The following is a 222,048-nucleotide window of genomic DNA, read 5'->3' as shown; positions in this document are numbered from 1 at the left end:
TCGACGAGATGGAAAGCCGCGAGGAGAACTCGACGCAGCTGGCGTCGCTGTTCCAGCTCGACCACCTCGCCGCCCGCGCGCGCCGCACCACGGAAAACCTCATCATCCTCGGCGGCAAACAGCCCGGTCGGCGCTGGCGCAAGCCGGTGTCGCTCATGGAGGTCCTGCGCGCCGCCGTCTCGGAGACCGAGCAGTACTCGCGGGTGCAGGTGGAGCAGGTGCCCGACGTGTCGATCGTCGGCTCGGCCGTGGCCGACGCCATCCACCTGATCGCCGAGCTCGTGGACAACGCCACGTCGTTCTCCCCGCCCGGCTCGCCGGTCGAGGTGACCAGCCGCATGGTCGCGCGCGGCGTCGTCGTCGACGTGTCCGACCAGGGCCTCGGCATGAAGGAAGCCGTGCGCGAGTGGGCCAACGCGATGATGGCCGACGCGCCCGAGTTCGACGCCATGGCGCTACGGGCCGACTCGAGCCTGGGCCTGTTCGTGGTCGCGCGCCTGGCTTCGCGCCTCGACATCACGGTCACGTTCGACCCGTCCCGGTACGGCGGCACACGCGCCACCGTGCTGATCCCGTCCCAACACCTGGCCGGCAACGAGTCGGTCGACGCCGTCGGCAACGCCGAGTTCCGGTCCGAAGCCCCGCGTGAGCAAGCCGGGGTGCTGGAGCCGGTGGGCGGTGCCGCGCGTCCGGCACTGGAAAGCTCACCGCGTGTCATGGAACCCACCAGCTCGTTCACCGGCCAGATCCCGATGAGGCGAGACGCCAAGCCGAGGCCGTACCCGGCTCGTGCGTACACCCCGGGCGAGCCGGAACCCCCGCAACCGCAACCGCCGGTCCAGGTGCCGGTCGCCGCGCCGGCGGAACCGGCCCGCGAGCCCGATCAGAGCCTGCTGGTCGGCGACGACCGGCCCCGGCTGCCCCGGCGGCAGCCGCAGCAGAACCTCGTCGCACAACTGCAGCAGGACGACCCGGGTGACCAGGACGTCGACGTCGCAGGCACCGGCGAAGCCACGGCCCGCACGCTGCTGGCGTTCCACAAGGGCACCCGCCGCGCCCGTGGCGGCACCGAAGATGCCTAGTCCGCGACAGCACACAGGAAAGTCCACACAGGAAAGTCAAGGTCTCTCCGCATGAACGAGTACGGGAACTCCAAACCCGACCTCAACTGGCTCCTCGACGATGTCGTCCACCGCGTCGTCGGCGCGCAGAACGCCATCGTGCTGTCCGCCGATGGGTTGCTGCTCGGCAAGTCGAGCGGCATGAGCAAGGACGACTCCGACCAGTTGTCGGCGATCGCGTCCAGCCTGCAGAGCCTCGCCAAGGGGGTGAGCCGGCAGTTCAACCGCGGTCCCGTGCTGCAGAACATGATCGAGATGGAGGGCGGGTACCTCTTCGTGTCGGCAGCCGGCCAGGGCGCGTGCCTCGCGGTGCTGGCCGGCGCCGATGTGGACGTGGAGATGATCGCCTACGAGATGAACCGGCTGGTCAAGCGCGTCGGCGACTACCTCGCCTCGGCGCCGCGCGAAGCCGCCACCATGCTCAGGGAAGCCACGTGACGACTGCCGACCTACCTGTTCCCGCGGAGGCGGTATGACAGACGACAACTGGTACGACGAGGCCGCCGGACCGCTGGTGCGGCCCTACACGATCACCAGCGGCCGCACGCCGTCCGAAGGCGCGCAGCTCGACGTGTCCACGCAGGTGATGACCCTGCAGTCGGAACAGGAGCCGGCCGGCCTCGGCCCGGAGCACCTGGCGATCACCCGGCTGTGCCGGCGGCCGCTGTCGGTCGCGGAGATCGCGGTCTACGTGAAGCTGCCGCTCGGTGTTGTCCGGGTGTTGTGCGGCGACCTGATCGAGCGCGGCCTCGTCATCACGCGGTCCCCGTCCCACCAGCCGGCCCAGGCGCCGGACCACGAAACTCTCCAGGCGGTTCTCGATGGCCTCATCAAGCTCTGACGGCAAGGGCGCCGACTCGGTCCCCACACCGGTCAAGATCATCATCGCCGGTGGGTTCGGCGCCGGGAAGACCACCATGGTCGGCTCGGTCAGCGAAATCCCGCCACTGTCCACCGAGGAGGTGCTGACCGAGGCGAGCCACGGCGTCGACGACCTGTCCGGTGTCGAGCGCAAGAAGACCACCACGGTCGCACTCGACTTCGGCCGGATCACGATCTCACCGCGCCACGTGCTGTACCTCTTCGGCACGCCGGGCCAGGAACGCTTCTGGTTCATGTGGGACGACCTCGCGCGCGGCGCGATCGGGACCATCGTGCTCGCGGACACGCGCCGCCTGGAGACGAGCTTCGCGGCCGTCGACTTCTTCGAGCGCCGGCGGATCCCGTTCATCGTCGCGGTGAACTGCTTCGACAACGCCCCGCGCTACACCGCCGACGAGATCCGGGAGGCGCTGGTCGTGCCCGACCGCGTGCCGATCGTCATGTGCGACGCGCGGCAGCGGGACTCGAGCAAGATCGCATTGATCCGCCTCGTCAAGCACGCGATGACCGTGGTTCCGCAGCCTGCGTGAGACACCGGCTTCCATGGAACGCAGTGGAGGGTCACTCCCGACCGGAAGTAACCCTCCACTGTGGACTGGATCAGACGACGGGTGCCATCGTCAGGTTGAAGTGCCGAAGGATCTTCGGCGCCTCGACGATCCGGTAGCCCGGCACGCTTTCCGGGTTCTTCGCGATGTCACTCAGGATCTCGGCGACGTAGTCGTAGTGGCCCCGGGAGTAGGTCCGGCGCGGCAGCGCCAGCCGGACGAGCTCGAACGGCGCCGGCGTCACCAGCTCGTTGTTCTCGTCGAGCTCACCGATGTAGAGCGAACCCAGTTCCGCACAACGGATCCCGCCCGCCAGGTACAGCTCGCACGCGAGCGAGTGGCCCGGGAACCGGCTCGCCGGCAGGTGCGGCAGCAGGCGGCCGGCGTTGAGGTACAGCGCGTGGATGCCGGGCGGCTGCACGATGTCCACGCCCGCGTCGTTCGCGAGCTGCGCCAGCCGCGCGGCCTCGGCCGCCCGCGCCTCGAGGTAGTGCGGGTCGAGCACCTCCTGCAGGCCCCTGGCGAGACGGTCGAGATCGTGGGCGCCGAGGCCGCCGTAGGTGCGGAACCCCTCGGTGGCGATGAGAAGCGCCTCACAGCGCTGCGCGAGCTCGGGATCGCGCAGACCGATGAACGCGCCCATCGGCGAGATGCCGTCTTTCTTCAGGCTGGCCACGCAGCCGTCGACGAGGCCGAACGCCTCCTCGGCCACCTCGCGCGGCGTCTTGCCCGCGTAGCCCTGTTCGCGCTGCACCACGAGCCAGGCGTTCTCCGCGAACCGCGCGGCGTCGAGGAAGATCGGCACACCGTGCGCGCGGGCCAGGCGGCTCGCGGCGGCCAGGTTCGCCATCGACACGGGCTGGCCACCGCCGCCGTTGTTGGTGATCGTGACGAGCACCATGCCGACCCGGTCGGCCTCCGGGCCGGTGAGCAGCTGCTCCAGAACGTCGAGGTTGATGTTGCCCTTGAACGGTTCCAAGCTGTCGAGGTCGCCGAACTCCGCGCACGGCAGGTCGCGGGCCTCGGCGCCGAGCAACTCGACGTTGGCGCGCGTGGTGTCGAAGTGCGTGTTGCTCACCGAGATCTTGCCCGGCCCCAGCACGTTCGTGAACAGCACGCGCTCGGCCGCACGGCCCTGGTGCACCGGCAAGAGGTGGGGGTAGTGCGTGAGCTCGCTCAGCGCCTCGCGGAAGCGGAAGAACGACTCGGAGCCTGCGTAAGAGCGATCCGCCGCCGCGGCCGCCGCCTCCTGCTTCGCGGAGACCGCGCCGGTTCCCGAGTCCGTGAGGAGGTCGATCGAGACCATGTTGGCCGGCAGGTTGAACGCGTTGTAGCCGGCCGCGGCGAGCGCGCGCTCACGCTCCGCGCTGGTGGTGACCGGGATTTCGGCGACAACCTGGGCCCGGTAGGGCGGGAAGGTCCGCATCAGGTATTTCCTCCACTGTCTGGTGTCGGTGAAAAACTACCGCAGTCACGAAACCGGTCCGAGGACCGGCCTCTTTCGCGCAGGCAGAACCTGATATGCCTCTGACGACAGGTACACGGTGATTCCCGAGCCGAATTCCCCCATTCTCAGAGCAACGTGCGCGATCAGCCCGACACCGGCACTCAAAGGCCGCTGCGAAACCGCTGCCAGGGCTTTGTCCAGTTTTGTCCCGTCGAAGCCGTACTGCGCGAGAACGGCGTGCGTGCGGGCGTTCGCCACTTCGTCGTCGGGCACATAGCTGCGAATGGGAAGATAGACGCTGTAGTTGGCCGGCCGGGCTCCTGATCCCTCGACGAAAGAATAACTGGAGACCAGCGGCCGGCCTTCGAACGGACCTTTCCCGCCGCCCAGCACGGCGAGGAATTCACGGATCAGCAGCGGGTCGGTGCCGGCCACCAGCTCCGCCGCGAATTCGGCGTCCGCCGAGTCGGCGGCGTCGTGCGACACGTACACCTTCACCCGCGACAACGGGTCGTCGTCGAGGTCGAGTGCGAAGAACGAGAAGTTGTCGCGCTCACCGCGGCGCAGCGCGTGCTCGATCATGGGATCGAACGCCTCGGCGATGTTCAGCCGACTCAACCCCTCGCTGACCAGCGAATCAGCCATCTCCGGACCGCTGATCTGCGGGTTCAGGTAAACCTTGATCTTCGGCGCGCGACCCGGCCGGAAGATCAGCGAGTACCACAGCGTGAACGGCCCCTGCCTCTCCTCGTGCGGCAGGAACAGGTCGGCCACGGCGTCGAGCCGGTCGGTGACCAGGCCGTACTCGCCGACCACCTCGTCGAGGAACTCGCGGGGGCTCCTCGACCCGACCGTCTCGCCGAGGACTCGCACCACGCATTCACCTGTGGTGTCGAAGGCCACGGAAAACTCTATGGGAGTTGTGTCATCTGCCACATTCGAAGGGAATTCAGGCGGGGTTGCCAAGCTCTTTTCCGCCTGGGTACCCAGGAGGCCGCGAAGTAAACGCAGGTGACGGCCGTCCGCGCCGTCGAAACCGACTACTTCGCACAGTCGCTCGAGTTGTCCGCTGAGGTGGGCGTACATCGACAAATCAGCCATCGACACACTCGCTCCGGCCATGGCGCAGTATTCACCGTTCACTCGCTCTTGGTACGTTCGGCCCAACCGCGCCGCCTTCGTTTGGCGGGCGGCCAATAGAACCGTCGCACAGATTAGCCGGGTGAATTCCGCACCGCTACGGCTGACGGGGCGATCCGGACACGAAAAGCCGTGCCTGAGTGTGCTCGGGGGATCGGGGAGTTCACCTGAACAACGCATCGACACGACTACGTACTCCGGGTACGCGGGCGCACGCGCGGCGAGCAGCCCGGTTGGCGGCTGGACGCGTTCCGGGGCCGATGCCATCATCATCCGCGCCATCAGGCGGGTCCGAAGGGGTGCAGAAGTGACTTCAGTGACAAACACTGGCGGAGTCGAAGAGTCCGTGCGTGGCTATTACAACGCAGCCATCGACGCCTATGCCGTGATGATGCCCCAGGATGCCTGGCATCACGGCGACGAGCGTGCTCACAACGCGGGACTGTCCTCGGAGGAAGCCGCGCTGGACATGCAGCGCCAGTTGGTCGCCGCGACCGGGATCACCGCCGGCGACCTCGTGCTCGACTTCGGTTCCGGGGTCGGCGGCGCGGTGGTCAACATGGCGGAGATGTCGGGCGCGCGGTTCGTCGGCATCTCGAACAACGACGCGCTGACGGCGAAAGCCCAGCGGCTGGCCGCGGCGCGCGGCTTGGCGGACAAGGCGTTCTTCCACTCCGTCGGGGACACCGAGTACCGGACGCTCGGGGCGTGGCCGGACGCCGCGTTCGCGGCCATCACCTACCAGGAGTCGGTGGTCCACCTGCCGGACAAACAAGCCTTCTTCAACGCCGCGTTCCGGGTGCTGCGCCCGGGCGGCACGCTGGCCGCCGTGGACTGGATCCAGCGCCCGTGGGGCGATCACCGCAGCCCCGAGCAGATCGAGGCGGTGATGGCCGAGGTCAACCGCGGGTTCTGCATCCCGTACCACGCCACAGTCGAGCAGTACCGGGACATGCTGGTCTCCGCCGGGTTCGACGTGCGCGAAGCGGTGGACCTCTTCCCGTCCGGCCCTTGCTGGGGCTCGACGCCCGAGGAGGAGCGGGACAAGTGGCTCACTTACGAAGGTGACCGCAACGATCTCTTCCACGACTCGAAAATCGCGCTCGACGCGGCCCGGGCCGCCGGCGTGTTCTCCGTGGCCAAGCTGGTCGCAACCAAGCCGGCCTAGGGTCCATCCCTTGCAGGACAGCGTTTTGCCCGGTCCGCCGAGTGACGACGGACCGGGCAAGGCACCACAGCTGAAGACCTATTCGACGGCTTCGATCCGCCGCCCGGTCGAGTCGGGCGCGGCCAGGGAGAGCACCGCCGCCGCGACCGGGCCGACGATGCCGAACGCCAGTGCGAGCGGCACCGTGCCGGCGATCGACAGCGCGATGAGCGGGAACAGCCCCGCGCCCAGTCCGCGGCCGGCGTAGTAGCTGAGGTTCGAGCCGGTCGAGCGCACGCGCGTGGGGAAGAACTCGGCCATCCACACGCCGAGCACGCCGAAGCCGCTGGCACCCGCGGCGCACAACATCAGCGCCCAGAACGTCGGCGCGCCCCAGAAGTTCGACCCGATCTTCGCGTTGTGACCCACCACGAGGATGAGGAACCAGGCGAAGCCGACCACGCCGAACGCGCCGGCGACGAACATGGCCCACTTGCGCTTGATCTTGTCGGACAGCGCGCCGGCCATCGGATAGGTGACCGCCGTGACGATGAGGTTGAGCAGCACGATCAGGCTGGCCGTGCCGAGCGGCACCTTCTCCACCTTGATCAGGAACGTCGACAGGTAGGAGATCATCGAGTTCGTGGTGAGGAACAGCGCCGTCGCGATGCCCATGAACAGGATGGTGCCGCCCGCGTAGCCGCGGCGGAACAGGTCGACGATCGGCACCTTGGTGCGCCGCATGTTCTCGGGCACGCGGCCCTCGCGCAGCTCCCGCTGGTAGGTCCGCCACTGGTCCGACTCGGGCAGCATGATCGCCGAGAACACCCCGATCAGCAGCGTGACCACGCCGATCACGATGTAGCCCGCGCGCCAGCCAGTCGCGGTGCCGAACTGGACGATGCAGAAGTAGATGACGCCCTCGGTCACGATCTGCCCGACGATGTACATCGACTGGATCGAGCCGCCCATCAGGCCGCGCTTGCTCGTCTTCCACGCCTCGGCGAACATCGAGTACGACAGGCCGAACAGGCCACCCATGCCGACGCCGGCGAGCAGCCGTGTGAGCAGGAACAGCAGGTAGTTCGGCGCCAGCCCGCCCAGCAGCGCGGCGAGCCCGAAGACGACCACCGAGCCCGTGTAGGTCCAGCGGCGGCCGTAGAGGTCACCGAGCCAGCCGACGAGGATGCCGCCCGCGATCGAGGCGAAGCCTTGCAGCGTCGCGACCTGCACGATCTGGATGGTGCTCACGTGCAGGCTTTCCGACAGGTACGCCAGCGGGTAGCCGACGAGGTTCAGCTCCGCACCGTCGAAGAGCGTGCCGAGGAAGGCGAAGATGAGGATGCGCGCGGTTGCCGGGTGGACGCCGGTGCCCCCGCCGGTTGGGGCGGAGATGCGGACGGTCGACATGCGGGGGCCTTTCGCGGGGGTCGGGAGGAACGAGGATCAGTCGGGCAGCTGCTGGCCGCGCGTCTCGGGGCAGAACGGGGCGACGACGAGGCCGAGGATGTAGATGAGCCCGACGACGGTGGCGGCGACGCCGTACCCGCCGAGCTGCGAGATGATCGCGCCCGCGGTGAGCGGGCCGAGGAAGGCGACGAAGCGCGCCGCGTTGAACACGAACGCGGCGCCGGTCGCGCGCAGGTGCGTCGGGTAGAACTCGGGCAGCCACACCGGCATCCACGTGTACTGGCCGAGGGTGAAGAAGCCGTTGACCACGAGCACGACCACGATCAGGCCGAGGCTGTGCGTCCACAGGAACAGCACGGGCGTGAGCACCAGCGATGCACCGAAGAACAACAGCACCGCGGGTTTTCGGCCGAAGCGGTCGGCGATGAAGCCGAACGAGATGTACCCGGCGATGGCGCCCGCGTTGTAGATCATCCCGGCCGCGCTGGCCCACGACTGGCCCGAAGCACCGTTCTGGGCCGCGACCGAAGAGACGTACGCGGGCACCCAGGTGGAGATGCCCCACCAGCCCAGCGTTGTCACCAGGGACATGAGCGACCCGAGGATGGTCAGCTTGCGCAGCTTGGGGTCGATCATGATCTGGCGCAACGTGAGCCGCGTGAACGACTGCTCGTGCTCGGTGAGCGCCTCGCCCTTGCGTTCCTTCAGTTCCTTGCGCCGCTTGTGCGCGCTCTTCCAGTTCTCGGACTCGGGCACCGACTTGCGCAGCCACAGCGCGAACACCGCCGGCAGCACGCCGATGAGGAACATGTAGCGCCACGAGTCCGCACCCAGCGGCGCGATGAACAGCCAGCAGGCCGACGCGATGAAGAAGCCCAGCCCGAGCCCGCACTGCATGAGCCCGGCGGCCTTGGCCCGCGCGTTGGCCGGCCAGGTCTCGGCGACCAGCGACGTGCCCGTGCCCCATTCGGAGCCGAGCGCGAAGCCGGTGATGAAGCGCAGGACCAGGAACGACGTCCACGACCACGACACGGCGGTGAGGCCCGTGAACGCCGCGTACAGGACCATCGACGTCAGCAGCGCCCGGCGCCGGCCGAAGTAGTCGGCGAAGACGCCGCCGAGGATGCCGCCGAAGCCCCAGCCCAGGAGCGTCACGGCGATGGTCGCGCCGGTCAGGAAGGCGACCTGGCTCGCGGGCGCGCCGGGATCGAGCCGCTTGAGCACCACCGCCGCCGTGAGGATCAGGGCGTAGGTCTCGAAGCCGTCGAACAGCCAGCCGAGGTTGGCTGCGATCAGTGACCGCCACTGGGTGCGGGTCAGGGTCTTGGTCCACGAGGTGGGTTTGACGGCTACGTCGCTCATGGCCATCTCCTTTCCGGGCCGCCATGGGCCGGATCGAGATTCGAAGGGCGGGACACGTTGTCCTCTATTGAGGACATTGAGTCCCGCATGCGGCACATTAAGCGAGCCGGTCGACAGCGGTCAAGAAACGCGCGACCAGGCAAGATCGGAATACTTCCGCAGATGCGGAACTATTCTTCGATTTTCACCGCACCTCCGGTGCGATCGGTGATCCTGAGTCCGCATTCGCGGATCAGCGAGCCATGCTGATCCACAGTGGACTCGTTCAGCTCCGAGGAGAACGCGAGCGTGCAGACGACCATCGACACGCGCCGCTGAGCGTCGAACACCGGCGCCGCCAGCCCGGACTGACCGAGGTCGAACTCCCTGATGCTGACGCTGTAGCCGCGCTCGCGCGTGGCCGCCAGCTCCGCACGCAGCGCGGCCCGCGTGGTGACGGTTTCGGCTGTGAAGCCCTCCAGCCCGTAACGATCCGCGAGCCGCTCGACGTTGGCCGGGTCCTCCCACGCGTAGAACGCGCGCATGATCGCGGGCGCAGAGAAGGGGAACGTGTCGCCGATGCCGACGGTGATCCGCACGCCCTTGCCGCGGTCACCCTTGGCGAGCACGGAGTACTCGGCGGCACCGTGGCGCTGCACGGCGAAGACGATGAAGCCCGTGCGCTGGCTCAGCGAATCGAGCTCCTGCTGCACGATGTCGGTCATCCAGTCCTCGGACACGCGGGCCATCGAGAGCAGCCGCGGCCCCAGCGACCAGCCCCCGCGGTCGCCGCGCGTCGCGGTCCAGCCGGCTCGCTGCAGGGTGCCGAGGATGTTGTACGCCGTGCTGCGGTTGAGCCCCAGCTCCTCGATCAGCGCCCCGGAAGACACCGGCTCCGGCCAATCGCGGGCAATTCGCTCCAGGAGCCGCACCGCGTTCAGCACCGCCGGAACGTCGCTCATGATCCGTCACCCCTCGCCATTCTGCTTGAGCGCACGGTAGCCGAGCCCTTTCCGGACTCGCCAGGACCTGTTGCTGGTCCGGCCAAAAGCAGGCCGACCCCGCTACGGCACGCAACCGCCGCGACAAGGTCATTCGGCCGTGACTGTGGCTGGATCAGCAACCATTGATACAGTAACGTCCTGTGGAGCAGACACTTAGTCCTCTATGGTGGTCATTATGAAGCTTGGATCCTCCTTTGTCGTCCCCGCGGACCACAAACGCGTTTTCGCCCATTTCCTCGACCCGGACACGATGCGGGTCGCCATCCCCGGCGCCGCGGAGCTCGTCCGTTCGGACAGCACGCACTACCGCGGCAAGCTGGTCAACGAGATCGCGCACGTGAAGTTCAGCGCCGGGTTCTCCGCCGAGATCACGGAGCTGACCGAGCCCGAGGAGGTCAAGGCCCTCCTGAAGGGCGAGGACCACAAGCTCGGCAGCTCGATCAAGATCGACGCCCGGCTGGGCGTGCAGCCCGACGGCGAGACTTCGTCCAAAGTGGAGTACAGCCTCGACGTCGCGATCTGGGGCAAGATCGGGCGCATGGGCGAGTCGATCGTCCGGCGCCGCTCGCAGGAGGTGGAGCGGGAGTTCGTGGCCGCGTTCGCCGAGATCTGCGCCGCAGGCCCGCCCGGGCCGGACAACCCCGGGCTGGCGAGCGTGATCGCCAAACGGGAAGGCCCGAAGAAGCGGGTCTCCGAGACGCCGGCCGGTGACGCCGCGCCTGCGAAGGAATCGTGGTGGCGCCGCCTGCTCGCGAAGCTGTTCGGCGGCAAGAAATGACCGCCTACCACTACCCCACCACGCTCGACGAGACCTGCGCGCTCCTCGACGACGGTGAGGACACGATGGTCTACGGCGGCGGCACGGCCGTGCAGATCCTGCTCAAGCAGGGTGTGCTGTTCGCCACGGACCTGGTCGACATCGGCGGCGTGCCGGGCCTGGCCGAGATCACCGAGACCTCGAAGGGGCTGCGCGTCGGCCCGCTGGTCACGTTGCGGCAAATGGAGACCAGCCCGATCGTCCGCCGGGTCGCCCCGCTCGCGGCCGAGGTGTACAGCCGGGTGGCCAACCCGCGCGTGCGCAACACGGCGAGCGTCGGCGGCAACATCGCCCACGGCGACTACCGGCTCGACCCGCCGACGGCGTTGATGGTGCTCGACGCGACCGTGGAGCTCACCTCGCGCCGCGGCTCGCGGAAGGTGGCCGCGCGCGAGTTCTTCGTCGACTTCCAGCAGACCGCGCTGGAGCACGGCGAGCTCGTGTCGGCGATCGAGATCCCCAGCCAGCCCGAATCCGCCGGCGCGCACTTCGCGAAGCTCTCCAGCCTCGCGGCGAACGACTGGCCCGCGGCCTCGGCGGCGGCGCTCGTCGTGGAACGCTCGCGCGGCAAGCGCGACGTCCGGCTCGGCCTCGGCGCGTTGAGCCACGTGCCCGTGTTCCTGCAGTTCGAGGCGGCGGCCGACACGTCGGTGGACGACGTGGTCACCGCGGCGAAGGACGCCGCGACGCCGCTGCTCGACCCGCTTCCCGACGTGCGCGGGAGTTCCGACTACAAACGGCGCCTCGGTCTCGTGGCCGTCGAAGAAGCCATCCGCAAGTCCTGGAAGGAGGGCAGCGATGACCACCGTCGAGTCTCGATCTTCGGTCGCCGCCGTCGGTGAGCGCTGGGCGCGTGTCGACGGCCGGGCCAAGGTCCGCGGCGAGCTGCGCTACGCGGCAGACCAGCCCGTGCGACCGTGCCTGGACGTCGCCGTGCACCGCAGCACGCGCCCGCACGCGACGATCACCGCCATCGACACGAGCCGCGCGCTCGCGGCCGAAGGCGTGGTCGCCGTGGTGACCGGCGCCGACCTGTACGCGGAGTTCGGCGACCGGCTCATGACCGGGCCGGCGTTCTCCGACCAGCCGTGCCTCGCGTACGGCAAGGTGCGCTACGTCGGCGAGCCGATCGCCGCGGTGATCGCCCACGGCGTCAAGCAGGCGCGGGAGGCGGCCGAGCTGATCGAGGTCTCCTACGACGAGCTCGAGCCGGTGCACGACGTCGACAAGGCCGTGCAGGGCGCACCGTTCGTGCACGACGAGCTGCGGCCGTCGATCGTCTTCGGCGACCTGAAGCACCTGCGCGGCAAGCGCGACACGAACGTCAACTACGAGTACAACCTGCGCAAAGGCGACCCGTCGAGCGTCAGCGGCACCACGGTGTCGTACGACTTCTGGTGCCCGCCGACGCACCACGTGCCGATCGAGTTGCCGTACGCGGCTGCCTGGTGCGAGGGTGACCGGCTGGAGCTGATGGCGACCACCCAGACGCCGTCGTACGTGCGCCAGTCGCTGGCCGACCTGCTGGACCTGCCGCTGAACCGCGTCCGCGTGCGCACCGCGCCGCTGGGCGGGAGCTTCGGCGCGAAGATGTACGACCGCCTGGAACCGCTGGTCGCGGCGCTGGCGTGGACGCAGAAGGCGGCCGTGAAGATCACGGCGACCCGCGAAGAGGCGTTCCTCCTCACCACGCGCCACGGCTGTGCGGTGGCAGGCAGCATGACCGCGGACGAGAACGGCATGATCGTGGCGTCCACTTCGGACGTTCGCTACGACACCGGCGCGTACGCCGACGTCGGCCCGCGCATCACCGCGAAGTCGGGTCTGGTCGCGCCGGGTCCGTACAAAGTGGACAACGTGCGCGTGCGGTCGCGGTGCGTGTACACGAACAAGCCGTCGGCCGGGCCGTTCCGCGGGTTCGGCGTGCCGCAGGTCACGTGGGCGCACGAGTCGCTGGCCGACGAGCTCGCGCGGCAGCTCGGTGAGGACCCGGTGGAGTTCCGGCGCCGCAACATGCTGCGCGAAGGCGACATCGCACCCGTCGGCACGCCGATGCACAGCGCCGACTTCCTCGGCAGCCTCGACGCCGTGACCGAGGCGATCGAGTGGGGCACGCCGTTCGTCAAGCAGGAGGGCACGCTGGTGCGCGGCCGCGGCGTCGCGGTCGGCGTGAAGGCCGTGCTGACGCCGACGATCTCCAACGCCGTGGTGCAGCTCAACCAGGACGGCTCGGCGTCGCTGCTGATCAGCACCATCGACATGGGCCAGGGCAGCGACACGATCATGGCGCAGATCGCGGCCGAGGTGCTGTGCCTCGGCGAGGGCGACGTGCGCGTGATCCAGGCCGACACCGACGTGACGCCGTACGACACGATCACTGCCGGCAGCCGCTCGACCTACCACACCGGCAACGCCGTGCGCCTGGCCGCGGAGAACATGCGCGACAAGCTCGTGGAGCTGGCGGCGGAGCGCTTCGGCGTGGAGGCGACGGACATCAAGCTCACGTCCGACGGTCTCGTCAGCGCGCAGACGCAGGAAACCGTCTCTGTGTCGGAGCTGCTGCACGGGCACTTCGGTGCGCGGGGCACGACGTTGACGGCGGAGGCCAACTTCACCACGTCGTGGCAGCCGTACGACCACGAGAACGGCCTGTCGCCGCAGGTCACCGAGCACTGGTTCGCCGGCGCGGCCGCGGTGCAGCTCACCGTGGACACGGCGACCGGGCGCATCCACATCGAGCACCTGGCCGTGGCCGGTGACGTGGGCCGCGCGATCAACCCCGCGATGGTGGAGCAGCAGCTCTCCGGCGCGGCGATCATGGGCATCGGGCACGCGCTGTTCGACCAGATGGTGTTCGACGAGGGCCAGATCGTGAACGGCACGCTGCTGGACTACCAGCTGCCGTCCATCAAGGACATGCCGGACAAGCTCACGCCGATCATCATCGAGAGTCCACACCGGACGGGCCCGTTCGGCGCGAAGGGCGTCGGCGAGACCACCATCATCCCGCTCGCGCCGGCCATCGCCAACGCCGTGCGCGACGCGACCGGCGTGCGCATCACCACGCTTCCCCTGACGCCCGAACGCGTCCTGACCGCGCTGGAGGAACAGCCGTGAGGGAGATCGAACTGAAGGTCAACGGCCTGCGCCGCAAGCTGGGCGTGGCCGACGACGAGCTGCTGCTCGACGTGCTGCGCCGCGAGTTCGGCACCACGAGCGTGCGCGAAGGCTGTGGGGTCGGCGCGTGCGGCGCCTGCACGGCGCTGGTCGGCGGCAAGAGCGTGTCGACGTGCCTCTCGCGGGCCGCGCGCTTCGACGGTGCCGAGATCACGACCGCCGACGGCCTGCCGGACGACGACGAGGTGGTGGACGAGTTCGTCGCCAACCGAGCGATGCAGTGCGGCTACTGCATCCCCGGGTTCGTGATGATGGCCCACGAGCTGCTGGGTGAGAACCCGCAGCCGACCGACGAAGAGGTCGTGGAGCACCTGGAGGGCAACATCTGCCGTTGCGGCACCTACTCCGAGATCCACGCCGCGATCAAGGCCGCGGCCACGCGCCGGGCCGCCAGGAACGAAAGGGCCACCGCGTGAACGTCGAAACACCGCAGGGCACACTGCACGTCCACCGGACGGGCACGTCCGGCCGGCCGCTGCTGCTCCTGCACCCGCTCGCGCTGTCCGGAGCGGTCTGGGACCCGGTCGCGCGGTTCTTCGAGGACAAGGCCCAGGTCCTGGCGCTGGACGCACGTGGCCACGGCGAGTCCACTTGGAACGGTGCCGACTTCACCGTCGACGACATGGCGGCGGACGCGGCGGCGGTTCTGGAAGCCGCGGACGCCGGCCCCGCCGACGTCGTCGGCCTGTCCATGGGCGCCAGCACCGCGCTGGCCCTCGCGGCGACGCGGCCCGAACTCGTGCACCGGCTGGTCCTGGCCGACGGCACGGCTTACTACGGTGACGACGCCGTGCCCGTCTGGGCGGAGCGAGCCGAGCGCGCGACGACAGTGCCCCGGGACAAGCAGCTCGACTTCCAGCGGGACCGGTGGTTCGCCGAGCCGTTCCTCACCGGCCACCCGGACGAGGTCGAGCGCGTCTGCGAGATCTTCCTCAAGACCGACTCCGCGGCTCACGGCGCGGCCTGCCGCGCCCTCGGCGGTCTGGACGCACGCACCCGCCTCGGCGACGTGAAGGCTCCGACACTCGTGGTCGTCGGCGAGGAGGACTACGCGACTCCGCCCGCGATGTCCGAGGCACTGGCGGCGGGTATCGCGAACGCCGAGCTGCGGGTGCTGGAGAAGACGCGGCACCTCAGCCTGCTGGAGCGACCGGACCTGTGGCCCACGCTCGCCTCGTTCTTCGGCGGCACGCAGTGACGGACGAACCCCTCCTCAGCCTCCGCACCCACCTCGACGCGATCGCCGGCTACGGCGAGCTGCGCGACGTGAAGGGCGCCGACTGGGACCTCGAGCTGGGCGGCATCGCCGAGCTGAGCTACCGGATGGACCCGCCGCCCGCGTTGCTGTTCGACGACATCAAGGGCTACGCGAGCGGCCTGCGCGTCCTGACGGGCAGCACGGGTTCCCCGCGCCGGCTGGGCCGCACGCTGCGGCTCGGCGAGGACCTCGACTCCGTCGGCGTGGTGGACGCCCTGCGCGGCAAGCCGTCGCAGTGGTCGGCCACGGCGCGGGACTTCCCCGTGCTGCCCGTGACGGACGCGCCGCTGCTGGCCAACTCCGTGCCCGGCTCCGAGGTCAACCTCCTCGACTTCCCCGTGCCCCGCTGGCACGCGGACGACGGCGGCCGTTTCATCGGCACCGGCTGCTTCGTGGTGACGTCCAACCCGGAAACCGGCGTCCACAACGGCGGCTGCTACCGCATGGAGGTCCAGGACGACGGCCGTGGCGTCACCGTCGCCATGGTCCCCGGCAAGCACGGTGACCAGAACGTGCGCGCGTGGTTCGAGAAAGAGGGCCGCGCGCCGGTCACGGTGTCGTTCGGCCACGACCCGCTGTTGCTGGTCCTCGGCGGCACGGAGGTGCCGGGCGGGGTTTCGGAGCTGGAGTACGCGGGCGCGGTGCTGGGTTCTCGGGTGCCGGTGGTGCTCGGCCCCGACACCGGGCTCCCCATCCCCGCCGGCAGCGAGATCGCCATCGAGGGCTGGCTGCGGCCGGACCACCAGCGCGACGAGGGCCCGTTCGGCGAGTGGACCGGGTACTACTCGGGCAAGCGCCGGCCGAATCTGGCCATCGACATCACGCGCATGTACTACCGCGACAACCCGATCCTGCTCGGTGCACCGCCCGGGAAACCTCCGCACGACTACTCGTACATGCGAACCGTGATGAAGTCGGCGATGATTCACGACGAGCTCGCCGCCACCGGCGTGCCGGGTGTGGTGAAGGCGTGGGCACACGAATCGGGCGGCGGGCGGCTGTTCATCGCCGTCTCGCTGCAGCAGAAGTACCCGGGACACGCGCGGCAGGTCGCGTACCTGGCCGCCCAGTGCCCCGCCGCGGCGTACATGAACCGCTACGTGGTCGTCGTGGACGACGACGTCGACCCCGCCGACCCGGACGAGGTCATCTGGGCCATGTCGACCCGCAGCGACCCGTCGCGCGACATCGAGATCATGAAGCAGACGTGGGGCAGCAAGCTGGACCCGCTGTACGTGGACGGTTCTCCCGCCTACAACAGCCGCGCCATCATCGACGCCTGCCGCCCCTTCGAACGCCTGGCCACCTTCCCCAAGGTGGCCACCAGCGACCCGGCGTTCCTGACCTCGCTCGCCGACAAGTGGCGTGACGTGCTCGGCTGACCCACCCCGATGCGGCGTTGGTTGCGTTGAACGCCCCAATGTGGCGTTCGGTGCGCTCAACGCACCGAACGCCACATTGGGGGCGTGGGTCAGACCAGGTAGCGCTTGGCCCAGGTGGCGAGGATGTCCGCGGCGAACGCGGCGTCCGCGCGGCCGGTGAGCAGGTGGTCGGCCCCGTCGAGCGCGACGAACGACTTCGGGTGGCGGGCGGTGTCGAAGATGAGGCGGGCGTTCTCCACACCCACCTCGGCGTCGACCGGAGAATGCATCACGAGCAGCGCCGCCTTGAGCCCGCGGATCCGCTCGGCCTGCGGCTGCGCCGCGATGTCCTCCAGGAACTGCCTGCGGATGCGGAACGGCCGCCCCGCCAGCACCACCTCGGCCTCGCCGTGGCGCTCGATCTCGTCACGACAGTCGCCCAGCAGCTTCGCCACGTGCTGCGGATCCGCGGGGGCGGCGATCGTCGCCACGGCCCGCACCTCCGGCACCGCGTGCCGCGCCGCCAGGACGGCCGCCCCGCCCAGCGAGTGCCCGACCAGCAGTTGCGGCGCCTCGTACTCGTCGCGCAGGTGGTTCGCGGCCGCGACCAGGTCGCCGACGTTCGAGCTGAAGTCCGTGTTGGCGAACTCGCCCTCCGACCCGCCGAGCCCGGTGAAGTCGAACCGCAGCACGGCCACACCGAACGCCGTGAGCCCCCGGGCGACCCGCGTTGCCGCGAGCACGTCCTTGTTGCACGTGAAGCAGTGCGCGAAGAGCGCGTACGCCCTGGGCTTGCCCTCCGGCAGCTCCAGCCGCGCCGCCAGCGACGTGCCCTGAGACCCGGGAAACTCAAACCTCGTCACGCGCTCTCCTTCAACAAGGACTCCTGAAGTCGATCAGACCACGCGCGGTGCCACCCGGTCGACGACAGCCGGCCGCGAGTGTCCCCTCGTACCCGGAGAACTGACCATCAGCCGCACTTCACGGAGGCGTCCAGCAACGCGACGTACGTGACCTTCGCGCCGACGGCGGTGAAGTCGTACGTCCACGTCGGGTGACCCGGCACGGCCACCGCGAAGTGACCTTCGGGCGTCGGCTTGAGGCCCTTGGCGTCGTAGAGCCGGTGCAGATCGGCCAGCGGCGTGCCCGCCCCGGCTCCCTCCGGCGTCTTGACCTGCGGCGGAGCCACCACCGAGCGCACCTTGTCCCCGGCGAACACCGCCCCGCCGCTCGCCGCGAGCTCGGCCGCGCGTTCCTCGCGCAGCTCGGTGACGACGACGGTGGCCGCCGCCGCTTGCGCGCTCAGCTTGGCGGCCGCGGCCGACTGAGCGGCCGACTTCGCGTAGTCGGCCGCCGAACCACGCAGCCCCGGATCCAGCACGTGCGCATCGGCGTCCCGGGCCTTCTGGTTCAGGTCGTCGGCCTTGGTCACGGCCTGCTGCTCGGCCTCGAGCGCGCCCGGTTCGGGCGCCGGCCCGCCCGCGAACGTGTACGCCTTGCAGCCGTCGAAGCCCGACATCGGCTCGGCCGCGAGCGTGGTGCCCGTGGCCGCCTTGGCGACGCCCGGCGCGAGGCCGCGCAACCCGTCGGGTCCCAGCGCCTCAGGCCCCGCCGGCGCACTCGCCTGCGGCCCGGAACTGCATGCCGCCAACGCCACGAGCAACGCAGCACCGATCACGACAACCCGCATGAATTTTTTCCCCCTCTTTCCGGGTCGGAAACATACCCGAACCGGATCAAGGAGGCACCCAGGTTTCAGGCGATCACGTGCTCCGCCACCGCGTCGAGCTGGCGCGCCGTGGAGCCCAGCAGCTGGCGCCGCGCGCGGGCGTGCTTGAGGTGCACGTGCGACGGGTGTTCCCAGGTGAAGCCGATCCCACCGTGAGCCTGCAGGGCGTCACGGGTCGCGGCGTCGGCGGCGTCGCTCGCGGCGGCCACGGCCGTGCGCGCCGCGGCCAGGCCGTCGACGCCGGAATCCACGGTGGAGGCAGCCCACTCGACCAGCAGCCGCGCGGCGTCGAGCTGCACGAACCGGTCGGCGAGCAGGTGCTTGAGCGCCTGGAACGACCCGATCGGCCGCCCGAACTGCTGCCGTTGCTTCGCGTACTCCACCGCTCCGTCGAGCGCCCGCCGCCCCGTGCCGACCAGCTCCGCCGCGAGCACCGTGAGCACCCGCGCCGATATGTCGGCCCCGGGCAGCTCGAGGGCCGGCACCGAAGACAGCGAAACCGCCGCGGCCGGCTCGATCACGTCGAAAGCCCCCACCGCCTCCCGCCGCACCCCGACCGACGTCAGGTCGATCCGCACGAACCGGCCCTCGACGGCCGCCACGAGCACGTCCGCGTCGAGGCCGAACGGCACCACGCGCAGCACGCCGTCCACAGTGGACCCGCTCAGCCGCAACGGCGAACGGTGCCCGGGAAACACGGGGAACGTCTCCCACGCCGACACCGCCAAGACCGAACCATCCACAATGTTGTCCACACTGTGTACAGAACTCAGGACGGCCACCGCGGAAACCGCCGCGGCCAACGGGATCCGTGGCAACGCTGCCCCGACTTCCTCGGCCACGACACACAGTTCACGTAAACCACCACCGGACCCGCCGCGCTCCTCGGGCACGCCCAACCCGAGCAGACCGGCGTCGGTGAACGTCTTCCACAGGGCCCCGTCGAGACCCGCGCCCACGGCTTCCCACGCGGGCGGCAGCGGCGCCGTGCGCGCGGCGTCGGCGAGCATCCGCCGCACCGACGCGGCGAGCTCGCGCTGTTCGTCCGTCGTCGCGTAACCCATCACGCCTCCTCGAAGAACCGGGCCCGCATCGAAGCATTGACTATCGGGTCTATCTACGCAACTGTTGAGGTCAGGACAGAGTTGTCACCCAGGCAGGAGGCCGCGTGGGAAGTTTCCGCGAGCAGGTCCGCGAGTTCGTCGCCGCCCTCGTACCGCCCGGCTGGCGTGGCATCGGCGGCCTCGAAGGCGACGCCTACGCCGAGTTCCGCACCCGGGCCCGCGCGGCGCTGGCCGAACGCGGCTGGGTCGCGCCCGCGTGGCCCGTCGAATACGGCGGTGCCGGCCTCAGCCCGGCCGAACTCGTGGTGCTGGTGGAAGAACTGTCCACCGCCGGGATCCCGTTCGGCTCCGACAACGACGCGTTCGGCATCGGCATGCTGGGCAACACCATGCTCCACTGGGCGAAACCCGAGCTGCTCCAGCGATTCCTGCCGCGCATCGTCTCCGGCGAATACGTGTTCGCCCAGGGCTTCTCCGAGCCCGGCGCCGGGTCCGACCTCGCGTCGCTCGCCCTGCGCGCCGAACCCGACGGCGACCGCTGGCGGCTCAACGGCCAGAAGCTGTGGTCCTCGGGCGCGCACGTGGCCAATTGGATGTTCGTGCTCGCCCGCACCAACCGGGAAGCGGCGCCGCACAAGGGGATCAGCATGTTGCTGGTCCCCCTCGACCAGCCCGGGGTGGAAATCCGGCCGATCCGCAACATCACCGGCGGCACCGACTTCAACGAGGTCTTTTTCACCGACGCCACCACCGACCGCGACCTCGTGGTGGGCGACGTCGACCGCGGCTGGACCGTCGCGATGACCCTGCTCGGCTTCGAGCGCGGCGAAACCGCGCTGCACGCCCCGATCCGCTTCCGCGCCGAGCTCGACCGGCTGGTCGACCTGGTCCGCGAGCGAGGGCTGGACACCGATCCGGACATCCGCCGCCGCGTCGCGTGGTGCCACGTGCAGGTGGAACAGCTGCGTTGCCACGGCCTCCGCACAGCCGCGCAGTTGATCGACGGCGAGGAGCCCGGGCCGCGCGCGGCGGCCTTCAAGCTGTTGTGGAGCGAGTACCATCGGGTGGTCACGGAGCTCGCGCTCGACGTGCTGGGTCTCGACGCGCTGACGCCGTCGGGGCGGCCGTCGCCGAACTGGTACCACACCGACGATCCCGGCGCGCCGAACTCGACCGCGTCGTGGACCAGCGTCTACCTCAACTCCCGCGCCGGGACAATCTACGCCGGCTCTTCGCAGATCCAGCGCGGCATCGTCGGCGACCTGCTGCTCGGGCTGCCCAAGGAACCCAAGCCCGTGCGCTGAACCCGCGGCCTGCCCAGGAGGAGCGATGGTCATTCGCAGCACCTACCCCGACGTCGTCATCTCCGAGGGATCCCTGCCCGGTCTGCTGCTGGGTTCGCTCACTCCCGAGGAAGCCGCGTACCCCGCGGTCATCGACGCCGGCTCAGGCAAGCGGCTGACCTACGGCGAACTCGCCACGGGCGTCGAACGCCTCGCCGCCGCGCTGGCCGAACGCGGCATCGGCCGGGGCGACGTCGCCGTGCTCGCCGCGCCGAACTGCTCCGAGTACCCCGTGGTGTTCCACGGCGTGCTGCGCTCGGGCGCCGCGGTGTCGCCCGCCAACCCGCTCAACACCCCCGCCGATCTGGCGCACCAGCTGCGCGACGCGGGCGCGCGGATCCTGTTCACCACGTCCGCCGGGCTCGGCACCGCGCGCGCCGCTGTGAAAGAGGAAGGCGTACGCGTCGAAGAACTCGTGGTGCTCGACGCGGCCGACGGCGTGCCGTCGCTCGACGACCTGTTGACCAGTTCCGCCTCCGTGCCTCCCGAGCCGACCGCCGACGACCTCGCCGTGCTGCCGTACTCCTCGGGTACCACCGGGCTGCCGAAGGGCGTGCTGCTGACGCACCGGAACGTCGCCGCGAACCTCAGCCAGATGCAGCCGCTGACCGAGCTGCGCCCGGGCAAGCGCGCGATCGCCGTGCTGCCGCTGTTCCACATCTACGGCATGAACGGGATCATGAACATCAGCCTGCTCAACCGGGCGACCGTGGTGACCATGCCGAGGTTCGACCTCAAGGGCTTCCTCGCCGCCGTGGCCGAGCACCGCGTGGACCACCTGTTCATCGCGCCGCCGATCGCGCTGGCGCTGGCGAAGGTCCCGTTGGTCACCGACTACGACCTCGGCTGCGTCGACGTGGTGATGAGCGCCGCCGCGCCGCTCGACGCCGGCATCGCCCAGGAGCTGGCCGCGCGGCTGAACGTCACGGTCCTGCAGGGCTACGGCCTCACCGAGACCAGCCCCTGCACCCACGGCATCCCGGCCGACCGGCCCGACGTCGACCGCGGGTCGATCGGGCTGCTGATGCCGAGCGTCGAGGCCCGCGTGGTCGACCCCGTGACCGGCGAAGACGCTTCACGCGGCGAGCTGTGGGTACGCGGCCCGAACGTCATGCGCGGCTACCTCAACAACCCCGCCGCCACCGCCGCGACCATCGACAGCGACGGCTACCTGCACACCGGCGACATCGTGACCGTCAACGACGGTGGTGTGTTCCACGTCGTCGACCGGCTCAAGGAACTGATCAAGTACAAGGGTTTCCAGGTCCCGCCCGCCGAACTGGAGGCCCTGCTGCTGACACACCCGGGCATCGCCGACGCCGCCGTGATCGGCGTCCCCGACGACGAGGCCGGTGAGGTACCCAAGGCCTTCGTCGTACGCCGGTCACCAGAGCTGGACGCGGCCGCGGTGCAGGCGTTCGTGGCCGAACGGGTGGCCCCGTACAAGAAGGTGCGGCAGGTGGAATTCGTGGACGCCATCCCGAAGTCGGCCGCCGGCAAGATCCTTCGGAAGGTACTCCGGGCGACCGTTCAGAGCTGACCCCCGGCCGAGCACGACAGCTTGCGTTGAGCTGTCGCCCCCGGCCGCACTTCCCACGGTGACGGCCCGCCACCCCACCAACGCAAGGAACTACCACCCACCAACGCGACGGACGACCGCCCACCGGCGCACGGAACAACCACCCACCAACGCGACGGACTACCACCCCGCCAACGCAACGGGCCCTAACTCACCGCGGGGCGCATGTAGCCAGCCCCGTCCCCGCACCCCGATCCGAAGCCTCTTTGCGGCCGGCGACGCGTTGTCAAGGCACGCTTTCCCGCCTTGACAACGCGTCACCGGCCGTCAACACAATCCAGCTTCGGGGTGCACTCCCAACGCAACACGCCCTGCGAGGACAGACCCGCCCTGGCAATCCGGAGGAACCTCCGCTACGTTAGTAAGTATCCAGTTACTTACCCAAAGGACAACCATGCCACGCACCCTGCTCATCACCGGAACCTCCCGCGGCCTCGGCCGGGCACTCGCGGTCACCGCCCTCGATGCCGGCCACCAAGTCGTGGCCACAGCACGCCGAGCCGACGCAGTCGCGGACCTCGTCTCGGCGTACCCCGAATCTGCCCGCGCGGTGGCCCTCGACGTGCGGGATCCCGAGGCCGCCGCGAGCGCGGTGCAGGTCGCGGTGGACGAGTTCGGCCGGCTGGACGGCGTGGTCAACAACGCCGGGTACGCCAATGTCTCCAGCCTCGAGGACACCCCGCTCGCCGACTTCCGCGACCAGGTCGAGACGAACCTGTGGGGTGCGATCCACGTCAGCCGCGCCGCCCTTCCGGTGTTCCGCGCGCAGGGCGCGGGGCACGTCGTGCAGATCTCGTCGGTGAGCGGGCGGCTGGCGCCGGCGGCGGGGCTCGGGCCGTACGTCACGGCCAAGTTCGCACTGGAGGGGTTCTCCGAGGCGCTGGCCCTGGAGACGGCCGGGTTCGGCGTCCGCGTGACGGTGGTGGAGGCGGGGTCGATGGCGACGTCGCTGTACTCGTCGATGGACGCGCCCGAGCCGAGCGCCGCGTACGCCTCCGTGCTGGCGCCGATGCGCACCGCCCACGCCACCGGGCGGGCCCCGGGCGTCGACCCGGCGCGGGCGGCGGCGATGATCCTGAGTGTGTTCGAGCTGACCGACCCGCCGTTGTGGCTGCCGCTCTCGGGCGAGGCCGTGGACTTCATCCGGCCCGCGGAGCAGCGGAAACTCGCCGAGCTGGACCGGTGGGAGGAGCTGAGCCGCTCGGTGGACGCCCATGACTGAGGCTCCGGCCCGCGACGCCGCCGCCACCCGCCGCCGCATCCTCGACGCGGCCATCGAGGAGTTCTCCGAGGCCGGGCTCGCGGGCGGGCGCGTCGGCCGCATCGCCGAACGAGCCCGCGCGAACCAGCGCATGATCTACGCGTACTTCGGCAGCAAGGACGGGCTGTTCGAGGCCGTGCTGACGGAGAAGGTGCTGCAGGCGCAAGCCGCGGTGACGTTCGACGCCGCGGACCTGCCGGGGTACGCGTGCCAGGTGTTCGACTTCTACCGCGCCAATCCGCGGATGGTGCGGCTCAACCTGTGGCAGGCCCTCGAACGGCCGGATCTGCTGCCGTCGCTGGCTCCCGTCGAGCGCGCGATGGCCGACAAGGTGGCGGGCATCGCGGCGGCGCAGGCTTCGGGGGCGGTGTCGGCGTCGTTGCCGGCCGCCACTCTGCTCGACCTGATCCTGGCGTTGACGTACGGCAACATCGCGCAGGCCGGGAACGCCGCGTTGTGGCCGGATTCGCAGCGAACGGCCCTGGCCACGGCGGTTTCGCGGCTCGTTGCCCGGTGAGCCGGAATTGTCGGTGCCGGGTGAGACCGTGGGCGGATGGAGATTCCCCAGCACTTCTCGCCCACGGCCGAAGGCACGCGAGAGGCGATACCCCGGCTCGCGAGTGAGCGCAACACGCTGGTCGCGTTCCTCGAGTGGCACCGCGAGACGTTCGCGCTGAAGTGCGCGGGCCTCGGCCAGGAGGCCCTGTCGACCAAGGCCGTGTCCCCGTCGGGCCTTTCCCTGCACGGGATTCTGCGGCACCTCGCGGGCGTCGAGCGGTGGTGGTTCCGGCAACAGTTCTCCGGCGAGGACGTGCCCCTGCTCCACTACTCCGACGACGACCCCAACCAGGACTTCGACTCCCTCGACGGCGACGTCACCGAAGCCATGGCGTTGTGGCGCGAGGAGTGCGCCCGCTCGCGGGAGATCGTCGCGGCGGCTTCGTCGCTGGAGGACCAGGGGACGTCGCTGGTGACCGGTGAGCCGTTCACGCTGCGCTGGTTGCTGGTGAACCAGATCGCGGAGTACGCACGGCACAACGGCCACGCCGACCTGCTGCGCGAATCCCTCGACGGGACGGTGGGCCACTGACCCGATGCGAGGCTCCGCACAGGAGCACGGTGGCGGCGGGGCCTGCGTGCGATGCTGGGCGCCATGAGCGTCGATCCTGATTCCGGGTTGTTGTCGCCTGTGCGGGCCGGAACACCGGTCGAAGCCGTGACCGGGGACAACGCCGTCGTGAGGGCGATGCTGGCGGCCGAGGCGGCGCTGGCGAGGGCCCAGGCGCGGCTGGGAACCGTGCCGGCCGGGGCGGCGGAGGCGATCACCGCGAAGGCCGCCGAGGTGGCGCGGGAGATCGACGTGCCGGCGTTGGCGAAGGCGGCGCGGGCGACGGCGAACCCCGTTGTCGCGTTGGTCAAGGAGCTCACGGCGGCGGTCGGTGCCGAGCACGCCGACTACGTGCACCGCGGGTCGACGAGCCAGGACATCGTCGACACGGCGTTGATGATCGTCGCGAAGGATGCGCTGGAGCTGCTGCGCGACGACCTGGCGACCACCGCCGCGGCCCTCGCGGACCTGGCTCGGGCGCACCGCGACACCGTGATGCCCGGCCGGACGCTCACGGCCCACGCCGTGCCGACGACGTTCGGGCTCAAGGCCGCGGGCTGGCGGCAGTACGTGCTCGACGCGGCCGAGCGGGTGCGCCGCCTCGAGCTGCCCGTGTCACTGGGCGGCGCGGCGGGGACGCTGGCCGCGTACGTCGAGTACGGCGACGGCACCGCGGACTACGCGGAACGGCTCGTCGAGACCTTCGCCGAGGAGACCGGCCTGGCCACCAGGACGTTGCCCTGGCACGCGAACCGCACGCCCGTCGCCGATCTCGTGGCCGCGCTCGCCCAAACCGCCACGGCGCTGGGCAAGTTCGCCGTCGACGTCCAGGTGCTCACGCGCACCGAGATCAGTGAGGTCGCCGAACCCACTGGCGGCGGCTCGTCGGCGATGCCGCACAAGCGCAACCCCGTGCTGTCGGCCCTGATCCGTTCGGCCGCGCTGCAGGTACCGGTGCTCGCGGCGGGCGTGACGCAGTCCGGGCTGGCCGAGGACGAGCGGTCCGCCGGCGTGTGGCAGGCCGAGTGGCAGCTGCTGCGCGAGTGTCTGCGCCTCACGGGCGGGGCCGCGCACACAGCCGTCGAGCTGGCGCGCGGCTTGACCGTGGACGCGGAGCGGATGCGGGCGGACGTCGGCCTCACGCACGGGCTGATCGTGTCGGAACGGCTGTCGGCCGCGCTGGCGCCGTTGCTCGGCAAGGCGCGGGCGAAGGACGTGCTCCGCGAAGCGTCGAAGCGGGCGGTCGGCGAGAACCGGCCGCTGCGGGAGGTTCTCGCCGAGGTTCCCGAGGTCACCGACGTCCTCGACCCCGCGAAGCTCGACGACCTCCTCGATCCCGCGCAGTACACGGGCGCGGCCGGGCGACTGGTCGACCTCGCCCTCGAAGGTGACGGAAAGTAGTTGCGACTTCTGCTGAACCGCTTCGCGCGACCTCCCGTGTAGGAGGGTGGGAAGCGTTCCTCGCGGAACGCGGGGGGTACCGGCAGCTGCGCCTGGCGCGGCGACCACGTACCCAAGGAGAAGTTCCATGCTTCGCAGGTTCCGCACGGGCGTCATCGTCGTCTCGGCGGCCGCAGGGCTCACGCTGCTGAGCGCCTGCTCGGGCACGACCGCTCCACCCGCGCCGGCGCCCGGCGGCGGGACCGGGGGCGGTCAGGTCGGCAACGCCGCGGCCGTGACCGAGACGGCCGTCAAACTCGCGGCCACCGACGTCGGTGGGCTGGGCAAAGTCCTCACCGACGCCGACGGCCACACCCTCTACCGCTTCGACAAGGACACCGCCAAACCGCCGAAGTCCGCGTGCGTGGACGACTGCGCCAAGGCGTGGCCGCCGCTGCTGTCGAAGGGCGACGTGCAGCTCGACGGCGTCGACAAGAGCCTCGTCGGCAGCGTGACCCGCGCCGACGGCACCGAGCAGGTGACCGTGAACGGCTGGCCGCTCTACACCTACGCCAAGGACACCACGCCCGGCGACGCCACCGGCCAGGGCGTGAACGGCACCTGGTTCGCGGCCACGCCGACCGGCGGCAAAGCCGGCAAGTCCACTTCGGACGGTGTGAAGCTCAGCGCCGGCGAGGTCGACGGCGTCGGCGCGGCCGTGGTCGACCAGGACGGCCGCACGCTCTACCTGTTCACCAAGGACAGCAAGAAACCCTCGAAGTCCACTTGCAACGGTGACTGCGCCAAGCTGTGGCCGCCGGTGCTGACCACCGGCGACGTCGCGCTCGACGGCATCGACGCCAAGCTGCTCGGCAGCGTCAAGCGCGCCGACGGCACCACGCAGGCCACGCTCGGCGGCTGGCCGCTGTACCGGTACTCGAAGGACACCGCGCCCGGCCAGGCCAACGGCATGGGCGTGAAGGGCACCTGGTTCGTGATCGAGCCCAACGGCTGCAAGTCCGGCACCACGACGAGCACCGGAACCGCGCCCGCCAAGCCGACCACGAGCGCCCCGGCCACCAGCGCCCCGGCGGCCGCGCCGAGCGACCCGTACAGCTACTGACCCCAGACCCGGCGCCGCGCCCCGACAGCGCGTCGCTTGGACAACCGGCCACGGGCGGCGGAAGGAGGGGCAGTTCCCGAACACCGAAGGCCCGGCAACCGCGGGGGTTGCCGGGCCTTCGGCCTGAAAACGTTGGCGCGCCGGGAGGCTAGTGCGCCAGACCTGGGCCGCGCTTGTCCCGGGCCGGGATCTCCCGGGTCTGGGTCTCCCGCGTCGTCTCCCGTGTCGGCGTGTGGTCGTCGTCCTCGACCCGCTCGATCACGCTCGTCTGAGCCCGATCCGCCGTGATCGGCTCCACGTCCTCTTCCGGCAGCCGCACCTTGCGCCGCGCCGGCGCCATCGCGATCACCAGACCCAGCACGGCGATGCCGAGGTGCAGCCAGTTGTCCGGCGTCGTGAGGTCCAGCGGGTTGCCGGCGACGGCGAACGGGTTGGCCGCGACCATCCCGGTGATCATCAGGCCCCACACGAACAGCACGCCGTAGCCGACGAAGAGCAGCCAGCCGAACGTCCGCGCGCGACCGGAACCGAACGCGAGCAGCACGCCGATCACGCCGGTCACGACGTGCACGAGGTTGTTCATCGGGTTGCCGGAGAACCGCCAGAAGCCCGCGTCGTGGTGCCCGGTGAAGGCCCCGACGCCGGTCCGCGCGAAGCCGATGACGCCGTAGACAAGGAACGCGATGCCCACCAGGGCGGCCAGGACCTGCGCGGGCTGCAGACCCTCCACCCGGATCCGGGCTCCGTGCGCATGAACCATGACTTCAGTCCTTCCCGTGGTGAGCTGACTCACGCGGAGGGAGTACCCCGTCTTCACCCGGAGTGAAACGCCGGTGCTTGCCCGCAGGCCCCCGGAGCGTCACCGAATTCGGCCTTGTTCGAGATCAATGCCACAAAAGGCCCCCGATTCGGCAACACCGAACGGGTGACCGGACAAGTCCGGTCATGCGCAAAGTGAACATCCTCTTCCTCGTGGGGCTGTGCCTGGGGGCACTCGTCGCGCTGGTGCTCGTGGTGGCGGAGCCGCAGCGCCACATCGTCACCGCGCTGGGACCGACACCGGTCGCGGCGGCCGGCACGGAGAGCTCGACGGATTCCGCGGCTCCGGATACCCCGTCTTCCCCGTCGCCCACGCCGTCCGGCAAAACCACTCCGTCGTCCGGTGGCGCCAAGTCCGGCGGGACGACCGCCCAAGCATTGGAGGCGCTCGTCCCGCGCGGGCACGTGAGCGTCGTGGTCTACGACCGCACGGCGGGGACCACCCTGCTTTCGGTGAACGCGGACCGTACTTACACGTCGGCGTCGCTGGTGAAGCTGATGATCGCCGTGTCCGCTCTGGAGAACGGCACCCAGGCCGGTGTCGTCAAGGAAATGCTGTCCCGCAGCGACGACGACACCGCCAGCGCGCTGTGGGTTGTCAACGGGGAGACGAACATCGTCGAAAGCGCAATCCAGCGCATGGGCCTCACCGGAACGCACCCGCCCGCCAGCCCGGGCCGCTGGGGCGACACGGAGATCACGGCCGGCGACATCACGAAGATCTACCGCTACCTGTTCACCAAGGCCCCCGCCGACGAACGCACGATCATCCTCGCCGCCCTGCACGGCACCACCGAGTTCGGCGCCGACGGTTTCCGCCAGTACTTCGGCATTCCCGACGCCCTGGGCGCCGGCAACTTCGCCGTGAAGCAAGGCTGGTCCTGCTGCCGCCCGACCCGCATGCTCCACACCTCGGGCACCGTCGGCAAGAACGACCGCTACCTCGTCACCGTCCTCACCGAACAGCCGCAGTCGGTCGGCTACGCCACCGCGTCGGCGCAGATCACGTCCGTCGTGAAGAACCTCTTGCCACTGCTGGGAATGTGACCGTCACTCGTCCATCGCGGACAACGCGCCGCGCGCCCCCGACTTCGGCAGCGGCCACGGCCGCACACCGCCGCTGACGTCGACCTGCCGCCCGGCCGCGGACGGCGCGGGGATGCGCGCGCCGATCCACGCCAGGACATCCGGGAGCTGTGACTTGAACGTGTTCATGTTGTGGCCCGCGTCCGGGATGCGCCACGAGGAGAAGCGAATCGGGGCCTGCGCGGCGGCGCGGATCTGGTCGATGGCGAAGCTCTCGTAGTTCTCCTTGTCCCCGGAGATCGCGAGAATGTCCACAGGGGACGGATGCAGCCGCACGTTCACGCGGACGTTGTTGGCGTCGTCGATGTCGTGGCGGCCGTGGAAGAGGTCTTCGGTTTCGGAGTCCACCTGGGCCCGGTCGTAGCCGCTGACGCTGACCGCCTGCGCGAACCACTGCGGGTGGCGCGTCACGAGGTTCATGGCGCAGTAGCCGCCCGAGGACCAGCCCGCGATGGTCCACGCGCCGCGCGCCGGGTTGAGACCGAGCCGTTGGATCGCCCACTCGCGGACATCGGCGGCGAGATAGGTGTCGTTCGGGGTGCCGCCGACCTCGTCGACGCATTCGGTGTCGTGGCCGACCTTCGGGACGCCCGTCGGGTCGGGGATCACGACGACGGTGGGCGGCAGCACGTGCTTGGCGATCGCCGTGTCGAGCTGTTCGGGCAGGTGGTAGCCGCTCGTGGCGACCTCGGGGCCCGACGGGTAGTTCGGGATCCACTCGATCGCCGGGAACTTCAGCGAGTGGTACGCCTGCTGGAAGTACTGCGGCGGCAGGTACACGGCGACGTCGCGCACCAGCCCGGTACGCCGGCCCGTGACCTTCATGTGCAGCACGGTCCCCTTGCCCTCGCGCGCGTGGACCACGCCGAGGTCGCGCATCCTGTCGAGGTCCGCGCCGTTGTCGCCGGCCTCGGCATCGACGCTTTCGGCCGCGTACACGCCCGTGCCGAGCAACGAGCCGAGCGTCGGGAAGAAGCCGCCGATCAGGTTACCCACGAGCGAAACGCTCGCCACGACCAGCACCACGGCCGTGAGCACGGTGGCGCTGCGCCCGAGCTGCTTGCGCTTGCGCCAGCGGTCCCAGAACCAAGGGACGGCCACGACCGCGAGCACGGCCAGCACGCCGATCACGATCACTTCGACCGGCGAGTCCAGCCGGATGCTGCTCAGGTGCACGGGACCCCCTCCTCCGGCGCGTGTCCGGAAGATCGAACCCGCTGTACAAACCCCTGTACAAGAAACGTTCGGCGGGCCACCCCCGTTGTGATCAGGTGAGCGCCGTCACAAGATCAAGAGGGTAGCCCGCCGGGCGTCTCAGCTGCGGTTTCAGGCCCCGAAGGCGGTACGCAGGACGCTGATCGCCTGCTTGATCGCGGCATCGGCGGCCCCGGTCTCGCGCAGCGCGTTGACCATCACGAAGTCGTGGATGGCGCCGCCGTAGCGCGCGGCCGTCACGGCGACGCCCGCCTGGCGCAGCTTCGCCGCGTACGCCTCGCCCTCGTCGCGAAGCACATCGGCCTCGCCAGTGATCACGAGCGCCGGCGGCAGGTCGGCGAGCTCTTCGAGCGACGCGCGCAGCGGCGACGCGGTGATCTCGGCGCGCTGGGCCTTGTCGGTCGTGTACTGGTCCCAGAACCACTTCATGGCGTCGCGCTGCAGGAAGTAGCCCGTGGCGAACAGGCGGTAGGACTCGGTGTCGAAGCTGGCGTCGGTGACCGGGTAGAAGAGCACCTGCTGCAGGAAGCGCACGTCGCCGCGCTGCTTGGCCATGATCGTGAGCGCGGCGGTCATGTTCCCGCCCACGGAGTCGCCGGCGATGGCGACGCGCGAGGTGTCGAGCCCCTTCTCGGCACCGTGCTCGACGGCCCACTTCGCGACCGCGTAGTTCTCCTCGATCGCGACGGGGTAGCGCGCCTCGGGCGAAAGGCTGTACTCGGGGAAGACCACGGCCGCGCCGGTGCCGGCGGCGAGCTCGCGGACCAGGCGCTCGTGGGTGTGGAAGCCGCCGAAGACCCAGCCGGCGCCGTGGACGTACACGAGGATCGGCAGCGGACCGGTCACGCCCTGGGGCTTGACGATGCGGACCTCGACGTCGCCGTTCGGGCCACCCGGCACCTGGACGACCTCGATGTCGGCGGGCGGCATCTCGACGGGGCCTTCCTGCACGCCGTCCACGGCCTTGCGGCCTTCGGCCGGCGGGAGCTCGAACAGGAACGGGTGCGCGGCCGTGGCCTCGGAGAACGCCTGCGCGGCGGGTTCGAGGGCGAGGTTCTGCGGGTTCGGGGTGGTCATCTCGGGTCTCCTCCAGGCGGTGTCCGTTGCTGACTCTTAAGAAGTTATTACGCAACTCAGTTGTGCACAACTAAACGGAGGACAATGAGATCTAAGGCACTTGAGTTGCCCGGACGGGCACATCTCGGGGATCATCGAGAGTTACACCTTGCAGAGGAGGTACCCATGACCAGCCAGGATCCCGGCGAAACCGGCTCGCTCCTGCTCGACGACCAGCTCTGCTTCGGGCTCTACTCCGCGTCGCGCGCCGTCACGTCGCTCTACCGGACGTTGCTCGAACCGCTCGACCTCACGTACCCGCAGTACCTCGTGATGCTGGCGCTGTGGGAGCACGACGCCCAGCAGGTCAAGGAGCTCGGCGCCGCGCTGAACCTCGACTCGGGCACGTTGTCGCCGCTGTTGAAGCGCCTGGAGAAGGCCGGCCTCGTCACGCGTGAACGCCAGGCCGACGACGAGCGGTCCGTGCGGATCACGCTCACCGACCAAGGCGAGGCGTTGCGCGAACAGGCCGAGCGGATCCCGCCGCACATCGGCCGGGCGCTGGGCTTCGACCTCGACACGATCGTCCGGCTGCGCACTTCGATGGACCAGTTGACGGAATCCGTGAACGCCTATCGGGAGGCCCTGACCACGGCTTGATCCGCCCGCCGCCGGCCGTGGTTAGCATGGGCGCGAACTCCGGCGGTGAGGACGGCGATGATCGAAAAAGACGAAGCCCTGCGCGCTGTCGAAGGCAGCATCGACCGGCCGTCCGCGGCGCGGATCTACGACTACTTCATCGGCGGTCACACGAACTACGCCATCGACCGCGAGTTCGCCGAGAAGGTGCGCGCGCGGCTGCCGCTGATGGGCGACTACTGCCTGACCAGCCGGCAGTTCCTGGGCCGCGCCGTGCGCCAGTCCGTGCGCGCCGGCATCCGGCAGTTCATCGACATCGGCTCGGGCCTGCCGACGGCCGGCAACGTGCACGAGGTCGCCGACAACGAGCGCCGCGAGCATGACGTGAACGTGCTCTACATCGACAACGAGCCCGTGGCGCTCGCGCATTCGCAGATCCTGCTCGACCAGACCGCCGACCCGGAGCGCCACGAAGCCGTGGCCGCCGACCTGCTGCAGCCGGAAGAGCTGTGGGACCGCGTGATGGACTCCGACGTGATCGACGTGCGCCGGCCCGTCGCGCTGATCGTGAACGCGGTGCTGCACTTCATCAAGGACGACCAGGACCCCGACGGCATCCTGTCCTTCTACCGCGAACGCGTCGCGCCCGGTTCGCTGCTGGTGCTCTCGCAGATGACCAACGAGAACCCCGTGGACGACGACGAACGCCAGGCGCTGGCCGACCTCCTGGAGTACTACGAGTCCACGACCAACCCCGGCGTCCTGCGGACCATGGCGGAGTTCTCCCGGTTCTTCGGCGGGTGGCCGCTGCTGGAACCCGGCCTCGTCTACGCGCCGGCGTGGCACCCGGACCGCAACTCCGTGTTCGCGAAGGCGCCTTCGGAGTCGCGCGTGATCGGCGGGGTGGCGCGGAAACCGTCGCTCTGACCGTTTTCGCCGCCCCCGGTGGGGTGAAACCGACCCGGGATCAACCCTGGGTTTGACGCTTGCCGGCCCGCCGCCCGCCAAGCTGGTGCTCACCTGGAGTTCTGCCTGGAGGGACCACCGTGAGCAACACCGTCAACATCCTCATCGGACTCGTCGTGCTGGCGTGGCTGTGTTGGCGACAGACGCAGAAACGCCTCGTTCGCGAAGACCGCAAACCGACCGTCCTGCTCATCCTCGCTGTGCTCGGCGTGGTCTCCCTCGCGTCCTTCTTCAAGGGCACCACCCCGGGCACGCCCGCCGTCCTGCTGCTCATCGGCAGCCTGGTCGTCGCGGCCCTCTTCGGCCTCGTCCGCGCCTACACCGTGCGCCTCTGGCGCGCCGACAGCCAGCTCTGGCGCCAGGGCACGTGGCTCACCGTCGTCCTGTGGGTGGTCGCCATCGCCGTCCACATCGGACTGGACTTCGTGATCGACGCGAACAGCCCGGCCAAGGGCCTGGGGAGCGCCTCGATCCTGCTGTACCTCGCGGTTTCGCTGGGCGCGCAGCGGCTGGTGGTCCAGTCGAGGGCCAACCACGTCGTGGCGGTCTGACGCAGTGGTGCGCAAGAGCCCGCAGGAGAAGAAGGCCCTGAGCTACGAGAAGGACCGGCGCAACAACTACGGCGAGAACGACAAGAGCTCACGCAAGAACATCCACCGCAACAAGCGCACGCCCAACCGCGCTGACCGGCGCCACGACCGCCTGGTGACGCACGCGGCAGCCGGTCCCGTCGATCTCGAAGCCGCCGAGCAGGCGGACGAGCGACTCGGCGTCAAGAAGTCGCACTGGTTCACCAAGCGCTGGCGGAAGTTCCGCGACGCGCCACTGGCCGACGACGTCGTGTACCGCCTCGCGCGCCGGGCGCGGAAGGGAATGACCACGCCCGAAGCCGCCGAGGAGCGCATCGAACGCGTTCGGCGGCGAGCGCGGCGGAGCTGAGCTTCAGGAAGCTTCCCTCAGCTGCTCCAACGCGCTGTACACCGCGTCCCGCCCTAGTTCCACCGCGCGGCGCAGGACGGAGGGGTCGCGTTCCAGGGCGCCGACGGCCGGGGAGCCGGCGGGTGGGCGGATGCTCGCCAGGCGGGGGTCTTCGCGTAGCAGGCGTTCGTCGTCGAGGTCGTGGGCGTATTGGTCGCGCCAGGCGTTGATCGTGCCCGGGGCGTGGCGGCGCAGGAAGCGGGGCACGACGACGTCCTGGACCCGGGGCGGTGGGGCCGGGAGCTCGTCCGAGCGGCGCGTGCGCAGGACCAGCACGTCCGTCGCGCCTTGAGCGAGGGCCGTCCGAAAGGGCAGCGGCTCCGCCACGCCCGCGTCGACAAAGCGATGCCCGCCCATCGCGATGGGCGGGCCGGCGAGGACCGGCATGCACGACGAGGCCGCCAGGGCGGTTTTGATGTCGGCAACCTCGGAGATGAACGGATGCAGGTCGGTGGACTCGCCGGTGTCCGCGTCGGTCGCCAGAGGGTGGAAGGTGACGGGGTTGGCGAGGATCGCCGGGAAGTCCATGGGCTCCAGCACCGAATACACCTGGTGCACGAGGTAGTCCAGGTCGATCACGGACTTGCCCCGCAGTGCTTGAAGCGGGTTGATGATCCGGCGCATCACGGTGGGGTTCCACCAGGTGCGCACGCCCGTCTGCGAGCGTCCGCAGAGCAGCCACGCGGCGTTCAGAGCGCCGGCAGACGAGCCGTAGACGGCGTCGAACGCGGGTGTCGCGCCCATCTCGTCCAGGGCCAGGACCATGCCGCTCGAGTACGTGCCACGGCTGCTGCCCCCTTCGATCGCGAGCACGAGGCGGCGGTCGTCACTCCGCTCCCCCGGCACGCTGCCCGACGCCAGCCGCTCGTTGATCAGTTCCAGAACCGGGTGCACGGTGTCCATCCTGGTCGGTTCACGCCATTCGTCGACCCGATTTGCCCCACCCTGCCGGGTGACCTGCGTTGCACCGGGTTGCACTGCACCTAGTTGCATAGCACCCTGAGCGCCATGGCACTGGAGCACGCGATCCTCGTCTCGCTGTCCGAACGCTCGGGTTCGGGCTACGAGCTCGCGCGCCGCTTCGAGAAGTCCATCGGCCTGTTCTGGAGCGCCACCCACCAGCAGATCTACCGCGTGCTCAAGCGGATGGAAGAGGCCGGCTGGGTGGCCGTGGAGACCGTCGCGCAGGACGGGCGGCCGGACAAGAAGGTGCACACCGTCAGCGAAACCGGACGCGCCGAGCTGCGGCGGTGGCTCGCGGAGCCCAACGCGTCGGCCGGGCCGCAGGAGCTGGCGGTGAAGCTGCGCGGGGCGTCGTTCGGAGACGAACAGGCCGTCGCCGAAGAGCTGGCCCGGCACCGCGCGGCCCACGCCGAGCGGCTCGACGCGTACCGCCGGATCGAGAAACGCGACTTCCCCGCCCCCGTGAGCGGCCGCGCCCGGCACCAGTACCTCGTGCTGCGCGGCGGAATCCGGGCCGAAGAAGGCCAGGTCGAGTGGCTCGACGAGGTCTTGACCGCGCTGCACCACGACGAGAAGGACGCCCGATGACGCCCTACCCGCACCTCCTCGAACCCCTGGACCTCGGCTTCACCACCTTGCGCAACCGCGTGCTCATGGGCTCGATGCACACCGGCCTCGAAGACCGCGCGGCGCACTTCCCGCAGCTCGCCGAGTACTACGCCGAGCGCGCTCGCGGCGGCGTCGGCCTGATCGTCACCGGCGGGTTCGCGCCGAACCGCACGGGCTGGCTGCTGCCGTTCGCATCGAAGCTTTCGACGACGGCGGAAGCCAAGGAACACCGGCAGCTCACCGCACCCGTGCACGAGGCCGGCGGCAAGATCGCGCTGCAGATCCTGCACGCGGGCCGCTACTCCTACAACCCGCTGAGCGTCTCCGCGTCGAGCCTCAAGGCGCCGATCAACCCGTTCCGCCCGCGCGCGCTGACCGGCTACGGCATCCGGCGGACGATCCGCGCGTTCGCCGACTGCGCGGCCCTCGCCCGCGAGGCGGGGTACGACGGCGTGGAGATCATGGGCTCCGAGGGCTACCTGATCAACCAGTTCCTGGCCGAGCGCACCAACAAGCGCACCGACGGCTGGGGCGGCTCCACGGAAAAGCGCCGCCGGTTCGCCGTGGAGGTCGTGCGGCGCACGCGCGAAAAGGTGGGGCCGGACTTCATCATCATCTACCGGCTCTCGATGCTCGACCTGGTCGAAGGCGGCCAGAGCTGGGACGACGTCGTGGCCCTCGCGAAAGAGGTCGAGGCCGCCGGCGCGACGATCATCAACACCGGCATCGGCTGGCACGAGGCGCGCGTGCCGACGATCGTGACTTCGGTGCCGCGCGCCGCGTTCACGTGGGTGACGGGGAAGCTCAAGCCGCACGTGTCGATCCCGGTGGTCACCTCGAACCGGATCAACATGCCGCAGGTCGCCGAAGAGGTGCTGGCGCGCGGCGACGCGGACCTCGTGTCGCTGGCGCGGCCGTTCCTCGCCGACCCGGCGTGGGTCCGCAAGGCCTCGGAGGGCCGAGACGACGAAATCAACACCTGCATCGCGTGCAACCAGGCCTGCCTCGACCACGCGTTCCGCCGCAAACCCGTGTCGTGCCTGGTCAACCCACGCGCCGGGCACGAGACGACGCTGGTGCTGTCGCCGGCTCGGCGGGCGAAGCACGTGGCCGTCGTGGGTGCCGGCCCGGCGGGGCTCGCGGCCGCGACGGCGCTGGGCGAGCGCGGCCACCGCGTGGAGCTGTTCGAGGCGGCCGACGAGATCGGCGGCCAGTTCGGCATCGCGCGGCGGATCCCGGGCAAGGAGGAGTTCGCCGAGACCATCCGCTACTACGCACGGCGGCTGGAGGTCACGGGCGTGAAGGTGCACCTGTCACGGCGGGCCTCGGCGGCGGATCTGACCGGGTTCGACGAGGTCGTGCTGGCCACGGGCGTCGTGCCGCGGGTGCCCACGCTGGCGGGGATCGACCATCCGAAGGTGGTGTCCTACGTGGACGTCGTGCGAGGTGGCGCGTCGGTCGGGTCGCGGGTCGCCGTGATCGGGGCCGGCGGGATCGGGGTGGACGTGAGCGAGTTCCTCACGTCGTCGTCCCTGGATCGCGACGAGTGGATGGCAGAGTGGGGCGTCACGGACCCCGACCTGGCCCCGGGTGGGCTCGGGGTGGCGCGGCCTTCGCCGTCGCCGCGGACCGTCTACCTGCTGCAACGCAAGAAGACGCCGATCGGGGCGTCGCTGGGCAAGACGTCGGGCTGGGTGCACCGGGCCGCGCTGAAGGCGAAGGGCGTGGAGCGGATCTCCGGCGTCACGTACGAGCGGGTGGACGACGCCGGGCTGCACGTCACCGTCGACGGGAAGCCGCGGCTGCTGGAGGTGGACACGGTGGTCGTCTGCGCCGGTCAGGAGCCCGTGCGGGACCTGGCCGACGCGCTGGGTTCGACGCCGGTGCACCTCATCGGCGGCGCCGACGTGGCGGCCGAGCTGGACGCGAAACGCGCCATCGACCAGGGCACGCGCCTGGCGGCCACGCTGTAGCCGGGTTGCGGCCACTGGCAGGATGAGGCCCGTGCGAGATGTGTGCGTGATCGGGCTCGGGCTCATCGGCGGGTCGCTGCTGCGCGCGAGCGTGGCCGGCGGCAGGACCACGTGGGGCGCCGCGGTGTCCGAAGTGGACGCCGACGCCGCCAGCCGCGCGGGCTACGACGTGACCACCGACGTGGAAGCCGCGCTGCACCGGGCGGAGTCGGCCGAGGCGCTGATCGTGCTCGCCGTGCCGCTGCCGGCCGTCGAGAACCTGCTGCGGCTGGTCGCGCAGCACGCACCGCACTGCATTCTCACCGACGTCGTCAGCGTGAAGGGCCCGATGCTCGACGCCGTGCGCCGGCGCGCGCCGTACACGCGTTACGTCGGCGGGCACCCGATGGCGGGCACGGCCGAGTCGGGCTGGCTCGCGGGCAACGCTTCGCTGTTCGAGGGCGCGGCCTGGGTCGTCGGCGTCGAGGAGGACACCGACCTGGAGGCGTGGGCCGAGGTGACCCGGCTGGTGCTCGACGTCGGCGCGTTCGCCGTGCCGCTGCCCGCCGACTCACACGACGAGACCGTCGCGCGGATCTCGCACCTGCCCCACCTGTTCGCCGCGATCCTCGCGACCATCGGCGCCCAGGGCGGCCCGCTCGCGATGTCCCTGGCCGCCGGCTCCTACCGCGACGGCACCCGCGTGGCCGGCTCCAGCCCCGAACTGGTCCGCGCCATGACCGAAGGCAACCGCGACGCGCTCCTGCCCATCGTCGACGAGGCCCTCGGCCGCCTCGGCGCCGCCCGCGGCTCGCTCGCCTCCACCGGCGGCCTCGCCGCCACCATCAAAGCCGGCCACGACGGCGCCCTGGCCTGGGCCGCCGCCCACGACGCCGCCCGCTCGGGCGTCCGCATCACCCTGTCCGCCCCGGACGCCCGCGAAGCCCTGATCGGCCTGGGCGAACGCGGCGGCCGCATCACGGCGCTGGAAGACGGCGTGGCCGCCGGGGAAGTCAACTGACCCCAGGGAATTCGCCGGAGTTGCCGGGTCAGGGAAAGCACCGCGTCCGCATCGCCTCCGGCCAGCACGCCGTTTTCGGAACCGGTGCGCCGGCCGGCGGGAAACCGAGGCCGACCTGCGCCGCGCTCTCGGTCACGCCGTTCCGCCTCCCCGGACGCCCGCGAAGCCCTCATCGGCCTGGGCGAACGCGGCGGCCGCATCACGGCGCTGGAGGACGGCGTGGCCGGCGGGGAAGTCAACTGACCCCAGGGAATTCGCCGGAGTTGCCGGGGGCGTCCGTTGTGTGACGATGGGGGCGTCTGAACTCCGGGATTGGGGAGCGAGCATGGGCATCAACTTCGACGAGCTCAAGAACAAAGCCACCGAGGCGCTGCGGGACAACAGCGACAAGATCGAGCAGGGCCTCGACAAGGCGGCCGGGTTCGCCAAGGCCAAGACGAGCGGCCACGACGCGCAGATCGACGGCGGGGTGGAGAAGGCCAAGGACTTCCTCGGCAAGCTCGCCGGCACCGACAAGCCCGGCGACGGTCAGCAGCAGCCCCCGCAGCAGTAGGCGGCCGGTCAGGTGCGCCGGTGGTAGGGCAGGAACCGGCGCACCAGCCGCAGCGGCGTGGTCTCGACGAGGTCCGGACCGCGCACCGCGTCGAAGGTCGAGCCGAGCTGGTCGACGACGCCGGCGAGCTGGGCGCTGTCCGGCAGGGGCACGGATCCGGGCTCACGCTGTTCGCGCACGGCCGCCGCGAGTTCGGCCAAGGCGTCGGTGAGCAGCGAGATCTCCGCGGGCGACGGGGCGGGCACGCCGCGGCCGAGTGTCACGGAGACCTCGGTGACGGCGTCGGCCACGCGCTCCAGCCCGGCGATCACCGGCCACCATGCCACGGCGTGCCGGCCCGCGGGTGAGGGCTCCACGATCACCTGCTGGAACGCCGTGCGCAGGTCCGCGAGAGCGCGGTAGGCGGCGCGGCGCGAGCGGGAACGGGCCAGTCGTGCTTCGGGGGTCGAGTTGAGGACCAAGGCGGCACGCACGTAATCCGCGACCGTGTCGAAGCTGTCCGCCAGCCGGCCGCCGACACGCGGGCGGCGGGAGCCGGGCCAGAGCAGGTAGCCGATCAGCAGCACGATCACGCAGCCGGTGACGGTGTCCAGCAGCCGCGCGAGGACGACCGACCAGCTGCCCGTCTGGGCGAGGTCCATCTGCAGGATGATCAGCGGCGTCACGAAGGTGCCGAGCATGCCGTAGTTGCGCACCTTCCCGATCGCGGCGCCGCCCGCGAACAGGGCGATCAGCACCACCAGCACCCAGCCGCGCGCGCCGACGGCGAGCACGATCGCGCCGAGGCCGACGCCGGCGATCGTCCCCATGCCGCGCAGCAGCGCGCGGCCGAAGACCGAGCCGAAGTCGGGTTTCAGCACCACACCGACCGTGAGCGTGATCCAGTACGAACGCTCGAACGGCACCAGCAGCGCCACGACTTCGGCCACCGCCACGCACACCGTGAGGCGCAGGGCGGCCAGCCACGTGTAGGGACCCGAAGCGAGCGAACCGAGCCATTCGCGCAAGCGCTGCGCCGGCGACGCGGGCTTGCGGCGCTGCCGGTCGTCGCCTTTCTCGATGCGCGCGAGACCGGCGTAGAGCGCGGACTCCACCGGGTCGAGGTCGTCCTCGGGCATCGGCGGCGGCGCAGGCAGCGGCTGGGTCGCGAGCACGGACGCGGCCGCGCCGGCGAGGTAGTCGATGACCTCGGGCGGCGGCCGGTGCCCGGCGTTGACCATCGCCACGGACGCCTCGACGGCAGGAGTGGTGGCGGACAACAGGTTCAGCAGCTGGCGGTACGCGGCGTCGCGACCCGAGAGCCACGAGCGCGCGGTGAGCAGCCGGTCGTACGCGGTGCTCATGGCCGTGGTCAGCTGGTTGCGGGCGACGCGCGACGTCGGCTCGTCGGTGGCCGACAGCATCGCGGCGAGCTCGATGTAGACCTGCGCGACAGCGGTGCGTTCGGGGCTCGTGCCACGGACCGTCCACGTCACCAGCGCCACGAACAGGCTCCAGGCCGCGCCGAGGCAGAAGTAGCCGAACAGCTCTTCGACCTTCAGGCCCGTCGCGTGCTGCGCGGTGCCGAGCACGCAGAAGACGAACATCTGCAGCGCCGCCACCGACGCGTTGCTGCCGGCCGCGCTGATCAGCGCCGACACCGCGGCGATCACGACGATCGCCGGGATCGACCACGCCGGCACCACGCCCGTGAGGAGGCCGACGAGGTATCCGCCGGCCGCCGCGAGCGTCGCGCCGCCCAGCCGGCGCGCGCGGTAGCGGTACGGCCCGGCGGCCTCGGACAACACGGCGGGCAGCGCGCCGGTGGAAACCAGGGCACCCACCGCGATGTCGCCGGCCGCGTACGCGACGGCCAGCGGCGTGGCGAGCGCGAGGACGGCGCGGGCGACCATGTTCCACGGCACCGGGACCGGTTTCGAGCGGAGGAGCTGGACCAGCCAGTGCGGCGCGGCGAAGTCGGGGCGGCTCACGCACCCATCTTGACCTACGCTGAGCGTCTCGGGTTAATTATCACCCTGTCAACAAGACGGAAGGGGCCGACGATGCCGGGCCGTACGTTCTCGTTCGAGGTCAACCGCGTGAGCACGGCGCCGCCGGAAGTCCTGTTCCGCCTGGAAACCGAGGGTCCGCTGTGGTCGACGTGGGGCCGGCCGCTGATCGTTCAGGCCCGCTGGGCACGGCGGGGTGACGACGATCCCAACGGCGTCGGCGCCGTCCGCGAGGTGGGATTGTGGCCGGTGCTGCTGCGGGAGAAGACGGTGGAGTACGAGCCCGACCGGCGCCACGTCTACACGTTCGACGGTTCCGGGCCGGTCCGCGACTACCGCGCCGAGGTGTTCTTCACCCCCAATTCCGCGGGTGGCACGGACCTGCGCTGGACGGGTTCGTTCACCGAGTCCGTGCCCGGCACCGGAGCCTTCGCCGCCGCCGCGCTCCGCGGTGCGATCCGGATTCTCTCGGCACAACTGGTCAAAGCGGCCGACTCCGGGCGCTGACCGGGGTGCGCTGGGCCACAGCGGTTCAACTCCGGCCCCGGGCGCGACGTCTCCCCTCGTGTGAAGCGTGTGACGAAGCTGGGTGTGGTGGTGGCCGGGTTGTTCGCGGTGGCGGCTTGTTCCGCGCCGGCACCGGTTGTGGCGCCGTCGCCCAGCCAGCCGAACCCCGCGCCCGGCGCGGTGCACCCGACGGTTCCGCCGGGGCCGTACCCGTTCGGCACGGTGCAGCAGAAGGCGCCCGCCATCGCCGACGGCAAGGTCGGCGTGGTCCGCCGGATCACCACCACGAAGCCGTACGTGTTCATCACCATGGACGACGGCGCCGTCAAGGACCCCTCGGCGCCGGGCCTGATCCAGCAGTCGGGCGGGCACCCGGTGCTGTTTCTGAACCAGCGTTACGTGAAGGGCCACGAGGCCTACTTCAAGTCCATTTTGGACTCGACGGGCGCGACGCTGGGCGACCACACCGTCGACCACCCCAACCTCAAGGGCAAACCGCTGGCCTACCAGCAAAAGCAGATCTGCGACGACGCCGACGACTTCCAGCGCGAGCTCGGCGTGCGGCCCGTGTTGTTCCGGCCACCGTTCGGCAACTACGACCACAACACGCTGCACGCCGCCCAGCTCTGCGGCATGCGGGTCGCCGTGCTGTGGTCCGCGGCCGTGAACGACGGCCACGTCCAGTTCCAGGTCGGCGACAAGCTGCGCCCGGGCGACATCGTGCTGATGCACTTCCGCAAGACGTTCAAGGAAGACTACGAGGCTTTTCTCGCGCAGGCCAAGAAAGACGGCCTGACGCCGGTTCCGCTCGCGGACTTCCTGGGCTAGTCGGTCAGCCCGCGCCCAGGCAGACGAACGGTCGCCGCAGCGGGTCCACGGCGATCGCCTCCGCCAGCGCCAGCGCGGGCGGCGTACCGTCGGACAGCCGCCGGTGCAGGTCCGCCATCGTGTCCGCCGCCGCGCGGTCGCCGACGCGGGCGACGGCGCCGATCACCGTACGAGAGCCGCTCGCGAGCAGCGTGCCGGCGAAGCCGAGGGCTTCCTCACCCGGGCGGATGTGGCTCATCGCCAGCTCGCAGGCCGCGAGGACAACGCGTTCGGGCGGGTTCGCGAGGCGCGAGGTCTCGTGCGCGAACAGTGGGCCGTCGACGAGTTCGAGGCGGGAGAACAACGCGTTGGCCGGCTCGTGGGCGCCGTGGGCGACGAGGTGGGCCAGGCGGGTGCCGTCGAGCGCGGCGAGGACGGCGGAGCTGGTGGCGCCGGAGCCGTCGACGAGCCGGGCGTCCGGGTAGACCGAACGCAGTTTGCTCACCTCGCCGACCGCGCCGGGCACGCCGGGACCGCCGGCGAGCAGCACGGCGTCGGCGTCGGTAGCGCGTTTGGCGGTGATCCACGCGGTGGCCGACGGCGCGATGGACACCGCGTGGCCGCGCAGCGACGGCAGCGCGCCCCACGGCATCGCGTAGAGCTGCCCGATCGGGACGATCACGAGTTCGCGGTCGTCGAGCGTCTTGACCAGCGACGCGGAGATCAGCGCGTCGAGCTTGTCCGCGCGCCGGACGGCGGACGCCGCCACGGTCTCGGCCAGCATCGGGGGCAGGTGGTCGGGTGCAAGGGCGTCGAGGTCGGCGTGCAGTTGCTTCGCCGTCTCCACGATGTCGTGGTACGGCCCGAGCTTCAGCAGCCGGAACGACCCGCGGTCGACGACCACCGAGTACAGCTGCCCGTTGTACGGCACCAGGCTCACGAGCACGCGGTCGCCGAGCTGCGCCACGACCTCGTCCGGCGTCGCGACCGGCCGCGGCCGGCCCCACGGGCTCGTGTGCCAGCCGAGCCGGCTCGCCTCGTGCTGCAGTGCGGAATAGCGCTGCTCCAGCGCCTTCACAGGCTCGCCCTCGGCACGGGCGCGCTGGATCGTGCGCTGCAGGTGCCGCATCTCCGTGATGTGCTTCGACAGCACCGGATCCTCGATTACCGGCAGCGGTTCGTAGCGGTAGACCTGGGCCCGCGTGCGCTCCAGCCACGCGAACATGCGGCGGGCGCCCGCGGCGTTGTTGCGGGCGCGGCGCAGCACGAGCTGCATCGCGAGCCGGCCCAGTTCTTCGCCGTGCACGGCCGTGCCGCACACCAGGTCGAGCCCGCCCATGCGGTCGCGGATCATGCCCAGCTCACGAAGCCCGGCGCGCGCCTGCGCGAGCGCGGACCGCGGCCGGCCCGTGGCCACGGCCAGCTCCGCGCGGCACAACCGGAACAGCATCCGGTGGTCGATCGGCGTCGTCTCGCGCGGCTTCGGCACCCGGGCCAGCACCTTCGCGGCCTCGTCCATTTCCCGGCGCCGCAACAGGAGCCGGACGGCGAGCAGCCGCGCGACGGCCGCCTCGTCACGCACCCCGAGCCCCGACAGGCGTTCGGCCAGCGCCACGAGTTCGGCGGGCAGCCGCGGGGTCGACCGGGCGCCCCGCGTGCTGAGGATCTTGTGCGCGTCGGCGCGGAACCGGGCGAGGCCGGCGATCTCGGCCCACGTCGTGTTGCCGCGGCGCAGGAACCGGCGGCGCGCGGCGGACGCGAACTTGCGCGCCAGCTCGAAGTCTCCCTCCAGCAGCGCGGCGGCGGCGCGGGCGACTTCCGCTTCGGCGACGTACTGGCCCGTGCGGTTGGCCCGCAGCTGCGGGAGCGCTTCGTCGAGGTGGCGCGCCGCTTCCTCGCCGAGGCCCGCGGTGAGCAGCGCCCGCGCCTGGTCGAGGCGCACGACCTGCAGCGATCCGGGGCTGACGGTGCCGTAGAGCCGCGCCGCTTCCTCGTAGTTGCGCAAGGCCTCGGGCACGTCGCCGACGAGCTGGGCGTGGTCGCCGAGGTTCTGCCGGATCTTCCCTTCGAGCAGCGTGTGACCGTGCTCGACGGCGAGCGTGAGCGCACGGCTGAGGTCGCGGTGCGCGGCGTCCGGCTTGTTCATCGCCATGTGCACGAGGGCGCGGTTGTTCAGCGTCCGCACGAGCAGCAGGAAGCCGTCGTCCACTTCGGACTCGATGGACGGCAGCACGAGGTCGTAGAGGGCCAGCGCGTCGGCGGAGCGGCCCGCGCGCATCACGACAACGGCGCGCTGCAGGCTGATGATCAGCCGCAACGAGCCGCGCACCGCGCCCTCCGGAAGCCGCAGCCGCACGGTTTCGGCGACCTCGAGGTGCGCCAGACCCGCCTCGGTCGACGTGACCTCCGCTTCGGCCGAGGCCAGGCTGATGAGCACGCGGGTGTGCAGCTCGAGGACGTCGCCCACCGGCTCGGGAGCCCGCGCGAGCCGGTTCAGCGCCTGGTGGAACAGGCGTACCGCGGCGCCCGGCCGGAAGTCGGCGGCTGCGGCGCGGCCCCTCGTGTAGAAGTCAGCCGCCGCCGCGATCACCCGATCGGAGGCGGATTGCTGCTCGGACACACCCTCTATCTGAGCACACTCCAGCGACACGCCGTAACGCCCGTCCGGGTTCTAGAGCACGACCGTGGGAGTCACGACAGTCCGGCGCCGCGGCCCCTCACCGAGGTGCACCAGGATCTGCGTGGTCCCGCACGGCACGTTCTCGAGCACGAACCGGCCACCCTCGTCGGCGACGGTGGCGAACGTGCCCTCGTCGGCCACGCGGATCTCCACCTCGTACTCGCCGGCGGGCGCGAGCCAGCCGTCGATCCGGTGCAGCTTGCCGACGCGGGTCAAGTTGATCATCACCGTCAGGTCGCTGACGGTGAACGTGATCGTGCCCGTGGCCGTGCTGCGGACGCCGGCGAGCTCGCCGGCGCGCTCCCACCGCGCGACCTCGACGTCGAGGTTCTCCAGTTCGAGCGCGAACTGGACCCGCTGCACCAGATCGTCCGGTGGCGGGTCCAGTTCGTCGAGGAAACGGCCTAGATCGGCAAGCAGCGTCTCGTCGTCCGGCAGAGCGCTGCCACTTCCCGGCGCGCCGATGTCGTTCATCGGCCACCCCCTTCTCCTGCGAGGAGATCGCGCATCGTGTCGAGGCAACGACCCCTGGTGGGTCCGATGCTGCCGCGCGGCATCCGCATCGCTTCGGCCACCGCCTGGTATTCGGCGCGGCCGGCGAGAACGGTGAGGCGAAGCAGTTCCTGGCAGCGAGTGGGCAGCCGGAGGAAGGCGCGCCAGACCCGTCGGTCGTTGTCGGCGCGCACGGCTTCGTCCTCGGGCGCGGGGTGGGTGCTTTCGAGGTTCTCGGCGACCTCGTCGCTCAACGGCACCGGCTGGACGCGGCGCCCGTACGGGTGGGCTGCTTCGCGTCTCGCGGTGGTGATCAGCCACGCGGCCAGCGCGCGCGGATCGCGCAGCTTCTCCAGCTGGCTGAACAGAGCGAGCCACACCGTCTGCACGACGTCTTCGGCGACCTGGCGGTTCAGCCCGTTCGCGCGCGCGACGTGCCAGACGAGCGGCGTCAGCTCCTCGACGAGTTTCGCCATCGCCCGCCGGTCACCGGCCCGCGCCGCCTCCATGCAGGCAGCGTGCAGGTCGACGCCGGTCAGGCCTTCCCATGGCGGGTCTACCTCGGTGGTTTGCACGTCGGTCACCGTATCTGCCTCGCTCTCGAGGCGCGTTGGGTTCGGCGGCGGTGTCGCGGGTCTGTCTCGGGGGCCTTCTCGGGGAAGGAGCAGGCAGGAAGGGCTGGGATACATCGGGTCACTTACTCGGGTGGTGGGCCGTCGTGGTGGGTCGGTGCTGCGGAGTGGTGCTGCGGAGTGGTGGTGATCGGTGCTGTGGATCGGGTGCTGTGGATCGGTGGCTCACGGTCGGGTGCTGGGTGGTCCGATCGTGGGCGGGCCGGCCTGGTGGGCCAGCCCCTTGCGGCCGGTTTCCGCGGCCCGACCTGGTGGGGCCGGTCCTCGGTTCTCGGTCCTCGGTTCTCGGTCCTCGGTCTCGGTCCTCGCCGTCTCGGTGCGCCGGTCCTCGTCCTCGCGGTTCAGTTGCCCTTGGCCGACCTGGCGGGTCGGTCCCTCGTGTCGCGGTGCTCCGGCCTGGCGGGTCGGTCGTCGGTCGTGCCGGCTCGGTACGCCGGTCCTCGCCCTCGTCGGGTCCGGCTTCCGTGGCCCGACCTGGTGGGTCGGTCCTCAGTCACCTGGTCTCGCTGTGAGCCGGCGTGGTGTGCCGGTTCCTGTCCTCGTGGTCCGCGGTGGCGGGCCGGCTCGTCGTGGACCGGTCTGGTCCTCCGGTCCGGTTGATCACCCGATCCGGCGTGGTGCGCCAGACCGCCGACCCGGGCCGGTTGGTCCTCCGGCCCGCTCCGTGATCCGGCCTGGCCGCTCACCCGATCCGGTGTGGTGCACCGGATCGCCAGCCGCACCGGGCCTCCGTGGGCCGATCCGGTGGACCGGCCCTTGTAGCCGCGCCGGGGCGGCTCCCCCGTGGGCCGGCCCGGTGGTGCGGCTTCGTGCACCGACCGGCGCGGGCGTGCACCCGCACCGGCCGGCGCTCCCCTCCCTCTTCCACGGGTCCGCTCCCCATCGAACCCGTCCGGGCGGCTCCTCCCCTGAACCCGCCCGGCAGACGGCGTCCGGCAGCCCCCTCGGCCCCCGGGCGCCGCCCGGTCTCGCTACTTCGAGGTGGTCGGCTCGTCGTAGGGGTCGAAAGCGCCGTCAGGCTGCGTCGTGCCACCGCCACCGTGCGGCGGCTTGCCGGTGGTGACCGGCGGAGCGGGGGTGGTCGGCGTGTTCTCTTCGGTGGACTCGGCGGGCATCTGGGTCTCCCTTTTCCCTCGGCTGCCCCATAGGACGCAACAAGGGTCCCCCCAGATACACGGAGAGCGAAGATTTCTGGGAACATTTCGTCTCCGCTGGTCAGATGGGTTGGCGCGGCTCCCTCGGATGCGGATCGACCGTGACCCCGGGTAGGCCGGCGACCACCGCGGGCGCCAGCGCCGCGGCCCAGTCGCGGTACCCGGCCGGCCCCGGGTGGAAGCGGTCCTCGGCGAACGTGCCCTCGTACAGCAGGTCGGGTGTCATCGCCGAGTACGTGACGCCCGGCAGCCGCGCGAGCTCGGCCGCCGCCGCGTCCAACGCCGTCGAGCGCGCGGACAGCGCGTCGCGCAGCGGCCGGGGCAACGACGGGAAGCTCGCCATCGGCGGCACCCCGGCCAGGACCACCGGCACCGGCCCCAGCCGTTGCCGCACGTCGGCGACCACCCCCAGCAGGTCGCGCCGGAACCGCGCGGCCGAGTGCAACTCGAGGGTGTCGTTCACCCCCAGCGCGACCACCACGACGTCGGCCGGCGCCAGCCGCGCGACCAGCGACCGCCGGACCACCGCGGCGGTCGCCCCCGTCAGACCCACCGCCTGCCAGCGCACCCGCAGACCACGGCGGGCGAGCTCGTTCGCGAGCTGACCGGTGAGCCCGTCGGCGTGCGCGGCCACGCCGACACCGTCCACGGTGGACTCCCCGAGCACGGCGAGCCGGACCACCGGGCCGTCGCCGAGGACGCCCGAGGTCGGCCCGCCGGCGCCGGGCAGGCGTGGGGTGCCGCGGCGGACGCGCAGCGCTTGCACCGCGAGGACCGGGGCCAGCGCGGCGAACAGGAAGAGCCGGAGGAGAGCCATGCCACCGACCTTAAACACGGTCACCGACCGTTCCGGCCCGCGAGGCCGAGTTGTCCACAGGCAGAGCGAGTTGTGGACAACTCGTCCTCAACCGCGCGCGATCCCGACGGTTTCCCCGACCAACGCCGTATCCTCCGCCGCGTCGAGCAGGAACGTCGCGACGTCCGCGCGCGAAATGCTGAAGCCGCCCCGCAAAGCGCCTCGCGAACTCGACCGCACCCGGCCCGTGGCCGGACCGTCGGTGAGCCGAGGCGGACGCACGATCGTCCACTTCAGGTCACTGGCCCGGATCGCCGACTCCATCACGCGCAGATCGTCGAAACCGTTGCGCAGCACCGCACCCAGGATGGGCTTGACCACGAACCGCGTGAACGGGTCGTCGCCCTCGGTCGTCAGGCCGATCGCGCTCACCGCGACGAACCGCGTGGTCCCGGCCGCCGCGATCACGGCTCGCGCACCGTCGGCGTTCACCGTGGTCGGGCGGCGGTCGCGCGCACCGAGCGCCAGGACGATCGCGTCGCGTCCCTCCAGCGCCGAACCCAGCGAAGGATCGTCCAGCGCGTGCACCGCGACGTCCAGCCGCGGATGGCTCGCGACGTGCAGCCGCTCGGGCGACCGGACCACGGCCATCACGTGCCAGCCCCGCGCGAGCGCCTCCCGCACGGCCAGCGTGCCGATCCGTCCACTCGCGCCGAGAACGGTGATCTTCATGGCGACTCCTCCGACCCAGGGGTGAGTGTTTACTCACCAGGTAGGGTGAGTGAACACTCACCACACTGAGAACGTCCTCAGGGAGCACCGTTGGGAAGCCGTCAGGACCTCGTCGCCGCAGCCGCCAAGGTCATGCGCGAGCAGGGCTACGCACACGCGACCACGAAGGCCATCGCGCAGGCCGCGGGGTATTCGGAAGCCTTGCTGTACAAGCACTTCCGCGACAAGACGGCGTTGTTCCTCGCCGTACTGAGCGAGGAGCTGCCGGCGCTGGGCGCCACGGCCGCGCGCCTCACGCGCCACGCCGCCGACGCGTCACTGGAACAGAACCTGACCGAGCTGGCCGGCACCGCGCTCGAGTTCTACCGCGCGAGCTTCCCGATCTCCGTCTCGATCTTCTCCTCGCGCGACCTGCTGCGCACCCACCGCGCCGCGCTCGACTCCGAACACGGCCCCGAGCAGCCGATCGTCCTGGTGGAGACGTACCTGCGGGCCGAAGCCGCGCTCGGCCGCATCCCCGCCCACACCGACCTCGACGCGGCGGCACGGCTGCTGCTCGGCGCGTGCTTCCAGCAGTCCTTCCTGGACTCCTTCGAAGACACCGACAGCGGCACCGCCGTCGCGGCCCGCCTGGCGAAAACGCTGATCGCCGGGTTCCGCTAGACCGTCAGGCTTCGGCCGCCCGCTGCCGGGACCGCTCCTCGTGCCACCGGTCGTAGAGGTTCGTGACCTCTTTCAGCACGAACGACAGGAAGTCCTGCATCTCCGCCAGCCGCTTGCCGGCCGGCGTGTCCGCGCCCAGCGCGTCGATGCCTTCCTCGGCCGCGTCGCGCCACATGATCAGGAACCGGTCGCGCTTGAGGAATGTCGCGTACCAAAGGTCGTCGTACAGCCGGTAGTGGTCGCGGCGCTCGCCCGGCTCACGGACCTTCGTCACGAGCCCCACCTGCTCCAGGTACCGCACGGCACCGGAAACGGCCGCGGGGCTCACCGACAGCTGCGACGCCAGATCGGCGGCCGTGAGCTGACCTTCGTCGGTCGTCATCAGGGCCGCGAAGACGCGGGCGGCCATGCGCTGCATCCCGATCTGCGACAGCACGAGGCCCAGGCTCTCGACGTACCGGCGGACGGCGTCCTCGTCTCGCTGCGTCGTCATCCGTCCATCCTCTCGCACGCCCCAGGCAATGATCACTAGATCCAGACATTTTCTTAACTTCACAACTTCGTGAAACAAGTGTAGCTTCCGAAACATGGGAAACGCCATCTCGATCTCCGGCCTCCACAAGTCGTTCGGCCGGACGAAGGCCCTCGACGGCCTCGATCTCCAGGTTCCTGTGGGGGAAGTCCACGGTTTTCTCGGCCCGAACGGCGCCGGGAAGTCCACCACCGTCCGGGTTCTGCTCGGGCTGCTGCACGCCGACGCGGGCGAGGTGCGCCTGCTCGACGGCGATCCCTGGCGCGACGCGGCGACCCTGCACCACCGCCTCGCCTACGTGCCCGGCGACGTCAACCTCTGGCCCAACCTCTCGGGCGGCGAGGTGATCGACCTGCTCGGCCGCCTGCGCGGCGGCCTCGACCAAGGCCGGCGCAAGGACCTCATCGAGCGGTTCGACCTCGACCCGCGCAAGAAAGGCCGCACGTACTCCAAGGGCAACCGGCAGAAGGTCGCCATCGTGGCCGCGCTCGCGTCCACTGTGGACCTGCTGATCCTCGACGAGCCGACCTCGGGCCTCGACCCGCTCATGGAGTCGGTGTTCCAGGAGTGCATCCAGGAGGAACGCGCGCAGGGCCGCACCGTGCTGCTGTCGAGCCACATCCTCGCGGAAGTGGAAGCGTTGTGCGACAAGGTGAGCATCATCCGCAACGGCCGCACCGTCGAGTCCGGCACGCTGGCCGAGCTGCGCCACCTGACCCGCACGTCGATCACCGCGGAGCTGGCCGGCCCGCCCAACGGCCTGGCCAAGCTCGCCGACGTCCACGACCTCGAGGTCACCGGCAACCGCGTGAAGTTCGACGTCGAGACGCGCTCGCTCGACGACGCGTTGCGCCAGCTCACGCAGGTCGGCGTGCGCAGCCTGGTCAGCCAGCCGCCGACGCTCGAGGAGCTCTTCCTGCGCCACTACACCGAGGGGACCGGGAAATGACCGCGACCCTCACGCGGGCGCCGGCCACGAACACGGCGCTCGTCGGCACCTGGCACCTCACGCGGCTCGCGCTGCGGCGCGACCGCGTGATCCTGCCGATCTGGATCGTGCTGCTCAGCATCGTCCCGGCCGCCACGGTGTCGAGCTACGACCAGTTCTACCCCGACGCCGCCAGCCGCGCGGCACTCACCGCGGGTGCCGCCGCGAACCCGTCGTTCTCCCTGCTCTACGGCCCCGCCTTCGACCTCACGACGGCGGGTGGCTTCATCGCGTGGCGCATGGGCGGGTTCCTCGCGCTGCTCATCGGGCTGATGGCGGTCTTCACGGTCACGCGCCACACGCGCGCCGAGGAGGACTCGGGTCGCGCGGAGCTGCTGGCGTCCACTGTGGTCGGTCGCTACGCGGCGCTGACGGCGGCCGTCCTCGTCTCCGGCGCGGCGAGCGTGCTGATCGGCGTGATCCAGGTCGGCACGATGATCAGCGCGAAGCTGCCGGCCGACGGTGCGCTGGCCTTCGGCGCGGGCACGGCGTTGGCGGGCTTGGTGTTCACGGGCGTCGCGGCAGTGGCCGTGCAGCTCGCCGAGTACTCGCGCACGGCCAACGGCATCGGCACCGCGGTGATCGGCGTCGCCTTCCTGCTGCGCGGCGCGGGCGACTCGACGTCCGACGCCCACTGGCTCTCGTGGCTTTCGCCGATCGGCTGGTCGCAGCAGGTGCGCCCCTTCGCGGGCGAACGGTGGTGGGTGCTGCTCCTGCCCGTCGTGCTGAGTTTCGTGCTGGGCGCCGCCGGCTACGCCCTCCTGCCGCGACGCGACGTCGGCACCGGGCTGGTGCCGCCCCGCCCGGGACCGCCTGGAGCGAAGGCTTCGCTGCGCACGCCGTTCGCGCTGGCGTGGCGGCTGCAACGCGGCCCGCTGCTGGGCTGGGTCATCGGCTTCGCCGTCGGCGGCGCGCTGTTCGGCTCCATCGCGAGCGGCATCTCCGGCCTCGTCGGCGACACCGAGCAGACGCGTCAGATCTTCGAGCGCCTCGGCGGTTCCGATGCGATCGTCGACGCGTTCCTCGCGACGATGGTGAGCCTGTTCGCCATGCTCAGCGCGCTCTACGGCGTGCAGGCGACGTTGCGGATGCGCACCGAGGAGACGGGCGTGCGCTTCGAACCGCTCCTCGCCACCCGCGTCGGCCGGCTGCGGCTGGCGGCGAGCCACCTCGTGTTCGCGTACGTCGGGACGGCCCTGCTGGTGCTCGTCGGCGGAGTGCTGCTGGGCATTTCGCACGGGCTGCGCTCCGGCGACGTCGGGGGTTCCGTGGCCGACATGCTGACGGCCGTGCTGGTGCAGGTGCCGGCGACGTGGGTGATCGTTTCGGTGTGCACGCTGCTTTTCGGGCTGCTGCCGCGCTTCACCGGCCTGGCCTGGGCGGCCGGTGCGTTGGGCCTGCTGATCAGCCTCTTCGGGCCGGTGGTGAACGCGCCGCAGGCGGTGCTGGATGTTTCGCCGTTCCAGCACCCGCCGAAGCTCCCGGGCGCGGCCTTCACGGCGACGCCGATCGTGTGGCTGCTGGTGATCGCGGTAGCGTGCCTGGTGGTCGGCCTGTTCGGCTGGCGCCGGCGGGACGTGGGTTAGCGAACGGTCCCGTCGGGCCCGACGACCAGGCGGACTTGGACTCCTGGTTCACCACACCGGCTCGCCTTCGGCGCCGACGGGTGGACGGTCGTTCGCTGCGGCCGGCCACCGTCGAAGGCGAGCTCGACGTCGACGGGCTCGGCGGGCAGTCCGGGGATCTCGACGAACCCGTACCGCCCGCCGGTCGGCGTGGCCGATGCTGCGCAGGCCGTGGCGGTGCAGGTGGTGGGGCCGGCAGTGGTGGCGTTCTGGAACTCCACCTGGCGCCGGGTGCAGTGGCCAGACCAGCACGCCGTTACTTCCGCTCGACTGAACTGCCCGGGCGGCACGTCGATGGCGAGGCCGTCGGGCGCGGCGATCGCCGGGCACATGAGCGGTGGTGGGCTGCAGGCGGCGAGGCTGAGCAGGAGGACGGCGACGGCCAGGTGTCTTCGCACGTCAGCCAGACGTACGGGGGCGCCCGGCCGGTTGCATCACCACTGCGACGAGGCGACGTTCGGCGCGATGGCCGACGTCGGCCCCAGCGACGTCGGCGAGCCCGACTCCGACACGGGCGCCGGCGGCTCGCGGGTCACGGACACCGTCGACGTCGTCGTGCGCAGGGGCGGCGCGGGTTCGGACTGTCCGGACTGCGATTGCGTGACAGTCACCGGGGGTGGCGGCTGACCCGTGACCGTCACCGTGACCGGTTGCGCGGGCGGTGGCGACGACGGGACCGACGAATCAGCCGGACGCACCGGCGAGTTCCCGGCCACGAGGAGTGCCGCCACCAGCAGGCCGACGGCGAAGCCGGCGAGCCCGGTTACGACGACAGAACCCCAGGTCGGAGCCGTGTTGGACAAACCGGCACCTCCCTCGCCGAGCCGACGCGCGGGTACGAGGAGTAGTCGCGTTGATCTTATGCCCCGTTACAGACGGTGCAAGTTGAGCCGAATAAACTCAAGTTTTCGATCAGATGACACCGCGCCGCAGGTCCAAGGGCTCGCCGCGACCGGTCCCGGCCGGCCTCGACGAGCAAACGTTGTGCGGCGCCACCGGATTCTGCCGCTTTCCGCTCACCAGCAGCGCCACCCTCGCGGCCCGATCGCTCTGACGACACTCGCGCCGGCTCCGCAGCCACCCGCCGCCCCAGCGCCCGGCTCGGCGCTCGACAATCACCCTTTGCGAGGCGCTCACCAGGCAAAACCCCCGCCCTCCCAGGGGGGCGTCCCCTCTCCATTCTACCGGCCAGCGCCGACAGGACCGTTGAAAAGCTGCGCAGAGGCCCGAGTTATCCACAACTCGATGCCACTGTGGACAACTCGGGCGGGTCACGCAGCGGACATCGGCGGATCACGAGGGCAGGTCACAGAGAGTTGAGATCGGCAGAGGGCCGAGGTCGACCACAGGGCAGCGGCGACAGGCGCCAGACGGCCTGGGCGGGTACGTCGCCGGCGGTGCGGGCGCGGGACTCCGGATCATCCTCGTCAACGTCTACCCCGTGAGCTTCCGCCAGGCCGTCACGCCGAGGCGGCTGCTGGGCCGCGTGACCTCGACGACGCTGATCCGCGACCGCGCCGCTGGGCAGCCTGGCGGGTGGCGGCCTGAGCCACGGTGACGTCGATGCGCACCACGCCGTACGTCGTCGGCGTCGGGCTGGTGTTGTCGACGGCGATCCTGCTCGCGTCGCCGCCGCGGAAGCTCAGGGACCTGCCGGGGTGACGGTGCGGAGGCCGTCGAGCAGCACTCGGACCAGGTGGTGACTGCCGGGCGAATAGCGCTCCACCGCCAACGCACCGACGATGAGCGCACGCAGGTCGTCGCCGTCGAGGTCGGTGCGGACGGCGCCCGCGGCCTGCGCGCGTTCGAGCAGGGCGGCGAGGTTCGCGCGGAACTCCGTGCCGACGTCTGCCTTGTACGCGGAGCCGGTGGTGGCGCCGAGTGCTTCGCAGATCGCGCGGTTTAGGGAGGCTTGCTTGATCACGCGTGCGAAGTAGTCGTAGAACGCCTCGCCCGGGTCTTCGGCGTCGACGAGCTCGCGGGCCTCGGCCGCGAACTGCTCCAGCCGCTCCAGCACCACGGCCTGGAAAAGCGCTTCCTTGCTGGGGAAATGCCGATAGACCGTGCCCGCGCCGACGCCCGCGAGCCGCGCGATGTCGTCGAGGGGCACGGCCAGGCCGTCGGCCGCGAAGGCCTCCTCGGCGGCGGCCAGCACGCGGGCCCGGTTGCGGCGCGCGTCGGCGCGCAGCACTGGCTTGTCCACGGGCGTCCTCCTCAGATCTCGTTGACAACCGGAGCGCCCACTCCGTATCGTGGGAACCGGGTGCACCGTTCCGATTAAACCTTATTCTTCCTCGGAGAACTCCTGATGAGCCGAACCGTGTCCGAAATCTCGCAGCTGTTCGTCCGCAGCATGCAGACGCTCGACCCCGCGCCGCTCGCCGACGTCTTCGCCGCCGAAGCCGTGTACGACCTGCCCTTCCACGGACACCGCGTCGAGGGCCGCGAAGCGATCCTGGCGACGCTCGGCGACGGCGCCGTCCGCGCCCGAGCGCTCGGGCTGGACTCCGTGGAAGTCGGCGTCCGCGAACTGGCCGACGGGTTCGTCGCGGAGCTCACGGTCGAGGGCCGCAACCCGCACACCGGGGAGAGCTACCGGTTCCCGTCGTCGGTCGGGCTGGTGACCGTCCACAATGGAGAGATAACGGCGTACCGCGACTTCCCCAACACCGCGGCCGCGCACACCATGACCGGTGCCGCGACGGTGTTCCGGCAGTTCCTGGACGCGTCCGTGGAGAACCGCTGGGACGACCTCGCCGACCTCTACGCCGAGGACGTGGTGCTGGAAATGCCCTTCACCCCGGCCGGCGTGCCGCGCGTGACGCACGGGCGCGAGGAACTGCGCCGCCGCTTCCGCGCGGCCGCGGCGGTGCGCCGCATGACCAAGGCGGACAACGTCGTCGTGCACGAAACCACCGACCCGTCCGTGCTCGTCACGGAGTTCGACCTCCACGGCGACTTCGGCGGCGAGCCGTTCGTCTCGTCGTACGTGATGGTGCTGACCGTGCGCGACGGCAAGATCTCCCACACCCGCGACTACACCGACACCGCGGCGGCGGCGAAGCGGATCACTGCGTCGCGGTCTGTGCCGCCGGTGGGCTGAACAGGCGTTCGGCCGTCGAGGTCGTCCAGCCCCACACGCCGGGGACCAGAAGCACGCCCACGACGACGAAAATCGGGAACACCAGCCGTGTCTCCACCTTTTTGCCGGTGCGCAGGCGGAAGATCTTCGGCGGCCGGATCTCGTACCAGGTCTCGCCGGCGATGGGCAGCGGGAAGAGGAACGGGCAGCCCGACTCGGTGAGCGAGTCGCCGAGGCAGTGGACCAGACAGCCGGCCGCCACGGCGATGCCGAGCCAGCCCGAGATCTGCTGCAGCTGCGCGACGTGATCGGGCGGCGCGGTGAGGTACCACCACAGGATGGCGCCGATGATGACCGGCAGCAGCCAGTCGCCCAGGGCGCCTTCTGCGAGCAGCAGGCCGAAGAGCATCACACCGAACACGGCCCACGGACCGCCGGCGGAAGCCCCCCACGATGCGAGCGCACCCAGACCGGCAGCGAAGAGCACCGTGTGCGAGAGGTGGCGGTGCTTGCCGGTCACCTTCTCGTCGCGCGGCCCCTTCGTCAGGGCATACACCGCCGCCGAAACGCGGCGCAGCAGCCACGACAGCGCGCCCGTCAGCCAGCCGAGGAGGCGGGACGCGCTGGCGCCGGGGTGGTCGAGGTCGGGGAGCAACGCGAAGCCGGCTGTGGTGGCGGCGAAGACCACCGCCTGGTGCACGGAACCGGCGCCGACCGCGGGCGCGAGGGCGAGCCCCGCGCACCAGCCGGTCAGGGCGTGGGTGCGCCCCATCATCGTGGATCTCCCCCAGGTCGCGAGCGGAATTCAGGTCCGCGCGACCGTATCGGGGATCAGGCGGGCGGTTCCTCCGACACGCTCAGGTGTTCGGCCACTCCCGTGAGCTCGATGACGCGGCTCACGGCCGAGCTGGGGACCACCGCGAGCTCGACGTCCCGCTCACGGGCCTGCCGCTGGGCGTGCAGGACCACGTTCAACGCCGAGGAGTCGAAGAAGGTCACCCCGGTCAAGTCGGCCACCACGCGCTGCGAGCTCTTGTCCGCGATCAACCCGGCAAGGGCTTCCTGCAGCTGCGGGCTGGTGAGCAGGTCGAGCTCACCGTTGACCACCACCCGCGGCTCGGCGGCCTCGGTGTCCAGCGTGATGCCGAACCCCGGAGGGGTGGCGTTCTGGTCGGCTGCGGGCATGCAGTTTCTCCTCGTCAGGCGCTGCTGCTGCGCCGGTACGCGCCTGTAGTTCAAGCGGCAACCGTTCACGGTTCCAGGCATCTGGAAAGTCCAACCCTAACCCAGTGGGTGACCGCCGCCGCGTCGGCCGCCACTGTCCCGGACAACGGCGCAAGAGAGCAAGAGCCGGACGGCGGCAAGGGCGTTCAGGCGAACGGCCGCGCACACATCGACCCGCGTGCCGTCGGGGCACGCGGGGCGGGTTCGGGGCTGGGTCAGGCGGACAGCGGGTCGCGCTTGGCGGCGCGGCGTTCCCGCATGAACAGCTCACGGCGCTCGATCTCGCCGAGGCCGCCCCAGATGCCGTACGGCTCCTGTACGGTCATGGCGTGCTTGCGGCACTGCGCCAGCACGGGGCAGGTCTGGCAGATCGCCTTGGCGCGCGACTCACGACGCTCGCGTGCGGACCCACGCTCGTTGTCGGTGTGGAAGAACAGACTGCTGTCCGCGCCGCGGCAGGAACCCTGCAGCTGCCACTCCCACTCCTCGGCGACCACGTTGGGCAGCCGGCTCACGTCAGCCATCTCGTCCCCACCTTTCCCGGGATCAGCACTTCGACCGCTACATGCCCGCCGGTCGCGCGAATCAAACCCGGGTTTGGTTTGCTCACACCCCGGGCATGAGCAGACCGGGCAGCACAGGACACGGCCGAGTGAGCCGGAGAGAGGACCGCACGTGGAGGACAACGCCCCGCTCGATCGGGAGGACGCCCAGCTCATCGAGGTGCGGACGGCGGCCATCCCGCACGTGGTGCCCACGCTGCGCACGATCGTCGCGGACATCGCGATGCGCCAGGACTTCGACCTCGACGCGGTGGAAGACCTGCGGATGGCGGTGGACGAGGCGTGCTCGATGCTCCTGCCGTCCTCGGCCGACGGCAAGCTGACCTGCGTCTTCTCGTGGATCGAGGGGCGCATCGAGGTCACCGTGTCGGTGGTCGCCGACACCCCGGACCACGGTGACGACACCGGTCTGTCCTGGCAGCTGCTCACGGCGCTGGCCACGTCGGCTCGCCGCACCGTGACCCCGGCCGAGGGCCGGTACCTCTCCCGGGTTCAGCTCGTCCGGGAGAGCGAGGTGGCGCGCCCGTGACCACCCCCGCCGAAGGCGGCGAAACCGATGTGGCGTCGCTGTTCGACGAGCTGGCCCAGCTGCCCGAAGGCTCGCCGCGCCGCGAGGAGATCCGCGACAGACTGGTGCGCGAGCACCTGGAGCTCGCCCGCAACCTAGCGCGGAAGTTCCGCAACCGCGACGAGGCCATGGACGACCTCGTGCAGATCGCGACGGTCGGCCTGATCCACGCCGTCGACCGCTACGACCCGACGCAGGGCACCGACTTCCTGGCGTTCGCCGTCCCCACCATTTCGGGTGAACTGCGTCACCACTTCCGGGACAACAGCTGGTCGGTACGGGTTCCGAGGCGGCTGAAAGAGCTCAACGCGTCCATCTCCGCCGCGCGCGAGGAGCTCACCGTGCGGCTCTCGCGCGCGCCGCGCCCGAGTGAGATCGCGCAGCACCTCGGCGTGCCGATGGAGGACGTGTACGAAGGCCTGCGCGCCGGCCAGGGCCGCTACGGCGCTTCGCTGGACAACCTGCTGGAGAACTCCGCGCACACGCGCTTCGGCGCGCCCGACGCGAACCTCAGCCAGGCGGAGCTGCGCGAGGCGCTGCGGCCCATGCTGGAGAGCCTGCCGGAGCGGGAGCGCAAGATCGTCGCGCTGCGGTTCGGGTCGGGCATGAGCCAGTCGGACATCGCGCGCCGCGTGGGCGTTTCGCAGATGCAGGTGTCGCGCTTGCTCGCGTCGACGCTGAAAAAACTGCGGACCGGACTCGTCGAGACCGACATCACCGAGGGCACCTGATTCGGGGTCCCCCCGCTTGGGTAGTAAGCCGGTGCGAGTAACGGACAGGTCGGGAGGTGTGGAAGCCATGACGACGTCGAAGATGCCGACGCGAGGCACCACGACACCCGCCACCGTGCGCCTGGCGCTCCCGGACGACGTCACCGCGCCCGCGATCGCCCGCCACGCTGTCCGCGCCGCGCTCGAAGAGCTGGCTGTGGGCGACCAATGGCGGGACGACGTATTGCTGGCGACGTCCGAGCTGGTGACCAACGCGTTCGAGCACGGTGAGCGGCCGGATCGGCTGGAGCTGCGGCTCTCGGAGGGACGGCTGGTGGTCTGCGTCTTCGACGCCGGCCACCAGGTGCCGCGCCTCAAGGAACCCTCACCGGAGGCCGCGCGCAGCCGGGGATTGCAGCTGGTCCACGTGCTGTCGCAGGAGTGGGGCTACGAGCCGTGCGCGGGCGGGAAGTACGTCTGGGCAGCGTTCGCGGTGGGACCGGTCGCGTGAGTGCCTTGACCGCTCGGCGCTGATCCGGGTCCGCTTAGGATCGCTCGTATGGAGACTCGCAAGATCACCCGGCTGGGGCGTGAGGTGTCCGCCGTCGGCCTCGGGTGCTGGCAGCTCGGCGCCGACTGGGGCACCGTCGACGAATCCGAGGCCATGGGCGTGCTGCACGCGGCGGCCGACGAGGGCGTCACCTTCTTCGACACCGCCGACGTCTACGGCGACGGCCGCAGCGAGACGCTGGTCGGCCGCTTCCACCGCGAACGTGGCGACGGCGTGTTCGTGGCCACGAAGATGGGCCGCCGCGCCGAGCAGGTGCCGGAGAACTACGTCGAGAAGAACTTCCGCGAGTGGAACGATCGGTCCCGCCGCAACCTCGGGATGGACACCCTCGACCTCGTCCAGCTCCACTGCCCGCCGACCGCCGTGTACTCGTCGGACGCCGTGTACGACGCGCTGGACCGCATGGTCGACGAAGGCCGGATCAAGGCCTACGGCGTCAGCGTCGAAACGTGTGACGAGGCCCTGACGGCACTTTCGCGGCCGAACGTCGCTTCGGTGCAGATCATCCTGAACTGCCTGCGGCTCAAGCCCCTGGAGCGCGTGCTGCCCAAGGCGGTGGAGACGGGCGCCGGGATCATCGCGCGGGTGCCGCTGGCGTCGGGCCTGCTGTCGGGCCGCTACACGGCCGCGACGACCTTCGGGACCGACGACCACCGCAACTTCAACCGGCACGGCGAGGCGTTCGACGTCGGCGAGACCTTCTCGGGCGTGCCGTTCGAGGTCGGGCTGGAAGCCGTGGAGCGCCTGCGCGGGCTGGTGCCGGAAGGGCAGACCCTGGTGCAGTTCGCGCTGCGGTGGATTCTGGATCAGCTCGGGGTTTCCGTGGTGATCCCGGGTGCGCGCAACGCGGAGCAGGCACGGAGCAACACCGTCGCCGCCGGGCTGGCCCCGCTTCCGGAAGAAGCGGCGGCCGGCGTGCGGGCCACGTACGACGAACTGATCCGGCCACTGGTGCACGACAAGTGGTGACGGGCTAGGAAAAGGGCTTCCTCGAGCGGAGATTCACTCGAGGAAGCCCTTTCTTCTGTTCGATGGCTCGCTATTCCACCGTGAGTGTCAGGCGTTGCACTCCCCAGTCGTTGGCCTGGTTGCCCGGCAGCCAGACGTCCACGATGTCGTCCTTGATCCAGCTGCCGATGTCGGCCGCGTAGCAGTGGCCGTAGCCCGGGACGGAAATCCTGGTGCCCCAAGGGATGTTGCGGGCGTCGACGGCGCAGAAGCCCGGGCCGGCCTGGTAGCCGAGGGCGGTTTAAGCGACGTCGTTGTAGGCGGTGACGCGGTAGTTGAGCGTGGTGCCCTTGGCGAGGGCGTAGGGCGCCAGCTGACCGGACGAGCCCACGCGATACGCGGTGGAGATCTGGCCGAGCGAGCCGGGTGAGTTGTCCTCGGCCGTCATGGCGTAGAGCTGGTAGTTGGCGTTCTGGCAGGGGCTCGCGTCGGTGACCTGGAGCGTCGGCTGGCCCCAGTCGCTGATCCACTGCAGGGCCTGGCCGTTGCGGAACGCGCGGTAGGCCTTGGCGCCCGGCACGCGGGAGAACGTGAAGGTGACCTTGCCGTCGCCGCCGAGGCCGCCGGAGACGCCGGTGGGCGCGGGCAGGCGGTTGCTCACGTTGACCGCGCCGACGAGGGAGCCCGGGCCGTGGCCGCCGGAGACGGGGCGGTCGGGGATCGGGCCGGTGTAGAAGTGCTGGCACGCGGGCAAAGTCGCGGCGCTGGCCGTCGCGACGGGGACGGTGACGAGCGTGCCGAGTGCGAGCACGGCGGCGCTGAGGGCTCTGAGTTTCACTTTCGGAACCTCCAGTGGGGACCGGGGTGGAGGAACCGTGCACGGGAGACCGACGTTAGGGAGCACCGAGCCAGCGGTCAATAGGTCTGGACCATTTGGCGGCGCCGCGGTGTCAGAGCGTGGCGAAATACCGCTCGAGCCGCTCGGCCAGCTCAGCCGGACGGCTCAACGCGACGCCGTGGGACCCGTCGATCTCGTCGGCCTCGACGCCCAGCCGCTCGCGCGCGACGCGCCGCTGCAGCTCGGGCGAGAAGAACTTGTCGTCGCGGCAGAGGAGCACCCGCGTGGGGAGGTCGGGCAGCTGCGCGTCGGGCCACGGGTCGTCCCACTCCGCGCTGAGCTGGTCGCGGCTGCGGCTCAGGGCTTCGGCGGCGAGCTGCGGCGGCACGTCGCCGAGGTAGATCTCCGTGTCGGTGAGGTCTGCGCCCGGGCCTTCGAACCCGACGTTGCCCCACCACTGGGCCGGCGGCTCCCCCGGCGCGGGCACCATGCCGGCGAGGAAAACGAGCAGCCGCGCGTTTTCCAGCCGCGCCGCGGCCAGCCCAGCGGTGAATCCGCCGTAGGAATGCCCGACCACGACGATGTCCGGCTTTCCCTCCACCGCCGCGGTGGCCGTGGCCGCGAACTCCGCCAGCTTCGCCTCGGGGTTGCCGAGCGGCAGGTCCGGCGCCACGGCTTCGTGGCCGCGCCGCCGCAGCTCGTCGACGACGAGGTGCCATTCCCAGCCGCTGCCGCCACCGCCGTGGATGAGGAGGAAGGTCGCCATGCCAGGGACAGTAACCGAGGGGTCCGACAGTTCCGGCCCGCGAATCAGGCCGGGCAGCGGCGCAGCATGTCCTGCAGCGCCGTCTTCTCCCCCGTCGTGATCGTGAGGCCGTAGAAGTGCTTCACGGTCACCCAGTCCGTCGCGTAGGTGCACCAGAACGACACCAGCGGCGGCTTCCACTCGTCGGGCGCCTTGTCGCCCTTCTGCTGGTTGAGGTTGTCCGTCACGGCGAAGAGCTGGGGGCGAGTGAGGTCGTTGGCGAACTGCTCGCGTTTGGACTGCGGCCAGTCGCGCGCGCCGCTGGCCCAGGCCTGGCCGAGGGGCACCATGTGGTCGATGTCGACGTCGCCGGGCTTCGTCCAGGTCTCGGCGTCGTACACGCTGAACCAGGTGCCGGACGTCGGGTTGCAATCGGTGCCGGCCTTGACGTCCTTGCCGTCGCGCTTGAGCACGAGCTCGCGCGTGTTGCAGTTGTGCCCCTGGTTGTCCCAGTGCGGGAATTTGTCACGGGAGTAGCCGGACATCGACGTGCGCGGCGCGATTTTCAGCTCCGCCAGCTGCTGCGTGACGTCGGCAGGTGCGGCACCCGTGGGCTCGGCGCCGCTCTGCCGTCCGGCGTACCAGATCCCGGCGACGGCCACCACGAGAACCACGACGACCAGCAGGATTCGCTGGGTGGGAGACGTCCGGGCCATGCGCGCGTGATCCTCTCGACGGGTTCAGGAGGCGGCAGTACCAATCCGACCAAATAAGCCGACCCCCAAGCGGCGCGTAGCCGTTGCTACGAAGCCATCCGGCCGTGACTGTGGTCGGATTGGTAATGATCGGCGCAGTATGCCCGGCGCGAGGCCCGTGATCGCGCCGACACTCTCAGCTGCGCGCGAACCGTGTCCGGGACCACGGTGTCACGTCCGCGGCGCGTCGAGCGACTACTGGGGTGGGGGTAGGCGGAAGGGAGCGTTGCCGATGAGCGGGCGGCTGCGGAAGTGGAACTCGCGCGTCGACGACTACCTGCAGCGCAAGGCCGCGGAGGGCGGCAACGTCGTCGCGATGACACGCCTCGGCGCGGCGCTGCGCGAACGCGGCGAGCAGGCGGAGGCCGAGACGTGGTTCCGCCGCGCGGCGGCCGGCGGCGACCGCATCGCGATGACGGCGTTGGCGAACCTCCTGGCCGAGCGCGGCGTGCTCGACGAGGCCGAACGCTGGTACCACGAGGCCGCCCACGCCGGCGAGCCGCACGGGATGCTGGGCCTCGGCCGCGCGTACGAACGGCGCGGCCGCGTCGAGGACGCCGAGTACTGGTTCCACGAGGCCGCCGTGACCGGTGACGCCGACGCGATGGGCGCGCTCGGGCACCTGCTCGCCGAACGCGGCCGCTACGACGAGGCCGAGGACTGGTGCCGCCGCGCCGCGAGCACGGGCAACACGTCCGCGATGATCGACGTCGGCATCGTCATGCGCGAACGCGGCCGCTACAGCGAGGCCACGCGCTGGTGGCGCGAGGCCCTCGCCGACGGCGACCTCTCGGCGACCTGCCTGCTCGGCCGCCAGTCCGAACGCTTCGGCAAGCTCCAGGACGCCGAATCCTGGTACCGCCAGGGCGCGACCTCCGGCAACGTCGAGGCCACCGTCCGCCTGGGCCTGCTCCTGCACCGCCGCGGCGACGTCGACGAGGCCGAAGCCTGGTACCTCGACGCGGCCGAAGCCGGCGACGCCGCCGCGATGACCAACCTCGGCGTCCTGGCCCGCAACCGCGGCGACGAGGGCGAAGCCGCGGCCTGGTACCGCAAGGCGGCGGAGCATGGAAGCATCCCGGCGCTGACGAACCTCGGGCACCTGGCCGAGGCGCGGGATGAGCTGGCGAAGGCGGAGCGGTTCTTCCGGGCGGCGGCGGAGACCGGGGATGTGCAGGGGATGTTGAGCTTGGCGCGGATGCTGCAGGCGAGGGGTGCGGCGGAGGAGGCGGACACGTGGCTGTCGCGGGCGGAGGAGTCCCAAGGGGAGCATGACCGGGCTTGAACCCCAACCGGACATACAGCCGCCGCTTTTTTGGGAGGCGTCCCCGTCCCATTCTGTCGGCCACCACCGACAGTTCTGAGAAATCGCCGCCACCCCCGCCCAGTTGTCCACAACTCGGAGTGGCCTGTGGACAGACCGCAGAAACGAAAGCGCCCCGTAGCTCAGAGCCGAATCCCCGACCGAAACCCGCAGACGCCCGAACCCGGTTCCACCGCAACATCACCCGCCGAAATCCGCAGCCATCCCCACGTCGTTCCCAAGAAACGCCGGACCCGGTTCCGCGCGCTGCCGCGCGGATCATGACCAGCCGCCACTGGGGTGAATTACTGCCCATTCCCGCGATCTATTGTGTGATCCAACTCACAGCTCTAGTGTGGGACGAGACTGCTCCCACCACCGAGCGCAGGGAAGTGCCGCCATGGTCGGCTTTCCGAGTACTTCTACCGGTGCGGTGGCGGCGCTGTTCGAGCGCCGCGTCGTGCCGGGTGGAGAGCTGGGCTCGCAAGCCGAGGCGGTGGCGCAGGCGTGTCACGGAATGGCGCGGCGGTTTCACCGCGGCGGGAAGCTCGTGGTGTTCGGCAACGGGGGCGCGGGCACCGACGCGCAGCACGTGGCCGTGGAGTTCGTGCACCCCGTGATCGTGGGGAAACGCGCGTTGCCGGCGATCTCGCTGACGGCCGACGTCGCCACGCTCACCAGCGTCGCGAACGAAAAAGGCCTCGACGAGATCTTCGCCTACCAGATCAAGTTCCTCGCCGAGCCGCAGGACATCGCGCTCGGCATCTCGTCCGACGGGGACTGCATCAACGTCCGGCGCGGTCTCGAAGCCGCCCGTGAGCTGGGGATGCTCACCATCGCGCTCACGGGCGGAACCGGGCCGGGCACCATCACGGCCGACCACGTGCTGCACGCACGCTCCGACGACCCCCGCGTGGTCAAGGAAATCCACGTCACGACCTACCACGTCCTGTGGGAACTCGTGCACGTGTTCTTCGAACAGCCCGGTGTCCTCACACCGGAGGTGGCGTCGTGAACGCCCATGACGCCGACAGAGCACCGGCCCCCGCCTGTCATGACGGGGTGTGCATCACCTGTTCCGATACCGCGGTCGAAGTGACCGTCGTCGAACTCCTGGACCTCGGGTTCGCAGTCGTGGATACCGGCCAGGGCAGGGAAGAAGTGAGCGTGGCACTGGTGGATGCCGGTGTCGGCGACCGAATCCTCGTCCACGCCGGCGAAGCCATCGCACGTCTGGAGATTTCCGAGTAGCCGAGGGAGCTGAGCGGCCATGGATTCCGTGGGCGCGAGTGGTCTCGAGGAGCTGTACCCGTTCCTGTACGCGGGTAAGAGCGACCTCGACGCCGTCCTGACCCAGGTCCGGCAGTCCACTGTGGAGAAAGCCGGCGAGATCGTCGCGCTGCGCCGTCAGGTTCTCGAGACCGACGGCGAGCGCCTCGCCGCGTGCGCGCGGGACCTCGCGAAGGCGTTCGCCGGCGGTGGCCGGTTGCTGGCCTTCGGCAACGGCGGCAGCTCCACCGACGCGCAGGACCTCGCGAGCCTGTTCCTCAGCCCCGAGAGCCCCGCCGGCGACGGCCGCAAAAACGCGCGGCCCCTGCCCGCCTTCGGCCTCACCAACGACATCGCCGTGGTCACCGCCCTGTCCAACGACATCGGGTTCGACGTCGTGTTCTCCCGGCAGGTCGCCGCGTTCGGCCGCCGCGGCGACATCGCCGTGGGCCTGTCGACCAGCGGGAACTCGGCGAACCTGCTGGCCGCCTTCGACGAGGCCGCGCGCCGCGGCCTCGTCACCGTCGGCATCGCCGGGTACGACGGCGGGAAGATGGCCGAGCTCACCAGCATCGACCACCTCTTCGTCGTGCCGTCGCCTTCCGTGCACCGCATCCAAGAAGCCCAGACGACCCTTTACCACGCACTGTGGGAACTCACCCTCGGTGCGCTCGACGATCTCGAGGGTGAACAGCCGTGACCCAAGCCCGAGAAGAAGAGAAGCCCATCCACATCCTGTGGATCAATGCCGGACTGTCCTGCGACGGCGACTCCGTCGCGCTGACCGCCGCCACGCAGCCGAGCATCGAGGAGATCGTGCTCGGCGCGCTGCCCGGCCTGCCGAAGATCCAGGTGCACTGGCCGCTGATCGACTTCGAGTGCGGTCCGGACAAGGGCGCCGACACGTTCATCGAGTGGTTCTACAAAGCCGACCGCGGCGAGCTGGAACCGTTCGTGCTGGTCGTCGAGGGTTCGATCCCCAACGAGGCCATCAAGGCCGAGGGCTACTGGTGCGGCTTCGGCAACAACCCCGAGACCGGCCAGCCGATGACCACCAGCGAGTGGCTCGACCGCCTGGCTCCCAAGGCGCTCGCCGTGGTCGCGGCCGGCACCTGCGCCGCATACGGCGGCATCCACGCGATGGAGGGCAACCCGACGGGCGCGATGGGCGTGCCCGACTACCTGGGCTGGGACTGGAAATCGGGCGCCGGCCTGCCGATCGTGTGCATCCCCGGCTGCCCGACGCACCCGGACAACTTCTCCGAAACACTCACCTACCTGCTCTACCAGGCCGCCGGCCACGCGCCGATGATCCCGCTCGACGACCACCTTCGTCCACAATGGCTGTTCGGCGCGACCGTCCACGAGGGGTGCGATCGAGCCGGTTACTACGAGCAGGGCCAGTTCGCCGAGGAGTACGACTCGCCGAAGTGCCTGGTCAAGCTCGGCTGCTGGGGCCCGGTCGTGAAGTGCAACGTGCCCAAGCGCGGCTGGATCAACGGCGTCGGCGGCTGCCCGAACGTCGGCGGCATCTGCATCGGCTGCACCATGCCCGGCTTCCCGGACAAGTTCATGCCGTTCATGGACGAACCGCCCGGCGCCCACGTCTCGTCGCTGGCGAGCGGCGCATATGGCTCGGTGATCCGGCGCCTGCGCAAGATCACCGAACGCAAGGCCGACGCCGAACCCAAGTGGCGGCACAAGGGCAAGCAGCTCGAAACCGGCTACCGCTCCTCTTGGCGCTGAAGGGACTGGGGACATGACGCGAACCGAAAGCGACAAGGCCGTCAGCACCAAGGGCCGGACCGACCTCGTCGAGATGGCGTGGGACCCGATCACGCGCATCGTCGGCAGCCTCGGGATCTACACGAAGATCGACTGGGCGGCCAAGAAGGTCGTGGAGTGCCACAGCACGTCTTCGGTCTTCCGCGGCTACAGCATCTTCATGAAGGGCAAGGACCCGCGCGACGCGCACTTCATCACCAGCCGCATCTGCGGGATCTGCGGCGACAACCACGCCACCTGCTCGGTCTACAACCAGAACATGGCCTACGGCGTGCGCCCGCCGCACCTCGGCGAGTGGATCATCAACCTCGGCGAGGCCGCCGAGTACATGTTCGACCACAACATCTTCCAGGAGAACCTGGTCGGCGTCGACTACTGCGAGAAGATGGTGGCCGAGACCAACCCCGGCGTGCTGGAGCTGGCCAACCGCACCGAGGCGCCGCACGCGGGTGACCACGGGTACAAGACCATCGGCGACATCATGCGCTCGCTCAACCCGCTGGAGGGCGAGTTCTACCGCGAGGCCCTGCAGGTCAGCCGCTCCACGCGCGAGATGTTCTGCCTCATGGAAGGCCGGCACGTCCACCCGTCCACTTTGTACCCGGGCGGCGTCGGGACGATCGCGACGGTGCAGCTGTTCACCGACTACCTCACCCGGCTGATGCGCTACGTCGAGTTCATGAAGCGCTGCCTGCCGATGCACGACGACCTGTTCGACTTCTTCTACGAAGCCATCCCCGGTTACGAAGAGGTCGGGCGCCGGCGCATCCTGCTCGGCTGCTGGGGCAGCCTCAACGACCCGCAGTACTGCGACTTCACCTACGAGAACATGGAGTCGTGGGGCCGCAAGATGTTCGTGACGCCCGGCGTGGTCGTCGACGGCAAGCTGGTCACCACGAGCCTGCTCGACATCAACCTCGGCATCCGGATCCTGCTCGGCTCGTCCTTCTACGAGGACTGGGAGGGCATGGACAAGTTCGTGACGCACGACCCGCTGGGCAACCCCGTCGACTCGCGCCACCCGTGGAACCAGCACACGATCCCGCGTCCGCAGAAACGCGACTTCGACGACAAGTACTCGTGGACGATGTCGCCGCGCTGGTTCGACGGCACCGACCACCTCGCGCTCGACACCGGCGGCGGCCCGATCGCCCGGCTGTGGGTCACGGCGCTGGCCGGCCTCGTGGACACCGACTACGTGAAGTCCACCGGGCACAGCGTGGTGATCAACCTGCCGCGCACGGCCACGAAACCCGAGGTCAGCTTCGAGTGGAAGATCCCGAAGTGGAGCAACGCGCTCGAACGCAACCGCGCCCGCACGTACTTCCAGGCGTACGCGGCCGGCCTCGCGCTGCACTTCGCGGAACGCGCGCTCGCGGAGGTCCGTGGTGGCAACACGAAGACGTGGGAGCCGTTCAAGGTGCCCGAGGAAGGTGCGTCGTGCGGGTTCACCGAGGCGGTGCGCGGGGTCCTTTCGCACCACATGGTGATCAAGGGCGGCAAGATCGCGAACTACCACCCGTACCCGCCGACCCCGTGGAACGGCAGCGTGCGCGACTCGTTCGGCACGCCGGGCCCGTATGAGGACGCGGTGCAGAACACCCCGATCTTCGAGGAGAACACGCAGGAGAACTTCAAGGGCATCGACATCATGCGCGCCGTGCGCAGCTTCGATCCCTGCCTGCCCTGCGGCGTGCACATGTACACCGGCAAGGGCAAGACGCTCGACCGGATCCACACCCCCCACGCGTTCGGCGGAGAGGTGTTCTGAACCATGACGGAGCGCGACATCGGCCAGGTAGGCGAACGAATCGAGCAGCTCCTCGGTGAGCTCGCGGCGGAGGCGGGCAGCACCGTGGCGGACAGGGCTGAGGACCTCGTCCACACGCTGCTCGAGTTTTACGGCGCCGGCCTGACGACGATCGTGTCCGTCCTGCGAGAGGACGTCGCCGGCGAGGTGCTGCTGGAGCGCCTCGCCGGCGACGACCACGTGCGCGGGCTGCTGGTGCTCCACGACCTGCACCCGAAGTCCACTTTGGACCGTGTGACCGAGGCGCTCGACGAGGTGCGGCCGTACCTGGGTTCGCACTCCGGAGACGTCGACATCGTCGGCATCGACGCCGAAGGCGTGCTGCGGCTGCAGCTGCAGGGCACGTGCGACGGCTGCCCGTCCTCGACCGTCACGGCGAAGCTGGCCATCGAACGCGTGGTGCGCGAGGCCGCGCCGGAGCTCACCGACGTCATCGTGGCCGGGGTGGTGCCCGAGCAGACCGGCCCGGGCGGACGTCCGCTGCTGCCGCTCGAAGCGATCGAGTGCCCCGTCCCCGTGGAGCAGGCATGACGGGCGGTCTGCGCAAGTTCCTGACGCCCGCCGAGCGCCCGGCGCCCGGCGAAAGGTGTGAGCTGTGCACGGAGCCGGTCGGCGTCGGCCACGGGCACGTGATCGACCTCGAATCTCGCACCATCATGTGCACCTGCCGGGGTTGCTACCTGCTGTTCACGCACACCGGCGCCGGCGGCCAACGGCACCGCGCGGTGCCGACGCGCTACCGGCACACCGCGCGGTTCCCGGCCGGCGCGACGCTGTGGGAGACGGCCGGGATCCCCGTGCGGATGGCGTTCCTGTTCTACAACTCGGTGCAGGAGCGCGCAGTCGCGTTCTACCCGAGCCCCGCCGGCGCGACGGAGTCGCTGCTGCCGCTGGACACGTGGACGGAGCTGCTGCAGGAGCAGCCCGAGTTCGCCACCGTGGCCCCCGACGTCGAAGCGGTGCTGGTCAACAAGCACGACGTCGGCTTCGAGGCGTTCCTCGTGCCGATCGACGTGTGTTACGAACTCGTCGGCCTCGTCCGCCTGCACTGGCGCGGCTTCGACGGCGGCTCCGAAGCGCACGAAGCCATCGACCGGTTCTTCGCCGACCTTCGCGCCCGCGGAGAGGTCGCCGCGGATGGCTGAGCTGACTTTCGACTGCCTGGACGTGCGCCCGGTGAAGTACGCGGCGTCGCCGACGCTCGCGTTCAGCATGAAGATCACCGAGCTCACCGCCCAGCCGATCCACGCGCTGGTGCTGCGGGTGCAGCTGCGGATCGAACCACAGCGGCGCCGCTACAGCAGCGGGGAGGCGGAGCTGCTCACGAACCTGTTCGGCGACCCTTCGCGCTGGGGCGAGACGCTGAAGCCGTTCCAGTTCGCGACCGTGGCGGTGATGGTGCCGAGCTTCACGCGCACCACGGAGTTCCAGCTCGAGGTGCCCTGCACGTACGACCTGGAAGTGGCCGCCGGCAAGTACTTCCACGCGCTCGCCGACGGCGTGGTCCCGCTCGTGCTGCTCTTCAGCGGCACGGTGTTCGCGAAGGGCGGCCCGGGGTTCTGGGTCGAGCCCGTGCCGTGGCACACCGAAGCCGAGTGCCGCATGCCGATCGCCGCGTGGGAGGAGCTGATGAACCAGTACTTCCCCAACGTCGCGTGGCTGAAGCTGCACCGCGAGACCGTGGACGCGCTGCTGCGGTACAAGTCGCGCCACGCCATCCCGACGTGGGACGCGGCGATGGAGCACCTGCTGGCGAACGTGGGTGATGACCTGTGACCAGCGTGTTCGACCAGGCCCGCGCCGTCGGCGACGCCGTGCTGTACGAGGGTTACCTGCTCTACCCCTACCGTGCGTCGGCGCGGAAGAACCGGGTGCGCTGGCAGTGGGGCGTGCTGATGCCGCCAACGTATGCGTCGGAGGAGCGCGGCGAGTACGCGACTTCACGCACGGAGTGCCTGCTGGAGCCCCGCAAGCACACTTCGGTGCACCTGACGCTGCGGTTCCTGCAGGCCCAGGAACGCCTGGTGCACGACGGCCACGGGTTCGTCGACTCCGTGACCGTGGCCGGCAAGGACTACACGACGTGGGACGAAGCCGTGGAGCACGAGCTGAACTTCGTGGTCCCCGTGGCCGAGCTGCTCGCGCAGCCGGTGGAGCTGCCATTCTCGGTTCCACCGGCCGAAACGCGCGAGTGCGTCGGCGACCACTGCACGCTCGTGCGCCGCTCCGGCGAGCTGACCGGCGTGCTCACGGCTCGCCTCGACGCGCTCGACGGCCCCTTCGGCGGCACGCGGCTGCGACTGGACCTGCGCAACACGAGTACGTGGCCGTCGGACGGCGTCCGCGAATCGGCGCTGCGCAGGGCGCTGCTCGCCGCGCACGTGATCCTTGCGGTGGACTCCGGTCACTTCCTCTCGATGCTCGACCCGCCCGAATGGGCGAAGCCGGCCGTCGAGGCGTGCGTCAACGAGCGCGTGTGGCCGGTGCTGATCGGCGGGTCGTCACGAAGCGGGGTGATGCTGGCGTCCCCCATCATCCTGTACGACGACCCGTCGATCGCGCCTGAAAGCCCTGGTGAGCTGTTCGACGGCACCGAGATCGACGAGATCCTCACGCTGCGCACGATGGCGCTCACCGACGACGAGAAGCGCGAGGCCCGCGCCACGGATCCCCGGGCGGCGGCGCTGGTGGACCGCGTGGACGACCTGCCGCAGGAGCTGCTCGACCGGCTGCACGGCACCGTCCGGTACCTGCGTTCGGTTACCGGGGAACAGACCGATCTGCCGGCGAACCCCGAGGTGCCCTGGTGGGACCCGGGAGCCGACGCCTCCGTGTCCCCGGAGACCGACGGCGTCGTGGTCTCCGGAACCCGCGTCGCCGCGGGCTCGCGCGTGCGGCTGCACCCGAACCTGCGGGGCGCCGACGCGCAGGACATGTTCCTCACCGGCCGCGTCGCCACCGTGCGCGCGGTGCTGTCCGATGTGGACGGAACCACCCACGTGGCCGTGACCCTCGACGACGACCCGGGCGCCGACCTGCAGAACGCCCACGGCCGCTTCCGTTACTTCTCCCCCGACGAGCTGGAGCCGACATGAGACCGCAGGTGATGGTGGCGGGGATCGGCAACATCTTCCTCGGCGACGACGGCTTCGGCGTCGAAGTGCTCAAGCAGCTCGAACACGAAGAGCTGCCGGAGTGGGTGCAGATCGCCGACTACGGCGTCTCCGGCCTGCACCTGGCCTACGACCTGCTCGGCGGCTACGACACCACGATCCTGCTCGACGCCACGCCGCACGGGGTCGAGCCGGGCACGTTGTCGCTGATCGAGGCCGATGTCGACGCGATGGCGGCGGCGCCCGTGATCGACGCCCACGGCATGCAGCCCGAGGCCGTGTTCCGCCTGTTGCGCCTGCTCGGCGGCGACGCGGGGCGGGTGCTGATCGTGGGCTGCGAGCCGAAGTCGGTCGAGTCCGGGATCGGGCTCAGCAAGGAGGTCGCGGCCGCCGTGCCCGCGGCCGTGCGTGCGGTGAAGGAACTGGCGTGGGGCACCACCCCGCGTCTCCCGGAAGACACCCTCAAGACGGAGGTCTGACCATGTTCAAGCGGTTGCTGCTGCTGATCGTGCTCATCGGTGTGGTGGCGTGGGTCGCCCGGCTGGTGAAGCCGGACGTGCAGCGTTATGTCGACATGAGCCGGAAATAGCCGTGTGCCTCGGCATCCCGGGCGAGATCATCGAGATCAGCGAGGAACGTCCGGACCTCGCGAAAGTCTCGGTGTGCGGGGTGAAGCGGGCCATCAACATCGGCCTGCTCGCCGACGACCCACCCGAACCCGGTGAGTGGATCCTCATCCACGTCGGGTTCGCACTGTCCAAAATAGACGAGGCGGAGGCCGCCGCGGCGCTGGAGTTCCTGGAGAGCATCGGGAAGGCGTACGAGGACGAGATGGCCGCCCTCCTCGAATCTCGGATCGACTGATCGACCAGGAGGAACCATGCGGTTCGTCGACGAGTTCCGGGACGCGGAGAAGGCGCGGGCGCTGTCCGCGAAGATCACCGCGCTGTGCGAGCCCGGCAGGCACTACAAGTTCATGGAAGTGTGCGGGGGCCACACGCACACGATCTACAAGCACGGCCTCGAGGACTACCTGCCCGAGAGCGTCGAGCTCGTGCACGGCCCGGGCTGCCCGGTGTGCGTGATCCCGATGGGCCGCATCGACGACGCGATCAGCATCGCGCGCCGGCCCGGGGTGCTGATGACCTCGTTCGGCGACATGATGCGCGTGCCGGGTTCGGGCGGGAACTTCTTCGACTCCAACGCCGAGGGCACCAACATCCGCATGGTGTACTCACCGCTCGACTCGCTGAAGATCGCCCGGCAGAACCCCGACCTGCAGGTGGTCTTCATGGCCATCGGGTTCGAGACGACCACGCCGTCGACCGCGATGACGCTGCTGCGCGCAGCCGACCAAGGCATCCCGAACTTCTCGATCTTCGCCAACCACGTGACGATCGTGCCCGCCATCAAGGCCATTCTCGACTCACCCGACCTGCGGCTCGACGGGTTCCTCGGCCCGGGCCACGTGTCGACGGTGATCGGCTGCCGGCCGTACGAGTTCATCTCGCGCGACTACGGCAAGCCCGTGGTGGTGGCCGGGTTCGAGCCGCTGGACATCCTGCAGTCGATCTACCTGTTGATGGTGCAGCTGTCCGAAGGCCGGGCCGAGGTGGAGAACCAGTACGCGCGCGTGGTGCCGTGGGACGGCAACCTCGTGGCGCTCAAGGTGATCAACGAGGTGATGGAGCTGCGGCCGTACTTCGAGTGGCGCGGCCTCGGGTTCATCTCGCACTCGGCGATGCGCGTGCGTGAGAAGTACGCGGCGTTCGACGCCGAGCGCCTCTTCGACGTGCCGGGCGTGCGCGTGGCGGATCCCAAGGCGTGCCAGTGCGGTGAGGTGCTCAAGGGCGTGCTGAAGCCGTGGGAGTGCAAGGTGTTCGGCACGGCGTGCACGCCGGAGACGCCGATCGGCACCTGCATGGTCTCGCCCGAAGGCGCGTGTGCGGCGTACTACAACTTCGGCCGGTTCAGCCGCAAACGCGTGCGGGAGGCGAGCCACGCATGACCACCACGGAACGCGAGCAGCAGGTGCTCGACCGCATCGAACGTGCCCGGCGGCGGCGCGCGAAGGTGCGCGAGGAGCGCATCACGCTGTCCCACGGCTCGGGCGGCAAGGCGACGCACACGCTGATCGAGGCGGTGTTCCTCGACGCGTTCCGCAACCCGCTGCTGGAGCCGATGGAGGATTCGGCCGCGCTCGCCATCGGCGGCGCGCAGCTGACGCTGACCACGGACTCGTTCGTGGTGTCGCCGCTGTTCTTCCCCGGCGGCGACATCGGTGACCTGGCCGTGAACGGCACGGTCAACGACCTCGCCGTGTCCGGTTCGCGGCCGCTCTACCTCACGGCCGGGTTCATCCTCGAGGAAGGCTTCCCCGTCGAGGACCTGCTGAAGATCGTCGACTCGATGAAGGCGGCGGCGCTCGCGGCCGACGTGCAGATCGTCACCGGGGACACGAAGGTCGTGCAGCGCGGCAAGGGCGACGGCGTGTACATCAACACCGCCGGCATCGGCGTCTCGATCCGTTCGGGACTGGGGGTTTCCTCGGTCCGGCCGGGCGACGCGGTGCTGGTGTCCGGGCCGATCGGCGACCACGGCGTCACGATCATGCTGGCGCGCGGCGAGCTGGACATCGACGCCGACATCGAGTCCGACACCGCGCCCGTCCACGGCCTCGTGGCGGGGCTGCTCGCCGCCGTGCCCGGCGTGCGCGCGATGCGCGACGCGACCCGCGGCGGCGTGGCGACGATCCTCAACGAGGTCGCGGCCGGCGCGCAGGTTTCGGTGATCGTCGACGAGAACGCGGTGCCGGTGCGCGACGAGGTGCGCGGCGCGTCGGAGCTGCTCGGCATCGATCCGCTGTACGTGGCGTGCGAGGGCCGGATCGTGGTGTTCGTCGACGGCGCGCAGGTCGACGACGCGTTGGCGGCACTGCGATCGCACCCGCTCGGCGCGGAGGCGGCGGTGATCGGCCGCGTGGCCGACGACCCGCCGGGCCTGGTGCTGCTGAACACCGCGTTCGGCGGCACGCGGATCGTGGACATGCTGGTGGGCGACCCGCTGCCGAGGATCTGCTAGTGCACGAGATGTCGATCACGCAGAGCGTCGTGGACGCGATCGTCTCGCGGCTCGGCGACGCGGAAGTGCGCAGCGTGCGGCTGGAGATCGGGCGGCTGTCCGGCGTGGTGCCGGACAGCGTGCGGTTCTGCTTCGACGTGGTGTGCGCGGGGACGTCGTTGCAGGGTGCGGAACTGGAGATCGACGAGCCGCCCGGGCGGGCCGCGTGCCGGGACTGCGGGGCGGAGTTCGGGATCGACGACCCGATCCTGCTGTGCGCGTGCGGCAGCGCGAACGTCGAGGTGCTGGCGGGGCGGCAGCTGCGCATCAAGTCCGTGGAGGTGGTTTGAGGTGTGTGCGACGTGTGGTTGTTCGGATGACGCGGCGGTCCATTCCCACGCCGATGGTCATTCGCACGCGGAGGGTTCTCACACGGTGCTGCTGGAGCAGGACGTGCTGGCCAAGAACGATCACCTGGCCGGGCACAACCGGTCCCGGCTCGCCGAGCTGGGGGTCTTCGCGGTCAACCTGATGAGCTCACCGGGGGCGGGCAAGACGACGTTGCTGGAACAGACCGTGCACGCGTTGGGCACGTCGGTGCCGCTCGCGGTGGTCGAAGGTGATCAGGAGACGCTGCTGGACGCCGACCGCATCAAGGCTTCGGGCGCGCCGGTCGTGCAGATCAACACCGGCGCCGGCTGCCACCTCGACGCGACGATGCTGTCGCGCGCGCTCGACACGCTGGCGCCGGCGCGGGGTTCGGTGCTGTTCGTGGAGAACGTCGGGAACCTCGTGTGCCCCGCGTTGTTCGACCTCGGCGAGGCGGCGCGCGTGGTGATCATGTCCGTGACGGAGGGACCGGGGAAACCGCTGAAGTACCCGCACATGTTCGCGTCGACGGATCTGGTGCTGCTCAACAAGATCGACCTGCTGCCGTACGTCGCGTTCTCGGTGCCGGAGTTCCTGGACGACCTGCGGCACGTCAACCCGGACGCGCGGGTGGTGGAGATCAGCGCGACCCGCGGTGACGGCCTGGACGAGTGGTACGGCTGGCTGCGACAGCGACCTGACCGAGGCTGATGCCGCCGTCGTTGGTCGGCACGCGGGAGTGGGTGAGGACGCGGAAACCGTTGCGCACCAAGGACTCCACGGTTCGTTCCAGGAGCAGGAGGTTCTGGAAGACGCCGCCGGACAGGGCGACCGTCCCGAGTCCGGTGGTGTCGCGCAGGCGAGTGCAGGTTTCGGTGATGGCTTCGGCGACGCCGTTGTGGAAGCGGGCGGCGACGACCGCGCGTGGGGTGCCGTGGTCGAGGTCCTCGACGACCGCGCGGAGCAGGTCCACACCGGACAGTTGCGTCGGGGTCTGCCCGCAGCGGTAGGCGGCGCGTTCTGCCGGGTCGGCGAGTTGCTCCAGCTCGACGGCGGCTTGGCCCTCGTAGTTGATCTCGTCACGGACGCCGAGCACCGCGGCGACGGCGTCGAACAGCCGGCCGGCGCTGGACGTGAGCGGGGAGGCCAGGCCGGTGCGGGCGAGGTGGAGGACGTCGTCCCACTGGTCTTCGTGGCGGTCTCGCAGGGCCTTGGTCGTCACGCCGGCCGCGTCGAGGTAAGCCGCGGCCATGCGCCACGGCTGGCGGATGGCCGTGGTGCCGCCGGGCAGCCGGATGGGCGCGAGGTGGGCCAGGCGGTCGAACCCGGTGAGGTCGGCCTTCAGGAACTCCCCGCCCCAGAGGGTGCCGTCGGTGCCGTAGCCGGTGCCGTCGAAGGCGACGCCGAGGACGGGGCCGGCTTCGCCGTTGTCGGCGAGGCAGGAGGCGATGTGGGCGTGGTGGTGCTGCACACCGACGAGCTCGACGTGCTCCAGGTCCAGCGCGTGTTTCGTGGACAGGTACTCGGGGTGCAGGTCGTGGGCGACCACCGTCGGCGTCACGTCGAACAGCTCGCGGAAGTGCGCGATGCCGGTCTCGTAAGCCTTGAACGTCTCGTAGTTGTCGAGGTCACCGATGTGGTGGGAGAGGAACGCGTGGGTGTCCTTGGCCAGGCAGAACGTGTTCTTCAGCTCCGCGCCGCAGCCGAGGATGTGCTCGGTGAGCCGTGAGCGCAGCGGCACGGGCTCGGGCACGTAACCACGCGAACGGCGTTGCAGCTGCACGCGGTCGCGCCACACCCGCACGACGGAGTCGTCGGTCCGGGTGTGGATGGCCCGGTCGTGCGTGAGGAACGCGTCGGCGATCCCGGACAGTCGCGCGAAGGCGTCTTCGTCGCGGTAGACGATGGGTTCGTCGGACACGTTCGCGCTGGTCAGCACGATCGGCCGGCCGAGGTCGCCGAGCAGCAGGTGGTGCAGCGGGGTGTACGGCAGCATCACGCCGATCCGCCGGTTGCCGGGCGCCACCGAGGGCGCGAGCGGTCCGTTCGCGACGCGGGGGAGCAGCACGATCGGCCGCCGGTGCCCGGTCAGCACGGCCGCGGCGACGTCGTCGACCTCCGCGATCTCCCGCGCCGCCGCGAGATCGGGGACCATCACGGCGAACGGCTTGTCCTCGCGGTGTTTCCTGCCGCGCAGCGCGGCCACGGCCGTTTCGTCGGCCGCGACCGCGGCGAGGTGGTAGCCGCCGAGCCCCTTCACAGCGACCACGGCACCCGCTTCGAGCGCGTCCACAGCGGACTCGATCGGCTCTCCGCCACCCGAGAACACGAGCTGTGGCCCGCAAAACGGGCAGCACACGGGCTGCGCGTGGAACCGCCGGTCACCGGGATCTTCGTACTCCTGCTTGCATTCCGCGCACAACGCGAACCCGGCCATGGTCGTCAACGGCCGGTCGTAGGGCACCCCGCGCACGATCGTGAACCGCGGGCCGCAGTTGGTGCAGTTGACGAACGGGTACCGGTACCGCCGGTCCCCCGGATCCCGCAGCTCGGCCAGGCAGTCCGCGCAGGTCGCGCTGTCCGCGGACACCAGCGTCGCCGCCTCACCGCCGGCCGGGCTGGCGACGATCTCGAAGCCCGGCTCCCCCTTGGCGGGCACGCGGGTCACGCGCACGTCGTCGACCACAGCCAGCGGCGGCGCCTCGGCCCGCAGCGCCACGACGAAGGCGGTCAGGTCGGCCGAAGCGCCCTCGACCTCGATGAACACCCCGCGGCTGTCGTTGCCGACGAAGCCGGCGAGCCCGAGCCGCCGCGCGAGCACGTGGACGAAGGGCCGGAACCCCACGCCCTGCACCACCCCGTCGACCCGCACCGCGAAGCGCCCGAGCGCCATCGGCTCAGTCTGCGCCGCCCGGGCCGGGAGCGGAAGCGATCCGCCACTCCCGTGGCGAAACCCCGTAGGCCGCCTTGAACGAACGGCTGAAGTGCGCCGCGTCGGAGAAGCCCCAGCGGTGGGCGATCGCCGCGACTGTCGCGCTGGTCCGGCCCAGGTCGCGGCGCGATTCGGCCAGCCGCTGCTGCTGGATCCAGCGCACGACGGACACGCCTTCGGCCGAGAAGAGCTTGTGCAGGTAGCGCACGGAAATCCGGTGCGCGGCCGCGATTGTCGCCGGCGACAGGTCGGGCTCGCCGAGGTGGTCGGCGATGAACGTGCGGATCCGCAGCAGCAGCGTCGGCTCGGGCGTCTCGGTGCCGTCGAGGACCAGCGATTCGAGCAGGTTCAACGCCGAGGCGGCCAGCCGTTCGCCCGCGGCGCCTTCGGCCGCGGTGAGGCGCGCCAGGAACGGCGAGGCGAGCGCGGGCACGCCGGCGTCGGGCCGGAGCGTGGTGGCCGTGACGCGGTGCAGGTCCGCGTCGGCGACGCCGAGGAAGCGGCGCGGCACCATGAAGACCTTCATCTCGAACTCGCCGGGGAACCACAGCTCGTACGGGCGCGCGGCGTCGTAGAAGACCAGGTCGCCGGGGCGGATCACGGCGCGGCGGCCGTCCTGCGTGACCACGCCGGGGCCGAGCGTCTGCAACCCGAGGAGCACGAACTCGTCGCCGGCCTCGGCCACGAGCCGCGGAGTGCGGCGGACGCGCTGCGCGGCGGCGTGCACGGTGGAGAGCTGGAGGCGGCCGAGCCGGTCGTTGGCGACGGAGCCGGAAAACGCTTCGGCGTCGGGCGTGGCGACGGTCAGCGGCACGAACGAACGGCACACGACCTCGTGCCAGAAGGCAACGCGTTCGGCCTCCGGCTGCGTGTCGGTTGTCAGCACCATGCTCATCGCACCACCACCTGAGCAGCAAGTATGCGCCGATCCGGGCGCGACACACCAGCCGTGCGCTCTGCGTCAACCCCCGGTGCACTGTGAGGCAAGCCACTGGGTTCGGGTGCTCCTACCTTCGGCCGAACAGCCCAACCAAGGGAAGGACAGCGCGTGATCACCTACTCGGGCTCTTTCAAGGCAGCGGCCGTGCAGGCGGAGCCGGTGTGGCTGGACGCCGACGCGACCATCGACAAGTCGATCGCACTCATGGCCGAGGCCGCGCGCAACGGCGCCGGCTTGATCACCTTCCCGGAGACGTTCGTCCCGGGGTACCCGTGGTGGCTGTGGCTCGACTCGCCCGCGTGGGGCATGCAGTTCGTGGGCCGGTACCACGAGAACTCCGTCAGCCTCGACAGCCCGCGCTTCCAGCGCCTGCTCGACGGCGCGAAGCAGCACGGGATCAACGTGGTGATGGGCTTTTCCGAGCAGTCGGGCGGCAGCCTGTACATGGGGCAGGCCACGATCTCCGCCGAAGGTGAGCTCGTGGGCGCACGTCGCAAGCTGAAGCCGACGCACGTGGAGCGCACCGTGTACGGCGAGGGCGACGGCTCCGACCTGGTGGTGCACGACGTCGCCGGCATCGGCCGCGTCGGCGCGCTGTGCTGCTGGGAGCACCTGCAGCCGCTCACGAAGTACGCGATGTACGGCATGGACGAGCAGGTGCACGTGGCTTCGTGGCCGAGCTTCTCCGTCTACAAGGGAGCGGCGTACGCGCTCGGGCCGGAGGTGAACACGTCGGCCTCGCGCATGTACGCGGTGGAGGGCCAGTGTTTCGTGATCGCTCCGTGCGCGCTCGTGGGTGACGCCGGGATGGAGCTGTTCTGCGACACCCCGATGAAGGAGCAGCTGCTGCAGCGCGGCGGCGGGTTCGCGCGCATCTTCGGCCCGGACGGCAGCCCGCTCGCCGAGCCGCTGGCGGAGGACGAGGAAGGAATTCTGTACGCGGACATCGATCTTTCGGCGATCCCGCTGGCGAAGGCGGCCGCGGACCCGGTCGGGCACTACTCGCGCCCCGATGTGACGCGGCTGCTGCTGAACCGCACCGCGCGTCGTCCGGTGGAGGAAACGCGGCCGGCGCCTGAGCAGATCGAGGAAATCCCCGCCGAGCCGGCGGCCGTCTGACCGTTTCGACCCCCCGGCGGTGGCGCGCTCATCCCCCGTCACCACCGGGTTCCCAAGGTTGTCCACAGCCGTTCCGGTGTTGTGGACAACCTTGGTCCATTTCGCCTTGGGGGCCGGTTGTCGTCGGGCGGCGGCGGTAGCTTCCGAGGCATGACCCACTTCGAGCTCCGGCCGATCGCCCACGTCGAATCCTCGCTGAAGGACCTCGACGGGGCGCCGAAACAACCCGATGAGGGCGCGCCTTCGGCGTGGCTCGTGTTTTCTCCGTCTGTCGGCGAAGGCCTGCGTGATCTGAAGGCCGGTCAGCAGGTGCTGGTGTTCACCTGGCTCCACCTGGCCGACCGCTCGGTGCTGTCGGTGCGCCCGCGCAGCGATCCGACGCGCGCGATGGCCGGGGTGTTCAGCACGCGCTCGCCCGCGCGGCCGAACCCGATCGGGCTGCACCGCGTGGAGATCATCGAGGTCGACGGGTTCCGGGTGCTCGTCTCGCAGCTCGAAGCGATCGACGGCACCCCCGTGGTGGACGTGAAGCCGGTGCGCTCGCCGGACGACGGGTAGAAATCTTCGCGATCGGTGAACCGCCCCCAGGTCGGCGTCCGTTTTCAGAGCATCGGACGAGAGGGTGGTGACGGATGACCGGGATGCGAGCCCGCCGGCAGGTGGCCGACGAGGCACTCGTGCGGACGTTGTTCGCCGAACACGGCAAGGCGATGCTCGCCTACGCCACGCGGCTGCTCGGCGACCGCGCGGCCGCGGAGGACGTGGTGCAGGAGGCGCTGGTCCGCGCGTGGCGCAACCCGGACAGCCTGGTCAACGGCAAGGGTTCCGTGCGGGCGTGGCTGCTCACGGTGGTGCGCAACCTCGTCGTCGACAAGGTCCGGGCGCGCGCGGCCCGGCCGACGGAGGTCGCCGAATCGCCGACAACCGTGCCGGTCGCGCGCGACCACTCGTCGGCGGTGGTCGACTCGATCGTGGTGCGCGAGGCGCTCGAGGGCCTGTCGCCCGAACACCGCGAGGTGCTGGAGCAGGTGTACCTGCGCGGCCACACGGTGCCCGAGGCGGCGGCGCAGCTGGGCATCCCGGCGGGCACGGTGAAGTCCCGCTCGCACCGCGCCCTGCGCCTGCTGCGCGAATCGTTCGGCGGCCCGCAGCCAGTAGGTGCCGCGTGAACCACGACCCTCTCGACCCTGCCCATGCGCTGACCTGCGAGCACTGCCGGAAGGAGGTGGAATCAGTGCGCGAGATGCAGGAGTTCCTCGAGGCGATCCCGCCCGAACTGCTCCTCGACGGCCCACCCGACGACGCGGACCTTCTGCTGCAACGCACGTTGCGGCAGGTGCGCGCCGAAGCGTCGGGCGCGCGCCGGCGCGGCAGAACGCTGGCCGCCACGGCCGCCGTGGCCGTGGCGGCCGCCGCGCTCGGCCTCGGCGCGCTGATCGGCCACACCGGCACCGCGCCGCCTCTGCTCCCGGCCGCCGCCCCCGACCCGGACCTGGCCGTCGTACCACGGCCCGACCCGCTGATGCTCACCGGTTCCGCCGGCCCCATGCACCTCTCCGCCGCCGTCACCCCGGCGCGCGGCTGGGTCCGCGTGGAAGCCCACGTCCGCGGCCTTCCGGACGGCACCCAGTGCCGCCTGGTCGTCCTCGGCAAGGACGGCACCCGCCAGCTCACGGGCGGCTGGCAGTTCTCGGCGTCGGCCACGGGTCAAGGGGCCGAGCTGTACGGCTCCGCCAGCATGCCCGCGTCCGAAGTCGCCGCGGTGACCCTGGAGGACATGTCGGGCCACGAGTTCGTGCGAACAGGGGTGTGAGTCGGCGATTCGTCGCAGTCCGCCGGAGAAACCGGGCTCGCGGGCCGGTGATGGTCGAGGGTCGGCCGCACCTCCCGAGCGGCGAAGCCTCTGGCGCACCACCGCAGGCGGGCACCTCGGCCCACGGCACTCCGCGGCAACGTCACGGCCACCACCGATGCGCCTCGCGCAACGGCTTGGAACGCCGCCGGCCGGGAAACCCCAGGCGTCCCCGTGGTTCTCCGGCCTGCGGGCTGTGCAACGCGGTCTGGCGCTCCCCGACACCACACCCACGCAGGTCACTCCCCCGACCGGAAATTCCGGCCGTCCGCGGAATGCCCCGGCCGGCCGCTGAGCCGGCACGGTCGGGGACTCGCCGACGCCATGCCCGTGCGGTCACTCCGTCGGCGCGTTCCGCTGGTCGGGAACCTCAGGCGTCCCCGCGGTTTCCCGACCAGCCGGTCAAGCAGCGTGGTCGAGCACGACCCGAAACCGGGCGTGGCCCGTCATCATGTGGTCGTACGCCTTCGGCGCGTCGGCCCACGGGCGGACCTCCGTGTAGGGCCGGATGCCCTGCGCGAGGCTGAAGGCGAGGTTGTCCTCGTTGTCGATCGCGCTGCCGGTGAGGCTGCCGGCAATCGTGCGGGTGCCGAAGATCAAGTCCATGGTCTGCACGGACATCGGGTCGGGTGCGGCGCCGACCACCATCAGACGGCCCTGCGGCGCGAGACCCGTGACCAGCGGAGACATCGACGCGCCGCTGACCGCCGTCGCGACGATCGTTTCCGCGCCGCCCAGCTTCTGCAGGGCCGTGCCGGGGTCTTCGGCTGTGCTGTCGAGGTAGACGTCGGCGCCCAGTTCGGCCGCGAGCTCGGCCTTGTCCGTGCCGCGCGCGATGGCGGCGACGCGGAAGCCGAGGTGTTTGGCCTGCTGCACCGCGAGGTGCCCCAGACCGCCGATCCCTTGCACCGCAGCCAAAGCCCCCGGGCGCCCGCCCGCCAAGCGCAGCGCGGTGAGCGTGGTCAGTCCGGCGCACAGCAGCGGCGCGGCGGTGATCGCGTCCATCCCTTCGGGCACGCGCACCAGGCCGCTGGCACGCACGTACGCGTATTCGGAGTAGCCACCGTCCACTGTGATCCCGGTGTAGGGCTGGTCGGTGCAGTTGATGAAGTCGCCGCGGCGGCACCGCTCGCATTCGCCGCAGTGGCCGCCGAGGAACCCGACGCCGACGCGGTCACCGACATGCCGCGCGTGCACCCCGGCCCCGACCGCGTCGATCACGCCGACGACCTCGTGGCCCGGCACGATCGGCGTCGAGGGGTCTTCGCGCATCCCCTCGACGGCCGCGACGTCGGAATGGCAGATGCCGCACGCTTCGACGCGGATCCGGACCTGGCCCGGCAACGGCTCGACGAGAGCGCGCTCGACCAGCTCGAACTGGCGCGTCCCGGTGACTTGGAACGCCTGGTAGGTAGGCATTTCTTCTCCGTGAAGGGTGGGCGCGGGCGCCGCCGCTGGAGGTCGGCCGCGCCCGCACCGGGATTAAATATGACCGGTCGTCTTGCTGGATGTCAAGGAGATCCCGACATCCGAAGCACCACTCTCAGAACGTGAACAGCACCTTGCCCGCCCGGCCGGGCTTGCGGGCGTGGTCGAACGCGGCCTGGTAGTCCTCGATCTGGTACGTCGCCTCGACGTTCGCGCTCAGCACACCCTTCGCGACGAGGTCGGCCAGCTCGCTGTACACGCGCTGGATCTCTTCCCGCGGCGCGCTGCGAATCCAGTTGATCAGCCAGAAGCCGCGCAGGTTCAGCTCGCGGTAGATCAGGTCGCCGAGCGGCAGCTGGGCCGCCGTGCCCGTCGCGGACGAGTACGCGGCGACCGTGCCGCCGGACTCGAGCGCCGCGGCCAGTGCACCGACGGTGGCGTCGGCCGCGCCGTCGAGCACGAGCTTCAGCTGCCCACCGTCCAACGCGCCGGCGATGCGCTCGCCGAGGTCGTCGCCGTCGACCAGCACGACGTCGCCGCCGAGGTCCCGCAACTGCTGGGCGGCGTCCTCGCGCCGCACGACGCTGAGCGTCTTCACGCCGGCTCGCTTGGCCAGCGCGATCACGGCCTGCCCGACGGCCGAGTTGCCGAGGTTCTGCCCGATCCAGTCGCCCGGCTTGAGGTCGACGTAGCGGCCGAGCAGCAGGTACGCCGTCGCCGGGTTGATGGCGAGCATCGCGAGCTGCCGCGCGTCGGCGTCGTCGGGGACGACAACCACGTTGCGCGCCGGCACCACAGCCTGGTCGGCCCAGGTGCCCTGCTCGTACGTCGGCAGGATGACCACGCGCTTGCCGGCCGGCGCCGCGTCCGCGTTCGGGCCGACGCTGACCACGCGGCCGACGCCCTCCGAACCGAGCACGCTCGGGATCCGCGGCTGCACGCCGTACCAGCCGTTGGCGAGCAGGAAGTCGGCCGGGTTCACGGGCGCGGCCTCGAGGGTCACCAGCACGTCGCCGTCGCCGAGCGTCAGATCGGCGTCGCGCTCGATGCGGATGTTGGCCTCGCCGACGCCGGTGAGGATGAGCTGACTCATGGGAGTTCCCCTTGCAGTGAAGGTGTTCCGTAATCGTCTTCGGAACTTTGACGATTACCGTTCTAGCAGCTTTCCAGCGAACCTGTAAAGGTCTTTTCATAAAAGACCCTTTCACGTACGCTGGCGCCATGACCACCACTGCCGCCTCGGAGGCGAGCGTCCCGGCCACCGCGGCCGCGGTCGTGGACCTGCTCAACTCCCGCGCTTACGCCATCCACACCGACAAACTCGACGACCCCGCCCTCGCCCACACCCTGCTGGCCCCCTTCGGCCAGGACGCCGGCACGATCCCGCCCCAGCGCCTGGACCTCGTCCGCGGCCTGCGGGGCAACTTGATGACGCTCCTGACCACCGAAGATCCGGCCGCCTGGATGACGTTCACCGAACGCACGTCCGGCGCCGCCTTCACGCAGGACTTCTCAACACCCGGCAAGGTCGTCCCCCACCAGATCACCGGCGACACGGTCGTCGGCGGCATCACGCTGCACGTCGCCGAACTCGTGGCGAACGGCACCTGGTCCCGCCTGCGCATCTGCGCCAACCACGAGTGCACCAAGGTCTTCTACGACACCACCCGCAGCCGCACGCGCCGCTGGCACTCGTACGAGCTGTGCGGCAACCGCGCCAACGTCGCGAACCACCGCGCGCGCAAGTCCGACCACTGACCAGGAGAAACCCCATGCACTTCCTCGCGACCGGCCGGATCCTCCGTCCCGAAGACACCGCCGCCCACATGCCCGAAGAGGTCCGCGTGTTCGACCGCCTGCGCGCCGAGGGCTTCATCCAGGAAGTCTTCTTCCTGCAGCCCGGCCCGGGCGTGGTGAACGTCGTCGAAGCCGCCTCACGCGAAGACGCGGAAGCCAAGCTGGCCCAGCTGCCGTTCGTCTCACTCGGATTGATGGAGTTCGAGCTGGCGGAGGTCACGCGACACTGATTGTCCCTTGTGGACAGATCAGCCCGTGGCCGACGTAGTCAAGCGGGTTACCTCGTGAGGTCGAAGACAGAACTGTAGTTCGCTGACCACTGTCATATCTGTCGGCAGTTACCTCGGTCACTCCATCCTGCCGTCGTGTTCACCTGGATGCATACTGTGCTTAGACAGAGCTAACTGAGCTAAGGATATGTCGAGAGGCGAACCCCATGACCACCCTGTCCTACGACGTCCTGGTCACCGCCGGCGCGAGACGCGAACGCGGCCAGACGCTGCCGACGGGCGAGCCGATCATCTCCTCGCCGGTCTCCACGACGCTCATCACCGGGGCCGAGGACGCGGTGCTCGTGGATCCGCCGTTCCTCGACTTCCAGATCCGCGAGGTCGCCGACTGGGTCGCCCGCAGCGGCAAGCGCCTGACCCACGTCTTCGCCACCCACGGCCACGGCGACCACTGGTTCGGCACCGCCGAGCTGCTCAAGCGGTTCCCCGGCGCCCAGGTCTACGCGACCCCCGGCACCATCGACGTGATGCACAAGCAGGCCACCGACGGCCGCGCGCAGATGTGGGACCTCGACTTCCCCGGCCACATCCCGCCGTCACCCGTGCTGGCGCACCCGATTCCCGAAGACGGCTTTCTGCTGGAGGGCCACGTCGTCCGCGCCGTGGACGTCGGCCACACCGACACCGACGCCACCTCGGTGCTGCACGTGCCGGACCTCGGCCTCGTCGTCGCGGGCGACACCGTCTACAACGGAATCCACCAGTACATCCTCGAAGGCGGCGACGGCGGCCTGCAGGAATGGCTCCGCGCGCTGGACCGGATCGCCGCGCTGGAGCCGCGCGCCGTCGTCGCGGGCCACAAGAACGAGGCCCTGCCCGACGACCCGCTCACCATCGACCGGACGCGCGCCTACCTGCACGACGTCATCCGCCTGCTCGACACCCGGCCGACCGCCCGCGAGTTCTACGACGAAATCCTGCGCCTGCACCCGGACCGCCTCAACCCGGGCCCGGTCTGGTACGGCGCCGTCGCACTGTTGGGGGACTGAATGAACATCGAATCCGCCGGCCTGGACGCGAAGTCCGCGTACAAGCTCCTCATCGGCAGCGTTATCCCGCGGCCCATCGCGTGGATCAGCACGGAGTCGACGTCCGGCGTCGGCAACCTCGCGCCCGTATCGTTCTTCACCTGCATCGGCCGCAAACCACCCAAGGTTTCCCTGTCCATGCAACCGAAATCCGACGGCGCCACCCTCAAGGACAGCTTCGTCAACATCCGCGACACCGGCGAGTTCGTCACCAACATGGCCACGCTGCCCCAGGCTTTCGCCCTCCACCGCAGCGCCAAGGAGTTCGAGCCCGACGTCGACGAGTTCGACGCGGTGGGCGTCGAGAAGGTCGCCTCGGCCCTCGTGAAACCCCCACGCATCAAGGACGCACCCGTCGCCCTGGAGTGCAAAGTGGACCAGATCTTCTCCGCCCCCGACGGCCTCCACCACATCGTCTGGGGCGAGGTCGTCAACTTCTACGTCCGCGACGACCTGTACCTCAACGGCCGCATCGACTTCGGCGCCATCGCCCCCATCGGCCGCCTCGCCGCCGAATACACGGTGGTGGACAACGCCTTCGTGCCTCCCCTGGACCCCACCGTCCTCACCGACCGCGCCTCCCGCCGCATGCGCCGCCTCGACGGCCAGGGCGAGGAATACTCCGCGGTCGACTCCCCGACGTGGTCGGCGTCGGGCTCCGTGCAGGCCTGAGGTTTCAGCGCTCGTTCCCCTTGCCACAACCCGGTTCCGGAACGTCAGCAGAACCCCGAACGCACCCGTACCCGATCCGGCGCCGAACCGAACTCCGCCGGTTGGCAGGTGGTCTCCAGAACCGACATCCACAGGTCCCCGTCGGGGTCGACTTGGTTGCGGCGGCTGGTCATGAGGGACAGGGGGACGTGGACGAAGCGGCGGCGCCAGCGGGCGACGGCGGCTTCGGTGTGGCCGGCCATGGCGGCGTGGACCGCGGCGTGGGCGAGGCGCAGGCAGTAGACGGCGTCGTAGGCGTTGGCGGCGATGCTGCGGACCGCGTAGCTCGGGTCGATGTAGCGCATCGTGGGGGGAAGACCGACCGATTGGAGGTGGGCGGTGATGCGCTGTTTGAGCAGTTCCCCGATGTTGCCGAGTTTGACGTTTCCGGAGGCGTCGGTGCCGTTGAGCTGGGGCAGGCCGTGTTGTTCGAGGAGGTCCTGGCCCGCGCCCTCGGCGAGGACGATGACGACGTAACCCTTGGCTCTCACGCGCTGCTCGACGTGGGCCAGCAGGCCGTCTTCACCCTCGAGGGCGAAGGGAACCTCGGGGATCAACACGATGTCCGCGGAGTTGGCGGACAGCGCGGCGTAGCTGGCGATGAACCCCGAGTGCCGGCCCATCAGCTTCACGATGCCGACGCCGTTGGGGCTGGCGGCGGCTTCGACGGACACCGCGGAGATGAAGTCGGTGGCGCGAGCGAACGCGCTCTGGAACCCGAACGACTGGTCGGTGAAGGGCAGGTCGTTGTCGATCGTCTTCGGCACGCCGATGACGGCGATGTCCAGACCGCGCGCCCGGATCGCCTTGCCGAGGAAGGTCGCCGCGCGCATCCCGCCGTCGCCGCCGATGACGAACATGATGTCGACGCCGCGCAGGACGAGGCTGTCGACCATTTCGTCGGCGTCCTGGCCGCCGCGTGAGCTGCCCAGGATGGTGCCGCCGGCGTTGTGGATGTCGCGAACGCGCTCGGGCGTCAGTTCGATGGTGTCGTAGCGGTGTTGTTCCGTCAGGCCCTGCAGACCGTTGCGGAACCCCAGGATCCGCTTGACCTTGTAGTGCACCGCGAGTTCCTGCACGAGACCGCGGATGACGTTGTTGAGCCCGGGACACAACCCGCCACAGGTGACGACTCCGGCGGTCACGCGTGCGGGGTCGAAGTAGATCTTCCGCCGCGGCCCGGCGGCTTCGAAACTCGGCACCTCGCCGGGCGGGAGGCTGTGCTCGGCGAGCATGGAGACGGTGTCCTCGAGCAGGACCCGGTCGCCTTCCGCGACGTAGTGCGGGGAGGTCTGCTTGGTGGAGAGCATCTCGGAGAACGGCGAGTCGTAACGGCACTCGCCGAGGCGGCGCACGCCGAGGTCGTCCAAGTGCAACGTCACCGTATCTCCTTGATCTTGTCGCGAAACGGGGTCATTCGAAGGTCGTGTGTGTCACGTGCCGAACCTGGCCGCGGGAAATCACGAGCGATTCGGTGACGGTCGTCCCCGCCCCCTTGCGCGGACGCCCGACCAGCGGCCCGCCGTTCACGCCGGTGGCCACGAAAAACGCGTCGCCGGCCACGAGCTCGGAGCACTCGTAAACGCGGTCGAGGGACATGCCCGCCGCACGGATGGCGTCGGCTTCCTCGGTGCGTTGCGGGGCCAGCCGCCCCAGCATCCCGCCGCCCAGTGCCCGGACGGCCGCGGCGGTCAGCACTCCTTCGGGCGTGCCGCCGACACCGATGAGCAGGTCGACGTCGAGCGTCGGCAGGAGCACCGCCAGGCTTCCCCCGACGTCGCCGCCCGCCGGCGTCTGCACGGCCGCGCCGGCCCGCACCACCCGGGCGATCAGGTCCTTGTGCCGCGGCTTGTCCATGATGACCACGCGCAGCTCGCTGACCTGCTTGCCGAGCGCCTTGGCGACGTTGGCCAAGGTGACCTCGGCGGGGTCGTCGAGATCGATGACGTCCTTCGCCGCGGCGGGCACCACGATCTTGTCCATGTAGAACCCCGGCCCGGGCGACCACAGCGTTCCCCGTTCGCCGAACGCGATCGTGGCCAGCGCGCCGGGCAGGTCCTTCGCGCAGAACGACGTTCCCTCGAGCGGATCGACGGCGATGTCGAAATCCGGGCCGTGACCGTTGCCCACGACCTCACCGTTGAACAACATGGGGGCGTCGTCCTTCTCGCCCTCCCCGATGACGACGGTCCCGCGCCCGGGTGCGTCGGCCAGCGCCGCGCGCATGGCCGTGGTCGCGGCCGCGTCGGCGCCTTTCTGGTCGTGCCGGCCCACCCAGGCGTAGCTGGCCACCGCGGCGCGGGACGTGGCGGCCAGCGCCGCCCCCTCCAACGTGTGGATGTCAACGCAGGCCCGCGCTTCGACCTCACTCTGACCCTGCATCGGGGACTCCTCTTTTCGGCTGAAGCATCAGGACGGTGAGATCGCGGCGCCGGTCACTCGAGATTCGCGTGCAGCCGCCAGAGTTCGCGGGCCTGGCTGCCGGTGGTCTTCCACAACGTGTGGAACAGCGCGTCGGTGGTGAGCAGCACGGACTGTTCGAACAGGCTGCCGGCGTACTGCACGGAGGCGTTCCCGTCGAAGTCCTGCTTGTCCGCGGCCGGGATGATGAGCACCTCGGTCGCGGTCTCGGCCAGCGGCGACTCCGGCGCCGTGGTCAGCGCGATCACGTCCGCGCCCTGGTCGCGGGCGGTCTGGGCGGCTCGCACCACGCGCGCCGTCTTCCCCGAGCCCGAGGCCGCCACGAGGACGTCGCCCGCGCCGATGGCCGGCGCGGTCACCTCACCGACGACGTGGGTGGGCAGGCCGAGGTGCATGAACCGCATCGCGGCCATCTGCAGGGCGAGCCCGCTGCGGCCGGTGCCGATCGTGAACACGGCCGGGGCCTTGAGCAGCAACGCGCCGGCCCGGATCCAGGACGGGGACTGCACCCCCGTGCTCACGCGGTCCACCTCGCCGATGACCGCACGCGTTGCGTCCACGAACAGGCCGGCGTCGAGCTTGGTCGAAATCGAGTGCGTCACCGGGATCTTCCTCCACAACTCAAGTAGGACAACGAATTCACGACCGCGCGGCCCGCACGCTCCGCCGGGCCGCTTCGGCCACGGCCTCGGCGGTGATGCCGAACCGGCTGAACAGGGTCTTGAAGTCGGCCGAAGCACCGAAGTGCTCCAGCGACACGATTTCTCCGGCGTCGCCGGCGAACCGGTGCCACGGTTGCGCCGTCCCCGCTTCGACGACCACCCGCGCGCGCACCGACGGGGGCAGCACCTTGTCCCGGTACGACCGGTCCTGCCGGTCGAACCACTCCACGCACGGCATCGACACCACCCGCGTGGGCACCCCTTCGGCCTCGAGCACCTCCCGGGCCGCGACGGCCAGCTGGACCTCGGAGCCAGTGCCGACGAGCAGCACCTCGGGGCGCCCCGAAGACGCCTCGGCGAGGACGTAACCGCCGCGGGCCACCCCCTGGGCGGAGGTGCCCTCCAGTGTCGGCAGGTCCTGGCGGCTGAGCGCCAGCCCGGCCGGGCCGGCGGTGTCCTCCAGTACCGCCTTCCACGCGTACGCGGTCTCGTTCGCGTCGGCCGGGCGGACCACCGACATCCCGGGGATGGCACGCAGGGAGGCCAGCTGCTCGACCGGCTGGTGCGTCGGACCGTCCTCACCGAGGCCGATCGAGTCGTGCGTCCACACGTAGATGACCGGCAGCCGCATCAGCGCGGCCAGGCGCACCGCCGGGCGCATGTAGTCGCTGAAGATGAGGAAGGTGCCGCCGTACGGGCGGGTTCCGCCGTGCAGGGCGATGCCGTTGAGGATCGAACCCATCGCGTGCTCACGGATGCCGAAGTGCAGCGTGCGGCCGTAGGGGTTGGCCTGCCAGGCGTTGGTCGAGATCTCGACCGGGCCGAAGGAGTCCGCGCCCTTGATCGTGGTGTTGTTGCTCTCGGCCAGGTCCGCCGACCCGCCCCAGAGCTCCGGCAGCACGGCGCCGATCTTGGCCAGCACCGCGGCCGACGCCTTGCGGGTGGCGATGCCCTTGGCGTCGGGCTGCCAGGTGGGCAGATCGTCGGCCCAGCCGGCCGGCAACGCGCGCCTGCCGATGCGGTCGAGCAGCGCCTTGCGCTCGGGGTTGCTCTTCGCCCAGGCGTCGAACTCGAGCTGCCACTTCTCGCGGTCGGCCCGCCCGCGCTCGGCCACTTCACGGCTGTGGCGCAGCACCTCGTCGTCGACCTGGAAGCTCTGCTTCGGGTCCAGGCCCACGGCACGCTTGACCGCGGCGAGCTCGTCGGCGCCCAGCGCGGCACCGTGCGCCTTGCCGGTGTTCATCTTGGTCGGGGCCGGGTACCCGATCACGGTGCGCAGCACGATCAGGGTCGGGCGGGCGGTCTCGGCCTTGGCCTGCTCGATCGCGGCGAGGAACCCCGCCACGTCCTCCCCGCCGTGGACCGTGAGGACGTGCCAGCCGTAGGACTCGTAGCGCTTGGCGGTGTCCTCGGACAACGCGATGCGGGTGTCGTCCTCGATGGAGATCTCGTTGCTGTCGTAGATCACCGTGAGGTTGCCGAGCTGCTGCGTGCCGGCCAGCGACGACGCCTCCGAGGTGACGCCCTCCTCGATGTCGCCGTCGGAGGCGATCACGTAGACCTGGTGGTCGAACGGGCTCTTGCCCGGCTCGGCGTCCGGGTCGAACAGGCCACGCTCGCGGCGGGCGGCCATGGCCATCCCGACCGCGTTGGCCAGGCCCTGGCCCAGCGGGCCGGTGGTGGTCTCCACGCCCTTGGTGTGCCCGTACTCGGGGTGCCCCGGGGTCAGCGAACCCCACTTGCGCAGGGCCTTCAGGTCGTCGAGCTCCAGGCCGTAGCCCGAGAGGAACAGCTGGACGTACAGGGTGAGGCTCGAATGCCCGGCCGACAGCACGAACCGGTCGCGGCCGAGCCACTGCGCGTCGGCCGGGTCGTGCCGCATGACCCGCTGGAACAACGCGTAGGCGACGGGCGCGAGACTCATGGCCGTGCCGGGGTGCCCGCTCCCGCAGTGCTCGACCGCGTCCGCTGCCAGCACGCGGGCGGTGTCGACCGCGCGCCGGTCCAGCTCGGTCCAGTCCTCCGGGAGTCGCTTGGTGGTCAACCGAACGAGCTCTTCGGCTGATTCGATCGCACGGGAACGGGAGATCGATCCGTTTGCTGCCATGGACGCGCACTCCTGATAATTCTCACTCGGCACATTCCGGCGCCAAAACTGTGATTTCTGGTCATTTCCGCTGTGTGCCGAGCCAGGGCCCGGCACACAGCGAATGGGTTCGGTCAGGCGGTGGCGCGCTTTTTGAGTTCCTTGGCCGCGGCGCCCGGGTCGGCGGCGTTGTAGATCGCACCCCCGGCCACCGCGACGGTGGCTCCGGCGTCGCGGACGGCGCCGATGGTGTCGATCTTGATGCCGCCCGCGATGGAGAACGGCACACCCGCCTCACGCCCGTCCTCCAGCAGCGTGTCGATCGTGTAACCCGGGCGGGCCTGCTCGTCCAGGCCGGCGTGGATCTCCACAAAGGACACACCCAGCTTCGAGACTTCCCGGATCCGTGCGACGCGGCCCTCGACCACGGTGATCATGTCCGCCACCACCTGCTTGCCGTACTTGCGTCCCGCCGCCACCGCACCACGCACGGTGTCGTCATCGGCCGCACCCATCACGGTGACCAGATCCGCGCCCGCCTCGAACGCCAGCGCCGCTTCCAGCTCACCCGCGTCGGCGGTCTTCAAGTCCACGAACACCAGCTTGTCCGGATGCGCCGCCTTGATCGCGCTCACCGCACCGATCCCCGCCGCCTTCACCAACGGCGTCCCCAACTCCAAAATATCCACATGCTCGGCCACCTGATTCGCCAACGTCAACGCCGCCGGCAGATCCAGCACATCCAACGCCACCTGCAACCGCACAACCCACTCCTCACAACCAGCGACGGAACACCCGCCGAGCGAAAGACCGGTAAACAACTGCCACAACAGTTCCCCACCCACCCGAAAACCGGCAACACCTCACCACATGCAAAAACCCAATCCCCCAATGCGCACAACAAATACCCATCCACCGGCCCCGGCTGCTTACGCTTGGCGACGTGTCGAACCAGCCCTTGATCGCGCCGTCCATCCTCTCCGCCGACTTCGCCCGGCTCGCCGACGAAGTGGCTGCCGTGCAAGGAAAGCCGGGCCACGGCGCGGATTGGCTGCACGTGGACGTGATGGACGCGCACTTCGTGCCGAACCTGACCCTGGGCCTGCCGGTCGTGCAGTCGCTCCTGGCCACCACGGACCTACCGCTCGACTGCCACCTGATGATCGAGAACCCGGACCACTGGGCGATCGGTTACGCGGAAGCGGGTTCCTACAACGTGACCGTGCACGTCGAGGCCGCCGACGACCCGGTCAAGCTCGCGAAGGACCTGCGCGCCGCGGGTTCGAAGGCGGGGTTGGCGATCAAGCCGAACACACCGCTGGAGCCCTACGTCGACGTGCTCAAGCACTACGACACCCTGCTGGTGATGTCGGTGGAACCCGGTTTCGGCGGGCAGAAGTTCATCGCCGACGTGCTCGCCAAGGTGCGCACGGCCCGCCGGATGGTCGACACCGGCCACCTGAACCTGGTCGTGGAGATCGACGGCGGCATCAACCGCGACACGATCGAACAGGCGGCCGAGGCCGGCGTCGACTGCTTCGTCGCCGGCTCGGCCGTTTACGCCGCCGAGGATCCGGCCCGCGCCGTAGCAGGGCTGCGCAGCCAGGCGGAGGCCGTTTCCGCCCACGCCCGGCGGTGATTCCCTTGGCGTGAGCCGGTTTCGATCAGACGCCCAGCAGTCGCCTCAGCTCCGGCGCGTGGCGCCGCGAAACGGGAACGAACTCGTGCGAGCGGGAATCCATGATCAGGAACAGCTCGCCCTTGATGCCCCGCTCAAGCTCCGCCACCCGGCGAAGGTTCACGAGGAAGCGCCGGTGCACCCGGCTGAACCCGTGCGGCGTCAGCAACCGCTCGACGTTTTCCAGGCCCCGGGTCGCCGCTTGGATCCTCCCCCGTTCCGTGACCAGCCAGACGATGTTCCGGTCGGCCTCGGCGTAGCGGATCTCCGACGGGGCAAGCAGAACCAGCCGGTCGTTGCGCATCCCGATCACGCGCCGGGGCAGCGGCCCGACGCCCGACGCCGAAGTGCTCTCGTACGGCTCGCCTTCCTGCACCCCGAACACGCATAGCATGCCCACCACGTGGTTCGCGTCGACGACGGGCCGCATGGTCACCGGCGTCGCGTCCTCCCCCGGGCTCACCGGCAGATACGCGTAGCCGCTCCATTGTGTACTTCCCTGCGCCCGTTCCTTGGCCCAGCGAACCACCTCGGGAAGCCCGGAAATATCAGGCATCCAGCGTTGTGCGGGCTCGATCGCGCCCGCGACGATGGGGGTTTCGCCGGCCAACCCGAGCAACGCGACCGCGGCCTCGTTCGCCGTGATCACGTTTCCGCCCCGGTCCATCGCCATGAAGGGACCACTGGCCTGGGCGCACTTCCGGTTGAACTCCGCGATCACCTTGTCCGCCTCGTAGACGGCACGCCGGTAGATCTCCTGTTCGACGCACGTGACGGCAGTCGTCAGCCACGCCGGCACGAGCTTGGACAGCGACGCGTTCCACCGCGAGATGTTGATCGACGCGACCGGCACTCCGGTCACCACGTCGCGGATCGAAATCCCCGCGCAGGCCCACTGGTGGAAGGCTTCGCACCAGTGCTCCGGCCCGGTCACCGTCACCGGGCCGGACACCTCGAACGAGGTTCCCATCCCGTTCGTGCCGGTGCACTCCTCCGACCACGACGACCACGGAGCGAGGTTGTGCAGCTCGGCCCGCCGCAGCGCGGAGGGATCACCCCAGGCCCCCAGGACCCGCCCGTCCCCGTCCGTGACGGTGACGACGGCGCCGTCCCGTTCCACTTCCTGACCGGCCAGCGCACCGAGACCGCCGAGCGCCGTGAAGATCACGCCGTTGTCGATCCTCGGGGCGTCGTCGCCCCGTGCCCCCGGCGCGACGTCCAGCCGCCGATCCACCTCGTACCGATCGCGGCACCTGTACCACGAAGCGAGGATCTCGGGCCGGACCCCCGTCTCGATGTCTTCACCTGCGGCAAAACTTTCCCAAGCGCGAGCGACTTCTCGCGCCGACGAGGTGGTCACCAGGGCACCATCCGACACGTCGGCACGTCCGCTCGGCCGGCTCGGCGCGATCGCCAGCGGCGGCACTCTCCCGGTCATCGCGACCTCCTTGTCGCCAGGCACGCCGGGGCCCCAGCGGGACCACCCGGGCAGTGACGGAAGTTACAAACTAACGCGATGCCGCAAGCATTTCAAGACAGCTTCGCAGCGTTCAGCCACATAGCTGTAGACATAACACGACCAGCTCGACCACGCCGGATCAACGGTGCAATCCGGCTGTACAACTGGCAAAGCGGGCGGCTCCTACCGGCCTGAAACACCTTGTGGTACAACGTCAATTGATCGATCCGACCTGGCCGGAAGCCTTGGTTTTCCCTGGTCAGCAGCGAAAACCGTGCCGCCGGTCCGCTCGCCGAGGGTGTTTGTGGAAAGCCACAAGACAAAGCGTCGCGTCCCGGAAGTCGGCCCTGTCGAAAATGATCTTGTGCAGAATACGGAACAGCGATCATCGGCGCCGAAACCCGGTGACCGTTGATGGGCGGATGGCCACCGATAATCGCCGCCGCGCGACCGTTCGTGCGTCAATCGCCCACAGTCAGCACAAGCTGCTTGCCCTCGAATCGGCGAAGAGTTTAGTTTGCGTCGGCGGCGAAGCGACGCGGTGCGACCCGATACGTCGGGCAGCACCCGAGCGGTCAGCGGCACCCCAGCGCGGGGGTGCCGTCCGGGGTGGTACCAGACCAAAGGCGGTCTCAGATGACACAGGTACGCCGGCTCGACCCGACCTCTCGCAGCTGCGGTGACTCCACGGTGCACGGAGCGTGGGAGCGGTTCGTGCGGGGCGAGGACGACCTGCGCGGGGTGCGGCCCGAGATAGCGATTTCCTGGCAGCGGTGCCGGGACCAGTACCGGGTCGACCCGTACCTCACCGAAGCCCCCGTGGCCGTCGCCGAAGTCGACCACGCGCTGGAGCACGACGTCGTCATCGCGGAGCTCGGCTTCCGCGCCGCCTCGCTGGCCCGCGAGGTCGGCAACGTCGGCGGCATCGTGACCATCACCGACGCCTCCGGCCGCGTCCTGGCCCAGTGGGGCGACCAGGCCACGCGCAACGTCGCCGCCGACGCCAACCTGGCGCCGTGGTTCTGCTGGGCGGAAGGTGCCACCGGCACGAACGGCATGGGCACCGCGCTGATGTCCTACACCCCCGTGCTGATCCGCGGTGCGGAGCACTGGTGCCAGGCTTTCCACGACTGGACCTGCGCGGGTGTCGCGGTCCGCGACGTCGTGACCAGGGAACCGGTCGCCGTCCTCAACATCTCGTGCTGGCGCAGCGAGCCCCCCGCGGCGACGGGTGCGTGGCTCGGCAAGGCCGCCACGATGACGCAGCGCATCCTGCGCCAGCGCGCCCAGGACGACGGTGCCGAACTGATGGCCGCCTTCAACCACGCCCGATCCCGCTCGATCGCGCCGCTCGCGGCCGTCGATCCCGCCGGCCGGGTGGTGCTCGCCGACGACACGGCAGGTGTGCTCCTCGGCATCCCCGGCTCCACGCCGGCGCCCGATCCTGCGGTGCGGTGGAAGCCGGAGCTGCCGGAGTTCATCCGGGCCACCCGGTACGCCGCCAAGCAGGCGACCCGCAACCGCGACTGGACCGGTTCGACGCAGATCTTCACCCGGCTCTCCAACGAACCGACCTCGATCAGCATCCGGCCGGTGTTCCTGTCCGGGCACCTGGTCGGCACCCTGGTCTCGTTCGGCGTGTCCGAGGGTGATCCGCTCCCCCGGTCCGGAGGCGACAGCCCGCTTCGTCCGCAGCCGCACCGAATGGTCGCGACGCGCGAGAACCGCATGGTCCTGCTGCGGCTCCCCGAGGTCTCGTTCGCACAATCGGACGGCAGCGACGTGTGGCTGTCCACCGACCAGGGCCGCTTGCGATCCGCCTTGCCGGGCCTCGACAAGCTCGAGACCGAGCTGGGCGATTCCGGTTTCCTGCGCGTGCACCGCCAGTACGTGGTGAACCTCAGCCGCATCAGGGAAGTCGAGCGCCGGTACAAGGGCGAGCTGGTCCTCGTCATGGACGACCAGGCGAAAACGATGGTGCCGGTTTCCCGGCGGAACACCCCCGCGGTGCGCCGGGCGCTGGAGATCTGATGGCCCCCGTCGTGGCCCGGCGTGGTTTCCCTTTCCGCAGAACGGGAGTTCTCCCGGTGAACGAACGGTACCTCCCACCGGGAGAACGGCGGCGTCCGGCCGATCTGTGGTGACGCATATCGGAACGGCTTGCCCGGGAGTAGAGTCCAAACTCGTTACAGGGTAAGAAAAAAGATCCGGGCAGTGGAATACGGAGCCCGATCTACACCGGTAACCGCCGCGCTGAGCCCAATGGTGGCGCGGCACTGGGAAAGTATGCGATTTCGCCGTCGACGAGCCGGCGCTTTCGCGTGCGCACTCCCGCGAAATCTGTCAGAAGTTTCATTTTTGCTGACGAGGAGGTGACGTCCGATGACGGCTACTCAGGATCGTGAAGATCTCCTGGCCGAGCTCAGCGGACAGAACAAGGCAACCATCGGTGCCGTACTCGGGACCGGCTCGATCGCCAAGGCGACCGAGCGTCCCGACGGGACGATGGAGGGGACCATCCGGATCCCGGAGGACGCGATGGCGTGGGAACCGGGGGTGCTGATCATGCCGCACGGCGGCATCCTCGAGCTCACGATCATCAACGACGACAAGAACACCCACGCCTGTCTGCTGCCCAGCAACGGCGACCGGCAGTTCATCGGTCTGCTGAACCACTCGAAGGGTTCCGCGACGCTCGAGCTGGACGGTCCCGGCTGCTACTGGTACGGCTCGCCGGCCGGCAACGACGAGGGTCGAGGCCTGCAGGGCGCCATCGTCGTGTCCGGCGAAGTGCCGCCGGAAGCCAAGCTCGACCGACCCGCCCAGCCGCGGCCGTAGAAAGGCAGGACTCACCATGACCCTCGAATACATCGACGCCGGCAAGGCGTTCAACCACAACAAGCTCTCCAACCTGCCGCACAGCGCGCCGGACGTGACGCGCGGCGTCAACTACGAGCGCATCCTCGACGCGCGCAACGAATCCCAGAACTGGATCACGTACTACGGCGCCTACGACGGCAAGCGGCACAGCCTGCTCGACCAGATCAACGTCGACACCGTCAAGAACCTCAAGGTCGCCTGGATCCACCAGGCGAGCGCGACGGGCATGATCGCCTCCACGTCGACCTACGCCTTCGAGGCCAGCCCGCTGATGATCGACGGCGTCATGTTCGTCACCGGCTGGGACGGCTGGCTCTGGGCGCTCGACGCCCGGACCGGCGAGCAGCTGTGGCGCTACAAGCACGCGATCCCGATCGACGTGACCCTGTGCTGTGCCAACGTCAACCGCGGCTGCGCGGTGGCCAACGGCAAGGTGTACATGGTGACCCAGAACGCCCAGCTGGTGGCGCTCGACGCCACCAACGGGCAGAAGGTCTGGCAGAAGACCATCGGCGACGTGCGCGCCGGAGAGAGCGCTTCCATCGCTCCGCTGGTCGTCAAGGACACCCTCATCACCGGTTCCGCCGGTGGCGAGTACGGCGTCCGCGGGCACATCGACTGCTGGGACCTCGAGACCGGCGAGCGGCGCTGGCGCACCTACACCGTGCCGAAGCCGGGTGAGCCCGGCTCCGAGACCTGGCCCGCCGACGGCGAGGCCTGGCAGCGCGGTGGCGCGAACCACTGGGTCACCGGAACGTTCGACCCGGAGCTGAACCTCTACTACGCGGGCACCGGCAACCCGGCTCCCGACTTCGACGGCGAGGTCCGTGAAGGGGACAACCTCTACACCGACAGCGTGGTCGCGCTGGACGTCGACACGGGCGAGATCAAGTGGCACTACCAGTTCACGCCGCACGACCTGTGGGACTACGACTCCACGATGGAGATGACCCTGTTCGAGCGGGACGGCAAGAAGCTGCTGGCCCACTTCGACAAGAACGGGTACATGTTCGTCCTGGACCGCACCAACGGCGAGCTGCAGCACGTGACGCCGTTCGTCGACCGCATCGACTGGGGCGTGATCACCCGCGACGGCAAGGTGACCCCGCGCAAGTACCCGGACAAGGAAGGCGAGCCCTGCCACTTCTACCCCGGCCCCGCCGGTGCCAAGGAGTGGACGCACGCCTCCTACAACCCGGAGCACGACCTGTTCTACGTTCCGGTCGCCGACGTGGGCGCCACGGCCACCCGCCGTCGTCGCGAGTTCAAGGAAGGCATGCCCTACTGGGGTGCCGCCGTCGAGGTCGACGTCGACAACATGGCCGGGTCGGTCAGCGCGTTCGACTCCCACGGTGAGGAGAAGTGGCGCTACCGGCTGCCCTTCCCGATGGCCGCCTCGACCCTGAGCACCGCGGGCAACCTGGTGTTCGCCGGCACGCCGGCGGGCGAGTTCATGGCGCTGCACGCCGAGACCGGTGAGAAGCTCTGGAGCTTCCAGTGCGGCAGTGGTCACCACAGCAGCCCGTCGACGTGGTCCCTTGATGGCAAGCAGTACATCTCGGTCCCGGTCGGCTGGGGTGGCTGGCTCGAAGGCATCGTCCCCGGCATGTCCGGCCAGGGTCACGGTGCCGCGCTGATCACGTTCTCCCTGTGATCGGAAAGCGCAACCCGGGGTGACTTCCCGACGGTCCCCCTGACACCCGTCCGGTGATCGAGGCTCCTCGATCACCGGACGGGTTCCTTTGCGTTGCCGGGAAAATCCCTCGGTCTTTGGGAACACAACGAAAGGCGATCCGATGAGCCAGTCGTCGACACCCACCCACGACGCGGAAATCGAGCGTCTGCCGTGCTTCAACTGCGGGGAGTCCTACGAGTCCGGCGATCTCGCGCGGCACACCGAGCCGGTGCACTGCGGGCCGTGCATCGCGTGCGTCGACCGGCCCGCGTGCTTCACCTGCCGGCTCATGTACTGCGCATGCGACGTGCACAAGTTCCGCGGCTGAGCGAGCGGGGTCGGCCGGTCAGCGCAGGTCGAACCGGTCGAGCTCCATGACCTTGACCCACGCGGACACGAAGTCGCGCACGAACTTCGCGCCGGCGTCCTCGGCGGCGTAGACCTCCGAGAGCGCCCTCAGCTCGGAGTTCGACCCGAAGATGAGGTCGACCCGGCTCGCGATCCACTTCAGCTCGCCGGTGCCCCGGTCGCGGCCTTCGTAGACGACCGTCCAGACGTCGGCGTTCCGCCTCGGCGCCCACTGCGTGCCCAGGTCCAGCAGATTGACGAAGAAGTCGTCCGTCAACGTCCCGGGCGCCGAGGTGAACGCGCCCAGCGGCGACCGGCGGTGGTTGGCGCCCAGCACGCGCAGTCCGCCGACCAGCACGGCAATCTCGGGTGCGGTCAAGGTCAGCAGGTTCGCCCGGTCCACCAGCAGGTGCTCCGGCGACATCCAGAATCCGTCGCCGAGGTAGTTGCGGAAGCCGTCGGCCAGGGGTCGCAACGCGTCGAACCACTCGACGTCGGTCCAGTCCTGCGTGGCGTCGGTGCGCCCGGGGCGGAACGGGACGTCGACGACGTGGCCGGCGGCCGCGGCGGCGTGTTCCACCGCGGCGCACCCGCCGAGCACGATCAAGTCGGCCAGCGAAATCCGTTTGCCCGACGGCTGCGCGGCGTTGAACCGCTCCTGGATCGCCTCCAGCACGGGCAGGACGACGGCCAGCTGCTCCGGTTCGTTGACCGCCCAGCCGCGCTGCGGCTCGAGCCGCAGCCGCGCCCCGTTCGCCCCACCGCGCTTGTCGCTGTCGCGGTACGTCGACGCCGAGGCCCACGCCGTGGCGACGAGCTGCGCGACCGTCAGACCCGAATCGAGGACCTCGCGCTTGAGAGCCGCGACGTCGGCCGCGTCCACGAGCTCGTGGTCCGGCTCCGGGACCGGGTCCTGCCAGATCAGCCGTTCCGCCGGGACGAGCGGCCCCAGGTAACGCTCGATCGGGCCCATGTCGAGGTGCGTCAGCTTGAACCAGGCCCGCGCGAACGCGTCCTCGAACTCGTCCGGATGCTCCAGGAACCGCCGGGAGATCGACTCGTAGACCGAGTCCTCCTGCAGGGACAGGTCCGTGGTCAGCATGACCGGGTGGTGCTTCTCGTCCGGGTCGTACGGGTCCGGCACGGTGCCCTCACCCTGGCCGTCGGCCGGGATCCACTGCCACAGCCCGGCCGGGCTGAGCTCGACGTCCCACTTGTACTCGAACAGCGTCTCGAAGAAGGTGTGGTCCCACGTCACGGGCGTGCGCGTCCACATCCCCTCCAGTCCGCTGCTCGTGGTGTCGGGGCCCTTGCCGGTGCCGTGCTCGTTGGCCCAGCCCAGGCCTTGCGCGGTGAGCGGCGCGGCTTCGGGGTCGGGACCGAGGCGCACGGCCGGGTCCACCAGCCCGTGGGTCTTGCCGAACGTGTGGCCGCCGGCGATCAGCGCGACCGTCTCCTCGTCGTTCAGGCCCATCCGCCGGAACGTCTGCCGGATGTCGCGGGCCGCGAGCACCGGGTCGGGGTTGGTGGCGGGGCCTTGGGGGTCGACGTAGATCAGCCCCATGTCGCTGGCCGCCAGCGGTTCGTCGAGGTCACGGCGGCCGCTGTGCCGGTCGTCCGCCAGCCACTTGCGTTCCGGCCCCCAGTACGTCTCGTCGGGCACCCACACCTCGGCCCGCCCGCCGCCGAACCCGAAGGTCTTGAAGCCCATCGACTCCAGTGCCCGGTTGCCGGCGAAAACCATCAGGTCCGCCCAGGAGATCCTGCGCCCGTACTTCTTCTTGACCGGCCACAACAACCGGCGAGCCTTGTCCAGGTTGCGGTTGTCCGGCCAGCTGTTCAACGGGGCGAACCGTTGCATCCCGGCGCTCGCACCGCCTCGGCCGTCGCTGACCCGGTAGGTCCCCGCGGCGTGCCAGGCCATGCGCAGCACGAGGGGGCCGTAGTGCCCGAAGTCGGCGGGCCACCAGTCCTGCGAGGTCGTGAGCACCTCGTCGACGTCACGCGCCAGCTCGTCGAGGTCCACCGTCGCGAACTGCGCCGCGTAGTCGAAATCCGCGTCCAGCGGGTTGTCCGCGGGCTGGTTGCGGTGCAAGGTCTTCAAGTCGAGCCGGTTCGGCCACCAGTCGTTGGGGTTGCCGCTCGCCGTGGGGTGGTTGCGCCGCCGGGCCGGCTGTGACTCTTCCAGGACCCGGTCGTAGGTGCGGTAGACGTGGGTGTCGGGATTCTCGGGCATGGAGGTCCTCCCCGGCCGCGCCGATCAGTCGAACACCAGCGGGAGCAGGATCGCGGCGCCGAGCAGCGAGATACCGCAGACCAGGTCGGCGCGGATCCGGATGACCTTGGCGGCCATCCGCCCGACGAAGAGTCCGGCCAGCGACATGATCACCGTCATGGCGCCGAAGGCCACCATGGGGACGATGAGGGAGAACCCCGCGATCCCCAGGCCCGCACCCGCCACGAAGTTGTCGATGCTCAGCGAAAGCGGCATCCCGAAGAGCGTCACCCACGGGTGGTCCAGGTCTTCCTCCGCCGGCTCCGGGTGCCGGATCGCTCCGACGATGAAGTAGACGCCGTACAAGCCGAGCGCGGCCGCCCCGACGTAGTCCGCCCAGTCGCCGAGGAAGTCGCCCAGGAAGTGGCCGATCAAGCCGCCCAGCAGCGGACTCACGGCGTCCCACACCCCGAAGACGAGGGCGACCTGCACGGCACGACGCCAGCCGAAGGGAATGGTGCCGATGGCGATCGACGAGCGGAAGTTGTCGAGACTGAGGCCGAAGGCAAGCGCTATCAACGGAAGGAATTCAAGAGACACCCGAACCACCTCAACAGATCAACCAGGGTTCACCGGGGAGGGAGACTGCGCACAAGAATCGATTCTCGGCAGGCACTGTTTTCAGCGTGCGACACAAGGCCCCGGCGCGAACGGTTCACTCGCTCCGGGGCCTTGCGGCGACACAGACGTAGCCCGGCCGCGGACTTCGGCCGGCTGCCGCGGCTACGAGAAATCAAGCGGCACGGGCCGTGGAGCCCGGCTGTCAGCCCCGGTAGAAGTAGCCGGTGGCCTCAGCGCACACCTCGACGACCGTGTACTCCGGAGTTTCCCACTGCATGTTTTCCTCCTCAGCTGTTGGCTGCGCCCGGCGACTGAGCCAAAACCGGACATTCGTGATCCGCGCAATTTCGCGGACAACGTCACGAAATTTCGCGGTCATGAAAGAGCATCATCGATTTAACGCAGTTGTCGCAACCGACCTTGAACCAGTGGTCGGGAACCGGTGTCGAACGGCGCCCCGAGGCCGACGAGTGGAGGGGCCACGCTCACCGACGGCACCCCGCGCGACAGCCGTCCCAACCACCCGGACACGCCGTCGACCTGCGAGAACCTGGCCACGAGCGGAGCATGTCGAGCCCCGCGGTCCGGGCACACTCCAGAAACAGGCTACGAGTCCGCGAGCGAGGACGTCAACTGTCCCATCGAATATCCTCATGCCCGTCCGGCAAATAACGAAGGACCGATTCACAAATCCGGAATTAGACTGTTCTCGTGCGAATTTATCTTGGCTCCGATCACGCCGGACTCGAACTCAAGAACCACTTCGTCAAAAGGCTCACGGAACTCGGCCACGAGGTGATCGACGTCGGCCCCGCGACCTACGACGCGAATGACGACTACCCACCGTTCTGCGTCGAGGCGGCGCGGCGCGTGGTCGCCGACGAAGGCAGTCTCGGTCTCGTCATCGGCGGTTCCGGGAACGGGGAACAGATCGCCGCGAACAAGGTGCCCGGCGCCCGGGCCGCGCTGACCTGGAACGTCGACACGGCGAAGCTGGCCCGGCAGCACAACAACGCGCAGCTGGCCGGCATCGGCGCCCGGATGCACACCGTCGAGGAGGCCGAGCGCATCGCGGACGCGTTCCTCGGCACCGAGTTCGAGGGCGGCCGCCACCAGCGCCGGATCGACCTGCTGGCCGACTACGAGCGCACGGGCGAACCGCCCGCGTTGCCCGGACAGTGACCTCAGAGGAGCCCGAGCTGCCGTTCGATCTCGCCCCACCGGCCTTCGTCGTCGGAGAGCGCACGACCGGCGTCGCGAGCAGCCCACGCCGTGGTGACGACTGACCGCAAGGCCTGGCCGTCGTCGCCGCCGTTCGGCATTCGGGGGACGGCGTCGGGCCCGAGGTCGACGACCTGCTCGCCCGAGTCGGCGGACAACGCCAGGGCGGGTTCGTGCAGTCCGCTCAGATCGGCGGCCACATACGTCGGACGCGCGGCTCGCTCGGCGAACGCCAGGTCCCGGAGCCGGGATATCCCGGTCAGGACGAAGAGCGAGTCGAGGCCGGCCGCGTTGGCGCCCTCGATGTCGGTCTCCAGCCGGTCCCCGCACACCAGGGTGTCCGGCCGATCGGTACCGAGCCGGGCGCGGGACAGGTCGAACAGGGCGGCCTGCGGCTTGCCGACGACGTGGGGCGCGGCGTCGACCGCCGTCTGCACCAACGCGACCAGCGCGCCGTTGCCGGGCGCCTCTCCGTACGGCGTGGGCAACGTGAGGTCGACGTTCGTGGCCACCCAGGTGACTCCGGTGCCGACGAGGTGGCCCACCTCCGCGAGCTCGGTCCAGGTGACGTCGGATCCCAGCCCCTGCACCACGGCCTCGACGGGTCCGCCGCTCAGATCCGCGACGCGGATCGGCGTCAGGCCGGCTTCGGCGAGCGCCTGGGCGACGCCCGGCCCGCCCACCGCGCACACCCGCGTCCCCGGAGCCAGCTGCCGCGCCAGGTGGGCCGCGGCCGCCTGCGAACTGTTGACGACCGACCAGCCGCGCGGGGCGATCCCCAGGCCGCGCAGGTGGTTGCCCACGTCTTCGGGAGGGCGCGACGCGTTGTTGGTGGCGAACACGACCGGGACGCCGTCCGCCGTCACCCGGTTCAAGGTCTCCACCGCCCGGGGGACGGCGTCCGCGCCGCGGTAGACCACGCCGTCGAGATCGCAGATCAGGCCGCGGTAACCCGTGATGAGGGGCTCGTACCCGCTCATGCGGATCGGTGCTGGGTTTTGACGATCCGCGCCGTTTCCGGCCGCGAACACAGCACAATGGACTGTGTCGTGGTCCGGCCGGCGTGCTGCTGCACCCCGCGCAGCACCTCGCTGCCGGTCACCCCGGTGGCGCAGAACAGAATGCGCTCGCCACGGACCAGGTCGCCGGTGTGGAGAACGTCGTGGCGGGTGCCGGAGCCGTCCGACCGCAACCGCGCCTGCACCGACCCGCCGAGGCAGGACAGGGCAGCCGCGGCGATGACCCCCTCCGCCGCGCCCCCGGTGCCCAGCAAGACGTCCACCGGGCTCTCGGGGCGGGCCACCGCCATCGCACCTGCGATCTCGCCGCCCTCGATCAAGTGCACGCGCGCACCCGCGTCGCGGATTTCGTGCACGAGTTCCCGGTGCCAGGGCCGGTTGAGCACGGCGACGACGACGTCCGAGACCCGGCCGCCCTTGGCCGAGGCGACCGCGCGCAGGTTCTCGCTCACCGGGCGGTCGAGCTCGACGACGCCGGCGCACTCGGGACCTACGACCAGCTTCTCCATGGCCACATCCGGCGGCGGGTCGTACAACGCTCCACGCTCGGCCACCGCGACCGCCGCGAGCGCGTTCGGCACGTCCCTGGCCACGGAAAGCGCTCCGTCACCCGCGTTGATCGCGACGTCGCAGGCCGGCCCGGCTCCGGAGCCGACCACATCCCCCTTGACCAGTCGCTTCCCGTCCTCGCCGAGCACCACGACGCCACGCATCGGCACCGACCCGATCACGTTGTGCATCGCCTCGACGGCGGCGGCCTTGCCGCTGATCTCGTCACCGTGCCCGACCCACCTGGCGGCCGCGAGCGCGGCGGCTTCGGTGACCTGCACGAGTTCGAGCGCAAGGGCGTGATCGAGTCCGTCGACGCCGGTGCCCCATTCCATGGTTTCCATGAACCTCAATCCCCTCGGACTGGTCGGTGAAGATGGCTGTCGTGAACACGGAACCGAGGGCGACCGGACCGGCAGACCACCTCATCGATCCGGTCGCCCTCTTCAGGAAGGCGCCGACCGCCGGCACCGCGGGCGGCGCCCCGGCTCGAGCGCTCAGCGGGCAGCGGCGTTCGCGACGGCCCGGTCCGAGAGCACCTGCTGGGCCGCGGCCCGTTTGCTCTCGTCGCCCCGCCACGTCTCCAGAGCCGGCCCGACCAGCGCCCGGCCGAACGAGTAAGTGAGCTCCCACGGCAACGGGTCGAGCTTCTGCATCGCCCCGAGGTGTTCGGTCGCCAGCTCCGGGCTTTGCCCACCGGAGAGGAAGGCGATGCCCGGCACGGACGCCGGCACCGTCGCGCGCAGAGTGTCCACTGTGGCCTTCGCGACGTCGGCGACCGAGGGCTGCTCTCCGCTGCCGGACCCGGCGACGACCATGTTGGGCTTGAGGACGATGCCATCGAGCTGCACCCGCATCAGGTCGAGCTCCTCGAACAGCACCTCCAGAACGGACGTCGTCACCTGCCGGCACCGCGCCAGCGAGTGGGAACCGTCCATCAGCACCTCGGGTTCCACGATCGGCACCAGGCCGCCTTCCTGGCACAGGCCCGCGTACCGCGCCAACGCGTGCACGTTCGCGTGCACCGCGCGCTCCGACGGCACGTTGTCGCCGATCGTGATCACGGCGCGCCACTTGGCGAAGGTCGCGCCGCCTCGCACATAGTCCGCGACGCGTTCGCGCAGCCCGTCGAGCCCTTCGGTGATCTTCTCGTCCGACGCGCCGGCCAGCGGCTTCGCTCCGGTGTCGACCTTGATCCCGGCGAGGATCCCCAGATCGTCGAGGAACTCCGGGAACGTGCGCCCGTTGGTCACTTTCTGGTGGAAAGTCTCGTCCGCGAGAATGACGCCGCTGATCGATTCCGCGAGGCGGGGAGTCGTCACGATCAGTTCGCGGTAGACCCGGCGGCTTTCCTCCGACGGCTCGACCCCCACCTTCTCCAGGCGGGAAGACATCGTCCCGATGCTTTCGTCGGCAGCGAGAATACCGCGCCGGTTGGAGACGAGCGTGCGCGCGATTTTGTTCAGTGCTGACATCTACCTTGCTCCTCCTGCGAATCGACCGACGGTGACCGTCGTATTACGTTTTCGTGGTGGTTTTCGCGACCGCGAGCCCACTGCCGTTGACTTTCTGCCCAGGCACGAATACCGGCATCGGACTTCCTTTCGAAGCCGCGATCTCCACCAGTTCCCGCGCGTACTCCGGAAGCTCGCGGCGCTCACTCCACGCCGCGTAGATCGGTTTCGCCGGCATTTCCTGGTCAACTGCCACCAGGTGCAGCCGGCCGTCCGCGAGTTCGGACCGCACGGTGGAAATGTTCAGCACGGTCACCCGCTGGCTCGTCGCGACCGCCTGCTTGATCGCGGCGCTGGAGGGAAGTTCGACGTAACTGCGCGGGGCGCGCGCAGTCACCAGCAGCTCGTCCGTGAACTCCCGCAGCCCCGAGCCGCGCTCGCGCAGGACGAGTGGCGCGGCCGCCAGCTCCCGCACGGTCAACGGCCGGGTCCTCCTGGCCCACGGGTGCTTCGCGCCGACCACCACGGCCAACCTGTCGTCGCAGATGTACCGGGTGACCATGTCGTCGCCGAACTGCTTCTGCACGTGACTTCCAGCCTGGCACCAGCCATCGATGAACGCGAGGTCGACGTGGCTCGCCCGGATCAGCCGGCGCAGCTCGTCGATGCTGCCGGTCTGCACCTCCACCCGGGCCTCGCCGAACGAGAACCCGGAGCGGTTCAGCCACTCGGGGATCAAATGCTCGGAAACGCCCGGGCTGGCCGCGACCCGCAGCCGCTTCGCCTCCGCGGCCGGAGCCCCGGATCCGAACTCCAGCAACTCCCGCGCGGCACTCATCACGTTGCGGGCGTACTTCGCCAGCATTTCTCCTTCTTCGGTGAGCTTCGAACCGGTGGGAGAACGCTCCAGCAGCCGAAGACCGAGACGGCGTTCCATCGCGCTGATCCGGATACTGGCGGCGGACTGGGAAAGACTGTGCGCCTGCGCGGCCTTTCCCACACTGCCGTGACTTTCCACGGACAGCAGGAGATCGAGGTCGGCGAGCTGAGGCATCTTTGACGGAAGAACCACGATTCCACCTTTCGCTCGACCGAAATGCAGTTGTCGGCTACACCGGCGGCTCCCGGTGTGCAACGAGCGTGCCCGGCCTCGGATTGCGTGGTCAATCTGTTCGACACGAACGCGCGCCGTGCGGACATGAACGGTGTGCACCACGCCACATACGGGCGTTCGGCTCAATCGGGTGGCGGCGAAGAGACCGTGAACTGCACCCGTTCGGCAATCTCAACACGACGGACTGCCGGCCGTCAAGGGACTCGAGTTCCCCTTCGTGGCAGCACCGGCACCGTTCGTCCTGGATTCACCGCCATTCGTTCGCCCTGGCTTGCCGCAATTTCGTCGCGGCGACCATAGTTCGGCGACGAAGTTCTGGATTCCGGGCCGCAGCTGCTTTCTCCCGGGAGAACCGTAACAGTTTTGTTCCCTTTCTCGCCGTCGCGGTGTTCGGCCGAGTCCGCGGGCGGGACTCCTGCTGGCGCAAGGTTCCGGCCTGCACAGAGCACCGGGACCTTGCGCCATCCACCTTGTTGCCGGGCTCAGCGCGCCGCGTCACACGCCCGCGCGGCGCGCATGAGCGCCAGCTCGGCCCGCTCCTCGCGGACGACCTTGCGCACGTTCTCGGGCAGCCGCCCGCTCTCGAGCAAGAGATCCGTGCGCGCCAGCACGACGTCCTCCCTGGTCGTGAACCGCGGGAAGAGCCCCCGGGCGAACGCCACCGCGAACCCAGGCTCGTCGGCGCGGTTCTCCAGCGCCCGCAGGTAGCGGTCCGCGTACGGGGTGAGCAAGTCCTCCTGCCCCGGTTGCCGTAGCCCCGCCATGACGGCTTTCCGTTCCGCGAGCGAGAAACCCTCGCCGAACACCCGCGTCCAAGCTTCTTCTTTGGCGGCCCGGGTTGGCCGTGCGGCTTCCGCCGTCAAGGCGTTCCTGCCTCCGTTGTCCCCCGGATCGGCCTCCCGCGCGACGCGCAACACTCCGTCGATGTCGCCCCCGGTCGAGGCCAGCCGGACCACCGCGCGCCACCGCAGGTCCCGATCCACTTCCAGGTCCGGCCACGGCGACCGGCCGCGCACGAGGTCGCCCAGCAGACCGTGATCCCGGCTGACGTCGACGAGAGCCCGGGCGAAAACCAGCCGGCGGTCACTGCCGAGCGCCGCGGTGGCCAGCTGCGCACGCACCCGGCGTGCCACGGCTTCGAGCAGCCGGTCCCGGTCGGCCGGGTCCCCGTAGAGCTCGACCGCCCGCACCGCACGCTCCACAAGTGCTTCCAGGACACCGATATCGCTCTCCAGGACGCCGTGGGTGAGCACGGCCGCGGCATAGGTGCGGGCGGGCAGGCGCGCGTCGAGCACGTCGTCCCACAGCGCACCCCACACGACGGCCCGCGTCCGCCGATCGTCCAGTGTGGACAGATCACGCAAGGCGGCCCGCCGAGACCGCGGGTCCAGCCTGACCTTCACGTGGCTCACCGCGTCGTCGTTGGGCACGATCAGTTCTCCGGCGAAGTCACGGGCGCCCCCGCGAGGACCCAGCGACACGTGCTCCCGATGCCGCAGCACCAGCTCGCCCTCGTGTTCGTCGAACGCGGCGACGCGCACCGTCAAGTGCCGTGCCTCCGGATCGGGAACCTGCACCACACGGCCGCGAACGACCTCGACCGTGTCGACTCCATTCCGCAGCAGCCATTCGTCGACCCACCGGTCCACGTCCTCGTCGGACACCTTCCGCAGCGCGGCCACGAAGTCGTCAAGGCCCGCGTTGCTCCACGCGTGCGTCCGCAGGAAGGTCCGCACGCCGGCGACGAACGTTTCCCAGCCCACGCGCGAAGCGAGGTCGTGGAGCACCGCCGCGCCCCGCAGGTAGACGATCGGGCCGAGGTTCGACCGCGCGGCGTCGGTGTCGGCGGTTTCCACCCGGATCGGGTGGCGGGTGGGCAGCCGGTCGGCGTGCCGGGCCGCCGGCAGGGCGTGGTGGGTGAACGCGGTCCAGCCTTCCCCGTGCGGCGTTGCTTCGGCCTGCGCGACAACGGCCATCATCGTCGCGAAAGCCTCGTTCAGCCAGAGGTCGTCCCACCAGCGCATCGTCACGTAGTCGCCGAACCACATGTGCGCCATCTCGTGCAGCAGGACCTCGGCCCGATGTCGCCGAGCTTCCGCCGTGACGCGGTGCTGGAACACGAACCGCTCGTTGAGCGTCACGCAGCCCGGGTGTTCCATGCCGCCGAACGCGTACTCGGGCGCGAAGACGTGGTCGTACTTGGCGAACGGGTACGGCAGGTCGAACAACTGGCGGAAGAAGTCGAGCCCACGCCCGATCACGGCGAAGAGCTCGGGTGCGTCGCGGGTGAGGTCCGCGAAGAGCGAGCCACGCGCGTACAGCGCCAGCGGCACTTCCCCGTGGCTTGACCGCAGCCGGCGGAACGGGCCGGCGGCGAACGCCACCAGGTACGGCGGCAGCGGTGGCGTGCGGCCGAACCGCCACGTCGAGCGCTCGCCGGCCGTCGGTGGCTCCTCGGGATCGGTGTTGGCGACCACGACCCAGCCGGCCTCGGCCGTGACGGTCAGATCCACTGTGGCCTTCAGGTCGGGCTGGTCGAAGCACGCGTACACTCGGTGCGCCGCGAAGGGTTCGAACTTGGTGTGCACGTAGACCCGGCCGTCGAGCGGGTCCTGGAACCGGTGCAGCCCCTCACCGGTTCGCGAATACTCGGCGAACCCGGTCACGCGCACCGTGTTCGCGCCGGGCCGCACGGCCAGCCGGACGCGCGACCCTTCGTGCGCGCCCGGCTCCAGCTCACGGCCGTTGCACTCGACCGACTCGACTTGCCCCGCGAAGTCGAGGAAGACGAACGCGTCCCCGGACCGCGCGTGGAAGCGGACCACCGTGCTCGTTGCGAACTTCCACGCGCCGACAGTCAGGTCGAGCGCCACCGCGTAGTGGACGTCGGAGACCTCGGCCGAACGCGCTGCCGCCTCGGCCTCCGTCAGCTTGTCGCCTGACGCGGCCCCGCCGTCGACCGGCATCCGTCAGGGCCGGCGCGCCGACACCGTCGGGCGGCGGTACACCAGGCTCCCTGCCGGGACCGTCTCCTGATTGGCGCGAACGAGCGCGTCCTGCACCAGGTGGTGATCGGGCGAGTGCATGCACACGGGATCGGTGCGCCCCGCGTCACCGGTCAACGCGAACGCCTGGCACCGGCAGCCGCCGAAGTCGAGTTCCTTGCGCGGACAGCTCTGGCACGGATCGGGCATCCACTCCGTGCCGCGATAGGCCTGGAACGCGTCGGACTTCGCCCAGATCCACGCGAGGTCGTGGTCGCGAACCGAGGCGAAGGTCATCGTCGTGATCTCCGCGGCCACCGGGCACGGGTAAACGGTGCCGTCGGGCGCGACGGTCAGCGCGTTCTGCGCCCAGCCGCCCATGCACGGCTTCGGGTAGGGCTCGTAGTAGTCCGGGATAATCCAGAGGAGCTCCATGCTCTCGCCGAGCTCGGCCTTCCGGCGTTCGTAGACGCCGACCGCGTCGTCGAGCTGGGCCTTGGTCGGCATCAGCAGATCGCGGTTGCGCAGGGCCCAGCCGTAGTACTGGGAGTTCGCGAGTTCCAGCCGCTCGGCGCCCCACGACACGCAGACGTCGATGATCGCGTCGAGCCGGGACAGGTTCATCCGGTGCAGGACCACGTTCATGTTCAACGGCAGGCCCGCGTCACGGATGATGCGTGCGGCGGCTTCCTTCTTGTCGAAGCGTTTGCTCGCCGCGACCAGGTTGGTCGACTCGGCGGCGTCGCCCTGGATGCTCAGCTGAGCGCTGTTGAGGCCGGCTTCGACGAGCGACTTCGCCCGGCTTTCGGTGAGCCCGAGGCCGCTGGTGATCAGGTTCGTGTACAGGCCGAGGCGCCGGCACTCGGCGACCAGCGTCTCCAGGTCGCCGCGGACGAGGGGTTCGCCGCCCGAGAAGTGCACCTGCACCACGCCGAGGTCGTTGGCCTCGCGGATCACCCGCAGCCAGTCCTCGGTCGCCAGCTCGTCCTGCCGGTCGAGCAGCTCCAACGGGTTCGAGCAGTACACACAGTGCAACGGACACTGGTGCGTCACCTCGGCCAGCAGGCCGTACGGCTGCGGTGTGCCGTTCACGAGACCACCACCCAACCTCGTCCGCGCGCATCCTGGAGGAACGTCATCACGTCGTTCGCGAGATCGGCGGCCTCGAAATCCTGTTCGAGCTGTTCGACCAGCTGCCGCACGGTCCGGCTGCCGTCGCACAGCCCGAGGATCGCCGCCCCGGACTTGTTCAGCAGCACGACCCGCTCCGGCAACAGGAGCAGTTCCACGTCACGGACGTTGTCGTGCTTGAGCATCGCTTTGGTCGCCAGCTTCGGAATGGCCGTCAAGTCGGATTCGTCCATCACGAACTCTTGCTGTACGCGAGCTCCACGGCATCCAGCAGGCTCCAGAGGACGTCACACTTGAACTCCAGGGCTCGGGCGCACGCGTCCTGCTGTTCCCGCGACTTCGCGTGGGTGAGCACCAGGTCGAGCAGGTGCGCGATGTCCTTCGGCTGCTGGGTGAGCCGCGCCCGGAAGTACTCCAGGCCTTCCGAGGCGATCCACGGGTAGTGGTGCTCGACGTCGGTGATCCGCCGGCTGAGCAGATCCGGCGCGAACAGTTCGGTCAGCGCCGACGCCACGGCCTCCAGCCACGGCTTCTGGCGGCAGAAGTCCACATAGGCGTCAACGGCGAACCGCACCCCGGGCAGCACCGTGTCGGTGTCGAACAACGCTTCGCGGCTCAGGCCGACGGCCGCGCCGAGCCGGATCCACTTCTCGAGACCGCCCTCGTCTCCCGTGCGCCCGTCGTGGTCGATGATGCGCTGGATCCACTGGCGCCGGTCCTCCCGGCCGGGGAGCTTGGTCAGGATGAACGCGTCCTTCTTCGGCAGGTTCATCTGGTAGTAGAAGCGATTGCGCACCCAGCCGCGGAACTCTTCCTCGGTCAGCGTGCCCGAGTGCATCCGCTCGTTGAACGGGTGCAGATGGTGGTACCGCTTTTCTCCGATGGACCGCAGGTGCGCCTCGAACTCCTCGGCAGACCACGGGTTCATACTTCCACCTCCAAGCCGGCTCGGCCGATCTCGATGCCCAAGTCCGTGACCCAGCGCCGTTCCGGGGACTCTTCGTCGAGAATCGGGTTGGTGTTGTTGATGTGCGTGTAGATCTTTCGCTTCGCGGGCAGTGCGGCCAGCGCGCGGGCCGAGCCGTCGTCACCGCTGACGGGCATGTGGCCCATGGAGCGGCCGGTCCGGCTTCCCGCGCCCTGGCTGGACATCTCGTCGTCCGTCCAGAACGTGCCGTCCACGAAAACGCAGTCGGCCGACCTCACCTGGGCGGCGAACTTGTCGTCCCACTTGGGCAACGTCGGCGCGTACACCGCGATCCCGCCGGTTTGCTTGTCCTCCAGGCGGTAGCCCACCTCCCACTCCGACGACGGGCCGCGAAGCTGGGACTCCCCGACGTAGCGCGGCGCCTTGGACCCGGTCAGGAAGGGGGTCACGCGCAGCCGGTCGTCCAGGTCCAGCGGCTTGCCGACGTCGACCTGGGACCAGGTGAGGTTCGCGTAGTCGCTGAGCAGTTCGCAGACCGGGAACCACAGGGTCAGCGCTTCCAGCACGGGGTATGTGCCGTACACCGTCAGCGAAGACTCCTCGCGCAGCATCAGCAGGCCGATCGTGTGGTCGAACTCCGCGTCCGTCAGCAGAACACCGGCGACCGGCGTCTTCCTGATCTCCGGGCCGGGGTGCAACGCGGGATCCGCCGCGATCTGGTGGTGGACGTCCGGGGTCGCGTTGAGCAGGAACCACTGCTCGCCGTCTCCGGAGATCGCGATCCCGGCGTGTGCCGTCGCGGCTTCAGGCTTGGCCCGGGCCTTGCGGCAGCCGGCGCAAGCGCAATTCCACTGCGGATAACCGCCACCGGCCGCGGCTCCGAGGCAATGTATGAACACCGTCCGAAATCAATCCGTCAATACCGGCATGGGCCGGCGTCGGAGCACGCCTCGAGCAGCACGGAATAACGCGTTTCCCACCTCATGGCGTCCTCCCTCACATTCGACCTCGGCAACGGCCGGACAAAATCAGGCACCGTTGCCCGTCGAGGGTTCGGCCAGGGCGGCCTTCTGCTAACGTCGCCCTGAACCCGGCTTGTTCTTTTCCCAGCTTCTTCGCCGGCGCCTGCCCTGGCAACCAATCGCGAACGACCGGCACCGAATCACTGACGAACGGCCGCCGCGCCTCCACGAGCGGAGTGCCGCACAGCCAGTACCGGGAACCCCCGCCGGAAATGGCCCTTGACCTGCCGATGTTCGGCGCTTGGCCGCACCACACGGGCCGGGGCCCCACGCCGAAGCCGGCCGCCGAGCCCTCCTGACCAGGGCCGAGCTGCGCATGTCCGGCAAACATGGGTATTTGTTGTGCGCATTGGGGGATTGTGTTTTTGCATGTCGTGGGGTGTTGCTGGTGGTGGGGCAGGTGGGGATTGTTGTGGGGGTCAATTTGTTGGCTGGTTGTGAGGAGTGGGTTGTGCGGTTGCAGGTGGCGTTGGATGTGCTGGATCTGCCGGCGGCGTTGACGTTGGCGAATCAGGTGGCCGAGCATGTGGATATTTTGGAGTTGGGGACGCCGTTGGTGAAGGCGGCGGGGATCGGTGCGGTGAGCGCGATCAAGGCGGCGCATCCGGACAAGCTGGTGTTCGTGGACTTGAAGACCGCCGACGCGGGTGAGCTGGAAGCGGCGCTGGCGTTCGAGGCGGGCGCGGATCTGGTCACCGTGATGGGTGCGGCCGATGACGACACCGTGCGTGGTGCGGTGGCGGCGGGACGCAAGTACGGCAAGCAGGTGGTGGCGGACATGATCACCGTGGTCGAGGGCCGCGTCGCACGGATCCGGGAAGTCTCCAAGTTGGGTGTGTCCTTTGTGGAGATCCACGCCGGCCTGGACGAGCAGGCCCGCCCGGGTTACACGATCGACACGCTGCTGGAGGACGGGCGTGAGGCGGGTGTGCCGTTCTCCATCGCGGGCGGCATCAAGATCGACACCATCGGCGCCGTCCGCGACGCCGGAGCCACCGTCGCGGTGGCCGGGGGTGCGATCTACAACGCCGCCGACCCGGGCGCCGCGGCCAAGGAACTCAAAAAGCGCGCCACCGCCGCCTGACCGGCCACGTCGGGAGACTTGACGAGAGAGAGGAGTCGGCGTGAAGGGCAAAGAGTCCGGTGCTCGATCCGGAGCACCAGCCGCGCGGAACACCTACTGCGCCTTGCTGATGCAGGCCTCGGAGGTGCTGCGCCTGCGCTACGTGCAGTGCACTCAGGACACCACCCTGTCCCCCACCGCGGCGAGCGAACTCGCCGCCGTCTTCGAGGGCCTCGCCAAGGGCCATCCCGACTTCGACCAGATCGACCCCAAAGAAGCGATCGCCCTGGCCCACCGCCTCATCGACGACGACCACCCCGAGCTGTCGGCTCTGTGGCCCAGAACCGTCTGAAGCGGCTTTCCCCTTCCGGGGAGACCACCCGCCACAGACGGCCCCGCCACTGCACCCACCGCCGACAACCCAGCTCGGCACCGGGGCCGTGGGCGACGCCACCGCGTCTCGCGGGATCGGCCGATCACCGACCGGTGGACCACCCAACCCAACGCCGGCAATCAGCTCGGCACGGAAACCGGGTGACACCACCGCATCTGGGCACGTCCGGCTGATCACGGACCGCCGCGCCACCTCGACCCGGCGCCGACAACCCGGCTCGGCACGGAAAGCGTTGGTGCCACCACGTCACGACCGGCCGATCACAGGACCGCCGCCCGACCCGACCGCACTCGAGGATCATTCGCAGCTCAACGAGGAGTACACGATGTCCACTGCCGTTGCCACCGAAGTCGAAGCCCCGCCGCGGCCCGCGGTGGTGGGTGACCCCGCCATGATCGGCGTGCCCACCTTCATCGTCGGCGCGATCGCGCTCGGCCTGGTGCTGACCGGGTACGTCCCGGCGAGTGCCGTCGGCGCCTCGATCGCGGTCATCCTGCCCGCGACCGGCCTCGGCCAGCTCGTCGCCGCCGTGTGGGCGCTGTCGCTGGGCCAGAACGCCGTCGCCTCCGTGTTCGGCATCTTCACCGGGTTCTGGATCAGCTACTCGGCACTGGTGCTCGGCCTGGCCCACAACTGGTTCGGCATCACGCCGGACGCCGCGGTCGCCACCCAGGGCGTGTTCCTCATCGCCTGGCTCATCACGATCGTCCTGCTGACCCTGGGCACCCTCCGGCTGCCCGCCGCGTTCACGGTGCTGTTCGTACTGATCGACCTCGCACTCGCCCTCGTGTTGTACGGCACCGTGGGCAACGCTCCGGGCGCCGCCACCGCGGGCGGCTACGTCACGTTCGCCTTCACCGCCGTCGGCGTCTACCTCTACCTCGGCGCGATGTCCGCCGCCACGGGCGGCAAGGGCCTGCCGCTGGGCCGCCCGGTACTGACCTGACCCGACCCCGGGCGGGCGTGACTCTCACCGCCCACCCGGCGGTGGTCGACGGACCACCGCGAGCAGACCCCGCCCCGACACGGCCCCGGGCGGGGTCTGCTGCGTCCACGCGGTTGGACAACACCCGGACAGCAAGAAACCCCCTGCAATGCAGAGGGTTTCTTGGTACTGCTGTCTCAACCAGACGTGCGCCCGAAGGGATTCGAACCCCTGACCTTCTGATCCGTAGTCAGATGCTCTATCCAGCTGAGCTACGGGCGCTTGTTCAGTTGTTAATCTAGCACCTGCCGAAACAGGCACCAGCGGAGGCTCCGGGATTTGAACCCGGGAGGGGGGGTTACCCCCAACCGCATTAGCAGTGCGGCGCCATAGACCAGACTAGGCGAAGCCTCCTGGGCCTTAACGACCACTGCCCAGATAGCTTACACACCCCCCAAAACCCCGCGAAGGCACCCCCCGAAAGTGAAGATCAGCGTTGCAGCAACCGCCGCAACCAGGGGGAACGGCCGCCGAGGCCCTCGGCTTCGAAGGTGGCCACGCCGACGCGCGGGAGTTCGCGCACGCCGGGGTACACGAGGTACCGCGGGACCCACCGCGGCTGGAACTTGGCGTTGAAGCGGTACAGGCTCTCGATCTGGATCCACCGCGAGAAGAAGTGCAGGACCTTCGCCGAGATACGCGCCACCGGACCCGCGCCGATGCGCTGGCCCTGTTCCATCAGCGACCGGAACGCGGCGAAGTTCAGCGAGACGTGGTCGATGTCGTGCTCGCGCGAATAGACCAGCAGCTCGGAGATCATCAGCTCGTTCACGCCGTTGTCGGCCGAACGGTCCCGCCGCATCACATCCAGCGACAGCCCCCGCGCGCCCCACGGCACGAACTGCAGCACTCCGCGTACGCGGCCGCCCTGTTCCGCCGTCACGATCACCGAACCGGGGTCGCCCATGCGCCCCAGGGCCATCGAGAAGCCGCGTTCGGTCTCGGTGCCGCGCCACGCCGCGGCCAGCAGCACCAGCTCGTCCAGCTCTCCCGGCCGCAGGTCCTCCGCCCGCCGCACCAGCACCTTGTACCCCGCCCGGCGCGTCCGCGAAACCGCCTGGCGGACGCCACGCATCATGCGGCCGTCCAGCGTGAAGCCGGCCGTGTCGACGATGGCCTCGTCACCGATCTCCAGCACCTCCAGCCCGAAGCGCGCCCACACCGTCGCCCCGAGCTCCGACGCGCCCATCGCCGCCGGCACCCACGCGTTGCGCTTGCAGATCTCCAGGTACTCCTCGATCGCGCCCGGCCAGGCCTCGTGGTCGCCCAGCGGGTCGGCCGACGTGAGCGCGACGCCGGCGATCACGCGGTACGTCACCGCCGCCTTGCCCGTCTTCGAGAACACCGCGAACTTGTCGCGCCGCAGCGCGAAGTAGCCCAGCGAGTCGCGGTCACCGTGCTCGGTCAGCAGGACCTGCAGGCGCGCCAGCTCCTCGTCCGACAGCCCCGGCGCGGGCTCCGCCGAGCGCAGCAGGAAGTACGCCGACACGAGCACCGCCGCGATGCTGAACAGCAGCCCGATCGCCGCGGACAGGTCCTCCAGCCACGCTCCGTGGAACACGGCGGGACCGCTCACGCCCACCAGCGCCAGCCCGGACTGGGAAAGCCGGCCGGGGAAGCTCAGCGGCTCGAGCATCCGCCCGGACGCCACCGACAGCAGCACCACGTTGATCACGAACCCGGCCAGCACGAGCTGCAGGAACACCCGCACCGCGCGCCAGCGGCCCGTCGTCGGATCCGGCTCCGCGACGAAGTAGCGCCGGTTCACGATCAGCCCGATCAGCAGCACCACCGACACGACGCCCGCGCCGAACACGTGCCGCAGCCCCAAGTGTGACAAGGTCAACAACACCGCGAAGCCGACCGCGAGCTGCCACGCCCGCCGCTTCCGCCGCCGCAGCCCCGCCGCGAGCATGATCAGCAACACGCCCGTGACGACGGCCACGGTCGCCGCCGCCACCGTCGCTTCCTGAGGCAGCTCCAGCCACTCGGCCAGGTGACCGCGCAGGTTACGGCCGGACGGCACCACCACGGAAAGTAACGTCAACAGCCCGGCGAGCCTGGTCACCCAGGTGATCGCCTTGACGGACGTCACTCCCGCCACCTGCCAGGTGTGCTGCGCGCGTGTCCCCGTCACCACGCGTGCAACACGTACGGCCCAGCCATGCTTCCCCCTGCTTCGTCACCGCCCGGCAAGCTCCCCCGCGAGCTCCGTGAACGGGGCCAACGCGGCCGGGTTGGCCAGCGCGTCCCTGCTCACAGCCCTCTCCGGCGCGACTCCGGAGAGTATCTTCTTCACCGGTACCTCACACTTCTTACCGTTCAAGGTACGGGGGATTTCGCCGACCACCACAAACCGGTCGGGAACGTGTCGTGGTGACAGAGCGCTACGAAGCTCCTTCCGCAGCTTCGGCTCGACATCGGCAAGATCCACACCCGGCGCCAGCACGAGGAAACACAGCAGCTGCCCGTCGTCGTTGCCGGCCGCGGAGGTGTCCACGACCAGGGAATCGGCGACCTCGTCGAGGCCCTCCACCACGCGGTAGAACTCGGCCGTACCCATGCGCACGCCGCCTCGGTTGAGCGTGGAATCGCTGCGGCCGTAGATCACGGCGGAGCCGCGCGGGGTCACGCGGATCCAGTCACCGTGGCGCCAGACGCCGGGGTACATGTCGAAATACGCCTCGTGCAGCCGCTTACCGTCGGGGTCGTTCCAGAAGAACACCGGCATCGACGGCATGGGCTCCGTGATCACCAGCTCACCGACCTGGTCGACCAGCGGGTTGCCGGCCTCGTCGTACGACGCGACGGCCGCGCCCAGCGCCCGGCACGACAGCTCGCCCAACCACACCGGCACGTCGGGCGACGCCGCGACGAACGCCGCGCACAGGTCCGTCCCGCCCGAAACCGAGCAGATCTGCACCGACTTCCCGATCTTGTCGACGATCCACCGGAAGCCCTCGACCGACAGCGGCGCACCCGTGGAACCCAAGGCGCGCAACGCACTCAGGTCGTAGCGCGCCGACGGTTCGAGGCCGGCCTTGAGGCAGCTCTGGATGAACGGCGCCGACGTGCCGAAGTACGTGATGCGGTGCTGCTCGGCCAGGTGCCACAGCACGTTGAGGTCCGGGTGGCCGGGGCTGCCGTCGTAGAGCACGATCGTCGACCCCACGAGCAGGCCCGAGATGAGGAAGTTCCACATCATCCAGCCGGTGGTGGTGAACCAGAAGAATCGTTCGCCCGGCCCGAGATCCGCTTGCAGTGAAAGGGCTTTGAGGTGCTCGACGACGATCCCGCCGTGGCCCTGCACGATCCCCTTCGGCAGGCCCGTGGTGCCCGACGAGTACAGCACCCACAGCGGGTGCCCGAACTCCACCGGCTCGTAGGCCAGCTGCGTGCCGGCGTGCTCGGCGAGCAGCGCGTTCCAGTCCAGGGCGCCGTCAACGGTCCCGTCGCCGACGTATCTCACGAGAACGGTCGCGCTCAGCGACGGGATGTCGGCGCGCAACCGCTCGACCGTGGGGGTGACGTCGAACTCGCGGCCGTTGTAGGCGTAACCGTTCACGGCGATGAGCACCTTCGGCTCGATCTGCGTGAAGCGGTCGGAAATCGCGCGCACGCCGAAGTCGGGTGAGCACGACGACCAGATCGCGCCCAGCGACGCCGCCGCCAGGAACGCGACGAGCGTCTGCGGGCAGTTCGGCGCCAGCGCCACCACACGGTCGCCCTTCGCGACGCCGAGCGCCTTCAACGCTCCCCGCGCCGCGGCGACTTGCGCGCGAAGGTCGCCGTACGTGAGCTGCTCGGCGAAGCCGTCTTCGCGGTGGAAGATCACGGCGAGCTCGTCGTCGCCCTTCGCCGCGCCCGCGACGCCCGGGCTGAGCGCGTGCTCCGCGTAGTTCAGCGTGCCGCCGTCGAACCACTTGGCGTTCGGCATCGTGCCCGAGAGGACCTCTCGCGGCTCGTCGTGCCAGCGCACGCCGGAGAACTCGGCGACGGCCGCCCAGAAGTCGGGCACGTGTTCCACGGAGTAGCGCCAGAGCGAGTCGTAGTCGCCGACCTCCACCCCGCGTTCTTCCTGCAGCCAGCGGCGGAACGCTTCGATGCGGGTGTCGGACACGCGGCTCGGGTCGGGTCGCCAGAGCACTTCGGGAACATCGGCAGTCTGGGTCACCCGCCGATGTTAACTGCGGCTAACGCTGTTGTCTCGGCTTGTCACCGGCTCAGCGCAGGTGTGCGTCGAACCAGTCCAGCGTGCGCTGCCAGGCTTCCTCGGCCGCGCCCGGGTCGGCGTCGAAGCGGTGGTTGGCACCCGGGTAGCGCACGACGTTCGTGGCCACCTTCGCCGACGCCGCCGCTTCGCGCAGCTGCTCCACTTCGGCGCCCCCGGCTTCGTCACCGGCGTCGCCGTACATGCCGAGCCACGGGCTCGTCACGTGACCCGCGATGTCGAGCAGCCGCGGCAGCTCCGTCACGCGCTGGCCGCCGACGCTCACCGCCGCGCCGAGCCGGCGGTGCGACGCGACCACGAGCGCCGCCGTGCCACCCAGGTCGAACCCGACGACGCCGCGCAGATCGGCCTCCACCCCGTGCTCGACCAGCCATTCGAGTGTGATGTCTGTCGCGTCGAGCAGGTCCTGCTGAGTGAGCTTCTCGCCGCCGTCGATGTGGGGCGTGACGGTGAGCCAGCCTTCGTTCGCCAGGCTCGCGACGAGCAACACCACGCCGTCGGTGATCCCGTCGCCTTCGTGCAGGACAACGAGGCCGCCGCGGATGGCACCGTCGGGCTCGGCGAAGGTGAGGCGCAGTGTGCGACCGTCGGTACGCTGGTAATCCACGGTGCTCGTCGACGTCATCACCTCATGCAATCACCTCCAGGTGAACATTGGAAACCTTTGTGGATCCGCCGTCGCGAGATACGGTGGCCAGGCCGTCCCGTTTGACCCGAGGAGTTCCGACGATGCCGTCCCTCGCACCCCGCCCCGACCTCGATTCGTTGCCGAAGTACGTCCCCGGCCGGACGATCCAAGGCGCGATCAAGCTCGCGAGCAACGAGGTGCCGGGCGGCCCGCTGCCCAGCGTGCGCGCCGCCATCACCGACGCGATGGCCGACGTCAACCGCTACCCCGACAGCGGCTCCCACGCCCTGCGCGAACGCCTCGCCCGTGACCTGGACGTGCCCATCGAGAACCTCGCCGTCGGCTGCGGCTCGGTTTCCCTGTGCCAGCAGCTCATCCAGGCCGTCTGCGGCCCCGGCGACGAAGCCATGTTCGCGTGGCGCTCCTTCGAGGCCTACCCGATCGTCACGCAGGTCGCGCACGCCCAGCCGGTGAAGGTGCCGCTCACGTCTTCCCACGGCCTCGACCTCGACGCCATGCTCGCCGCCATCACGGACCGGACGAAACTCATCTTCGTCTGCAACCCCAACAACCCCACCGGCACCGTGCTCACGCACGACGAGCTGGAACGCTTCATCGACGCCGTGCCCTCGCACGTGCTGGTCGTGCTGGACGAGGCCTACAAAGAATTCGTCACGGATTCCGATGTGCCCGACGGCGTCGAATTCGCGCGTACGCGGGAAAACGTCGCGGTGCTGCGCACTTTCTCCAAGGCGTACGGGTTGGCCGGGCTTCGCGTGGGTTACGCCGTGGCGTGCGCTCCGATCGCGGAGGCGCTTCGCCAGGTGTACGTGGCCTTCTCGGTGAACGCCATCGCCCAGGTCGCCGCCATGGCCTCGCTGGACGCCGCCGGCGAACTCATGGAACGCTGCGCCGAAATCAGTTCCGAGCGCGACCGCGTTCGCGACGCGTTGCTGGACATGGGCTACGAGATTCCGGTTACCCAGGCCAATTTCGTGTGGTTCCCCCTGGGCGACCGCACCGTGGCCTTCGCCGAGCACATGCTGGACCGCAAGCTCATCGTCCGCCCCTTCCCCGGCGACGGCGCGCGGGTCACCATCGGGACCCCCGAAGAGAACGACCTGTTCCTGGCGGCCGCGCGCGAGTTCCTGGCTTGATCTTTGGTGTGACAGGGTGGCATGGATCAGCGGGACGGCATCCGTTCCGCTGATCTTGCCGCGTCGCACTCACTGCGTGAGCGGTCTCGGGCTTAGTTTTGCCCGATGGCGGGGACAACCGAACGAGACACCACCGCGCGTGAGCGCGAAATCGGCGACGAGCTGAAACGACTTCGCGTGCGCGCGGACCTGACTGCGGCCGACCTTTCGAAGCGCGTGGGCTTCTCGGCGAGCAAGATCTCCCGCATGGAGAGCGGCGCCCGCGGGGTGACCGAGATCGACGCGACTCTCTTCGCGGCGAACTGCGGCGCTTCTCGCAAGGAGGTGCTGAACCTGGTCGGGCTCGTGCGCGAAGCAGATGATGGCTATCGTCTTCGGCCACACGAAGCGCGCTTGGTTGATCAGCTCCCCTCACTCATCGTCACCGAAACCACCGCGACAGAGATCATCGAGTTCGAACCCCAGGTGGTTCCGGGCCTTCTCCAGATCGAGCCCTACGCGCGAAACCTATTCCGCTGGGGTGGCCACCTCGATTCACAAGAAGTCGAGCGCGCGGTGGACGCCCGCATGGCGCGGCAGAAACTCTTGAGCCGCCCAGATTCGCCCTTCGCAACCTTCTACATCCACGAGCAAGTTCTTCGGGCGCGAGTTGCCGAGCCGAGGATTATGCATGAGCAAGTCCTCCACCTCCTGCTGGCTTCGTCGTTGGAGCGCTGCGCCGTTCGAGTGATCCTCACCGAAAATTGCCCAGGCGGTGTTCTCGGCCCGAGCTTCAGGGTCCTCCGCTACAACCATGAACGTCCCACTGTCTATGCGGAAAACCAAACCCTGAGCCTGTTCCTCGAGAAGCCCGACGACGTCGCGACCTACCGCAAAGTGTTGGCCCGGGCGGCAAGTTTCGCGTTGGATGTAGGACACTCGCGTGAGTGGCTTGCCTCGTTGGCGAGCGAGTACGACCAAGCGAAGGACGGTCCTGATGCCCGCTCGTGACCAGCTCTGGCGCAAAAGCAGCTACAGCAACAGCAGCGGTGGCAACTGCGTCGAGGTCGCGCTGAGCACTCAGACCGTCAGCGTGCGAGACACCAAGGCTCGTTCGGCGGGCGAACTGCACGTACCCGCCGAAGCATGGCAGGCGTTCGTCTCACTTCAGAACTAGTTCCACCACCGCCGCAACCCCGATCACCACGATCACGGCCCTCAACACCGTCGGCGACAACTTCCGCCCGATCTTCGCCCCGATCTGCCCGCCGATCGTCGACCCGACGGCCAGCAACCCGATCACCGGCCAACTCACCGGGGCGACGACGGCGTAGATCAGGCCGGCGATGACGTTCACGACGGCGGCGAGGACGTTCTTGACTCCGTTGAGCCGTTGCAGCGGCTCCGACAGCAGCATCCCCAGCACCGCCATCATCATCACGCCCTGCGCGGCCGTGAAGTACCCGCCGTAAATCCCGATGACGAACAACAACCCGAGAAGCAGCGGCCCGGGTTTGTGCTCGGTGCCGTTGGCGTCACGGCGCTTCTGCACCCACTTCGACACCTTCGGCTGCACGATCACCAGCACCACCGCCAGCCCCACGAGCACCGGCACGATCGTCTCGAACGCGTCCTTGGGCAACGTGAGAAGCAGGATCGTCCCCCCGATCGCCCCGAAAAACGACGCGATCGAGAACCGCCACACCTGCGGCCAGTACCCCTCCAGCTCGGCCCGGTACCCGTACGCCCCACTGATCGTCCCGGGCGCCAGCCCCACGGCGTTCGACGTCGTCGCCGTGATCGGCGGATACCCCAACGCCACGAGCACCGGAAACGTCACCAACGTCCCCGACCCGACCACCGCGTTGATCGTCCCCGCCCACACCCCGGCGACAAAGATGATCACCGCATGCCACCACGTCATAACTCACCCACCCCGGCACCCTAAGCACCCCACCCCACCCCCGCGACGCGATGTGTCAGGAGGAACAGTCCCGCCTTGCCCCCTAGCAGGTGACGCTCTGTCCCGTTTGCCCCGGTAACCTGGAGTAACCGACCGACCCCGGCCGGCTCATCCGAGGGGGACGACAGTGCGTGACATTTGGCGACTTATCGCCTTGTGCGGCGTTGTGAGTGTCGTCGCCGGCTGCTCCAACCCTCCTGCGGCTGCGCCCTCCGCCACCTCGTCGCCTACTGAGGCACTGCCCGACAGCGGCGCCCCGAAGGTCTCGCACCCACTTCCGGCGTCGCATCACTGATACCCGACCGGGCCAAAGCCGACGCCTGCGACGTGGCTGCCCGACTGGCCGACATGGTCGTCACCAACCTCCGCCACAAAGCCGGCGCGTGACGGACAACCTCCACCCGATCGGCGACAGCGCCCTAGCTGTATTTGGCCAGGACGTTGGTAGCGGAAGGTTCTGGTTGACGTGGGGAGAACCTCCGGTTGAGGTGTGGCTTGTCTAGGACCCACGTCAACCGGAGGCTCTCGTGTCTCACCGTAACGCCCGGACCACGTTCCTGGGCAGGTTGCTGATCGTCCAGCGTCACCACGCGGGCTGGCCCCAAGCCCACATCGCCGCCGCGATGGGTATCTCCCGTAAATGCGTGAAGACCTGGCTGGAGCGTTACGCCACCGAAGGCGAACCCGGGCTGCGGGACCGATCCTCACGCCCGTACACCTCTCCCCGGCAAACCTCCAGCGAGGTCGAACAGCAGATCATCACCTTGCGGCAGCGTGAACGCCGCGGCCCGGCCTGGCTAGGCCACGAACTCGGTGTCCCGACACGGACGGTGTCACGGGTGCTGGCCCGCCACCAGATCCCGCGGCTGGCCGCATTGGACCCGATCACCGGACTGGTGATCCGGGCCAGCAAGACCACAGCCGTGCGCTACGAACGCGACCGGCCCGGCGAACTGGTCCACATGGACATCAAGAAGATCGGCCGCATCCCCGACGGCGGCGGCTGGCGAGCCCACGGCCGGGCCCAGCGGGAAGCCACCCGCGACCGCAGCACCAAGATCGGATACGACTACGTCCACTCCCTGGTCGATGACCACTCCCGGCTGGCTTACTCCGAAATCCTCGCGGACGAGAAAGGCCCGACCTGCGCCGGCTTCCTCGCCCGGGCGATCACCTACTTCGCCGACCACGGCATCACCCGCATCGAGCGGCTGATGACCGATAACGCCTGGGCCTACCGCTGGTCCCTACGCGAGATCTGCGCCCGCCACGGCATCCGGCAAAAGTTCATCAAACCGCACTGCCCCTGGCAGAACGGCAAAGTCGAACGCCTCAACCGGACCCTGCAAACCGAATGGGCCTACCGCCAGGCCTTCACCAGCAACACCGACCGCACCGCAGCCCTTGCACCCTGGCTCCAGCACTACAACACTCAACGCCGCCACAGCGCACTCGGCGGGCATCCACCCACCAGTCGACTGCCACCAACCTGACGGCCGAATACACCTAGCGCCTTTCGACCGACTTCGGCAAAATGCCCACCCGAGGGTGATCAGTCCATTACCGTTACCGCAGGGGACGGTCCGCGGTCGGACCCGACGTGTCATCAGGGGGGAAGACAGTGGCGCAACCTGCGTCCGAGCAGAACTGGCTCACCGGGCTCGACTTCGCCATCACCGACGCGCCCGCTGCGGGCGGCGCTTCCAGCGGCGGGGCACCGCCCAGCTCCGGTGCGCCTGGAGGGGGACGGTTCAGCCTCAGCCGCGAGGAAGCACAAAGCATGCTAGTCGTCGCCAAACGAGTGGCGACCACGCTGCGCACCATGCAGAACGACGCGGAGCGGCTGACCCAGGTGTCGCCCCCAGCTGACGATCCGGGGAGCAACGGCTACAACAAGCAGCTCGTCGCGACCGGGCAGGGTGCGTTCAGCGTAGGCAAAACCCAGGTCGACAAGGAGTTCAAATACGCTTCGGACCTGGTGACCAAGCTGGAAAACGCTCTGGGAATGACGGGATCGGCCGACGAACAAGCGGCAGCCGGCGTGAAGACCGCGGCCGGCGGCAGTCAGGACAAGGGGCTAGCGTGACCAACCACCGCCAATTGATCACGATGTCCGGCGCGGCGGTCGTCCTCGCTTTCGCCGCCGGGTGTTCCGGTAGCCTCGCGGCCGTGCCGGCGACTACGAACCCGTCGCCGACGGCCCCGGCATTGCCGCACAGCGGCGCCCCGAAGGTCCAAAACCCTCTTCCCGCGTCAGTGCTCGCCGGAGACCCTTGCCAGCAAGCACTCACCGCAGACCAGCTTGAGAAGATCCTCGGCACCGCACCCCAGGGCAAGCGCGACGACGCTTCGATCGGTCCCGCCTGCAACTGGACCAACGCCGACACGGCCGCCGTCGTGGGTGTCGGCTACACCAGTCAGACGCACCAGGGACTGAGCGCCCTGTACCAGAACACCAAGCCGCAAGCCACTGTGTGGAAAGAGCTCGCGCCCATCCAGGGCTTTCCCGCTGTTGCACATTCGACGTACGAATCCGGCACGAACACCGGGTTCTGCCAGGTGAGTGTCGGTATCGCGGACGATCTGTCGTTCGATGCGTCGCTGGGCTTGAGCACTGCGAAGATCGGCAAGGTCGACCCTTGCGGTGTGGCCGAGCAGGTGGCCGACATGGTCGTCACCAACTTGCGCCAGAAGGCAGGTGCGTAATGGGTTTCTTCGACACGATCGGCGACAGTGCAAAGTGGGTGGGCGACCGGTTCAGCGATGCCGGGCACTGGGTCGACGAAGTCTGGCACGGCAACGTCGGCGAACAGGCCGTCCCCGCTCCCGAACTGGTGCAGAAGATCTTCGCCGGCCAGGGCGCCGGCAGCTGGCACGACGGGGCCGATAAAGCCAACAAGATCGCCGCTGACCACCATTCGCTCAGCTCGGACATCCAAAACCTCAGCACCGGCCTCGAGTCCGTGTGGACCGGAGGCGGCGCGGACGCCGCGCAGGCCCGGATCAAGATGTTCTCCGATGCCACCACAGCCGCGTCGCAGACGTACACGACCAACGGCCAGAACCTGACCGGCCTGGCGCACGGGTTCGACGAAATGAAGAAGTCCCTGCAGCCCATGCCGGGAACCCCGCCGCACAAGGACTTCCTTGATGTGGCGACCCCGTGGGACACCGACACCGAAGACAAGATCAACCAGTACAACCAGCTCGCCCAGCAGAACCTCGACCGCTACAACGGCTACGCCCAGCAGGCGCAGAACAGCGGCCAAGGCCTCAAGACGGACTACGGAAAGCTCGACAACTTCGACGGCAACGTCACGATCACCCAGCCCGGCAAGGTCAAGCGCGAGAAGCTGACCCGCACGACCAAGACCAAAACCGGCGGCGACGACAAGACGTCCACCTCACAGTCCGAGGTCGACACCCGCCACGTGACGCCGCCGAATGTGCCGCCGCCCGCCACGCCGCCGCCGGTGACGCCCCCGCCGAACATTCCGCCGCCGATCGCGCCGCCGCCGACGGGGCGGCCGATCACGCCGCCGGAGCAGAAGCCGCCGCGGGACATCGACCCGCCGGGCAGGACGAAGGATGACGACGACACGCACACGTCCAGCGATCTGGACGATCAGCGGGTCACGCCACCGGGGCAGCGGTTCCCGGTCGGCAGTGGGAATCCGTCGTGGTCGGCGACCGGTGGCGGGGACGGTTTCGGGCCTGGAGGCTTCGGCGTAGGCGCCGGTGCCGGCATCGGCGGAGCAGGCGGGTCCACGGCCTTCGGCGGACGTGGCAGCGCAGGCGCAGGCGCCGGAACCGGGTCGCGGCTCGGCGCCGGGTCCGGGGCGTTCGGGGAAGAAGGCGCGCTGGCCGGCCGCGGAGCAGCAGCCGGCGCGGCCGGCGCCAAGGTTCGCCCGGAATGGGCGGCATGGGCGCGGCCGGCAGCAAGGGCAAAGGCGAGGAAGACGCCGAGCACCAGCGCAAGTACGGCATCGACGACGACTCGGCCTTCTCACTCCTCGACGACGAAGACGGCCGGCTCCTCGACCCCCACACCGGCCTCCCGCCGACGCCCCCGACCATCGGAGCCTGAGCAGACCGATGACGATCATCGACAGACCGGTGCGGTTGCCCCGGCCGGTGTTCCTGGTTGCCTGGACCGTCGCCGAGCTCGGCGAGCCGCCGATCGTGGTCGGGCCGGACCAGACGTACCGCACCGACGAAGCCGCGGCGACGTTGCGGCGACGCGCGCTGGATGCGTTGTACGACCTGGGGCTGGCCACGTCCGCCGGCGAGCTCACCGCGCAGTGGCGCGCGACGCTGGACGTCCTCGCCAACCCCGCGCGCGAGATGTACTCGTGGAGCAACTTCCGCGACGGCGAAGACGACGGCGCGATCCTCGTGGCCGAGTCGGGCCGTGACGCCGTCCGCCTGATCACCGACCACCGCGTGGTGCAGCTCGATCCGATCCCTGCGCGCGAGGTCGCGGAGCACCTGGTGGACGCGCTGCCCACCCGCCCGCCGGCGCGGCTGGCGCCCATGAGCGTCCCGAAGGCCCACTTCGAGGACGCCGGCCGCGACTACGAGTCCGACAATCCCCTGACCGAAATGTCCCACGAAGCCGACGAACTCCGCCGCCTCATGCGCGCCGGCCGCGACGCCGCGCACCAGCTCTACGTCGCCACCCGCGACGGCACCGGCCGGCGCACCCGCAGCACCCCCATGTCCGTCCTCGACCTCACCGACCGCGGCCGCGTGCTGACGTTCATCGGCAACACCAACGGCGAGGCCCGCATCAACGTCCACCCCGGACACCGCGCCCACCTGATCGAAGCGCTGCACCTGGCTTCGAACGCGCTCGTCTAACGCAGGCGGTAGCGCGCGACACAACGGCGAACGCTGTCACCGGCAACGAGGCGGCTCCGCACGTGACTTTGGAGGTGCTCTCCTGTCACTCGGCGAAGCTCCCGGCGGCGGCGCGAGGCCACAGTGGACCCAGGTCGAGCGGCCGTCCCGACGACGGGCAACTGCGCCGCGTTGCGCAAGTCCTGCACCTGGCGTCGAACGCGCTCGTCTAACGCTCCGCCAGGCCCTCCGCGGTCGCTTTCAGCAGCCGCGTGAGGCGGGGCTCGAAGTCGAGCGCCGTGTGGGACCAGCGGGGTTCCTGGCGGTAGAGCTCGGCCAGGCTGGCGGTGGGGTGGGAGAGCTGCCAGAAGTACGACGTGGTGCCGAGCAGGGCGGCGATGACGTCGTGGACTTGTTGCGCGGTAAGGGTTCCGGCGCTGATGAGGGTCTCGACGATCACGTCGTACGACTTGAACGACCGCGTTTTGTATTGCCGCGCGCGCTCGACGGAGACGTCACCTTCGAGGCTGAGCGACACGTGCGTGAGGAGGTCGCAGAAGAGCGGGAGCGTGACGATCGTCGTGCTGAGCGCCTCGGCGAGCTCGCCCGGCGACAGGCCGCGCGCACCGGCGAGACGCGCGGTGAGGACGTCGCGCCATTCCTCCCAGCCGCGTTCGGCGAGCTCGAGGAACAGCTCCTCGCGGCTGGCGAAGTACCGTCGCACAGCCGACGCGTGCAGCCCCGCCGCCTCCGTGACGGCCGCGAGCGTCACGTGCCGCACCCCGCCCAGCTCGACGGCCAGCCTGCGCGCCGCGGCGAGGAGGTCCTCGGCGCGCTGCTGCTTGGCTTCCTCGGAACGCGCTCGGCGATGCACACCACACTTTAACGCAAGTCGGATGCGTTACCTCGTCTCGGGGTGCTACGGTCGCCTTAACGCAATCAACTTGCGTTAAATCGGACCACGGAGGTTGTTGTGGTTTTCTTCGTCACCGGCGCTTCGCGCGGCCTGGGCCGCCAGATCGTGGAGCGCGCGCTGGCCGCCGGCCACCAGGTCGTGGCGACCGCCCGTGGCCCGCGTTCGCTCGATGACCTGCGGGAACGCTTCGGGTCGCAGGTCCACGTCGAGGCCTTGGACGTGACCGATCCGGCCGCCGCGGAAGCCGCCGTCGCAGGTGGCGTGCGCGCTTTCGGCCGCCTCGACGTCGTCGTGAACAACGCCGGCCAGGGCGACCGCTCAGCCCTCGAGGACACGTCGCTGGACGTCTTCCGCCGCCAGGTGGAGACGAACTTCCTGGGCACGGTCTACGTCACGAAGGCGGCGATCCCGGTGCTTCGCCGGCAGGGCGGCGGGCGGATCATCCAGATCTCCTCACTGGGCGGCCGCATCGGCAGCCCAGGGATGACGGCGTACCAGTCGGCGAAGTGGGCCGTCGGCGGCTTCAGCGAAGCTCTTGCGGCCGAGGTCGCGCCACTGGGCATCAAGGTCACCGTGCTCGAACCCGGCGGCATGCGCACCGACTGGGCCGGCTCGTCGATGACGACACCGCCGATCAGCGCCCCCTACGAGCCGACCGTCGGCGCTTCAGCCCGGTCCATGGCGGGCTTTGAGAAAACCGCGACCAGCGATCCAGCACTCGTCGCCGACCTGGTACTTCGCGTCGCCGAACTCCCGGACCCACCGCTGCGTCTCCTGGCGGGCAGCGACGCCTACGAATACGGCCGCGAAATCTGGCGCAACCGCCTTGCCGTGGACGAGAAATGGGCAGAACTCAGCCGCTCAACGGATCACCCGGACGCCGGCAAGAATTGGCACCAGCAACGCGGAAACAGCCTTCCAACAGTCAGCAACTGACCCCCTCCACCCGCAACTGACCCACCCAACACCCAGCGCACCCAGACCCGTCCCTGCACCTCGATCCCCGCCTTCCACGTGACAATCAAAGATCGGGGTGCCCACTACTCGCCCCCGGGCGCAATGATCCGCGCAGCGGGTCGAGCCCTCAATTCACTGCGGATCGAACACACAAAACTCATTCCCCTCCGGATCCGCCATCACCCACCAATCAATATCCCCACCCTTATTCCTCACCAGTACCGCCCCCAACGACACCAACTCCCCCACATCCCCGAACACGTCGAGGTGCATCCGGTTCTTCACCGTCTTCGCCTCAGGCACCGGATTCACCCAGATCAACGGCCCCACCCCGGCGACATCCACGATCGGCACCGGGTCGTCGGCTGACCGATCTCCCGCACGTCGCGTGTAGCCCAACGCGACGCACCACCAGTCAGCCAGCTTCTGGTGGTCCCGGGCGTCGAGGGCCAAGTCCTTGAACTTCGCAGTCACGCCCTCAGCGTGGCACGCACCACCGACATTTTCCGCCACCCGCCGCGACCTGCCAGGATGGGCGGGTGGCCCACGAATCCGAACAGGTCTGGAGCGCCACCGTCGACCGCCTGCGCGCGATGATCGACGGCGGCGAGCTCCCGCCGGGCTCGAGGCTGCCCGCGGAACGCACCCTGTGCGAACAGCTCGGCATCAGCCGCGGCTCGCTGCGGCAGGCGCTGCGGGTGCTGGACTCAATCGGCTACGTCCAGATCCGCGCGGGCTCCGGCACCTACGTCCGCGAGCAGACCGAAGCACCCCTGAGCAGCTGGTTCTCCGAGCACGAACAGCTAGTGGAGAAGCTGTTCGACCTGCGCGCCACGGTCGAGCCCACCCTCGCCGAGCGCCTCGCCGGCAACCACTCTCCGCGGACGATCCAGAAGCTCGAGGACAACGTCGCCGAAATGGAAGCCGCGGCCGCCGAGGGCGACATGCTCCGCGTCATCGCGACGGACGCCGAGTTCCACCGCGTCATGGCGAGCAACGCCGGCAACGACGACGTCGCCGACCTCCTGCGCTCCGTCCTGGCCCTGGTGGGCGAAGAACGCCGCGCGGCGCTGCGGCTGCCGGGGCAGATCCGCAAGGCGGTGGATGAGCACCGGGCGATCCTGTCGGCTTTGAAGTCCTCCAACGGTCCTGCCGCGCGGGAGATCACGCTGAAGCACCTGCTGGACGCGAAGTCCTACGCCCACGATTATGCGGCGGGCAACGACTCGGCGATGTAGCCGGGAGTCTGCCGGGTACATCGGGGAACTTCGACCATGCGGCGCCTTGGCTGCTGCGTGCACTCCCGCGCATCGCCTGGACTCGCCCGAGGCGCGTTTGCACTCCTTCACCGCTGCCTCAGATCTGCACGGGCGTATTCACCGCCGCCTCGGCTGTGCGCGAGCGGCTCCCCGTGTCAACCGCGAACCCGGACTTGTCCACAGCTCCCCCACTCGATACCGCACTTGTCCACAGATTCCACCGCGGCCGTTTTTTGAGGCCTGGCAACGGTAAACTGGGATGGGGACGCCCCCCTTGGGAGGGCGGGGGCTGTCTGGCGCGCGCGAAGGTGAGTGCTGGAAACACATCGCTCAAGTCGCGGTGGCGTGGAGCCCGGTCGAGGGTCATGCGGAGTCGGTCGGTCAGTTCGGTGGTGTGGGCCGCCAGGTGCCTGTGGAGCAGTCGGTGCATCCGGTCCGCAACCAAGCGATCCCGGTGCGGGGCCAACGCGTACATACCTTCGGTCGACAGGCTTCGTGGAGACGACGGGTCAGAGCTTCAAGCGCAGCCAGGGCCACCGAGACTCAGCGGGAGCACCACCAGACACCCGACCTCACAACACATGCGCCAAAACAAGATCCGCGACATCCGCCCCCGGAACCGTCGTCACCACCTCAAGCGTCGCCGACGCGTGTAGCAACGGCTCAACAGTCTCCAGATATACCAACGTCTCCGCGAGTTCCGCCGGGTCCTTCCCATACGGGTTCGACGTGCGAGAACAACCGCCGAAACCGCGCCGGGTTCCGCACCATGCCCGAGACGAACAGCGAAGACGACGAGCCCAACACCTCAGCCATGACGTCCGAGCGCCACAGCCGTTCACCGTCGAGGTGTACGGGCCGCAGTATCAACCGTCGCGAAACCGTCACGAACCCGCGCGAAGCCAGCTCAGCCAGCAGCGCACTCCTACCCACCCCCGACCTGCCCGTGACGAGCACCCGCACTACTGCGGTTCCAAGATCCGATCCACGAACCGCCGCACCTTGTCCTCCAGGCGGGCCACGCGCTCGGCCAAGGACAGGGTTTCCACGGGTTGCGGGACGTCCGGCTTGAGTTCCCCGCGGACGTACGCGCTGCAGGACAGGTTGGCGCAGGCGTAGGTGCCCAGGGTGTTGCCCTCGCGGCCGGGTTTGCCGGCGCGGCGGCCGGTGAACAGCGTGATGTCGGAGGTCGCGTGGGTGGTGGAGCAAAAGGCGCACATGTTGCTGCGCAGCCGCGACGAAGCGGGCGGGGCGGCGCGCAACGACAGGCCGACGACGCCGCCGTCGCGGGGCACCACCAGGTACGCCCGGCCGGGGGCCTTCGGGTCGCGCCAGCCGAGGAAGTCGCGGGTGGCCCACGGGACGTCGGCGGGGAGGGTGACGGACTTGGCCTCGCCGCGGGAGCAGTTCACGAAGGAGGCGCGGATCGCGTCGGCGTCGAGGGGTTGCATGAGTCAGCACGGTAGCGACGCGGCCGCGAGAGCTGCCACGCCTTTTCTCGCAGACAGACCCGCCAGCCCATACGATCGGCGGCGTGCGCAAGCGAACGGCGGGGCGGTTCCGGCTGGTACTGCGCACCAGTCTGGGCTTCGCCGCGCTCGGCATCGGGTCGAGTGTCGCCGGGTCGGCGGTCGTCGCGTTGCTGCTGTTCCTGCAGGGGCTGCCCGGCGACGTCGGCGACCGTGGGTGGATCCTCGGCCTGACGGCGGGCGGGATCGTGGCCGTGAGCCTCCTCGTGGGCACGCTCTGGACCGCCTACCTGCAGCGACGCACCGTGGTGTGGTTCACGATCGGCCGCCCGCCGACGGAGGACGAGGCCAAGCGCGCGCTGCGGCTGCCCGTGGACATGGCGGTGGTCAGCGGCACGCTGTGGCTCATCGGCACCGTCACGCTGGGCACGCTGGCCGGCGTGCTGGGCTCGTTCGACGACGCGTCCGGCATGGCGCTGACGATCGGCCTCGGCGGGCTGACCACCGTCGGCCTGATGTACCTCGCCGCGGAGTGGGTGGCGCGGCCCGTGATGACGATCGCGCTCGACGTGACGCCGCCCCACGGCTCGCTGCCCGTCACCGTGCTGACCAGGCTGATCGTCACGTGGGCCCTGGCCAGCGGCGTGCCGCTCGTGGGCGTGCTGCTGGTCGCGACGCCGCCCGACGTCAGCCGCGCCAACCCGACGGCCAGCCTGATCACGCTGTCCGTGATCGGCCTCACCACGGGCGCCATCGGCACGGCGCTGCTCGCCCGCGCCGTCGCCGCGCCGCTGCACCGCCTGCGCGTGGCGCTCGACCGGATCGCCCGCGGGACCACCGACGTGTCCGTGAGCGTCGACGATTCCAGCGAGATCGGCATGCTCCAGACGTCCGTGAACGAACTCGCCGCCGGCCTGCGCGAACAGGAGCGGATGCGGGACCTGTTCGGCCGGCACGTCGGCACAGAAGTCGCGCGCCACGCCCTCGAGTACGGCGCCTCGCTGTCCGGCGACGTGCGCGAGGTCACGGCCCTGTTCGTCGACGTCGTCGACTCCACCGCGCTCGCCTCGCGCACGCCGCCCGAGGAGCTCGTGGCCAAGCTGAACCGCTTCTTCGCCAGCGTGGTCTCCGCCGTCGACGCGCGCGGCGGCCTGGTCAACAAGTTCCAGGGCGACGCGGCCCTGTGCATCTTCGGCGCCCCCACGCGCCTGTCCGACGCCCCGACGATGGCGCTGGCCGCTGCCCGCGCGATCCGTGATGCCGTAGTGGCCGACGGCGAGCTCGACCTGGGCATCGGCGTCGCGTGCGGGCAGGTGTTCGCGGGTCAGCTGGGCACGTCGAGCCGGCTGGAGTACACCGTGATCGGCGACGCCGTGAACGAGGCCGCGCGGCTCACGGAGCACGCGAAGTCGGTGCCGTCACGCATCCTGGCCAGCGAGGGCGCCGTGAAAGCCGCGCTCGGCGGTGAGCGCGAGTTCTGGCAGCCGCACGGCTCGCTCCTGCTGCGCGGCCGTCAGCAAGCCACCGAGGCCTGGACGAACTAACCCAGCTCAGGCCACGTCAGCAACGTCGAACCCCAGGTCAGCCCCGCCCCGAACGCCGTCAGCAGCACCCGGTGACCAGGCACCAACGTCCCGTCCTCCACCGCGTCCGCCAGCGCCAGCGGAATCGACGCGGCGCTCGTGTTCCCCACGCGGTCGATATTGGCCACCACCGCGTCCGCAGGCAGCCCCAGGTGTTTCGCCGTCGCCTGGAGGATGCGGATGTTCGCCTGGTGGCCCACGAACCGGTCGACGTCCCCGACCATCCAGCCCGCCTGCTCCAGCACAGCTCGCGACGATTCGGCCATCCGCGCGCACGCGTGGCGGAACACCGCCGTGCCCTGCATGACGAGGTGGTGGTCGCGCTGGTCCTCGGAGAAGCGGTGCTTCGAGCCGCCCGCCTCGACCCACAGCAGGTCGGCCAGCTCGCCCTCGCTGTGCAGGTCGAACGGACCGATCGCGCCCGGCTCGTCCGAGTCGCCGGCGCGCAGGACGACCGCACCCGCACCGTCGCCGAAGATGGGCACGGTCGTGCGGTCCGCCGGGTCCACCAGCGACGTGAAGACGTCGGCGCCGATCACCAGCACCCGCTTGGCGATGCCGCCGGCGATGAAGCCCTGCGCGGTGGCCAGGGCGTAGACGAAGCCGCTGCACACGGCGTTCACGTCGAACGCGGCGGCCGTGCCGAGCCCGAGCCGCGCCGCCACCTGGGGCGCGCTGGCGGGGCAGAGCTGGTCGGCCGTGGACGTGGCGAGCACCACGGCGTCGACGGAGCTGTCGCCGAGCGCTTCGCGGCCCGCGGCGACGGCGAGATCCACTGTGGACTCGCCGGGCGCGGCCATGCGGCGCTCGCGGATGCCGGTGCGGGTGCGGATCCACTCGTCGGAGGTGTCGAGGGTCTGCGCGATCTCGTCGTTGGTCACGACCCGTTCGGGCAGCGCGCGGCCGAGCGCGGTCACGACGGCGGTACGACCAGGTGGGAACCCGACAGGACTCACAGTTATTACCTCCCCGGCCGGTGGGTGGCGGTTCCACCGGCTCGCTCCACTTCTATGGGCTACCCCTGGGTAGACCGGTCAGTTGTGGTGCACGTCACTCATCCTCCTCTTTCACGTTCGCTCGATAGGAGGTATTGGGCGAACCTCTTCTTGATCAGTGGGTGAGCCTCGGTAAAGACGAGGCGTCGAGTCGGTGCACCCGGTTAGCCTGAAGCGTGCTCACTCCCGACCTCGACCGGCTGGACCTCGCCATCCTCGCCTGCCTGCAGGCCGACTCGCGCACGATCGCCGAGGTCATCGGCGCCAAGGTGGGCCTCTCGGCCGCCGCCGTGCAGCGCCGCATCAAGCGCCTGCGCGAGACGGGCGTGATCGAGAAGGAGGTCGCCGTGCTGTCCCCCGGCGCCCTCGGGCTGTCGATGACGTTCGTCGTCATGGTGGAGATGGAGCGGGAGAACCTGACCGTGCTGGACGCGTTCCGCCGGCAGGTGCTGGGCGACGGCTGCGTGCAGCAGTGTTACTACGTCACGGGCACGGCGGATTTCGTGTTGATCGTGACCTGCCCCGACATGGCGGGGTTCGAGGCGTTCACGCGGCGGATGTTCTTCGACAACCCCAACGTCCGGCACTTCACCACGAGCGTCGCCATGGACCGGGTGAAGGTCGGGCTCACGCTGCCGCTGGCCTGAGCGCGACGGTCTACATCGGACCGTCCGTGACAATCCCGTGACCAATGCGCGAAAGTCCCCTGCCTCCTGCCCGCTCGGGCGAAATCGGGTGACGGGCGGTCAACGGTCGAACGCAAGGGGTATGTGGTCCGTGTTACGCCACAGAGGACGGATGCAGCCGATCGCGTGAATGGCGCCGAACCGGCGTCACGAGTGCCGAAGCTGATCATCTCCTTGCCGACCAGTTCGCAGGGCGCGAACCACCGGAGGAAACACCAGGAGCAGCCGTGCACACCGACGCCGTACACCAGACCCAGTTCGTGTTGCTGAACGAGAGCACCACGCCGGTGCTGTCCCGCCTGTCCTACCACTGCTCGGAGCCGTTCGCCGTCACCGTGGCGTTCCGGACCGAGCGCGGCCGGTGGATCGAGTGGACGTTCGCACGTGACCTGCTCGTGACCGGGCTCGAGGAGCCGTCCGGGCTGGGCGACGTGCGCATCCGCCCCGACCTGTCCGAGGACCCGGCGATGCTGACACTGGAGATCGAGTCACCCGACGGGTACGCGTCGTTCGAGCTGGAGCGCGGGGACATCGAGAACTTCCTGGAGTCCTCCTACGAACTGGTTCCGCTCGGCACCGAGAGCGAGAACTTCGACATCGACGGGCTGATCGAGGAAATCAGCAACGTCTGACCCCGAAGACTGCCGATCCCGCGGCGGTACAGGGAGAAGGGCGGCTCGAGTGCTCTGGAGGCACTCGATCCGCCCTTCTTCTGTTCACCGGGAAATCAGCCGCGCACGAGCGTGGTGCCGGTCGCGGAGAGGGCGTTGGTGACGGGGTAGTAGTACGTGTTCACCGTGTCACCGCCGGAAAGCAGGCCCTGCGCCTGGTTGCCGGAGATGAACGAGCCGCCCGAGTCGCCGCTGTCGGAGCGGGCGTTGGTGAGCACCATGCCCGTGACCGTGCCCTCGGGGTAGCGCACGGTCTGGTTCTTCGCGCGGATCGTGCCGCAGGTCCAGCCCGTGGTGGAGCCCGACTTGCAGACGGACGCGCCCACGGCGGCGGCCGTGGAGCCCGACACGCGGGTGCCGTTGTTGATCTGGCCGACCGGGGTCCAGTTGCTGTTGACCCGCGCGAACGCGTAGTCGCTGCCCGGGAAGCGGTAGCTGGAGAACGAGCCCATCGACACGCGGTTGTAGCCGGTCAGCGGGCCGGCACCGGTGAGCGCGGCGCAGTGGCCGGCGGTCAGGAAGCCGCCGTTCACGGAGAAGCCGACGGAGCATCGTGCCGAGCCGCCGATGTAGTACGCGTCACCACCGAGCACGTTGTAATGCAGCTGCGGCGTGGCGGCGGTCTCCGTGACGTCCAGCGAGGAAGTGTCCACACCGGACTGGCGGGCGAACTTCTCCGCGGCCGCCCGCTGTCCCTTGAGGACGGTGATCGTCACGCGGTTCGACGCCGGGTCCACGCCCCACGCCGTGACCGACTGCGGCGCGGTCTTCTCGCCCGCGTTGAGCTTGGCCACGCTGGAGTCGAGCTGACGTTCAGAGAAGCGCACGACCTGCGCCTCCGCGCCCGCCGCGCGTACCTTCTCCACGAGCGAAGCGTCGGTCACGCCGACGCGCGCCTTGCCCGTGGCCGCGTCGTAGCTCGCGCCGCCGAAGCTGTCGCCGAGCGCGGTTTCCAGCGCCTGGCCCACCTTCGTGGCGGAGTCCTCGGTGGCGAGCCGGGCGATGGCCTGGTCGTGGGTGAGACCGAGGTCGCGCTGCATCGCCGGCACCATGTCGGGGTTCAACAAGGCGGCACCCGCGACCGGGCTCGTGACCGCGGCCATCGTGCCCGCCGTCGCGGCGGCGACGGCGGCGATACCGAGGAATCTGATGATCTTCATGCTTCTCCCTCGTGATTACGCGCGGCACCGGTGCGGCCACGCGGCGCATCCCTTCCCCCGGGGTGAGAGCGTGCAGGGTGGTCCAGTCCACTGCAATAAGGGCTCGGCGCGGATAGGTATACGCATTCCCCTTGGCCCAACGCCCTGCTCCAGACGCCGTATCGGCCTCATTTTCTCCCGCGGCACCGTCCATAAGTAGGGATTCCGGCAACTACTTTGCGTAGCTCTTTCAACGGCCGGAACGCGTCATGCGCCCTTGGAACGAGGGGATGCCCGAAGTTTCGTACGCATGGTGATCCTGGGCCGAAGATCCGTCTGCCAACCGGTGACGCTGTGTACGCAGACGTGTGAGCCGGGTGCCGAGGTGCAGGTCGTCGGCTGGTTTACGGCTGACCGAACGCTGCTTAGGCTCCCGACGAAACGGACAAGCGCGCAGGGAGGTCGACATGTGGCAGGCCGTCTCCCGTCCGACGTCGGTCACCGTGCGCACCGGGCCGACGGCTTTCGCGGGCCGGGACCGGGAACTCGCCGCGGTGGCCGAGGTACTAACCCACCGACCGGCCGCCGTGCTCGTGGAGGGCGAACCGGGGATGGGCCGCTCGCGCCTGCTGGCGGAGCTGGCGCAACGGCCCGAGTTCGCCGAGGGCCGCGTGCTGCGCGGCACTTGCCAGCCCCTGCGCGAACCCTTCCCCTACGGGCCGGTGCTGGAGGCGTTGCACGCGGCGGGCGAGCGTCCGCTGGGACCGCTGAGCCCCGTCGCCGGTGTGCTGCGGCCGCTGCTGCCGGAGCTGGCCGACCGGCTGCCGCCGACGCCCGAGCCGCTGGACGACCCGGGCGCGCAGCGGCACCGCGTGTTCCGCGCCGTGCGGGAGCTGTTCGTCGCTTGTGGACCGACGATCCTGCTGGTCGACGACCTGCAGTGGGCCGACGAGGACACCTGCGACCTGATGCGGTTCCTCGCCGCCGACCTGCCGCCGGAGCTGGCCGTGGTGGCTGCGTATCGCACGGGCGCGCAGCCGTGGCCGGGGCCGCTGGGCGCGCCGGTGCGAGCGGCGCCGAGTGTCCACACCGCACGCGTCGCACTCGGTCCGCTGGACGTCGCGGCGGTGCGGGTGATGGCCGTGCACGTGCTGGAGCTGCCGCGCGTGAGTGACGAGTTCGCGACGAAGCTGCACGAATGCACGGGCGGGATCCCGTTCGTGGTCGAGGAAACGTTGCGGGCCTTGCGGAACGTGCCGCTGCCGGCCGGTGAGGGGCTGTCGGATCGGCTGCTGGAGAACCTGGAGGTGCCGGCGCCGTTGCGGGAGTCCGTGACGGAGCGGCTGGCCGCGCTGCCGGAGGAGGCGGCGCAGCTCACGCGGGCCGCGGCGGTGCTGGCGGTACCTGCGGAGCCGACGACGTTGGCCGAGGTGGCGGGGCTCGGCGAGGAGTCGCTGCGGGCGGCGTTGCTGGCCGCGTTGGCCGGAGGTTTGGTGGCCGAGCTGGGTGAAAACCGGTACGGCTTCCGGCATCCGCTGGCGCGCAAGGCTGTGTACGACACGGTGAGCGGCCCGGAGCGGACGTTGCTGCACACCGAATCGATGCGGGTGCTGGGCGCGTTGCCGTCGCCGTCGTCCTTGCTGCTGGCGCAGCACGCTCTCGCGGCCGGGCGTACGGAGAAATGGCTTCGTTACGCGGAAGCGGCGGCCGACGAGGCCATCGTCCACGGCGAGACCTCGCGTGCGATCGACCTGTTGCAGGCCGTGCTGCCGGCTTCGGACGACGTCGGACGGCTCGCCACGAAGCTGAGCCAGGTCGCGTTGCGCGGTTTTCGCCCGGACGTGATCGAGACGCTGGAGCGAGTGCTGGAAGACCGGCCGTTGCCGCCGGCCGTGCGCGGGACGATCCGGCTGTCGCTCGGCCTGCTGCTGGTGCGCACGATCGGACGGCTGGAACGCGGGCGCGAGGAGGTGGAGCGCGCCGTCGCCGAGCTCGTGGACCGCCCGGAGCTGGCGGCACGCGGCATCAACCTGCTGGCGCAACCCATAGACGGGCTCACTCCCCTGTCCTGGCACGAAGGCTGGATGCGGCGGGCGCGGGAAGTCCATTCCGGACTGACGGATCCGGAGCTGCGGCTGGCGTTGACCGTCGACCGGATCACCAACGCCTCGCACATCGGCGACGGCTCGGCGTGGACGGATTTCGAGGCGCTGCCGGACGTCGGCGACAGCGTGGCCGAGCGCGTGCAGCTGGCACGGCTGTGGTGCAACCTGGCCGACGCGCAGTCGTGGGCCGGGCACCTCGACCGGGCCACGCGGCTCGTCGAGGAGGGCGCGCGGCGCGCTTCGGACGCGGGTGCGTTGTACGCGATCGGCCTGATCCAGGGCACGCAGGCGCGGCTGGCGTGGTTCCGCGGCGAGTGGGACGGGCTCGCGGAGACGGCGGAGGACGTGCGCTCGCGGTACCCGGAGCTGGGGCCGATCGTGATGGAGACTTCGCTGGTGCTCGGCGGTTTGGCGGCCGTGCGCGGTGACTTCGCCACGGCTGCTGAGCATTTGGCGCGCGCCTCGGTGCCCGCCGACGGGCCGATCCCTGTGGTGCTTTCGGCCGCGTCGGTGCAGATCGGGGTGCTTTTGGCGGGCGACGACGTGGCCGGCGCTTGTGCTGTCACCGACGTCGCCGTGGACGCCGCGCGCCGCAAGGGCGTCTGGGTGTGGGCGGCGTCCCTCGTGCCGGCGGCGGCCGAAGCGTTCACGCGGGCGGGTCGCTGGTCGGACGCGGACGCGTTCGTGGAGGAGTTCGCGCGCGGCATCACCGGCCGCGACGCACCCGTGGCCGGCGCAGCGTTGTCCGCGGGCCGCGCGGTCCTGACGGGCGCCCGCGGCAAACACCTCGCCGCGGCCGCGGGCTTCGACGCCGCGGCCGCCGCGTACGCCCGCCTGCCGATGCCGTACCTGGCGACGTCGATGGTCGAGCGCGCCGCCTGCCTGCGCCTGCTGGCGGGCCAACGCCCGGCCGTCGACGCCCTCGCGGCTGCGGCCCGCGCCTACGAACGCCTCGGCGCCAAGCGCGATGCCGGCCGCTGCCACCACCTGCTCCGCGAGCACGGCGCCTGGGCCCCTTCCCAACGCGGCCGCCGCGGCTACGGGCGCGAGCTGTCTCCGCGCGAACGCGAGGTCGCCCGCATGCTCGCCGAGGGCCGCACGAACCGCGAAATCGCCGACGGCTTGTTCCTGTCACCACGCACGGTCGAGCAACACGTCGCGAAGGTCCTGCGCAAGCTGGGCGCCCGGGGCCGCGCCGACGTCGGCCGCCACCTCCCGTCGGGAGATGCGACGGTTTCGTGACAGGCTGTTCGGATGGCCCCTCTCGAACTGACGCTCGGCGACCTCACCGAACAACACGTCGACGCCATCGTCAACGCCGCCAACTCCTCCCTCCTCGGCGGCGGCGGCGTCGACGGCGCCATCCACCGCAAGGGCGGCCCGGAAATCCTCGCCGAATGCCGGGCCCTGCGCGCCGGCCACTACGGCAAGGGACTCCGCACGGGCCAGGCCGTGGCCACCACCGCGGGCCGCCTCCCGGCCCGCTGGGTCGTGCACACGGTGGGCCCGGTGTGGTCTTCTTCGGAAGACCGCTCCTCTTTGCTGGCCGATTGCCACCGCAACTCCCTCGCCGTGGCCACTTCCCTCGGCGCCCGGACCATCGCCTTCCCGGCCATCTCGACGGGTGTGTACCGCTGGCCACTTGACGACGCGGCGCGCATCGCCGTGTCGACGGTCCGGGAGGCGGACACTTCGGCGTTCGAGTTTGTGCGGTTTGTGTTGTTCGATCAGCGAGCGTATGACGCTTTCGCGGCGGTGGTGTAGTTCGCATCGGGCTTGCCCCCGCGGCCGGAGAGCTCGTTGGGGCAGGTTCCAGCCACACCAACGCGACACCACACCGACGCAACGCAAATCGCAACCCACCCAAACACCCCACCCACCCACCACGTGCTGCACCACCACCCCCTCCGCCTTACCGTGACCCCCGTGGACTCAGATGCAGGCGGCGCCCTGCCGGCGTGGCGGAGGGCGACCGCCGGGGAGACGCGGTGGCCGGCGGCCGGGGTGGTGGTGGGGACGCTCGCGTTGCAGCTGGCGTTGCCGGACCGGGTGGTGTTGAGGCCGTGGTGGCTGTTGCCCGCGGTGTCGGTGCTGTTGCTCGTCGCGTTGTTGTTGATCCAGCCCGGGCGGATGGGTGAGTTCAGCAGGGTCGAGCGGATCGTGTCGTTGGTGCTGCTGGCGGTGGTGAGCGCGACCACGGCGGCGTCGGCGGTGCGGCTGGTGCTGGGGATCGTGCAGGGGTCGTTCAGCGGGGACGCGCCGCAGGTGCTGGTGAGTGGCGCGATCGTGTACTGGACGAACATCGTCGTCTTCTCGCTCTGGTACTGGGAGTTCGACCGCGGCGGGCCGGCGCGGCGGGCGAAGGGGCGGGCGGAGTACCCCGACCTGCAGTTCCCGCAGATGGACAGCCCCGAGCTCACGAGCGAGGACTGGGAGCCGCGCTACGCCGACTACCTGTACCTGTCCTTCACCAACTCCACGGCCTTCAGCCCCACCGACGTCATGCCGCTGCGGATCTGGGCGAAGCTGACGATGATGGTGCAGGCGGGGGTGTCGCTGCTGCTCGCCGTGATGGTGTTCGCGTGGGCGGTCGGCGCGTTACGGGGATAAACACTCGCGGCGCACCCCGGCCACCAGGTATACCCGGTGCATGCCCGAGCCCCCGTACTACGCGGTCATCTTCACCTCCCGCCGCACCGAAGGCGACAACGGTTACGCCGAGCGCACCGCCGAGATGTCGAAACTCGCGGCGGAGCAGGACGGCTACCTGGGCGAGGAGTCGGCCCGGGACGAAAATCTCGGCATCACCGTGTCGTACTGGCGCGACGAGGAAGCCATCGCCGGCTGGCGCAGGAACGTCGACCACACCGAGAGCCGCCGGCGGGGCCGCGCCGACTGGTACGAGGAGTTCGAAGTGCGGGTGGCGCGCGTCGAGCGGTCGTACGGCTTCAAACGCTGACCCGGCCCGCGGAGAGAACCCCCGCGGACCGGACCTGACGTCAGTGGCGCGTCATCGTGAAGCTCTGGCCGTCGGAGCCGATGGCGCCCGGGCTGAACGTGCCGGTGCCGCGGTCGTCGGCGTCGAGGCCTTCGGGGCTGGTCGACGCGAGGCTCTGCCCGTTGAACTTCACGCCGGCGAACGAGATCCCGCCCGAGATCGACGGGTACGAGTCTGTCGGCGACTCGATGATCGCCTCGGCCGAGGAGTGCTTGGAGGTCAGCGACTTGCTGATCGTCTTCGACCAGCCCTTCGTGGTGTCGCTGATGTCCAGCTTGTACGTGTTCGTCCCGGTGCGCGTGACCGTCGCGGAGATGTGGTCGCCGGCGCTGACCGGGGCCGACGAGGACGAGTAGTACACCGGCGCGGCCGGGTACATCTCGTACCAGGCCTGGTAGACGGGACGGCCGCTGGAGCAGTCCGTCGCCACGCCCGTCTGCTCCACAGTGGACGATCCGTCACCGTCGATGCCGACCCACGGGGCGAACAGGTCGTTGCTCGACCGGCAGGTCACCGACGGTTCCGTCCAGCTCGCGGTCGCGGTCGTGAAGCTGCCGAAGCTCACGTAGCCGCCCCAGTTGCCGCCCGAGAAGCTCTGGCCGTGGAACGAGCCGAACGACGGCGTGCTGACCGTGGCGACGCCGGCCGCGGCCGCGATGCTCGCCGCGGCGGCCGCCGTGACGGCCAGCACCCGCGCGGTCCGTGAGGAGAGGAGGGAGTTCATGCGGATCCAATCTGATCACCGATGGGGACTCGGGGTGTTACAGGCGGTGCGCACCGGTAACAAGTGTTGGATCCGCGTGAGCAGGTGGGTAGCTACTTTCGAAGGGTATTCACATCTCGGGAAAACTTCACCAATATGTCCCGAATTTCCCTTCTGTACACCGAAGTCCGTGACGGCCGCCCCGGGAAGGCGAGGCGGCCGCCACGGTGTGCCCGTCCTCCGCGCGGAAGGACGGACACGGGTGGACTACCGCGCCGAGCGCGTGAGCGCGGCGTCCACGAACTGGGTGGTGTAGGTCTTCGAGAGGTCGATCCGGTCCTTCTTCGGTTTCACGTTGCTCGAAGAGGCGCCGAGCACGTTGAGCACGTTCTGCGCCCCGGCCGGATCCATGCGTCCGTCCGAAGTGAACATCGGCAGACTGTCCTTGAGGGACTTCACGTACAACGCCTTGTCCCCGCCGGCGAACGACGGCGGCATCACGTCGGCGACCTGCTCCGCCGTGTGGTTCTTGAGCCACCGCAACGAATCCACGTACGCGTTGGCCAGCTTCTGCACGATGTCCGGGTAGCGCTTCACGATCTCGCAGCTCATGTAGAGCGAGCTGGCGGGATACAGCCCGCCGAGGGCGGCGCGCGTGCCCTCCACCGTCCGCATGTCGTAGAGGATCTTGGCCTGGCCGGTGTTGGTGAGCTGCGCGATCGTCGGGTCGGTGGTCATGCCGGCGTCGATGGAACCCTGCTGCAGCGCGGAGATGAACGTCTGCCCGGCGCCGACCTTCACCGGCGTGTAGTCCTTGCCGTCCACCCCGCCGCGGCTCGCGAGCGCCTTCGTGAGGAAGTCCGTGGACGAACCCAGCGACGTCACACCGAGATTCTTGCCGCGGAAGTCCTTTCCGGACTGAATCTGCGGCGCCTTGGCCGACGCGACCATCTCCGCCTCACCCGGCACGTTCGAGAACTGCACCACGCTCGTGAGGCACCGCTCCTTGGCCTGCAGGTCGATGGTGTGGTCGTAGAACCCGACCACGGCCTGCACCTCGCCGGCCAGCAACGACGTCTCCGCGTTGGCGCCCGACGGCTGGTCGAACAGCTCGACGTCGAGGCCCTGCTTCTCGTACTCGCCGAGCTGCTGTGCGAGCTGGCCCGGCAGGTAGATGACCTTGGAGATGCCACCGATCATGATCTTCAGATGCGGTTTGCCGCCGTTGCCGAGGTCGATCTGACGCGAGTCGCGGCACGCCGTGACACCGGCGAGGGTGAGCACCGCGGTGGCGACCGCGAGTGTCCTTTTCAGACGCATCAGATCACCGCACCGGCCTGGGCGCCGACCTGCGGCCGCCAGCGCAGCAGCCGCGACTCGGCCGTGCCGATGCCCCATTCGGCCAGCAGCGCGACCACGGTGATGATCAGCATGCCGGCGTAGACACCGGCGGTGTCGAACGTGCCCTGCGCGTTGGAGATCAGGAACCCCATGCCCGCCTTGGCACCCGTGTACTCGCCGACGACCGCGCCGATCAGCGCGAACCCGAACGCGACGTGCAGCGACGAGAGGATCCACGACGTCGCGCTTGGCAGCACGATCGAGCGCAGCACCGACCAGCGTGAGGCGCCGAGGATGCGCGCGTTGTCGATCAGGTTGCGGTCGACCTCGCGGGCGCCGGTGAAGGCGTTGAAGAACACCGCGAAGAACACGAGCACCACGACCGTCGCGACCTTCGACGACATGCCGAGGCCGAACCAGATCACGAACAACGCGGCGAGCACGATGCGCGGCAGAGCGTTGGCGGCCTTGATGAACGGCGCCAGCACGTCGGCCAGGTACTGGCTGCGACCGAGCACGACCCCGAACACCACACCCAGGATCGCGCCGAGCACGAACCCGAGCACGGCTTCCTCCACCGTCACCAGGATCTGGTACCAGATGGAGCCGAAGTCGGTGCCGGTCGTGAACCACTCCACGAGCCGTTCCCAGATCTTCGACGGCATCGAGTAGAAGAACGGGTCGATCCAGTAGCGGCCGGCGAGCTCCCAGCTGCCGAGCCACACCACGACGATCGCCAGGCGCAGCAACCAGATGTTGCGCCGGCGCGCGCTGGACTTGAGCTTCTGCCGCGCGATGATGCTCGCTTCGTCTTCGATCCGCGGGTTCGGGTTGGACGGCGGGACGATCAGATCAAGCGACACTGGTCGCCCCCTTCTGGCGGGCCTTGTCGACCTCGCCGCGCAGCGATTCCCAGATGTCGGAGTAGATCGAGCGGAACTCCTCGGTGAGGCGCAAGTCCTCGACCTTGCGCGGGCGCTCCAGCGGGATCTCGAAGACGGCCTTCACGGTGGCCGGGCTCGTGGTCAGGACCACGACCTTGTCGGCGAGCGCGATGGCCTCGTCGAGGTCGTGCGTCACGAAGATCACCGCGGCACCGGAGCCGGACCACAGCCGCAGCAGCTCGTCCTGCATGAGGGCGCGGGTCTGCACGTCGAGCGCGGAGAACGGCTCGTCCATCAGCAGGATCTTGGGGTCGGTGACCAGCGTCTGCGCCAGGGCGACGCGCTTGCGCATGCCGCCGGAAAGCTGGTGCGGGTAGTACTTCTCGAAACCCTCGAGCCCCACCCGGCTGATCCAGTCGCGGGCCTTCTCACGAGCGTCCGCTTTGGACACTCCGCGGAAGCGCGGGCCGGAGGCGACGTTGTCGAGCACCGAGCGCCACGGCATCACGGCGTCGGTCTGGAACATGTAGCCGACACCGTCCGGAATGGACGTCACCTCGGCACCGTTCACGCGGACGCTGCCGGCCGACGCGGGCTGCAGGCCGCTGACCAGGGACAACGTCGTCGACTTGCCGCAGCCGGTCGGACCGACAACGGCGACGAACTCGCCCGGCTGCACGGTCATGGTCAGGTCGCGGACCGCGGTGTGCACGGATCCGGAGCCGCTGGGGAACCTTTTCGTCGCGTGCTCGAGTTCGATGAGGGGTGGCGCCATCGTGGTGACTCCTTCGGCACGGTGGGGACTGCGACGGAGGTTAAGAGCGCATCAAGAGCCCGGGAAGCTTGTCGACGTTCTGCGTGCGCTCTGCTCGTTCTCCACGTTTTGCTCATTTCGCGCACGGCCCTGAGCTGGGGGTATGTTGCCTGCCATGCCGAAGTGGGCGTTGTTCGAACGCATGCGGTTCACCCGCCAGGTCCTGCTGTTGCAGATCGGGGTCGTGGTGCTGGTGGTGGGGCTCGGTGTCGCTCTCGTGAGCTGGCAGCTGCGGTCGACGTTGACGGAGCAGTACGGCGAGCGGGCGCTGGCGGTCGCGAAGTCGGTGGCGACGGACCCCGTGGTGGTGGCGGGTGCGGCGGCGCGGCGGCAGGGTGGGGCGCTGGAGGCCCGCGCGGGCGCGGTGTCGAGGGTCAACGGCGCGCTGTTCGTGGTGATCACCGACGATCACGGCATTCGCCTCGCGCACCCGACGCCGGCCGAGATCGGCGACAAGGTCAGCACCTCGGCAGAGGAAGCGCTGGCGGGCAACGATGTCATCAGCGAATTCGACGGCGGCACGCTCGGACTTTCGGTGCGAAGCAAGACACCGATCTGGCAAGGGTCGCGGGTGGTCGGCGAGGTCAGCGTCGGGTACCAAGTCGGCAAGCTGACCGAGGACTTCAACCGGCTGCTGCTGATCACCCTGGCCTTCGCCGCAGGCGCGCTGCTGCTCGGCGGCGGTGCGTCCGCGCTGCTCAACCGCCGGTTGCGCCGCGTCACCCACGGCCTCGAACCGCACGAGCTGACCGAGCTCCTCTACGAACGGGAAGCCGTGCTGCACGGCATCGGCGAGGGGATGCTGGCGGTGGACAGTTCGCGGCGGGTGTCCGTACGCAACGACGAAGCCGAGCGGCTGCTGGGGATCGACCTGCCGGTGGGGGCCACTTTGGACGAACTGGAGCTGTCGCCGCGGGTGCGCAAGGCCGTGGTGGAGGGGCAGCCTGTGGACAATCTCCTTGCGGTGGCGGGAAACCGCGTGCTGGTGATGAACTCGCGCGCGGTGCAGGGCGAGGATCGGGCACTGGGGACCGTGCTGACCTTCCGCGACCGCACCGACCTCGACACGCTCAGCCGTGAGCTCGACGGCATCCGCTCGCTGTCCGACGGCCTGCGCGCGCAACGGCACGAGTTCGCGAACCGGCTGCACACGTTGTCGGGGCTGTTGCAGCTCGGGCACCACGCCGAGGCCGAAGAGTACCTGCAGACGTTGACCGAGACGACGTCGGCGCGCTCGGCTCCGCTGGGCGGTGACGCGGTGCGCGACCCGTACCTGCAGGCGTTGCTGGTGGCGAAATCCGAGCAGGGGCTGGAAAAGGGCGTGGAGCTGAAGCTGGCGGACGACTCGTTCGTGCGCGGCTCGGTGACCGATCCCGTCGCGACGGCCACCGTGATCGGCAACCTGGTCGACAACGCGCTGCACGCCGCCCGCATGGGCCCGCGGCGGCCGGCGACGGTGGAGGTCGGGCTGTTCGCGGAGGGCGCGGCGCTGCACGTGTCCGTTGTGGACAGTGGGCTGGGCGTGCCGGAGCCGTTGCGTGACACACTGTTCGACGAGGGCGTCTCGACGAAACTCACGCCCGGCCACGGTCTGGGCCTCGCCCTCGCGCGCCAGGCGGCCCGCGCCCGCGGCGGGGACGTTTGGCTCGCCGACGCCGGCGGCGACGCGGCGGGCGCGTTGTTCGTCGCGAAACTGCCCGATCTGCTCGTGGAGGCTTCTTCATGATCCGCACTTTGATCGTCGACGACGACTTCCGCGTCGCCGGCGTCCACGCGGGGTTCGTCGCGGAAGTGCCGGGCTTCACCGTCGCGGGCATCGCGCACACCGCCGCGGAGGCGCGCGCCCGCGTGCGCGAGCTGACGCCGGATCTCGTGCTGCTCGACGTCTACCTGCCCGACGAACCCGGCCTGTCCGTACTGCCGGACCTCGCCACGGACACCATCGTCCTCTCCGCCGCGACCGACGCGGCGTCCATCACCGCCGCCATCCGCGCCGGCGCGCTGAACTACCTGATCAAGCCCTTCACGACGCGCCAGCTGGCCGAACGGCTCACCGCGTACGCCCGCTTCCGCACCCACGTGACCACCGACCGCCCCTTCACCCAGGACGACGTCGACCGCGCCTACCGCGCCCTCCACGACCAGGACCGCGCCGCCACCCCGAAGGGCCAATCCAGCGCAACGGCCCGGCTCGTCTCGGAACAGCTACGCACTTCGGCCGCGCCCCTGTCGGCCGCGGAGATCGCCGCCGAACTCGGCATGGCCCGCGCGACGGCCCAGCGCTACCTCACCGCCCTCGCCGACTCGGGCGCGGTGGAAATGCGTCTCCGCTACGGAGCCACGGGCCGCCCCGAACACGAGTACGCCTGGATCGGCTGACCCCGGCTGGGGCTCCGGGTCACGCGCCAATCCGGGGTCGGCTGTGGGGCAGTGGCCCGAGCGCGATTGCTCCGGCGCAACACGTCTCAACCGGCTCTCGGGCCCGACGACCGGAGAGGCACAGGGCCTCGCCGCGCGCACGCCCCTTCCCACGAACCCGGGCCGCGCGCCGTCAGCCGCTGCGCCACGGGCGGTCACGTGCTTCTTGGCCAGGTGAGCCACTGGTCAGCGGCCCCAGCAGCAATCGCTCCAACGCAGGTTCCGAATGGGCCGACGGCAACCGGCCGCCGACACCTGGCGTCGGCCTCGCCGCTCGCGCACACGCCCCCTCTCGCGAACCCCTGGCCGCGCCAGTCAGCCACTGTGCGCCGCGTGGTTACGTGCTTCCCAGCCGTCCAAACAGCGGCCTCAACGGCAACCGCTCCAGCGCAAATTCGGAACGAGGCCTGCGGCAACCGGCCGCCGACAACTAGCGCGGGCCTCATACCTCGCGCGCACGCCGCGTTGTGGACCTCGTCTGGCTGCCAGATGACTGCCAGCCTCCCGGCTGACCGGGGTCGCGCGGCTCGCGGGCACACCGTCCGGCGCGGCCCGAGCCCGGCGGCCGCGAGCCTTCCCGGCCGAACGAAACTGCTGGTCAGCGACGCGACATCCGGTCCGCCAGGTCGATCCACGGCTGCCACTGCGACATGTACTGGTCGAACTCCTTGGCGGCCGGCAACTTGGCCGGGTCGGACTTCGTGTCGGAGCGGAGGTCTTCGTCGTCCGGGGTGGAGGTGGGGCGGTGGTCAGAGCCGCCGGCGGAGGTGCGGGGGGTGGTGGGGCGGCTGGCGACGTGCTGTTTCGCCGGTGCGGCGGGTTGGTGGTCGGGGACCGGGACGTACACGGTCACCGGGGCGGCCGGGGGTGCGGCGGGAGCGGCGGGTGCGGCGGGCGTCGAGACAGGAGCGGGCGGGGCGGCCGGGGCCGCCGGGGCGACGAGCTCGTGCTGGTCGGTGGGCACCGCGACGTCGTCGGTGGTGTGGCCGGTGAAGGAGCCCGAGAACAGACCGCCGGCGAACCAGCCGAGGGCGAGCAGCGCCAGGGCGGCGGTGCCGGCGACCCAGCCGCGCGTGCGGCGGCGGGCGACGGCGCGCGGGCGCAGCGGCGCCGTGGCGAGAGGCGCGAGGGCGACCCCGTCGCCGGCGATGGGCAGGAGGGCGGGCACCACGGGGATCGGCTGGGTGTCCTCCGGGCTGCGGCGCCCGCGCGGCACGCTCGCCGCGAGGATGCCCGTGCGGTCGAGCAGCTCATCGGCGGGCGAGGTCGCGCGTCGCTCGGCGGTGCGCAGCATGGGAGGTACCTCCGGGGTACGGGCACTCGGATGGACGTCAGCATTCTGGTGCATTTCCGACGGGTTTGTCAGAAAGGCAACTCCATTGGGTGACGGCAACTATAAGGCCCGGCCGAACTCCCGCACGTCGGGCGCGATTCAGTTCTTCCCCATCCGTTTGAAGCCGAGGCGCGCCATAGTCGCGAGCGGGCGCTGATACGCCGACCCGAGCACGCGCGGGATGGCGTCGATGACGTACGCGTCGGGTCCGATGAGGATCCTGGCGGACCGCCGTTCCACCCCGCGGATGATCGTTTCGGCGGCCTTCTTCGGTGTGGTCAGGGCAATTTTCTCGAAGCCCGCCGCCGCGGCTTCCTGGTCGCCGTCGCTGCCGCCGCGCGCGTGGCGGGCGATGTTGGTCTTGATGCCACCCGGGTGCACGCAGCTCACGGCTACCGGATGACGCGCGGCGAGCATTTCTTCCCGCAACGCCTCGGTGAATCCGCGAACGGCGAACTTCGCCGCGTTGTACGCACTCTGAGTGGGCACTCCGACGAATCCGAACACACTCGAAATGTTCACCAGGTGTCCGTCGCCGGAGCCGATGAGGTGCGGCAGGAACGCCTTCGTCCCGTTGACGACGCCGCCGAGGTTGATCCCCATCAGCCAGTCGTAGTCCTCGAACGTCATGTCCTCCACGGTGGCGCCCAGCGCGACGCCGGCGTTGTTGACCACGACGTTGACCCGGCCGAACGCACTGGCCACCTCGTCCGCGTGCGCGAGCACGGCGGCGCGGTCGGAGACGTCGAGCGAGTAGCCGCGCACGTCCGCACCCTGCGCTTTCGCCGCTTCGATCGTGCCCTCCAGGCCTTCGGTGTCCACATCGGACAGTGCCAGGCGCGCGCCGCGCAGGCCCAGCCCGAGCGCGAGCGCGCGGCCGATGCCCGAGCCCGCTCCGGTGATGACCGCGACCTTGTCGGTGAACTCCTTCATCGCCGCTCCCCTCGTCCGGTGCTCCAGGTTTTGGATACTAGTGGCGGAAGCGATCTTCGGGAGGACGGATGCGGCGGGCACGGGTGCTGCTCGCGCTGGGCGCGGTCGTGGTGCTCGGCGCGACGGGGACCGTCGTGGCCGTCGCCGGACACCGCGCGTCACCAGCGCAAACGCCCGCCCGACCCGACAACGCGGCCGTCGGCGCGCTGTTCCTCGACGGCTCCCACTACTGCACCGCGAGCGTCGTCCACAGCGACCGCGGCGACGAGCTGCTCACCGCCGCCCACTGCCTCCACGACGGTGCGGGCGGCACGTACTTCACCGGCGTCACCTTCGCGCCCGGCTTCCACGACGGCGTGGCCCCGTTCGGCTTCTGGGCCGTCGGCGACGAGCTCGTGGCGCACGGCTGGGCCGAGGACTCCGACCCCGACCTCGACGTCGGCTTCGCCACCGCTCACCAGGCCGGCGCGAAGGGACCGCTCGAGACCGTGACCGGCGCGAACCGGCTCGGCGCGAACGGTCCGTTCGCACGCGCCGTGACGGTCACCGGCTACCCCGACGGCTCCGACGCCCCCACGGTCTGCAGCACGACCACGTCGAAGCAGGACACCTTCCAGCTGCGCGTGGACTGCGCCGGGTTCGCCACCGGCACCAGCGGCGGCCCGTTCGTGGCCGACGCCGACCCGCGCACGAAGCTCGGCACCGTCGTCGGGGTGGTCGGCGGCTTCGAGACCGGCGGCGACACCGACGACGTGTCGTACTCCAGCTACTTCGACGACGACGTCACCACGCTGTACCGGCAAGCCACCTCGCGCCCGTGAGCGCCGATGGCGGATGATGCGGCGTATGAGCGAGCCCGTGCGTGACGTGCCCATCACCGGCGAACCGATCCGGCTCGGCCAGTTCCTGAAGCTGGCCGGCCTCGCCGAGGACGGCGCCCACGCCAAGGACCTCATCGAGAACGAAGAGGTCACCGTGAACGACGAGGTCGAGACCCGCCGCGGCCGCCAGCTCTCCGACGGCGACGTGGTGGCCGTCGGTGGCGACCGCGGACGGGTGACGCTCGCGCGTTAACCGACGCTGGTCAGCGGCGGCAGCCCCAGCCCGAGCGCCAGCGAGTCGAGCTGGCGCCGCACCGGCGCGCTGAGCGGGACGCCCAGCGCGCGGCACTGTTCGAGGTACTGCGCTTCGCGCCAGCCCGGGTAGCGGATCGGCGTGCCGCCCTCCCAGCCGAGCATGCTGCCGAACAACGCGCTGGCCGCGCGGTAGAAGCCGTCGGCGCTGCGCAGCGTGGTGGGCGCGATGGCGAGCACGAGCAGGCCCGTGTCGTTCTCGTGGTCGGCGACGCCCGAGAGCACGCCCGCCAGCACGTCGACGAGCAGCGCGAAGCCCGCGAACTGCGGGTTGCGCGAGGCGTCGCCGAGGTCGACATCGAGCACGAACTCCGGGTACGCGCCGGCGGGCGCGGCCATGCCGAGCGGGTGGCCCGAGCCGACTTCGCCGGCCGCCATCACCAGGCCGATCATCCCGTGCGGCAACGCGCGCGCGGCGTGGTGCCCGACTCGGCCGAACGGCCCGACGCCCCGCATCGAAATCAGCCCGACGCCGAAGCGCCCGGCCCGCGTGACGGCCCGGTCCATCGCGTCGCCGACGGCCCACAGGCCCGTCGCGCGGCGGTAGTCGATCAGCGCGGCGGCACCGCGGTCGGCGATCATCAACGGCTCGGCGCGCGCGGCGACCTCACCGTTTTCCAAGGCGGGCAGGTGAATTCGCAGCAGCTCCACGACGCCGGTGTCGGGCGAGCCCGTGAGATCACCGTGGCACAAGGCTTCCGCGGCCATGCGTGCGCGATCGTCGGGAAAATCGTGTGCCACCAGGATCAAGGAAACGAGCGTGACCAGTTCGTCGGCGGGCACGCGCTGCCAGACCTGTTCGGGAATCGGTGTGTCTTCAGGGACTTCTTGAGCGGCGGCGGGGCGGGCGGGACGCAGCGAACGTGGTCTGAGGGGCACTTCATCGAGACTGCCCAAGCGCGTCTGGCGGCGTCAACGAGGATGGCCCGACAGTGTGATGAGGGCTCCCGAAGGGACGTACCCTGTCACGCATGTGCCGAAACATCACGACGCTGCGCGGCCTCCAACCGTCCGCGACAACCGAAGAGATCGAAGCGGCAGCACGCCAGTACGTCCGGAAGGTGACCGGCGTGCAGTCGCTTTCGGACGCCACGCGCGCCCCGTTCGAGGCGGCCGTGGCCGAAATCGCGACGATCACCGCGCGGCTCCTGGACGAACTCCCGGACCGCCGCCAGCCCCCGGCCACCGTGCCGCCACTGCGCCGGCCCGAAGTGCGGGCGCGGATGGCGTTGAAGGAACTGAAGAAGCCCTGACTCCGCCCGGAAACGCTTGAGGCGTTCGCGGCGCGACCTGGGGGTCCGTCGGGCTGACAGGGCCGGAGACGTTCCCGACCCGCGCCGGCCGCCCTGCCCGCACCGGCGCGGCGCGAGCTGATGATCACGCTCACCGCCGTTCCTGTTGATGAGCGCGGGTGACCACGGAAGCGCGACCGATCCGTCCTGGGTTTCGCTCGTCGACCTCCACGCGGGTCGGTGACAGGGACCCGGAGATCATGCTGAGCAAAGAAAAAGCCGCCCTCAGCGGCTTTCTCGACATGTACTTGCGGAAGCGGAGGGATTTGAACCCCCGGTAGGTTTCCCTACGGACGCTTTCAAGGCGTCTGCATTCGGCCGCTCTGCCACGCTTCCCTGTCGGTCAGGGTATCGCGCCGGTTGTCCAGGTCGTCCAGGTGTTCGAGGACGCGGCCGAAGACCGCGCCGACCGTGGACTGTTCCTCGGGGGTGAGCAGGTCGATGAGGTGCTCGCGGGCGCCGCGCACGTGGGTGGGCGCGGCCGCGTCGAGCAGGGCCTGGCCGGCACCGGTGAGCTCGGTGATGACGCCGCGCTTGTCGTCCGGGTCGGGGCAGCGCCGGACGAGACCGCCGACCTCCAGCTTGCTGATCTGGTGTGAAAGGCGGCTCTTGGTGGAGCCCAGCTGGTAGGCGAGCTCGGACATGCGGACGCGCCGGTCCGGGTAGATGGCGAGGCAGACGAGCACCTCGTAGTCGGCGAGCGAAACGCCGTGGGCCTCGGTGAGCTCGCGGTGCAGCCGCTGCCGCAGCCGGAGCGAGGCGACGATGTACATCTGCCACGCGTGCTGCTCGACGCCGGTCAGCCAGCGCACCGCCTGCTCGTCGGTCATCGCAAAAGGGTAGAAGGCGGGCCGACGCCCTGCGCGTCCCGCCACCAGGTCGAGACCCAACCGAGCGGTCAGGTGAAAAACTCGGGAACCTTCCCCCGAAGGTGGGTTACGAAAAGGTTGAGACTTGGGCCGAAGAAGCGCATTCTGCTTGTCAGCGGATGGGCTGATCGGGTATCAGGCGGGCCGCCAGGGCACCGTCGGACCGACCTCCCACCGGGAAGGCCAGGTGGTTGCATGGCAGGTGATTCCCGCGGTTGACCGCCCGCTGTGTCCCCGCGGCCGGCACGGCCTGAATACGGACCGGTCGCGACTGTGAACAGCACGAGTGGGCATCTACGGTGCGCTCGGCATTCTTCTCGCGCATCCGGCGTCGATCTGGCGTTGTTCTCTCCTCGCGGCCTCGGCACCGCGACGGCACCGCCGGACGCCGGCCCGGCCGGTGGCCAACCGCCGTCAACAGAAGAACCTCGGTAGTTCCTGGGTGCGGTCCGCAGCGCATGGACCGCACCCAGGCTTGTGTCCGGGGGACGGCCCGCAGGCAGGCTTGCGTCCGGCTCGCCCGTTACGCTGCCGCTGTGCAATTCGACGACGACGCGGGCCTGGACACCTCGGAGGTCCAGGACCTCCGCGGCAGTGGTGGTGGCGGCGGTGGCATCGGCGGTCGCGTGGCGATCGGCGGTGGCGGGATCGGCGTGGTGGGCCTGATCATCTACTTCCTGATCTCGCAGTTCGGCGGCGCGAGCCTCGGAACCAACAGCGCGTCGAGCGGGCTGGGGCTCGACAACGTGGGCTCCGGCCAGCAGCTGGAGAGCACCACGCTCTCGCAGAAGTGCCACACCGGCGCGGACGCGAACCGCGACCACGACTGCGCGATCGTCGCGATCATCAACTCCGTGCAGGACTACTGGTCGCAGGAGTTCGCGCGCAGCGGCCAGACCTACCGCAAGGCGCCGACGCGCTTCTTCACCGGCGGCGTGCGCACGGGCTGCGGCAGCGCGACGTCCGACACGGGCCCGTTCTACTGCCCGGCCGACTCCGACGTGTACATCGACCTCTCGTTCTTCGACGAGCTCAAGACCCGCTTCGGCGCCCAGGGCGGGCTGTTCACCGAGGCGTACGTGCTGGCCCACGAATACGGCCACCACGTGCAGAACCTCACCGGCACGTCCAAGCGCGGCACCGGCACCGGGCCGACGTCGGGCTCCGTCCGGCTGGAGCTGCAGGCCGACTGCTACGCCGGCGTCTGGGCCAACCACGCCTCCACGACGCCGACGGAATCCGGCAAACCGCTGGTCCAGAACATCACGCAGGACGACATCGCCAGCGCCCTCGACACGGCGTCCCGCATCGGCGACGACTACATCCAGACGAAGCTCGGCAGCGGCCACGCGGACCCGTCGAGCTTCACGCACGGCACGTCGGCGCAGCGGGAGAAGTGGTTCACCACCGGCTTCACCTCGGGCCAGCCGGCGCGGTGCAACACCTTCAGCACCAACAACCTGGGCTGACCGCACCCCAATGTGGCGTTCGGTGCGCTGAACGCACCGAACGCCGCATTGGGTGCGTTGAACGCAACCAACGCCACATTGGGGTGCTTCGGGACTACGCGGCCGCAGCGTCGCCGGTGGTGGCGAGCTTGTGCGCGGAGTGCTTCTTCGCCGCCTTGCCCGGCTTCCCCGGCGCGACGCCGTTCACCGACTCCGTGCTGGTCGCGTACATCCCGAGAGCCCACGCGAGCCCGTCGGCGTTGCGGTCCAGGGCGACGCGGTCGACGTTGCCCAGGTTGTCACACGCCTGGTGGTAACACGGGTCGAACGCGATCCCCGCCGTGCCGCCCCACTTCGCGGCCTGGGCGGGGGTCTTGAGCACCTCGGCGCCCGTGTCGAGGCCGCCCGCCGGGATGCCGACGGCGATGAACTCGCCGTAGTCCGAGCGGCCCGTGAAGTCGGTGCCCTCGACGGCGACGCCGCGGCCGGTCAGGTAGTCGACGAACGTCTTCTCGATCTGGGCCGAGCCGTACGGGCCGGGGCCGGCGCCGACGTGGTCGGAATCGTCGCCGTCGTAGGCGAAGTAGCCGGCGTTGGGCGAGCCGATCATGTCGAAGTTCAGGTACAGCGCGAGGTCGAGCTGCTGCTCGAAGCTCAGCGAACCGACGTAGTACGTGGACCCGACGAGCCCGAACTCCTCCGCGCTCCAGAAGCCGAAGCGCACGGCGTTGTTCACCTTCGGCTTCGCGCCCAGCTGCAGGGCGGTTTCGAGCAGGGCCGCGGAGCCCGTGCCGTTGTCGTTGATGCCGGGGCCGGCGGGGACGCTGTCGAGGTGCGAGCCGAGCATCACGACGTTGTCCTTGCGGCCGGTCTTCGTCTCGGCGATCACGTTGTAGCTGGTACGCGCTTCCTGGAAGGTGCGCAGCTCCAGCTGCACGGTGGCGCCGTTCTTCGCGGCGAGCGCCTGGCCGTCGGCCTGTGAGAGGCCGCCGGTGGGGATGCGCGCGTCGGCCGGGGTGCCGAGTGTCCCGTTGAGCGGGCCGGGTTCGTTGTTGGAGATGAGCGCGCCGATCGCCCCCGCGTCGGCCGCGGCCTGCTGCTTCTGCGCGAACGGGCACGCGCCGCGCGGCACGAGCACGATCTTGCCGGTCACGCCGGTGTAGTCGCTCGCTTCGCAGCCCGGGGTGGCGTCGGCGGGGACGACGGCGAGCTGTGCGCTGATGCCACCGACCGGCGTCGACGGCGTGTACTCCATCGCGATCACTGGCACGCCGGCACCGTCGACGGTGAGCGTCTCGGCCAGGGTTTCGTTGTAGGTGAAGGGAAACTCCTGCCGCGTGACGCTGAAGCCCGCGGCTTCGAGCTTGCCCGCGATGTACTCGGCGGACTTCTTGTGCCCGTCGGTGCTCGCCGCGCGTGTGCCGCCGTTCGCGTCGGCGATGCGCTGCAGCGCGATCAGGTGGCGGTTCACGCCGTCGAGGGTCACCTTCTTCGTCAGCTGCTTCGCGAGGTCGTCGCTCTTCGCGGCCACGGCCGGGGTGGTGCCCAGCGCCAGGGTCGCGCAGGCCGCCAGGATCACCGGCGGGATGAGTCTTTTACGGGTTAATGACATGGTTGCTCACCTTTGTGCCCGGTGTCCGGAACGTCAATGCGGCATTCGGCGGAGACCGCGAGGTGGGGGATACAGTCGGGCGCATGTACGCGATCACGACCCGCGAACCCGGCGGTCCCGAAGTTCTCGAGTGGACCGAAGTCCCCGACCCCAGCCCCGGCCCCGGTGAAGTGCTGCTCGACGTGGCCGCCAGCGCCGTCAACCGAGCGGACCTGCTGCAGCGCCAGGGCAACTACCCGCCGCCGCCCGGGTCGAGCGAGACGATCGGCCTCGAGTGCTCAGGCACGATCGCCGAGCTGGGCGAGGGCGTCGAAGGCTGGCAGGTCGGCGACGAGGTGTGCGCGCTGCTCGCGGGCGGTGGCTACGCCGAGCGCGTGGTCGTGCCCGCCGGCCAGCTGCTGCCCGTGCCCGGCGAGGTCGAGCTGCTCGCGGCGGCCGGGCTGCCGGAGGTCGCGTGCACGGTGTGGGCCAACGTCGTGATGCACGCGAAGCTCGCCGAAGGCCAGACGCTGCTGGTCCACGGCGGCGCGGGCGGCATCGGCACCCACGCGATCCAGGTCGGCAAGGCGCTCGGCGCGACCGTGGCCGTCACCGCGGGTTCGGCGGAGCGGCTCGAACGCTGCCGCCAGCTCGGCGCCGACATCACGATCAACTACAAGGAGCAGGACTTTGTCGAGGTCATGCACGCCGAGGCCAAGGGCGCCGACGTCATCCTCGACAACATGGGCGCGAAGTACCTGCAGCGCAACGTCGACGCGCTGCGCGCCGACGGCCGCCTCGTGATCATCGGCATGCAGGGCGGGATCAAGGGCGAGCTGAACATCGGCAGCCTGCTCGGCAAGCGCGCGAGCGTCTTCGCGGCCGGGCTGCGGTGGCGTCCGCTGGAGCAGAAGGCCGAGGTCGTCGCGTCCGTGCGCGAAGGGCTGTGGCCGCTGGTGGAGAACGGCTCCGTGAAGCCGATCATCGGCCAGGTCGTGCCGATGGCCGAGGCGGCTTCGGCGCACCGGATGCTCGAAGAGGGTTCGGTGTTCGGGAAGATCCTGCTGGCCGCGAAGTCCTAGCGGAGCTCTTCGAGCACCCGCACCAGCTGGTTGATCTCGAAGACGTTGGAGTAGTGCGCGAGCCCGATGCGCACTACTCCGCCGACTTCGCCCACGCCGAGCGACGCGAAAACGCCGGCCGAGCCGTCGTCGGCGAAGGCGCAGAGGCCTTGCGACGCCAGGTACTCCGCGACTTCCGGCGATTTCTTGCCCTGCACGGCGAACGCGAGCGCGGGGATGCGGCGCATGGCGTCGCCGATCACCATCACGTGCCGCAGCGAGCGCAGCTCCGTGGACAGCTGCGCGAGCAGGCCCGCGTGGTACGACTTGGCGGAGCCGAGGGACGTCACGAGTCTTTCGCGGCGCGAACCGGCGGCGGCGTCGTCGAGGCCGGCGAGGTAGTCGATCGACGCGACGAGGCCCGCGAGCAGCGGGTACGCGTGGGGGCCGAGCTCGAGGCGCGCGGCGCCGCGGGCGGCCGGGTCGAGCGAGGCGGACGGGATGCGTTCGAGCATCTCGGGGTCGCGGAACACGAGCGCGCCCACCGACGGCCCGCCCCAGGCCTGTGCGGAGACGACCATGACGTCGGCGCCCAGCTCTTGCAGGTCCAGGGGAACGAACGGCGCCGCGTACGTCGCGTCCACCACCACGAGCGCGCCGACGCGCTTGGCGAACTCGATGACCGTGGGGACGTCGGGGCGTGTGCCGACCGAGCCCGAGGCGAGCGTGACCGTGACGGCCTTGGTGCGCGCGGACACGAGGTTCTCGTACTGCCACGCGGGCAGCTCGCACGTCTCGATGTCGATCTCGCCCCAGCGCACGACCGCGCCCACGCGCTTCGCGGCGCGCTGCCACGGCGCGAGGTTCGCCTCCTCGTCGAGCCGGGACACGACGACCTCGTCGCCGATCGTCCAGCGCTCGGCGAGCGCGTCGACGAGGCGGCGCAGCATCACCGGCGCGCTCGGTCCGAGCACGACGGCGGCCGGGTCCGCCCCGACCAGATCTGCCACTGCCCGCCGGGCCGCGGTGACAATGCTCTCCGCGCGCTGAGAGGCCGGAAACGCTCCGCCCGGCCCGGACACCGGGGCACGCATGGCCGTCGAAACGGCCGAAGCGACCTGTTCCGGGACCAGCATTCCGGCGGCGCCGTCGAAGTGAATCCAGCCGTCACCCAGCGCGGGGAACAACCCACGGATACGAGCGACGTCGAACGCCATGGTGACACCGTACGGACGTGCGGTTTAGCGGTTACCGCGGGGTTGGGTCCGGGCAGCCGGATGACGCTAGGCTCGGACGCGACCGCCAGCGATTTCTGATTGGGATGAGCCCATGAGCGAGCCGAACTACCGGCAGACTTCCGACGCCGAGTCGACCCCCCACGTGGTGGTCGTCGGCCCCGACGGGGTCCCGGTCGGCGCTGTTCCCACGGCCACGCCCGAGGGCGACGAAGCCGCCGGTGAGCTGGTCGAAGAGCCGGCCAAGGTGATGCGCATCGGGACCATGATCAAGCAGCTCCTGGAGGAAGTCCGCGCGGCACCGCTCGACGACGCCAGCCGGAACCGGGTGCGCGAGATCCACCAGAACTCCGTGCGCGAACTGCAGGAGGCCCTGGCGCCCGAGCTGCGCGAGGAGCTGCAGCGCCTGGTGCACCCGTTCACCGACGACTCGACCCCGTCGGACGCCGAACTGCGGATCGCGCAGGCCCAGCTGGTGGGCTGGCTGGAGGGCCTCTTCCACGGCATCCAGACCGCCCTGTTCGCCCAGCAGATGGCAGCGCGGGTCCAGCTGGAGCAGATGCGCCGCGGCCTGCCCGCGGGCTCGTCGGGCGCGGTGATGCCGGGCGGGCCCGGCGCTGAGGGCCAGCGGCCTGGGATCAGTGGGACTGGGCAGTATCTGTGAGGTCTTGCTCTCTGCGGCTTTGAGCCGTGGGTGATGAGGGGATCGTTCGTGCGCTGAGTGGCGTGGGGGCGGTCCCTTCTTTGCTGTTTGGGGGGCTTGGGGGCTTTTCGGGCGGTTGGTTGGTGGTCGCGACCGGTCGTTCCGTGCCCTCGCTTGCCGCGCGACCGGTCCCCACGCGCCGCGCGGGTCGGCCGCGAAGGGCCCGCTCGAACCGGCACTCCAGCGCGAACGGTCCCAGCGCGCCACCAGCTGAACGCGACAGGTCACAGCGCGCCGCCGGCTGAACGCGAACCGTCCCGCCGCGCCGGCAATCGAGCGCGAACCGCACCCTCGCGCCGCTGAATGAGTGCGGCCGGTCCGTCCGCCACCGATCGAACGCGAGGGGATCGGTCACGCCGGCCAGCACGAACCGTCCCGCCGTGCCACGGTGTGGTCGCGAAGGGTCCCCTCGCGCCGCCGCCGGAGCACGACCGGCCCCCTCACACCGCGCGGGCGACCGCGAACGGTCCGCTCGACCCGGCGCCGCCGCGCGAACGGTCCCGCCGCACCGGAACCCGAGCGCGAACCGTCCCTTCGCGCCATCAAGTAGGTGCGAACAGTCCCCTCGCGCCGCCGAATAGGTACGAACAGTCCCCTCGTGCCGCTTTCCCAACACGAGCGGCCCTTCCGTACCCGGCCGCTGGCGCGAAAGGTCCCCTCACCGCCACAACCCTGGTGTGAACCGTCCCTTCGCGCCGCCAGATGTGCGAGTGCTCCCGCCGCGCCACCGCGCGATCACGAAACGTCCCTTCGCGCCGCCGGATGAAGGCGAACGGTCCTCTCGTGCGGGCCAGCCGAGTGCGAGGGGACCGGTCGTGCCGGTGGGCGTGAGCGGTCCCGCCGTTCCATCGCGTGGGCGCGAAAGGTCCCCTCGCGGTGCGGGTCCGGCGCGAAACGACCCCTCGCGGCGCGGCCCTGGCGCGAAAGGTCCCCTCGCGGCGGCGGGTCGAGCGCGAAGGGACCGTCCGCACCCCAAGCTCAGAGGCTCCCGAAGAACTTCCGGATGTCGCCGATCAGGGCGTCCGGTTGTTCGAGGGCCGGGAAGTGGCCGCCGGCCGGAAACGCTGACCAGTGGACGATGCGGTCGGTGCGTTCGGCGAGGGGGCGTAGGGGCAGGCCGATGTCGTCGGGGAACACGGCGACGCCGGTGGGGACGGTGGAGGTGGGGAGGGGCGCGCCCCAGGGGCCTTCGAGGGCGGCGTAGATGCGGGCGGACGAGTTGGCCGTGCCGGTGAACCGGTAGATCGCGACGTCGGTGAGGAGGTCGTCGCGGTCGATGAGGTCGTGCGGGGCGTTGGAGAAGGAGCGGAACTTTTCCGCGATCCACGCGAGTTGGCCGGCGGGCGAGTCGGTGAGGCCGTACGCAAGCGTTTGCGGCTTGGTGGACTGGATGATCGCGTAGCCGGTTCCGGTGTGCTGGAAAGCGCGGGACTTCGCCAACGACCGTTCGCCCAGCGAAAGGTCGGCGCCGGTCAAGCCCGCCAGGTCCGACTCCGAGCGGGCGACGGCGGTGGGCAGCATCGTGACGTGGACGCCGAGCACGCGCGAAGGGAACTGCACGCCGAGCTCGCGGGAGATCAGGGCGCCCCAGTCGCCGCCGTGGGTGCCGAAGCGGTCGTAGCCGAGGGTGGTCATCAGCGAAGCCCACGCCCGCGCGCCGCGGGCCGGGCCCCAGGCGCGGTCGCGCGTCGGGCCGGAGAAGCCGAAGCCGGGGATCGACGGGACGACCACGTGGAACGCTTCGCGCGGGTCCCCGCCGTACGCGCGCGGGTCGGCGAGCGGTCCGATCACGTCCAGGAACTCCACGATCGACCCGGGCCAGCCGTGCGTCAACAGCAGCGGCGTGGCCCCCTCCTCGGGCGACCGGACGTGGAGGAAGTGCACGTTCTCGCCATCGATGGTGGTGGTGAACTGCGGAAACGCGTTGATCCGCTCCTCGGCCGCCCGCCAGTCGAACCGCAGGCGCCAGTGCTCCGCCAGGTCCTTCACCTCGTCCACCGGAATCCCCAGCTCCCACCCGACGCCCTCGGGCTGGTCCGGCCAGCGCGTCCGGGCGAGCCGTTCGCGCAGGTCGTCGAGGTCGGCTTGCGGGACATGAACTCGGAAGGGGGTGAGGTTCATGCGGAAAACGCTAGAACCCCTTGAGGACAGATCCCGCCCTCAATCACCGAATCGCGGACCCGGGAGGACCTCAGCCGACAAGGTCGTCGAGCGCCTCCGCCACCAACCGCCGTTCCTCGGGATCAACGTTCGTTCCGATCACAGCGAGGCGATGACGTCGAGGACCCGGTCCGCGCCGAGTCCGTCCACAGTAGACCCCGCAGCGGAGGACAAAGAGGACCGCAAACCGGCGTCCGTCAACAGGGAACCCAGCGCGGAAACCACCTCCGGCAGCCGATCCTCCAACGAGCCCGCCTCGCCCAACCCCACGGCCAGGCCCAGATCCACGGCAGCCCGGTAGCCCGGGGCCTGGTTGTCCACCAGCTGCACCGCCGCCGTCGGGATGCCGAGGCAGCAGAGTTCCAGGAAGGTGACGCCGGTGGCGCTGACGGCGACGTCGGTGGTGGCCAGGAGGTCGAGCAGGCCCGGGTGCGGCGCGGTGACCCGGAGGGACTGGCCTGCCGACAAAACCGGCAACACCGGCTCGCCGCGGACGAGGGCGTCGGCGGCGAAGGGCTGGCCCGTGGCGGCGAGGGCGCGGAGCAGCACGCTGACCGTGCCTGACCATTCGGCGCCGCCGCCCAATACGACCGTGACGTGCAAAGGCGCGGAAGAAACAGCGGAGCGTCGTGCCCGAGCCGCCAAGACCCCCGAGCGCAGCGCCGTGTATTCGACGCCCCGAAGCAGCACGCCGGAACCATCCGCCGGGCGAGGCGCGGGCGAAAACCCGGCGTCCACCACGACATCCGCGGGCCGGCGGCCGAAAGTGTCGTCCTCAAGGGACACGAGCAGAGCGCCCGCGGCGTTGACCTCGCCGCGCACGTCGCCCAGCGAGTAGTGGTCCACGAGGACCGCGTCGAAGCCGGCGGCCAGGGAAGCCCAGTCGGAAACCGGCAAAAACGGCACCGAAAGCGCGGCGAAGCGGGAGGCCAGCCATTCGGCGTTGTCCGTGGCGCCCGCGAACGAGACGTCCCAGCCGCGGGCGACGGCGCGCTCGGCGTAGGCCACGACGCGCGCGATATGGCCCGCGCCGATCACCGGGGACGCGTCGGCGCGGAGCAGGAGCTTCACTGGCCGAGCTTCTTCTGCTCGACGTGCGCGTTCAACGCCACCAGGTCCGGCCGGGAACGCAGCAGCGAAACCACCGAACGCCAGGACGCCGGCTCATCACCCAGAACCGAAACCACGGCCTCGAGCAGGTCCCAGTCCTCCGGGGTGTCGAGGGTGACACGCAGGTCGTCGGCGGCCGGGCTCACCACGACGCCCGTGCAGGAGTACCGCGAGGACTGCCGGTAGATCGCCGACGTCACGTGCTCGCGGTCGGGGCCCTCGGCAGTCTCCACCTGCTCTGCGAGCACCGCAGCCCGCACCAGCTCCGCGTCGAAGCCGCGCGGCAGCGTCCGCACGAGGGTGGTGCTGACGTAGTCCAGCGACGGCTCCGCGCGCCACACCGCCGCCAGCCGGCCGATCAACGCGGGGTCGAGCAGCGGGCAGTCGGCGGTGAGCCGGATCACGGCGTCGGCCGGGTAGGCGGCCAGGGCCACGCCGAAGCGCGCCACGACGTCGTCGAGCGGGCCGCGCGCGACCAGGGCGCCACACCGTGCGGCCTCTTCGGCGACGGCGTCGTCGTCGGGCGCGTCCGAGGTGGCGACCACCACCTGGTCCACACCGGGAGCGGCGGCCGCCGCACGGACGACCCAGCCGAGGACACTGCGCCCGGCCAGGGGACGGAGCACCTTGCCCGGCAGGCGCGTCGAGGAGGACCGGGCCTGGATCACGGCGTTGACGCCGAGGCCTTCACGCATGGGTGACATGATGGCCTGCGGCAACGCGCCAGAACCAAGAACCCCAACCGCGGAGGTCGTCGATGTCCGAGCTGGATGGTTCCAGCATCCTGCTCACCGGCGGGACCGGCTCGTTCGGCAAGGCGTTCATCACCCACGCCCTCGCCGAGCTGAACCCCAGCCGGCTGGTCGTGCTCTCCCGCGATGAGCTCAAGCAGTACGAAGCCCGGCAGCTGTTCAACGACGACCCGCGGCTGCGCTGGTTCATCGGTGACGTCCGCGACCGCCGCCGGCTCGAGCGCGCCATGCACGGCGTCGACTACGTCGTGCACGCCGCGGCGCTCAAGCAGGTGGACACCGGTGAGTACAACCCGTTCGAGTTCGTCCAGACCAATGTGATGGGCTCGCAGAACGTCATCGAGGCCGCCATCGACACCGGCGTGAAGAAGGTCGTGGCGCTCTCGACCGACAAGGCGTCGAGCCCGATCAACCTCTACGGCGCCACGAAGCTGTGCGCCGACCGGATGTTCATCAGCGGCAACCACTACGCGGCCGCGCACGTCACGCGGTTCTCCGTGGTGCGCTACGGCAACGTGATGGGCTCGCGCGGCAGCGTGATCCCGTTCTTCCGCAAGCTCGCCGAGCAGGGCGAGTCGCTGCCGATCACGCACAAGGACATGACGCGGTTCTGGATCACGCTGCCGCAGGCCGTGCAGTTCGTGGTGGACTCGTTCGACCAGATGCACGGCGGTGAGCTGTACGTGCCGCGGATCCCGAGCATGCGGCTCGTCGACCTCGCGCAGGCCATCGCGCCGGGTTCGCCGATGCACGAGGTGGGCGTGCGGCCGGGCGAGAAGCTGCACGAGGAGATGATCGCCCCCGACGACGCGCGCCGGACCGTGCAGCTGCCCGATCGGTACGTCGTGCAGCCGCACCTGGCGGGCTGGGGCTACGAGGCGCCCGCCGACGGCAAGCCGATGCCCGAAGGGTTCGCGTACCGCTCGGACACCAACGACCTGTGGCTCGAAGCGGACGAACTTCGCAAGCTGGTCGAGCAGTATGCCTGACTTTCTTCCCTACGGCCGCCAGTCCGTCACCGACGACGACATCGCCGCCGTCACCGAGGTCCTGCGCGGAGACTGGCTCACGACCGGTCCCGCCGTCGCGCGGTTCGAGGCCGACCTGGCCCTGCACACGGGCGGCGTCCCGGCCGTCGCGGTGACCTCGGGGACGGCCGCGCTGCACGTCGCGTACGCGGCGGCTGCCGTCGGGCCGGGCGACGAGGTCGTGGCCTCGCCGATGACGTTCGTGGCCACCGCCGCCACCGCCGCACTGCACGGCGCGAAGGTGGTCTTCGCCGACGTCGAGCACGACACCGGAAACCTTTCCGTCGCCGCGGCCGCCGCTGCGGTGACCAGCCGCACGAAGGTCGTGGCAGCCGTCGACTACGCCGGCCACCCCGCCGAGCTCGACGCGCTGGCCGAGGTCGCGCACAACGCGGGCGCACTCCTGCTGGAAGACGCGGCGCACTCCGTGGGCGGCAGCTGGCAGGGCCGCCCGGTCGGCTCGCTCGCCGACCTGACCACGTTCTCGTTCTTCCCCACCAAGAACCTCACCACGGCCGAGGGCGGCGCCGTCGTCACCGCTTCGCCGGAGCTGCTGGGCCGCGCCCAAGCCTTCCGCAACCACGGCCTGGTGCGCGACAAGACGAAGCAGCGCTACCCGGACGAAGGCGGCTGGCACCAGGAGGTGCACGAGTTCGGCCTGAACTACCGCCTGCCCGACGTGCTGTGCGCCCTGGGCAGCAGCCAGCTCACGCGCTTGGCCGAGTTCAAGAAGCGCCGCGCCGAAATCCACGCGCGCTACAACGCGGCCCTGGCCGACGTCGACGGCGTCCTCACCCCGCCCGCACGCCCCGGCGCCGACCCCGTCTGGCACCTCTACCCGCTGCGCGTCCTCGACGGCCGCCGGCGCGCGCTGTTCGACCACCTGCGCGGAGTCGGCATCGGCGTGCAGGTCAACTACATCCCCGCCTACTGGCACCCGGTCTTCGAGGACCTCGGCTACCGCCGCGGCCTGTGCCCGAACGCCGAGGCGTACTACGAGCAGGAGCTGTCGCTGCCACTCTTCCCGTCCCTGACGGACGCGGATGTGGACCGGGTTGTGGACGGGGTGCGGAGCTTCTTCGGGGTCTGAGCCGCACCGCGCATCACCACCGCGTGCCACACCATCACCAGCGGCACCACGACCAGCTCCAGCACGATCGCGGCCCGGAACACCGGGTGCGGCGCACCCACGCGCCGGGCCGAGATAAGCCGCGGTACCCCGCCGACGGCGGCGGTGCCGAGGACAACCCGGGTGGTCGCCGCGCGTTTTTCCGGGTGGCGCAGCGACCACCAGAGCGCGAGGCCCGCCGCGGTCCAGAACGTGTTGACGAAGCGGTATTCGCTGTCGACGCTCGGCGCGGCAGGTGCACCGCCCGGGGCGCGGGAAGGACCGCCCAGGATGGCCGTCAGGCCGCTGGCGACGGGGATCGCCCCGAGGACGCCGAGGGTGGTCAGCAGTGCTGTGCGGGACTTGGCTCGGGCCATGCGGCCGAGACTAGATCAGGTCCCAGGTCAAAGCGGTGCCTTTTGCCGCGTCCACGCGGAAGGTGCGGCCCAGGACGTTCGCGATCTCCGCCGGTGCCAGGCCGCCGGCGGGGCGGATGGACCGGACGTTCGCCGGCGTCACCTCGTCGCCCGCGCGGACGTCCGCCACGACGTACAGGGAGCGGCGCAGGCGGAGGCCTTCCTTCTCGCTCTCGCGCGGGCCGATCACCGGGCGGCCGAGGGCTTCCCACGCGCGGTGGCTCTCCACGACGAGCGCGGCCAGCTCGGCCGGCTCCAGCGAGAACTCCGAGTCCACGCCACCGTCGGCGCGGGCGAGCGTCACGTGCTTCTCGATCGCCACGGCGCCCAGCGCGACGGCGGCCAGCGGCGCGCCGATGCCCGGCGTGTGGTCGGACAGGCCGACGAGCGTGCCCGTGACGCCGGCGAGCACCGGCAGGCCGCGCAGGTTGCTTTCGGACGGCGAGGCCGGGTAGCTGGCGGTGCAGCCGAGCACGATGAGCTGGTCGTTGCCGGCGGCGCGAGCGGTCTGCACGGCCGCGTCGATCTCCGCGATGCTCGCCATGCCGGTCGAGATGACGAGCGGCTTGCCGGTGCGGGCGCACAGATCGATCAGCGGCAGGTCGACGATCTCCGAAGACGCGATCTTGTACGCCGGCACGTCCAGCGACTCCAGCAGCTCGACCGCCGTCGGGTCGAACGGGCTGGAGAACGCCTCCAGCCCGCGCGAGCGGGCGCGCTCGAAAATGGGTTCGTGCCATTCCCACGGGGTGTGGGCCTTTTCGTACAGCTTGTACAGATTTTCCCCGCCCCACAAGGAATGTCCGTCGCCGATGCGGAAGGCGGGGCCGTCGACGTCGATCGTGATCGTGTCGGGGCGGTAGGTCTGGAGCTTCACCGCCTGCGCGCCGGTGTCGGCGATCGCGTCGACGATCGCGAGCGCGCGGTCGAGGTCGCCGTTGTGGTTGCCGGACATCTCGGCGATGACGAACGGCGGCCGGTCCGGGCCGAGCGTGTGGGCGCCGATGCGGACTTCGGACATGGGTGGCGTCCTCCCGGTGGTGCGCGTGCGGGTCACCCCCGAGTCTTGCGCAGCCACCGGAAGCCGTCCTCGGCGGGCGCCGACTCGACGTATCCGGCGCGCTCGAACAACGCCGCCGAAGCCGCGTTGTCCTGGTGCACGGCCGCGAGGATCACGCGCACGTCCTCACGCTCGATGAGCACTCGTTCGCCGAGGGTGAGCACCGCGCGGGAAAGTCCCCGACCACGGCTCGCCGGAGCGAGCGTGATGCTGACTTCCCACTCCCCCGGCCGTTCCCGGTCGAACCGCACCGTGCCCACAGGCCCGTCGGCGTCGGAAACGACCAGCAGCAGCCGGTCCGGCGAAGCAAGCACGCCACGCAGCCACCGCAGGTGGTCGGCGAGCGCGATCACGCCGCTGGACCGCGACGCCTCCCGCGTGCGCGGGTCGTTGCGCCAGGCCAGCAGCAGCTCGGCGTCGGCCTCGGTGGCCTCGCGAGCCGCGAGCGGGCTCACTGGGCCGACGGCGCCAGGCGGTCGTCCTCGAGGCGGCGCAGCCGGTCCTCGTACCGCGCGATGCCGGCGAGCCGCACGCGGATCTGCGCGTGCTGGCGCTGGATCTCCTCGATCAGCGACCGCGACTCGGCGATTTCAGCACTGTCGGCGCGCGGGGTGAGCACCATCGACTCCCGCAGCGTCTCCAGCTGCGCCTCCTGCGCGGCGATGTGCGGGATGATCCGGTCGAGCTCGGCGCGCGTCCAGAGCAGGTCGCCACGGGCGTGTTCGAGACCGGACTCCGCCGCGTCGAGCCGGCGCCGGTGGTCGGCGGTGGCGTGCTCGAGGTCGTTCACGCGGTGGTTCAGGTCGCGGACCGTGTCACGCATGCGCTCTTCGATGCGGAAGTCGATGAGCCGGGCGATCCGGTTGAACAGGCCGGAACGGATTTTCTGGACTGCCATGGGGACGGTTCCTTCGGGATTCGGAAAACTGGGTCAGCGCAGCAGAATGGTGTCGCCGGTCCGGGTCCACGAGTCCAGCAGCCTGCCCTCGGCGGCGATCTGGTGCTCGGGACCCACGATGCAGGAATCGCCGGCGGCGTGCTCCCACGAAGTCTGGTTCGGGTTGTCGATGAACGAGAACCCGGTGAGGACCAGCTGCGCGTCCGGGAACGACGTGCGCGCGATCCACGCCGCGAGCGTGCCGGTGGTCGACCACGTCGACTCCGTGCGCGTCGGCAGGCCGAGCGCGTCGGACAGCGGCAGCACGACCTCGCGGTTGGGCACCGGCACGAACCCCAGGTCGGCGGGCCACCAGCCCGGCAGTGCCTCCGGTTCCCAGTGCAGCCGGCCCGGCTCCACCAGCAGGTACAGCCTGCTGCGGTAGTCACGGAAAACGTGGCGAGTGGCCCGCACGGCGCGGTTGAAGACCACCGCGTGGACCTTGCGCCCGGTCACGTCCGGACCTTCCGGCTCGTCGACGACGAAACCGTTGACGCGGATCACGAGATCGCAGTCGTCCACGGCCTTGGCCCGAGCCGGGTCCGGGCCCAATGGCTGGTTGCCGACGACCGCGACCGATTTGGGGTCGGGACGATCGGCGTACGCCGCGAGGAGATCGACCATCAAGCTCGCCGCACCGAGAGCAGCAGTCATGGGGCAAGAAACTACCAGGACACACCGTGTGTCCGGTGCGGCATCGACAGGTCGGGCGCCCGCGTGGGCCGGGGCGTCCCGAGGACGAGACCTCCGATCGGTACCCTCGTCCACGTGCATGCCACCAGCACGGTTCACGTAGCCGAACCCGAGGTCTCGATGCCGATGCCCCCTGCGTCGGACCGCAAGACGTTCTCCAGGGCGATCACCGACATCAAGGAGGGTCTCGCAGCCCGCGAGCTGTGGACCCACCTTGGCTGGCAGGACATCAAGCAGCGGTACCGCAGGTCCGTGATCGGTCCGTTCTGGATCACGATCAGCCAGGGCGTGATCGCGCTCGGGCTGGGCTTGCTGTATTCGCAGCTGTTCAACACGCCGATCCAGGTGTTCCTGCCGTACCTGTCGACGGGTTTCATCATCTGGGGCTTCATCCAGGGCTGCCTGAGTGAAGGCATGGAGACGTTCATCGCGAACGAGGGGATGATCAAGCAGCTCCCCGCGCCGCTGAGCGTCTACGTGCTCCGCACCGTCTGGCGCCAGACCCTGATGCTCGCGCACAACATGGTCGTGTACGTCGTACTGCTGATCATCTTCTTCGGTGCGCTGAACCAGCCGTACTCACTGGGTACCGAGCCGGGCTACCCCGAGGGAGCGTGCGCGCCGGATCTGTACTGCCACCCCGGCCTGAGCTGGAACATCTTCCTCGCCATCCCGGGCTTCGTGCTGCTCGGGCTCACCGCGTGCTGGGCCGCGCTGCTGCTGGGCATCATCTCGACGCGTTTCCGCGACATCCCGCAGGTGATCAACTCCCTGATCCAGCTGCTGTTCTACGGCACGCCGATCGTCTGGCCGGTCGACCAGCTCCTCGCGGGCGGCTCGCGCGACAGCGTTTCCTGGGCGCTGCCGTTCATCAAGGCCAACCCGCTCTACCACTACATGCAGGTGGTGCGCGCGCCGCTGATCGGGCAGACCGTGGGATGGACCAGCTGGGTCGTGGTGGGTGCCATCACGATCGTCGGCTGGGGACTCGCGCTCGTGGTCATGCGCAACTACCGCTCTCGCGTCTCGTATTGGGTGTGACACATGGTCAGCATTGACGTCCACAACGCGTTCGTCGACTTCCCGATCTTCGACGCCAAGACGCGGTCGATGAAGAAGCGCGTGCTCGGCAAGGTCGGCGGCAGGATCGGCACCGAGCAGAAGGTGCCGATCATCGAGGCGCTGCACGACGTGACGCTGCAGCTGCGCGAAGGCGACCGCGTGGGCCTGGTCGGCCACAACGGCGCCGGCAAGTCCACGCTGCTGCGCCTTCTGGCGGGCATCTACGAGCCCACCCGCGGCTCAGCCCGGATCGCCGGCAAGATCGCCCCGGTCTTCGACCTCGGCATCGGCATGGACCCGGAGATCTCCGGCGAGGAAAACATCATCATCCGCGGCCTCTTCCTCGGCATGACCGCCAAGGAGATGGAGAAGCGGGTCGACGACATCGCGGAGTTCACCGAGCTCGGCGACTACCTGCAGATGCCGCTGCGCACGTACTCGACGGGTATGCGCGTGCGGCTGGCGCTGGGTGTCGTCACCTCGATCGACCCCGAGATCCTGATCCTCGACGAGGGCATCGGCGCGGTCGACGCGGCGTTCCTCAACAAGGCCCGCGACCGCCTCAAGGACCTGGTGAAGCGCTCCGGCATCCTGGTTTTCGCGAGCCACTCCGACGAGTTCCTCTTCGAGCTGTGCGACTCCGCGATCTGGATGGACGAGGGCCACCTCAAGCAGCAGGGTTCGCTGCGCGAGGTCCTCACCGGCTACAAGGGCCGCGACCCGTTCGAGAACATGAGCCAGGAAGGCCTGGAGCGGCTCGGCATCGAGCCCGTGGGCACGAAGAACGGCGGGGAATGATGACCAGCGAGACCCAGCAGCTGCCCGAGGGCGCCGTCGTCGGCGTGGTGGTGACGCGCCACCGTCGTGAGCTGCTCGCGGACTCGCTGAAGATCATCGCCGCGCAGACGCGGCCGGTCGACCACCTCGTGGTGGTCGACAACGGCCCGGACCAGTCGGCGCGGGACGTCGTCGAGGCGTACCCGCTGCCGTACACGTACCTGCCGTCGCACCGGAACCTCGGTGGCGCCGGCGGGTTCGCGCTCGGCATGCTCCACGCGCTCGCCCTCGGCGCCGAGTGGGTCTGGCTCGCCGACGACGACGGCCGTCCCGCCGACGAGCACGTGCTGCAGATCCTGTTGGAGGAAGCCGAAAAGCGCGGCCTCGCGGAGATCTCGCCGGTGGTGGCGAACATCAACGCGCCGGCCAAGCTCGCGTTCCCGTTGCGGCGCGGACTGACGTGGAAGCGCTCGTCTGCGGAGCTGGGCACGGACTTCCTGCCGGGCATCGCGTCGCTCATGAACGGCGCGTTGTTCCGTTCGTCCACTTTGGACGTCACAGGCGTGCCGGACCTGCGCCTGTTCTTCCGCGGCGACGAGGTGGAGCTGCACCGCCGGCTCGTGCGCTCGGGCCTGCCGTTCGGCACGTCGCTGCGCACGACCTACCTGCACCCCGACGGCTCGGACGAGTTCAAGCCCATGCTGGGCGGGAAGTTCCACGCGCAGGACCCGGAGAACGAGGTCAAGCGCTACTACACCTACCGCAACCGTGGTTACCTGCTCTCGCAGCCGGGCATGCGCAAGATCGGTGCCCTGGAAGTGATCCGCTTCGGCTTGTACTTCGTGGGCGTGAAGCGCGACCCGAAGGCGTTCCTGCAGTGGCTGAAGCTGGTGCGCCAGGGCCGGGCGGAGAAGTTCTACCGGTACTGACGAACTCACGAAAACGGGCCCTCGACCAGTTCGAGGGCCCGTTTTTCGTAGGTCTACTCCCCGATCACGGGCGGAGCGGCACGAAGGTCGGCGCCGTACTCGTCGTCTTCGTCCACATGGGAGAAGAAGCGCGAGCCGTCCGCTTCGTCCTCTTCGTAGCGAGCGGCCCCGCCGCCCATCCCCATGCCCATGCCGGCCCGTGCGGGCGCGCCGCTGAGGCCACCCGCGGCAGCCGGTGCGGCGCCTTCTCCCGGGCCGAAGCTGCCGCCACGGCTGAACTTGGACTGGTACTCCTCGTCGGCGCCGAAGCCGCCGCCGGCGGCACCCATACCGCCGCCCATCGGCATCGCACCCATGGGCATGCCGCCGGCGCCCGAAGCGCCCGCGGCACCGGCCTGCTGCTGGCCCGCCGCGGGCTCGAAGCTCGACGCCGTGGTGGCCGTGTTGGGGGCGGGCGGCATGTGGCCGGAGCCCGTGATCTGGCTCGGCGCCGCCGAAACCTGGCCGCCGGAGTCGGAGCCACCGCCGCCGTGGTGGTCCGTGGAGGTCGCGGCGGGGAGGACGGCCGAAGCCGTGGACACGCTGCCCGCGCCGAACTTCGGCGGGTCCGCGAACACCGGCTGCTTCGACGCGGCCGCGTACAGCGAGTGGTCGTAGTCCGACATCGTCTGCGCGGCCTGCTCGTGCGCCGACTGGCTGGCCTGCTGCTTCTTCAGTGACTGGTCGACGGTGTCGCCGAGGTCGAAAGGCCCGGCCGAGGTCCAGTGCGCCATCTCGTCGGTCCAGTCGAACGGGATCGGCTCGGTCATCGCGTTGCGCGCGTGCTGCGCGGCCGTGCCCTGGTCGTCGACGGTCTGCGCGGCGAGCTTCGCGTTCTGCGCCGTGGCGTCGGCCCACGAGCCGAGCGTGGCGAAGTAGGCCTGCGCGCTCTCGGCCGCGGTGCCCTCCCACGAGCCCTTGGACTTGTTCACGGCCTCGGTCAGCTGCGTCGCGAAGTCGTCGAAAGCCTTGGTGACCTCGGTGTAAGCCGCGGAGACGTCGGCGACCTGCTTCGGGTCGAGGTTCATGGTCACGAACTGCTGGAGCTGCTCGTGGGTGTGGCCGAGGTAGTCGGCATCGGACGGCTCGAGCCCCGGCTGCGGCGCGGTCATGCGAGGTCCCCCGTCTTGTGGGCGGCGTGCGCGTCGACGGCGCTGTCCTCACCGGTGCGGTAGACGCCGCCGGCACGGGCGAGGGCCTCGTCGGCCTGCGTCAGCACGTCACGGAACTGCCCCAGGACCGACCGGACGGACCCGGTGTCCTGCGAAGCGGCCTTGAGGTCGTGGGCCGCGACCGCGTGCCCGTACGGGTGGCTCCCGAGCTGCGGGGCCTGGTCCAGCGCGGCCGTGGAACCGGTCAGCCGGTCCACGCGCGTCACCATGTCGGACAGCGCCTGGCGCAGCCCCTCGAGCGCTTCACCGGAGATGCTGAAGCTGCCCGACTTCGCGGCGTTCACGAGTTTCGTCGTCTCGGCCGCGGCAGCAGCGACGGCCTTCGGGTCCAGGCCGGCGACCTGTCCCGGCTCCACCAAGGTCATGACCCGAAGTCTACTGACGACAACGGCCGCGGTCAGGCGTTTGCGGAATACGCCTCCAGCTGCGTGAACAGCTGCTGGGCGAGGCGGTTGTTGTCGGCGGGCGCGTAGGTGAGCCAGCGCTGCCCGTCGTCGGCGACGCGGGTGCTGAGCAGGTAGCGGCCCAGCTCCGTGTCGAACCAGACGAGCGGCGGCTGCGCGCCGATCGTGAACTGCCCGACCCGAAGCCGGGGCTTCTCGAAGATCCGCTCGACGGACCTGAGCTGCGGGTTTCGCGGGGCGCTCGACGCGGCGAACGGGTCGTACCCGTCGCGACGGGGCTGCTTCGCCGGGCGCGTGATCGTCACGGACTGGCCGGGCGCGGCGGCGCCGGGCGGCAGAAGGTCGACCAGCGCCGGCACGAGACCGGTCGGGCGGATCTGCTCGAAGACGAACATGCCGTCGTCCTGCTTCACCAGCACGGCCTGGTCGCCGGTGGACGCGACGCGGGCGAAGAGCTGCCCCGCGCCCTGTTGCCGACCGTCGAGCTGCGCCGTCGCGGTGACGGCGAGCCGGCCGCGGGCGAACGTGGTGAGCGCCAGCTCCAGGTCGTCGTCGAGGTAACCGCGGTGCACCAGCCCCCGGTTGTCGAGGTCGCGCAGCACGGCGTCGCGCACGCCCGCGCGTTCCTGGCCGGTGATGCCGATGTGCGCCACCGAAAACGGGGCCGGCGTGCGGCCGAGACCCTGCCGCTCCAGCAGCAGGTCCACCGCCGCGGGTGACAACGTGAACGAGTACGGCATCGTCCGTCCCTAGGTCGGGTTTCCGCCACGAAACGCTAGCCGACGCCGCGCGGGCGCCGCACCCGGACCGGTGAAGTGCTCTGCTGTGCGCGAACCCGCTTGCCGCCGGTGATCGCGCGCTGGTGGCATGGAGTCATGGCTGATCCGAAACCCGCGCTCGTCCTGCACCTCTCCTCCGGTGGCGAACCGCTGATCTTCCCCATCACCACCGACGAATCCGCCGGCGTGGAGGAGAAGATCCCCGACCTGCTCAAGCACGGCGGGGTCCACTCCGTGCGGACGCGCGACGGCAACACCGTGTCGGTGAACTTCGTCCATGTGGCCGCCGCGTACGTCGACGATCTGAGCCGGAAGGGGAAGTTCGGGCTCTCGGTCTAGCCCGCCGTTCTGGGGGAGGTGACACATCCAGGTCAGGGTCGAAACGGCCCTGACCTGTGCTTTTTCCACGTGAGCGCGCTTGAGTGCCACCCTTGGCACAAATCTGAGCCACTTTGGCATTGCGGTGGTGCCACCCGAGTGCCATAGTTGTGCCATGGACTTGACCACGTACGTCAGCAACCTCGGGCGAGAGTTCGCCACGCTGGCCGAAGCCGGCGGCGAGGAATCGCGTGAGCTGGTCGAGCGGCTGACCGGGTCGCTCGAGTCGGCGATCCGGATGACGCTGCTGGACGCGCTGTCGGCCGCCGCCGACGAGATCACTCGCGACCTGGCTCCGGGATCCGTGGAGCTGCGCCTGCGTGGCCGCGATCCGCAGTTCGTCGTGACCACGCCGCCGGCCGAGCCGCTCGAGCTCGCGGCCGAAGACACGACCGCGGCCGCCACTGGGGAGAGCGAACTGCTCATCTCCGAAGACGGTCCGGCTGCACGCATCAACGTGCGCCTGCCCGAACAGCTCAAGGCCGCCGTCGAGGAGGCCGCGGGCAAGGAGGGGCGCTCCGTCAACGCCTGGCTCGTCCGGGCGGCCGCCACGGCCTTGCAGCGCACCGACCGCGACCAGCGCGTCGAGCCGCCGAGCAGCGGCAAGCGGACGAAGCAGAGCTTCACCGGCTGGGTCCGCTAACACCTTTCCGCACCACTTCACCTCACGTCCCTGACCTGCGGGGACGGTTCACCGACACAAGTTCTGGAGACAGCCATGCCCAAATTCGAAACCCCCGACCCGATCTCCGTCACCGTCGACCTCAGCGTCGGCGACGTGCAGATCTCCGCGAGCGACCGGCTCGACACCGTCGTCCACGTCCGCCCGAGCGACGAGAACGACGAGTCCGACGTGAAGGCCGCGCAGCAGGTCCGCGTCGACTACAGCAACGGCACGCTCACGGTCACCGGCTCGAAGCGCACGTTCGACTTCTCCCGCAAGACCCGCGCGGTCGACGTGACCATCGAGCTGCCCACCGGGTCCGCGGTGAACGCCGAACTGCAGGCGGGCGACTTCCGCACCGCCGGCGTCCTCGGCGAGAGCCGGTTCAAGACCTCGGCCGGCAACGCCCGGATCGACCGCACCGGCCCGCTGCACCTGTCCACTTCGGCCGGTCACGTCACCGTCGACGGCGTGGCGGGCAACGCCGAGATCTCCAGCGGCACCGGCAAGATCCGGATCGGCGCGATCGACGGCACCGCGGTGGTCAAGAACTCCAACGGCGAGACCACGATCGGCTCCGTCGGCGGCGACGCGCGGGTGCGCTCGGCCAACGGCGACATCACCGTCGAGCGCGCGGGCGCCGGCGTCGACGCGAAGACGTCGGCCGGCCTCATCCGCCTCGGCGAGATCGTGCGCGGCGCCGTGACGCTCGAAACCTCCATGGGGGACCTGGAAATCGGGGTCGCCGAGGGCACCGCGGCCTGGCTTTCCGTGACGACCGGCTTCGGCCACGTGCGCAACCTGATGGAAAACGCCACCCGCCCCGAGGAAGCCGACGAGACCGTCGAGGTGCGCGGCCGCACCTCCTACGGCGACGTGATCATCCGCCGCGCCTGACTTTTTCTTTCCAGCGAAGGGGAAACCATGACCAGCAACCACGCCATCTCCGCCACGGGGCTGCGCAAGTCCTACGGCGACCACGTCGTGCTCGACGGCCTCGACCTCACTGTTCCGGAAGGCACCGTGTTCTCGTTGCTCGGCGCGAACGGCGCCGGCAAGACCACCGCCGTGAAGATCCTGTCCACGCTGATCAACGCCGACGCCGGCGACGTGCGGGTGGCCGGGCACGACCTCGTCCGCGAACCCGACGCGGTGCGCGCCGCGATCGGCGTCACCGGCCAGTTCTCCGCCGTGGACAACCTGCTCACGGGTGAGGAGAACCTGCTGCTGATGGCGGATCTCAACCACCTCGGCCGGGCCGACCGGCGCCGCCGCACCGCGCAGCTGCTGGAGCAGTTCGACCTCACCGAGGCGGGCAAGAAGCCGGCGTCGACGTACTCCGGCGGCATGCGGCGGCGGCTCGACCTGGCGATGACGCTGGTCGGCAGCCCGCGGCTGATCTTCCTGGACGAGCCGACCACCGGTCTGGACCCGCGCAGCCGTCGCAACATGTGGCAGATCGTCCGCGGCTTGGTGGCGGACGGCGTCACGATCTTCCTGACGACGCAGTACCTCGACGAGGCCGACGAGCTGGCCGACCGCATCGCGGTGCTCGACCATGGCCGGATCGTCGCCGAGGGCACCGCGGACGAGCTCAAGCGCCGCATCCCCGGCGGGCACGTCCGGCTGCGCTTCGCCGACCCGCGCGGCCTCGACGCGGCCGTGATCACGCTCGACGACGCGTCGCGCGACAACGACTCGCTCACCCTGCGCGTGCCCAGCGACGGCAGCCTGCGCTCGCTCAAGGCCCTCATCGGCCGGCTCGACGACCAGGCCATCGAGGTCGACGAGCTGTCCGTGCACACCCCCGATCTCGACGACGTTTTCCTCGCCCTCACCGGCAACCCCGCGAACGAGAAGGTGACGACCCGATGACTACCCTCACGGCCCCCGGCCTGAAGTTCCAGCCGCTGCGCGACTCGGCGACGATGCTGCGCCGCAACCTCAAGCACATGCTGCGCTACCCGTCGATGACGCTGATGCTCGTCGGGATGCCCGTGGTCTTCCTGCTGCTGTTCGTCTACGTCTTCGGCGGCACCATGGGCGCCGGAATCGGCGGCGGCCGCGAGACCTACGTGAACTACGTGGCGCCGGCGATCATCCTGATGACCGTGACGGCCACCGTCCAGGGCACGGCGATCTCGGTCGCGATGGACATGACCGAGGGCGTGATCGCCCGGTTCCGGACCATGCACATCGCCCGCGTCTCGGTGCTGACCGGACACGTGCTCGGCAGCGTGATCCAGGCGGCGTTCACCCTCGCCATCGTGATCGGCGTGGCCTTACTCGTCGGCTTCCGCCCCACCGCCGGCCTCGGCGGCTGGCTGGCGACGGGCGGATTCCTGCTGGTGGTGACGTTTGCGCTCGTGTGGCTCTCGGTCGCGCTCGGCCAGGTCAGCAAGAGCGTCGAGACGGCCAGCAACCTGCCGATGCCGCTGATCCTGCTGCCCTTCCTCGGAAGCGGCTTCGTCCCCACCGACTCCATGCCCGCCGGCCTGCGCTGGTTCGCCGAGTACCAGCCGTTCACGCCGATCATCGAGACCCTGCGCGGCCTGCTGATGGACAAGCCGGTCGGCGACAACGCGTGGTTCGCACTGGGGTGGTGCGCGGTGATCGCGCTGGGCGGTTACTTGTGGTCGAAGAGGTTGTTCAACCGCGAATACGCCCACTGAGCCGGAAGGGACCCGAGATGACGCACCTGTCCGAACTGCCGACCGACCGTCCCGCCGGCTGTCCCTTCGACCCGCCCGCGGAGCTGGGCCCGATCCGCGAGCGGCACCCGGTGGTCCGCCTGACCTACCCCGACGGCCACGAGGGCTGGCTCGTCACCGGCTACGCGCAGGTCCGTGCGGTGCTGGCCGACCAGCGCTTCAGCTCCCGCTACGAACTGGCGCACTACCCGATGCCCGGTCTGGAGGGCATCGAGGTGCCACCCGCGACGCCCGGCGACCTGACCGGCGTCGACGACCCGGAGCACTCCCGCTACCGCAAGCTCCTGACCGGCCGGTTCACCGTCCGGCGGATGCGGCAGCTGACCGAACGCGTCGAGCAGGTCACCGCCGAGCACCTGGACGCGATGGCCCGGCAGGGGCCCGTGGTGGACCTGGTCCAGGCCTTCGCCCACCCTGTGCCCGCTGTGATGATCTGCGAGCTGCTGGGGGTGCCCTACGCCGACCGCGAGTCGTTCCAGGGCCACGCCGCCGCGGTGTCCGATGTGGACGCCGCTCCCGAAGAACGCTTCGCCGCGTACGGCAAGCTGCAGGAGTACGTCGCCCGGCTGGTCCCGGCCAAACGCGCCGAGCCGACCGACGACATCCTCAGCGAGCTGACCACCAGCGACCTCACCGACGAGGAGCTGGCCGGCCTCGCCACCTTCCTGCTGGGCGCCGGCCTCGACACGACCGCGAACATGCTGGCGCTGGGCACCTTCGCCCTGCTCCAGCACCCCGAGCAGCTCGCCGCGCTGCGCGCCGACCCGGACCTCGCCGACAAGGCCGTCGAGGAGCTGCTGCGGTACCTGAGCATCACGCACACCGGCGTGCGGGCGGCGCTGGAGGACGTCGAGCTCGACGGGCAGCTGATCAAGGCGGGCGAGTCGGTCACGCTGTCCGTGCAGGCCGGCAACCGCGACCCGCAGCGGTTCGCCGACCCCGACACGCTCGACCTCAGCCGGGGCGGCCCCGGGCACCTGACGTTCGGCCACGGCATCCACCAGTGCCTCGGCCAGCAGCTGGCCCGCGTCGAGCTCCGCGTCGCATTGCCGGCGCTGGCCAGGCGCTTCCCGTCGCTGCGGCTGGCCGTCGCACCCGAGGACGTGCGGCTGCGGCCAGGGCACCAGAACATCTACGGCGTGCAGCGGCTGCCGGTCACCTGGGACCAGGGCTAGCGCCGGGCCAGGGCCAGCAGGCCGTCGCGGATTTCCGGGCGGCTGGCGGCCACCAGGAGGAACGTGGCCTCGCGCACCAGCCGGCCCGCGTGCTCGCCGGTGAGCACGGAGCGGCTGCCCGTGGCGGCCACGAGGGCGCCCGCGCTGCGGTAGGCCAGCTCGGCGCCGGCTGCGCGGGCGGCGGGGAGCGAGGCGGGGTCGGTGAGGCCTGAGTCCAGGCGGATGCGGATCTGCGACTGGTCGGCGCGCAGGGCGGCCGCCGTCTCGGTCCGGCCCAGGTCGGAGAGCAGGCGGGCACAGCGTTCGGACAGGCCGAGCGGGGCGCAGCCGTTGAGCCGCGACGCGAAGGTGTTCCCCGCGACGAAGTCGGCGTGCGAGACCTCGGCGAGCACGCGTTCGGCGGGTACGTAGTAGTCGTCCAGTCCGATTCGGACGGTCGAGGTCCCTTGTGCGGCAATCAGGCGCAGCGGACTGGCGTGAAGTCCGTGGCCCGCCACCGGCGCCACCACGGTCGTGACGACCGTGTCCTCGGGGGTCCGGCCCGAGAGCATCAGCAGATCGATCCCGCCCCACCCGCTCACGAACGGGGCCTCCCCGTCGAAGCGGAAGCCGTCGCTGACCCGCCGGGCCCGGGTTCGCGGCGGCGTCGGGATCACGCCGGCGTACGCGACGCCCGCCCGGACGGTGCCCTTGACCAGGTCGGCGAGGTACTGCGACCGCAGTGCCTCGTTGGCCGAACCGGACAGGGCGGCGACGAGGCCGTGGTGCTGGACCCAGGTGAACGTGGTGCTCAGGCACCCGCCGGCCAGCGTCTCGATCACGGCGACGAGCTCGGCCAGGCCCGCGCCGGGGCCGCCGACCTCGGGGGGTGCGGCGAGGCCGTAGAGCCCGGCCTCGGCCAGCGCGTCGAAGTGCGACCGCGGCACCTCGCCACGCAGGTCGACCTGTGCGGCGGCGGGGAACAGCACGTCATCGGCGAGGGCCCGCGCTCGGGCGACGAGGTTCGACACAGAAATTAGGGTAACCTAACTTCGACGAAACGCCAGATACGACGAAGGCCACCACAGATCAGTGGTGGCCTTCGTCGTGAAAAGAATCAGAGCTCGTACAGCCGCTTCCAGTTCTCCCGCGACGTCAGCTCCGGCATCGCGCGCTTGTACTGCTCCTGCACGCCCGCGCCTTCCTTGCGCAGCCGCTGGATCACGCGAGCGCCACGGCGGGCGAGGTCGAACATCTTCACCTTGTCGTACGTGCGCACGCGCACGCCTTCCTGCGAAGCGTCCGTGACCACGGCCGTGTCGAACAGCGCGATGTGCCACCAGTGCGCCTCGTCGATCGGCACCGCGCCGAGGCCGAAGCGGCTGCGGCCGAGCACGCGGTCGACCACGCGCTTGATCAGCACCAGGCGCTGCATGCTGGGCCGCGGCGCGCTGTTGATGATGCCGATGTCGTTGGACGCGATGCCCGGGACGTCGGTGGCCTTGTGGCGCTTGGTCTCCGGGTACGCCTCGCGGATCCGGCGGATCTCCTTCATCGCCGCGACACCGCCGTCACGCAGGACCTCCGGCCCCTCGAGGAAGTCCTCGACAGCCTTGATCAGCGTGGCCGACAGGCCGTACTGCATGCCCAGCAGGTAGCGCACCAGCTGCGCGAGCAGCACGCGCGAAAGCAGGTTCAGGTTGAACGGCGAGTGCAGCGCGGCGGTGATGATCGAGTTGCGCAGGTTGAAGTACCGGTGCCACTCGTCCCAGTCCTTCCAGTGGAAGTCCGCGTGCCACACGCCGGCGCCCGGCAGGGTCACCGTAGGGAAGCCGTACTCGCGGGCGCGGTAGGAGTACTCCGCGTCGTCCCACTGGAAGAAGAACGGCATCGGGTAACCGATGGCCTTCACGACCTCGTAGGGGATCAGGCACGACCACCAGCCGTTGTACCCGGCGTCGAGGCGGCGCTCCTGGCGGTTGGGCTTGAGGGTCTCCTCGTCGACGCCCAGCAGGTCGGCCGTGGACAGCGAGTGCGTGACCGGCTGGCCCGGCTCCAGCGTGTTCAGGCGCGCGTACTCGGCGCCGACGTGCAGCTGGTTCGGGTGCAGCAGGTTGAGCATCTGGCCGCCGACGATGATCGGGTTGGCCGAGCGGTTGGAGAACGCCGTCATGCGCACGACGAGGTCCGGCTCCAGGAGCACGTCGTCGTCCATGAACAGCACGTTGGCGTGCTCGGTGGCGGTGTGGCCGGCCACCTCGTATAGGCCGCGGGTGAAGCCGCCGGCGCCGCCGAGGTTGGGCTGCTTGATGTAGTGCAGCTTGTCGCCGAGGTCCTTCGCGACCTGCTCGAAGCCGTCCCGCGACTCGACGAGGTCGGTGCCCTGGTCGGCGACGTAGATGGCATCGAGCGTGTGCAGCGACGACACGTCGGCGGCGAGCGCCTGCAGGTTCTTGAGGCAGTCGTCCGCGCGGTTCATCGTGCAGATGGTCACCGCGGTCGGGCGGATCTTCTCCGGTGCGTCGACCGTCCAGCGGACCTGCTCGACGCGCAGCGTCTGGCCGCCCTCGGTCTCGAGGTCGAGCCACAGCGCGCCGCCGTCGTAGAACTTGTCGAGGCTCGCGGCCATCGTGACCTTGCGGGCCTTGGCGCCGGAGACCTGCTCGGCGTTGACCACGCGGGCGTCGCCCTGGAGGTCGGACGCGCCGACCGAGAGCAGGCCGTCGCCGCTGACCACGGCTTCCACGGTGACCGAGGTGACCGTGGTCCAGCGCTGCCAGTAGCTGGCCGGGAAGCGGCCGAAGTAGGTGTTGCCGGTGACCTTCGACGACGGTTCGACGGTGAGCGCGTCGCGGTCACGCACCGCGGAGCCCCATTCGAGCTCGGCGTAGAGGTCCTTGCTGACGATCGGCGCCGGGCCGGCGTACAGCCCGCGCTGGGCCGTCAGCCTCCCTTCGGGCGCGTGCTCCGCGAACCGGGTCTCGCCTTCGGGGGCCGCCTCCGCGACCGGGGCTGCTTTACCGGGCATCGAACTCAGTTCTCCTTTACCGGCCGCTCACGAAACACGACCCACTTGAGCATGACGAAATTGATCACGGTCGCCGTCGCCTGTGACACGACCCAGCCGAACGTGGCCTTCCACGTCGACTCCGGGAGCAGGTGCAGCATCCACTGGTTCACGCCGACCGCCACGAGGAACGTGACGGCGTAAAGCAGGATGAAGCTGCCGATCTGCGTGCCGCCATCGCGACGGCCGCCGGCGAACGTGAACCGGCGATTCAGGAAGAACGCCGTGGTCGTGCCCACGACGAAGCTGATCGCGCGAGCGATGTCGACCCACGGCACCGCGTCCATGCCGACGGCCCTGAGCAGCGAGTACGTACCCAGGTCCAGCAGCGCGCAGAACCCGCCGATCAGCCCGAAGCGGATGAGCTGGCCGAGCAGACCGGGGCCCGTCGGTGTTGTCACCGTCGTCTCACTCTGCGGTTCAGTAGCCACCACTGGAATACCTTCTCGGCTCGATGCGTCGTCGTCTCGGGAAGCCCTGTCCGTGTCGACTTTGACGCGCGGACGCTTGTGCCTTGATGCGCAAAGTGTAGAAGCGGTCACTTGCACGCCACGTTCCGGGCGGTGTTCGGCGTGGCTATACGCTGGTCGGGTGACCCAGACACCCGACACACAGCGACGCACGCTCACCGGCTGGGGCCGCACCGCCGGGACCGTCGCCGACGTCCTGAGCACGCCTGATGTCGAGACCATCGCCGCCGCCGTCGCGTCGGCCGGCCCCCGCGGGGTCATCGCGCGCGGCCTCGGCCGCTCCTACGGCGACCCGGCGCAGAACGCCGGCGGGCTCGTGGTCGACATGACCGTGCTCGACCGCATCCACTCGATCGACCCCGGCTCCGGGCTGGTCGACCTCGACGCCGGCGTGAGCCTCGACAAGCTGATGCGCGAGGCGCTCCCCCACGGCCTGTGGGTGCCGGTGCTGCCGGGCACGCGCCAGGTGACGATCGGCGGCGCGATCGCCAACGACATCCACGGCAAGAACCACCACTCGGCCGGCAGCTTCGGCAACCACGTGGTGTCGATGGATCTGCTCACGGCCGACGGCAAGGTCCGCACGCTCACTCCGGAGGGCGACGAGGCGGAGCTGTTCTGGGCGACCGTGGCCGGCATCGGCCTCACCGGCATCATCACGCGCGCCACGATCCGGATGAAAAAGACGGAGTCGGCGTATTTCTACGTGGACGCCGACCGCACGTCGAGCCTCGACGAGACGCTCGCGCTGTTCACCGACGGTTCGGACCTCAACTACGACTACTCGATGTCGGTCCCGGACCTGATCTCGTCCGACTCACGCCTGGGCCGGGCCACGTTCTCGCGCGGCTCGCTCGCCACGCTGGACCAGCTGCCCGCGAAGCTGCGCAGCGAGCCGCTGAAGTTCGACGCGCCGAAGCTCGCGACACTGCCCGACGTGTTCCCCAATGGCCTGGGCAACAAGCTCACCTTCGGCCTGATCAACGAGCTGTGGCAGAAGACCGTGCCCAAGAAGGGCGTGCGCGGCAAGGTCCAGAACCTGACGCAGTTCTACCACCCGCTGGACATGATCTCGGAGTGGAATCGCGCGTACGGTTCCAAGGGCTTCCTGCAGTACCAGTTCTCGGTGCCGTTCGGCGCGGAAGACCAGCTCAAGGCCATCTGCCGCCGGATCGCGACGTCGGGGCACTACTCGTTCCTCAACGTGTTCAAGCGCATGGGCGACGCCAACCCGGCGCCGATGTCGTGGCCCTCGCCCGGCTGGATGCTGAGCGTGGACTTCCCGATCAAGGCCGGCCTGAGCCGGTTCTGCCTCGAGCTCGACGACGAGGTGCTCGCCGCGGGCGGCCGCCTGTACACCGCGAAGGACTCGCGGACCACGGCGGAGACGTTCGCGAAGATGTACCCGCGGCTCGAAGAGTGGCGCAAGGTCCGCGCCGCCGTTGACCCCGAAGGCGTTTTCGCCTCTGACATGAGCCGGAGGCTCGCACTGTGATCGACGCCGTTGGCAACCCCCAGTCCCTGCTGCTGCTCGGCGGCACGTCCGACATCGCGCTGGCCATCGCGGAGAAGTACCTCGCGGAGAAGCCGCTGCGGGTCGTGCTGGCCGCGCGTCCGTCGCCCCGGCTCGACGCCGCGGCGCAGCGCCTGAAGGACCGCGGCGCCGAGGTGTCCACTGTGGACTTCGACGCGAAGGACACGGCTTCGCACCCGGCCGTGCTCGACCGCGCGTTCGCCGGCGGCGACATCGACGTGGCCGTGGTCGCGTTCGGCCTGCTCGGCGATCCCGAGGAGGTCTGGCAGGACCACGCCAAGGCCGTGGAGCTGGCGACGGTGAACTACGCGGCCGCCGTGTCGGTGGGTGTGGCGCTGTCGGAGAAGCTCAAGGCGCAGGGCCACGGCACGATCATCGCGCTGTCGTCGGTGGCCGGTGAGCGCGTGCGGCGCTCGAACTTCGTCTACGGCTCCACCAAGGCCGGGTTCGACGGCTTCTACCTAGGCCTCGGCGAGGCGCTCGCCGACCACGGCGTGCAGGTCACCGTCGTCCGCCCAGGGCACGTGAAGACGAAGATGACGGCCGGGCTGAAGGACGCCCCGCTGGCGCAGACGGCCGAGCAGGTGGCCGACATCGCCGTGACCGCCGCGCGCACCGGCAAGGACCTGGTGTGGGCGCCGGCGCAGTTCCGGCTGGTCATGTCGGTGCTGCGGCACGTGCCGCGCCCGATTTTCCGGAAACTGCCGATCTGACCGGGAACTCCCGAGGCGGGACCTTCGTCGCATATGGTGGACGAAGGTCTTTCACCTTTCTGGGGGTTCCACCATGCCGGACCAGGCAGCGCGGCTCGACGCCGTGCTCCAGCGGTTCCAGGAGCAGGCGGCCCGCGCCGCCGAGCTCAAGGACCAGATCGCGAACCTGCGCGGGCACGCCCGCAACGCCGACGGCTCGGTGACGGTCACCGTCGCCCCGTCGGGTGCCGTGCTCGGACTGCAGCTGAGCCCGCAGGCCATGCGCCGCTCGCACACCGCGTTGCAGCAGGAGATCCTCGGCGCCATCCGCTCGGCGACACAGCAGGCCGCGGCGGCGCTGAACCAGACCGTGGAGCCGGTGCTGGGTGAGCGGGCCGGGCAGTTCCGAGAGGCGTTCAACGCGCACGTCGAGCCGCTCGGGCCGAGTGCGCCGCCGCCGGCGAGCTCGCTGGCCGCGCCGGGGCAGCCCGCGTCACCGCCGCAAATGCCGCAACCGCCGCAGAACACTCGGAACCGGACGAACTCGCGAGCCGTCGAAGACGACGACTTCGGGGGTCCCATTCTTCGGCGGGAGTGATCGTGACCAGTGGGTTCAAGATCGAGCCGGTGGCGCTGAACGCGCACGCGAGCGGCTCGAAGGAAGCGGCCGGGCACTTCGGCAGCCTCGCCCAGCTGCTGCAGCAGGCGCGGGTGAGCGACGACTGCTTCGGCCCGCTCGGCGAGCTGATGGCGTACAAGTACTTCGACTCACTGCAGGAGTGCCAGGACCTCGCCGACCAGGCGAAAACGTTCCTGGACGCCATCGCGGACAAGACCACGCTGGCCGCGCAGGCCTACCAGGGCCACGAGGACGCGACCACCGACGCCGTGACCGGGCTCGGCAAGGAGCTCGCCGACGGTGGTAGTGGCGCGGGCTCGCTGTCGGACGTGAACCACGCGGGCGACGCGGGCCGCAAGAGCTACCTGGAGCAGAACGGCGGCTACGGCAGCTCGTGGCTGTCCACGTCGACCGAGGTGTCGCAGGCGAGCAGCCCGCCGGACGTCGCGATCGCGGCCGTGCACACGCGCATGGAGCAGATCCAGCTGGTGACGAGTCCCGGGCAGTCGTTGCTGGACAACGGGCTCGGGTTCCTCATCGGCATCGTGATCAGCCCGCTCGTGGAGTTCGTGCTGGAGCCGGCGATCGGCGACCCCGAGCAGATGCGCAGCACCGCGCAGGGCTGGGCGCAGGTGGCGCAGTGGCTCGACGGCGTCGGGGAGCACGAGCGCAAGCGCGCGGACCTCACGAAGGAGCCGTGGGAAGGCTCCGGCGGCGACGCGTTCCGCAAGCAGATGGGCGAATTCTCCGAGGGTGCTTCGGCATTCGCGGACGAGGTGCGCGGGCTGCAGCAGATCCTGGAGCTGGCCGCGGACCTGTTCGACGCGTTCGTGGAGATCGTGATCGACATCCTGCAAGAGCTGGTGATGGGCCTGATCATCGAGTGGCTCGCGGCGCTGGCGGCGTCGTGGATCACGGCAGGCGCGTCGGTGGGGGCCGCGGGGGCGGCGACCACGGGCGAGGTCGCGGTGACCGGCGGGCGGCTCGGGATGAAGGTGAAGCAGCTGCTGGGCAAGCTGAAGCCGCTCATCGAGGAGCTGGAGAAGATCCTGCAGAAGCTGCGCACGGGGCCGTTGAAGAAGGTCGTGGAACGCGTGGAAGGCCTGCGCAACGGCAACTTCCTCGAAAAGCGCGTGGCCGACATGATCGACAAGAACCCGATCGCGAAGATCCTCACCAAGGCCGACGCGGCCACCGGGGCTTCGCGGACGGGCAACCGGTTCGCCAACGCGCTGGGCGTCGGAGGCAACGGCGCCGATGCGTTGACCACCAACCTCACGGAGACCGGCCTGCGGCTGGCGGGGATGAGCGGGACGTCGAGCGTGGGCAAGGCGGCGTGGCGGGGCAGCGCGGGGAACATCGCCGAGCAGGGCATCGAGCAGGGCGTGAAGTACGGTTACAACCAGTCTCAGACCGACGGTGAAGACGAGCGCCGCGAGGCGACCGACCGAGGATTCTCACTCGAAGAATGAATCTCGCCGATCCCCTGGGTGCCGCCACGCAGGCGCGGCCACACCTGCGTGCTGACGAGCGGTTGTTGTGGGCTGCCTTCGGTGGTGTCACCGGGTACGACGTCCGTGGTCTCGACGAGTTCGGCAATCCCGCGAAGAGCCTCATGCGCAAGGTCGGCTCGGGGCTGGCGGATTTCGCCGGCGGCGTGGTCGACGCGGCGTTGTCCGGTGACGAGGACAGCGGCAGCGGGGGGACCGGCCCCAACCCGAAACCCGCCGTGGTCGTTTTCGGTGACCGGTCCGGGCTGCTCGCCGAGCAACTGGTGCGGGGCGCGCGGCCCGCGTTGTGGGTGCTGACCACCTCGCGACTGCTGCTGCTACGGGTCGTCGTACCGGAAGAGCCGGCCGTAGAACCGGAGAAGTCGTTGCTGGGCAAGGCGATGGGCTTCGGGCGGGGGATGGCGAAGTTCGGCAAGGACGTGGCGGAGATCGTCACGGACCGGCGCAAGACGTACGGCGAGAACCGCGAGGGCGAGCCGGTGGCTCCCCGGGAGTTCGAGGAGGCGGCGGCGCTGCCGCGTGAGCAGATCGCCGGGTTCGCCGTGGCCCGGAGTGGGTTGCGGATGTCCCTTGTGGACGGTTCCGGCTTCGAGCTGCGGTTCGGCGCCGAGGAGCCCGAGGCGTTCGAGTGGCTGCTGGCCCGCACGAACGGGGTCGCGTGATGCGTGCGGTCGAGCTGAAGCAGGCCGGCGAGGTCGACGAGATCATCGAGCGCGACTACGCGAAGGTGTGGTTGCGGCGTAAGGAAAAGCTGCTGCTGGGCTGTCCGCCCGCGCACGGCCACGTCGTCGCGTGGGTCGGCGGCGCGCTGCACCTGCCGTACGCGCCGGCGCGCGAGCCGGTGAAGGTCACGACGGCGCCGGGCCGCTGGCCGACGCCCGCCGGGCTGCCCGACGAGGACTGGACCGACGACCCGTCGCTGGCCTACCGCGTCGAAGCTGCAACGCCCGCAGCCCTTGCCGTGCGGATCGCCGACCACCTCGCGTTCTCCGCCGGCGCCGCGCGTCTGACCTGGACCGATCGGCGGCTCGCGCTCGTGTACCCCACGAAGTTCGTGGCCGAACCGGACACGAAGGACTTCTTCGTGACGGCCGAGGAGTTCCCGGTCGACGTCGTGGCGCGGCTCGACGCCGTGACGCCCGGCCGCAGCTTCCCCCCCGAGCCGGGGATCCGGTTCACCTTCGCCGACGGCTCCACGCTGACCCAGCGTGACCTGCTGGCACCGATGAAGGTGCGAAGGGCCCTCTCGCGCCGCTGACGGGCATCAACCGATCGGTGGATGCCGGGTGGCCGGACCGACGATGGTTCCGGGCCGCGTTGCCCCGAACACTCGGACGTATGGGTAAAGACTTCCGTTCGTCCGCGTTCGCCCTGGTCATCGACATCGGCGCACCTGTCGGGGGCTACTACCTGCTGCGCGCGTTCGGCGTGGTGCCCGTGTGGGCGCTGCTGCTGAGCGGCCTGCCGCCGGCGTTGCGCGTGCTCTACACGGCCGTCACGCGGCGGCGCGTGGACGGGATGGGCTTGTTCGTGCTGGCGATCGTCGCCGTGAGCGTGGTGACGACGCTGCTCACCGGCGACGCGCGGCTGCTGCTGGTGCGCAACGCGTGGTTCAGCTCGCTCGCCGGTGTCTGGCTGCTGGCGAGCCTGGTCATCGGCCGCCGGCCGGTCACCTACGAGGCCGCCCGCGCGCTCCTTCCGGGCAAGGGCACGCAGCTCGACGACGCGTGGGAGCAGCGACCGTCGTTCCGGCGCCTGTGGCGGGTGCTCACCGTGGTCTGGGGCGTCGGCGGCCTGGTGCACAGCGGCGTGAGCGTCGCCATGGCGTACACGCTGCCCGTCGACGACGTCCCCGCGCTGGACACGGTGGTGTCGATCGTGTTCTTCGTGCTCCTGCAGGTCGTGACCCAGGTGCTGCTCGTGCGCGAGGGCTCGATGCGCACCGTGATCGGGCGCCCCGCGGCCGTGCGCTGAGGAGTCCCGCCGTGCTGCACTGAACAAGATCGCGTTCCGCTTCAACACTCCGGCTCCGGCACGCGTATCCCCTCGCGGCACAACGGAACGGGGTGGGCGGTGCGGCTGAAACGGTCGGCGGACACCGAGGCGATGCGCAGCGAAGGCGACGTGCAGGCCGCGTACACGCGCTACGGCGGCGAGCTATTCGGCTTCGCCCTCAACGCGCTGGCCGACCGGCACCTGGCCGAGGACGTGGTGCAGGAGACGTTCGTGCGGGCGTGGCGCGCCGGCCGCCGCTTCGACCCGGCGCGTGGCAGCCTGCGGACCTGGCTCTTCGGCATCCTGCGCAACCTCGTCGTCGACGCCACACGCCGCCGTGCGACCCGGCCGGCGCCGGCACCCGCCCTCGGCGAACCGGACCGGGCCGACGACCCGTTCGACCGGCTGCTCGTGAGCATCCAGCTCGACGAGGCCATGCGCCGGCTCAGCGACGAGCACCGCGACGTGGTCCACGCCGTCCACGTGGAGGGCCGCACCTGCGCGGACTACGCGGCCGAGCTGGGGATCTCCGCGTCGACCGCGCGCAGCCGGCTCTACTACGGCATCCGCGCGCTGCGGCTGATCCTGGACGAGAGCGGAGGGCTCGTGCGATGACCGACGACTGCGTGCGGGTCCGCGGCGAGGTCGCCGAGGCCCTGATGCTGGGCCGCTCCCTGCCCGAGCCTCTCGCGCGCCACGTGGCGACGTGTGCCGGCTGCGCCCGTGACACCGCCGAGCTCCGCGAGGTCGCGGCCACGTTCGCCTACACCGAGGGCGGGCCGCGGGTGCCCACGCCGCCGGAGCTGGGGCCGCGCATCGGCGCCCGCGTGCGCGCGGCGGACGGGGCGCGCCGCACGCGACGGCTCGTGCTGGCCGCCGCGGCGGTCGTGGTGGCGGCGGTCGTCACGGGGACCGTGGTGCTGTCGTCCGGCGAGCCACCGCAGCCGGTCGCGCTGACCCGCGACGGCCTGATGGTTCCGCACCCGTGGGGCACCGAGGTGCCGATCACGCTCAGCGGCCTGCGCGACGGCGAGACCTACCAGCTGGTCACGGTCGGGGCGGGTGGGCGGAGCCTGCCCGCGGGCAGCGTCCGCGCCGACGGGACCGGGCCCGTGCGCACTCGCATGGTCACGGCGATGAGCCGCGACACCATCGTCGCGCTGCTCGTGCGCGACGACGCCGGCCGCAGCGTCGCGCAGCTCGCGGTCGCTCCTCGGTAGAAGTCCCTACGGAAAGGCAAACCATGCCCTGGAAACGCCGGATCTCCTTCGCGCTCGCGATCGTCGCCGCGGCGGGTGGGGCCGTGGCGGTGGCGAGCAGTGCCGCGTCGGCGCCCGACGACGGGTTCAGTGCCGTGCCGCCGCCTGCGCCGGTCCCCGTCACCTCGCACGACCGCGTCTACACCGCCGACCAGACGTCGAACACGGTGACCGTGATCGACCCGCCGGCCAACAAGGTGCTGGGGACGATCGCGCTCGGCGCGCAGCGGCTGTCGAACACGCTGAACCCGCAGTACCTCGACGACGAGAACGTGCACGGCCTCGCCTACTCCCCGAACCGGCAGCGCCTCGGCGTGGTGAGCATCGGCAGCAACACCGTGGACATCATCGACACCACCACGAACCAGGTGCTCAGCCACACCGACGTCGGGCGCGCTTCGCACGAGGGCTCGTTCACGCGCGACGGCCGCGAGTTCTGGGTCGCCGATCGCGGCCGCGACACGGTGACGATCGTCGACGCCTTGCACGGCGGGGTGATCGAGAACCTGCCGGTGGGCACTGGACCGTCCAAAGTGGTCATGAGCCCCGATGGGCGCACCGCCTACGTGAACCACATCGCGCTGCCCGAGATCACCGTGGTCGACGTGGCCTCGCGGCGCATCACCGGGCACATCACGGGCCTGGGCGACGTGTTCTCGTCCGACCTGGCGATCTCCCCGGACGGCCGCGAGCTGTGGGTGCCGCACAAGCGCGCCGGCAAGACCAGCGTGGTCGACCTGGTGCACCACCGCGTGCAGGCCGTGCTGACCACCGGGCCGGACACCAACCACCCGAACTTCGCGGGCGACTTCGCGTACCTCACCGTAGGTGGCCTCGACGAGACGCTCGTGTACCGCCGCTCCCCCGGATCACCCAAGCTGGTCGCGACCGTCCACGACACCGGTCACGCTCCGCACGGGATCTGGCCCAGTGGTGACGGTTCGCGCATGTACGTGGGCATGGAGAAGTCCGACAGCGTGGACGTGATCGACACGCGCACGCAGCGGGTGGTCAGCTCGTTCGGTGTCGGGCAGGAACCGCAGGCCCTGGTGTACGTGCCGAACGCGGCACCGGGCGGCGGCGCGCCGAACCTCGGCACACAGGGCCTGGGCCAGCAGGGCCACGACGTCGCCGCGACACTTCCGGACGGTTCGGACGGCACCACGCTCGACCCGGCCACGGGTCGCCGGCTGGAGGTCACCGTGCGGCCGATCGCCGGCCTCGACAGCATCGGCCTGCAGGCCCGCGGGCTGGCCCCGAACACGACCTACACGGCGTCCAGTGTGGACAGTCACGGCGCACGGACGACGCTGGTCAGCTTCCGCACCGACGCGATGGGCAACGCGCCACAAGTGCTGGCCTTCGCTGTGTTCACCGGCCGGAGCGTGGCGCTGAGCACCGGCGCGACGGGCGCGGTGCAGGCGGCGATGGACGACACCGGCGGGTGTTGCTGCTGCTAGCGCGCCGGCGCCAGGTAGAGGTGCTGGGTGCCGGCGCGCGGTGAGTCGATGGTCCAGGTCGCCAGGGCCGTCGGGGGCGGCGCGTGCGTCGTCGTTTCGAGCACGAGGTCCGGCGGCGTGGGTGCGACGCCGTGGTCGAAGTGGTGGAAGTTGGCTTCGATGAGGGCGCGGCCGAGCTCGTTGCTGCGCAGCTTCGTCTCGGTGATGGCCGGGTCGACGGCACCGCGGTCGGAGAACTCGCCGACGAGGTGGCAGTCGCACGCGTACGCGAGCGCGCCCGCTTCGCCGGGACTCTCCACGGCGCGGCCCTTCGCCAGCGTGGCGAGCTGCGTGCCGATCTCGCGGTACTCGTCCGTCGCGGCGAGGTTGCCGGTGATGGGCGCGAAGCGCCGGGGCACGCCGGGAGCCACGTAGACGCCGACGGCGGCGGCTAGTACCAGCCCGGCTGCCGCCATCACCGGGATGCGGTGGGGCGTCAGGCAAATCCACGCGGCGAGGAACACCGTCGCCCCGACAATCGCGGGTGCGTACGACCAGGGGTTGGGCGAGGCGACGACCACAGCGTGCACAATGCCGGCGCCCGCGAGCACGGCGAACGGCCGGGTGGCTTCGTCGCGGCGTACCAGCGCCACGATCACCGCGAGCGGCACCGGCAGGAACGCGATCAGCGCGGCCGCGGGAAAGTCGAGCCACGGCACCGTCGGCTGCTGGAACACCACGGTGTCCGGCACCGCCGACCCCAGCACGAACCAGCTGAACGCGAACCACGGCACCGCCGCGACGAAGGCGGCGAACGTCGTCTGCCAGATGCCCTCCCAAAACCTCGGCCGCACCACGAACACCACGAGCGCGACCAGCACCAGGTCGACGCGCACCAGCACGAGCGCGCCGGCGGCGAACCCGAGCGCAGCCGGCCGCCGCTCCACCGCGAACACCAACACCCACACGGCACCGGCCGCCGCGGGTACCACTTCGAGGCCCACCGCCGACACGAGCAGCGGATTCACCAGCAACCCCGCGAAGGCGAGGGGCACGAAACGGCAAGGGATCCCGGTGCGTTCGGCCAGCCGCTTGAGCCCCATCGCCAGCACCACCTGGCACACCACGAACACCACACCGGCCCCCACCAGCGCGTCCCGGACGACAACCGTCACGGCGGCGATGGCGAACACGTGCAGGGGTGAGGTGGCCGTGTTGGCCGTACCTTGCTCGACGAGGCCCCAATGGCCGTGCAGGGCCAGGTTGCGGGCGTAAGACAGCGTGACGTAGGCGTCGTCGACCAAATGCCGGCCGGCCAGCAGGAACACCACGGCCGACACGCCCGCGACACCGAACGGCAGCCACCTGTCGATGGCCGGCCGGACAACGGTGTCGCTTCGCATCACGCGACACCGTACACAACGGCCGTGATCTTCCTGTGACCTACTCCGAAGACTTGTGCCCCGTCAGCCGCGCACGAACCAGCCCGGGGCCGAGCGATCAGATCCCGTAACCAGTCCCGATTCCGCTGCTGGTCCCCGTCCCACCGGGACCACCAGGACCACCGGGACCGCCCTGGCCGAACCCAGGTCCGCCACGGAATTCGCGATACCCGCCGCCACCACCGTCACGGAAGTGCGACATCCCCGGCCGCCCGTCGTGCTGAGTCGCGGCCATGACACCGCCGACGATGCCGCCACCGACGAGCAGCCCCAGCACACCGACACCGACCAGCTGGGTCACACGATTGCCGACGAAGCGGCGGAACCCGCCCGGCTGACGAACCCGCTGCGGCCCGCCCCACACCCCAGGCGGAGGACCGTACGGTTGCTGCGGCATTCCAGGCTGCTGCACGCCGGGCTGTGGCTGCCCCGGCGGGACCTGCTGGGCACCCGGCTGCTGCACACCCGGCTGCGGAGCCTCGGCCTGCGGCTGCCCCGGTTGTCCCGGCGCAGCTTGCTGCGCCCCCGGCGCCTGCTGCTGTCCCGGCGGGACCTGCTGCTGGTTCTCCGCAGCACCCCGCGCGTCTTCCCCAGAACCATCAACACCAGGCTGCGAGCTCTCGACGGTCGCGTCCTGCGGCGAACCACCTTCGCCGGACTGCTCCGGCGGGACCTGGTCACTCATCTTCGGCTCCTCCGGCTGAAGTGGGAACGGGCGGCCTGCCCGCTCCCACCTCCGAGGATGACCGGTATTTCTGTGCGCAGCCTGATACTCAGCTGTCTAAATTCCAGCGCGATTCACAGGTAGAACGACAGGAACAACGTCACGACCCAAGTCAGCCCGAGCACCTGCAGCACCCGGTCCCGCAACGCGATCTCGTCCGGCGCCCCGGCGTTGCCGCCGTCGACGTCCACCGCGTACCGCAGCACGGCGATCACGAACGGCACCATCGACACGACCGCCCACAGCGAGTCGTGTTCCGCCTGCCGAATCTCGAATGCCCACAGGCAGTACGACATGATCAGAATCGCCGCCGACGTCGCCCACACGAAGCGCAGGTAGCTCGCCGAGTACTTCTTCAGCGACGACCGGATCTTCGCGCCCGTGCGTTCGAACAGCATGATCTCCGCGTAGCGCTTGCCCGCCACCATGAACAGCGAGCCGAACGCCGTGACCAGCAGGAACCACTGCGACATGGCGATCCCGCCGGCGACACCACCGGCGATCGAGCGCATCAGGAAGCCGGAGCCGACGATCGCGAGGTCCACCACCGGCTGGTGCTTCAGCCCGAAGCAGTACCCGAGCTGCACAGCCTCGTACACGCCGAGCACCACGGCCAGCTCCCAGCTCGCGGTGAACGACACCGCGAGACCGGCCAGGAAGAACACCACCGCGGCCGCGTAGGCCACCGGAACCGGCACGATCCCGGCCGCGATGGGCCGGTTGCGCTTGGTCGGGTGGGCGCGGTCGGCTTCGACGTCGACGGCGTCGTTGATGAGGTAGACCGACGAGGCCGTCAACGAGAAGGCGACGAACGCGATCAGCGCGTCGATGACCAGCTCGGTGCGGTTGGTCGCCTTCGAGAACGCGAAGAACGGTGCGGCGAACACCAGCACGTTCTTCACCCACTGCTTCGGGCGCGCGGTCTTGATCACGCCCAGCAGCAGCGCAACGGGGTTCGTGCCGGCCGAAGCGGCAGCCGGGATCGCCGGCTCCGAAACGGCAGCGGAGGACGCGGCCGCGTCGGCGGCAGCCTCCTCGGTCTCGACCTTCACGGCTTCGTCCGTCTTCGCGGATTCAGCCGGGTCGGTCGAGTTCTCGGCACGCTCGTCGGTCGTTTCGCTCATCGTCTCTTCAGCTTCCGTCGGATCAGACCACCGACGAGGCCTCCCAGGGCCGCACCGGCCAGTACGTCGGTCGGATAGTGGACGCCGAGCAACAGCCGCGAGGCCAGCATCGGCGGTACGAGGGCGGGGACCAGGTTACGCCCGGTGAGTCCCGAGTAGAGCACCGCCGCCGCCGTCGTGGACGTCGCGTGCGAAGACGGGAAGCTCAGCTTGCTCGGCGTGCCGACCAGGACCTCGACGCTCGGGTGGTCCGGACGACGTCGCCTGACCACGCGTTTCACCGCGATCGAGGCGGCGTGCGCACCGACGACGCCGGCGGACGCGACGAGCCAGTCCTTGCGCCGCGGCTTGTCCACCGCGGCGCCGATCAGGCCGAGCGCGAACCAGCCCGCGCTGTGCTCGCCGAACAGCGACATCCCGCGCGCGACCTGCACCGTGCCCGGCTTCTTCAGGAAGCGCTGGGCCTGGGACAACACGGCGACCTCACCGGTCGCCGGGCCCGCGGGCGCAGTCACGGGAGTGCCGGCGTCAACCGGCGCCGTGGTCTGCTCAAGCATCGATCGACCCGTCGAGCGGCGCACCGTCGGTGAGGTGCGGCGCGATCTTGTTGTCGAACATCGACAGCGCCGAGCCGATCGCCATGTGCATGTCGAGGTACTTGTACGTGCCGAGACGGCCGCCGAACAGCACGTTCTTCTCGCGCGCCTCGGCCTTGGCCAGTTCGCGGTAGCTCTCGAGCTTCTCGCGGTTCTCCGGCGTGTTGATCGGGTAGTACGGCTCGTCGTCTTCCGTCGCGAAGCGCGAGAACTCCCGGAAGATGACCGTCTTGTCCTTCGGGTAGTTCCGCTCCGGGTGGAAGTGGCGGAACTCGATGATGCGGGTGTAGGGCACTTCCTGGTCGTTGTAGTTCACGACCGGGGCGCCCTGGAAGTCACCCGTCGGGGCGACCTCGGACTCGAAGTCGACGGTGCGCCAGGTGAACCGGCCCGCCGAGTAGTCGAAGTAGCGGTCCAGCGGCCCGGTGTAGACGGTCGGGGTGCCCGCGGGGATCTGGTCGCGCACGTCGAAGTAGTCGACGTTCAGCCGGATCTCGATGTTCTCGTGCTCGGCCATCTTCTCGAGCCACGCGGTGTACCCGTTGACGGGCAGGCCCTCGTAGGTGTCGTTGAAATACCGGTTGTCGAACGTGTAGCGGACCGGCAGGCGCGTGATGATGTTCGCGCCCAGGTTCTTGGGGTCGTTCTCCCACTGCTTCGCGGTGTACCCGCGGATGAACGCCTCGTACAGCGGACGGCCGACCAGCGAGATGGCCTTTTCCTCGAGGTTCTCGGCGGCGTCGGTCTGGAACTCCGACGCCTGCTTGGCGATGAGCTCGCGGGCCTCGTCCGGGGTGTGCGACTTGCCGAAGAACTGGTTGATCAGGCCCAGGTTCATCGGGAACGAGTAGACCTGGTCCTTGACCTTGGCGAACACCCGGTGCTGGTAGCCGGTGAACTCGGTGAAGCGGTTGACGTACTCCCACACGCGCTTGTTCGAGGTGTGGAACAGGTGCGCACCGTACTTGTGCACCTCGATGCCGGTCTCGGGCTCGGCCTCGGAGTAGGCGTTGCCGCCGAGGTGGCTCCGGCGCTCGAGCACCAGAACCTTCTTGCCGAGCTCGGCCGCGGCCCGCTCGGCGACGGTCAGCCCGAAGAAACCGGACCCGACGACGACGAGGTCGTAGCCGGCGAACTCGTGTTCAGTAATCTTGGCGGGGTTCGTGTGCTCGCTCACGGGCGCCCAGGGTACGCAGTCCTGACACCGTGGCCCGAACCGACCTCGGCATACCGCCGGCCGTACCGCACCGACACACGTGAGAAGCATGCCTGCACCGGACACCTTGGGGAGCTACTTGGTAGCGGTCGTCGCCTACCTGGCCGTGCTGGCGATACCCGGCGGCCTGGTGGGCTGGGCCGCCGGCGTGCGCGGCTGGGCACTGGCCGGCCTCGCGCCGCTGCTCAGCTACGCCGTGACGGGTCTGGCCGGCCCGTGGCTCGCCGACGCCGGGCTCCCGTACAACGTACTTTCCGCCGCCCTGTGCAGCGTGGGCCTGGCGGCTCTCGCGTACGGCGTCCGGCGGCTGCTGATGGCCCGCGGCCGGCTCCGGCCCGGTGCGGAGGAGCCGCCGATCGAGTGGAGCAACCGCGCGCACTGGGCCGTGGCCGGGTGCCTGGTCGTGGCCGTGGGCCTGTCGATCGCCGTGGTGCTCTCGGCGCGCGGTGGCACGACGGCCGTCTTCCAGCGCTGGGACACCGTGTTCCACGCGAACGGCATCCGCTACATCGCCGACACCGGCGACGGCTCGCTCACCGGCATGTCCACCATCAACTGGTACCCCGACGGCTCGTTCTACCCGAACGCGTATCACCTGGTCGGCGCGCTGGTTTACCAGATCTCGGGCACGAGCGTGCCGGTGACGCTCAACGGCATCACCATGCCGGTCGCGGGCCTGTTCGCGCTGTCGATGGTGGCGCTCATCCGCCAGCTCGGCGGCCGTGCGGTCTACGCGGGGTGCACGGCGCTGGTCGCGGCGGCCGCCACGACGGGCGCGTACGAGTCCGTGTCGAGCGGGCTGCTGCCGTACGCACTGGGCATCGTGCTCACGCCGCTGGCCGTGGTGGCGCTGCAGCGGTTCCTGGTGCGCCCCGGCGTCGACACGGGCCTGATCGTGGCACTGGTGGCCGACGGGCTGCTGGCGGCGCACTCGAGCGCGCTGTTCGGCGCGGTGCTGTTCGCGTTGCCACTGGTGGTGCAGCGCTGGTACCGGTCGCTGCGGCGCAAGCGGGTGGACGGCGTGGCTGATGGTGTGCCGGCGTGGCGCGTGATCCTGGGCGACGTGCTGCGGATGCTGCCGGTGCTGGTGGTCAGCGGCGTGCTGGCGGCGCCGCAGATCCTGGGCGCGATCGGGTTCACCTCCGGCGCGTACCCGTACTACTCGTGGAACTCGAACCTGCCGATCCCGCTGGCGCTGAAGCTGCTCGTGACGTTCCAGCAGGTGCTCAGCCGGCCCCAGATCTGGCTGACGGTGCTGCTCGCGCTGGGCACGCTCACGTTTTTCACACTGCGGCGGATGCGCTGGGTACTGCTCTCGGCGATCGGGCTTTCGGGGTTTTTCGTGCTGGTCACCTGCTACGGCTACCTGCCGTGGGTGGTGTCGCTGTCACGGCCGTGGTGGAACGACCGCTACCGGCTGATGGCGCTGGCCGCGATCCCGCTGTGCCTGCTCGCGGGCCACGGCATGGCGGAGCTGCAGCGGTGGATCGCGCGCCTGGCCCGCAGCGGCTCGTGGGTGCGCTCGCGGCCCCAGGTGCTGGCGCGGCTCGGGCTGGTGGCGGCCGTGGTCGTGGTGGCCGCGATGGCCGTGCTGACCGGCGGGTTCTACCGCAACGCGAACGCGACGGCCGTCTCGTACCTGTACTACAACGGACCCGAGGGCGAGGTGACACCGCCGGTCAGCGCCGACGAGATCACCGCCATGGAACACCTCGGCACCATGGGAATTCCCGCGCAAGAGAAGGTGCTCAACGACCGCATGGACGGCACCGCGTGGATGTACGCGATCGCCGGCGTGCACCCCGTGGCCGGCCACTACGACGGCGGCGGTCGCGTGTCGCCCGACGCCGTGTACCTGGCCCTGCACTTCCGCGACTACGACACGGACCCGCGCGTGCGCGACGCCGTGCGGCGGCTCGACGTGCACCACGTGCTGGTGGGCAGCGGCACGATCCGGAAGGACACGCCCATCGCGCCCGGGCTGCAGGGCCTGGACGGGCGCGATTTCCTGCGGGTCGACTACCGGAATCCCGGCGCGGTGATCTACACGATCGTGAAGTGAGTTTTGTGGCGGTTTTTGGAGCCTCGTGACCGCGGCTGCCCCGGCCGCGGTCACGAGGACCTCCCATTCCCCAGCACCCCCGGGGTGCTCACAGGTGAGAAGAGCGGCCCGGTGAAGGGCCGTCTCCCCCTCTTCTCACCTGCTTGACGCCCGGGTCGGGAAATCGGTTTCCCGGCGGGGGTGAAGTCACCTGATCGGCCTAGTTTTCCTTGAGCGTGGGCAGCACGTTCTCCACGACCTGCTCCAGCACGGACTCGTGGCCCTCGTACGGGCCGCTCCAGCGCGGCCAGTGCGCGATGACGTCGGTGAAGCCCAGCTCGCGCGAGCGGTCGACGGCTTCGCGGAACGCGTCGACGCTGCTCAGCGAGAACACCGGCGCCGCGTCGAGGCTCAGGTAGCGGTGCACGGAGTCGCGTTCGCGGCCGGCGGCGTCGAGCCGCTCGTCGAACACGCGGCTGAGCTCGGCGATGCCCTGCCACCACTCGTCGGTGGTCGCGCCGCCGCGGCCGGTGGTGGCCCAGCCGGCGCCGAAGCGGGCGGCCAGCGTCATCGTGCGCGGCCCGTTGGCCGCGACGACGAACGGCAGCCTCGGGCGCTGCACGGTGCCGGGGAGGTTGCGGGCGCCGTGGGCCCGGTAGTACTCGCCCTCGAAGTCGAAGCGGTCGGTCATCAGCAGGCCGTCGAGCGATTCGACGAACTCCGTGAAGCGGTCCGCGCGCTGCTTCGGCGTGTAGTCGGGCGCGCCGAGCACCTGCACGTCGTAGTTCTTCGCGTCCACGCCCGCGCCGACGCCCAGCACGAAGCGGCCGTCGGACACGTCGTCGAGGGTGATCAGCTCACGCGCGAACGGCACCGGGTGCCGCGCCACGGGCGAGGCGACGAACGTGCCCAGCCGGATGGTGGATGTGACCATGGCGGCGGCCGTGAGCGTGGGCACCGCGGAGAACCACGGGCCGTCGACCAGGGATCTCCAGCCCAGGTGGTCGTAGGTCCACGCGTGGTCGAAGCCGTACTCCTCGGCGGCCCGCCACTTGGGCTCGGCCGCCCACCAACGATCTTCCGGAAGGATCACGATGCCTGCTCGCACGAGGGTGGACGGTATCGGCAACCACCGACATTCGCTCGAACGGGCGGTGCCCGTGCCCGGTTCGGGGACAATGGGGCCGTGGAGAAACCCCGCTTGATCGCGTCCGACGTCGACGGCACCCTGCTCGGCCCCACCGAGGTCGTTTCCGCTCGAACCATCGAGGTCGTGCAGCGCGTGCGCGCCGATGGCGTCCCGTTCGTCCTGTGCACCGGCCGGCCGCCGCGCTGGATCCCGCCGATCGCAGAACCGCTGGGGCTGACGGGGTACGCGGTGTGCGCCAATGGCGCGGTGCTGCTGGACATCGCCACGTCGTCGGTGGTGGCCGTGCACGGGTTGCTTTCGCCGGTGCTGCTGAACGATCTGGCTTCCGCGCTGGACAAGGCCTTGCCGGGCTGCCGGCTCGCGGCGGAGCGCATCAGCACGGACGTCCGCAGCTTCGTGATCGAGCCCGAGTACCGCAACCCGTGGGGCGACGGCGAGGGCCGGACCGCGCCGCGCGCCGAGGTCTTGGGGCATGCGGCGATCAAGCTGCTCATCAGCCACCGGGGCCTCGGTTCGGAGGAGATGGCCGCGGCGGCACGGGCGGTGCTGGACGGGGCCGTGGACATCACGTACTCGTCGTCGGGCGGGTTGATCGAACTGTCGGCACACGGCGTCACGAAGGCGACTGGGCTCGCGGATGTCGCCGAGCGGTTTTCGGTGCCGGCCGAGCGGGTGACCGCTTTCGGCGACATGCCGAACGACGTGGAGATGCTCCAGTGGGCCGGCCACGGGGTGGCCATGGCGAACGGCCACCGCGCGGTACTGGAAGTGGCGGACGAGGTGACTGGGCCAGCCGCGGAGGACGGGGTGGCGCAGGTTTTGGAGCGGTGGTTTTAGGCGGTCTTGCCGATGGGGTTGGCATCTTGCCGCTGGCTTCGGCACTCGCCGTTGGTGGCGGCTTCTTGCCACCCGGCGGCCTGACTTGCCAACCGTTAGGCCGACTTGCCACCTCGCCGACGCACTTGCCGCGGCACACCGCTAGCCACTCGGGGATCTACTTGCCACGCGCGTCGGCATTTGCCATCCGCAGCGGCGACTTGCCATTGGGCTCTCGCGCTTGCCAATAGGCAGGCCGACTTGCCAGCCAAGTGGCAAGGGCCCGTTCTGCAGCAGGCGTTGCAACTTGCCGATTGGGCGACCGCTTGCCAATCGGCATGGCGACTTGCCAACCGGAGCAGCAAGTCAGTCCCGGGTGGCGGGGCGGGTGTCCAGGGCGGCGGCGGCTTCCGGGGTGGGGGCGGTGCCGCCGAGGTGGGCGGGGAGCCACCAGCGTTCGGAGGGGGCCGGGGATTCCGGGTACTCCGCCTGGGCCCGGTCGAGGAGTTCCGACAGGCGGGAGCGGAGTTCGGCGGTGCCCGTCTCGCAGTCGTCGCCAAGACCTGGGTGCAGCGGGGCGCCCAGCAGGATCGAGATCGGCACGTGGCGCCGCGTGAGGTTTTTGGGGTGCCCCTTGGTCCACAGGCGCTGCGTGCCCCACAGCGCCATCGGCACGATGGGCACCCCCGCCTCCGCGGCCATCCGTACGGCGCCCGTCTTCAAGGCCTTCACCGTGAAAGAACGGCTGATCGTCGCTTCAGGAAACACGCCCACCACCTCCCCCGCGCGCAGCCGGGCGACGGCCTCGTCGTACGAAGCCTGGCCGGCGGAGCGGTCGACGGGAATGTGGTGCATCCCCCGCATCAACGGTCCCGCGACGCGGTTCGCGAAGATCTCGTGCTTGGCCATGAACCGCACCAACCGCTTGGCCGGCCGGGCGCCCAGGCCGCAGTAGATGAAATCCAGGTAGCTGACGTGCGTGCACGCGATCACCGCCCCGCCGCGCGCCGGAACGTGGTGCGCGCCGTCGATGCGGATGCGGTTGTCCAGCACCCGGAACATCGTCCGCGCGGCGACCAGCACGGGCGGGTACACGAAGTCAGCCATACCGCGAGGCTACGGGACCGTAGGTTTCTGCCGGCTACTCAAAGTGATCGTCGGCACGAAACCCGTCATTCGGGAACTTTCGCCACCGCCGGGCAGCAGCCGAGGACCACCGCCACCAGCAGGCAGAACAACGCCACGACCTGGTGCTTCACATTCTCGATCCCATCACCCAGCGCAGCCAGGACGAACTGGCCCACCGAAGTCGTCAGCAGGAGCGCGAGGGCCACGCCCAGCGCGGCCCGCCGGTGTCGCCACGCGCGCCAGCCGATCAAGAGCCACAGCGGCAGCAAAGCAAACGAGCCCAGGGGCGCCAGCAGCCCGCTCAACCCGGACCACACAGGCACCCGGTACTCCTGTGCCCCCGCCGGCAGGCCGGCCGAAGCGTCGAAGGAGGCCAGGTACGGAGGGCGCGCCGTGAGCAAGTCGCCGGCCGCGCGGTGGAGGATGCCCAGGGTGCGGTCCGGGTGGGCGGCGAACCACTTCACGACGTTGCGCCGGCTCAAGCGGTCGCGGTACTGCGCGTACTGCGGATCCAGCGTCACGGGATGCGGGTGCCACCAACCGTTGCCCGCGTACTGGCCGAACGATGCCGGCAGGCCGAGCGACGCCAGGTCGGCGGCGGTGTCGTGGTGGCCGTCGATGATGTTCAGGAACACCGTGTTCACCACGTTGATCTCGCGCGAGTCGTCGCCGGGGCGCGCGGACGCCGTGCCGTCCGGAGCGACGGCCGGGGTGACCTCGGACTGGGCCCACCAAGTCCCGCCGGCCAGCGCGAGAACCACGAGAATCCCCGGCAGCCAACGAGAACGCGTCACCAGCAGCACCGCGATGACCAGCAACGGCAAGATCATCAACGTCTGCACCTTGGCGTTCACCGCCATCAACCCGCCGACGACGGTCACCACCGCACCGGCGGCGAGCCACCGCCGCCCCATCAGCAGCAGGCCGCCGACGGCGAGCAAAATGCCGAGAAACGCCGTCCCCTCGCCCAAAGTCGACGAGAAATAGCCGAAGAACGCCGAATCCGCCACCACCAGCAACAGCCCCACGGCCACCGGCAACCGCACGCGCAAGCCGTACGGCAACCCGACCACCACCAGGGCCACCGCGGCCGCGGCGAGAACCGAGGAAATCACGCCGAGCACCACGAGGCTCAGCTCCGAGTGCGAACCGAACGCCACCGCCAGGCGGGCGAGCCAGCTCTGGCTCAGCTGATACGTCGGATCGCAGCCGCCGGGTGTCGCCGCGTACACCAGGTGGACGTACTTTTCCGGCTTGCTGATCCACTTGATCCCGGCACCGCACAGCACGCGGAAGCCGTCGCCGTTGTCGGACATGGACACCGGGCGCGGCACGAGGAACCGCACCAGCAACACGGCCAAGGACACGCCGAAGACCCCGAGCCCGAGGGCCGTGGACCGGCGCGTCACCGTCATCCCGGGCACGATACGTACTGGAAGTCCGGCGCTCGATCGAGGTAGTCGATGAGCAGGCTCGCTTCGTCGGCCCGCGGGTACACGGAGATCCAGAACGGCGTGCCGATGCGGTGGAACGTCGCGACGCGGTACCAGGCCCGGGTGTCGTCGGCGCAGTGCTGGCTCTTGGCGTAACCGGATTCCTCGGGCACGGCGAGCGTCGCGCGCATCAGGTCGGTGCCCACCAGCAGCCGCGAGCCCGCGCGGCTCGCGATGGCGCCCGGCGCGGCGGCGCTCACCACGGAGCCCGGCGGCAGGTACGAAGCCAGCCAGTCGCCGACTTCCGCGAGCTGCGCGCTGTCCGTGTGCCACGCCCGCACGCTCTTGAGCACGTCCGGGCTCACCACCGAAACGAGTACCGCGAATCCGGTCAGCACGGCCGCCACCACCGGCACCAGCAGCGACACCGTGCGCGGCTTCGGCGACGGGTTCGCGGCCGTCAACACGCCGTACGCGCCCACCGAAGCCACGGCCAGCAGCGGCGGAACGGGCACCAGCAGCCGCCACGACGGGCCTGTGTCACCGTCGAGCACGACCACGAAAACCGTGAAGCACAAAGCCAACGCGAACAGCAGCCACAGCGCCGAGCGTGGTTCTTCCGCACGTTCAGGCGTGCGGAACGCGAGCAACCCCACCACAGCGGCGCCGGCGAGCACCAGAAAACCCAGGTGCGCCAAGGAAAATCCCGCGAGGTAATGCCAGTCGGGGCCGAGCACACGCACGGCGGAGTCGGGCAGGAAATGGTGGTAGTACGTGGCGCGCCAGGCCGTCCAGGGCACGAGGAACACCAGCGCGCCCAGCACGTACCCGGCCGGCGTCCACCAGTTGTGCCGGCCGCGCGAGGCGGCGAGCGCCAGCCACACCCCGGCGACGACGGCGAGCACCAAGCCTTCCGGTCGCGTCATCACCGCGGCCGCCACGAGCACACCCGCCACCACGGACCGGCGGGCGACCAGCGCGTTGGCCACGGCCAGCACCAGCAGCACGAACATCGGCAGCTCGGTGCCCGACGGCCCGTACACGGCGAGGCCGCTCGCGCCGGCCGTCAGCACGGCGGCGGCGACCCCGATCGCGGGCTGCACCTGGGCGCCTTCCGGCAGCGCCAGGCGCACGATGCGATTGGTGAGGAAGTACGCGAGGAGAACACATCCCAACGTCGCGGCGACACCCAGCACAACGGCCGCCGTCGCGATATCCGCACCGAATGCCGCGCGCGGCAACGCGATCACCACGAGCCACAGGAAATTCGCGTAACCCTCGTTCCGGTCACCGGGATTGAACACGGGCCCGTTGCCGTCGGCGATGTTCTGGGCATAACGGAAGGTGACGAGCGCGTCTTCGGTCACGGTGGCGAACAACAGCTGGTGCAGCAGCGAAAACGCGAGCACGAGCACCACCACGAACGCCCGCCACCCGGCGTCGGTGGCGATCCGGCGCCAGGTCAAGACGACCAGCGCGCCCAGCACCAGCCAGCCCCCCACGACCGCGTAGACCACGCGACCCCCCGCCTCCAGCCCCCGGCCGGTCCCCACCGGCCGCCACCCCGCTGCCCACCTGCGGCCACGGTGAATCCCCGCGGCGAAACCCCGCTTTCGGGTGAGCGATTGACCGGAATTCACCGCGTTGTCGGGCGGTTCCGGTCGTCACTTCACACAGTCCAGTCAATCGCTTCACTACGCTTCCCGGACATAAGCCGTTCGGGTGTATATCGGGCCCGCTAATCTGTGACTCCGATTCCGATCCGCCACCCGGGGGTACCAAGCGGATCCGTCACAGCCGAGGAAGTCTGTTGCCGAGCGAACCCACGCTGTTGTCCGATGTGGCGAGTTTTGCCGTCCTGCTGCTCGTGCTCGGCGTGCCGGGGGTGCTGACCGGCCTCGCTGCGGGGCTGCGCGGCTGGGTGCTGGTCGGGCTGACGCCGCTGCTGAGCTACGCGATCGCCGGCCTCGCGGGGCCGTGGACCGCGGCGATGGGGCTGCCGTTCAACACGCTCACGTTCTGCTTGACCACTGTGGTTTTCGTGGCTGTCGCGTTCGGACTGAGGCGGCTGACGGTGCGGCGGTGGCCGCCGGTGGCGGAACCGCGGGTGTGGTCCGCGCGCGGGCAGTGGGGCGTGATCGCGTGCCTGCTACTGGCGACCGGGCTCGGGTTCTACGCCGCGGTGCGCGGCATGGGTCACCTCGGCGCGATCGCGCAGGGCGGTGACGCGCCGTACGCGGCCAACGGCGTGCGCTACATCGCCACCACCGGCGACGGCAGCCTCTTCGGCATGGGCACGCTCAACTGGTACGGCGACGGCAAGCCGCCCTTCTACCCCAACGCCTACCACCTGCTCGCAGCCCTCCAGTACACGCTCAGCGGCGGATCGATCCCGCAGACGCTCGACGTGAACACCGTGCTGCTGCCGGGACTTCTGGCCCTGTCGCTGGTCGTGCTGGTACGCGAATTCCGCGGCCGCGCGGTGCTGGCCGGCGCGGCGGCGCTCGCGTCGGCGGCGCCGGTGATGAGCACGTACGAGTCGATGAGCCGCGGGCCGCTGTACCCGTTCCTGCTGGGGCTGGCCCTCACGCCGCTCGCGGCGGTGGTGCTTCGGCGCTACCTCGATCGCGTCGCGCCGGACACGGGTTTCCTGCTGCTCGTGTCGGCCGTCGGGCTGTTGTGCATCCACTCGTCGACGTTGTTCGGCGCGGTTCTGTTCGCCGGCCCGCTGCTGCTCCAGCGCTGGGTTTCGCCGGGCGAGCGCTGGCGGCGATTCGGCCACGACCTGCTCGCGCTGCTGCCGATCGCGGTGTTGTCCGTGCTGGTGGCGTGGCTGCAGCTGTTCGGCGCCCTCGGCCTGGCCAACGGCGGCGTGCCCTACCTCGGCTGGCCGAGCGAGTGGCGCGCGACCAACGCGATCGGCGCGCTGCTCGGGTTCCAGCACTGGGAGCCGCACCCGCAGCTGTGGCTCTCGGCCGCGCTGCTGCTGGGCTTCATCTTCTTCCGCCGCCTCGGTGACCTGCGCTGGGTCGGGGTGACCGCGCTGATCAGCGGCCTCGCGTACGCGGCCGTCTCGTCGTCGAACGCGCCGCTGGTGATGGCGCTGGCCCGGCCGTGGTGGGACGACCCGTACCGGTTCATCTCCATGGCGATCGTGCCGTTGGCGTTCATCGCGGGCCACGGTGTCGCGTCGCTGCAGGCCTGGATCAGCGAGCACCTGCCCCCGCGCGTACCCGCGGTGATTCTGGCGGTTTTGGTGCTGCTGGGCTTCGTGGGCGTCACGAAGGGCCTGTACGCGACGACCAACGGCGATCGCCTCGCGTCCGGCTACCGCTCGCCCGACCCCCACAACCAGAACATCACGCCGGACGAGGAAGCCGCGATGGTCGAGCTCGGCCACCTCGTGCCGGCGGGTCAATGGGTCATGAACGACCGGCTCGACGGCTCGGTCTGGACCTACGCGCTCTCGGGTGTCCGCACGGTCGCCGCCCACGACGACGGCACCGCGCCTCCGTCGGACGCCTTGCTGCTGGCCCGGCACTTCAAGGAGTACGAGACGAACCCGCAGGTCCGCGCCGCCGTGGCCCGGCTGAACATCCACTGGGTGTTCCTGGGCAAGCCCGCGGCGCCGCCGGACCCGCCGTACACGTCGCCTGGCCTCGTGGGAATCGCCCAGCTGCCGTTCCTGCAGCAGGTGTACCGGAACTCGGACGCGGTGATCTACCGGATCAAGAGCTGAAGCCTCAGCCGGCGACGACCTTCAGGCGGCGGCTCGACAGCCAGGCGGCACCCGCGGTGCCGCCCGCCGTGAGGAGGTCCGCGACGGTGAACATGACCCGCGAGGCCACGGCGAAGGCGGTGGCCTGGCCGACCGTGAGGCCGCTGGCCGTGAGGACGGCGACCTGGGCCACCTCGCGGACGCCGATGCCGCTGGGCAGGATGAAGGCGAAGGTCCCCACGGTCATCGCGACGGCCATCGCGCCGACGCACAGCACGAGGCCGTTGAAGCCCGGCGCGCCGACGGAGTTGGCCAGCAGCCACAGGTGGACGCCCTGCAGGACCCAGGCCAGCGTCGAAGCGCCGAAGGTCTTGAGCACAACACCCCAGGTCAGGGGGCGTTCGAGGGGCGGGCGGCGGAGCACGCGAAGCACCAGCGAGGTGCCCCAGGTCAGCACGCGCGGGTGCAGCAGCGCCAACCCGACGGGAATCAGCACGAACAGCCACATCGCGCGCGGGCTGTTGCTGAACACCGCCGGCGCGGCCAGCAGCGACACGACCAGCGCCGACACGACGCCGACGCCCAGCTGGATCAGCGAGCCGGTGAAAATCCGGGCGCGGGCGAGCCCGGCCTTCCGGCCGAGCTCCATCTGCAGCAGGTACGCCCACACCGAACCCGGCACGTACTTGCCGAGGGAGCCGACCAGGCAGATCTGCGCGCCGCGGATGTAGCCGACGGGTTTGCCGAGGTCGTCGACCAGGACCTGCCAGCCCCAGGTCGACACCATGATCGCCAGTACCAGCGCGACGAGGCTGAGCACCGACGACTGCCAGGCCACATCGGACAGCGTGTGCCAGAACTCGGTCCAGTTGTCCGTGAGCGCCTTGGCCGCGAAGACCACCACGAGCACGATCGCGAGCCACCGCACCACGTCGAGGATCTTGGCCTTGGTCGACTTCGCCGCCTTCTTCGGCTGCGAAGGAGCCGGCGAGTCCTCCTCAGGCGTTCGAACGGTCGTCATTGACCAGTCTCCTCACAGCGCAACACTGACTCGTCACCGCTGGTCAGGCCTGTACCGTGACCAGACGGCTGAACTCGGCAAGCAGATCGTAACCGTCCCAGACGCCCGCGAACGTCAAGGCCGAGCCGAACGGCACCACCCGATCGACCCCGCGTCCGGCCAGCTCCGTCACGAATTTCACCAGCTCGTCGCGGGTGAAACCGAACTGGGCCACGGTCTGGTCCTTGCGCAGAACCAGTGGCACGAGTTCACCCAACGAGGCGAGGTGCGCGTTGGCGAAAGTGCCCGCGCCGAGCCACTCGCGCGGCATCACGGTGGCGTCGGCGAGCTCCAGCGTCGCCAGCGAGTTGCCGTCGAACGAGATCGCGGACACGAGCCCGTCGACGGCCGCGCCGTAGGCAGACACGCGTTTCTGCACGGCCATCGCCGGCTCGGTCACGTGCTGCTTGGCCTCGAGCACCGACGCCAGCAGCGTCCGGAACTCCTCGCCCGCGGCCTTCGCGCCGGCCGCGTCGCCGACCCAGAACACCGCCCTCGGCGACGAGCACGCGGCCTGGTCGAACCAGTACGAGTCGTTGTAGAACCCCTCGGCCGCGCCCCGCCGCTGCTCGGGCGTGGCTTCCTGCCAGCCGCGCACCGACGCGACGGCGAACGACGAGCGGTCCGGGAACGTGAGGTCACGCGCGTGCGGCGCCAGCGGGTACTTGCGCAGCGCGGCGACGGAACCGTCGCCACCCCAGATCACGCGCAGGTCGGCGGCCAGCGACAACGCGCCGCTGACCTCGTCGCTGCGGTCGTAGGTGACCATGCGCTGCGTCGCGCGGATGATCGCCGCCGACTCCGGGGAGACGTCGTCGAGCGCCGCGTTCAGCGCTTCCAGCACGGCCTCGGCCGCCCCGGCCGAGCGCGACGACACACGCACGACGTTCGAGTTCCCCGCGAGCGCCGAAAGGGCCCACGAGTACACGAAGATCGTGTCCACATTGGCCGGCGGCACGTGGAACACGAGCCCGCGCGGGAACCGCAGCGAGTCGCCCGTGGTTTCCAAAGTAGACAGTGCTTTCGCGAGCTCTCCCTTGCGCAGGAAGAAACCCAGCGAGGCCAGCTCCGGGTAGCGGCGGGCAAGGGCGGGCGCGAGAAGCTTGCGCGCGAACTTCGTGACGAACTCGACCACGCGCGGGTCGCCGACGGTCAGCCGGCCGCCCTCAGGCTCGAGACGTACCTCGTCCAGCAGCGCACCGACCTCGACCGGCTCCGCGATCGGGAACCGCTGCTCCAGCGAAGTCATGCGGCAGCCCCCGAGAACGTGTCCGAACAACCCCGTGCCTCGGCCTTCGGGAGCCGTCCCAGTACGGAGAAGTGCTTGCCGGGCCAGTCACCGTCGTCGATGCCGTTGTACACACCGAGGTCCTCGGTCAGCAGCACGTGCCCGGGGTAGGACCGCGGCAGCGTCGAGACGACCTCGATCACGCCCGGCTTGCCCACCGGCTGCTCCTGCCACGTCTCCGGGTCTCGGATCACGACGTCGGCGAAATCCGGGCAGTACAGGGAGTTCCCCGACGGTCCTTCGAGGAACACGGTGCCGATCTGCTCGATCATCCCGTAGTAGTTGTGGATCCGAGTCAGGCCGGTGTCCTCTTTGAACCTACGGCGGAACTCGGTGTTGTCCACGGCGCGGTCGATGAGCTTCTTCCAGCCACCGGAGTGGATGAGGATGCCGTTCGACAGGTCCAGCCCGTGGTCGCGCGCCACCTCGTAGAGGTAGAGCCACACCATGAACGTGAACCCGAAGATCAGGAACGGCTTGTCCCCGTACTCGGCGAGGAACTTCTTCACCGCCTCGACGTCGGGCTGGTCGTTCTCGTCGAGCACGTACGTGTGCTTGCGGCCGAAGTTGGCCATGCCCAGCACTCCGGCGCCGCGCGCGGAGAAGGAGCGGCGGTTCTTGATGATGCCGATGGTGTCGACCATCAGCATCGGCAGCCGCTCGCCGCCGAGGACCTCCTGCAGCGTCGCGCCGAGCTGCTTGGTCTGCGCGCCCGCCGCGTCCTTGTCCAGGTAGATGCGCGACGCGCCGGCGCCGGTGGTGCCCGAAGACGTGAGCGTCTTGAACACCTCGTCGTCCGGAATGGACTTGAGGTCGTGGGTCTTGAACATGCGCACCGGCAGCCACGGCAGGTCCGCGATCGTGGCGAACGGCGCGTTCGGCGCGATTCCGAGCGACGTCAGGATCCGGTCGTAGCCCTCGGAGCTCGCGCGGTGGTGCGCGGTCAGCTCCGCGAGCTCGGGAAGCAGCAGCGCCTCCCGCTCGGCCTGCGAGCGCGTGAACACACTCATACCCGTCCTTCCAACGACCGGTAGTCGATCTTCCCGCTGGCCAGCAGCGGCACCGTGTCGATCGGCCGCACGTCGAACCCGCTGGTGTGCAGGTGCAGCCGCTCCGACAACGCGCGCGACGCGTCCTTGCAGATCGCCTTCGCGCCGTCGCCTTCGGGCAGCTCGGCCCACAACACGACCTTGTCACCGGCCGGCACGGCCGCCACCACGTCGATGCCCACCGCGGCCTGGCGCACGGCCTGCTCCAGGTCGTCGAGGCTCACGCGGTTGCCGAACACCTTGCCGATGCGCTTGAGCCGCCCGGTGATGAACAGGTACCCCTCTTCGTCGAGGTACCCGAGGTCGCCGGTGGCGAGCAGCCCGCCGCACTCGTCGTCCGCGGCCAGCCCGGCCTCGTCGTCGGCGTACCCCATCATCACGTTGGGGCCACGGTAGACGACCTCACCGACGATCTTGGGGTGTGTGGTCTCGACCCCGTCGTCGCGGCGCACGGAGAACGCGCCGCCGGGCAGCGCCGGCCCGGCGGAGCCGATCTTGTCGGCGAGGCGCTCGGCGGGCACGGTGGTCATGCGCGGCGAGGCCTCGGTCTGGCCGTACATCACGTACATCCGGCCGCCGACCGCGCGCATCTTGTCGTTGAACTCCACCACGAGCTCGTCGCGCAGCTTGCCGCCGGCCTGCGTCAGCGTGCGCAGCGTCGGGTACTTCGCGGGGTCGAACTTGAGGCGCCGCAACATTTCGTAGTGGTACGGCACGCCGGACAGCGACGTGATGCCGTACTCGTTCACCGCGTCCCAGAATCCGCGGCCGAGCACGCCGGACGCTTCGATCACCACGGTCGCGCCACGCACGAGGTGCGAATTCAGCACCGAAAGGCCGTAGCTGTAGTGCAGCGGCAGGCAGGTCGGGGCGATCTCGTCGGCGTCGACGTGCAGCACCTCGGCGATGGCCTCGGCGTTGGCGAGCAAACCGTTGCGCGACAGGCGCACGAGCTTGGGGTTGCCGGTGGAACCACTCGTCGGCAGCAGCACGGCGAGGTCGGGGTGCGGTTTCACGCCGTCGGCCGACTCGCGCAGCCAGTTCTCGCCGGACACCGTGTAGCCCTCGGGCGCCGGGGCGTCCGGCGCGGCCAGCACGGCGGCGGGCCGGAAGCGCGTGATCAGGCCCGCGAGCACGTCGGCGTCGAGCGCCGGGTCGATCAGCGCCACCGCGCGGTGGGCCTCGACGGCGCCGAGGTACCGCAGCACGCTCGCCAGGTCGACGGACATCCGCGCGAACAGCACACCCACCGGCAGCTCACCGAGCGCGGCCGCGACGCGCGCGACCTCCGCGTCCAGCTCGTCGCCCGCCAGCGTGCGGCCCCCGGCCGCGTCGACCAGCCGGGCACCCGCACCCCACAGCGTCACAGCACCAAGCCTCCGTCGATCCCCAGCACCTGTCCGGTGACGAAGGACGCCTCGTCGCTGACCAGGAAGCGGATCGCCTTCGCGACCTCTTCCGGCTTGCCGAGCCGGCCCAGCGCCGTGTCCTCGATGCGCCCGGCGATGACCTTCTCGCCGAGGTGGGACGTCATGTCGGTCTCGATGACCCCGGGCGCGACGGCGTTGACCCGGATGTTGTGCCGGCCCAGCTCCTTCGCGGCGGACCGCGCGATGTTGCCCACGGCGGCCTTCGAAGCGGCGTACGCGGTCTGGCCCGCGCTGCCGTTCTCGCCGACGATCGAGGCCAGCACGACGATCGCACCGGACTTGCGCCGGCTCATCACCCGCGACGCGGCCTGCACGGTGTTGATCGTGCCGCCGACGTTCGTGCGCAGCATGCGGTCGACCAGGTCCTCGCTGATCATGCCGAGCAGCGCGTCTTCGAGGATCCCGGCGTTGGCGACCACGACGTCGAGCGCGCCGTGCTCCTTCGCCACCCCGCGCACCAGCGACGAGACCGCCTTGGCGTCGGTGACGTCGAGCGCCAGGCCGGCGGCGGCGCCGGCCTCGGCGGCGATCTCCTTCGCCCGGGCCTCGTCGCGGCCGGTCAGCACCACCGTCGCGCCGGCTTCGACGAGCGCGCGCACGGTGGCCAGCCCGATCCCCCGCGTGCCACCCGTGACGAGCGCGACGCGACCGGTCAGGTCAGTCATTCTTGGACCGCAAGTCGGTGACCATGTCCACGGCGGCCTTGAAGCTCGACATGTCGATGACCTGGTCGGTGTCGAACTCGACGTCGAACTCGTCCTCGATGGCCGCGACGAGCGCCATGTGGCCGACGGAGTCCCACGCCTCGATGTCGCGGTACTTCAGGTTCTCGACGTCGAGTTCGGCACTGTCGCCGTCGAGGTCCAGCGCCTCGACGAAGACCTCGCGAAGCTTGGGGGCGATTTCCGACATCTTCACAGCTCCTAGTGTTCGTCGCGCGGGCGAGCGTCCCACGCCTTGACCAAGGTAGAGAGGTCGTCGGGCAGGCCGGCGGCCGGGAGGTCGCCCTTGCCCTTCACCCACGGCGAGAGGGCTTCGACGGTGGCCTCGTCCAGGCCACGCCGGGACAGGCCCACGACGTTGACGCCCGTCGCGCGCGCCGGGTTGCCCACCGTGATCGTGAACGCACCCACTTCGCGGCGGACCGCCGAACCCATGCCGACCATCGCCCCGGGGCCGATGCTGCCGCCCTGGTGGACCACCGTGCTCATGCCGATGTTCGCGAACGACCACACGTGCGTGTGGCCGCCGAGCAGCACGTTGCACGCGAGCGTGACCTGGTCGTCGACCAGCACGTCGTGGCCGATGTGGCTGCCGCGCAGCACGTAGCACTCGTCGCCGAGGGTCGTGGCGCGCCAGGTGCCCTGCTGGATGCTCGTGTACTCGCGCACGCGGTTGCGGCTGCCGACGACCACGCCGTGGCCGTCGAGCGCGGGATCACCGGCCGGCGCCGTCTCCCACGCGACGGGGTGCGGGCCGCCGCGGTCCTCGCCCGGCGTGCCGATGGTCACGTGCGGACCGATCCAGTTGCCGTCGCCGATCCTGGTCGGCCCGACGATCACCGTGTACGGTCCGATGACGTTGTCGTCGCCGAGCTCGACACCTTCGCCGATCACCGCGGTGGGGTGGATCCGGTTGGCCACTGGTCGTCCGTTCCGTTTCGTGGCCGCTGTCGGGTCCGAGCGGCCTGGGGTCTGGGGCAGGCGGCGGCGCCCGGTAACGTGTGGCCCGCGTTCACGCAGGGCGGCCGGGCGCAGAACCGGCGGCTCTCCGGCCTCGCGGCCTGAGCGCACTGCACTGTACCGGACGCATCGAAATCGCCTGCCGAGAGAGACTGCCGATGATCCCCATTACCGTGGTCGACGTCCGTGACGCGGAAGACCTCGTCGTCGAGGTGCTGCGATCCGGCGCCATCGCACAGGGGCCGATGGTCAAGCGCTTCGAGGACGCCTTCGCGCACGTCGCGGGCACGAAGCACGCCATCGCCGTGAACAACGGCACCACCGCGTTGGTCGCCTCACTGCAGGCGCTGGACCTGGCACCGGGTGACGAGGTGATCACCTCTCCGTTCACGTTCGTCGCGACGCTGAACGCGATCCTGGAGGCCGGCGCCACCGTCCGGTTCGCCGACATCCGGCGCGACGACTTCGCGATCGACCCCGACGCCGTGGGCGCGGCCATCACCGACCGCACCAAGGTCCTGATGCCGGTGCACCTGTACGGCCAGACGGCGGACATGGGCAAGCTCGCCCCGCTCGCCGCGGAACGCGAGCTGCGGATCATCGAGGACTCGGCCCAGGCGGTCGGCGCGTCGTTCGAGGGCCGCGCCGCCGGCTCGTACGGCATCGGCTGCTTCTCGCTGTACGCGACGAAGAACGTGACCACCGCCGAGGGCGGCGTGATCACCACGGACGACGACGTGCTGGCCGACAAGCTGCGCGTGCTGCGCAACCAGGGCATGCGCGCCCGCTACCAGTACGAGATGGCCGGCCACAACTACCGGATGACGGACCTGCACGCGGCCGTGGGCATCCCGCAGCTGGAGAAGCTCGACCAGCTCACCGCGGCCCGCCAGGCCAACGCGAAGCGGCTGTCGGAGGGGCTGGCGGGCACGCCGGGCCTCGACATCCCGCAGGTCCTGCCCGGCCGCGAGCACGTGTGGCACCAGTACACCGTGCTGGTGGGCCCCCACGCGATGCTCTCGCGCGACGAGCTGGCCGCCGCGCTCACCGAGCGCGGCATCGGCAACGGGATCTACTACCCCAAGATCGTGTTCGACTACGACTGCTACCGCGGCCACCCGCTGATCCCGGGCGCCGACGTGAGCGACTTCCCGGTCGCCTCGGCCGTCGCGGCGCAGGCGCTTTCGCTGCCGGTGCACCCGCACCTGACCGACGGGCAGCTCGACAAGATCATCGAGACGGTTCGCGAGGTGCTCGGCGCATGACCCACCGCATCGCCCTCATCGGCACGGGCAACATGGGTTCGCTGCACGCGCGCGTGCTGGCGGCCAACGAGCGCGTGGAACTCGTCCGCGTGATCGACCCGCGCGAGGAAGCCGGCCGCACCGTCGCCGAGCGCTACGAAACCCAGTGGACGCCCGAGATCGGGTCACTGTCCGATGTGGACGCCGTGGTGCTCGCGTCGGCCACGGAGGCGCACTACGACCTCGCACAGGAGATCCTCGGCCAGGGCAAGCCGATGCTCGTCGAGAAGCCCGTGTGCAACAGCCTCGAGCTGTCGCAGGACATCGTGGCGCTCTCGGAGCAGAAGGACGTGCCGCTGATGTGCGGCCTGCTCGAGCGCTACAACCCGGCCGTGATGACGGCCCGGGCGCTGGTCAACGAGCCGGTGCACCTGATGGCGCGCCGCCACGGCCCGTACGCGCCGCGCATCAAGACCGGCGTCGCGTGGGACCTGCTGGTGCACGACGTCGACCTGGCGATCCAGTTCTTCGGCGGCGCCACGCCGGCGCGCGTCACGTCGGGCGCGGGTTACTTCCACCCGAACTCGGTGGAGGGCGCGGAGGACACCATCGAGACGGTGCTGTCGTTCCCGACCGGCCTGGCCACGGTGTCCGCGTCGCGGCTGGGCCAGCGCAAGGTGCGGTCACTGGTCGTGTCCGAACTGGACCGGCTGATCGAGATCGACCTGCTGCGCCGCGACGTCACGATCTACCGGCACGTGTCGCACGACTCCGTGACGCCGGACGGCCTCGGCTACCGGCAGCAGACCGTGATCGAGATCCCCGAGCTGGTCACCGCACGCGAGCCGCTGGCCACGCAGCTGGAGCGCTTCCTCGACCTGCTCGAGGGCAAGATCGACGCCGACGTGGAGCGTGACCTGATCCTGCCGTCGCACCACGTGGTGGCGCAGGTGCTGACGCAGGCCGCGGCTTAGCAGTCATTTGGTGAGGCGGGTGCCGTCCTTGCCGTACGCGACCAGCGGGGTCAGTACGGCGGGGTCGGGCACTTCGCGCTGGTCGAACCAGAACACGACCACGTTGGGGTCGACGCTCCACGAAGCGGTCTTCGCCAGCACCGGCTTGCCGTGCACGGTGCTGACGATCTTCACCGCGGGGCCGGAGAAGTAGCCGTACACGGGCACCCAGGTGCCGCCGGATTCCATGCCGCCCGCGGTGGCGTGGAAGCCGAACGAGCGGTCGGCGCCGCGGATCTCGTTGCTGGCGTAGAGCGACCGGTAGCCACCGTTGGTCTGGACCGCGGCCATGATGCCGAAGTGGACGTCGGTCAGGGCCGCGTTGTCGTCGATCTTGGTCGCGTAGAAGACGAGCTCGCCACTGGCGGTCTTGATGCCGGTGTGGATGACGTCGCCGTAGGGCTGGATCGCTGACGTCGGCGGCTGGTCGGTCGCCGAGCTCGGCGGTGGCGCGGTGGTCGGCCGAGCACCGTCAGACGCGAGCGGGCCGCTGGTCGTCGGAGCCGGCGGCGCGGCGACGGGCACCTTCGCCGGCTCGGCCGGCGTCCGCAGGGCGACGGCCCCGAACACGATCCCGACGACGGCCGCCACAGCGGCGGCCGCTCCCGCACCCGTGGCGATCCTGCGGCGACGACGGATGCGCCGGCCCTCGGTGATGATCCGGCCCAGGTCGGGCGCGGCGAACGGCTGGTCGGGCTGTTCGCGCAAGGCGGCGCGCAGCTTGTCGAGGTCGTTCACCGCCCACTCCCTCCGATCAGCACGTCTTCCGGCCCGGCGTCCACCCGCAGCTTCGCGAGCGCCCGCGAGTTCGTGCTCTTGACGGTACCCACCGACACGCCCAGTTCATCGGCGACCGCCTGTTCCGGCAGGTCGAAGAAGTGCCGGAGCACCACCACGGCCCGCTCGCGACCCGTCAGCCGCGCCAGCGCGGACGTCAGCCACTCCCGCTGCGTCACCGCCTGCGCGACGTCCTGGCCCGTCGGCCGCTCCGGCACCTCCTCCGAGGCGTATTCCCGCAGCGGGCGGCGCCAGCCGTCGATCACGTGGTTGACCAGCACCGTCCGGGCATACGCGTACGCGTCCTTGCGGCGCACCCGCGCCCACGCGGCGTACGTGCGGGTGAACGCGGTCTGCGCGGCATCTTCGGCCTGGTGGCGATCCCCGGTCAGCAGGAACGCGGCATGCGTGAGCCGGCTCGACGAGGCCCGCACGAACTCGACGAACTCGTCGTCACTGCGCGCCACCCGCGTACCCCCGATCTCCACGTCTACGGGACGGCTGGGTGCACGCGAGGTTGCCGCCGCCAGAGCTTTTGCACGCGACCCGCGATGAGCGCGTCCAGGTCCAGCACGACGGGCACACCCGCGACATCGAGCTCGACTTTGCCGGAGTGCTCGCTGCTTGGTGACCTGGTCGGTGCGCTTGGTGCCCTCGGACAGTGATCAAAACTACCGTCCGCGTTCACCGGTCACCTCAACGCTACCCGCTGAAGTCGCCCGCCGGGGAGCCCCAGCCGCCGGCGTCGTCCGACAGTGCGCGGCGGCGGGCGTTCTCCGCCCGGACGCGGTCCACTTCGGACTGGATGTACTCCTCGTCGTAGCGCTGGAAGACGCGCGCGGGGTTGCCGGCCACGAGGGTACGCGGTGGGACGTCCTTCGCGACCACCGAGTTGGGCTGCACGGTGGCGAAGTCGCCGATCGTCACGCCCGCCATGATGACGACGAGGCCGCCGATGAAGCAGCCCTTGCCGATCTTCACGGGTTTGCGCTCGATGAGGTCGCTGCCGGAGTGGTTCTGCAGCGTCATGTTCGCGAGCCAGCTCGAGTGCGTGAAGATGAGCGTGTTGAGGCCGATGCTGGTGTGCTCGCCGATCTCCAGGCCGCCGCTGGCGTCGAGGGTCGCGCCTTCGCCGATCCAGCAGTGCTCGCCCATGGTGAGGTTCTCGGGGCTCACGATCTTCACGCGCTCGCGCACGCGGCACGACTCGGGCAGCCCGAAGAAACGAGCCCGTTCGGCATCGTTCATGTACTGCGCGACGAGGTCGTTCAGGATCATCGGCCGCAGGCGGTTGCTGCGGTCGTCATCGAAGAACATCGTGGTCCGCCACCAGTTTCGTGAAGACGCGCAGGTGCTCCTCGGCCACGACGTCGAGGCCGAAGTTGGCCTGGACCATGGCGCTTTCGCGCTGCGCGATCCGCGAGCGGAGCTCCGGGTCGTCCAGCAGCGACAGCACGGTCTCCGCCACCGCCTCGGCGTCGTCCGGGCGTACCAGCAGGATGTTCTCGCCGTTGCGCAGCTCGATGCCCGGGTAGTTGTCCTCCGTGACGGACGCGATGGTGGCCGTGCCGGACAGCATCGCTTCGAGCGACGCGGTGCCGCAGCCGCCGTTGAGGTCGTGGGTCACGATGTCGGCCGCCGCGAAGTACGCCGGCACGTCTTCCTTCGGCACCGCACCTGTCACGACCAGGGCTTCGGCCACGCCGAGCTCTTCGGCGCGCTTGAGGAACGCGTCGTGGTAGACGCGCCCGACGATCACCACGCGCACACCCGGGTGCCGTTCGAGCACCGCGGGCAGGGCCTCGATCAGGGGCAGCCGGTTGCGCAGCGGGATCACGTGGCCGAGCGACACGATCACCGGCCCGTCACCCAGCTCCAGCTCGGCGCGCACGTCCTTCGTCACCGGCTTGGCGAAGTTGCCCGTGTCCACGGCGATCGGGAAGTACTCGGAGTTCGCGTCGCTCGTGCCGTAGCGCGCGACGCAGTAGTCCACGCCGAGCTTGTCGAGGATGACGTAGCGCGGCCGGATGTACTTCAGCACCGGCTTGACCAGCACCGCGTCGAGCATCCGGAACACGCGCGAGTACAGCTTGTTGTCGCTGATCAGGAGCGTGTGGATGGTCAGCAGCACCGGCAGCTTGTGCCGCCGCGCGTAGAACCCGGCCAGCCAGGACAGGTCGAAGAACTGGCCGTGCAGGTGCACCGCGTCGGGCTTGAACTCGTCGAGCAGCTTCCGCAGCCGCCGCCAGTTGCCCGGCTTCAACGACGCGAAGCTCATGTCGAAGTCGATCGACAGGCCGAGCTGCGGCATCTTTGCCGCGGGCAGCCGCACGATGCGGTAGCCGTCGCGCTGCTCGTCGGCCGGCGCGTCGCCGTAGGCCGCCGTGATCGCAAGGACCTCGTGGCCGGCCGCCGCGTACTCGCCCGCCAGCGACGCCGACATGTGGGCGCTG

At 70.0% G+C, this 222,048-nt stretch carries 226 protein-coding genes, 3 tRNA genes and 1 pseudogene (2 of these 230 cut by a window edge); 121 read left to right on the top strand and 109 right to left on the bottom strand.

What is annotated here, in order from left to right; all coding sequences use genetic code 11:
- The 4 genes in view from ACQPXB_RS02235 to ACQPXB_RS02220 are tightly spaced (at most 51 nt apart) and all read left to right on the top strand, a layout consistent with a single transcriptional unit that may run on beyond the window.
- Positions 1-1,082 carry the final stretch of a sensor histidine kinase gene (locus tag ACQPXB_RS02235; protein WP_432849256.1) on the top strand. The gene continues 1,345 nt to the left of window position 1, outside the view, so only the last 1,082 of its 2,427 coding nucleotides appear in the window; the start codon falls outside the window, past its left edge; the stop codon is at positions 1,080-1,082.
- A 51-nt stretch (positions 1,083-1,133) separates the two neighbouring features.
- Positions 1,134-1,559 (top strand): roadblock/LC7 domain-containing protein, encoded by a 426-nt coding sequence (locus ACQPXB_RS02230; protein ID WP_285970952.1) that lies wholly within the window; start codon positions 1,134-1,136, stop codon positions 1,557-1,559.
- Positions 1,560-1,593: 34 nt separating this feature from the next.
- Positions 1,594-1,962, top strand: coding sequence for a DUF742 domain-containing protein (locus ACQPXB_RS02225; protein ID WP_285970953.1), 369 nt, complete (start codon positions 1,594-1,596; stop codon positions 1,960-1,962).
- Positions 1,943-2,533 carry a GTP-binding protein gene (locus ACQPXB_RS02220; protein ID WP_285970954.1) on the top strand — a complete coding sequence of 197 codons (591 nt, stop codon included), beginning with the start codon at positions 1,943-1,945 and terminating at the stop codon, positions 2,531-2,533. Before ACQPXB_RS02225 ends, ACQPXB_RS02220 begins: the two co-directional genes overlap by 20 nt.
- Before the next feature lie 70 nt (positions 2,534-2,603).
- On the opposite strand, the gene ACQPXB_RS02215 is transcribed toward ACQPXB_RS02220, so the two are convergent.
- Both ACQPXB_RS02215 and ACQPXB_RS02210 read right to left on the bottom strand, forming a co-directional pair.
- Complete coding sequence (locus ACQPXB_RS02215; RefSeq protein WP_432849255.1) at positions 2,604-3,977, bottom strand: tryptophanase; 1,374 nt, start codon at positions 3,975-3,977, stop codon at positions 2,604-2,606.
- Between the two features lie 45 nt (positions 3,978-4,022).
- Positions 4,023-5,141 (bottom strand): tryptophan dimethylallyltransferase family protein, encoded by a 1,119-nt coding sequence (locus ACQPXB_RS02210; RefSeq protein ID WP_432849254.1) that lies wholly within the window; start codon positions 5,139-5,141, stop codon positions 4,023-4,025.
- A gap of 343 nt (positions 5,142-5,484) precedes the next feature.
- Between ACQPXB_RS02210 and ACQPXB_RS02205 the strand changes: the two genes are divergently transcribed.
- Positions 5,485-6,306, top strand: a complete 822-nt coding sequence (locus ACQPXB_RS02205; RefSeq protein WP_366577545.1) for an SAM-dependent methyltransferase — start codon at positions 5,485-5,487, stop codon at positions 6,304-6,306.
- Positions 6,307-6,384: 78 nt separating this feature from the next.
- Here the strand turns inward: ACQPXB_RS02205 and ACQPXB_RS02200 are convergent, their stop codons facing one another.
- The 3 genes from ACQPXB_RS02200 to ACQPXB_RS02190 form a co-directional block, all read right to left on the bottom strand.
- Complete coding sequence (locus tag ACQPXB_RS02200) at positions 6,385-7,695, bottom strand: MFS transporter (RefSeq protein ID WP_432849253.1); 1,311 nt, start codon at positions 7,693-7,695, stop codon at positions 6,385-6,387.
- A gap of 36 nt (positions 7,696-7,731) precedes the next feature.
- Entirely contained in the window at positions 7,732-9,057 is a 1,326-nt protein-coding gene (locus tag ACQPXB_RS02195) for an MFS transporter (RefSeq protein ID WP_366577541.1), read from the bottom strand.
- 170 nt (positions 9,058-9,227) lie between these two features.
- Positions 9,228-9,998 (bottom strand): IclR family transcriptional regulator, encoded by a 771-nt coding sequence (locus tag ACQPXB_RS02190; protein WP_366577539.1) that lies wholly within the window; start codon positions 9,996-9,998, stop codon positions 9,228-9,230.
- Between the two features lie 217 nt (positions 9,999-10,215).
- Here ACQPXB_RS02190 and ACQPXB_RS02185 point away from each other — a divergent pair, with 217 nt between their 5' ends.
- The 6 genes from ACQPXB_RS02185 to ACQPXB_RS02160 are packed head-to-tail and all read left to right on the top strand — an operon-like array spanning position 10,216 to position 16,674.
- The gene (locus tag ACQPXB_RS02185; protein ID WP_364044436.1) at positions 10,216-10,818 is read left to right on the top strand and encodes a CoxG family protein; all 603 of its coding nucleotides are present in this window, start codon (positions 10,216-10,218) and stop codon (positions 10,816-10,818) included.
- Positions 10,815-11,699 carry an FAD binding domain-containing protein gene (locus ACQPXB_RS02180; RefSeq protein WP_386945973.1) on the top strand — a complete coding sequence of 295 codons (885 nt, stop codon included), beginning with the start codon at positions 10,815-10,817 and terminating at the stop codon, positions 11,697-11,699. Before ACQPXB_RS02185 ends, ACQPXB_RS02180 begins: the two co-directional genes overlap by 4 nt.
- Positions 11,656-13,974 carry a xanthine dehydrogenase family protein molybdopterin-binding subunit gene (locus ACQPXB_RS02175; RefSeq protein ID WP_366577533.1) on the top strand — a complete coding sequence of 773 codons (2,319 nt, stop codon included), beginning with the start codon at positions 11,656-11,658 and terminating at the stop codon, positions 13,972-13,974. The genes ACQPXB_RS02180 and ACQPXB_RS02175 overlap by 44 nt, the downstream gene beginning before the upstream one ends.
- A complete protein-coding gene (locus tag ACQPXB_RS02170) occupies positions 13,971-14,450 on the top strand; it encodes a (2Fe-2S)-binding protein (RefSeq protein ID WP_285970963.1) in 480 nt (159 codons plus the stop codon). Before ACQPXB_RS02175 ends, ACQPXB_RS02170 begins: the two co-directional genes overlap by 4 nt.
- The gene (locus ACQPXB_RS02165) at positions 14,447-15,232 is read left to right on the top strand and encodes an alpha/beta fold hydrolase (protein ID WP_432849252.1); all 786 of its coding nucleotides are present in this window, start codon (positions 14,447-14,449) and stop codon (positions 15,230-15,232) included. Before ACQPXB_RS02170 ends, ACQPXB_RS02165 begins: the two co-directional genes overlap by 4 nt.
- Complete coding sequence (locus ACQPXB_RS02160) at positions 15,229-16,674, top strand: UbiD family decarboxylase (RefSeq protein ID WP_386945971.1); 1,446 nt, start codon at positions 15,229-15,231, stop codon at positions 16,672-16,674. The genes ACQPXB_RS02165 and ACQPXB_RS02160 overlap by 4 nt, the downstream gene beginning before the upstream one ends.
- Positions 16,675-16,763: 89 nt before the next feature.
- Here ACQPXB_RS02160 and ACQPXB_RS02155 read toward each other — a convergent pair whose 3' ends face one another.
- The 3 genes from ACQPXB_RS02155 to ACQPXB_RS02145 all read right to left on the bottom strand — a co-directional run bounded on the left by ACQPXB_RS02155 (position 16,764) and on the right by ACQPXB_RS02145 (position 19,446).
- Positions 16,764-17,516, bottom strand: coding sequence for an alpha/beta hydrolase family protein (locus ACQPXB_RS02155; RefSeq protein ID WP_366577527.1), 753 nt, complete (start codon positions 17,514-17,516; stop codon positions 16,764-16,766).
- Between the two features lie 107 nt (positions 17,517-17,623).
- Positions 17,624-18,343, bottom strand: a complete 720-nt coding sequence (locus ACQPXB_RS02150) for a hypothetical protein (protein ID WP_432849251.1) — start codon at positions 18,341-18,343, stop codon at positions 17,624-17,626.
- A gap of 65 nt (positions 18,344-18,408) precedes the next feature.
- Entirely contained in the window at positions 18,409-19,446 is a 1,038-nt protein-coding gene (locus ACQPXB_RS02145) for an acyl-CoA dehydrogenase family protein (protein ID WP_432849250.1), read from the bottom strand.
- Positions 19,447-19,550: 104 nt separating this feature from the next.
- On the opposite strand from ACQPXB_RS02145, the gene ACQPXB_RS02140 reads away from it, so the two are divergent.
- From ACQPXB_RS02140 to ACQPXB_RS02110, 7 genes are all read left to right on the top strand, one after another.
- Positions 19,551-20,750: an acyl-CoA dehydrogenase family protein gene (locus tag ACQPXB_RS02140; RefSeq protein WP_432849249.1), complete on the top strand. Its 1,200-nt coding sequence runs from the start codon at positions 19,551-19,553 to the stop codon at positions 20,748-20,750.
- A gap of 25 nt (positions 20,751-20,775) precedes the next feature.
- Positions 20,776-22,329: an AMP-binding protein gene (locus ACQPXB_RS02135; RefSeq protein WP_432849248.1), complete on the top strand. Its 1,554-nt coding sequence runs from the start codon at positions 20,776-20,778 to the stop codon at positions 22,327-22,329.
- A gap of 433 nt (positions 22,330-22,762) precedes the next feature.
- Positions 22,763-23,590, top strand: coding sequence for an SDR family NAD(P)-dependent oxidoreductase (locus tag ACQPXB_RS02130; RefSeq protein WP_432849247.1), 828 nt, complete (start codon positions 22,763-22,765; stop codon positions 23,588-23,590).
- Entirely contained in the window at positions 23,583-24,146 is a 564-nt protein-coding gene (locus ACQPXB_RS02125) for a TetR family transcriptional regulator (protein WP_432849246.1), read from the top strand. Before ACQPXB_RS02130 ends, ACQPXB_RS02125 begins: the two co-directional genes overlap by 8 nt.
- Positions 24,147-24,182: 36 nt before the next feature.
- A complete protein-coding gene (locus tag ACQPXB_RS02120) occupies positions 24,183-24,719 on the top strand; it encodes a DinB family protein (protein WP_386956547.1) in 537 nt (178 codons plus the stop codon).
- Between the two features lie 63 nt (positions 24,720-24,782).
- Positions 24,783-26,138 carry a 3-carboxy-cis,cis-muconate cycloisomerase gene (gene pcaB / locus ACQPXB_RS02115; protein WP_432849245.1) on the top strand — a complete coding sequence of 452 codons (1,356 nt, stop codon included), beginning with the start codon at positions 24,783-24,785 and terminating at the stop codon, positions 26,136-26,138.
- Between the two features lie 127 nt (positions 26,139-26,265).
- Positions 26,266-27,240 (top strand): SCO0930 family lipoprotein, encoded by a 975-nt coding sequence (locus tag ACQPXB_RS02110; protein WP_366577510.1) that lies wholly within the window; start codon positions 26,266-26,268, stop codon positions 27,238-27,240.
- A gap of 148 nt (positions 27,241-27,388) precedes the next feature.
- Here the strand turns inward: ACQPXB_RS02110 and ACQPXB_RS02105 are convergent, their stop codons facing one another.
- A complete protein-coding gene (locus tag ACQPXB_RS02105; RefSeq protein ID WP_366577508.1) occupies positions 27,389-28,000 on the bottom strand; it encodes a DUF4383 domain-containing protein in 612 nt (203 codons plus the stop codon).
- Between the two features lie 185 nt (positions 28,001-28,185).
- Between ACQPXB_RS02105 and ACQPXB_RS02100 the strand changes: the two genes are divergently transcribed.
- Positions 28,186-29,106, top strand: coding sequence for a hypothetical protein (locus tag ACQPXB_RS02100; protein WP_432849244.1), 921 nt, complete (start codon positions 28,186-28,188; stop codon positions 29,104-29,106).
- A 3-nt stretch (positions 29,107-29,109) separates the two neighbouring features.
- Here the strand turns inward: ACQPXB_RS02100 and ACQPXB_RS02095 are convergent, their stop codons facing one another.
- The gene (locus ACQPXB_RS02095) at positions 29,110-30,321 is read right to left on the bottom strand and encodes an alpha/beta hydrolase (RefSeq protein WP_432849243.1); all 1,212 of its coding nucleotides are present in this window, start codon (positions 30,319-30,321) and stop codon (positions 29,110-29,112) included.
- Positions 30,322-30,471: 150 nt separating this feature from the next.
- Positions 30,472-31,437 (bottom strand): alpha/beta hydrolase, encoded by a 966-nt coding sequence (locus ACQPXB_RS02090; RefSeq protein WP_432849242.1) that lies wholly within the window; start codon positions 31,435-31,437, stop codon positions 30,472-30,474.
- Positions 31,438-31,602: 165 nt separating this feature from the next.
- Between ACQPXB_RS02090 and ACQPXB_RS02085 the strand changes: the two genes are divergently transcribed.
- From ACQPXB_RS02085 to ACQPXB_RS02070, 4 genes are all read left to right on the top strand, one after another.
- On the top strand, positions 31,603-32,076 hold the full coding sequence (locus ACQPXB_RS02085) for a MarR family winged helix-turn-helix transcriptional regulator (protein WP_366577498.1): 474 nt from the start codon (positions 31,603-31,605) through the stop codon (positions 32,074-32,076).
- Positions 32,077-32,133: 57 nt separating this feature from the next.
- Positions 32,134-32,982, top strand: a complete 849-nt coding sequence (locus ACQPXB_RS02080) for an SAM-dependent methyltransferase (protein WP_366577497.1) — start codon at positions 32,134-32,136, stop codon at positions 32,980-32,982.
- Between the two features lie 119 nt (positions 32,983-33,101).
- Positions 33,102-33,572, top strand: coding sequence for a hypothetical protein (locus ACQPXB_RS02075; RefSeq protein WP_366577495.1), 471 nt, complete (start codon positions 33,102-33,104; stop codon positions 33,570-33,572).
- A 4-nt stretch (positions 33,573-33,576) separates the two neighbouring features.
- Positions 33,577-33,960, top strand: coding sequence for a hypothetical protein (locus ACQPXB_RS02070; RefSeq protein WP_366577493.1), 384 nt, complete (start codon positions 33,577-33,579; stop codon positions 33,958-33,960).
- Positions 33,961-33,963: 3 nt separating this feature from the next.
- Here the strand turns inward: ACQPXB_RS02070 and ACQPXB_RS02065 are convergent, their stop codons facing one another.
- A complete protein-coding gene (locus ACQPXB_RS02065) occupies positions 33,964-34,902 on the bottom strand; it encodes a patatin-like phospholipase family protein (protein WP_366577491.1) in 939 nt (312 codons plus the stop codon).
- Between the two features lie 105 nt (positions 34,903-35,007).
- On the opposite strand from ACQPXB_RS02065, the gene ACQPXB_RS02060 reads away from it, so the two are divergent.
- From ACQPXB_RS02060 to ACQPXB_RS02045, 4 genes are all read left to right on the top strand, one after another.
- Positions 35,008-35,550 carry a PadR family transcriptional regulator gene (locus ACQPXB_RS02060; RefSeq protein WP_432849241.1) on the top strand — a complete coding sequence of 181 codons (543 nt, stop codon included), beginning with the start codon at positions 35,008-35,010 and terminating at the stop codon, positions 35,548-35,550.
- Positions 35,547-37,544: an FAD-dependent oxidoreductase gene (locus tag ACQPXB_RS02055; protein WP_432849240.1), complete on the top strand. Its 1,998-nt coding sequence runs from the start codon at positions 35,547-35,549 to the stop codon at positions 37,542-37,544. Before ACQPXB_RS02060 ends, ACQPXB_RS02055 begins: the two co-directional genes overlap by 4 nt.
- A gap of 22 nt (positions 37,545-37,566) precedes the next feature.
- Positions 37,567-38,544, top strand: coding sequence for a prephenate dehydrogenase (locus ACQPXB_RS02050; RefSeq protein ID WP_366577485.1), 978 nt, complete (start codon positions 37,567-37,569; stop codon positions 38,542-38,544).
- A gap of 325 nt (positions 38,545-38,869) precedes the next feature.
- A complete protein-coding gene (locus tag ACQPXB_RS02045) occupies positions 38,870-39,097 on the top strand; it encodes an antitoxin (protein ID WP_366577483.1) in 228 nt (75 codons plus the stop codon).
- Between the two features lie 8 nt (positions 39,098-39,105).
- Here ACQPXB_RS02045 and ACQPXB_RS02040 read toward each other — a convergent pair whose 3' ends face one another.
- Positions 39,106-41,067, bottom strand: coding sequence for an FUSC family protein (locus ACQPXB_RS02040; RefSeq protein ID WP_432849239.1), 1,962 nt, complete (start codon positions 41,065-41,067; stop codon positions 39,106-39,108).
- Between the two features lie 72 nt (positions 41,068-41,139).
- Between ACQPXB_RS02040 and ACQPXB_RS02035 the strand changes: the two genes are divergently transcribed.
- Complete coding sequence (locus ACQPXB_RS02035; protein ID WP_366577479.1) at positions 41,140-41,592, top strand: SRPBCC family protein; 453 nt, start codon at positions 41,140-41,142, stop codon at positions 41,590-41,592.
- An 84-nt stretch (positions 41,593-41,676) separates the two neighbouring features.
- Entirely contained in the window at positions 41,677-42,420 is a 744-nt protein-coding gene (locus tag ACQPXB_RS02030; RefSeq protein WP_432857232.1) for a polysaccharide deacetylase family protein, read from the top strand.
- A 4-nt stretch (positions 42,421-42,424) separates the two neighbouring features.
- On the opposite strand, the gene ACQPXB_RS02025 is transcribed toward ACQPXB_RS02030, so the two are convergent.
- From ACQPXB_RS02025 to ACQPXB_RS02000, 6 genes are all read right to left on the bottom strand, one after another.
- Entirely contained in the window at positions 42,425-45,019 is a 2,595-nt protein-coding gene (locus ACQPXB_RS02025) for a CHAT domain-containing protein (protein WP_432849238.1), read from the bottom strand.
- A gap of 51 nt (positions 45,020-45,070) precedes the next feature.
- Entirely contained in the window at positions 45,071-45,553 is a 483-nt protein-coding gene (locus ACQPXB_RS02020) for a carboxypeptidase regulatory-like domain-containing protein (protein ID WP_366577477.1), read from the bottom strand.
- Positions 45,550-46,155 carry an RNA polymerase sigma factor gene (locus tag ACQPXB_RS02015; RefSeq protein ID WP_285970991.1) on the bottom strand — a complete coding sequence of 202 codons (606 nt, stop codon included), beginning with the start codon at positions 46,153-46,155 and terminating at the stop codon, positions 45,550-45,552. Before ACQPXB_RS02015 ends, ACQPXB_RS02020 begins: the two co-directional genes overlap by 4 nt.
- Positions 46,156-47,174: 1,019 nt before the next feature.
- Positions 47,175-47,318 (bottom strand): hypothetical protein, encoded by a 144-nt coding sequence (locus ACQPXB_RS02010; protein ID WP_366577473.1) that lies wholly within the window; start codon positions 47,316-47,318, stop codon positions 47,175-47,177.
- A 100-nt stretch (positions 47,319-47,418) separates the two neighbouring features.
- Positions 47,419-48,174 (bottom strand): SGNH/GDSL hydrolase family protein, encoded by a 756-nt coding sequence (locus ACQPXB_RS02005; protein ID WP_432849237.1) that lies wholly within the window; start codon positions 48,172-48,174, stop codon positions 47,419-47,421.
- Between the two features lie 87 nt (positions 48,175-48,261).
- Entirely contained in the window at positions 48,262-48,885 is a 624-nt protein-coding gene (locus ACQPXB_RS02000) for an NAD(P)-dependent oxidoreductase (RefSeq protein WP_432849236.1), read from the bottom strand.
- A 90-nt stretch (positions 48,886-48,975) separates the two neighbouring features.
- Here ACQPXB_RS02000 and ACQPXB_RS01995 point away from each other — a divergent pair, with 90 nt between their 5' ends.
- Positions 48,976-49,548, top strand: coding sequence for a TetR/AcrR family transcriptional regulator (locus tag ACQPXB_RS01995; RefSeq protein WP_432849235.1), 573 nt, complete (start codon positions 48,976-48,978; stop codon positions 49,546-49,548).
- Between the two features lie 4 nt (positions 49,549-49,552).
- Here ACQPXB_RS01995 and ACQPXB_RS01990 read toward each other — a convergent pair whose 3' ends face one another.
- Positions 49,553-50,041 carry a GbsR/MarR family transcriptional regulator gene (locus tag ACQPXB_RS01990; protein WP_366577465.1) on the bottom strand — a complete coding sequence of 163 codons (489 nt, stop codon included), beginning with the start codon at positions 50,039-50,041 and terminating at the stop codon, positions 49,553-49,555.
- Positions 50,042-50,135: 94 nt separating this feature from the next.
- Between ACQPXB_RS01990 and ACQPXB_RS01985 the strand changes: the two genes are divergently transcribed.
- Positions 50,136-51,029 carry an ABC transporter ATP-binding protein gene (locus tag ACQPXB_RS01985; protein WP_432849234.1) on the top strand — a complete coding sequence of 298 codons (894 nt, stop codon included), beginning with the start codon at positions 50,136-50,138 and terminating at the stop codon, positions 51,027-51,029.
- Positions 51,026-52,654: an ABC transporter permease gene (locus ACQPXB_RS01980; protein WP_366577461.1), complete on the top strand. Its 1,629-nt coding sequence runs from the start codon at positions 51,026-51,028 to the stop codon at positions 52,652-52,654. Before ACQPXB_RS01985 ends, ACQPXB_RS01980 begins: the two co-directional genes overlap by 4 nt.
- Here ACQPXB_RS01980 and ACQPXB_RS01975 read toward each other — a convergent pair.
- The 3 genes from ACQPXB_RS01975 to ACQPXB_RS01965 all read right to left on the bottom strand — a co-directional run bounded on the left by ACQPXB_RS01975 (position 52,651) and on the right by ACQPXB_RS01965 (position 54,896).
- Positions 52,651-53,091, bottom strand: coding sequence for a hypothetical protein (locus ACQPXB_RS01975; RefSeq protein WP_432849233.1), 441 nt, complete (start codon positions 53,089-53,091; stop codon positions 52,651-52,653). The two genes, ACQPXB_RS01980 and ACQPXB_RS01975, sit on opposite strands and share 4 nt — an antisense overlap.
- Positions 53,092-53,127: 36 nt before the next feature.
- Complete coding sequence (locus ACQPXB_RS01970; protein ID WP_432849232.1) at positions 53,128-53,496, bottom strand: hypothetical protein; 369 nt, start codon at positions 53,494-53,496, stop codon at positions 53,128-53,130.
- 839 nt (positions 53,497-54,335) lie between these two features.
- Positions 54,336-54,896 carry a TetR/AcrR family transcriptional regulator gene (locus ACQPXB_RS01965; protein WP_366577455.1) on the bottom strand — a complete coding sequence of 187 codons (561 nt, stop codon included), beginning with the start codon at positions 54,894-54,896 and terminating at the stop codon, positions 54,336-54,338.
- 105 nt (positions 54,897-55,001) lie between these two features.
- Here ACQPXB_RS01965 and ACQPXB_RS01960 point away from each other — a divergent pair, with 105 nt between their 5' ends.
- Positions 55,002-55,796, top strand: a complete 795-nt coding sequence (locus ACQPXB_RS01960; protein ID WP_432849231.1) for a nuclear transport factor 2 family protein — start codon at positions 55,002-55,004, stop codon at positions 55,794-55,796.
- On the opposite strand, the gene ACQPXB_RS01955 is transcribed toward ACQPXB_RS01960, so the two are convergent.
- From ACQPXB_RS01955 to ACQPXB_RS01945, 3 genes are all read right to left on the bottom strand, one after another.
- Complete coding sequence (locus tag ACQPXB_RS01955; protein WP_366577904.1) at positions 55,762-56,547, bottom strand: metal-dependent hydrolase; 786 nt, start codon at positions 56,545-56,547, stop codon at positions 55,762-55,764. The two genes, ACQPXB_RS01960 and ACQPXB_RS01955, sit on opposite strands and share 35 nt — an antisense overlap.
- Positions 56,548-56,606: 59 nt before the next feature.
- The gene (locus ACQPXB_RS01950) at positions 56,607-56,960 is read right to left on the bottom strand and encodes an STAS domain-containing protein (protein WP_432849230.1); all 354 of its coding nucleotides are present in this window, start codon (positions 56,958-56,960) and stop codon (positions 56,607-56,609) included.
- Positions 56,961-57,214: 254 nt separating this feature from the next.
- Positions 57,215-57,523, bottom strand: coding sequence for a WhiB family transcriptional regulator (locus ACQPXB_RS01945; RefSeq protein ID WP_326567734.1), 309 nt, complete (start codon positions 57,521-57,523; stop codon positions 57,215-57,217).
- Positions 57,524-57,674: 151 nt separating this feature from the next.
- Here ACQPXB_RS01945 and ACQPXB_RS01940 point away from each other — a divergent pair, with 151 nt between their 5' ends.
- From ACQPXB_RS01940 to ACQPXB_RS01925, 4 genes are all read left to right on the top strand, one after another.
- Positions 57,675-58,091, top strand: coding sequence for an anti-sigma factor (locus ACQPXB_RS01940; protein ID WP_366577451.1), 417 nt, complete (start codon positions 57,675-57,677; stop codon positions 58,089-58,091).
- Positions 58,088-58,861 (top strand): SigB/SigF/SigG family RNA polymerase sigma factor, encoded by a 774-nt coding sequence (locus ACQPXB_RS01935; RefSeq protein WP_364044307.1) that lies wholly within the window; start codon positions 58,088-58,090, stop codon positions 58,859-58,861. Before ACQPXB_RS01940 ends, ACQPXB_RS01935 begins: the two co-directional genes overlap by 4 nt.
- Positions 58,862-58,928: 67 nt before the next feature.
- Positions 58,929-59,351 (top strand): ATP-binding protein, encoded by a 423-nt coding sequence (locus ACQPXB_RS01930; protein WP_432849229.1) that lies wholly within the window; start codon positions 58,929-58,931, stop codon positions 59,349-59,351.
- A 48-nt stretch (positions 59,352-59,399) separates the two neighbouring features.
- Positions 59,400-60,380 carry an aldo/keto reductase gene (locus ACQPXB_RS01925; RefSeq protein ID WP_432849228.1) on the top strand — a complete coding sequence of 327 codons (981 nt, stop codon included), beginning with the start codon at positions 59,400-59,402 and terminating at the stop codon, positions 60,378-60,380.
- A gap of 70 nt (positions 60,381-60,450) precedes the next feature.
- On the opposite strand, the pseudogene ACQPXB_RS01920 reads toward ACQPXB_RS01925, so the two are convergent.
- The 4 genes and pseudogenes from ACQPXB_RS01920 to ACQPXB_RS01905 all read right to left on the bottom strand — a co-directional run.
- Positions 60,451-60,612 (bottom strand): annotated as a pseudogene (locus ACQPXB_RS01920) (3D domain-containing protein); the annotation flags it as partial.
- Between the two features lie 48 nt (positions 60,613-60,660).
- Positions 60,661-61,197: a hypothetical protein gene (locus ACQPXB_RS01915; protein WP_432849227.1), complete on the bottom strand. Its 537-nt coding sequence runs from the start codon at positions 61,195-61,197 to the stop codon at positions 60,661-60,663.
- 112 nt (positions 61,198-61,309) lie between these two features.
- Entirely contained in the window at positions 61,310-61,963 is a 654-nt protein-coding gene (locus ACQPXB_RS01910; RefSeq protein ID WP_432849226.1) for an alpha/beta fold hydrolase, read from the bottom strand.
- 44 nt (positions 61,964-62,007) lie between these two features.
- Positions 62,008-62,658: an HNH endonuclease family protein gene (locus tag ACQPXB_RS01905; RefSeq protein ID WP_432849225.1), complete on the bottom strand. Its 651-nt coding sequence runs from the start codon at positions 62,656-62,658 to the stop codon at positions 62,008-62,010.
- 271 nt (positions 62,659-62,929) lie between these two features.
- On the opposite strand from ACQPXB_RS01905, the gene ACQPXB_RS01900 reads away from it, so the two are divergent.
- From ACQPXB_RS01900 to hypB, 16 genes are all read left to right on the top strand, one after another.
- Positions 62,930-63,982 (top strand): SEL1-like repeat protein, encoded by a 1,053-nt coding sequence (locus ACQPXB_RS01900; protein WP_366577438.1) that lies wholly within the window; start codon positions 62,930-62,932, stop codon positions 63,980-63,982.
- A 418-nt stretch (positions 63,983-64,400) separates the two neighbouring features.
- Entirely contained in the window at positions 64,401-65,015 is a 615-nt protein-coding gene (locus tag ACQPXB_RS01895; protein WP_432849224.1) for a D-sedoheptulose-7-phosphate isomerase, read from the top strand.
- Between the two features lie 47 nt (positions 65,016-65,062).
- On the top strand, positions 65,063-65,251 hold the full coding sequence (locus ACQPXB_RS01890) for a HypC/HybG/HupF family hydrogenase formation chaperone (RefSeq protein ID WP_366577902.1): 189 nt from the start codon (positions 65,063-65,065) through the stop codon (positions 65,249-65,251).
- Positions 65,252-65,270: 19 nt separating this feature from the next.
- Positions 65,271-65,969, top strand: coding sequence for a D-sedoheptulose-7-phosphate isomerase (locus ACQPXB_RS01885; RefSeq protein WP_366577434.1), 699 nt, complete (start codon positions 65,271-65,273; stop codon positions 65,967-65,969).
- Entirely contained in the window at positions 65,966-67,015 is a 1,050-nt protein-coding gene (locus ACQPXB_RS01880) for a hydrogenase expression protein HypE (protein WP_366577432.1), read from the top strand. Before ACQPXB_RS01885 ends, ACQPXB_RS01880 begins: the two co-directional genes overlap by 4 nt.
- Positions 67,016-67,028: 13 nt before the next feature.
- Positions 67,029-68,825, top strand: coding sequence for a nickel-dependent hydrogenase large subunit (locus ACQPXB_RS01875; protein WP_432849223.1), 1,797 nt, complete (start codon positions 67,029-67,031; stop codon positions 68,823-68,825).
- A 3-nt stretch (positions 68,826-68,828) separates the two neighbouring features.
- Entirely contained in the window at positions 68,829-69,395 is a 567-nt protein-coding gene (locus ACQPXB_RS01870) for a NifU family protein (protein ID WP_366577428.1), read from the top strand.
- Complete coding sequence (locus ACQPXB_RS01865; protein ID WP_366577426.1) at positions 69,392-70,009, top strand: DUF5947 family protein; 618 nt, start codon at positions 69,392-69,394, stop codon at positions 70,007-70,009. The genes ACQPXB_RS01870 and ACQPXB_RS01865 overlap by 4 nt, the downstream gene beginning before the upstream one ends.
- On the top strand, positions 70,002-70,640 hold the full coding sequence (locus tag ACQPXB_RS01860; protein ID WP_366577424.1) for a DUF6084 family protein: 639 nt from the start codon (positions 70,002-70,004) through the stop codon (positions 70,638-70,640). Before ACQPXB_RS01865 ends, ACQPXB_RS01860 begins: the two co-directional genes overlap by 8 nt.
- On the top strand, positions 70,637-71,959 hold the full coding sequence (locus tag ACQPXB_RS01855; RefSeq protein WP_432849222.1) for a hypothetical protein: 1,323 nt from the start codon (positions 70,637-70,639) through the stop codon (positions 71,957-71,959). The genes ACQPXB_RS01860 and ACQPXB_RS01855 overlap by 4 nt, the downstream gene beginning before the upstream one ends.
- Positions 71,956-72,456 carry a hydrogenase maturation protease gene (locus ACQPXB_RS01850; RefSeq protein ID WP_366577420.1) on the top strand — a complete coding sequence of 167 codons (501 nt, stop codon included), beginning with the start codon at positions 71,956-71,958 and terminating at the stop codon, positions 72,454-72,456. The genes ACQPXB_RS01855 and ACQPXB_RS01850 overlap by 4 nt, the downstream gene beginning before the upstream one ends.
- A 112-nt stretch (positions 72,457-72,568) precedes the next feature.
- On the top strand, positions 72,569-72,841 hold the full coding sequence (locus ACQPXB_RS01845) for a HypC/HybG/HupF family hydrogenase formation chaperone (protein ID WP_432849221.1): 273 nt from the start codon (positions 72,569-72,571) through the stop codon (positions 72,839-72,841).
- Positions 72,842-72,857: 16 nt separating this feature from the next.
- Positions 72,858-73,985: a hydrogenase formation protein HypD gene (hypD, locus tag ACQPXB_RS01840; RefSeq protein WP_432849220.1), complete on the top strand. Its 1,128-nt coding sequence runs from the start codon at positions 72,858-72,860 to the stop codon at positions 73,983-73,985.
- A complete protein-coding gene (gene hypE / locus ACQPXB_RS01835) occupies positions 73,982-75,058 on the top strand; it encodes a hydrogenase expression/formation protein HypE (RefSeq protein ID WP_366577414.1) in 1,077 nt (358 codons plus the stop codon). Before hypD ends, hypE begins: the two co-directional genes overlap by 4 nt.
- Positions 75,058-75,387, top strand: a complete 330-nt coding sequence (locus tag ACQPXB_RS01830; protein ID WP_285971027.1) for a hydrogenase maturation nickel metallochaperone HypA — start codon at positions 75,058-75,060, stop codon at positions 75,385-75,387. The genes hypE and ACQPXB_RS01830 overlap by 1 nt, the downstream gene beginning before the upstream one ends.
- A 1-nt stretch (position 75,388) precedes the next feature.
- A complete protein-coding gene (gene hypB, locus ACQPXB_RS01825) occupies positions 75,389-76,117 on the top strand; it encodes a hydrogenase nickel incorporation protein HypB (RefSeq protein WP_386956568.1) in 729 nt (242 codons plus the stop codon).
- On the opposite strand, the gene hypF is transcribed toward hypB, so the two are convergent.
- Both hypF and ACQPXB_RS01815 read right to left on the bottom strand, forming a co-directional pair.
- Positions 76,047-78,299: a carbamoyltransferase HypF gene (gene hypF / locus ACQPXB_RS01820; RefSeq protein WP_432849219.1), complete on the bottom strand. Its 2,253-nt coding sequence runs from the start codon at positions 78,297-78,299 to the stop codon at positions 76,047-76,049. The genes hypB and hypF overlap by 71 nt on opposite strands.
- A 4-nt stretch (positions 78,300-78,303) precedes the next feature.
- Entirely contained in the window at positions 78,304-79,233 is a 930-nt protein-coding gene (locus ACQPXB_RS01815) for a helix-turn-helix domain-containing protein (protein WP_432849218.1), read from the bottom strand.
- Between the two features lie 153 nt (positions 79,234-79,386).
- Between ACQPXB_RS01815 and ACQPXB_RS01810 the strand changes: the two genes are divergently transcribed.
- The 4 genes from ACQPXB_RS01810 to ACQPXB_RS01795 all read left to right on the top strand — a co-directional run bounded on the left by ACQPXB_RS01810 (position 79,387) and on the right by ACQPXB_RS01795 (position 82,210).
- Positions 79,387-80,397 carry a carbon-nitrogen hydrolase family protein gene (locus ACQPXB_RS01810; RefSeq protein WP_366577405.1) on the top strand — a complete coding sequence of 337 codons (1,011 nt, stop codon included), beginning with the start codon at positions 79,387-79,389 and terminating at the stop codon, positions 80,395-80,397.
- A gap of 150 nt (positions 80,398-80,547) precedes the next feature.
- Positions 80,548-80,955, top strand: coding sequence for a tRNA (N6-threonylcarbamoyladenosine(37)-N6)-methyltransferase TrmO (tsaA, locus tag ACQPXB_RS01805; RefSeq protein WP_432849217.1), 408 nt, complete (start codon positions 80,548-80,550; stop codon positions 80,953-80,955).
- Between the two features lie 74 nt (positions 80,956-81,029).
- A complete protein-coding gene (locus tag ACQPXB_RS01800; protein WP_386956573.1) occupies positions 81,030-81,566 on the top strand; it encodes a sigma-70 family RNA polymerase sigma factor in 537 nt (178 codons plus the stop codon).
- A 65-nt stretch (positions 81,567-81,631) separates the two neighbouring features.
- Positions 81,632-82,210, top strand: coding sequence for a hypothetical protein (locus tag ACQPXB_RS01795; RefSeq protein WP_432849216.1), 579 nt, complete (start codon positions 81,632-81,634; stop codon positions 82,208-82,210).
- A gap of 441 nt (positions 82,211-82,651) precedes the next feature.
- Here ACQPXB_RS01795 and ACQPXB_RS01790 read toward each other — a convergent pair whose 3' ends face one another.
- Together ACQPXB_RS01790 and ACQPXB_RS01785 are read right to left on the bottom strand one after the other, a co-directional pair.
- Positions 82,652-83,668, bottom strand: coding sequence for an alcohol dehydrogenase catalytic domain-containing protein (locus tag ACQPXB_RS01790; RefSeq protein ID WP_432849215.1), 1,017 nt, complete (start codon positions 83,666-83,668; stop codon positions 82,652-82,654).
- A 124-nt stretch (positions 83,669-83,792) separates the two neighbouring features.
- Positions 83,793-84,770 carry a zinc-dependent alcohol dehydrogenase family protein gene (locus ACQPXB_RS01785; RefSeq protein WP_432849214.1) on the bottom strand — a complete coding sequence of 326 codons (978 nt, stop codon included), beginning with the start codon at positions 84,768-84,770 and terminating at the stop codon, positions 83,793-83,795.
- 128 nt (positions 84,771-84,898) lie between these two features.
- Here ACQPXB_RS01785 and ACQPXB_RS01780 point away from each other — a divergent pair, with 128 nt between their 5' ends.
- The 4 genes from ACQPXB_RS01780 (at position 84,899) to ACQPXB_RS01765 (ending at position 87,464) form a co-directional block, all read left to right on the top strand.
- Positions 84,899-85,435 carry a CGNR zinc finger domain-containing protein gene (locus ACQPXB_RS01780; RefSeq protein WP_432849213.1) on the top strand — a complete coding sequence of 179 codons (537 nt, stop codon included), beginning with the start codon at positions 84,899-84,901 and terminating at the stop codon, positions 85,433-85,435.
- A 14-nt stretch (positions 85,436-85,449) separates the two neighbouring features.
- Positions 85,450-85,704, top strand: a complete 255-nt coding sequence (locus ACQPXB_RS01775; RefSeq protein WP_366577391.1) for a hypothetical protein — start codon at positions 85,450-85,452, stop codon at positions 85,702-85,704.
- Between the two features lie 206 nt (positions 85,705-85,910).
- On the top strand, positions 85,911-86,753 hold the full coding sequence (locus ACQPXB_RS01770) for an MBL fold metallo-hydrolase (protein WP_366577389.1): 843 nt from the start codon (positions 85,911-85,913) through the stop codon (positions 86,751-86,753).
- Positions 86,754-87,464 (top strand): flavin reductase family protein, encoded by a 711-nt coding sequence (locus ACQPXB_RS01765; protein WP_432849212.1) that lies wholly within the window; start codon positions 86,754-86,756, stop codon positions 87,462-87,464.
- A gap of 44 nt (positions 87,465-87,508) precedes the next feature.
- On the opposite strand, the gene ACQPXB_RS01760 is transcribed toward ACQPXB_RS01765, so the two are convergent.
- The 5 genes from ACQPXB_RS01760 to hxlA (ACQPXB_RS01740) all read right to left on the bottom strand — a co-directional run bounded on the left by ACQPXB_RS01760 (position 87,509) and on the right by hxlA (ACQPXB_RS01740) (position 93,517).
- Entirely contained in the window at positions 87,509-88,885 is a 1,377-nt protein-coding gene (locus ACQPXB_RS01760; protein WP_366577385.1) for an ATP-dependent 6-phosphofructokinase, read from the bottom strand.
- Between the two features lie 31 nt (positions 88,886-88,916).
- A complete protein-coding gene (gene glpX / locus ACQPXB_RS01755) occupies positions 88,917-89,885 on the bottom strand; it encodes a class II fructose-bisphosphatase (RefSeq protein ID WP_366577384.1) in 969 nt (322 codons plus the stop codon).
- Positions 89,886-89,938: 53 nt separating this feature from the next.
- On the bottom strand, positions 89,939-90,526 hold the full coding sequence (hxlB, locus tag ACQPXB_RS01750; RefSeq protein ID WP_432849211.1) for a 6-phospho-3-hexuloisomerase: 588 nt from the start codon (positions 90,524-90,526) through the stop codon (positions 89,939-89,941).
- 37 nt (positions 90,527-90,563) lie between these two features.
- Entirely contained in the window at positions 90,564-92,693 is a 2,130-nt protein-coding gene (gene tkt, locus ACQPXB_RS01745) for a transketolase (protein ID WP_432849210.1), read from the bottom strand.
- Between the two features lie 113 nt (positions 92,694-92,806).
- Positions 92,807-93,517 (bottom strand): 3-hexulose-6-phosphate synthase, encoded by a 711-nt coding sequence (hxlA, locus tag ACQPXB_RS01740; protein ID WP_432849209.1) that lies wholly within the window; start codon positions 93,515-93,517, stop codon positions 92,807-92,809.
- A gap of 113 nt (positions 93,518-93,630) precedes the next feature.
- Here hxlA (ACQPXB_RS01740) and rpe point away from each other — a divergent pair, with 113 nt between their 5' ends.
- Entirely contained in the window at positions 93,631-94,311 is a 681-nt protein-coding gene (gene rpe / locus ACQPXB_RS01735; protein WP_432857228.1) for a ribulose-phosphate 3-epimerase, read from the top strand.
- Between the two features lie 25 nt (positions 94,312-94,336).
- Here rpe and ACQPXB_RS01730 read toward each other — a convergent pair whose 3' ends face one another.
- Positions 94,337-95,788, bottom strand: a complete 1,452-nt coding sequence (locus tag ACQPXB_RS01730; protein WP_432849208.1) for a LytTR family transcriptional regulator DNA-binding domain-containing protein — start codon at positions 95,786-95,788, stop codon at positions 94,337-94,339.
- 657 nt (positions 95,789-96,445) lie between these two features.
- Here ACQPXB_RS01730 and ACQPXB_RS01725 point away from each other — a divergent pair.
- The 4 genes from ACQPXB_RS01725 (at position 96,446) to ACQPXB_RS01710 (ending at position 100,692) form a co-directional block, all read left to right on the top strand.
- Positions 96,446-97,840: a DNA-binding protein gene (locus tag ACQPXB_RS01725; RefSeq protein WP_366577375.1), complete on the top strand. Its 1,395-nt coding sequence runs from the start codon at positions 96,446-96,448 to the stop codon at positions 97,838-97,840.
- A 351-nt stretch (positions 97,841-98,191) separates the two neighbouring features.
- Positions 98,192-98,647, top strand: coding sequence for an MSMEG_3727 family PQQ-associated protein (locus ACQPXB_RS01720; protein WP_366577373.1), 456 nt, complete (start codon positions 98,192-98,194; stop codon positions 98,645-98,647).
- A 16-nt stretch (positions 98,648-98,663) separates the two neighbouring features.
- Entirely contained in the window at positions 98,664-100,343 is a 1,680-nt protein-coding gene (locus ACQPXB_RS01715; protein ID WP_366577371.1) for a PQQ-dependent dehydrogenase, methanol/ethanol family, read from the top strand.
- Between the two features lie 142 nt (positions 100,344-100,485).
- Positions 100,486-100,692, top strand: coding sequence for a recombination activating protein 1 (locus tag ACQPXB_RS01710; protein WP_366577369.1), 207 nt, complete (start codon positions 100,486-100,488; stop codon positions 100,690-100,692).
- Positions 100,693-100,710: 18 nt separating this feature from the next.
- On the opposite strand, the gene katG is transcribed toward ACQPXB_RS01710, so the two are convergent.
- The 3 genes from katG to ACQPXB_RS01695 all read right to left on the bottom strand — a co-directional run bounded on the left by katG (position 100,711) and on the right by ACQPXB_RS01695 (position 103,927).
- On the bottom strand, positions 100,711-102,948 hold the full coding sequence (gene katG / locus ACQPXB_RS01705; protein WP_432849207.1) for a catalase/peroxidase HPI: 2,238 nt from the start codon (positions 102,946-102,948) through the stop codon (positions 100,711-100,713).
- Positions 102,949-102,972: 24 nt separating this feature from the next.
- Positions 102,973-103,527 carry a manganese efflux pump MntP gene (locus ACQPXB_RS01700; protein ID WP_366577365.1) on the bottom strand — a complete coding sequence of 185 codons (555 nt, stop codon included), beginning with the start codon at positions 103,525-103,527 and terminating at the stop codon, positions 102,973-102,975.
- Positions 103,528-103,750: 223 nt separating this feature from the next.
- Positions 103,751-103,927, bottom strand: a complete 177-nt coding sequence (locus ACQPXB_RS01695) for a hypothetical protein (RefSeq protein WP_360608428.1) — start codon at positions 103,925-103,927, stop codon at positions 103,751-103,753.
- A gap of 332 nt (positions 103,928-104,259) precedes the next feature.
- Here ACQPXB_RS01695 and ACQPXB_RS01690 point away from each other — a divergent pair, with 332 nt between their 5' ends.
- A complete protein-coding gene (locus ACQPXB_RS01690) occupies positions 104,260-104,730 on the top strand; it encodes a ribose-5-phosphate isomerase (protein ID WP_386956737.1) in 471 nt (156 codons plus the stop codon).
- Between the two features lie 2 nt (positions 104,731-104,732).
- Here ACQPXB_RS01690 and ACQPXB_RS01685 read toward each other — a convergent pair whose 3' ends face one another.
- From ACQPXB_RS01685 to pqqB, 9 genes are all read right to left on the bottom strand, one after another.
- Positions 104,733-105,749, bottom strand: coding sequence for an HAD-IIA family hydrolase (locus ACQPXB_RS01685; protein ID WP_432849206.1), 1,017 nt, complete (start codon positions 105,747-105,749; stop codon positions 104,733-104,735).
- On the bottom strand, positions 105,746-106,681 hold the full coding sequence (locus ACQPXB_RS01680) for a fructose-bisphosphatase class II (RefSeq protein ID WP_432849205.1): 936 nt from the start codon (positions 106,679-106,681) through the stop codon (positions 105,746-105,748). The genes ACQPXB_RS01685 and ACQPXB_RS01680 overlap by 4 nt, the downstream gene beginning before the upstream one ends.
- Before the next feature lie 153 nt (positions 106,682-106,834).
- Positions 106,835-107,812, bottom strand: coding sequence for a class I fructose-bisphosphate aldolase (locus tag ACQPXB_RS01675; RefSeq protein ID WP_366577360.1), 978 nt, complete (start codon positions 107,810-107,812; stop codon positions 106,835-106,837).
- A gap of 43 nt (positions 107,813-107,855) precedes the next feature.
- Positions 107,856-109,007, bottom strand: coding sequence for a LysR family transcriptional regulator (locus ACQPXB_RS01670; protein ID WP_432849204.1), 1,152 nt, complete (start codon positions 109,005-109,007; stop codon positions 107,856-107,858).
- 380 nt (positions 109,008-109,387) lie between these two features.
- Positions 109,388-111,871: an aminopeptidase N gene (gene pepN, locus ACQPXB_RS01665; protein ID WP_432849203.1), complete on the bottom strand. Its 2,484-nt coding sequence runs from the start codon at positions 111,869-111,871 to the stop codon at positions 109,388-109,390.
- Positions 111,872-111,874: 3 nt separating this feature from the next.
- Complete coding sequence (gene pqqE / locus ACQPXB_RS01660) at positions 111,875-112,981, bottom strand: pyrroloquinoline quinone biosynthesis protein PqqE (RefSeq protein ID WP_432849202.1); 1,107 nt, start codon at positions 112,979-112,981, stop codon at positions 111,875-111,877.
- Positions 112,978-113,253, bottom strand: coding sequence for a pyrroloquinoline quinone biosynthesis peptide chaperone PqqD (gene pqqD, locus ACQPXB_RS01655; protein WP_432849201.1), 276 nt, complete (start codon positions 113,251-113,253; stop codon positions 112,978-112,980). Before pqqD ends, pqqE begins: the two co-directional genes overlap by 4 nt.
- The gene (gene pqqC / locus ACQPXB_RS01650; protein ID WP_366577351.1) at positions 113,253-113,948 is read right to left on the bottom strand and encodes a pyrroloquinoline-quinone synthase PqqC; all 696 of its coding nucleotides are present in this window, start codon (positions 113,946-113,948) and stop codon (positions 113,253-113,255) included. The genes pqqD and pqqC overlap by 1 nt, the downstream gene beginning before the upstream one ends.
- Complete coding sequence (pqqB, locus tag ACQPXB_RS01645) at positions 113,945-114,847, bottom strand: pyrroloquinoline quinone biosynthesis protein PqqB (RefSeq protein ID WP_432849200.1); 903 nt, start codon at positions 114,845-114,847, stop codon at positions 113,945-113,947. Before pqqB ends, pqqC begins: the two co-directional genes overlap by 4 nt.
- 502 nt (positions 114,848-115,349) lie before the next feature.
- Between pqqB and hxlA (ACQPXB_RS01640) the strand changes: the two genes are divergently transcribed.
- The 3 genes from hxlA (ACQPXB_RS01640) to ACQPXB_RS01630 all read left to right on the top strand — a co-directional run bounded on the left by hxlA (ACQPXB_RS01640) (position 115,350) and on the right by ACQPXB_RS01630 (position 117,373).
- A complete protein-coding gene (hxlA, locus tag ACQPXB_RS01640) occupies positions 115,350-116,054 on the top strand; it encodes a 3-hexulose-6-phosphate synthase (RefSeq protein WP_432849199.1) in 705 nt (234 codons plus the stop codon).
- Positions 116,055-116,094: 40 nt separating this feature from the next.
- On the top strand, positions 116,095-116,385 hold the full coding sequence (locus tag ACQPXB_RS01635) for a hypothetical protein (protein ID WP_366577345.1): 291 nt from the start codon (positions 116,095-116,097) through the stop codon (positions 116,383-116,385).
- 367 nt (positions 116,386-116,752) lie between these two features.
- On the top strand, positions 116,753-117,373 hold the full coding sequence (locus ACQPXB_RS01630; RefSeq protein ID WP_432849198.1) for a GPR1/FUN34/YaaH family transporter: 621 nt from the start codon (positions 116,753-116,755) through the stop codon (positions 117,371-117,373).
- 187 nt (positions 117,374-117,560) lie between these two features.
- Here ACQPXB_RS01630 and ACQPXB_RS01625 read toward each other — a convergent pair.
- From ACQPXB_RS01625 to ACQPXB_RS01605, 5 genes are all read right to left on the bottom strand, one after another.
- Positions 117,561-117,634, bottom strand: a tRNA-Arg gene (locus tag ACQPXB_RS01625).
- A gap of 42 nt (positions 117,635-117,676) precedes the next feature.
- Positions 117,677-117,766: transfer RNA gene (locus ACQPXB_RS01620), tRNA-Ser, on the bottom strand.
- Positions 117,767-117,842: 76 nt separating this feature from the next.
- Positions 117,843-119,552 carry a phosphatidylglycerol lysyltransferase domain-containing protein gene (locus tag ACQPXB_RS01615; protein ID WP_432849197.1) on the bottom strand — a complete coding sequence of 570 codons (1,710 nt, stop codon included), beginning with the start codon at positions 119,550-119,552 and terminating at the stop codon, positions 117,843-117,845.
- A gap of 42 nt (positions 119,553-119,594) precedes the next feature.
- Positions 119,595-121,586 (bottom strand): acetoacetate--CoA ligase, encoded by a 1,992-nt coding sequence (locus ACQPXB_RS01610; protein WP_432849196.1) that lies wholly within the window; start codon positions 121,584-121,586, stop codon positions 119,595-119,597.
- Positions 121,587-121,635: 49 nt separating this feature from the next.
- Complete coding sequence (locus ACQPXB_RS01605; protein ID WP_432849195.1) at positions 121,636-122,268, bottom strand: dienelactone hydrolase family protein; 633 nt, start codon at positions 122,266-122,268, stop codon at positions 121,636-121,638.
- A 104-nt stretch (positions 122,269-122,372) separates the two neighbouring features.
- On the opposite strand from ACQPXB_RS01605, the gene hisC reads away from it, so the two are divergent.
- The 3 genes from hisC (at position 122,373) to ACQPXB_RS01590 (ending at position 124,584) form a co-directional block, all read left to right on the top strand.
- Positions 122,373-123,428, top strand: a complete 1,056-nt coding sequence (hisC, locus tag ACQPXB_RS01600; protein WP_366577338.1) for a histidinol-phosphate transaminase — start codon at positions 122,373-122,375, stop codon at positions 123,426-123,428.
- A gap of 105 nt (positions 123,429-123,533) precedes the next feature.
- Positions 123,534-124,418, top strand: coding sequence for a helix-turn-helix domain-containing protein (locus tag ACQPXB_RS01595; protein WP_432849194.1), 885 nt, complete (start codon positions 123,534-123,536; stop codon positions 124,416-124,418).
- A complete protein-coding gene (locus tag ACQPXB_RS01590; RefSeq protein ID WP_386943524.1) occupies positions 124,405-124,584 on the top strand; it encodes a DUF397 domain-containing protein in 180 nt (59 codons plus the stop codon). The genes ACQPXB_RS01595 and ACQPXB_RS01590 overlap by 14 nt, the downstream gene beginning before the upstream one ends.
- Here ACQPXB_RS01590 and ACQPXB_RS01585 read toward each other — a convergent pair.
- A complete protein-coding gene (locus tag ACQPXB_RS01585; RefSeq protein WP_366577333.1) occupies positions 124,570-125,331 on the bottom strand; it encodes a sulfite exporter TauE/SafE family protein in 762 nt (253 codons plus the stop codon). The genes ACQPXB_RS01590 and ACQPXB_RS01585 overlap by 15 nt on opposite strands.
- Before the next feature lie 566 nt (positions 125,332-125,897).
- Here ACQPXB_RS01585 and ACQPXB_RS01580 point away from each other — a divergent pair.
- From ACQPXB_RS01580 to ACQPXB_RS01570, 3 genes are all read left to right on the top strand, one after another.
- Positions 125,898-126,863, top strand: coding sequence for an IS481 family transposase (locus ACQPXB_RS01580; RefSeq protein ID WP_432844786.1), 966 nt, complete (start codon positions 125,898-125,900; stop codon positions 126,861-126,863).
- Positions 126,864-126,991: 128 nt separating this feature from the next.
- A complete protein-coding gene (locus ACQPXB_RS01575) occupies positions 126,992-127,456 on the top strand; it encodes a hypothetical protein (protein WP_432849193.1) in 465 nt (154 codons plus the stop codon).
- Complete coding sequence (locus ACQPXB_RS01570) at positions 127,453-128,076, top strand: DUF3558 domain-containing protein (protein WP_432849192.1); 624 nt, start codon at positions 127,453-127,455, stop codon at positions 128,074-128,076. The genes ACQPXB_RS01575 and ACQPXB_RS01570 overlap by 4 nt, the downstream gene beginning before the upstream one ends.
- Positions 128,077-128,653: 577 nt before the next feature.
- On the opposite strand, the gene ACQPXB_RS01565 is transcribed toward ACQPXB_RS01570, so the two are convergent.
- Positions 128,654-128,935 (bottom strand): hypothetical protein, encoded by a 282-nt coding sequence (locus ACQPXB_RS01565; RefSeq protein ID WP_432849191.1) that lies wholly within the window; start codon positions 128,933-128,935, stop codon positions 128,654-128,656.
- 348 nt (positions 128,936-129,283) lie between these two features.
- On the opposite strand from ACQPXB_RS01565, the gene ACQPXB_RS01560 reads away from it, so the two are divergent.
- Together ACQPXB_RS01560 and ACQPXB_RS01555 are read left to right on the top strand one after the other, a co-directional pair.
- Positions 129,284-129,457, top strand: a complete 174-nt coding sequence (locus tag ACQPXB_RS01560) for a hypothetical protein (RefSeq protein WP_432849190.1) — start codon at positions 129,284-129,286, stop codon at positions 129,455-129,457.
- 8 nt (positions 129,458-129,465) lie between these two features.
- Positions 129,466-130,230 (top strand): ESX secretion-associated protein EspG, encoded by a 765-nt coding sequence (locus ACQPXB_RS01555; protein ID WP_366577323.1) that lies wholly within the window; start codon positions 129,466-129,468, stop codon positions 130,228-130,230.
- Between the two features lie 208 nt (positions 130,231-130,438).
- Here ACQPXB_RS01555 and ACQPXB_RS01550 read toward each other — a convergent pair whose 3' ends face one another.
- Entirely contained in the window at positions 130,439-131,083 is a 645-nt protein-coding gene (locus tag ACQPXB_RS01550; protein ID WP_432849189.1) for a TetR family transcriptional regulator, read from the bottom strand.
- Positions 131,084-131,182: 99 nt separating this feature from the next.
- On the opposite strand from ACQPXB_RS01550, the gene ACQPXB_RS01545 reads away from it, so the two are divergent.
- The gene (locus tag ACQPXB_RS01545; protein ID WP_432849188.1) at positions 131,183-132,061 is read left to right on the top strand and encodes an SDR family NAD(P)-dependent oxidoreductase; all 879 of its coding nucleotides are present in this window, start codon (positions 131,183-131,185) and stop codon (positions 132,059-132,061) included.
- A gap of 153 nt (positions 132,062-132,214) precedes the next feature.
- On the opposite strand, the gene ACQPXB_RS01540 is transcribed toward ACQPXB_RS01545, so the two are convergent.
- A complete protein-coding gene (locus tag ACQPXB_RS01540; protein WP_366577317.1) occupies positions 132,215-132,556 on the bottom strand; it encodes a VOC family protein in 342 nt (113 codons plus the stop codon).
- Between the two features lie 65 nt (positions 132,557-132,621).
- Here ACQPXB_RS01540 and ACQPXB_RS01535 point away from each other — a divergent pair, with 65 nt between their 5' ends.
- Positions 132,622-133,320: a FadR/GntR family transcriptional regulator gene (locus ACQPXB_RS01535; protein WP_432849187.1), complete on the top strand. Its 699-nt coding sequence runs from the start codon at positions 132,622-132,624 to the stop codon at positions 133,318-133,320.
- A 983-nt stretch (positions 133,321-134,303) separates the two neighbouring features.
- On the opposite strand, the gene ACQPXB_RS01530 is transcribed toward ACQPXB_RS01535, so the two are convergent.
- Entirely contained in the window at positions 134,304-134,792 is a 489-nt protein-coding gene (locus ACQPXB_RS01530; protein WP_432849186.1) for an FBP domain-containing protein, read from the bottom strand.
- An 83-nt stretch (positions 134,793-134,875) separates the two neighbouring features.
- On the opposite strand from ACQPXB_RS01530, the gene ACQPXB_RS01525 reads away from it, so the two are divergent.
- Entirely contained in the window at positions 134,876-136,354 is a 1,479-nt protein-coding gene (locus ACQPXB_RS01525) for an adenylate/guanylate cyclase domain-containing protein (RefSeq protein WP_386943541.1), read from the top strand.
- Here the strand turns inward: ACQPXB_RS01525 and ACQPXB_RS01520 are convergent.
- The gene (locus ACQPXB_RS01520) at positions 136,351-137,310 is read right to left on the bottom strand and encodes a beta-ketoacyl-ACP synthase III (protein WP_432857225.1); all 960 of its coding nucleotides are present in this window, start codon (positions 137,308-137,310) and stop codon (positions 136,351-136,353) included. The two genes, ACQPXB_RS01525 and ACQPXB_RS01520, sit on opposite strands and share 4 nt — an antisense overlap.
- Positions 137,311-137,564: 254 nt before the next feature.
- On the opposite strand from ACQPXB_RS01520, the gene ACQPXB_RS01515 reads away from it, so the two are divergent.
- Positions 137,565-138,035 (top strand): Lrp/AsnC family transcriptional regulator, encoded by a 471-nt coding sequence (locus ACQPXB_RS01515; RefSeq protein WP_432849185.1) that lies wholly within the window; start codon positions 137,565-137,567, stop codon positions 138,033-138,035.
- A 266-nt stretch (positions 138,036-138,301) separates the two neighbouring features.
- Positions 138,302-138,706 (top strand): SsgA family sporulation/cell division regulator, encoded by a 405-nt coding sequence (locus ACQPXB_RS01510; protein ID WP_432849184.1) that lies wholly within the window; start codon positions 138,302-138,304, stop codon positions 138,704-138,706.
- Positions 138,707-138,801: 95 nt separating this feature from the next.
- On the opposite strand, the gene ACQPXB_RS01505 is transcribed toward ACQPXB_RS01510, so the two are convergent.
- Positions 138,802-139,905, bottom strand: a complete 1,104-nt coding sequence (locus ACQPXB_RS01505) for a S1 family peptidase (protein WP_432849183.1) — start codon at positions 139,903-139,905, stop codon at positions 138,802-138,804.
- 446 nt (positions 139,906-140,351) lie between these two features.
- On the opposite strand from ACQPXB_RS01505, the gene ACQPXB_RS01500 reads away from it, so the two are divergent.
- The 4 genes from ACQPXB_RS01500 to ACQPXB_RS01485 all read left to right on the top strand — a co-directional run bounded on the left by ACQPXB_RS01500 (position 140,352) and on the right by ACQPXB_RS01485 (position 144,948).
- On the top strand, positions 140,352-143,231 hold the full coding sequence (locus ACQPXB_RS01500; RefSeq protein WP_432849182.1) for an AAA family ATPase: 2,880 nt from the start codon (positions 140,352-140,354) through the stop codon (positions 143,229-143,231).
- A gap of 12 nt (positions 143,232-143,243) precedes the next feature.
- Positions 143,244-143,753, top strand: coding sequence for an O-acetyl-ADP-ribose deacetylase (locus ACQPXB_RS01495; protein ID WP_432849181.1), 510 nt, complete (start codon positions 143,244-143,246; stop codon positions 143,751-143,753).
- Positions 143,754-143,993: 240 nt separating this feature from the next.
- Entirely contained in the window at positions 143,994-144,599 is a 606-nt protein-coding gene (locus ACQPXB_RS01490; RefSeq protein ID WP_366577899.1) for a hypothetical protein, read from the top strand.
- 40 nt (positions 144,600-144,639) lie between these two features.
- Entirely contained in the window at positions 144,640-144,948 is a 309-nt protein-coding gene (locus ACQPXB_RS01485) for an antibiotic biosynthesis monooxygenase family protein (protein ID WP_366577302.1), read from the top strand.
- A 40-nt stretch (positions 144,949-144,988) separates the two neighbouring features.
- Here ACQPXB_RS01485 and ACQPXB_RS01480 read toward each other — a convergent pair whose 3' ends face one another.
- The 4 genes from ACQPXB_RS01480 to ACQPXB_RS01465 form a co-directional block, all read right to left on the bottom strand.
- Positions 144,989-145,711 (bottom strand): G1 family glutamic endopeptidase, encoded by a 723-nt coding sequence (locus tag ACQPXB_RS01480; RefSeq protein ID WP_432849180.1) that lies wholly within the window; start codon positions 145,709-145,711, stop codon positions 144,989-144,991.
- A 246-nt stretch (positions 145,712-145,957) separates the two neighbouring features.
- A complete protein-coding gene (locus ACQPXB_RS01475) occupies positions 145,958-147,010 on the bottom strand; it encodes an ABC transporter substrate-binding protein (RefSeq protein WP_432849179.1) in 1,053 nt (350 codons plus the stop codon).
- On the bottom strand, positions 147,010-147,831 hold the full coding sequence (locus ACQPXB_RS01470; protein ID WP_386944809.1) for an ABC transporter permease: 822 nt from the start codon (positions 147,829-147,831) through the stop codon (positions 147,010-147,012). The genes ACQPXB_RS01475 and ACQPXB_RS01470 overlap by 1 nt, the downstream gene beginning before the upstream one ends.
- Before the next feature lie 52 nt (positions 147,832-147,883).
- Positions 147,884-148,690 (bottom strand): ABC transporter ATP-binding protein, encoded by an 807-nt coding sequence (locus ACQPXB_RS01465; RefSeq protein ID WP_366577294.1) that lies wholly within the window; start codon positions 148,688-148,690, stop codon positions 147,884-147,886.
- Between the two features lie 154 nt (positions 148,691-148,844).
- Here ACQPXB_RS01465 and ACQPXB_RS01460 point away from each other — a divergent pair, with 154 nt between their 5' ends.
- Both ACQPXB_RS01460 and ACQPXB_RS01455 read left to right on the top strand, forming a co-directional pair.
- Positions 148,845-150,455 (top strand): sensor histidine kinase, encoded by a 1,611-nt coding sequence (locus tag ACQPXB_RS01460; protein WP_432849178.1) that lies wholly within the window; start codon positions 148,845-148,847, stop codon positions 150,453-150,455.
- Positions 150,452-151,108 carry a response regulator gene (locus ACQPXB_RS01455; RefSeq protein ID WP_432849177.1) on the top strand — a complete coding sequence of 219 codons (657 nt, stop codon included), beginning with the start codon at positions 150,452-150,454 and terminating at the stop codon, positions 151,106-151,108. The genes ACQPXB_RS01460 and ACQPXB_RS01455 overlap by 4 nt, the downstream gene beginning before the upstream one ends.
- A gap of 637 nt (positions 151,109-151,745) precedes the next feature.
- Here ACQPXB_RS01455 and ACQPXB_RS01450 read toward each other — a convergent pair.
- Positions 151,746-152,441: a hypothetical protein gene (locus ACQPXB_RS01450; RefSeq protein ID WP_432849176.1), complete on the bottom strand. Its 696-nt coding sequence runs from the start codon at positions 152,439-152,441 to the stop codon at positions 151,746-151,748.
- 138 nt (positions 152,442-152,579) lie between these two features.
- Positions 152,580-153,413 (bottom strand): SDR family NAD(P)-dependent oxidoreductase, encoded by an 834-nt coding sequence (locus tag ACQPXB_RS01445; protein ID WP_432857220.1) that lies wholly within the window; start codon positions 153,411-153,413, stop codon positions 152,580-152,582.
- A gap of 68 nt (positions 153,414-153,481) precedes the next feature.
- On the opposite strand from ACQPXB_RS01445, the gene ACQPXB_RS01440 reads away from it, so the two are divergent.
- Together ACQPXB_RS01440 and ACQPXB_RS01435 are read left to right on the top strand one after the other, a co-directional pair.
- On the top strand, positions 153,482-154,234 hold the full coding sequence (locus ACQPXB_RS01440; protein ID WP_432849175.1) for a trypsin-like serine peptidase: 753 nt from the start codon (positions 153,482-153,484) through the stop codon (positions 154,232-154,234).
- Positions 154,235-154,259: 25 nt separating this feature from the next.
- On the top strand, positions 154,260-154,487 hold the full coding sequence (locus ACQPXB_RS01435; RefSeq protein WP_285971084.1) for an RNA-binding S4 domain-containing protein: 228 nt from the start codon (positions 154,260-154,262) through the stop codon (positions 154,485-154,487).
- On the opposite strand, the gene ACQPXB_RS01430 is transcribed toward ACQPXB_RS01435, so the two are convergent.
- The gene (locus ACQPXB_RS01430) at positions 154,484-155,425 is read right to left on the bottom strand and encodes an Ldh family oxidoreductase (protein WP_366577287.1); all 942 of its coding nucleotides are present in this window, start codon (positions 155,423-155,425) and stop codon (positions 154,484-154,486) included. The two genes, ACQPXB_RS01435 and ACQPXB_RS01430, sit on opposite strands and share 4 nt — an antisense overlap.
- Positions 155,426-155,517: 92 nt before the next feature.
- Here ACQPXB_RS01430 and ACQPXB_RS01425 point away from each other — a divergent pair, with 92 nt between their 5' ends.
- The gene (locus ACQPXB_RS01425) at positions 155,518-155,799 is read left to right on the top strand and encodes a DUF2277 domain-containing protein (RefSeq protein ID WP_366577285.1); all 282 of its coding nucleotides are present in this window, start codon (positions 155,518-155,520) and stop codon (positions 155,797-155,799) included.
- 290 nt (positions 155,800-156,089) lie between these two features.
- Here ACQPXB_RS01425 and ACQPXB_RS01420 read toward each other — a convergent pair.
- Together ACQPXB_RS01420 and ACQPXB_RS01415 are read right to left on the bottom strand one after the other, a co-directional pair.
- Positions 156,090-156,174, bottom strand: a tRNA-Ser gene (locus ACQPXB_RS01420).
- Positions 156,138-156,668 carry a MarR family winged helix-turn-helix transcriptional regulator gene (locus ACQPXB_RS01415; protein WP_366577283.1) on the bottom strand — a complete coding sequence of 177 codons (531 nt, stop codon included), beginning with the start codon at positions 156,666-156,668 and terminating at the stop codon, positions 156,138-156,140. The genes ACQPXB_RS01420 and ACQPXB_RS01415 overlap by 37 nt, the downstream gene beginning before the upstream one ends.
- Before the next feature lie 575 nt (positions 156,669-157,243).
- On the opposite strand from ACQPXB_RS01415, the gene ypfJ reads away from it, so the two are divergent.
- Positions 157,244-158,176, top strand: a complete 933-nt coding sequence (ypfJ, locus tag ACQPXB_RS01410) for a KPN_02809 family neutral zinc metallopeptidase (protein ID WP_366577281.1) — start codon at positions 157,244-157,246, stop codon at positions 158,174-158,176.
- Positions 158,177-158,270: 94 nt separating this feature from the next.
- On the opposite strand, the gene ACQPXB_RS01405 is transcribed toward ypfJ, so the two are convergent.
- Positions 158,271-159,767, bottom strand: a complete 1,497-nt coding sequence (locus ACQPXB_RS01405; RefSeq protein ID WP_432849174.1) for a M28 family metallopeptidase — start codon at positions 159,765-159,767, stop codon at positions 158,271-158,273.
- Between the two features lie 83 nt (positions 159,768-159,850).
- Between ACQPXB_RS01405 and ACQPXB_RS01400 the strand changes: the two genes are divergently transcribed.
- Positions 159,851-160,828: an NAD(P)H-quinone oxidoreductase gene (locus ACQPXB_RS01400; RefSeq protein WP_366577278.1), complete on the top strand. Its 978-nt coding sequence runs from the start codon at positions 159,851-159,853 to the stop codon at positions 160,826-160,828.
- On the opposite strand, the gene ACQPXB_RS01395 is transcribed toward ACQPXB_RS01400, so the two are convergent.
- Complete coding sequence (locus tag ACQPXB_RS01395; protein WP_432849173.1) at positions 160,825-162,024, bottom strand: cysteine desulfurase-like protein; 1,200 nt, start codon at positions 162,022-162,024, stop codon at positions 160,825-160,827. The two genes, ACQPXB_RS01400 and ACQPXB_RS01395, sit on opposite strands and share 4 nt — an antisense overlap.
- A 112-nt stretch (positions 162,025-162,136) precedes the next feature.
- On the opposite strand from ACQPXB_RS01395, the gene ACQPXB_RS01390 reads away from it, so the two are divergent.
- Positions 162,137-162,706: a bacterial proteasome activator family protein gene (locus tag ACQPXB_RS01390; protein ID WP_366577274.1), complete on the top strand. Its 570-nt coding sequence runs from the start codon at positions 162,137-162,139 to the stop codon at positions 162,704-162,706.
- A 1,017-nt stretch (positions 162,707-163,723) separates the two neighbouring features.
- Here the strand turns inward: ACQPXB_RS01390 and ACQPXB_RS01385 are convergent.
- From ACQPXB_RS01385 to ACQPXB_RS01375, 3 genes are all read right to left on the bottom strand, one after another.
- Complete coding sequence (locus ACQPXB_RS01385) at positions 163,724-164,866, bottom strand: epoxide hydrolase family protein (protein ID WP_432849172.1); 1,143 nt, start codon at positions 164,864-164,866, stop codon at positions 163,724-163,726.
- A 138-nt stretch (positions 164,867-165,004) separates the two neighbouring features.
- A complete protein-coding gene (locus ACQPXB_RS01380) occupies positions 165,005-165,976 on the bottom strand; it encodes a spore coat protein (protein ID WP_432849171.1) in 972 nt (323 codons plus the stop codon).
- Positions 165,973-166,719 carry a cytidylyltransferase domain-containing protein gene (locus ACQPXB_RS01375; protein WP_432849170.1) on the bottom strand — a complete coding sequence of 249 codons (747 nt, stop codon included), beginning with the start codon at positions 166,717-166,719 and terminating at the stop codon, positions 165,973-165,975. The genes ACQPXB_RS01380 and ACQPXB_RS01375 overlap by 4 nt, the downstream gene beginning before the upstream one ends.
- A gap of 53 nt (positions 166,720-166,772) precedes the next feature.
- Between ACQPXB_RS01375 and pseB the strand changes: the two genes are divergently transcribed.
- Together pseB and ACQPXB_RS01365 are read left to right on the top strand one after the other, a co-directional pair.
- Entirely contained in the window at positions 166,773-167,756 is a 984-nt protein-coding gene (pseB, locus tag ACQPXB_RS01370) for a UDP-N-acetylglucosamine 4,6-dehydratase (inverting) (protein WP_364044034.1), read from the top strand.
- Complete coding sequence (locus ACQPXB_RS01365) at positions 167,749-168,885, top strand: DegT/DnrJ/EryC1/StrS family aminotransferase (RefSeq protein WP_432849169.1); 1,137 nt, start codon at positions 167,749-167,751, stop codon at positions 168,883-168,885. The genes pseB and ACQPXB_RS01365 overlap by 8 nt, the downstream gene beginning before the upstream one ends.
- Here the strand turns inward: ACQPXB_RS01365 and ACQPXB_RS01360 are convergent.
- Genes ACQPXB_RS01360 through ACQPXB_RS01340 form a run of 5 tightly spaced genes read right to left on the bottom strand, consistent with a single transcriptional unit; the run spans position 168,789 to position 171,940 of the window.
- Complete coding sequence (locus ACQPXB_RS01360) at positions 168,789-169,280, bottom strand: DUF4345 domain-containing protein (protein WP_432849168.1); 492 nt, start codon at positions 169,278-169,280, stop codon at positions 168,789-168,791. The two genes, ACQPXB_RS01365 and ACQPXB_RS01360, sit on opposite strands and share 97 nt — an antisense overlap.
- Positions 169,281-169,290: 10 nt before the next feature.
- On the bottom strand, positions 169,291-170,340 hold the full coding sequence (gene pseI / locus ACQPXB_RS01355) for a pseudaminic acid synthase (protein WP_432849167.1): 1,050 nt from the start codon (positions 170,338-170,340) through the stop codon (positions 169,291-169,293).
- Between the two features lie 32 nt (positions 170,341-170,372).
- Positions 170,373-170,834 carry a GNAT family N-acetyltransferase gene (locus ACQPXB_RS01350; protein ID WP_432849166.1) on the bottom strand — a complete coding sequence of 154 codons (462 nt, stop codon included), beginning with the start codon at positions 170,832-170,834 and terminating at the stop codon, positions 170,373-170,375.
- A complete protein-coding gene (locus ACQPXB_RS01345) occupies positions 170,831-171,277 on the bottom strand; it encodes a hypothetical protein (protein ID WP_432849165.1) in 447 nt (148 codons plus the stop codon). The genes ACQPXB_RS01350 and ACQPXB_RS01345 overlap by 4 nt, the downstream gene beginning before the upstream one ends.
- 33 nt (positions 171,278-171,310) lie before the next feature.
- Entirely contained in the window at positions 171,311-171,940 is a 630-nt protein-coding gene (locus ACQPXB_RS01340; RefSeq protein WP_432857217.1) for a hypothetical protein, read from the bottom strand.
- 144 nt (positions 171,941-172,084) lie between these two features.
- On the opposite strand from ACQPXB_RS01340, the gene wzm reads away from it, so the two are divergent.
- From wzm to glfT1, 3 genes are read left to right on the top strand one after another with little or no spacing between them, the layout of a single operon-like run.
- Positions 172,085-173,050: a galactan export ABC transporter permease subunit Wzm/RfbD gene (gene wzm / locus ACQPXB_RS01335; RefSeq protein ID WP_366577258.1), complete on the top strand. Its 966-nt coding sequence runs from the start codon at positions 172,085-172,087 to the stop codon at positions 173,048-173,050.
- A gap of 3 nt (positions 173,051-173,053) precedes the next feature.
- Entirely contained in the window at positions 173,054-173,869 is an 816-nt protein-coding gene (wzt, locus tag ACQPXB_RS01330; RefSeq protein WP_366577256.1) for a galactan export ABC transporter ATP-binding subunit Wzt/RfbE, read from the top strand.
- Entirely contained in the window at positions 173,869-174,777 is a 909-nt protein-coding gene (gene glfT1 / locus ACQPXB_RS01325) for a galactofuranosyltransferase GlfT1 (RefSeq protein WP_366577254.1), read from the top strand. The genes wzt and glfT1 overlap by 1 nt, the downstream gene beginning before the upstream one ends.
- 53 nt (positions 174,778-174,830) lie before the next feature.
- On the opposite strand, the gene ACQPXB_RS01320 is transcribed toward glfT1, so the two are convergent.
- The 3 genes from ACQPXB_RS01320 to ACQPXB_RS01310 are packed head-to-tail and all read right to left on the bottom strand — an operon-like array spanning position 174,831 to position 177,132.
- Positions 174,831-175,928: a hypothetical protein gene (locus ACQPXB_RS01320; RefSeq protein ID WP_366577252.1), complete on the bottom strand. Its 1,098-nt coding sequence runs from the start codon at positions 175,926-175,928 to the stop codon at positions 174,831-174,833.
- Positions 175,925-176,353 (bottom strand): hypothetical protein, encoded by a 429-nt coding sequence (locus ACQPXB_RS01315; protein WP_366577250.1) that lies wholly within the window; start codon positions 176,351-176,353, stop codon positions 175,925-175,927. The genes ACQPXB_RS01320 and ACQPXB_RS01315 overlap by 4 nt, the downstream gene beginning before the upstream one ends.
- A gap of 32 nt (positions 176,354-176,385) precedes the next feature.
- The gene (locus ACQPXB_RS01310) at positions 176,386-177,132 is read right to left on the bottom strand and encodes an ESX secretion-associated protein EspG (RefSeq protein WP_366577248.1); all 747 of its coding nucleotides are present in this window, start codon (positions 177,130-177,132) and stop codon (positions 176,386-176,388) included.
- A gap of 135 nt (positions 177,133-177,267) precedes the next feature.
- Here ACQPXB_RS01310 and ACQPXB_RS01305 point away from each other — a divergent pair, with 135 nt between their 5' ends.
- The 6 genes from ACQPXB_RS01305 to ACQPXB_RS01280 all read left to right on the top strand — a co-directional run bounded on the left by ACQPXB_RS01305 (position 177,268) and on the right by ACQPXB_RS01280 (position 182,099).
- On the top strand, positions 177,268-177,510 hold the full coding sequence (locus ACQPXB_RS01305) for a hypothetical protein (protein WP_366577246.1): 243 nt from the start codon (positions 177,268-177,270) through the stop codon (positions 177,508-177,510).
- A 154-nt stretch (positions 177,511-177,664) separates the two neighbouring features.
- Positions 177,665-178,192 carry a ribbon-helix-helix protein, CopG family gene (locus ACQPXB_RS01300; protein WP_366577244.1) on the top strand — a complete coding sequence of 176 codons (528 nt, stop codon included), beginning with the start codon at positions 177,665-177,667 and terminating at the stop codon, positions 178,190-178,192.
- A 75-nt stretch (positions 178,193-178,267) separates the two neighbouring features.
- The gene (locus ACQPXB_RS01295; RefSeq protein ID WP_432849164.1) at positions 178,268-179,110 is read left to right on the top strand and encodes a DUF4097 family beta strand repeat-containing protein; all 843 of its coding nucleotides are present in this window, start codon (positions 178,268-178,270) and stop codon (positions 179,108-179,110) included.
- 27 nt (positions 179,111-179,137) lie between these two features.
- Positions 179,138-180,088 (top strand): ATP-binding cassette domain-containing protein, encoded by a 951-nt coding sequence (locus ACQPXB_RS01290; RefSeq protein WP_366577239.1) that lies wholly within the window; start codon positions 179,138-179,140, stop codon positions 180,086-180,088.
- Positions 180,085-180,885, top strand: coding sequence for an ABC transporter permease (locus tag ACQPXB_RS01285; RefSeq protein WP_386943581.1), 801 nt, complete (start codon positions 180,085-180,087; stop codon positions 180,883-180,885). Before ACQPXB_RS01290 ends, ACQPXB_RS01285 begins: the two co-directional genes overlap by 4 nt.
- A 17-nt stretch (positions 180,886-180,902) precedes the next feature.
- A complete protein-coding gene (locus ACQPXB_RS01280; RefSeq protein WP_432849163.1) occupies positions 180,903-182,099 on the top strand; it encodes a cytochrome P450 in 1,197 nt (398 codons plus the stop codon).
- Here the strand turns inward: ACQPXB_RS01280 and ACQPXB_RS01275 are convergent.
- The 3 genes from ACQPXB_RS01275 to ACQPXB_RS01265 form a co-directional block, all read right to left on the bottom strand.
- Complete coding sequence (locus tag ACQPXB_RS01275) at positions 182,096-183,109, bottom strand: acyl-CoA dehydrogenase family protein (protein WP_432849162.1); 1,014 nt, start codon at positions 183,107-183,109, stop codon at positions 182,096-182,098. The two genes, ACQPXB_RS01280 and ACQPXB_RS01275, sit on opposite strands and share 4 nt — an antisense overlap.
- An 86-nt stretch (positions 183,110-183,195) precedes the next feature.
- Positions 183,196-185,106, bottom strand: a complete 1,911-nt coding sequence (locus ACQPXB_RS01270; RefSeq protein WP_366577231.1) for a glycosyltransferase — start codon at positions 185,104-185,106, stop codon at positions 183,196-183,198.
- Between the two features lie 5 nt (positions 185,107-185,111).
- The gene (locus ACQPXB_RS01265) at positions 185,112-185,579 is read right to left on the bottom strand and encodes a GtrA family protein (RefSeq protein ID WP_366577229.1); all 468 of its coding nucleotides are present in this window, start codon (positions 185,577-185,579) and stop codon (positions 185,112-185,114) included.
- 157 nt (positions 185,580-185,736) lie between these two features.
- Here ACQPXB_RS01265 and ACQPXB_RS01260 point away from each other — a divergent pair, with 157 nt between their 5' ends.
- From ACQPXB_RS01260 to ACQPXB_RS01215, 10 genes are all read left to right on the top strand, one after another.
- Positions 185,737-187,110, top strand: a complete 1,374-nt coding sequence (locus ACQPXB_RS01260) for an FAD-binding oxidoreductase (RefSeq protein WP_366577227.1) — start codon at positions 185,737-185,739, stop codon at positions 187,108-187,110.
- Positions 187,107-187,862 (top strand): decaprenylphospho-beta-D-erythro-pentofuranosid-2-ulose 2-reductase, encoded by a 756-nt coding sequence (locus tag ACQPXB_RS01255; protein ID WP_432849161.1) that lies wholly within the window; start codon positions 187,107-187,109, stop codon positions 187,860-187,862. Before ACQPXB_RS01260 ends, ACQPXB_RS01255 begins: the two co-directional genes overlap by 4 nt.
- 73 nt (positions 187,863-187,935) lie before the next feature.
- Positions 187,936-188,439, top strand: coding sequence for a YbaB/EbfC family nucleoid-associated protein (locus ACQPXB_RS01250; RefSeq protein WP_432849160.1), 504 nt, complete (start codon positions 187,936-187,938; stop codon positions 188,437-188,439).
- Positions 188,440-188,441: 2 nt separating this feature from the next.
- Positions 188,442-189,932, top strand: a complete 1,491-nt coding sequence (locus ACQPXB_RS01245) for a WXG100 family type VII secretion target (RefSeq protein ID WP_432849159.1) — start codon at positions 188,442-188,444, stop codon at positions 189,930-189,932.
- On the top strand, positions 189,929-190,633 hold the full coding sequence (locus ACQPXB_RS01240) for a hypothetical protein (RefSeq protein ID WP_366577219.1): 705 nt from the start codon (positions 189,929-189,931) through the stop codon (positions 190,631-190,633). Before ACQPXB_RS01245 ends, ACQPXB_RS01240 begins: the two co-directional genes overlap by 4 nt.
- Complete coding sequence (locus tag ACQPXB_RS01235) at positions 190,633-191,229, top strand: hypothetical protein (RefSeq protein ID WP_366577217.1); 597 nt, start codon at positions 190,633-190,635, stop codon at positions 191,227-191,229. Before ACQPXB_RS01240 ends, ACQPXB_RS01235 begins: the two co-directional genes overlap by 1 nt.
- 80 nt (positions 191,230-191,309) lie before the next feature.
- Positions 191,310-191,945, top strand: a complete 636-nt coding sequence (locus ACQPXB_RS01230) for a VC0807 family protein (protein WP_432849158.1) — start codon at positions 191,310-191,312, stop codon at positions 191,943-191,945.
- A gap of 99 nt (positions 191,946-192,044) precedes the next feature.
- Positions 192,045-192,581, top strand: coding sequence for a sigma-70 family RNA polymerase sigma factor (locus tag ACQPXB_RS01225; RefSeq protein WP_366577213.1), 537 nt, complete (start codon positions 192,045-192,047; stop codon positions 192,579-192,581).
- Positions 192,578-193,186: a hypothetical protein gene (locus ACQPXB_RS01220; RefSeq protein ID WP_432849157.1), complete on the top strand. Its 609-nt coding sequence runs from the start codon at positions 192,578-192,580 to the stop codon at positions 193,184-193,186. The genes ACQPXB_RS01225 and ACQPXB_RS01220 overlap by 4 nt, the downstream gene beginning before the upstream one ends.
- A 23-nt stretch (positions 193,187-193,209) precedes the next feature.
- Positions 193,210-194,685: a beta-propeller fold lactonase family protein gene (locus ACQPXB_RS01215; protein ID WP_432849156.1), complete on the top strand. Its 1,476-nt coding sequence runs from the start codon at positions 193,210-193,212 to the stop codon at positions 194,683-194,685.
- Here the strand turns inward: ACQPXB_RS01215 and ACQPXB_RS01210 are convergent.
- From ACQPXB_RS01210 to glf, 5 genes are all read right to left on the bottom strand, one after another.
- Positions 194,682-196,067, bottom strand: a complete 1,386-nt coding sequence (locus ACQPXB_RS01210; RefSeq protein WP_432849155.1) for a hypothetical protein — start codon at positions 196,065-196,067, stop codon at positions 194,682-194,684. The genes ACQPXB_RS01215 and ACQPXB_RS01210 overlap by 4 nt on opposite strands.
- A gap of 97 nt (positions 196,068-196,164) precedes the next feature.
- Positions 196,165-196,791 carry a hypothetical protein gene (locus ACQPXB_RS01205; RefSeq protein ID WP_432849154.1) on the bottom strand — a complete coding sequence of 209 codons (627 nt, stop codon included), beginning with the start codon at positions 196,789-196,791 and terminating at the stop codon, positions 196,165-196,167.
- A 113-nt stretch (positions 196,792-196,904) separates the two neighbouring features.
- Entirely contained in the window at positions 196,905-197,954 is a 1,050-nt protein-coding gene (locus ACQPXB_RS01200; RefSeq protein WP_366577203.1) for a decaprenyl-phosphate phosphoribosyltransferase, read from the bottom strand.
- On the bottom strand, positions 197,951-198,511 hold the full coding sequence (locus ACQPXB_RS01195; RefSeq protein WP_366577201.1) for a phosphatase PAP2 family protein: 561 nt from the start codon (positions 198,509-198,511) through the stop codon (positions 197,951-197,953). Before ACQPXB_RS01195 ends, ACQPXB_RS01200 begins: the two co-directional genes overlap by 4 nt.
- Complete coding sequence (glf, locus tag ACQPXB_RS01190; RefSeq protein WP_366577199.1) at positions 198,504-199,727, bottom strand: UDP-galactopyranose mutase; 1,224 nt, start codon at positions 199,725-199,727, stop codon at positions 198,504-198,506. The genes ACQPXB_RS01195 and glf overlap by 8 nt, the downstream gene beginning before the upstream one ends.
- Positions 199,728-199,815: 88 nt before the next feature.
- On the opposite strand from glf, the gene ACQPXB_RS01185 reads away from it, so the two are divergent.
- Entirely contained in the window at positions 199,816-201,828 is a 2,013-nt protein-coding gene (locus tag ACQPXB_RS01185; protein ID WP_366577197.1) for a DUF6541 family protein, read from the top strand.
- A 199-nt stretch (positions 201,829-202,027) separates the two neighbouring features.
- Here the strand turns inward: ACQPXB_RS01185 and ACQPXB_RS01180 are convergent, their stop codons facing one another.
- On the bottom strand, positions 202,028-202,915 hold the full coding sequence (locus tag ACQPXB_RS01180; protein ID WP_432849153.1) for an LLM class flavin-dependent oxidoreductase: 888 nt from the start codon (positions 202,913-202,915) through the stop codon (positions 202,028-202,030).
- A 93-nt stretch (positions 202,916-203,008) separates the two neighbouring features.
- Between ACQPXB_RS01180 and ACQPXB_RS01175 the strand changes: the two genes are divergently transcribed.
- Entirely contained in the window at positions 203,009-203,794 is a 786-nt protein-coding gene (locus ACQPXB_RS01175; protein WP_432857214.1) for an HAD family hydrolase, read from the top strand.
- Between the two features lie 345 nt (positions 203,795-204,139).
- Here the strand turns inward: ACQPXB_RS01175 and ACQPXB_RS01170 are convergent, their stop codons facing one another.
- From ACQPXB_RS01170 to ACQPXB_RS01160, 3 genes are all read right to left on the bottom strand, one after another.
- On the bottom strand, positions 204,140-204,880 hold the full coding sequence (locus tag ACQPXB_RS01170; protein ID WP_366577193.1) for a lysophospholipid acyltransferase family protein: 741 nt from the start codon (positions 204,878-204,880) through the stop codon (positions 204,140-204,142).
- A gap of 65 nt (positions 204,881-204,945) precedes the next feature.
- The gene (locus ACQPXB_RS01165; protein ID WP_432849152.1) at positions 204,946-206,316 is read right to left on the bottom strand and encodes a hypothetical protein; all 1,371 of its coding nucleotides are present in this window, start codon (positions 206,314-206,316) and stop codon (positions 204,946-204,948) included.
- Positions 206,313-207,851 carry a hypothetical protein gene (locus ACQPXB_RS01160; protein WP_432857211.1) on the bottom strand — a complete coding sequence of 513 codons (1,539 nt, stop codon included), beginning with the start codon at positions 207,849-207,851 and terminating at the stop codon, positions 206,313-206,315. Before ACQPXB_RS01160 ends, ACQPXB_RS01165 begins: the two co-directional genes overlap by 4 nt.
- Positions 207,852-208,144: 293 nt before the next feature.
- On the opposite strand from ACQPXB_RS01160, the gene ACQPXB_RS01155 reads away from it, so the two are divergent.
- Positions 208,145-210,073: a DUF6541 family protein gene (locus ACQPXB_RS01155; protein ID WP_432849151.1), complete on the top strand. Its 1,929-nt coding sequence runs from the start codon at positions 208,145-208,147 to the stop codon at positions 210,071-210,073.
- A 4-nt stretch (positions 210,074-210,077) separates the two neighbouring features.
- Here ACQPXB_RS01155 and ACQPXB_RS01150 read toward each other — a convergent pair whose 3' ends face one another.
- Genes ACQPXB_RS01150 through ACQPXB_RS01120 form a run of 7 tightly spaced genes read right to left on the bottom strand, consistent with a single transcriptional unit; the run spans position 210,078 to position 216,522 of the window.
- Positions 210,078-211,073 carry a lysylphosphatidylglycerol synthase transmembrane domain-containing protein gene (locus tag ACQPXB_RS01150; RefSeq protein WP_366577188.1) on the bottom strand — a complete coding sequence of 332 codons (996 nt, stop codon included), beginning with the start codon at positions 211,071-211,073 and terminating at the stop codon, positions 210,078-210,080.
- Between the two features lie 43 nt (positions 211,074-211,116).
- Complete coding sequence (locus ACQPXB_RS01145) at positions 211,117-212,361, bottom strand: acyl-CoA reductase (RefSeq protein ID WP_432849150.1); 1,245 nt, start codon at positions 212,359-212,361, stop codon at positions 211,117-211,119.
- Positions 212,358-213,410 (bottom strand): acyl-protein synthetase, encoded by a 1,053-nt coding sequence (locus ACQPXB_RS01140; RefSeq protein WP_432849149.1) that lies wholly within the window; start codon positions 213,408-213,410, stop codon positions 212,358-212,360. Before ACQPXB_RS01140 ends, ACQPXB_RS01145 begins: the two co-directional genes overlap by 4 nt.
- Positions 213,407-214,816, bottom strand: coding sequence for an AMP-binding protein (locus ACQPXB_RS01135; RefSeq protein ID WP_386943615.1), 1,410 nt, complete (start codon positions 214,814-214,816; stop codon positions 213,407-213,409). The genes ACQPXB_RS01140 and ACQPXB_RS01135 overlap by 4 nt, the downstream gene beginning before the upstream one ends.
- A complete protein-coding gene (locus tag ACQPXB_RS01130; RefSeq protein WP_366577180.1) occupies positions 214,813-215,544 on the bottom strand; it encodes an SDR family NAD(P)-dependent oxidoreductase in 732 nt (243 codons plus the stop codon). The genes ACQPXB_RS01135 and ACQPXB_RS01130 overlap by 4 nt, the downstream gene beginning before the upstream one ends.
- Positions 215,537-215,791, bottom strand: a complete 255-nt coding sequence (locus tag ACQPXB_RS01125) for an acyl carrier protein (protein ID WP_432849148.1) — start codon at positions 215,789-215,791, stop codon at positions 215,537-215,539. The genes ACQPXB_RS01130 and ACQPXB_RS01125 overlap by 8 nt, the downstream gene beginning before the upstream one ends.
- An 11-nt stretch (positions 215,792-215,802) precedes the next feature.
- Complete coding sequence (locus ACQPXB_RS01120) at positions 215,803-216,522, bottom strand: UDP-N-acetylglucosamine acyltransferase (RefSeq protein WP_366577176.1); 720 nt, start codon at positions 216,520-216,522, stop codon at positions 215,803-215,805.
- Between the two features lie 197 nt (positions 216,523-216,719).
- On the opposite strand from ACQPXB_RS01120, the gene ACQPXB_RS01115 reads away from it, so the two are divergent.
- Both ACQPXB_RS01115 and ACQPXB_RS01110 read left to right on the top strand, forming a co-directional pair.
- On the top strand, positions 216,720-217,826 hold the full coding sequence (locus tag ACQPXB_RS01115; protein WP_386943620.1) for a DegT/DnrJ/EryC1/StrS family aminotransferase: 1,107 nt from the start codon (positions 216,720-216,722) through the stop codon (positions 217,824-217,826).
- Positions 217,823-218,779: a Gfo/Idh/MocA family protein gene (locus ACQPXB_RS01110; protein WP_366577172.1), complete on the top strand. Its 957-nt coding sequence runs from the start codon at positions 217,823-217,825 to the stop codon at positions 218,777-218,779. The genes ACQPXB_RS01115 and ACQPXB_RS01110 overlap by 4 nt, the downstream gene beginning before the upstream one ends.
- Positions 218,780-218,782: 3 nt before the next feature.
- On the opposite strand, the gene ACQPXB_RS01105 is transcribed toward ACQPXB_RS01110, so the two are convergent.
- The 4 genes from ACQPXB_RS01105 to ACQPXB_RS01090 form a co-directional block, all read right to left on the bottom strand.
- Positions 218,783-219,556 (bottom strand): hypothetical protein, encoded by a 774-nt coding sequence (locus tag ACQPXB_RS01105; RefSeq protein WP_432849147.1) that lies wholly within the window; start codon positions 219,554-219,556, stop codon positions 218,783-218,785.
- Entirely contained in the window at positions 219,553-220,062 is a 510-nt protein-coding gene (locus tag ACQPXB_RS01100; RefSeq protein ID WP_366577168.1) for a SigE family RNA polymerase sigma factor, read from the bottom strand. The genes ACQPXB_RS01105 and ACQPXB_RS01100 overlap by 4 nt, the downstream gene beginning before the upstream one ends.
- 235 nt (positions 220,063-220,297) lie before the next feature.
- A complete protein-coding gene (locus ACQPXB_RS01095) occupies positions 220,298-220,912 on the bottom strand; it encodes an acyltransferase (RefSeq protein ID WP_366577166.1) in 615 nt (204 codons plus the stop codon).
- On the bottom strand, positions 220,899-222,048 hold the 3' portion of the coding sequence (locus tag ACQPXB_RS01090) for a glycosyltransferase family 4 protein (protein ID WP_432849146.1). The gene runs 47 nt beyond the window's last position; 1,150 of the gene's 1,197 nt are visible here — the last part of the coding sequence; its start codon lies off the right edge, out of view; its stop codon occupies positions 220,899-220,901. Before ACQPXB_RS01090 ends, ACQPXB_RS01095 begins: the two co-directional genes overlap by 14 nt.

Origin of the sequence: Amycolatopsis sp. CA-161197 (genome assembly GCF_050942255.1) — a bacterium.
Lineage (GTDB): Bacteria > Actinomycetota > Actinomycetes > Mycobacteriales > Pseudonocardiaceae > Amycolatopsis.
The sequence above is the reverse complement of the archived record's forward strand: the minus strand, read 5'-3'. Positions and strand labels throughout refer to the sequence as shown.

What these genes read in the sequence shown, in the direction of transcription:
- ACQPXB_RS02230 (WP_285970952.1), top strand. Translation starts at nt 1,134, where the DNA reads ATGAACGAGTACGGGAACTCCAAACCCGACCTCAACTGGCTCCTCGAC.
- ACQPXB_RS02225 (WP_285970953.1), top strand. Translation starts at nt 1,594, where the DNA reads ATGACAGACGACAACTGGTACGACGAGGCCGCCGGACCGCTGGTGCGG.
- ACQPXB_RS02220 (WP_285970954.1), top strand. Translation starts at nt 1,943, where the DNA reads ATGGCCTCATCAAGCTCTGACGGCAAGGGCGCCGACTCGGTCCCCACA.
- ACQPXB_RS02215 (WP_432849255.1), bottom strand. Translation starts at nt 3,977, where the DNA reads ATGCGGACCTTCCCGCCCTACCGGGCCCAGGTTGTCGCCGAAATCCCG.
- ACQPXB_RS02200 (WP_432849253.1), bottom strand. Translation starts at nt 7,695, where the DNA reads ATGTCGACCGTCCGCATCTCCGCCCCAACCGGCGGGGGCACCGGCGTC.
- ACQPXB_RS02195 (WP_366577541.1), bottom strand. Translation starts at nt 9,057, where the DNA reads ATGAGCGACGTAGCCGTCAAACCCACCTCGTGGACCAAGACCCTGACC.
- ACQPXB_RS02190 (WP_366577539.1), bottom strand. Translation starts at nt 9,998, where the DNA reads ATGAGCGACGTTCCGGCGGTGCTGAACGCGGTGCGGCTCCTGGAGCGA.
- ACQPXB_RS02185 (WP_364044436.1), top strand. Translation starts at nt 10,216, where the DNA reads ATGAAGCTTGGATCCTCCTTTGTCGTCCCCGCGGACCACAAACGCGTT.
- ACQPXB_RS02180 (WP_386945973.1), top strand. Translation starts at nt 10,815, where the DNA reads ATGACCGCCTACCACTACCCCACCACGCTCGACGAGACCTGCGCGCTC.
- ACQPXB_RS02175 (WP_366577533.1), top strand. Translation starts at nt 11,656, where the DNA reads ATGACCACCGTCGAGTCTCGATCTTCGGTCGCCGCCGTCGGTGAGCGC.
- ACQPXB_RS02150 (WP_432849251.1), bottom strand. Translation starts at nt 18,343, where the DNA reads ATGCGGGTTGTCGTGATCGGTGCTGCGTTGCTCGTGGCGTTGGCGGCA.
- ACQPXB_RS02145 (WP_432849250.1), bottom strand. Translation starts at nt 19,446, where the DNA reads ATGGGTTACGCGACGACGGACGAACAGCGCGAGCTCGCCGCGTCGGTG.
- ACQPXB_RS02135 (WP_432849248.1), top strand. Translation starts at nt 20,776, where the DNA reads ATGGTCATTCGCAGCACCTACCCCGACGTCGTCATCTCCGAGGGATCC.
- ACQPXB_RS02130 (WP_432849247.1), top strand. Translation starts at nt 22,763, where the DNA reads ATGCCACGCACCCTGCTCATCACCGGAACCTCCCGCGGCCTCGGCCGG.
- ACQPXB_RS02125 (WP_432849246.1), top strand. Translation starts at nt 23,583, where the DNA reads ATGACTGAGGCTCCGGCCCGCGACGCCGCCGCCACCCGCCGCCGCATC.
- ACQPXB_RS02120 (WP_386956547.1), top strand. Translation starts at nt 24,183, where the DNA reads ATGGAGATTCCCCAGCACTTCTCGCCCACGGCCGAAGGCACGCGAGAG.
- pcaB (WP_432849245.1), top strand. Translation starts at nt 24,783, where the DNA reads ATGAGCGTCGATCCTGATTCCGGGTTGTTGTCGCCTGTGCGGGCCGGA.
- ACQPXB_RS02110 (WP_366577510.1), top strand. Translation starts at nt 26,266, where the DNA reads ATGCTTCGCAGGTTCCGCACGGGCGTCATCGTCGTCTCGGCGGCCGCA.
- ACQPXB_RS02105 (WP_366577508.1), bottom strand. Translation starts at nt 28,000, where the DNA reads ATGGTTCATGCGCACGGAGCCCGGATCCGGGTGGAGGGTCTGCAGCCC.
- ACQPXB_RS02100 (WP_432849244.1), top strand. Translation starts at nt 28,186, where the DNA reads ATGCGCAAAGTGAACATCCTCTTCCTCGTGGGGCTGTGCCTGGGGGCA.
- ACQPXB_RS02090 (WP_432849242.1), bottom strand. Translation starts at nt 31,437, where the DNA reads ATGACCACCCCGAACCCGCAGAACCTCGCCCTCGAACCCGCCGCGCAG.
- ACQPXB_RS02085 (WP_366577498.1), top strand. Translation starts at nt 31,603, where the DNA reads ATGACCAGCCAGGATCCCGGCGAAACCGGCTCGCTCCTGCTCGACGAC.
- ACQPXB_RS02080 (WP_366577497.1), top strand. Translation starts at nt 32,134, where the DNA reads ATGATCGAAAAAGACGAAGCCCTGCGCGCTGTCGAAGGCAGCATCGAC.
- ACQPXB_RS02065 (WP_366577491.1), bottom strand. Translation starts at nt 34,902, where the DNA reads ATGGACACCGTGCACCCGGTTCTGGAACTGATCAACGAGCGGCTGGCG.
- ACQPXB_RS02060 (WP_432849241.1), top strand. Translation starts at nt 35,008, where the DNA reads ATGGCACTGGAGCACGCGATCCTCGTCTCGCTGTCCGAACGCTCGGGT.
- ACQPXB_RS02055 (WP_432849240.1), top strand. Translation starts at nt 35,547, where the DNA reads ATGACGCCCTACCCGCACCTCCTCGAACCCCTGGACCTCGGCTTCACC.
- ACQPXB_RS02050 (WP_366577485.1), top strand. Translation starts at nt 37,567, where the DNA reads ATGAGGCCCGTGCGAGATGTGTGCGTGATCGGGCTCGGGCTCATCGGC.
- ACQPXB_RS02045 (WP_366577483.1), top strand. Translation starts at nt 38,870, where the DNA reads ATGGGCATCAACTTCGACGAGCTCAAGAACAAAGCCACCGAGGCGCTG.
- ACQPXB_RS02035 (WP_366577479.1), top strand. Translation starts at nt 41,140, where the DNA reads ATGCCGGGCCGTACGTTCTCGTTCGAGGTCAACCGCGTGAGCACGGCG.
- ACQPXB_RS02020 (WP_366577477.1), bottom strand. Translation starts at nt 45,553, where the DNA reads ATGAACGACATCGGCGCGCCGGGAAGTGGCAGCGCTCTGCCGGACGAC.
- ACQPXB_RS02010 (WP_366577473.1), bottom strand. Translation starts at nt 47,318, where the DNA reads ATGCCCGCCGAGTCCACCGAAGAGAACACGCCGACCACCCCCGCTCCG.
- ACQPXB_RS02005 (WP_432849237.1), bottom strand. Translation starts at nt 48,174, where the DNA reads ATGGCTCTCCTCCGGCTCTTCCTGTTCGCCGCGCTGGCCCCGGTCCTC.
- ACQPXB_RS02000 (WP_432849236.1), bottom strand. Translation starts at nt 48,885, where the DNA reads ATGAAGATCACCGTTCTCGGCGCGAGTGGACGGATCGGCACGCTGGCC.
- ACQPXB_RS01990 (WP_366577465.1), bottom strand. Translation starts at nt 50,041, where the DNA reads ATGACGACGCAGCGAGACGAGGACGCCGTCCGCCGGTACGTCGAGAGC.
- ACQPXB_RS01985 (WP_432849234.1), top strand. Translation starts at nt 50,136, where the DNA reads ATGGGAAACGCCATCTCGATCTCCGGCCTCCACAAGTCGTTCGGCCGG.
- ACQPXB_RS01980 (WP_366577461.1), top strand. Translation starts at nt 51,026, where the DNA reads ATGACCGCGACCCTCACGCGGGCGCCGGCCACGAACACGGCGCTCGTC.
- ACQPXB_RS01960 (WP_432849231.1), top strand. Translation starts at nt 55,002, where the DNA reads ATGAGCCGAACCGTGTCCGAAATCTCGCAGCTGTTCGTCCGCAGCATG.
- ACQPXB_RS01955 (WP_366577904.1), bottom strand. Translation starts at nt 56,547, where the DNA reads ATGGGGCGCACCCACGCCCTGACCGGCTGGTGCGCGGGGCTCGCCCTC.
- ACQPXB_RS01950 (WP_432849230.1), bottom strand. Translation starts at nt 56,960, where the DNA reads ATGCCCGCAGCCGACCAGAACGCCACCCCTCCGGGGTTCGGCATCACG.
- ACQPXB_RS01945 (WP_326567734.1), bottom strand. Translation starts at nt 57,523, where the DNA reads ATGGCTGACGTGAGCCGGCTGCCCAACGTGGTCGCCGAGGAGTGGGAG.
- ACQPXB_RS01930 (WP_432849229.1), top strand. Translation starts at nt 58,929, where the DNA reads ATGACGACGTCGAAGATGCCGACGCGAGGCACCACGACACCCGCCACC.
- ACQPXB_RS01925 (WP_432849228.1), top strand. Translation starts at nt 59,400, where the DNA reads ATGGAGACTCGCAAGATCACCCGGCTGGGGCGTGAGGTGTCCGCCGTC.
- ACQPXB_RS01910 (WP_432849226.1), bottom strand. Translation starts at nt 61,963, where the DNA reads ATGGCGACCTTCCTCCTCATCCACGGCGGTGGCGGCAGCGGCTGGGAA.
- ACQPXB_RS01905 (WP_432849225.1), bottom strand. Translation starts at nt 62,658, where the DNA reads ATGGCCCGGACGTCTCCCACCCAGCGAATCCTGCTGGTCGTCGTGGTT.
- ACQPXB_RS01900 (WP_366577438.1), top strand. Translation starts at nt 62,930, where the DNA reads ATGAGCGGGCGGCTGCGGAAGTGGAACTCGCGCGTCGACGACTACCTG.
- ACQPXB_RS01895 (WP_432849224.1), top strand. Translation starts at nt 64,401, where the DNA reads ATGGTCGGCTTTCCGAGTACTTCTACCGGTGCGGTGGCGGCGCTGTTC.
- ACQPXB_RS01885 (WP_366577434.1), top strand. Translation starts at nt 65,271, where the DNA reads ATGGATTCCGTGGGCGCGAGTGGTCTCGAGGAGCTGTACCCGTTCCTG.
- ACQPXB_RS01875 (WP_432849223.1), top strand. Translation starts at nt 67,029, where the DNA reads ATGACGCGAACCGAAAGCGACAAGGCCGTCAGCACCAAGGGCCGGACC.
- ACQPXB_RS01870 (WP_366577428.1), top strand. Translation starts at nt 68,829, where the DNA reads ATGACGGAGCGCGACATCGGCCAGGTAGGCGAACGAATCGAGCAGCTC.
- ACQPXB_RS01865 (WP_366577426.1), top strand. Translation starts at nt 69,392, where the DNA reads ATGACGGGCGGTCTGCGCAAGTTCCTGACGCCCGCCGAGCGCCCGGCG.
- ACQPXB_RS01860 (WP_366577424.1), top strand. Translation starts at nt 70,002, where the DNA reads ATGGCTGAGCTGACTTTCGACTGCCTGGACGTGCGCCCGGTGAAGTAC.
- ACQPXB_RS01850 (WP_366577420.1), top strand. Translation starts at nt 71,956, where the DNA reads ATGAGACCGCAGGTGATGGTGGCGGGGATCGGCAACATCTTCCTCGGC.
- hypD (WP_432849220.1), top strand. Translation starts at nt 72,858, where the DNA reads ATGCGGTTCGTCGACGAGTTCCGGGACGCGGAGAAGGCGCGGGCGCTG.
- hypE (WP_366577414.1), top strand. Translation starts at nt 73,982, where the DNA reads ATGACCACCACGGAACGCGAGCAGCAGGTGCTCGACCGCATCGAACGT.
- hypF (WP_432849219.1), bottom strand. Translation starts at nt 78,299, where the DNA reads ATGGCGCTCGGGCGCTTCGCGGTGCGGGTCGACGGGGTGGTGCAGGGC.
- ACQPXB_RS01815 (WP_432849218.1), bottom strand. Translation starts at nt 79,233, where the DNA reads ATGAGCATGGTGCTGACAACCGACACGCAGCCGGAGGCCGAACGCGTT.
- tsaA (WP_432849217.1), top strand. Translation starts at nt 80,548, where the DNA reads ATGACCCACTTCGAGCTCCGGCCGATCGCCCACGTCGAATCCTCGCTG.
- ACQPXB_RS01800 (WP_386956573.1), top strand. Translation starts at nt 81,030, where the DNA reads ATGACCGGGATGCGAGCCCGCCGGCAGGTGGCCGACGAGGCACTCGTG.
- ACQPXB_RS01790 (WP_432849215.1), bottom strand. Translation starts at nt 83,668, where the DNA reads ATGCCTACCTACCAGGCGTTCCAAGTCACCGGGACGCGCCAGTTCGAG.
- ACQPXB_RS01785 (WP_432849214.1), bottom strand. Translation starts at nt 84,770, where the DNA reads ATGAGTCAGCTCATCCTCACCGGCGTCGGCGAGGCCAACATCCGCATC.
- ACQPXB_RS01780 (WP_432849213.1), top strand. Translation starts at nt 84,899, where the DNA reads ATGACCACCACTGCCGCCTCGGAGGCGAGCGTCCCGGCCACCGCGGCC.
- ACQPXB_RS01775 (WP_366577391.1), top strand. Translation starts at nt 85,450, where the DNA reads ATGCACTTCCTCGCGACCGGCCGGATCCTCCGTCCCGAAGACACCGCC.
- ACQPXB_RS01770 (WP_366577389.1), top strand. Translation starts at nt 85,911, where the DNA reads ATGACCACCCTGTCCTACGACGTCCTGGTCACCGCCGGCGCGAGACGC.
- ACQPXB_RS01765 (WP_432849212.1), top strand. Translation starts at nt 86,754, where the DNA reads ATGAACATCGAATCCGCCGGCCTGGACGCGAAGTCCGCGTACAAGCTC.
- glpX (WP_366577384.1), bottom strand. Translation starts at nt 89,885, where the DNA reads ATGCAGGGTCAGAGTGAGGTCGAAGCGCGGGCCTGCGTTGACATCCAC.
- tkt (WP_432849210.1), bottom strand. Translation starts at nt 92,693, where the DNA reads ATGGCAGCAAACGGATCGATCTCCCGTTCCCGTGCGATCGAATCAGCC.
- ACQPXB_RS01730 (WP_432849208.1), bottom strand. Translation starts at nt 95,788, where the DNA reads ATGACCGGGAGAGTGCCGCCGCTGGCGATCGCGCCGAGCCGGCCGAGC.
- ACQPXB_RS01725 (WP_366577375.1), top strand. Translation starts at nt 96,446, where the DNA reads ATGACACAGGTACGCCGGCTCGACCCGACCTCTCGCAGCTGCGGTGAC.
- ACQPXB_RS01720 (WP_366577373.1), top strand. Translation starts at nt 98,192, where the DNA reads ATGACGGCTACTCAGGATCGTGAAGATCTCCTGGCCGAGCTCAGCGGA.
- ACQPXB_RS01715 (WP_366577371.1), top strand. Translation starts at nt 98,664, where the DNA reads ATGACCCTCGAATACATCGACGCCGGCAAGGCGTTCAACCACAACAAG.
- ACQPXB_RS01710 (WP_366577369.1), top strand. Translation starts at nt 100,486, where the DNA reads ATGAGCCAGTCGTCGACACCCACCCACGACGCGGAAATCGAGCGTCTG.
- katG (WP_432849207.1), bottom strand. Translation starts at nt 102,948, where the DNA reads ATGCCCGAGAATCCCGACACCCACGTCTACCGCACCTACGACCGGGTC.
- ACQPXB_RS01695 (WP_360608428.1), bottom strand. Translation starts at nt 103,927, where the DNA reads ATGACCGCGAAATTTCGTGACGTTGTCCGCGAAATTGCGCGGATCACG.
- ACQPXB_RS01685 (WP_432849206.1), bottom strand. Translation starts at nt 105,749, where the DNA reads ATGAGCGGGTACGAGCCCCTCATCACGGGTTACCGCGGCCTGATCTGC.
- ACQPXB_RS01680 (WP_432849205.1), bottom strand. Translation starts at nt 106,681, where the DNA reads ATGGAAACCATGGAATGGGGCACCGGCGTCGACGGACTCGATCACGCC.
- ACQPXB_RS01675 (WP_366577360.1), bottom strand. Translation starts at nt 107,812, where the DNA reads ATGTCAGCACTGAACAAAATCGCGCGCACGCTCGTCTCCAACCGGCGC.
- pepN (WP_432849203.1), bottom strand. Translation starts at nt 111,871, where the DNA reads ATGCCGGTCGACGGCGGGGCCGCGTCAGGCGACAAGCTGACGGAGGCC.
- pqqD (WP_432849201.1), bottom strand. Translation starts at nt 113,253, where the DNA reads ATGGACGAATCCGACTTGACGGCCATTCCGAAGCTGGCGACCAAAGCG.
- pqqC (WP_366577351.1), bottom strand. Translation starts at nt 113,948, where the DNA reads ATGAACCCGTGGTCTGCCGAGGAGTTCGAGGCGCACCTGCGGTCCATC.
- ACQPXB_RS01630 (WP_432849198.1), top strand. Translation starts at nt 116,753, where the DNA reads ATGTCCACTGCCGTTGCCACCGAAGTCGAAGCCCCGCCGCGGCCCGCG.
- ACQPXB_RS01605 (WP_432849195.1), bottom strand. Translation starts at nt 122,268, where the DNA reads ATGACGTCGACGAGCACCGTGGATTACCAGCGTACCGACGGTCGCACA.
- hisC (WP_366577338.1), top strand. Translation starts at nt 122,373, where the DNA reads ATGCCGTCCCTCGCACCCCGCCCCGACCTCGATTCGTTGCCGAAGTAC.
- ACQPXB_RS01595 (WP_432849194.1), top strand. Translation starts at nt 123,534, where the DNA reads ATGGCGGGGACAACCGAACGAGACACCACCGCGCGTGAGCGCGAAATC.
- ACQPXB_RS01590 (WP_386943524.1), top strand. Translation starts at nt 124,405, where the DNA reads ATGCCCGCTCGTGACCAGCTCTGGCGCAAAAGCAGCTACAGCAACAGC.
- ACQPXB_RS01585 (WP_366577333.1), bottom strand. Translation starts at nt 125,331, where the DNA reads ATGACGTGGTGGCATGCGGTGATCATCTTTGTCGCCGGGGTGTGGGCG.
- ACQPXB_RS01565 (WP_432849191.1), bottom strand. Translation starts at nt 128,935, where the DNA reads ATGTCCCGCGGCGGCTTCTGCTCCGGCGGCGTGATCGGCCGCCCCGTC.
- ACQPXB_RS01560 (WP_432849190.1), top strand. Translation starts at nt 129,284, where the DNA reads ATGGGCGGCATGGGCGCGGCCGGCAGCAAGGGCAAAGGCGAGGAAGAC.
- ACQPXB_RS01555 (WP_366577323.1), top strand. Translation starts at nt 129,466, where the DNA reads ATGACGATCATCGACAGACCGGTGCGGTTGCCCCGGCCGGTGTTCCTG.
- ACQPXB_RS01530 (WP_432849186.1), bottom strand. Translation starts at nt 134,792, where the DNA reads ATGCAACCCCTCGACGCCGACGCGATCCGCGCCTCCTTCGTGAACTGC.
- ACQPXB_RS01505 (WP_432849183.1), bottom strand. Translation starts at nt 139,905, where the DNA reads ATGAAGATCATCAGATTCCTCGGTATCGCCGCCGTCGCCGCCGCGACG.
- ACQPXB_RS01500 (WP_432849182.1), top strand. Translation starts at nt 140,352, where the DNA reads ATGTGGCAGGCCGTCTCCCGTCCGACGTCGGTCACCGTGCGCACCGGG.
- ACQPXB_RS01495 (WP_432849181.1), top strand. Translation starts at nt 143,244, where the DNA reads ATGGCCCCTCTCGAACTGACGCTCGGCGACCTCACCGAACAACACGTC.
- ACQPXB_RS01485 (WP_366577302.1), top strand. Translation starts at nt 144,640, where the DNA reads ATGCCCGAGCCCCCGTACTACGCGGTCATCTTCACCTCCCGCCGCACC.
- ACQPXB_RS01480 (WP_432849180.1), bottom strand. Translation starts at nt 145,711, where the DNA reads ATGAACTCCCTCCTCTCCTCACGGACCGCGCGGGTGCTGGCCGTCACG.
- ACQPXB_RS01475 (WP_432849179.1), bottom strand. Translation starts at nt 147,010, where the DNA reads ATGCGTCTGAAAAGGACACTCGCGGTCGCCACCGCGGTGCTCACCCTC.
- ACQPXB_RS01465 (WP_366577294.1), bottom strand. Translation starts at nt 148,690, where the DNA reads ATGGCGCCACCCCTCATCGAACTCGAGCACGCGACGAAAAGGTTCCCC.
- ACQPXB_RS01460 (WP_432849178.1), top strand. Translation starts at nt 148,845, where the DNA reads ATGCCGAAGTGGGCGTTGTTCGAACGCATGCGGTTCACCCGCCAGGTC.
- ACQPXB_RS01455 (WP_432849177.1), top strand. Translation starts at nt 150,452, where the DNA reads ATGATCCGCACTTTGATCGTCGACGACGACTTCCGCGTCGCCGGCGTC.
- ACQPXB_RS01450 (WP_432849176.1), bottom strand. Translation starts at nt 152,441, where the DNA reads ATGCTGCGCACCGCCGAGCGACGCGCGACCTCGCCCGCCGATGAGCTG.
- ACQPXB_RS01445 (WP_432857220.1), bottom strand. Translation starts at nt 153,413, where the DNA reads ATGAAGGAGTTCACCGACAAGGTCGCGGTCATCACCGGAGCGGGCTCG.
- ACQPXB_RS01440 (WP_432849175.1), top strand. Translation starts at nt 153,482, where the DNA reads ATGCGGCGGGCACGGGTGCTGCTCGCGCTGGGCGCGGTCGTGGTGCTC.
- ACQPXB_RS01435 (WP_285971084.1), top strand. Translation starts at nt 154,260, where the DNA reads ATGAGCGAGCCCGTGCGTGACGTGCCCATCACCGGCGAACCGATCCGG.
- ACQPXB_RS01425 (WP_366577285.1), top strand. Translation starts at nt 155,518, where the DNA reads ATGTGCCGAAACATCACGACGCTGCGCGGCCTCCAACCGTCCGCGACA.
- ACQPXB_RS01415 (WP_366577283.1), bottom strand. Translation starts at nt 156,668, where the DNA reads ATGACCGACGAGCAGGCGGTGCGCTGGCTGACCGGCGTCGAGCAGCAC.
- ACQPXB_RS01405 (WP_432849174.1), bottom strand. Translation starts at nt 159,767, where the DNA reads ATGTCATTAACCCGTAAAAGACTCATCCCGCCGGTGATCCTGGCGGCC.
- ACQPXB_RS01400 (WP_366577278.1), top strand. Translation starts at nt 159,851, where the DNA reads ATGTACGCGATCACGACCCGCGAACCCGGCGGTCCCGAAGTTCTCGAG.
- ACQPXB_RS01395 (WP_432849173.1), bottom strand. Translation starts at nt 162,024, where the DNA reads ATGGCGTTCGACGTCGCTCGTATCCGTGGGTTGTTCCCCGCGCTGGGT.
- ACQPXB_RS01390 (WP_366577274.1), top strand. Translation starts at nt 162,137, where the DNA reads ATGAGCGAGCCGAACTACCGGCAGACTTCCGACGCCGAGTCGACCCCC.
- ACQPXB_RS01385 (WP_432849172.1), bottom strand. Translation starts at nt 164,866, where the DNA reads ATGAACCTCACCCCCTTCCGAGTTCATGTCCCGCAAGCCGACCTCGAC.
- ACQPXB_RS01375 (WP_432849170.1), bottom strand. Translation starts at nt 166,719, where the DNA reads ATGTCACCCATGCGTGAAGGCCTCGGCGTCAACGCCGTGATCCAGGCC.
- pseB (WP_364044034.1), top strand. Translation starts at nt 166,773, where the DNA reads ATGTCCGAGCTGGATGGTTCCAGCATCCTGCTCACCGGCGGGACCGGC.
- ACQPXB_RS01365 (WP_432849169.1), top strand. Translation starts at nt 167,749, where the DNA reads ATGCCTGACTTTCTTCCCTACGGCCGCCAGTCCGTCACCGACGACGAC.
- ACQPXB_RS01360 (WP_432849168.1), bottom strand. Translation starts at nt 169,280, where the DNA reads ATGGCCCGAGCCAAGTCCCGCACAGCACTGCTGACCACCCTCGGCGTC.
- pseI (WP_432849167.1), bottom strand. Translation starts at nt 170,340, where the DNA reads ATGTCCGAAGTCCGCATCGGCGCCCACACGCTCGGCCCGGACCGGCCG.
- ACQPXB_RS01345 (WP_432849165.1), bottom strand. Translation starts at nt 171,277, where the DNA reads ATGGCAGTCCAGAAAATCCGTTCCGGCCTGTTCAACCGGATCGCCCGG.
- ACQPXB_RS01340 (WP_432857217.1), bottom strand. Translation starts at nt 171,940, where the DNA reads ATGGTCGATCTCCTCGCGGCGTACGCCGATCGTCCCGACCCCAAATCG.
- wzt (WP_366577256.1), top strand. Translation starts at nt 173,054, where the DNA reads ATGGTCAGCATTGACGTCCACAACGCGTTCGTCGACTTCCCGATCTTC.
- glfT1 (WP_366577254.1), top strand. Translation starts at nt 173,869, where the DNA reads ATGACCAGCGAGACCCAGCAGCTGCCCGAGGGCGCCGTCGTCGGCGTG.
- ACQPXB_RS01320 (WP_366577252.1), bottom strand. Translation starts at nt 175,928, where the DNA reads ATGACCGCGCCGCAGCCGGGGCTCGAGCCGTCCGATGCCGACTACCTC.
- ACQPXB_RS01315 (WP_366577250.1), bottom strand. Translation starts at nt 176,353, where the DNA reads ATGACCTTGGTGGAGCCGGGACAGGTCGCCGGCCTGGACCCGAAGGCC.
- ACQPXB_RS01310 (WP_366577248.1), bottom strand. Translation starts at nt 177,132, where the DNA reads ATGCCGTACTCGTTCACGTTGTCACCCGCGGCGGTGGACCTGCTGCTG.
- ACQPXB_RS01305 (WP_366577246.1), top strand. Translation starts at nt 177,268, where the DNA reads ATGGCTGATCCGAAACCCGCGCTCGTCCTGCACCTCTCCTCCGGTGGC.
- ACQPXB_RS01300 (WP_366577244.1), top strand. Translation starts at nt 177,665, where the DNA reads ATGGACTTGACCACGTACGTCAGCAACCTCGGGCGAGAGTTCGCCACG.
- ACQPXB_RS01295 (WP_432849164.1), top strand. Translation starts at nt 178,268, where the DNA reads ATGCCCAAATTCGAAACCCCCGACCCGATCTCCGTCACCGTCGACCTC.
- ACQPXB_RS01290 (WP_366577239.1), top strand. Translation starts at nt 179,138, where the DNA reads ATGACCAGCAACCACGCCATCTCCGCCACGGGGCTGCGCAAGTCCTAC.
- ACQPXB_RS01285 (WP_386943581.1), top strand. Translation starts at nt 180,085, where the DNA reads ATGACTACCCTCACGGCCCCCGGCCTGAAGTTCCAGCCGCTGCGCGAC.
- ACQPXB_RS01280 (WP_432849163.1), top strand. Translation starts at nt 180,903, where the DNA reads ATGACGCACCTGTCCGAACTGCCGACCGACCGTCCCGCCGGCTGTCCC.
- ACQPXB_RS01270 (WP_366577231.1), bottom strand. Translation starts at nt 185,106, where the DNA reads ATGCCCGGTAAAGCAGCCCCGGTCGCGGAGGCGGCCCCCGAAGGCGAG.
- ACQPXB_RS01250 (WP_432849160.1), top strand. Translation starts at nt 187,936, where the DNA reads ATGCCGGACCAGGCAGCGCGGCTCGACGCCGTGCTCCAGCGGTTCCAG.
- ACQPXB_RS01240 (WP_366577219.1), top strand. Translation starts at nt 189,929, where the DNA reads ATGAATCTCGCCGATCCCCTGGGTGCCGCCACGCAGGCGCGGCCACAC.
- ACQPXB_RS01235 (WP_366577217.1), top strand. Translation starts at nt 190,633, where the DNA reads ATGCGTGCGGTCGAGCTGAAGCAGGCCGGCGAGGTCGACGAGATCATC.
- ACQPXB_RS01230 (WP_432849158.1), top strand. Translation starts at nt 191,310, where the DNA reads ATGGGTAAAGACTTCCGTTCGTCCGCGTTCGCCCTGGTCATCGACATC.
- ACQPXB_RS01220 (WP_432849157.1), top strand. Translation starts at nt 192,578, where the DNA reads ATGACCGACGACTGCGTGCGGGTCCGCGGCGAGGTCGCCGAGGCCCTG.
- ACQPXB_RS01215 (WP_432849156.1), top strand. Translation starts at nt 193,210, where the DNA reads ATGCCCTGGAAACGCCGGATCTCCTTCGCGCTCGCGATCGTCGCCGCG.
- ACQPXB_RS01210 (WP_432849155.1), bottom strand. Translation starts at nt 196,067, where the DNA reads ATGCGAAGCGACACCGTTGTCCGGCCGGCCATCGACAGGTGGCTGCCG.
- ACQPXB_RS01205 (WP_432849154.1), bottom strand. Translation starts at nt 196,791, where the DNA reads ATGAGTGACCAGGTCCCGCCGGAGCAGTCCGGCGAAGGTGGTTCGCCG.
- ACQPXB_RS01200 (WP_366577203.1), bottom strand. Translation starts at nt 197,954, where the DNA reads ATGAGCGAAACGACCGACGAGCGTGCCGAGAACTCGACCGACCCGGCT.
- ACQPXB_RS01195 (WP_366577201.1), bottom strand. Translation starts at nt 198,511, where the DNA reads ATGCTTGAGCAGACCACGGCGCCGGTTGACGCCGGCACTCCCGTGACT.
- ACQPXB_RS01185 (WP_366577197.1), top strand. Translation starts at nt 199,816, where the DNA reads ATGCCTGCACCGGACACCTTGGGGAGCTACTTGGTAGCGGTCGTCGCC.
- ACQPXB_RS01170 (WP_366577193.1), bottom strand. Translation starts at nt 204,880, where the DNA reads ATGGCTGACTTCGTGTACCCGCCCGTGCTGGTCGCCGCGCGGACGATG.
- ACQPXB_RS01165 (WP_432849152.1), bottom strand. Translation starts at nt 206,316, where the DNA reads ATGACGGTGACGCGCCGGTCCACGGCCCTCGGGCTCGGGGTCTTCGGC.
- ACQPXB_RS01150 (WP_366577188.1), bottom strand. Translation starts at nt 211,073, where the DNA reads ATGACGACCGTTCGAACGCCTGAGGAGGACTCGCCGGCTCCTTCGCAG.
- ACQPXB_RS01145 (WP_432849150.1), bottom strand. Translation starts at nt 212,361, where the DNA reads ATGACTTCGCTGGAGCAGCGGTTCCCGATCGCGGAGCCGGTCGAGGTC.
- ACQPXB_RS01140 (WP_432849149.1), bottom strand. Translation starts at nt 213,410, where the DNA reads ATGAGTGTGTTCACGCGCTCGCAGGCCGAGCGGGAGGCGCTGCTGCTT.
- ACQPXB_RS01130 (WP_366577180.1), bottom strand. Translation starts at nt 215,544, where the DNA reads ATGACTGACCTGACCGGTCGCGTCGCGCTCGTCACGGGTGGCACGCGG.
- ACQPXB_RS01125 (WP_432849148.1), bottom strand. Translation starts at nt 215,791, where the DNA reads ATGTCGGAAATCGCCCCCAAGCTTCGCGAGGTCTTCGTCGAGGCGCTG.
- ACQPXB_RS01115 (WP_386943620.1), top strand. Translation starts at nt 216,720, where the DNA reads ATGATCCCCATTACCGTGGTCGACGTCCGTGACGCGGAAGACCTCGTC.
- ACQPXB_RS01110 (WP_366577172.1), top strand. Translation starts at nt 217,823, where the DNA reads ATGACCCACCGCATCGCCCTCATCGGCACGGGCAACATGGGTTCGCTG.
- ACQPXB_RS01095 (WP_366577166.1), bottom strand. Translation starts at nt 220,912, where the DNA reads ATGTTCTTCGATGACGACCGCAGCAACCGCCTGCGGCCGATGATCCTG.